This window comes from Zhongshania sp. (genome assembly GCF_047636175.1).
In the GTDB taxonomy this organism is placed as follows: domain Bacteria; phylum Pseudomonadota; class Gammaproteobacteria; order Pseudomonadales; family Spongiibacteraceae; genus Spongiibacter.
Genome location: NZ_JBLIKC010000007.1, coordinates 1 through 168,393, shown reverse-complemented (window position 1 = coordinate 168,393; position 168,393 = coordinate 1). Strand labels below are relative to the sequence as shown.

The window sequence follows — 168,393 nt, the reverse complement described above, 5'->3', positions numbered from 1 at the left end:
AACCGCGACCTTTAAAGACGGCATTGAAAAGATGTCAGATCTCGAAGCCGACATGATCTTGGAGGGCGTGGTTACCAACGTCACCAACTTTGGTGCGTTTGTAGATATTGGCGTACATCAAGACGGCCTGGTGCACATCTCTGCGCTGGCAAATCAATTTGTTAAAGATCCGCACAGCGTTGTTAAAGCCGGCGACATTGTCAAAGTGAAGGTGATGGAGGTGGATGCCCAGCGCAAGCGCATTGCGCTATCTATGCGCCTTGATGACAAAGCCAGCGATCAAGAGGCTAGCAACAACAGTGGTGATCGCCGGGGAAGCCGAAGAGCGCCAGCTGCGCCCAAGCAAGCGCCACCGAAAAAAGACGCCAACTCAACCATGGCAGGCCTGTTTGCTCAAGCTAAGCAAAACAAGAACGGCCGGCTGTAAAATCAAAAAAGGGGCGGTATTACCACCCCTTTTCACTCCATACACCACTCAAGTAGTCACTATTGGGCATCACCAAACCCCTACACTGTTGCTTTGGGGTTGCGGTCACCGCGAGAATTCCTGCGTATTCGCGAGTATTACCGTGAGCACGGACGATTTTGTTTAAGGTGTTTTCTGGATCTATAGGGCATCCAGTGAGAATCTCGAATTTACCCCGTGCAATTGTGACAGCAATGCCCATTACGACGGAAAGTAACCCAAGAAAAGTAATGGAACTTAACGGAATAGATACAAACTCTCCTTTTCTTATTTACGTATAACACTTTGCTAATGGGCAAAATCCTGTTTGCTAAAATTAGCGAGGTACGAGCCGAGCACCCTGTATTTTGTCCTGGCGAGCACTTTTTAGGCTTGCAGAATTCATATACTAAGTTTGATAATAATTAACGCACCATCTTCTTAAAACTTTCTAAAAGAATATACGCCATATTCGAATTTGAAACGTACTTAGGATCATTCTAGGGATGATCTAGATAATCACTCCACCCAGATTTTTCTCTTCGGTAAGCTTTCCAATATCTTTAAAGCCCATTTTCCAATCACTGAAATTTGTAGACTCGATCGGCTGCCTCAGTAAAGTAATTATTCCAGCGTGCCTTAGATCGTCAATTATTTTTAGATGTAAATCATCAACTAGCTAGAAACCACCTTCAATAATTTGCATGGAATTTCCACCTTTAAATAGCAGCAGTCCTGTAATACCTTTCCCTCCAATGGATTCACGACTATATCTTAAGATGTCTTGTAGATATGAATCTTTAAATGATCTAGCTACAGAGCTCACTTATACTACTGTTATACGTTCCATAATTTGGCTTCAGCTAGCGGGGTGCATAACAACTTCATAACTCACCGCTGTGAATTAGCTGTTTTTTACTCCGTAACAAAGCCGACAGTTTACCGAGGCTGGCGTTGATTTGATTGTTATGACCCAATGCTCGATAAAACTCTATTGATGGCTTCGAAGTTTACAATATTTGATTCACGTGTCGGTTTGTTGCCAATTGATACAAGATTAAACCCCAGTTCTGGCATGCTGGCTTATCACAGCTGCCATCGCCCAAATATGTTCATGCCCGGGGTTAACGCGCTGTAGCCTTTGACAGTACAATTTTCACTGTTTCAGTGCTCAAAAATAATCGCTTGATTGTGCTATTGGGTTATGATGCTTTGTAGCCTGCAACATGTGTTCGCACCTTATAGGTTTTACAGTAAACAGTTAAAGCCAACATTGGTTCGATCTACGGGTTGTGTGCGCAACATCGATAGCGCCTCGCGAGCATACTATTAATCGATTCCGACACCGTATTATTCACTGAGAAACTGAGGGAAACAAATGAAGCCATATCAAGCAACTATTCTTAACGCCGCCGTTTTGGTGGTATTCGGCCTTTGGGCATATCTGAATGTGGCCGCAGAGTCACGGTCTATGACGATATTGATACCGGTGTTTTTTGGTGTTGTTCTCGCCTTGTTGGTTCTACCTCTTAAAAAGGAAAATAAGGTTGTTGCTCACGCTGTTGCAGGGGTCACAATTCTGATTTCGATAGCGCTGATCATGCCGCTGATAGGCTCCATCGGCCGCGACGATATGGATGCCGTGTTTCGAGTGGGAGTTATGATGGCCGCCAGTCTGTTCGCCCTAGTTGTGTATATTAAAAGCTTTATTACAGCGCGGCGCGCGCGGCAGAGTGCGACATAGCCAAGTCGCGCCACCGGCCACATTTTTATGCTGGATTGCCACCAAGTAGGACAACGAATCTACACTATCAAAAAAACCTATAGCGCCTTATAACGCCGAGTATAATGGCGCAGAATAGTTGGCTAAAATTGCGAGGAATAAAACGCAGCTAACTATTCTGAGTTCCGCTTTAAATCCTTTTTACGTCTACTTAACGCGAAACCTGATAATTTTTTAGTGATGGTGATTCACAGTCAATTGTTTTTATATAAATATTGCGTTCGGCCCACAATATTTCTAGGTCGTATAAGCAAAATGAATATTTGTTAGGGTCTTCTACCCATTTCCATCCGGTTTTAACTGAGACTGATGTGAATAGTTCATTGTCATTTGCCCACCAAACTAAAACTAGATAGTCGCAACCAACACCATCATGAAAAATGACGAAAGCTGGAGTATTAATCCAATCAATATTACGTGATGCTTTCATTTTTTTAAGTCGAATTAAATATTTAGATTGGTCAACGACGTTATTGCTGGCAGAAATAGTATAAATTTTAATACCTGTTTCATCTAACCAATAAATTTGACCTTCTATATTTCGAGGCTTAAACATAACGATCCTTGTACACATAACGCTTTGCGCAGGGGCGGACTACGTAGTAGTTCGCCCCACACACTAAGCGTGCTTTCTACCGCTTCTTGTTATGTGTGGTTACGAAGCTCATTCTGTTACTTTGATCCCGTTCCAAAATGCCAACATGTTTGCGATTTCCTTTGCCGCTTCCTTTGGCTCCAGATATGACCATGCGCCATTCTGGTTGGAAGAGCCATCTACCTCTATATTGAAATAACTCGCGTCACCCTTCCAGGGACAATGCGTTGTTTTGTTACTTTGCGAATAGAATGCTTTGACTATCGATTCCCTGGGGAAGTAATGATTCGACTCTACGATGATGGTTTCATCGCTTTCGGCTATTACCTGACCATTCCAAATTGCTTTCATAGTTACTCCTGAATTGACACATAACGCCTAAATAACAGGCTAAAAATAGTGGGCTAAAATGGAGCGAAGCGAACAGCCCACTGTTTTTAGTCCTTGTTGATTTTCTTGTTAGGCAGTTTTTCGCACTCTGCCAGTAATTTGTCTGTAAACCCTCTCATAGCGGTAACAAGGTTGAACACATACTCACTGTCGATATTTAAATGTGTGCGGGCATAATATGCTGCCTCTAAATTATCATTACAATCAATTATTTTTAATTGTTTAGCGTGAGCCTTCTTATCGATATGGCCGGCAGCATGAGCAATAACATTACGGATGGCTTGAGCACCCTTAATCTGTTTCCATTTTTTTTCCACTCACGGGAAGAGAAAGCGAACTTAATTTTGATAAGTATTGCTTTGCTCTTTCAATACCTGAACCAGTAAAATCTGTAAAAGAAGCCTTAATATCTAAATCTGCTTCGACACTTCGACATAATTGATTCATAAAATCCTCAAATATCGACACCAACATAATTAAATATGACTTTCGTTGATACTGTGGAAATTCATCATTTAACTTTGAAGCTAAATCATTACGATAATTAAATCTATAAAGTGTTGGTTCGTCATCTTCAAGTATTGAAGATGTATACCGTTCTGATTCTTCAATCCAATTGCGTTCTGACATTTCTATAAATAACTTGTATGAATCAAGTTCAACTGAAAAATATGCTACGACTTGATACGGGACTTGCATGACTCTCCTGAACTGCCTAACAGTTTATGATAACGACTCAGGCCGTGTATCACTTTGGCCCCCTTATCAAGGAACGGGCTTCAGTATTGATTAGAAATTTACGAGAATTCAATGAGATGGCAGCTCCGCTATTAGCGAGCAACGGCCAAACGAAGACTCATTCCCTTTATTTCTGTCAAACATTCCCTTCCCTTGATCATATCGCCTATTTTATAAATTTCAATAAGTGAAGTGCTTCACCAATATGTTAATGGGACGTACTCTCTTGTTCACATGCCTTTGCGACGTGGAAACAGCGACTAACCGCTTATGTGACTTTCCGGCCGTCGAATGGGTAAGCAGCTGGCCAAGTTATGTGTAAAATAATCGCCGGAAATGTAAGCTCATGGCGTATATTAACCATTTTTTTGCCAATATAAGATTCAAATGCTTGGCTAGTTTATGGGTGAACCAATATCGACAGCACGTCTTCTGCGTTCCAGCCACCGCCTAAACTGACGCAACTGTCAGAAAGCCATCTTCCTGACACGCACCAGTCAGCAGCATGGCGGCTACCATAGCGAGTGGCACCGCAGTAGGTTGCTTGCCAACCAAGGCCGCAGCGGCGACAAATACTAGCGCCGAGCCCGCTGCCAGCAATAAGCCCACCAAGGGGAAATAGCGCTGCGCGCAGTTGAACTTATATTCACTAAAATCTGCATCTGTGGAATCCGTTACTCGGGTTAAGAGCCCCACCGCAAGCAAATACGTGCCATTCATACCGTCTTATTTCGACTGATTAATCATAAGATCCTTTCATATCAGAAACTTTAGCCGCGTTTATCGAACCATTGTATGCGAAGGCGTCTAACACTCAGCGGGTGTAAACAATACGATGTTTTTACCGTGTTACCAGAACAGTGCGGCTCTGGTAGACTACATCGTGCTCGCGCTAATGTGATTATTATTACTAATCAGCGCTTTTTACCTCAATAACGTCCATCTACATTAACTATTAAAGGGTTCCATTATGAGTATTCAGACCGGCGACAAAATTCCCGCAGTTACACTCAAGGTTATGGGTGAAAAAGGCCCACAAGACATTAGCAGCGAAGAGATTTTTTCTGGCAAGAAAGTGGTGCTCTTTGCCGTACCTGGCGCTTTCACTCCGGGTTGCACCCTAACTCACCTACCCGGCTATGTGGTTAATGCCGACAAAATGAAAGCTAAAGGTGTGGATACGATTGCCTGCCTTTCCGTCAACGACGCCTTTGTCATGGACGCCTGGGGCAAAAGTCAAAATGCTGACGAATTAATGATGTTGGCCGATGGCAACTGCGAACTGACCGAAGCACTAGGCTTAGTATTAGACGGCTCAGGCTTTGGTCTTGGCAAGCGATCACAGCGCTACGCCATGGTTGTCGACAACGGCACCATCAGCCACCTAGCAGTTGAACCCGCTGGTGCAGTTGATGTTAGCGCGGCAGATAAAATTCTCGCTCTGCTGTGAACCCCAAAGTGCACGCGCCACGCGTGCTCATTTTTGACTCCGGCGTTGGCTCCTTGAGCATCGGCGCCGCGATTCATGAATTTATTCCCCAAGCAAATCTGCTGTACGCCATGGATCACGGCAGATTTCCCTATGGCGAATGGCAGGAAGACGCGCTGGTAACGCATATTGGCCAAACGGTTACCGCCCTGCTGCAAAGGCACCCCGCCGACATTGTTGTGATGGCATGTAACTCTGCCAGCACCGCCGTGCTACCGGCGCTTCGTAGTGTGCTAAATATCCCTGTCGTCGGCGTAGTGCCCGCCATAAAGCCAGCGGCATTACACAGCCGCAGCGGCGTCATTGGCCTACTCGCTACTCCTGGCACTGTCGGTCGCGCCTATACCGCGCAGCTGATAGAAGATTTTGCTTCACAGTGCTGCGTCGTTTCTGTGGGCAGTCGTATTCTGGCACCGGCGATTGAATCGCTATTCTGGAATAACACCGCCATCGACGAAGTTTTATTAGAAATCAAAGCCGCGCTCTACGCACACCCGCGCTCGGCAGAAATGGACACCGTGGTATTAGCCTGCACCCATTTCCCTTTAATACAGAAACCACTGGCCGAGCTGATGCCAGCGATAAGCTGGATAGACTCGGGAGAAGCCATCGCTCGTCGCGTGATGCACATTATCAAAGAGTTTAATTTGCCGCTGAACAGCGACAGTGAAGAAGGCAATCAAGAGGTGCTTATTCTTGGCGAAGCGCGGGCGACGCCAATGTTGAAAGAACGGCTTGAGGCTTCAAGCCTTCGTCTTATCGATTATTAAACTGCTCAACGCTCTCTTCATAGCCACGCACTACCTTGGCAATATTTTCCATGCCCACGTTATAACTATTAATACGACGACGGCGGCGCTCCTCATTATCGCGACCAGTGCCGATGGCCGTTTTATCCATAGTATCTAAGCACTTTATAAACCGCGCACTATTATCGAGATAACGCTCAACTCTGCGCTTACTAAATTCCATTGCCTCACTATCTGCCGTCGCACCATCGGGGAAGTTGAGCGGTGGCAGAGGCAGCACGCAGCTAGCATGAGCGAGTGGCATACACAGGATGAAAACAAGAACACTAGGAAGAACAAAGCGCATGACACTTTCCGGCAGTCTTAAGAATAGCCAAAGTATACAGAAAATCCGGCAAGGCACAGCCTAACCGGATCACAACGCCAAAAAGAACGGAATATAAAGCCTATTGCTGGGGCTTACATGGCCCGCGAATCAAAATTTTCCGCGTAAAATCTGCTATACCATTTGCGGAATTTAGCAATCGGGCCGTCGCCATCGCAAAGAATAGGTAGCGGACGATAGATTTTATGCTCCCAGATTTGCTTATCTTCTGCCAGCTGACCAACAATATTGGCGATAATGGCGGCGTTAACACCGCCTTTCTTCACTTCGCCATTTATCTTAGGTTGGATAAACGCGAATCGCACCTGTACTTTATGCTCATCAATCGGCGTGGTCAGCCCCAGTAAAAACGTGTCGGCAATACCTTCAAACTTGGTATAGCCTTGGCCTGGACCAGCACTACCAGTGCGAATAGAGCCTTTCACTTCGCCGCGAGGGGTAGGCATATTCGCCACCTGCAAGCCGCGCACAAAATAGCCGTCGTAGGTTGTTTCCCATTCGGGGAAAGAAGCCGTGCCGTGCACATATTTAAAATGTGCGGGATCAGCTGCGTTCTCTGCCATCTCTTGGGGATGGGTATGAATAATCCACTCGTAACGATCCTGTGGCGACCAATCGTCACTATTGGCCTCGTCATGACTAATCACTTCCCACAACGGCGCAACACCATCTGGGTGATACCAAGCCCAAATAACCTGATTGGTTTCGCGGATAGGGAAAGTCTTAAGGCATTTTTGACCCACTACTTTTGGCGGCATATTTTTCGCGTAGGGCACTTCAACACATTCACCCTCGGGGCTAAATTTCCAAGAGTGGAAAGGGCAAACAATATTATTACCTTCAATACGGCCGCCACCGGTGCCAGAGCGCTCATGAATACCATGGCCCAAATGCGCGCCCAAGTGGGGGCAATAGGCTTCCATTAATACGGCTTTTCCAGCCTCGGTACGGAACAACACCAGCTCTTGACTAAAATAGTGCACTGCGCGTGATTCGCTGGCCCCTAATTCGTCAGAATAAGACACCGCAAACCAGCCAAAGGGCATTGGCATGGGGTAGCGTTTTATCGTATTGGTCTCGGTAATCATATTCTTATCCTCGGCTGAACTGGCCCGACGCGACAACAGCGCAATCAAGCCTCAGTAGGGTGCTAAGCAAGCGCCACTATCGACGCCCCACAATTGCCTCACACTTTACTCTTCGAAGCCGGAGAGACAATGACAAAATGAGACATGAAGATGGCAAAAAACGCCAATTGCAGCGCAGGGTGAGGTTTTATTATATTGAGCGGCGATCATTGGGATCGTCGCTCAGAAGCGCATTACTTCCAGTTTTTGTAGCGCTCCATTATGACATCGGCGCCCATACGAATCAGCGACTCGTTTGCCGAGCCGGGCTCTATACCGGTGCGCAAAATAGCTTGCTGCACAGCGACTTCCTTAGCGACCTCTTCCATTGTGGGGCCATCAACTTCATCACCCTCGGCGGTTTCGACTTCGCCGGCTGCGGCAGCGCGAATAATGGCTTCGCGCTCAGAGCCCGGCTCGGCACCGCTGCGACGGACCACCTCTTCTACTGCCAAGTCTTCCGCCGCCTGGCGACTACTGATGCGATTACCTTGGGCATCGTAAATACCGTTGTATGGTTGATAGGCCGTTTCCGGTGACTGCCCCATGCTGATACGGATCATGGCCGCTTCAGTCGAGTCTGGTGCCACCCCCGCTTTTTTCACTGCGGCTTCTGCTGCGCGGGCCTTGCCGATCTGTATCGCCGTTACCGGCTGGCCATGGCGGTCATAAATCGCACCAGACTGGGTGGTGGTGTTATTACTTGTCGCAACGTGGCTGGAACTAGCAGGATTAGCCGCATTGTCTGCAGCATATACAGGCAATGCCGCGCAGACTGAAATTAAAGCCACGGTCGTAAAAAACTTCATATATCGCCCTATTTATCATTCAAAATTAATTATCCTGATATTGGCCAGATAGCGCTAATACCCTGAAATACCATAATAAAACACAGCACTGCCAGCATTCAATACATGTGCTAATATCGACACCATGATTAACACTGATGCCCCACTACAAGATCGCTTTGGCCGCGGAGTTGAATACCTTCGCCTATCGGTCACTGATCGCTGCGATTTCCGCTGTGTTTATTGCATGGCAGAAGACATGACTTTTTTGCCACGCAATCAAATTCTTAGTTTGGAACAGTTGTACGACATTGCGAGCAGTTTTGTGCAGCTGGGCGTTAAAAAAATTCGCCTGACCGGTGGCGAGCCCATGGTACGCAATAATGTGATGTCGCTCATCGAGCGCCTGGGGAAAATTGAACAGCTAGAACAACTGCACCTCACTACCAATGGCGCCCAGCTCGATAAATTCGCCGCGCCGCTAAAAGCCGCTGGGCTGACGGGTATGAACATCAGCCTAGACAGCCTGCAGCCCGCTCGCTTTAAAGAATTAACTCGCTTTGGTGACCTAAAGAAAGTATTGACCGGAATTGACGCCGCCCGCGATGCCGGTTTTGACCGCCTAAAATTAAATGCGGTGATTCTCAAAGGACGTAACGACGACGAAATTTTAGATCTTATCGACTTCATTCGCGACAAACACATCGATATTAGCTTTATAGAAGAAATGCCACTGGGCAATATTAGCGAGCACGACCGCGCCCTGAGCTTTATTAGCAGCGAGCAAATTCGCACACAAATAGAAGCGCGCTACGCGCTCACCCCTACCACCGAGAACACCGGTGGGCCGTCGCGATACTATCGTATGACCGACAGCACGTCACGGATCGGCTTTATATCGCCACACAGCAATAACTTCTGCCATTTATGTAACCGTGTGCGGCTAACCGTAGAGGGTCGCCTGTTACTCTGCCTTGGCAATGAACATTCAGTGAGCCTCAAAGAACTTGTCGACAGCTATCCCGGCGATGAGGAAAAATTGCAGCAGGCCATCATCCAAGCAATGGATCTCAAGCCCGAAAGCCACCATTTCTCCTTAGACGACGAGCCCCAAATTGTTCGATTTATGAACACCACAGGCGGCTAACGCAGCACTCTATGGTTTCCAACGATACCAACAGCGATGATCTTATTGAGCTGCTCAGTTTAGAGCCTCACCCTGAAGGTGGCTATTTTTGTAGAACCTTTACCTCCGGCCACTTGAGCGGCGACCGCGCTGCCATGTCGGCTATATATTACCTGCTCACTAAAGCCAGCCCAGTCGGCCATTTACATAGTAACCGCTCAGATATACTCCACTTTTGGCAGCACGGCAGCCCTCTTTACTACACCTTAGTAGCGCCAGACGGCAGTATAGTAAATGTAGTTATGGGGCCAGATGTGACCGCCGGCCAACAGCTGCAAATGCTGGTGCCCGGCGGATACTGGAAAGCATCCGAACTGCGAGACGGTGAGTACGGCCTAATCTCTGAGGCGGTGTGCCCCGGTTTTGATTTTGATGATCACCAATTTGCCAGTGCCCAAGACATACAAAAGAACTACCCACAACATTGGACGGCATTAAGGCCGCTGATTTCTGGCTAACTTATACAATATACCGGAACACCTTATGACAGACGCCCGCAAGGACATAGACCAGCTCATTGCCAAGCTCGCCGAGCAGGGCTATATCGCCAGCTCCGCCATTGCCACCACGCTCTATATTGCGCAGCAGCTGGAACGCCCCATCCTGATTGAAGGGCCGCCGGGTGTAGGTAAAACTGAGCTCGCCAATGCCACCGCTGCCATGCTCGACAAGCCGATGTTTCGCTTGCAGTGCTACGAGGGCTTAGATGAAAGCAAAGCGCTCTACGATTGGAAATACAGCAAGCAACTGCTGTACGTGCAGGTACTGAAAGAACAACTCAACGAGATTCTCGACGGCGCCGATGGTTTATCGAATGCGGTAGAGCGCCTACATAATTTCGATGACATTTTCTATTCTGAGCGGTTTTTAGAACCAAGACCTTTGCTCAAAGCGCTGCAAAGCGACAATGGCGCCGTCTTGCTGATAGACGAAATTGACAAGGCCGACTATGAATTTGAATCACTGCTCTTAGAAATTCTCGCCGACTTTAAAGTCACCCTGCCAGAAATTGGCACCCTAGCAGCCGTTCACAAACCCTTGGTCATTCTAACCAGCAACAACACCCGCGACCTCAGTGACGCGCTTAAACGGCGCTGCCTGCACTTATATATTCCCTTTCCAGAGGCAAAACTGGAAAGCCGGATTGTGCAAAGCAGAGTGCCAGAAGTCCCCGACGAACTGCGACGCCAATTGGTCAACTTTGTACACGACGTCCGCAAACTCGATTTAAAGAAGCAACCCGCCATCAGCGAAACCATAGACTGGGCGCGCAGCTTATTGCTACTGCATTGCGATAGCCTGTCGCGGCAGCTAGTCGATGACACACTTAACGTACTGCTCAAATACGAAGAAGATATCAATATGCTTGAGCCAGAATTACACAGCCTAATTAAACGCGCGAATAGGCACCTGTAAACCCCGTGGACGAAACTCTACTGCAATTTATTCGCCACCTGAGAAATCACGGTTTGGCAATATCTACCGCCGAGACGCTAGACGCAATGCGTGTAGTGGCCACCTTGGGCTACAGCGATCCCACGCTATTACGGGACGGCCTCGCGAGCAGCCTTGCTAAAACGGTGGATGACTACAATAGCTTTGGCGAATGTTTTGAGCGCTTCTTTCAACTTGAAGCGGGTGAAAATGCCCCTGACCTTAACGATCAACAGCGCGCTGAAAATAGCGATACACCTGAGGCGCAGGGCAGCCAAAACGAAGACCAAACAGCGCGTGGCGACAACGGTGCGAGCGAAGGCCAAGGAGGCGAAGATGACGGACAAGGCGCCGGTGATGGCCAGAGCGAAGGTGAGAGTAAGGGCGAAGGTAAGGGCGGGGGCGGAAGCAGCGGCCAGCGCGACAGCACGCTAAAAGATGTTATACGCGCCGCCGCAGAAATAAACCTCGAAAAGATCCAATATCGCACTCAGCGCGGGGTCTACCGGCGCAAGATTTTAACGGCCCTAAATGACGAGCAAACACTAGAGGACATTAAAAAACTTTACGACGCCGGCGACGACGAAAAAGCCCATGTGTTGGAGCAATTGCGCGAAGGCCAAATTGCCGCCGTAAAATACCTTATCGACCGTCAGCTGCTATTAAATAACGATAACGCTAGCAAGCAACTTCGCGACGCCAGCTTGCAAGACACCTCGCTGTCAGCAATGGAGCATTACCACCGCGAGCGCCTGCCGCCCATCATTCGTAAACTGGCTAAAAAACTCGCCTCTCGTCATCGTCAGCGGCACAAGAGTGCTAGGCGCGGCAAACTCGATTTGGGTAAAACCCTGCGCCGGAACATCGCCTATGGCGGCGTTCCCTTCCACCGTTTTTGGAAGACCACCCGCAAAGATAAAAGCGATATTTTTGTACTGTGCGATATCAGTGGTTCTGTCAGCGCGTGGTCGCGGGTACTACTCCTTTTTGTACAGGCCTTGAGCGATGTTCTACCCAATACCCGCAGCTTTGTTTTCTGTGGCCAAAGTATTGAAGTCAGCGACTTGTTTAAGCAATACCCGGTGGACGAAGCCTTGGCCATTATTCACCAGCGGCACGGTCTGGGGGGCAGCGATTACGGCTTGGCGCTAAATAGCTTTTGGACCCAAATAGAAGACAAGCTCAATCGCCGCAGCTGCGTTATCATTCTTGGCGACGGCCGAGGCAACGGCGGAGACACCGGGATCGATGCACTGCGCAGTATTTATCATCGCGCCAGACTGGTCCTTTGGTTTAATCCAGAATCCCATCACAGCTGGAATACCGGTGACTCAGAAATACGTCGCTATCAGAGCGCCAGTCACTTCGTCGCTGAGTGCGGATCACTGCGCAAACTAGAGCGCCTGCTAGACCAATTACTAAGCCTACTGCGCTAATAAACATTAGCACTTCGGTTATCGCAAATGCGGTATCATTATCCAGTAATTCATCATACAAAGACGTCACACAATACTGCTTATTATTGCGGCACGTCATCATCAGCGCGGGCCATCATGAATAGATTCAAACATTTTATTAATCAGTCATTTATCGGTGGTGTATTAGTTATCGCCCCGATCATCATTTTGTTGCTGGGCCTGCGTTGGGCGGTCAATAGTGTGCAGTCCTTGATTGCCCCCATGACCAGCCCCCTAGTCAGGATAAGCGGTGCGCCGCCACTTCTAGTCGACCTAATAGTTATCGCGCTTATTTTCTTTAGCTGCTTTATTGTCGGTACCGTTGTGGCCACTAGCGCTGGGCGCTGGGCGCAAAATTTCGTCGACGCACATTTAGCGCGTTTCGCGCCTGGCTACCGCTTAATTCGCGACATCATTCAACAAATGTTCGGTACCAATAGCAACTCTCCGTTTACCAAAGGTGAGGTCGCTGTGGTGCAACTTTATGGCACCCAAAATCCGGTCCGCGCCACCGCCATAATCACTAGCCGCCATAGCAATGGCTGGTTCACAGTATTTGTGCCCACCGGCCCCAATCCAACGTCTGGATTTGTCTACCATCTGCCACCCGAGTGCGTGGAAACGCGGCCCGATATAAAGCTCGACACAGCGTTTAAATCTATTATTTCCTGTGGTGCAGGTTCTTCTGAACTGGGTCTCATCCGGTCTCAGGAAAACTGATTTCTACCAACGCGACCAGATGTAATAAACAGTGACAGTGACCAAATAATGACTCAGTCGACACTTATTAAGCCGGTGCTAAAAGTCTGCAGCTTAATATTGCTGGTCTTTGGCCTGTTGATGACCGTGCCACTGCTAATGGCAATTATTTACCACACTGGGAACACTGCGGCTTTTAGTAACTCCATCGCTCTCACCGTCGGCCTTGCCGCCGGCGGGTGGCTGTTGTCGCGATCACACCGCATCAATATGCTCAACCCACGGCAGATGTTTTTAATTACTACTAGCTCATGGCTTCTCATTTCATTAACCGGAGCCCTGCCTTTTTTATTGATTCCCGGTTTTTCCAGCATCACCGACGCGGTGTTTGAGTCGGTGTCTGGCCTCACCACAACAGGCTCCACCGTACTCACCGGCCTAGACACCATGCCCCACGATATTTTGGTGTGGCGTTCAATGCTGCAGTGGGTTGGCGGTCTAGGCGTTATCGGCATGGCGGTAGCAATTCTGCCCTTTCTCAAAGTCGGTGGTATGCGTTTATTCCAAACCGAATCCTCTGACTGGTCGGACAAAGCCATACCGCGTTCGCGCACCATGGTTACCATGATTATTTACGTCTATATCATTCTGACCTTTCTCTGCACCCTCGCCTTTATGTTTACCGGTATGGACAGTTTCCATGCGGTTAACCATGCCATGACAACAATCTCCACTGGCGGCTACTCAACCTCAGATAGCTCCTTCGCACAGTTCGCAGACCTCGGCAGCCACTGGGTGGCGATTGCATTCATGATCCTTGGCGCCCTGCCCTTCGCCATCTACGTGCACTTTTTAATGAAGCGCAATTGGCGGGTATTTAACGATCAACAAATTCGCGGTTTTTTACTCACCATTATCATCATCAGCGTCATTATGACATTGTATCTTATGTCGGAGACAGGCCTTGACCTGCTGCACGCCTTTACCTACGCCACGTTTAATTTGGTGTCTGTTATCACCACCACGGGCTTCGCCAGCGGCGACTACTCACAATGGGGAGAACTTGCCGTCGCTGCATTTTTCTTCGCCATGTTCATCGGTGGGTGTTCTGGTTCTACCAGCGGTGGGATCAAGATTTTTCGCTTCCAATTATTATTTATGATGATGCAAGAAAGCATAGTACGCGCCGTTCACCCCCGCGCCATGATCCGGCGCTACTATAACGGCCGTGCAGTAGACGACAGTATCGTTATTTCGGCCGTCACTTTTGTATTCATTATGTTGGTATCCCTAGTCATCATTACCCTGCTTCTCGCCTTTAGTGGCCTCGACCTTGTCACCAGTCTCACCGGCGCCTCCACCGCACTCATGAACGTCGGTCCAGGCCTTGGCAACATCATCGGACCCGCCGGCAACTTTTCGAGCTTGCCAGACAGCAGTAAATGGATTCTCAGTGTCGGAATGTTGTTGGGTAGACTAGAGTTTATGACGATTATTTTAGTGCTAACGCCAACGTACTGGAAAAGCTAACATCGCGGCACAAAACGCCTGTGAGGCTATTCACTTTATATCGACACACTGCTATAAAAATATCACTGAAGCCCCGACCCTAGGAATCTAGACAAACGACTTTAAATTTAAGCTTTTAATAGCCACGGGGGCGGCTGATGGATTCCGGTATCTTACCGGTCTCAAAATAAGTCATTAAATTACGCGCTACAATTTCGGAAGCAGTGCGAGTATTTGTGGGCGCCGATATATGCGGTAATACTGTTATCTTTGGAGAATCCCATAAGGCGCTAGTCATGGGTAGCGGTTCCGTTTCAAAAACATCTAGCACAGCATGGTCTAAATGGGCATTTTCCAAGTGTCGTAATAAAGCGTCTTGATCTATTATTTGGCCACGAGAAAAATTAATAATTGACGCCCCCGTAGGCAAAAGTCTCAGTCTTTTATCATTTAATAAGCCATGGGTTTCGGCCGTTAACGGCAGTAAGCAAATAAGTATGTCAGATTTCGCCAATATGTCAGCAAGCTGGTCCATGCCCGCAAAGCATTTAACGCCCTCCATATTACTTAAGCGTCTACTCCAGCCGCTGACATTAAAACCATTTAGTAATAGCTTTTCTACTGCTGCCCTACCTAGTTGCCCTAAGCCTAGAATACCAATATTACGATCTTTAAGTTCTCGCAAATCGCCTTGCTGCCATATTTTATGTTTCTGCTGAAACAGGTACTTAGGCATATCGCGGTGCAGATAATATGTCCAGGCAAGCACAGCCTCTGCCATTGTCGACGCTAAATTGGGATCAATCATTCTAACAATATCAAAATTTACCTTAGGCAATTCAACAACAAGTCTCTCTACGCCAGCCCATAAACTTTGCACCCACCGCAGCGCCGGAAGCGTTGCCAAGTCCTTTGGGTCTGGATTAGCGACAATGGCTACTTCAATATTCATTCTCTGCTCAGGGCTTATTTCCTCATACGGGATGATCGCCGCATCCACTAGAAGTGGCCGTATCGCAGCCAACCAAGCATCTTGGTCTTTACTCGCCATCTTGCCTATAAATGCGATTTGTCTATTCATAATTTCATGCTGCGCTGATTAAGTAAGATCTTGCTCATATAACTATTATTACTGGCTAAATTAAAAACGTCGAATAGCTTTTATCCGCAGCTAGAATGACATGATCTTCTACACCGCTTTCTCTGTCCTTGTTAATAACTTGGTAGTCTTCAGATCTCATCATCTCTAAAATTTTGCCTTAGACGGATAATGTACTAGAACCAGAAAGTCCCAGCGGCCGTCGCCCAAATCTCCTAAAGCCACACCCTCAACATGGCCCGCCCACAAAGTAACACCGCCAACATTTTTGAGGAGTAGCCTATCCGTCTTACCGTTACGTGAGTAAGCGTCTCAGCCAGAGGCGTTAGCGTCTCTAGCGTTTTTCGAAAGCGAAGTAAAATCACCATAACCACAGCGCTGGTATCTGGCAGCAATTCGCCCAGCAGACAGTTTGTACTAAGATTATTATATAGACGTCGTGATATCTAAGAACTGCATAAAAGTCAGAATGTCAGCGACATAGCGCAGGTCTTGAATCTCCTTATTGTTATGCCACTGTCAGTCCCAATAGATCACCAAGGGGTTTTATATAGTTTGCCATATCGCAAGTAGACCCAGCTTATGGAATGACGCAACGACTAAAAAAATTGCTGAACTCAATAGCCAAAACGCTAGGCTGTTCTGTTTGACCTGATGATGATCGCTCACAAATGGCGCAACTAAACCGCCTAGGCCGCGAATTAAATAGATAGCCGTAATCGCGGATAGAGCCGCTATGGTGAAAGGCATACTTGGCAAAAGACCGGCGCTAAGCAGTGGCAACAGACTTAAGCACTTATATAGGGGTCTGCCCTAGGGATGCCAGCTCAAAACCTGCAAGCAGGGTCATAAGTAGCAAAACCAAAGTACCGAATAAGAAGATCCGCATTCTGGTCGGCACGTAATTCGAGCTGGTGTGTACAAAGGCATGAGCATAGCGACTTAAGGAATATGCCCATGCTAAGACGAGCGCCGCCACACCGACACCACCGCTGACATAGAGCACAATACAGAGTACATAAAACAATATTGGAGTTTCAAATTGGTTGGCAATATTATTGGATACTTGCACAACATCAGCGGGCCAAACTCTATTATCTAAAGCGGCCGCTTTACGATTGACCGTGCCCGCTTTTACCGATTTAGCTTTTCTAACTCCCATCAAAATAAATACCAAAATGGTCAAAACCACTTGAGCCAAAACTGGCCAAAAAATCAGCGTTGAGTTCATTTTCTACTCCTAATTGGCTTGCGCATCGGGCCGCAATGAGCGGCTGATAATAGTTGGCTAAAATAGTAAGACCCCAGCGCCGGCCAACTTTTAGCGTTTCGATTAAAAGACATGATAATCCAACGGGCTTGGCCAGTCTTACATTTTCACAATACCTCGCGTCACATTAATTCCGCCAACAAGACTCGAACCTCCTAATTCCCTGACAAGAGGCCGCAATGTGGTATGGAAACCAAAATTAAGAAATGCTGATTCAACTTACGGTTTCGGCGCAAGGTGTATAATTTTTTTACTCTGTGCGCTGGCGGCAGGTTTGCCAAATTTACGCAGAGCCTTATAGTAGGCGAAAGCGCAGAAATTGAATACGCCATCTTCCTTGCATATATCCTTAAACAATTGCTCTGCGGCTTTTCTTTGACTTCTGGTACTCAGCTCCTCCATTCTCATTAGCTGATAGAGAGCGTCATGCACCAGCGAGGCTCGCATATTTCCCTCGGTATCTTTTATCGGCTCCGACGGTCTGTCTCAGGCATAGCCCTTCTTGACCAACAGAGTCCCACCAGCCTTTAAGGCAATGAAATCAACGTCAATGTCATCTTTTGGGGTAATTAGAATTTCAATTTCATAAGTATCTGCGAGCTAATATTTATAATCACTGCCATACCGAATGAATTCCGTCGTAGCCAAACATAATGCTCCCATAGTTTTTTTATATATCCTTTGTAAATTAGTCCCTTCTCAGCCGCGCCGTCTATTGGCTAATAACTTTAATTTCAATCAATGTCGGTTTGCTAGCCGCTCGCAACAATACCACCATGAGACTAAAGATCTGCATATCGCGCATTATCACTAAGCCTGTGCTGGCACTGGCATAAGTTGTTTTTTAAATAGCGTCAATACCTTTTGAAACGCTTGGTAAGTGGGATGATTTTCATCGTCGACATAGTCGCGAGTTAAAACAGAATGTGCCGCCGCCTTAATACCGTTTGAATTGCCAGGTGAAGAGTCAATACTAATGCCGACAAACTTGTCACCGAGCAACGCTGTTAAATATTTAAAGCGGTCACCAGGCACCATTTTATCGCCGCTAAATCTCAGGCCAATAAGACATATATCGTCGCGCTCCATTCTAGCTTTTATTTTAGGAATATCCTTGGGATTTACATCTATGTCATGGCGAAGCTTTTTAGTGAGCATAAATGGCATGGAGGGCTGCGACAATACCGGAGCAATCACCGATTCATCGGCCATCATCGCCAAGGCAAAACCGCCGCTAAAGCACATCCCTATAGCGCCAACGCCAGGCCCGCCGCAAGCGCGGTGAGCATCGCGGGCCAATGCTCTTAACCAATCGGCAATTGGCGCCTCCTCGCGAAACGCGAAGCGATTAAATTCCTTAGAGACGCAAAGCTTAGACATGGACTTAATAAGATTTGGTGTGGAGTAGCTCATCCCGGGCGTGCCCAGTAGAGAGGGTAAATAAGTTGTGAAGCCTTCCTTATTTAAGCGCTGAGCAAAATCACACACGTCATCATAGATCCCCGGCACTTCATGAATCACGATAATGGCTGGGCCTTTTCCGGATTTATAGACCGGACGAGTCACACCCTTGAATGTGTAGCTGCCGGGTTCAAACTCTGGATAGGCATCGATGACTGGAGCCTGCTGGGTTTTACCCGCCTGCCATTCAGGTGTGGCAACATCGCTATGAGACATTATCTTTCCCTTATATAATGAGCACTCTTTGATTTTCAATACTAGCATTGACGCATGGATTGGGCTGCCAGAGTAAGCCGCCCGTTGGCGGCTTACTCATTCCTAGACTAACCTTGATGAGTTTGAAGCGCACTCGAGGACGTCACCGTATTTTTAATAAAGAAAGGCCATACGGCACCCAAAAAGCGCAAGTCAGAGCTATAAGGAGGCACATATGCTTGCCATTCTCGGCAATGCCAAAGTAAACTGACTGAAATCTTGAATTTACCTATGAATATAATGAAAACAACATTTCATACGTCTCGATTTATTGCCGCCTTCTTAGCTTTGACTTTTTGTGGTGCAGCGTATGGCTTACAGCCCATGAGCGCTGAACACTTGAGTGGTAGTTGTGGAGCATCACTAAATACCGACAGCGGTGTGGCAAATTCTGCCTGCGCGGCGTTTGTAAGAGGGTATGTAGAAGCCAATTCACACGTTCGAATTGGAGAAATGGGTGATCTAAGTTTTTCACAACGCGCCTTGCTCTCCCGCGCTCCTAGCGGTTCGACAAGTATCAATACTTTAAAAACAGTTAAATACGGCCTTTCTGAATCCACGACCATCAGAGAGCTTGCGATACTGGTTGTTGATGAGTCTAGTCCGACTTACACCGGCACCGCAGCATCATTGCTGGAGCAGATATTTAAGGCTCATTACCTCTGCTGATGACCATAATTGGTTTTTGATTTGGAATTAACGAGAGGAAAGTCGACTCGGCTTAAGGATAATTTAATGCGTCATACCATCAGTATTTCTGCGCTTCTATCAGGAATATGGCTCGCGAACTCCGGGCATTATAATTTTCTTATGATCTGCTTTGGCATTGGCTCTGTCGCCTTTGTAGTGTGGATATGTCATCGCATGGACGTGATCGATCACGAATCCCAACCGATTCATCTTACCTTAGCACTACCGAACTATTATGTTTGGCTGGCGTGGAAAATTGTCCTCAGTAATTGGGATGTGATTAAGCGCGTATGGCTCGGCAACGGGTCTATTCAACCTATGGTTAAAACCTTAAATCTTCCTCAGAAGACCGATATGGGCCGGGTTATCTACGCCAACTCCATCAACCTAACGCCCGGTACGGTGTCCTTAGAGGTCAATGAAACCACCATTGTGGTACACGCTTTGGTGCCAGAAAATATCGCAGAATTGGAAGACGGTGAGATGAGTGATCGTGTCAGCAGGTTAGAACAATGATTCTATCTATTACCGCTATTACCTTGCTTATTGTGATGGCCATGGCGATCTTTCGGGCCATCGCCGGCCCCAGTGTGTTTGACCGTGTTCTGGCAGTGAATCTGTTTGGTACCAAGACGGTACTGTTTATTGCGGTACTGGGCTTCTTGTCTGGGCGGCCAGAGTTTTTGGATATTGCGCTGGTCTATGCCCTGATGAACTTTATTAGTGTTATCGCCTTGCTGCGTTACTTTGAGTACACCGACAGATTGCAGCAGCAGGGGGAATCGGAATGACTACGTTTGTCGACGTTTTGAGCGGGCTGATGCTGCTCAGCGGTTGTTTTCTAATTTTTACCGGCGCGCTCGGTGTGCTGCGTTTTCCAGACACACTTAGCCGAATGCACGCTGCCGGTGTATCCGAGACCATGGCGACCGTGCTGATACTAGGCGGCTTAATGCTGCTGGCCGGTTGGAGTTTAGTGCTTCTTAAATTGGTGATGGTATTACTATTCCTTTTATTCACCAGCCCAGCTGCCAGCCATGCTTTGGCCAAGGCAATTTGGACTCGGCAACAACGAGGTGATGGGCAATGAGTGTCTATGATTGGTTTGGGAGGGTGCTGTCATAGAACTCTTACTTGATATTAGCCTACTCAGCATGCTGGTAGTGACGGCGTTGGCAATTGCGTATAGTCGCGATTTAGTCGCGGTTGTGATGTTAACGGGTGTTTACGGATTTTTGTCAGCAAGCTTTTTTGTCTTGATGGACGCGGTAGATGTCGCATTTACCGAAGCGGCCGTCGGTTCTGGTATTTCCCCCCTATTGATGCTGCTAACCCTAGCGCTAGTAGGACGACATGAAGCCTGCGCTAGATCGAGGAGCTTACCGGCGCTGATTCTGGTGGGCATCACTGGCGCCTTGTTAATCTATGGCACGCTGGACCTGCCATCATTTGGCGACGCAAATTCTCCCGCACAGCTGCACGTTGCGTCGCGCTATATTTCCGATTCTGCCGCCGAAATTGGCATTCCCAATGTAGTCACCTCAGTGCTGGCGAGCTATCGCGGCTTTGATACCTTCGGTGAAGTGGTGGTTGTCTTTACTGCGGCTATCGGTGTGATGTCATTACTAAGCACCGGCGCCCTACCCATACTTCCCAAGGCTGAGGGCGCCCACGGCCATAAAGTCCTTAGGATAGTCAGTAAGATTTTGATTCCGCCTATTATGATTTTTGGCCTCTACGTGCAGTTTCACGGTGATTATGGCCCCGGCGGGGGATTTCAGGCTGGCGTTATTTTCGCTGCCGCCATTATTCTTTACACGATGTTCTTCGGTGTGGATTTTGCGCGCCGAGTTGTCGATGTCCCCGCGCTTCGTTTTCTAGCCGCCTTTGGTGCCCTGCTTTACGGCTCGGTTGGCATTTCGTCCATGCTTTTGGGCGGCAACTTTCTGGATTACTCAGTACTGGCCGGCAACCCAATTACCGGACAGCACATTGGCATTATTGTGATTGAGCTGGGTGTGGGTATTACGGTCGCGGCAGTGATGGTGTTGATCTTCTACAGTTTTGTAAGCCAACTCGACAAACAAGGACGTGAAGACGGATGAGTATTATTTTTTCTCATTACAATGACTGGATCGTCGTTGCGCTAATGATGATTGGTTTTTATATCGTTATTGCTCAGGGCAATCTAGTGAAGAAACTGGTTGGTTTGAATATCTTCCAGACCTCGGTATTTATCCTGTATATCAGCGCCGGCAAGGTCACAAGTGGAACCGCGCCAATATTGAATGACTCCGGCAATGTTTACTCCAATCCCCTGCCTCATGTATTAATTCTCACCGCGATCGTGGTTGGCATTGCCACCACGGCGCTGGGCTTGGCGTTGACGATCCGAATCAAAAGAGCTTACGGCAGTATCGAAGAAGCCGACATTCAGAAAAGAGACCTTTCGTGCTAAACCATCTAATTATTCTTCAGGTTATTGTACCGCTGCTTGGCGCGCCCTGCTGCCTTATCGTTGGTCGCAACCGGGCAGCCTGGCTGTTCGCGCTGCTGGTCAGTGCGGTATCGTTCTTAATCGCTTGTCTACTTTTGGCTCAGGTCTATGATGTTGGTAGTCTGACCTACGAGCTGGGTGGCTGGGCTCCGCCCTGGGGCATTGAGTATCGCCTAGATTTACTGAGCGCGTGGTTGCTAGTGATTATTACACTAAGCAGCACAGTCAGTTTATTTGCCGCTCAAACCAGTATCCAAAAAGAAATTGAGCCTGATAAACAGCTATTTTTCTATGTTGCGTGGCTGCTATGTTTGGCTGGTTTACTGGGAATACTGTCAACGGGTGATGCTTTTAACGTCTTTGTGTTTCTTGAGGTTTCGTCTCTCTCCACCTACACCCTGATTGCCTTAGGCAAGCGTCGACAGGCCTTATGGGCTGCTTTCCGTTACCTCATTATGGGCACCATCGGCGCCACCTTTATTCTTATCGGTATCGGCTTCATGTATATGATGACCGGCACCTTGAATATGGCAGATTTAGCACTGCGATTGCCGAAGGTAGAAGACTCCCAAGCTGTCTTTGTTGCCTATACCTTTATTGTGGTGGGTATAGGTCTGAAAATGGCCATGTTCCCCTTGCACTTCTGGCTTCCCAAGGCGTATGCCGAGGCGCCATCTATTGCCACCGCATTTCTTGCCGCCAGCTCAACTAAGGTAGCGGTATATCTGCTGATTCGATTCACCTACACGGTGTTTGATGGTCAGCTAGAAACCGCCGCGCTGCCGCTCACAGACGTTCTTGTTGCCCTGGGTGTGCTGGCAGTATTCAGCGCCTCAACTACCGCCATCTTCCAATTAGATATTAAGAAGGCGATTGCCTATTCGAGTGTGGCGCAAATTGGCTACATGCTCATTGGTATCGGCTTGGGAAGCGTACTGGGTATGCAGGCGACATTACTGCATCTGTTTAATCACGCATTAATGAAGGGCGGTCTATTCCTGTCAATCGCCGCCATCGTGTATCGCCTCGGCAGCAGTCAACTTGACGCCCTCAATGGCTTGGGCAAGCGCATGCCGATCACGTCGCTGAGTTTTACGATCGGCGGCTTGAGCCTAATAGGTGTGCCGCTCACGGTGGGCTTTATCAGCAAGTGGTATCTGGTGAGTGCAGCTATTGAATCTGGTCGCTGGCCGCTAGCCATGCTGATTGTAATGGGCTCGCTGTTAGCACTGGCCTATATCTGGCGCGTTGTCGAAAGGCTGTATTTCAAAGAGTCTGAGGCCGGTGCGCCCACAGGAGAAGCACCGCTAATGATGCTGATTCCGCTGTGGTTGTTGATTTCCGCTAATGTGTATTTTGGTATTGATACCCGACTCCCCATTGAAATTACGGCTGAGGCTGCCCGCAGCCTGCTAGAGGGTGCTCGGTGATGAGTAGCGAATCTATGTTAATAAATTTCGCCATCGCGCTGCCTTTATTGGCAGCATTGCTAATTAGTGTGACCGGACGCTTCCCCAATCTTCGGGAAGCCGTCTCCATCGTTATTGGCTTGGTATTACTGGCGACCAATATTGCAATCTATAAGCAGTGGCAGGGAGACGTAGCCTTACATAGTCACTGGCTAGATATTCTGCCCGGTCTTAGCTTAAGTTTCAGGGTTGAAGCCTTGGGTTTGTTATTCGCCTTGGTGGCTAGCTCACTTTGGCCGGTGACCGTGCTGTATGCCATAGGCTATATGCGCGGACACGATGAGAAGAATCAAACTCGCTTTTACGCCTGTTTTGCCATAGCAATCTCAGCGGTTATGGCGATCGCTTACGCCGACAACCTTTTTGCCCTGTTTGTTTTCTATGAAGTGCTCTCGCTGTGTACCTACCCACTGGTAACTCATGCGGGAACCGAAAAAGCCAAGCAAGGTGGCCGAGTCTACTTGTCGATTCTAATGGGCACGTCCATCGCCTTCTTCTTACCGGCAATGATATTTACCTGGGTTATCAGCGGTACTCTAGAATTTCGTTTAGGCGGCATTCTGCCTGAAGAATTCTCCGGCCCTCTACTCTCGATACTCCTGGCCTTTTTCGTATTCGGTGTGGCGAAAGCAGCCATGATGCCGTTTCACCGCTGGCTTCCAGCGGCGATGGTAGCACCCACTCCGGTTAGCGCGCTCCTACACGCCGTTGCGGTGGTGAAAGCGGGCGTATTTAGCCTGTTAAAGATCCTAGTCTTTGTTATTGGTCTCGATCGCCTACAGGAAATTCCGCTTACTGATTATCTGCTCTACTTGGCTGGCGCAGGGGTGTTGCTGGCATCACTCGTCGCCATGCGCCAAGACAATCTCAAAGCGAGACTGGCCTACTCAACCGTGAGTCAGCTTGGCTATATTAGTATGGGTGCGTTTTTAGCCACCCAGAGCGGCGTGATAGGCAGCGCCACCCATATTGCCATGCACGCGGTGGGAAAAATAACTTTGTTCTTTTGCGCTGGGGCCATTCTTGTTGCCAGCCATAAAAGTGATATCAGTCAAATGCGTGGTTTGGGACGCCAAATGCCCATCACCATGGTGGCTTTCTTTATCGGTGCACTAAGCATTATTGGCTTACCACCCACAGGCGGCACCTGGAGTAAGTGGTTACTACTAAGCGCCACCATGGATGCCGGACAGTGGGCAATGATGGTGATCTTATTAGTCAGCTCACTGCTTAATATTGCCTACTTGCTACCCATTCCAATGCGAGCATTTTTCCCAGGGGAAAAATTCTTAACAGAACAATCCAAATCTGGCACCGCCGCAGTTGCGATAAAGGAAGCGCCTTTACCGGCCTTGCTGGCCATCATAATTACCAGTCTCGCCTGCATAGCATTATTTTTCTGGCCGGACATTCCCTACGAACTGGCGACGGGGATTTTTAATGAGGTGCCCATGCCATGAGTGAATATCAGGATTTCTTCGACAAACCTAAAAATGTGAAACACATCCTCACTGGCCTGTATGTCATTTGTGGTCTGCTGGTGGCGCTGGATCTAGTGGTTCATCGTCATACGGAACACCCCTGGGAGGGGCTTTTTAGTTTTTATCCCCTATACGGTTTTGTGGGATGTGTGGTGTTGGTATTGGTGGCAACACTGATGCGCAAAGTGGTGATGCGTGATGAAAACTATTATCAGCAAGACGAACCAAAGGTAGAGGAGTCCAGCCGTGTTGAGCATTGAACTACCTCCTTTCCTGCTGTTTTACGTGGGCGCCATTCTGGCTGGTCTATGCCAGGGACGAGTGCGCGCGGCGGCCTTACTGGGCACCATTGCCCTTAGCGCCGTAAATTTATGGCAGCTGCCTGAAAATTACACCGTGCTAGCTTCCTTCATGGGCCTGGAGCTAACTCCGGTCAAACTGGATAACCTCAACCTGTTGTTTGGTTATCTCTTCCACATTGCCGCCCTGATTGGGGTTATTTACTCCCTGCATGTGCAAGATCGCGTTCAGCAATCGGCAGCCATGCTTTACGCCGGCAGCGCCCTAGGTGCGGTATTTGCTGGCGACCTGCTGACTCTATTTTTGTTTTGGGAAATGCTCGCTTTAAGCTCGGTGTTCCTAGTATGGGCGCGGGGCACTGACAGAGCCTATAGCGCGGGCATGCGCTATCTGATTCTACAGGTTGTGTCGGGCTTGCTACTGCTAGCCGGGATTATCATTCACTATCAAAATACCGGCAGTCTTGAATTCACTTATATTGGTCTAGAGGGCCTAGCCGCTTGGCTGATATTCATTGCCTTCGGCATCAAGTGTGCATTTCCGGGATTCCATACCTGGCTCACCGACGCCTATCCAGAGGCGACGCCCACAGGCACAGTATTCCTGAGCGCCTTCACCACCAAAGTGGCGATCTATGCCATGGCCCGCGCCTTTCCCGGCACCGAGTTACTGGTGACAATTGGTGCGGTAATGGCCTGCTTCCCGATCTTTTTCGCGGTAATAGAAAACGACCTTCGGCGCGTACTGGCCTACAGTTTAATTAACCAGTTAGGCTTTATGATTATTGGTATCGGCATTGGTACCGAGCTGGCCATTAACGGCGCTGTCGCTCACGCCTTTAACGACGTTATCTTTAAGGGCCTGCTGTTTATGTCTATGGGGGCAGTGCTATACCGAACCGGCCGTATCAATGGCTCGGAGCTTGGAGGACTTTACAAGTCTATGCCGAAAACCGCGATCCTGTGTATTGTCGGTGCGGCATCTATTTCTGCCTTCCCGCTGTTCAGTGGCTTTGTTAGTAAATCGATGATTATGTCGGCAGCCTTGAAAGAGGACTACGACATTATCTGGTTACTGCTGCTGTTTGCCTCAGCGGGTGTGTTCCATCACGCCGGTATCAAAATCCCCTACTTTGCGTTTTTTGCCCACGACTCTGGTATTCGCTGCAAAGAGGCGCCGCGCAATATGTTGCTGGCAATGTCTATTGCGGCAGCCCTGTGTATCGGTATCGGCAGTTTCCCAAATTTGCTCTATCAACACTTACCCTATTCAACCAACTACAGCGCGTATGACCTAACTCATATATTGACGCAAACCCAGTTGTTGTTCTTCTCAGCTTTGGCATTTGTTTGGTTGAATCTAAAAGGAATGTATCCGCCCGAGCTGCCGTCCACCAATCTGGATAGCGATTGGTTTTATCGGCGACCGCTGGCGCGTCTGGTTAAGGGCTCACTATCACTGATGTGGGCTTTAGATCAGCAGGTCCGTGGGCAAGCCATGATAGGTATAAAAGCTTTTGGCAAACGCGTAGCCAGCCTATACCGGCCTAATGAGGGATTACTCGCCAGAGAAATCTCCATTAGCAGTATGGTTGCGTGGATGTGCGGCTTACTGGCAGTGATATTGTTGATGAGTTTCGTTTAATGGCATCTCGCCAAAGCGACAGCGCGTTCCAAGGCAAAGGCGGTACATATCGCTTGGTCTTGTTACGCACAGGCTTGTAAATATAATAGTTAGATAGTTTGAGTCCTTACCTTTATCTGTACTGATTTTTCGACGTGAATAACATCGACGGTAGCATCGTTTATTACTTTGTAAAGATGCTAAGCATGGTGAGTGCATCTTTCTCGACGCAGCTGTGTCAGTCCGTGCATATTGTTAACAAGCTCATCATGCCTATATTTTACTTCGCGACGGCAAAATAATTAGTCGATTTTTATTAAACGATAAATTGCTGTGTTCGCTATAATCTCCCAACTCTAAAAATTACATATAACTGTTTAGTAATTTGGCACTTTCAACGTGGTCTAATTCAACTTTTTTACTCATATCTTCCATCAATATCTTTTCAAGCTTGCCACCAATCAACGGTACCTTAACGTTAATATTCCAGCCCATTAACAAAGCCGAGCCATCACCCTCATCCACCAGCTTCATATCGCAGCTGGCATCGATGGGCAAACCCTTAAACTCAATGTCTAGGCGGCCGGTTTTAATAGACGCATCCCAAGTATCGCGCTGAATAATTGTCATAGTGTCACTAAAGAACTTGCTGGCAAAGCTTGGCACGGGCACGTCGGCGGGCAGACAGCGTTTGATATTGATGGAAAATTTACTTCCTTCAAAAGACTCGTCGAGAAGTACAATATTATGCGCGCCCAGATTTTTATACTTATTCAAAAAGTAATCTTTATCGGTGTACATCGTAATTACCGTATCTGTCGTCGCTGGAAACATTATTTTTATATTTTTTTTCATAATCCAACCTATGCATTAACAAATATATGGCTCGTTTAAATTAAAACTCACCGGCAAAGCGCATTATCAATTCTATGCAAGCCCAAGAGCGGCTTCAAGTTCGGATAATGCTTGTTCGGTAAAATCTAGCAAGCGCTGCATATTCGGTACTGACCGACGGCAGGCGGTATAGCCAAAAGCCAGAGAATCACAATAACTGGTCAAGGTGATATTTAAAGCCTGACCATCAATTGGAATCGAAATCGGATACGTTTCTTCGAGCCTCGCGCCATTAAGATACAGGGGGTTTTTCGAGCCTGGCACATTGGAAATGACCACGTTAAACGCTGGACGAATACGGTCTAGGCCGAGTATTGACGTAAACGCCATTGGACTTAGTCCGGTGGCTGCATAGGCAAGCTGCTCTACCCGGTTCATCTTGGCCATGCGATCCTTGGCCCTCCGCGTCGACGCCGTAACGGCTTGTAAGCGCTCAGCCGGGTCGACGATATGAGTCGCCAGATTAGCCAAAATCACGGAAACCTGATTACCACCTTCCGGACTGTCTGCCGCTCTAACAGATACCGGCACCATGCTAATGAGTGGCGCTTTAGGCAGGGCGTCTTTTGATTCTAGATATGAACGTATGGCGCCTGAACACATCGCTAAAGCCACATCGTTAATGGTACCGCCGGCTGCCTTAGCGACCGCTTTAATACGCGCTAATGGATATGACTGCGCCGCAAAGCGCCGCGAACTGCTGATGTGTACGTTTAGCATGGTAGGCGGTGCTTGGTAGGGCGTCGCGTCAGCCGGCTTGCCGCGGCTCCTGCGCAACAGATCCAATACCCCGCGCACTGCACCGGGGACAATACGAAAATTAGTCCCTATTGCATGTATAAGGCCATTTACCGGACTAACGGAAGGAGCCAAGGCCACCGATCTCTTGCGACGACTAGGTATACGCGCCCAAACTGGTGGCATTGCTCGCTGAGTGGGGTCTTCGCTGAGAGATCGAATCACCTCTAAGGTCGCCGAAACGCCGTCGAATACGGAGTGATGCACTTTTGTATAAATAGCAAAACGGCCGTCCGCCAAGCCTTCGATCACACTCACTTCCCACAAGGGCCGACTGCGGTCAATGAGTCCGCTGTGCAGCCGCGAAACCATTTCAAGTAATTCACGAATTCGGCCGGGCGCCGGCAAGGATAAATGGCGCAGATGATGGTCGATTTCAAAATATTCGTCTTCTCGCCAGAACCATGTGCCTCGAAATACTGGGCGCTGATTATATGGCGCACTCGGCTCCGAATGACGTCGCATATCCTGCACCAAGTCGCGAATAAACGTCTTGGGGGCTCCATCTGGCAGTGCGAATATCTGTAAGCCAGCGATATGCATTGGTTGGCGACGATGCTCAGCCATCAAAAACAAGGCATCCGTTGGAGAGAGGATTTTCATATTGCGAACCTCAAGATAGTAAGTCAGCTCTAACCCAAGCTCACTGACATATACATAAAATTATGGTTTATGATCGAGTACACGGGCATACGCGCTCTTCATCCCATACAGCGTATAAGAAATATTTTCAGCCCGCAACGAAGTACAATAAGATAACAGGCCGACAGTTAAAGTCATCAACGGGCCGCTTTATTAGCGGTTTACTGAATTGGTGTCGCTGTCCGATGTGGGCCAATAGCCATCCCTAATTCTAATAAATTTGTCAGGAGCACCCAATAGTGAAAGCTGCCACCACCATAGGTTTTGGACCTAGAGCAAGGTTGATTATCAAAGACGTCAAAAAGCCCAAGATCGGCGTTAATGATGTGTTGGTTAAAGTGCATGCATCGTCGGTTAATCCCAAAGACTGGAAGCTTAATTACAATATTTCCAGCTTGGTCCCTAAAGTCGGCAGCTTATCTAGTTTCCATATTATTGGTGATGACTTAGCTGGCGTCATCGTTGAGCGGGGCAGTAATGTCAGCAACTTTAAGGTCAGCGACAAAGTATATGGTATGGATATGCGCTTGCGCACAGCAGCTTGCGGTGAATACGCCTGCATTGCCACTAAGCGGATTGCGCTTATGCCCAATAATATATCCTTTAACGAGGCGGCAGCCGTTCCGCTTGCCGCGCTAACAGCTTTGCAGGCTTTTCGTATGGGCAGCGTTAGTGATGGCAGTAAAGTCCTCGTAATCGGCGCGTCAGGGGGCGTCGGCACATTCGCAATACAAATCGCTAAAGCGATGGGGGCCGAGGTGACTGGAGTGTGTAGCGGAAAAAATATCGATCTGGTGACAAGCCTTGGTGCCGATAAGGTCATTGACTATACACAGGGAGACTTTAAATCAGAGGACAATAATTTTGATTTAGTATTCGATGCAACCGCCTACGAAAGCCTGACAACATGCGCATCATTAATGGCAGAAGATGGCCTCTTTGTGTCTACCGCAGGCCACGGAAAAGCGCTTTTTAATGCCTACCGCCCACATTTCTTTATGGGCAATAAATCGGCTAAGCCCGTATGGGTTGAGTCTTATACTAGCGACTTAGAGGTATTGAAAGACTTTATTGAAAGCGGTGCCGTTACCCCGGTCATCGATAGCGTTCATCAAATAGCTAATATTGAAGATGCTTATACTAGAAATAAAACGGGTAGAAGCCGAGGTAAAGTCATCATACAAGTGGTATGAGGGATACATACTTAGCTCGCCGGATATTGAAGGGGCCGCGTTAGCGGCGGCCCATTTTAATCGCACTCTGATTACCCGAAATGGACTTTGAATCAGCGGCTGTAGCGCAACTTCCAGCCCTTATCTGCTCCCCTGCATTACGCCGCTTTCACACAAACATACACCGAGTTAGTCGATTCACCATCTTGAAAAGGATTATAAAAAGACACCACGTGAGAATCGACTTTCTCAAACACGGTTTTCAGCAAATCCTCAAAACGTTGCTCCGGCAGATTTTGCGACCACATCGCAAACACACCCGTAGGCTTAAGTTGTTCTGCCATAAGCGCTAGATTTTCAGTCGTATAAAAACCGGCGTTAGCGGCGTTCAGGAATTCGGTGGGTGAATGGTCGATATCTAATAATATGGCATCAAACTTTTTACCGTTGCTGTCTGGTGCAAAGCCCGTACTCGGGGATGTACCAAGATCGAAAAAACTGCCTAGTACATAGTGATTTCTGCTATCCGCATTAAGTATTTTACCTAGCGGCACCAGCTCATCTTTATGCCAGCCAATGACAGTATCCAAGGCTTCTACCACAAATAAGTCTGCAATTCGCTGGTCTTTTAATGCCGCCACGGCGGTGTAGCCTAAGCCCAAGCCACCGACAACAACAGAGAGTTTGTCACCCTTTACCGCTGCTAAACCAAGGGTGGATAAAGCCTCTTCAGCCTCGACAAACATGCTCGACATTAAATATTCATCGCCCAACTTAACTTCATATATGTCTCTATCACCAAACGCGGGGATGCGTCGTCTGCGCAGAGAGATTTCACCTAAAGCGGACGCTCGGCTATCAATTTCTTCAAATAATGCGGCCATTGTTAAAAGGTCCTAAAGCTTATATGGGTGGTCATCATACTTACTCCGTAGCGGAAAAGCACAAGTCAACGATCAAGTGCTGATTTTAAGTAGCGCAGCAGACAGGGCTTAAAAGTATCACCTTAGCTAAATACTTTAGAGCTGTGCAGATAAATAGTGGGAATGCTTAGACCACGTATTCAGAACTTATTTTGTCGGCGGACAAAAGCCAAGAAAGTCTGGGCTTTCACAGAGATTTTCTTATCCCTGCCATTTCTTACAATGCCCAAATATGTCTGCTCGCTCGCAATCTAGATGGCTGGCAAAGGCACTCAAGGTAACCAGAAGATACAGAGAAAATAACAACTTGAGCATATATACGAGCTACCCGAGTAAGATGTTTAATTTTCTAGCGCGTGAGAATTACACTTTACTGACTAGTCGTGTTTGGCACACTTATAGCAGCTATTTTATCCGCAGAAAAAAGGCAGTCGCAACAAAGTCGTTCGACTAACGTCCTTGAGTTATTATTTGCCCATTTTTTATTAAGATTTTCGTCATCAGCTAGGCGCACTTCTGAAGCATGCGCCAGCTGAGAATATTTTCAATTACGTATTTTTAGCGCGACATTATTAGCTGTGCGGCCCATTGCTACCGGCACTGGCTTGAAGACCGGTGTCGGGAATCCTATCGAGCCCCCAGCTTAATTCAATAAGCGATCTTACATTATGGAAGGATTCCTCAGGCACCTTGTCAGGTTCGCCATAGTCTAGGGTATCGTAGTGAAAAATATATAAGCGCGAGGCAAACTGTTCGAACGGCAATGAGGCCTCACCAAAACGTTCGCCATGATCAGCGGTACTAACAATGACATCGTTACCCCAATTTTGACCGCTGTCGTTATTGGGATTAAAGAAATAAACCCGCATCTCTGAGTTTTGATCTAAAGCCACTCGCATGATGGCGATAGCATGCCATCCGACAAATCGGCCTGCGCTATCGGTAATCGCTATTCCCGCCGGTTGCGGATGAATTAGCGGTTGGTTGCCGTTGTAAAACGGATGGTAATGCGCGTGAAAATTACGAATGAATGCTTCTAGGTCAATCAGTTGGCCGCTGGCCACGTCGACATTAATACAGAAGCCGCGCCCAACCCACCAGCCGTGAAACTCGGGATTAATCCAGCAGTGGGGGTCACCTTCGCGGCCTATACATAAACGGCCCATTTCCAAATAGGTCGCGTCTAAATGCGGAACCAGCAGCATCGATACCGGATCGAGATCAAAGGGCAAAAGCGAAAGAGAAGCGTCAAGACATTGCTTGGACGAAATGGCCTGGCCTTCAAAGTGCATAGTCAAATCATTGTCGCGAGCAATGGCGGTGATCATTTGCAACAAATAAGTAGGGTCACTTGTGGCCCAGATAGAAAGTGCCCGCGCCGATTGGCAAGTGGGGTTATTTCCTTGACCAATCCCCAATGGGGAACCCAACATACATACCACGCCCTCCATAAGACGAGTGCGAGGGGTTGTGGTGGCATCACACATAAACTGTAAACGGCTCTTAGCCCAATCAGTCAGAGTTAAATTAATCTGCCGCCAGAGTGACTGGGCCACGCCCTGTTGATACAAAATACCGCGCTCCAGCAACATCGCAATACCGTAGACGGCTTGGGCGGTGGACGGCGATACACACTCGGTAATCAGGGCCTTGATCAAATCTCCGTAGCAAAGAAGACCGTCGCGACCGGTTCCTGACAGTCCAAGCGCATCAATGAGCAAATTCTCGTAGTCATCTAATATAAAGCGCAGAAAGCTAGCATGGTAAGGCGACACCAAACCGGTGTCATACATTGCCCTAGAAAAGCCCAAGGCTTCGGCCTGCAGGGCCTGGCCGTCCAAGCTTGCTAAGCGCTGCTCGTAATAAGGAATACCAGGATCGCCAGTGCTAGCCTGAGTCGGTCCGTAGAGGCTGCTTACCAGCCTTGCCGCACCAAGGCCACTGGTACCAAAATCCATACCTTCGCTGGTCTGACATATGGCAATTTGGGTGATCATACTCTTCACCGGATTCACTTGAATCGGACGTTGTCGGAGTAAGCGCCAGATTTCCTCTATTAGCTGGTCAATAATATGTTCAAAGCCAATCCGCTGAGCAAGGTGCTGCATAAGCGCTCGGGGTACCATTGCAAGTGAGCCCTGCTTTACCCGTTCGGCCTCTGACCCCGCTGAGAACAGTAAGTCAAGATTCAGTGCAATAGACTGTGTTAAGAAGTGATGAGCCTGCTCAGCAGAAATGGCTGAGTGCTCATATTCCCCAAGCGCGACGGCAAGCAAGCGCAACTCACTTAAGCCCTCGATGGTGACCGTAGCGGCCTCTGCGCTGGCTAAAGAATAAGGGGTTAGCGTTGGCAGCAGCAGCTGGGGCTCAGCCCAGTCGGTGCCCAGGTAAATCCCGGCTTCTTCCAATACCTGAGAGCGACTCTCAAGTGCGGCCGGACCACCATCTTCAAGCATAATAAGCCGCGCGGTATCTAGAACCCGCCCGATTTCTGCATGTTTGGCGATTGCTTCTGCTGCGGCCAATACTCGACTTGCATCATCAAAGTCGCCGAGTAGCTCGACCAACTTTTGGTTTTCTATAGTCATAAATAGCTGATTTCATATAATCGTGACCCCATACTACTACGACTTCACACGTAAAATGCAGCTAGGCTCGTCTTTAAGCCTCTTATACATTTGATTTGGACTGGCAACAACAAAGTGTATAGAACTCTAGGTGCTAAACGGTGGGCGCTTAGTGCCGGCCTACTCCAACGATGCGCTTGCTTGCTAGCACGCTAAGTCTGCGCTCAGCTGTCTCTACTAGAATTTTTATACTCTTTTTAAGCAGTCAATATCGGAGTCGGCGGTATGCGATCCATTTTAGCTTTGAGGATCGAGCCGCTAATACTAATTAAAACTCTGTAGCAATGTACCTAGTTCAGTTTTAGTTTGGGCCTTCTGTCTTATGAGCTTTTTTAGCCAATCTTCAAGCAAGTCCACATTGCGGATATTTTTTCGAAACGCCACATCCGCGATATCGCCGATAATCGGCACGCTTCCCAGCACAAAATCCACGCCGATATTAGCAAACATTTTAAATTTTAATGAGGAGAGCGCAGCAAGCTTATGCGCCTGCCAAACAATACCTAAGCCAAGTATGGCGCTTACTAAATCACCCGCGACCGGCAGCAAACCAAGTAGGGCATCGACACCAAATTTTACTAGAGTAAAAGGAATACTCTAGGCGCCGTCTAATAAAATTGCGAATTGGCGACTGCGTTGTAGTCGCTGTTCTAAGGTAGGATTTATCATTTTTTAGCAATAATATAAACAGCATGAATAATTCTCGGCAAATAACCGCAGAGCGTCAGAATAATATTCAGCCAAAGGTGCCTACCTAAACTCACTTGTAAAAACACCCCAAGTGGCGGCAGTAATATCGCAAAAATAATACGAATGATGTCCACGTTTTTAATCTCTTTTACTATTGAATAGTCTTATACCGCCTGCTTACTGATACATAATAACAGCGCTCAATTTTAAGTCGAGCGCGCTTTAATCAAGCGCCCCGGTTGAAGTGATCGCTGTTGTTCCATATGCTCTAGGCCCCTCACGCATTGCAGCGAGTAAAATCTCAGTGAACATCTCTCCAAATACCCGATATATTCCAACTGCCAGTGAAATGCTGCACTTAGACGAGATTGGTAAAGATCGCTTTCGCGCTCGCCACAACCTCGACAATATGGCCGGCGTAACCTTTGGTGGCCAAGCCCTTGGTCAATCGCTAGCCGCCGCAACTCGCACGGTAAGCAATTGGCAGTGCCACAGCCTAAACGGCTTTTTTATGCGTGGCGGGATGATCGACGACACCATTGATTATGTGGTGGAGCGCCTCAGTGATAGCCGCAACTTTGCGACTCGCCGCGTGACGGCAGAGCAAGGTGGACGGGTGATATTCGAGCTACTGTGCTCTTTCCACGCAGGCGAGCAGGGTCTGAGCCATCAATTTACTGACCTCGGCAATCCGCCCGATCCTGAATCATTACTCAGTCTAGAAATGTTTGCCCAGCAAAATAGTCATCGCCTACCAGAGCAGATCATTGCGGTGCTTTCCAAGCCCTATATTTTTGAGCTGCGGATGCTACATCCTGAACACTATTTTGAAAGTCCCGATACCGCCTTTCGCGATTTTTGGATTCGCACCCCCTCGGCCGCTGAGCTTGGCGATGAACGCGACCACCACTCGCTCCTAGCGCTGATGTCAGACTATTGGCTGCCGGGCACAATAGCCGTGCCACACGGCAGCGAAGCAGGGATAAAATTTCTGGCATCTTTGAATCACTCACTGTGGATACACGCAGCGGTCAAAGTAGATCAGTGGTTGCTATGCCGCACCGAGAGTCACTGGGCAGGGAATGGTCGGGGACTTGTTACTGGCAAGATTTTTTCTCAATCGGGCGAACTAATTGCGTCAGTAGCGCAGGAAGCCGTATTGCGTTAAGACAGGCGGACTCTATAATTCGCTGTAAAAGCAGAGGTGTGCGTCTTAGCTAGGCGCGTACTTTTTCAACTGCGAGCGCAAATGGTTAAAACGATAGCCACCTATTAAAAGCACTGGTAATCCGCCAAATCCCAACACGCATGCAACTGAGGTGTAGGCATGCAGAGATGAGAAAAATTGAAACAGCACCGCTGCACCTGCAAGTAGCGCCAAGCTAGTACGAATATATGCCCCCTATGTATTCTATCGCATAGCTCAAATCTTTATCATCTGGGATGACGAAGTAGGCGCTTATCAGGAGTGCTTGAACGATCTCAATTGGTTTTTCAGTTACTGTTTAGACCTTGTTCTGCGGAAAATTTACTCCCAGCAACAGCAGCCGGTTACTACGAACTACTTTTTAGCACCGTCTTTTCCTGTATCTACGCAGACGGAGATGGGGTCTTCGTTACTATTATTTTTAAAAGAAAAAGAACCATCATTAGACGACGATAAAACTCTATTGCATCGCCAATTTTATTAAAAACTGTTTTAGCACGTATCGTATTAATACCTTCTTACAACCTTAACACCCAAAATATTTTTGATGTCATATATTTAAAAATTAAAAAGAAATGCTGTCGAAAATTAAAAGTGGTGGGAAACGAGGTGTCGAGTTAAACATGGCAGCCATTGCCATCTTTATAATTTTAGGCACGCTCGGCAATGATGACGTACTTGTTAGGAGCGCCAGAAAATCTGTCGCTCCTAATTTTTTATTTACCTATTCCCAGCTTTTCTTCCAAGCCTTCATTGGCCGCAGAAATAATATAGGCCCGCAATATTCTTGACTCACTTTCACTAATTATACCCTTGAATGCGGGCATGCCACGCGACGTTAAACCACCGTCAATCACCACTGCCTTCAACGCCTCATCGCTATGCAATAGCGGCGACCAGCGCAGGTCAGCAATCAAACCGCTAGAAACAACGTGATCACCATGACAAACAACACAGTTGTTATCGTAAAGTTGCTTACCTTCAGCGATCGTCGCCGCGTCGGCAGTGGATGCCGGCGGTGTCGGTTTTGCCATAGTAGAGGCTGCCAAGGCCGGCAACTTGGCGGTGGCGCCTAGCTTAAATACCATTAAACGGCCGACACCGGCATCGCTTCCTGCGGGGAACAGACCGCCATAAACGAGAGTAAAGGTTCCGCCCCAACCTGAGGCCACCGCAAGGTATTGCTCACCATCTAACTGATAGCTAATCGGTGGCGCCACAATCCCGGTCTGGGCAAAGAAGTCCCACAGACGCTCGCCAGTGTCGGCCCGATAGGCAACCAGCTTGGCATCGGCATTACCCTGAAATACCAAGCCGCCTGCGGTCGACAAGACCCCACCATTCCAAGGGCTGCCATGCTCTACCTGCCAGGCCGGACGCTGCTTAACCGGATCCCAGGCCAACAGGCGACCTTTCAGCGCCGCCTTCATGGCTTTAAATTGCGCCATGTCCGTGGGCAGCGAACCCATCGCGCTGTCAGCTCCGGTATTCCAATGACCTTTTTTATAACTAAAGTTTTTATCATCTGAATATATATAGGGGGCTTCGATAGCCGGAATATAAACAAGTCCGGTATCGGGGCTAAACGACATAGGGTGCCAGTTATGACCACCAAACGGCCCCGGCAACTGTAAGTGTGGCGCCCGTCCACCCCAACGTGCCTCAGGTACTTCTACCGGCCGACCAGTTTTCTTATCAATATGCGTTGCCCAGTTAACGGGAACGTAGTTCTCTGCCGACAGAAGTTCACCCGTGGCGCGATCAATCACATAGAAAAAACCATTTTTGGGCGCCTGCATAATAACTTTGCGCGGCTTACCATCAATATCTAGCTCCGCCAGAATCATATGCTGGGTGGCGGTGTAATCCCAAGTTTCTCCCGGGGTTGTTTGGTAATGCCAAACGTACTCGCCGGTGTCCGGCCGCAGCGCGACTATCGACGAGAGATAGAGATTGTCGCCACCACCGGGGCTGCGAATATTTTGATTCCAAGGTGAGCCATTACCAACCCCAACATAGAGTAAATCCAGCTCTGGGTCGTAGGCCATAGAGTCCCATACCGTGCCGCCACCGCCATATTTCCACCACTCACCTTTCCAAGTTTCTGCGGCCTTGGCCATTGCTGGGTTTTCAAAGCCATCGGCAGGATTGCCAGGAACGGTATAAAATCGCCAAACCATGTCGCCATTGTTAACGTCGTAAGCTGACACATAGCCACGGACACCGTATTCCGCGCCGCCGTTACCAATAATGGCCTTGCCATTAACAATCCGCGGCGCACCGGTAATGGTGTACGGCTGACTTTGATCTACGGTGACAACGTCCCATAATTTTTTGCCGGTTTTGGCATCTAATGCGATTAAGCGACCATCAATAGTGCCCGTGATGATTTTGCCGTCGGAATAGGCGACCCCGCGATTCACCGCATCACAGCACAAATCGGCCGCCTTGCTGCGATCAATCTGGGGGTCAAATTGCCAGCGCAGCTCACCCGTTCTCGCGTCTAGCGCAGACACTTTATTCCAGGTAGCAGTCACATAAATGACACCATCAACCACTAGCGGTGTCACCTCAATACCACGACTAACCCCCAAATCAAATGCCCACGCCAAGCCTAATTGCTCAACATTGGCAGGGACAATCTGCTCAAGCGGCGAGAACCGCTGCTCAGCGTCAGTTCCACCGTGCTTACTCCATTCTTGAACGGTCACTGGCTCAACAGCCGACGCCATATCTGCCGGCATAGGCGCTTTACTGCACGCCAATAGAAATAGCGGAGCACAAACCAAACTGACCCACCGCAAGGCGGGGAGACCGATGTTATTCATTATTATCTCCAAATATTAGACAATCACTTAGCTATGGATGAACAATGCCAAGCAAACTCACAGGAGTAAAGTGATTCATAATTCGGCGTGCGTGTTGCCAGTCAGGTTCAGTACGAAGAGAGACAACAAAATTCAGGCAAAAAAAGAGCGCTCATATGAGCGCTCAAAATATACCTTAAGTAGGAGACTTCAACTTATTAGAGGGAGCCTATTGCAAAAAGTTCAGTGGCTGATGTCGCAAACCAATAACTTCCGCTCACTGGCGTGGAAAATTCTGTTAAATGGTCGTGAACACCATCGCTGCTGACGCCAAATATGCTCTGCAAAATATGGTCGAATCGGCGAAGATCGCCGCTAAATGCCAGAAAATACGCGCCATGTTCCAAGACACCACCAAAGGGCACACTACGCCGGTATAATTTTTGGGTAACGCCATTTATTTTTACATCACTGCGGCTAACATGGGAATTGTCCGGCATTGTCTCGTCGTCCAGTTCAATACTGTCGGGCTTGGTACAAAACCAATGACCGCCTCTTGCTCAGACTGATTCAGGGCGCTAAACGACCTTAAATTATGCACCCACTGCTGACTCATCACATAGCTACCACCGGCGCCGGGCTCACCCTCTGGAATTAAGGCGACCGTCTTCTGCCCTCGCCAATTGCCGACAATGGTTTTAAATCGGTGGGGCGGGCCGCCGGTGCAATACTGCGCCAGCAATCTGCACCAAAAATGCCCATACCCGATTTACACCGGCGTCGCTCAAAGCCAATGCCTTCGACACCGCATCGCTTAGCTGTGCCGGGCTAAGGCCGTCAACAAGTTTGTATTCCAGAAAAAATGCGCGCTGCTACCCTCAACAAAGATACAGGCCTGTGGTTCAGGCATGATCGTTCTCCTCAATTCGGGGGATTCTTTTATCAGGACTTAATGAACATGACAATCACGTCACTTTCAACGCTTGTTCACAACCCAGCACGGATTTACACTTAGCGGCCTTTTCAAGCTCCGCTGAGGAAGCCATTTTGGCCACATCGCTAGAACAAAGACTGGCATTTTTTGCAGCAGCGCCACGACAACATCTCTTGCGAGAGATCCAGCGCGGCGTCGAGAAAGAAAGCCTCAGAGCCGACCCCGAGGCAATACTGGCCCAAACCGATCACCCCGCGGCGTTTGGCTCGGCCATGACCCACCCCTCAATCACCACTGATTTCTCAGAAGCCTTACTGGAGTTCATTACCCCGGTCAGCAACTCGATTGACGACACCTTAAATGAGTTAGACGCCATACATCGGTTTGCAGTGAGTGAAATGGGCGATGAGACCATTTGGAATGCGAGCATGCCCTGTCGCTTGGGCAAAAACGACAGCGACATTCCCGTCGCCCGCTTCGGCAGCAGCAATACCGCCACAATGAAAACCCGCTATCGCCTGGGTTTAGGGCATCGCTATGGTCGCAAGATGCAAACCATTGCCGGTATTCACTACAATTTCTCGCTACCAAAATCGGTGTTGGCAGAATTACACGCCGCCGAAAATAGCGATCTGCCACTCAAGACCTACATCACCAATAACTACTTTGGCCTAATTCGTAATTTCCGCCGCTATGCTTGGCTGCTCATCTATTTATTTGGCGCTGCACCGGCAGTATCGCGTTGCTTTTTAAACGGCAAACCACATCAGCTGCAGCCATTGGGCGAGCATACCCTTTACGGCCCGCACGCGACCTCGCTGCGCATGGGCGACTTGGGCTATCAAAGCAGCGCCCAGAAAAATCTCCACATTTGCTACAACCACTTAGATTTCTATGTGGAGACATTAAAAGGTGCCATCACCACTTCGCATAGCGACTACGAGGGTATTGCCAAGGGCGAGCAACTATCATCCGGCCTGCTCCAAATTGAAAACGAATTTTATAGCCCCATTCGCCCTAAGCGTGTCACCGAAAGCGGCGAAATTCCGCTGGGCGCCCTCTGCCGTGGTGGCGTGGAATATATAGAAGTGCGCTGTATTGATGTAAACCCCATGTTGCCGGTGGGTATTAACGCAGAGCAAATCCGCTTTATTGATGCCTTTTTGCTCTACTGTCTTTATCAAGATAGCCCGCCCTGTAATGACGACCACAACGCTGAGATCAGTCGCAATTTATTGACGGTGGTGAACCGCGGTCGTGAACCGGGTCTAGAGCTAGAACAAATCGGCAGTCTAAGGCCGCTGGCAGAATGGGCGGAAGAATTAATAGGCGAGATCGGTCGGGTTGCCGCCCAGCTAGATTCTGCCCACAGCAGCGATGCCTATAGCCAAAGCTGCGAAGCCCAACTCGCCAAGGTTCACGACGTCAGCCTTACCCCGTCGGCACAGATTTTGGCGGCGCTAGAGAAACGCAACGACAGCTACTATCACTACGCCATGGAAGAGTCGCTGCAACACGCCAAGGTATTTCGCGAGCGCGGCCTAAGCGCAGAAGAGAGCGAACGCTTTGCAAGCATGCGCGAAACCTCGATTGCTGCCCAAGCTGAGGTTGAAGCAGAGCAAAGCGAAAGCTTCGACGAATATCTCAGTCGCTTCTACGAGCAGTATCAGAATCTGTGAATTATCTCGCCCACTTTCATTTGGCCCACCAGCTGGCAAGTCGCACTGGCTTAGATCAACAGGGCCTACTGATTGGTGGGCTGCTAGGCGACTTTGTTAAAGGCCCATTGCAGGGCAATTACCCCGCAGCATGGGAAATCGGCATTCGCCTTCACCGCCGCATAGACGCACTCACCGACAGTCATGCACTGGTTAGCAATTGCCTCGCTATATTGCCAACGGACTATCGTCGCTACGGTGGCATTATGTTGGATGTCTGCTTTGATCACTGCCTGAGCCTGCGCTGGAATGAGCTGCATGCAAGTCCGATTAAGAGCTTTACTCAGGATTGCTATCAGCACGTACTCCTGAACAAGGGAGACTACCCGCGCGCAGCCGCAAGGCAAATTCATTTTTTGGCGGAATACGATGTACTCAGTAAAATGGACAGCTGGGATAATATTGAGGCCATGCTGGCGCGCATCGCAAAGCGAATACCTAGAGAAAACCCCTTGAGTTACTGCGGTGCTGAACTCGCGCTTCGCCTACCTTTTATTGAGCAGCAGTTCCTTAGCCTATACCCAGCGCTGCAGGAACAGTTGTTTGAGGAATTTAGCAGCGTATCTACACCCTAAAAATTGATTAAAACTGGCACCAACTGCCACGACCAAGGTCGTACTTGTCAGTATTTACGCAATCCCCTAATGTATGGCGCTTACGGAGAGAGAAAATCCTATGTCACTGACGCCCCGATGGATATACGCTTTTATTGTTGTCTGCTGCAGCGCGCTGCTAGCGTATGCACTTTACACCCAGTTTTTTGACGGTCTACACCCCTGCCCGCTATGTATAACCCAGCGCGCCTTTTTTGTTCTGACCGCCCTCGTCGCCTTAATCGCCTTAATCACTAATCCCCACCAAAACGGCCGCTATGTCAGCACCGGACTAATGCTGGCAACCACCATTGCCGGCGGCTCAGTGGCCTATCGCCAAGTGTGGCTGCAAAGTCTGCCACCAGATCAGGTGCCTGCTTGCGGCCCCAGCCTAGAATATATGTTTAGCAATCTACCCTTTGGTGAAGCCTTTCGCACCCTGATGTTGGGCGATGGTAACTGCGCAGAAATCGTCTGGACACTGTTTGGTTTCAGTATGCCCAACTGGTCGCTATTCGCCTTTATCGGCTTAGGTGCTGCTGCCATCGTCAGCGCACTGCCGATGTTAAAACGCTAATGCTAGCTGGCTTTCTAACTCTGCTTGGCTGCCAACTACTGGGCGAATTTATACAGCGCGCCTTGGACCTGCCCCTGCCCGGTCCTGTTATAGGTATGTTGCTGCTATTTATTGGCCTGTGCATTCACGGCAATGTGCCAAAAGATTTAGAAACTGGCAGTCAGCGCTTAATAGAATTACTGCCTATGCTGCTGATGGCACCGGCCGCTGGGGTGTTTTTTCTGGGGGCGGGCTTTGCCGATCAGTGGCCGGCGTTTATTGCCGCCGTCACCCTTGGCACCGTGAGTACTATCGTGTTTTGCGGCTTATTAATCCGTTTTTTACACAGCCGGAATAAGGCCTCATGAGCGCCATAATTTACGGCCCCCTATTCGCCATCACCCTCACCTTATTGGCTTACCAAGGGGCGATGTTCCTGTACACCAAAAGTGGTCGCGCCGCCGTTTTGCACCCCACCATTAGCGGAGCCACCTTAATTGCGCTGGCATTGGTGCTGATGCAGCAGAATTATCACGCCTATTATAAAGATGTGAATTGGCTGACCTTTTTATTAGGCCCTGCCACCGTCGCCCTCGCTGTACCGCTTTACCGGCAGCTGCATTTACTGCGCAATATGGCCAGCACCTTACTTATTACCGTCGCCACCGGCGCTATTTTCGCGTCAACATCGGCGCTGATCATCGCCTGGTTTTTTGGCGCGAATCGAGACACCCTGTTATCACTCACCACTAAATCGATTACCACGCCCATCGCCATCACCGTGACCGAAGATCTCGGCGGTATAACCACCATTGCCGTGGCATCGGTGATTCTCACGGGCGTGGTGGGCATCACCACCATTACCTGGCTATTTAATAAGTTAGATATTCAAGACGACCGTTTGTGGGGTTTTTGTCTCGGTCTTTCTGCCCATGCCATCGGCACCTCACGGGCCTTTGAACGCAGCCCCGTGGCGGGTGCATTCTCAAGCTTGGCCCTGTGCCTAACCGGCACCTTTACCGCCGTGTTCGTGCCTTTCGCGGCAGGCTGGTTTTTATAAACCAGCCCGTATTAGCTTTGGCGTCAGCGTCTATTCAAGACCACCCATGCACATGTATTTCACAATTTGATATTCATCAATACCGTAATGCGAACCTTCACGACCAAAACCAGATTGTTTTACCCCACCGAAGGGCGCAACTTCATTTGAAATTAATCCGGTGTTAATTCCCACCATGCCGTACTCAAGCGCCTCTGCCACCTTCCACACCCGAGCAATATCGCGGCTGTAAAAGTAACTCGCCAAACCAAACTCAGTATCATTGGCGAGTCGAATAACCTCATCATCACTGTGAAAACGCAGTATCGGCGCAACCGGCCCAAAGGTTTCCTCTTGAACAATAAGCATCTCTTGGCTTACTTCAGTAAGCACGGTTGGCTCAAAAAAACTGCCCCCAAGAGCATGGCGCTTACCGCCACTTAAAATCTTGGCACCCAAACTTAGGGCGTTTTCAATATGCTGCTCAACCTTTAACACCGCACCCTCGTCAATCAACGGCCCCTGCGACACACCCTCGTCAACGCCATTACCTACTTTTAGCGCAGCCACGGCCTTAGCCAGCTTTTCAGTAAAACTGGCATAGACTTTGTCGTGAACATAAAAGCGATTGGTACACACACAAGTCTGCCCGGTATTACGGAATTTAGAGGCCATTGCCCCCTCAACCGCCGCATCTAGGTCAGCATCCTCAAACACAATAAAAGGTGCATTGCCGCCCAGCTCTAAAGACAATTTCTTTAAGGTAGGCGCACACTGCGCCATTAATTTTCGGCCCACTTCAGTAGATCCGGTGAAGGACAACTTGCGCACTTTAGGGCTGGATGTGAATTCCGCACCAATGACCCGCGACTTGCCAGTGAGAACATTAAAAACTCCAGCGGGTATGCCCGCCTCTTCAGCCAAGGCCGCCAATGCCAATGCCGTAAACGGAGTGGAATCAGCGGGCTTAACCAACATCGTACAACCCGCCGCTAAGGCCGGCGCCGCTTTTCTGGTAATCATGGCGGCGGGGAAATTCCAAGGTGTAATGGCGGTACACACACCCACCGGCTCCTTGACCACTATCAGTCGTTTATCACTGGACGGGCTGGGAATAACATCGCCGTAGGTCCGCTTGGCTTCTTCAGAAAACCACTCAATAAAGGACGCCGCGTACTGAACTTCGCCCCGCGCCTCGGCCAGCGGCTTGCCCTGCTCCGCGGTCATAATCTGGGCGATGTCTTCGGCGTTGGCTTGAATCAAATTAAACCACCGCCGTAAATAAGCGCTGCGCTCTTTGGCTGTCAGCTTGCGCCACGAGCCCCAAGCCAATTCGGCAGAGTCAATTGCAGCGCGAGTTTCAAGGTCGCTGAGACGGGGAATTGTGCCCAGCAACTCGCCATTCGCAGGGTTATACACCGAGGTGGTTTCGCCAGAGGCTGCGTTGCGCCACTGGCCATTGATATAGGCTAGCTGGCGAAATAATTCCGGTCTGTTGAGCGTTAACATAATTTGAACCCGAGTAGAAAAAGCTAGTGGCCTAAAACGCGTCATCCCACAATATTAGGGCATGACCTTGAATATAGCGGATGCATGGCTTTCTGGATCTTAGCGATGCAGCGCGAGCCGACAAAATATCAAACTAAATTATTATTTCCAAAACCTAGCTAAAATCACACCTTAGCAAGGCCTAGAGCAACTAATCTTCTATACCGACAATAGCACAGCTAAGGTCTTCTAAAACGGCCAAAATACCTTTGGTATACGGCCCTGCTGAAATAATGACGCCACATCCATTCCCACCGCAACACCGGCGTGAACAAAAAATCCGCCCCATATTGATCTAGAGCGCAGAGCTAAAATCCCCAAAAACAAGCCAAAGGAAATCGCACCAAAAGCCTCTGGCCACAGCTTAGGAAAATGAATCATCAAATACGGCACACACATTATCCACACTGCATTTGCACCCACAGCAGGGCGCAATGCCTGTAAGAAAAAGCCGCGAAAGAAAAACTCCAAACAAATAAACTGCGTTAAATACAGTATCTCCCAGGCAATAAAATCGAACCAGCTGCGTCCAGCCTGTTTATAAAAAGGGTAGTGGGCCAAGAATTCGCGATTAAACGACGCGATCACAATAAATACCAAGATCGGTGACAGCAGCAATGCATAGGCTCGCCAGTGCCGTGAGGTCTCGTTCCAACGCCAGCCGAAATTTACGAGGCGGTCGCGAAATAGGTATTTAATCATCAAGGCGGGAATAAGCACATAACCAACAATATGCCACGACGTCCACCAAGCGTAGGTCGCCAACTCAAGAAAGCCGGTTTGACGGATTTTCAAATACCAATAGTTGGGCGAGTTTTCGGTCGCCTCACTGAAAAGCCGCAACAGGTCTAAAAATACACTGGAATACTTTAGGTAGTGAATGAGCAACAAACATAATGATACGCACGCAAGCACCGCAAACACCCTTCTCAGGGCCTGCGGCCTATTCAATGTATAACTTGGCGCCGACGCATCAATGTCATCTAAAACCTGCAGAATGCGTCGGGGATGCAATGTCTGGGGGAATGTAGCTGGGGCAGCAGGTGTCATTCGTTACTCTAGGTAGATTTGTCTGAACGGTTACTAGAAATTCTATCTGCATTGTATGACAAATAGCGACGCACATTCTGAAGCCGGTTAAGGCCGTGGTGACCCAGCTATTGCTATGATGCTCAAGATATTTCTATGATGCTATAGTTACCGCCGACATTATATAGATAGCTACGAAGGCACCCACACAAGCTATGTTTCATGTTTAAGAAATCTGTATTGCCTCTAAAAAACCTTGTATACAGCACATTGAGCCTCATTCTGTGTCTGTACCTGAGCTGGCATGTCTTATTCAGTGCCGATTTTTTGTATGGTTTTTGGCATGACAATATTGGTATTGCTGAAACCATCGCTGAAACCGGCCCGCAAAACCGCTATCGCAGCGGCTTTGAAAATACTGACCGCGCGCAGCGAATTGCGATATTCCAGCAAATTTGCCAAGCCGTCACCCAGCAGGGCCACGGCTTACAAGACATTTACTATTCGCCTAAAGCCAATGTCAAAATACCGCTGCTACATCATGCCGAGATAGTGCATCTGCAAGACGTATCAAACCTAATCACCCTCACCCAAAAATTAGAGCCCTATATGCTGGCGCTGTGGCTTGGTCTGGTGGCGCTATTCATATTCCGCTCATGGCCGCTGCCCAACTATAAGCAATTACTCGCCGTGAATTCAGTGCTGCTGGTGGGTGTCGCTATCGCCATCATATCAGTGGGATGGGTAGAGGTTTTTTACGCGGCGCACCGCTGGATATTTCCCGATGATCATCAGTGGTTCTTTTTCTATCAAGAATCGCTAATGTCGATGATGATGAAGGCGCCGGATCTATTTTTGTACATTGGAATTAGCATGGGCCTATTGGCCGCTGCTTTTTTTGGGCTGATACATGCTGGCCTACACTTCATCCAAAAGAAGATGGCCGCCACATAAAGACCCAAGCGGCGCAGCGTTGCCTTCAAGAATACCGCTTAAGCTATATTCCGCGATCAGCGAACACCACAGCGTGTCCGAAATTCTACAGTGAATGTCCGCTTCCCACCTATAAATTAGTGGATCTCACTATATGATTACACGCTGTATTTTCCGCGCTCATGACAATAATAGGAACATTTTATGGCTAATTTAGATTTTGGCGACAGCGCAAACTATACCGAGACAAAAATACTGATCGTGGGCACGGGCTTCGCCGGTCTAGGAATGGCTATCCGCTTAAAAGAAATGGGTATCAATGACTTCACCATCATAGAGCGCGCCAAAGATGTCGGCGGCACCTGGCGTGATAATCACTACCCCGGAGCGGCTTGCGATGTGCCATCCCATCTGTATTCCTTTTCCTTTGAACCGAACGCCGAATGGTCACGGGTCTATCCCAGCCAGCCCGAGCTAGAAACCTATTTGCAAAAAGTCACCGACAAATACCAGCTGCGCTCACATATCTGCTTTGATCACACCCTCAGCAAAGCCGCCTATGACGAAAGCAGCGGTCAGTGGTTGGTCAATACCAGCGGTGGCAATTTTAAAGCGCGCTTTGTTATCAGCGGCAACGGCGGTTTGGCTGAGCCAAAGCTCCCAGACATTCCGGGCGTAGAGACCTTTGCCGGTCATCACTTTCACTCGGCAAGCTGGGATCACGACTACCCATTGCCGGGCAAACGGGTCGCGGTTATCGGCACCGGCGCATCAGCTATTCAGTTTGTGCCAGAGATCGCCGGTGTACCTAAGCAACTATCGGTTTTTCAGCGCACACCCAACTGGATAATACCCCGTGGCGACCGACCCTATAGCCGGTTTGAAAAGTGGATTTTTAAGCATATTCCCTTCGTTCAAAAAATCGTTCGCGCCAAGATTTATTGCCAAAACGAAACTCGTGTACTAGGTATGGTGCTTCATCCCGCACTGATGAAATTATTTCGGCGCGCAGCAACAAACCACATGCAGCGTCAGGTAACAGACCCGTTGATGTGGCCAAAACTCACGCCCAGTTTCCCGGTGGGTTGCAAACGTATTCTCATTTCCAATGGCTGGTATCCGGCCCTCCAAAAACCCAATGTAGATCTTGTTACCGAGGGAATAAGGGAAATTCGAGAACACAGCATTGTCACCAACGACGATGTCGAGCGGGAGGTTGACTGTATTATTTTCGGCACCGGCTTTTACGCCACTGACAACCCCATCGCCGGAAAAATTTACGGCCGCAATGGCCGACAATTAGCAGAGGTATGGAAAGACGGCGAGGAGGCCTTTTTAGGTGCTAGCGTTCACGGCTTCCCGAATTTCTTTTTTATTGTTGGCCCCAATGTCACCCTCGGTCACAGCTCCATGGTATATATGATCGAAACCCAAGTGAATGCGATTAGCGGCGTGCTCAAGACCATGGAGGAAAATAGCTCAGCAACTGTCGAAGTGAAACTAGCCGTGCAGCAAGAGTATAATGAAGGCCTGCAAAAACTTTTAGGCGGCTCGATATGGGCGACTGGCTGCGACAGTTGGTATAAGCATCGCACCGGTAAGATAACCCAATTATGGCCCGGCTTTACCTTTACATTCCGGCGCCGGAACCAGGATTTTAAGCTATCAGACTATCATTTTGATTCGCTAACTAATAACAGTTAGGCCAGATTTCATGACAGCAAAATACGATTTCGACGTAATCATTATTGGCTCAGGGTTTGGCGACAGCATCATTATTTCATGGCGCTGCAACATTCTCAGGAGGGCTTTGGTAGTGGCTCGCTAACGACACAAAGTCGCGTAAGTACTCCGTATTGGCATCTGATTGGCGAGCGCCTAAATAGATCTGTTTGGCGATGCCCTCCTCCCCTAGCCGAACAGCAACTAAATTGAGTTTCTCCGCATATTCTGCTACTAACCAGCGCGGCAGCGCGGCGACTCCACGGCCACTGGCCACCATCTGCAGCATAATATCTGTGGTCTCAATGGACTTATGTTTCCTTGGGCTGATACCGGCTGGCGTTAGAAATTGCTTATAAATATCGAGCCTGTCTATTTTAACTGGGTAGGTAATAAGCACTTCGTTTTGCAGATCTGACGGTTTAATGAATCCTGCCTTGGCTAGCGGGTGACTGCGATGCAGGACGAGGACTTGCTCGTAGTCGAATACGGGTTCGAACGCCAGTCCTGTCCTGAATAAGGGATCAGGTGTGACAAGCAAATCGATCTCGTGCCCAAACAGTGCGCCTATGCCGCCAAACTGAAATTTCTGCTTCACATCGACATCGACGTCGGGCCATTTCTCCAAGAAGGGTGAGACTACTTTCAGCAGCCATTGGTAGCAGGGGTGACACTCCATGCCGATTCGTAGTATCCCGCGTTCGCCTTTTGCCATCTGATACAGCCGTTCTTCCGCGTGCTCTAACTGAGGCAGCAAGCGATTGGCCTCGACCAAGAGGAATTCCCCTGCCTGAGTTAAACGTAATTTACGTCCTTCGCGCAGCCATATAGGCGTGCCTATATTTTGCTCTAGCTTGCGTATCGTATGACTTAGCGCCGACTGAGTGAGACATAGTTTTTTTGCCGCGGCAGTTAGCGACCCAAGTGTCTCCGTCTCTTTAATAATGGTTAGGTGGATTCGTTCTAGCATGTGCATCCATGAATTTAAATAATTGATAGGTGAAAACATACCATTATTTTTCATGGACCTGTAGCTCTAAAATCGTCGCACTTTAGTTAGTCGACACAAACAGGTAGCACCATGGCATTAATACACAATCTTGGATTTCCCCGCATTGGGGCAAAACGCGAACTCAAGTTTGCACTCGAGTCTTACTGGCGCGGCCAGAGTGCTCAAGCCGAGCTCATTACGCTGGCAGCCGAGTTAAGGCAACAGCATTGGCAGCATCAAAACTTCTTGGACTTGGTTCCTGTAGGCGATTTCTCGCTATACGATCAGGTACTTGATATGAGTTTTACCTTAGGGAACCTGCCCGAGCGCGTGCAGGGCTTTGCGGGTGATACGCTGGATAATTACTTCCGCCTGGCCAGAGGGCGCTCTGTGGAAGCAACGCAAGAGACAGCTTGTTGCTGCGGAGTCGCTGCTGGCGAGATGACTAAATGGTTCGATACGAACTATCACTATATTGTCCCTGAGTTCAGTGCCAACACAGCATTCGAGCTCGACGCATCAAACCTGCTAAATCAAATACAAGAGGCGAAGACTCAAGGTTTGAACGTAAAGCCTGTCATCATTGGCCCGGTTACTTATCTATGGCTTGGCAAGACTAAGGATGACTCATACAAACTGGCGCTACTTGATCGGCTCTTACCTGCCTACACTCAGTTGCTTACAGCATTAGCCGAGAAGGGCGTCGAATGGGTGCAAGTTGATGAGCCAATATTAGTGACTCAACTGTCTGAGGACTGGCATCAGGCCCTCGAAAAGTCTTATGAGCACTTGAGATCTGCGCCCATTAAAATTCTGCTTGCGAGCTATTTTGGCACCCTGCAAGACAATCTACAGACGCTCTGTTGCCTGCCGGTAGCCGGCGTGCACATTGACGCGGTGAATGCCCAGCATGAAGTGGAGCAAGTAGTAGACTCCCTAGGCAGTGATCAAGTGCTGTCTTTGGGCATTATCAATGGCCGCAATATCTGGAAGACAGACCTTAACGCAACGTTGGATTGGCTTGAGCCCATTGCTAAACAACTTCAAGAGCGGCTATGGCTATCACCATCCTGTTCTCTATTGCATGTGCCGGTAGATCTAAACAGTGAAATGGGTATGGATGGAGAAATTAAAAATTGGTTGGCATTCGCGGTTCAGAAACTCGAGGAGCTGCAAACGCTAAAGTCCGCTATCAACTGCGGTCGCGCGAGTGTGCACGACGCCTTGGAATGCAACCGCGCGGCCCTTGAAAGCCGCAAACAATCCGAACGAGTTCATAAGCCCGAGGTGAAGTTGGCAGAGAAGCGCATCACGGCCCAGCTTGGCAATCGAAAAAGCGCCTATCCACTGCGTGAGTCACTGCAGCGCAGCAAACTGAATTTACCTGCATTTCCCACGACAACTATTGGCTCATTTCCTCAGACCCAAGAGATTAGAACCGCGCGCTTGCAGTTTAAAAACGGCGATATGAACCAAGGGCAGTACACCGCCAGAATGAAGGAAGAAATTTTCCGCAGCGTTCGCGAGCAAGAAGCCCTAGGGCTCGATGTATTCGTGCACGGTGAGGCCGAACGTAATGACATGGTGGAATACTTTGGCGAACAGTTAGAGGGTTATATTTTCAGCAAATTTGGCTGGGTACAATCCTATGGTTCACGCTGTGTGAAGCCACCAATTCTGTTCGGCGATATCAGTCGCCCGAAGGCGATGACTGTGGAGTGGACGCGCTATGCTCAGTCACTGACAGACAAGCCCATGAAGGGAATGCTAACAGGTCCCGTCACAATTCTTAACTGGTCCTTCGTGCGCGACGATCAACCGCGCTCGGTTTCTTGTTATCAATTGGCTTTGGCCATTCGAGAAGAAGTTCTGGATCTTGAAGAATCAGGCGTGTCGATAATTCAGATTGATGAGGCGGCACTGCGCGAAGGTCTGCCGCTGCGCCAATCACAGTGGCAGGAATATTTGAGCTGGGCGATTGACGCGTTTCGCATCAGTGCTAATGGCGTGGCAGATGCTACACAGATTCACACCCATATGTGTTACTCGGAGTTCAATGACATCATAGCGGCCATTGCAGAAATGGATGCGGATGTGATCACCATCGAGACTTCACGCTCAGATATGGAATTACTGGATGTGTTTGACGATTTCAATTACCCCAATCAGATCGGCCCAGGAGTGTACGATATTCATTCGCCGAATATTCCTAGCGTCGCACAGATTGTAGGGTTGATGGAAAAAGCTGCCGAACGAATTCCGATAGAGCGTCTTTGGGTCAATCCAGACTGCGGTCTGAAAACACGTCACTGGGATGAAGTGCTTCCCGCCTTAAAAAATATGGTGGCAGCGGCAAGGACGCTGCGCGCTACGATTAAGTAACATTTATTATATTCCGCAAACATTCAACGTTGGCGGAAAGTTGAAGCAGTAGGACATTGTGCTTAGGTCACTTCTTACGAGCAAGTATTCGTGCTTGCTTTTAGGATGCGGCCTAACTCTTATTCTAAATAGATTTAAACGAACGTCCTGTTTAGCCACAGAGATCCGATTACGGCGATGGATAACCAAATGAGGATAATAATCACTTATCCCAGCGGCCAATAAATTTGTCGCCGACAGCGCGAATAAAATGAACAGTATGGGTGCCAGTATGGTGTCAGAATTATTTTTTAACGTGCCCACCACGGCGCACTGCATGGGTGGCTGCGGTATGGGAGAGTCTACAAATGACGGGGTAATCGACAGCCAGAATCGTTTGTTTGGCTATTAGAATGCCTATGTGTGCGACGGCTCTATGCTCGGCGTAATCTTGGCGTTAATCCCAGCCTGACCATCACCGCCCTAACTGAGCGCGCCATGAGCTTTATCCCACCCAAGGATACGATAGCTAGCGCCTAGTGATATTCTCGAGGTCTAAACCCTGCGGTCCTGCTTGCGTAATACCCCCGGGGTTTGACCACTCATACGTTTAAAGGCTTGTGAGAAGCTTGAGGCGTCTGCATAGCAAAGTCGCTCGGCAATTTGTTCTACGCTAAGCCGGGTTCCGGTCAGCATTTCTTCGGCCAGCGTCATGCGTATCTCATCCACTAGTTGGCGGAAGGAGGTACTCTCGACGGCAAGCTTTCTGCGCAGGGTTCGCGACGTCATACAAAGTGATTCCGCCACTAACTCCATATCCATGCTCATAGGTCGCTGTCGCAATAAGATATCGCGCACCCTTCCTGACACCCCCTGCCTTGCCATGCGCTTGGCAACTAACTCCGAGCATTGCTTATCTAATAAGCTGGCTGTTGCGTTGTTACCAACCACACGGGGCTCATCTAACAAGGTACGGGGAAATATCAATTCATTACGCGGCGCCGAAAAGTCCACGCGGCCATCGAACAAGGCTTCGTAAAGCTCTGCATGTAAAGGCCGGGCATGCTGAAACCGCACCCACTCTGGCCCTAATTTTGGTCCACCGATCTCGCGCATAATAATCATTGCGGCATGAATTTCTCGCTCTATCGAGAACAAGGCAATATCTCCAGGGACATCAGAACTATCAAAAACCAAGCTCGCGTGCTCGTCCTCCTCCTTTACAGTAAAACCCGAAAAGACAAAGGTAAGTTCCTGGTAGTTTTGTGACAACTCCATCGCCTTGCGGGTGGTTGGGCTGCTGGCCAGCGCAAAGCCCCAAATACCATAGGCAGAAAGGTGGTAGCGAGCACCAGCCAATAGACCTAAACCCGCTACGTTCGGCAATTCAGCAAGTAAATTACGGACAACCGCCATTTCACTGCTGGCCTCAACCACCGTTTCTGGGTTATCGATGCTCGCCCGGTCAAGTCCGGTATCGCGGAGTAAAGCCGACAAACTTGCGCCATATTCCAAGCCCAGCGCCACCAAGATTTGGACGCTGGTAACACTTCGGCAAAAATCCCAACTTTTCATTCTTGTCCCCGCTAGTTTGCAGGTGAGTGGCGTCAAAGAAACTGGCGGCTAGCGTACTCGCCCGCCGCCAGCAATATCCGAAATTCAACATACCTTAGCAATTACCCAGTGGCTCGTATAATATTTTTCGCATCCGAACTCCCGCCAACCTGGGCTGAGCAAGTACTTAATAACAAGAAAATCGACCTGGGTATCTCACTGATAAAAAGCCGGCAAGCGAAAGACGCCCAACTTACTTCACAAAAACCTTCAAAATCAACCTAGTGATTTTCTACGTAAACCCGCTAACCAACTTTGATTGATTCCTATTACGAGGTACTACGTGCTGATTAAACTAGCCCAATTCGGCTTGCCGATTTGGTTTATTACCAGCTTTTCTCTGTGGATCTGGCTGCCAACGCCAGTGCTCCTGGCGATCACACCCTATGTTAGCGCGGCCCTATTGGCGGCTATTGGCGGCATACTCGGCCTCGTCCTCTACCAACTCCACAGTGGCAAGCATCATCGCCCCAATAGCTTTTATGGCGTATTAAGCGCGGCGCTACTATCGCCGCCAGTCGCCTTTATCTTCGCCTATAAGCTAGTGGTATTACTCAGCCTATACCCACTTCGCGAACTTGCCGCACTCGCCTGGTTTTTAAGCTCGATGGGAGCCGTACTCACTGTTATCGTCGGGCGATTAATGAGCGACATTGTCTCGGCGCAACCCAACTATATCTATCAAGACCACCTAAACACCCAGTCTAAACCCCGTCAGAATCTTAGCCCGCTGCAAGCGACGCCAAAGTGAGAATATGAGAGTTAAACCCTAGGTCTAAGACCCGGGTGGCTTAGTATCCTGGCAACCGTTACTCGCCGGCCTGATCACCCTACTTGTCGGTAAAACGCCAGATCGGCGCACCCGCCAAGCCCATGATCAAGAGCCCGCGGCCATTTAATTCGTCAATTGTCTTTCTAATATATTGATGTAAGTATATGGTCAATACGAATGAATGTTAGCCAAAAACAAAAAGAATTAGTCTTCATTTTTTGTAGCTTGCCTATGCGACTATCGTTTTTAATTTCTTAATTATATTTAACTTCTGTTTAACCATTCCCTTTTATCAGGGGCCAAAAGCGACGATAAAACCAGATAAAATAAGAATCTATTAATTAGCATTTTTATAGGTTTTTTACTTTTCCAGATTTTTATTTTTATCTCAAAAATAGCAAATATTAAAAGACTGATGACAAAGTGTGTAGTGGCATAGTGAATTTAACTACCTGATTAGAGGTGATATGATCGCCTATATAACGATACAGGAGATCAATGAGCAATCGTACAAGACCGACTTTTAGCCCAGAATTTTGATTGGAAGCAGCCCAGCTGGTTGTTAATCAGCGGCGCTCTATTCGAGATGCTGCAGAAGCGATGGGCGTGGGTAAATCCACCATAGATAAATGAGTTCGTCAGCTTCGAGCCGAGCGCAGCGATATTTCACTGCAAGCCACGCCGATGACGCCTGATCAGCTAAGAATCCGTGAACTTGAGAAACGACTCCGGTGAGTTGAGGAAGAAAAAGAAATTCTAAGAAAGGCAAAGGTGCTCTCTTGATGTCAGACTCCCTGAACAATTCTCGTTAATCGAAAAACTCAATGAGAGCCTCGGTGACATTGATTTGCGATGTGCTTGGGGTTAATCGCAGCAGTTACAAATACTGGGTTAAGCGCCCCAATATTCCGAGCTTAAAGCGAATTAAACTGCCCAGCGAGGTTCGTTCTGCTCATGAGGACAGCAATGGCTCGGCCGGTCCGAGACCGATTGCAACCATCGATACCGACCGAGGTATTCAGTTCAGTCGGTATTGCGCGACGCGATTAATGAAAGAGCTGGAGCTAGTCGGCTGTCAATTACCTAGTCATCGTTACAGAAAGGCTAATCAGGAGCATATTGCCGTACCCAACAAGCTCGATCGAGCGCTTGCAGCTAGTTATCCGAATCAGGTTTGGTGCGGCGAAGTAACGTGTATTTGGTCGGGACGGCGCTGGGCTTATCTGGCTGTGGTGATCGATTTATATGGACGCAAGCCAATAGGCTGGGCGATGTCGTTATCACCCGATAGCGTACTTACCGGCCAGACGTTGAGCATTGCTTATGAAGTAAAAGGAAGACCCAAAGGAGTTATGTTTCACTCGGATCAAGGTGGCCACTATTCCAGCCGGAAATTCCGGCAACATTTGTGGCGCTATTAAATTGGGCAAAGTATGAGTCGTCGGGATGACTGCTGGAATAATGCGCCGTGGAACAACTCTTTAGGAGTTTAAAACCAGAGTGGGTTTCAACATTGGGCTATCGCCATTTAACCGATGACCAGGGATCAATTACGGAATACCTTGTTGGTTATTACGGCCAAGCAAATCCATATCAACATAACCGTGGTTTAAGTCCAAATGCAGCCTAGAAACAGTATTGTATTAGCCACTAAACCGTGGCGAGTTTTGCTTGACCACCAGAAGTTTCTTTTTTTTGAGCTAGCGTCTAATTTATATAACTAGGAGACATTAGAACGCCCACTCGACATCGCAAATTTTATGCTTTGCGAAGTAGAGTCGGGATATCCGTCAATACTCTGGGGCTTGCTCTTCTAACGTTGCTGGCGTCGCAGCTTCAGCAACCAAGAACTTTTGTTCTTTTCTGCGTCATAAAAGACAGCGATAGTAAAGAAAAACATAAGCAACAACCCAATGTGAGCGGCTAAACTTATTCCAAAGTAATAAATACTACCCAGATAAAATGCAAACGCTCCGCTCCACATCATTGACAGTATGATCATAATATACAACCTAGAGGTTGGATCAGGAATGTGCCTTAGAGGGTTTTTGCTGGAGTCAAAAAAATACTTATACGAGTCATACATCCATAGTCCAAAATTTTTCATCACTACCACCATTGCTCTTATTAATTAACGAACTAGTTCTTTGTACGCCCGGCTTTTGTCTTCGGATTTATATGGCGTAGCTTCTGTGTCACTATTTATTGCTGCCACGCCTTAAATGAACCACAGCCAATAGCTTAAAATAACCCTGTAACAAACCAAATAAGCTAAAAAATCGACCTTTATTCAATCAGTTGCCATGCTGAACTGCAGGGATTCTAATCCGAGCTGTCGATCCAGATCTTACACAAGCTGATGCAAGGATAAAAGCTGGGCGGATAAATTGTGAATTATCGTCACCATGACGAGATACCCCTCACCTTCTTATAGACCAAATTTCTCATACTGTCGTCAGATCAATAGGCACCTGCGCCATAAACCAGCTCGTAGCTATGACTGTATATCTCAACAATATTGCCAAATGGGTCTTCCATATAGATCATGCGATAGGGTTTTTCACCTGGGTAGTAGTAGCGAGGTTTTGCCATTCTTTGTTTACCACCCGCGGCCACTATGCGTTCAGCCAGCTCTTCTACGTTTGGGTCCTGCACACAGAAGTGGAATACGCCGGTTTTCCAATACTCAAAGTTATCTTTGGGATTGCTCTGATTTTTGAATTGAAACAACTCGACGCCAATACGGTCGCCCGTGGATAAGTGGGCTATACGAAAGCTACCCCAGCCAGCCCCGAACACATCGCTGCACATTTCACCAATGGCGCTATCGTCCTCTACAATTTCAGTGGGTTTCATAATCAGATACCAACCCATGACTTGGGTATAGAATTCGACGGCTTTTTCCAAGTCGGGTACTGAAATACCAATGTGGGAAAAATTTCTAGGGTATACATTGCTCATTTGCGATCCTCCTCCGTTGACGTTGGATTAGCATACAAAGGCTTATTGATTACGTATAATTATCATTTATCATGTTTAGGATTACATATTGTAATGATAAACGTCATTTGGCTGCGGAGCTTTTGCCAGCTCGTTGAGATCGGGCATTTCACCCGCACCGCAAAACGCCTGCACATGACTCAGTCCGGCGTGAGCCAGCACATCAGTAAACTTGAGGAGCAGCTGGGCTTGGCTTTGCTCGACCGTCAAGGCAGGCAATTCTCACTGACGGATGCAGGTGAGCGTCTCTACGCTGAGGCGCGGGTGATTATTGAATCTTTATCAAATTTAGAGCAGCGCGTCGGTGAAGACCCCGCCTATGAAGGCGAGGTAAGGGTGATGTCTCCAGGGAGCGTGGGCCTTAAGCTTTATGGCCACCTGCTGGACTTACAAGAACGTAGCAAGCTTGTTATTGATTACCGATTTGCGCCAAATGCGGATGTCGAAGACGCCATTGCGAATCGTGATATTGATATTGGCCTAATGACGCAATCCTCAATGCTGGCGGAGCTGGACTGCCAGGCTATTGCCGAAGAAGCTCTGCTGTTGCTTACCCCTGCTACATTTTCTGAGCCAAGCTGGAATGATTTAATTACGCTCGGATTTATAGATCATCCAGACGGCGCCTATCACGCCGCGTCGCTACTCGCCGTCAATTATTCTGAATTTCAGCACAGTAATTTGTTTACTAAAAAAGGCTTCTCAAATCAGATCAGCCTGATTCTCGAGCCCGTCTGTCGAGGCCTGGGATTTACGGTTTTGCCGGCCCATGCGGTAGCGGCCTTTCCAAGACCGGAACTTATTAAAACCCATCGACTTTCCCACCCTGTGAGCGAGACTATTTACCTTGGCGTTCGACGTGACAAACCCATAGCCAAGCGGGTGACCACGGTAATCAATGAAATAAAGAAATGGCTTTAAACTACACTCATTGCATTCGACTTAGTTCAACTGGGGCGCGGTCCGGTGTTACTTGGTGCCGGCCAAGAAAAGCTATCGTTTACGTAGCCAGTTGATGCAGAATCTCTACATATAATCTTTGAGCATAGTTAATAAATATGCTTTCCTATTTTTTCTAAAATAACATTTGTACAAATGCCGGTGGTACTTTGAACTAGAGCAAGCTGCTTTTAAGTTGATGATTGGTAGTCGCCTCCCATAGCTTTTGACGACCTGTATTTTTGTAAATCTACTTTCGCCAAGTCGCGGCTCCAGCAAGAGGCGAAAACCTCCTCATAACGTTCTGATAAAGTATCCCTGCCCTTGCCCGCGACTTATGAGGCAAGGACACATCATAGTGGAATATGTCATGGCCGGAAAAACAAGAATAGCGCGGCTACTTTGGCGCATGCTACTGCTCCTGCTGGTATTCAGCTTCGCGCTGGTGTTGCCATTTCGCTGGATTAATCCGCCCATCAGTATGGTGATGATCGACCGCAGCTGGCAGCAAGATGGCGCTGATTTTAAGATAAAGAAACAGTGGCTTAGCTGGAATGAAATTCCGAGCTATGCTGCATTGGCAGCGGTAGTGTCTGAGGATCAGAATTTTCCTAATCACTATGGTTTTGATATTGAGGCTATTCAAAAGGCTTTTGCCGAACGCGAACGCCGGGGAAGCTTACGCGGCGCCAGTACCATTAGCCAACAAGTTGCTCGCAATATGTATTTGTGGACAGGTCGCAGCTGGCTGCGCAAGGGCTTGGAAGTTTGGTTCACTGCTTTGGTGGAGTTGTGCTGGCCAAAGCAACGAATTTTAGAAGTCTATCTGAATATCGCCGAATGGGGTGACGGCGTATTTGGTTTAGAGGCCGCCAGTCGCTATCACTTTGGCTTTCCCGCCGCGCAGTTATCTCGCTGGCAGTCAGCACTGCTGGCCTCTAGCTTGCCCAACCCTATCAATTACAATCCTGCCTCGCCGGGACCGCATTTGATCAAGCGCGCCAATTGGAACCTGAAGCAGCAGCGTATGTTGGGTGGCCAAGCTTGGTTAGCTGCATTGGAATGACAACCGGCCACCGTGTCAGCTTCCTGCCGGTATCAAATACCCGCTTGGGCAAACACTTCTAAAAAGGTTTCTGGCTCCGGTCTTATGCGATAATTATCGGTGAGGTCGGCAAATATTATCTTGCCGCTAGCATTCGTCATAATGACGGTGAGCAAGACGGTGTCGCTTTCATAACCCAAGAGCTCCAAGCCCGCCGGTAAACCCTTGAGAGCGACGATACCCAAGCGTTTAGCTATGGCAATGTCTTTATCTACTAAGAAAGACATTGGCGCATCAAAGCGCTGTGCAAGCGACGCGGTATGGCTTTGCGGCTGCGGACTGATAAGCATTATTTCCACACCTTTTGCAGCCAGCTCCCGATACTGCCCCGCGATCTCTTTAATTTGAGCCATGCACAGCGGACACCAGTTGCCGCGATAGAAAATCATCAGCATCGGCTTATTAAGTTCTTGGGTTTTAATGGCGCTGCCATCGGCGGCAATAAATTCTAAGGCCGGTAATGTTTGCCCAACGCTGAGTATTTCGTTGCTGCGGTCCCCAAAACTGGAATACCACCATTCATACATGCCGCTTCCTATCACCCCAATGCTTAAAATCCAGACTAGGGGTTCTAGTGCAGGGCTGGGAGATAGCGCAGCCCCAAACAAAGCAAGCACTGTGACCCCAAAAATCACTTTAACGGCCGTTTGGGTGCGGGCCACATTGCCGGTAAAAACCCAGCCAAAAAATACTAGCGGTGTGACCATACTGAGCAATACCCAGTACCAAGTAATACTGCTGGGGTGGTTGTACAATTCCCATCCGCTGCGCACCGCTCCTGCAATAAGTAGGGTCATCCATGCGGATATAAATAGTGACTTTAAACGCTTCATAGCTTGTTCCTGTGTTTAATATTCAGCTGTTGCGTTGGGCGGGCATCAACAAATTAAGTAGCGGAGTAATACTCTGACACAAATGCAATTCTGCTATACCTCCGCGGCTTTGCACACGCAGACCAATCATGCAGGTCATTATCATTTTTCCGGCCTCGTCTGCGCTTATCGTCGTGTTCATTTGCCTCTGCGCCTGGGCGCGCTCGCAGGCCTCGACAAAGGCCCCCTCGACTAGGCTTAGTTTTTCTGACGCGTAATCCCTTAAGCCGGCATCAATAGGCGAAAGTTCATTAACGGTATTAACCAGTAAATAGTCCATTGCCATCTTTTCTTGATTTAGCATAAATAGCGTTATTTCAAATACGTCACGAATGCCTTGCGCCGGATTGCCTCTATTGGCCAAAAGTTCAAACACGATGTCCTAAATATCACCCTGATAGTGATCGATCACTTCTTTAAATAGCTCGGCTTTATCACGCAAGGGTGCCGCAATTTATGTGCATCCCGTCGAGCAACAGCTGCAGCGAGCTTGCGGAAAAACTCTATGGCGGCATTCAGTGCCGGTTTACGGTCAAACTGCAGCGGTCTGGCCATCGTTTACTCCTAATTAGTTCGCTACCGTAGCCGTTTTAGAATGATCGGTTACTCAGTAAAGATCACCCCATGGCCTAAGACACTGCCTTTAGGCATTTGCGGCGCCACGCCATGCAAGCTACCATTAAGATCGAAACCAATAATGACCTAGGACACCCGATGCGCTTTTTGATGCTGCTTGTTGCCATAACAGCCACGATTTCAATAAGCGGCTGTGAATCCACTTATTACAACGCCATGGAGAAAGTGGGCGTGCATAAGCGGGATATATTGGTGGACAGGGTTGGTGAGGCCAAGGGGTCCCAACAAGATGCTCAGAAACAATTTAAGGATGCGCTAAGCGAGTTCCGGTCGGTGGTGAGTTTTGACGGCGGCGATTTAGAGAGTCATTACAATCGATTGAATAGTGAATTTGAAGACAGCGAAGCCGCTGCTAAGGATCTCACTAGCCGTATTGATAAGGTAGAGTCAGTGGCCGAGGCCTTGTTCGATGAGTGGCAAGACGAGCTCAAGCTTTACAGCAATGACCGCCTGCGCAGCGACAGTGCCAATAAGCTGCAAGCCACCAAGCGCCAGTACAGCAGTTTAATTAAGTCTATGCGCCGCGCCGAGAAGAGTATTGACCCGGTATTGAACGCCTTGCGCGATAATGTCTTGTATCTCAAGCATAATCTCAACGCCTCGGCGATTGGCGCACTGAAGGGCGAGTTGGCCGTTATAGACCGCAATGTGCAGCAATTGCTCAGCGCGATGGAGACTGCCATCAATGAATCTGACGCCTTTATTAAGCAGCTGAAATAGCGTCGGGGTTTCAAGTAAAATCCATAGCCAATAAATGCCAGTCACACACTATTGACCGCAGGTCCTTTAAGGCTTAAAAAGGACCCCTTCAATTTGGTGTAAGCAATTATGGCGTGGATATCTTTCGACATCTTTCGCACCTTGGGTTTTAGCGATACCTTGCAGCTAAAGCCCGAACAAATTTTTAATCATAAAGATGATATCAGCCGCGCTGACTGGGTTTTATTTCCGCAGTACTGGCAACTCAACGCCTTAATTTACGGGCTGAAAGCAAAGGTGTTTCCCAGCCAAGCCAGCTACCTATTGGGCCACAATAAAATTGAAATGACCCGCGCCTTTGAAATAGTGGCACCGACCAATATTCCCCACACTGAAATTCGCGCCAACACCCCCAGTAATGCCGACGAGTTATGGGAGCTAATGCTTCACCCCTTTGTTGCCAAACTCCCCAAGGCCACACAGGGCAGCGGTGTGTGGTTAATTCAAACTCGCAGCGATTGGAAAGCCTATTTGCAACGCAGCGATATTTTGTATGTGCAGGAATACCTACCCATTAATCGTGATATCCGCGTTGAGATTATTGGCGACCAAGTTATTTCTGCCTACTGGCGCTTACAATCTGATCAGGGTTTTTATAATAACGTCGCCAAGGGCGGCGTGATTGATCATAGCCCTATACCAGCCCAAGCCATTAATTTAGCACTGCATTTGGCCACCAGCCTGGACATAAATCACGCTGGCTTTGATATTGCCATGGTGGGTGATCATCCCTATGTGTTTGAATTTAATCGCCTGTTCGGCAATCAAGGTCTTGAAGGCGGTGACAAGAAAATTCGTGACGCGATTATTGATTACCTAAATCGCCAACAACAACCAACCCGCCCGAACTTCCCCAAAGCCCCAGTCAACAAAGACAAGCCCCTGCCTAGGGTCGCGTAAGCCGCCGCTCACACAAGTAAAGCACCTTCGCTCTCTACAGGCCGATGCCTAAGGTGTACCATAATGGCCAGATTGATTATTGAGGCCATCACTTTATGCACGCTGCAACGTCCTTTGCTCGCCGCAACTACACCCTATTAATTTTGCTATTCGCCACCTTGCTGCTGTCAGGCTGTGGTATTAACAATATTCCGCGTATGGATGAAGAGGCTAAAGCTGCTTGGGCTCAAGTGGAAAACCAATACCAGCGCCGCGCTGACCTTATCCCCAACTTAGTGGCCACCGTGAAGGGTTTTGCCGCTCAGGAGCAGGAAACCCTGACGGCGGTAATTGAAGCGCGCTCCAAGGCGACGTCAATCCAGATAGATGCCAACACCCTCGACAACCCTGAACAATTAAAGAAATTTGAAGCGGCACAGTCCCAGCTTAGCGGCGCACTCAGCCGTTTGATGGTGGTGTCTGAGCGCTACCCAGACTTAAAGTCCAATCAAAACTTCTTGGCCTTGCAGTCGCAATTGGAGGGCACTGAAAATCGAATCAGCGTAGCTCGCCGTGATTTCATCCTCGCCGTTAGTCGCTATAACACTGAGATTCGTACCTTTCCCGGCAAGATTTGGCACAGCGTAATGTATAGCGACCTGAAACAACGGGAGCCCTTTGCGGCAACCACACCGGATGCTGAACAAGCACCACAGGTTACGTTTTAATGAGATATTTCCTATTACTCTGCAGTCTTATGTTCGGTCTATCAGCTCTTGCCGCCGAACCGGAATTTCCCAAACTTAGCGGCCGAGTGGTGGATAATGCCCAGCTGCTATCTGCCGCGACGACTCAAAATCTCAATAAGCAGCTTGCAGCCCAGGAGCAACGCACCGGCAACCAGCTTGTCGTCGTCACGCTCAACGATCTGCAAGGCTACGATATTGCTGACTTTGGCTTTCAGTTGGGTCGGCATTGGGGTATTGGCCAAAAGGACACCAATAACGGCGCGCTACTGATCATTGCCAAACAAGAACGTAAAATGCGTATTGAAGTTGGCTACGGTTTAGAAGGTAAGCTGACCGACGCCCGCAGCGCGCAAATCATTCAACAAATTCTGACCCCTGCATTTAAAACCGGTGACTTTAATGGCGGCGTTACTCGATCGGTTGAAGCAATGATTTCGGTTATAGACGGCAAGGCAGTGGCCGTAACCAAGAAACAGGGCTCAAGCAAGGAATCTCCACCTGCGCTGGGTTTCCTAATGTTAATCGCCATTATATTTATGATGATGGGTGGCGGCGGCCGTGGTCGCGGCCGAAGCGGCCTACTAGGTGGTTTACTGCTGGGTTCAGCCTTAGGTCGCGGTGGTAGTGGCGGCTTCGGCGGTGGCGGTTTTGGAGGCGGTGGCTTCGGCGGCGGTGGCGGCGGTTTTGGCGGTGGAGGTGCCTCCGGCGGCTGGTAAAGCTTCGCGTCTTCTACTATTTCCTCCCTCCACTATCCAACATACAGAGTGATTTATGGCTTTATTAAACCAACAGGAACAGGCGCAGGTCACGGAGGCCATCGCCAATGTTGAACGTATAACCGACGCTGAGCTAGTGACGGTGCTAGCGCCTCAGGCAGACGATTACACCTACATTCCCTTGCTATGGGCGAGTGTCTTGGCGCTACTACTGCCGGGCGCAGTAAATTACTTTGGCCAATGGGCTGATATCCATCAGCTTATTTTAAGTCAGTGGGGTGGCTTTATTGCGCTGGCGATACTTTTCCGAATACCGCAAATTCAGACCCGGCTGATTCCTCGCGCGGTGCGTCACTGGCGGGCAAGTAATTTGGCAAGACGACAGTTTTTGGAACAAAACCTGCATCACACCAAGGGCGAAACCGGGATGCTAATTTTTGTCTCGGAAGCCGAGCGCTACGTTGAAATTTTGGTTGATCGTGGGATATCGGCTAAAATTCCTGATGTTTTTTGGGAGACCATTGTGAATCGATTTACCGCAAGAGTTGCTAAAAATGAAACCGCACAAGGCTTTATAGAATGTATAGCGTCCTGCGGGGAAGAATTACAGCGGCAAATACCTGCCAGTGGAGAGAAAAATGAGTTGCCGAATCATCTCATTATTTTAGATTAACGCGGCTCGTGCTCTTCTAAACACTCATAGGAACCGGCGGCAAAATCACCGCAGATAAACGGTCTATTTTCATAAATTGTACATAGCATGGTGTCGCGGTCTAGTGCCGCGCACCAGCCATCTTCCAGACGCGCCATCACCCCACCGCCCCACTCGTCACGCTGTATATATTTTTCGGGAACGCCAGTTTCGCTTATCAGCATCACTTCTAAACGACAGCACGACGCGCGACAACGGTCGCAGGTCACGCTGCTGTCTTCAATTATTGTGGCCGCAATCTTCATCTAAGTAACCGTCTATTAGCGCAGATGGCGCTGCGCACGGCCAGCAAAATACCACTGTCAACAAGACCTCGCGCAAAACCATGATAGCCGTGGAACACCCCACCCGTTATCAGGGCGGAGAGTATAGAAGCAAACACAATGTAAATCAGGAAATATCTACTTCCCAAATAATATTACTAGCATGCTAAAGGCAAAGACACATGGACTGTAAATTACAGTAAGCGACCAATATGATCTTGTGTAAATGGCTTAAGTTGATCTATCAAGCCGTCTCTTACCTTATTCACCCAGTCAGGATTAGAGAGCAAGGAACGTCCAATCGCAATTAAGTCGAATTCATGATTGTTCATTTTTTCAAGGAGGTTGTCGATATTGGCAACTTCCGCTCCCTCACCACGAAACGAGGTAAGAAACTCTTGATTCAGGCCAACACTACCAACGCTGATAGTCGGCTTGCCAGTAATCTTTTTGGTCCAGCCCGCTAAGTTCATATCAGAGCCTTCGAACTCAGACTCCCAGAACCGACGCTGGCTGCAGTGAAATATATCGACGCCGGCATCACTTAACGGTTTTAAAAATTCCGCTAGCTCTTCTGGTGTATTGGTTAGGCGCGCGTCGTAATCTTGTTGCTTCCATTGCGACCAACGAAACACGATAGGGAAATCGTCTCCACAGCGCTCGCGTACAGCCTTCACAATCTCGATGGCAAATTGGCTGCGCGCGACTAAGCTGCCGCCGTATCTATCAGTGCGCACATTGGTGTCCGCCCAGAAAAACTGATCTATTAGATAACCGTGAGCGCCGTGAATCTCAACACCATCAAAGCCGATTTTTTTTGCCTCGGAAGCGGCTTCGGCATAGTCGGCGACTAAACCTTCAACTTCTTCAATGCTCAGTGCCTCAAACACTTTCTTATCTTTTGACACTAGGCCAGACGGCGATGCCGACAGCGCCTCAGGAAAGGGGCCTGTACCAGGGCGGCGAACTGCACCCACGTGCCAGATTTGCGGCATGATTTTACCGCCGGCAGAATGCACCGCATCAACCACTTTTTTCCAGCCAGCCAAGGCCTCTTCACCAAAAAACGAAGGATAGCTCGTGTTGTCGGTCGCTGCCGGATGGTTAATAAGCGTGCCTTCGGTAATGATTAAACCAACTCCGCCTTCGGCACGCTTGCGGTAGTATTCAGCAACGTCATCAGTAGGAATACCGTTAGGTGAAAAGCCACGTGTCATTGGGGCCATTACAGTACGGTTAGCAAGCTTAAGTTTGCCTAGTTCGAAGGGCGTGAATAAAGCACTGGTGTTCATGTAACTACCTCAAGAGAAAACTAATAACGCGTTTTTTAATTAGCCCCTCAGTATACTTTTTTCAAAACAGAAGGCAATCAGCTAATATTACGAAATACTTTTGCCGGAATTGCAATAATGAATAAACTTAAAGCGATGTATCACCTTTGCTGTATCGCCGAGAGCGGGAATTTCAGTTCGGCTGCCAAGCTGGCGAACGCGCCGGTGTCAACCGACTCCCGCAGTATTCAAACGCTGGGAGTCCGAGCGCGGTGCCGAGCTATTACAGCCCAGCACTCGCCATTTGGCCCGGACTGAAATTGGCAAGATTTATCTCAATGAATTTAAAGACATACTGGTCGCTATCGATAGAGCCGAGAGTAGAGTAGGGAACTACCAAAATTCGCCATCTGAGGTGCTGCGTATCAGCGCCCTACCGTCCTATGCGGAATTCCGCCCGCTGCCACTCTTGGAAGAGTTTCAATCTCGTTACCCAAAAATAGTGATTGATCTCGAGCTTTCTAATCAAGCCACCGAGCTCCATCGCAATGGCGCCGACGTCGCGATATTACCCGACTATTTCTGCCTGCTGACAAACGTCACTGGTTTAATCTTTTTCGTTTCATAGGTGGTCTTTCTTTACTACTGTTAGTCGTGGCGCTGACGAGCAAGGGTCTGGATAGCGGAATGCCGGTCGTCACGTTGATCAGTGTTGTACTGCTTAGTCTGAGACTTTTGCACAGCGGCTTGCCGCTTAAAAGATATGCCCGCCGCAAAAGTCAGGCGCTTCGGCGTACTCTGAACCCCATCCATCAACCATTCAAGAGACTTTCGAGTTTTATCCGTAGCAACGATTAATCACATCTGAGATGCGAGGCAAGGAACTGCGCTCACTAAACACCCTCGGCTTATCCCCAAGGCAGAAACCCACTATATGCGTCCATTTTAGGGTTTGTGATAACTCGGTTTTTACGACTTATTCGAACCAATAATTCGAATATACCTTATTGTTTTCTGGTTCTAGAATAAGTCTTCAAACTCAAAATATTCTTACGAGGATACAGGAGAGCAAGATGAGAATTAATTTAAAGCTTCGCCATGTCTCTATCAATCAGGGACTGGAAGAGTATGTGCGGCGGCGGATGGATTTCGCTCTGGCGACTAGATACCCACAGACACATCAAATCGATGTCACCCTATCAGATATAAATGGCCCGCGAGGGGGTGAAGACAAACGTTGCCAGGTACGAATCATGATGGCAGGCCAGAGCGACATTGTCATAGATGATGTTCAAGACAATTGGCAAGTAGCTATCGATAAAGCAGCAAGTCGCGCCAACAGAACATTTACACGACGTCTGGCTAAATCACGTAGCAAAAATAATCGGCCCAGCGACCGATCCAATAATTGGCCGGATACATCAATTGAAGCTGAATCCGAAGATTATCTATATGAAGCAGGAGAACACTAATGGACAACAAAATGATTTATGAAGCGGCTAAGGCCGGTAATCCCAGCTCTACGTACGTTCAGACTACAGTGCTTAGAAACACCTATATATTGCTTTCGATGACCCTGTTATTCAGTGGCGCGGTAGCCGGTCTTTCTATGGCATTAAACCTACCACATCCCGGTTTAATTCTGACTCTGGTTGGGTACTTTGGTTTGTTGTACGCAACCTCAAAGTTCCGCAACAGCGGCTTGGGTATTGTCTGTGTATTCGCACTGACCGGCTTTATGGGTTTCACCCTCGGGCCGATGTTAAATGCCTTTATGAGTTTAGTAAACGGTGGTCAGATCATCATGAACGCAATGGGAGCAACCGGGTTTATCTTCCTTGGACTTTCTAGCTACGTTCTAACTACCAAGAAAGACTTCAGCTTTCTGGGCGGCTTTCTGGCTGTTGGAATTCTAGTGGGCTTCCTCGCGGCGATAGGCGCTTATTTCTTTGACTTAGCGGCATTATCTTTAGCGGTCTCAGCAATGTTTGTGCTGCTAATGTCTGGTCTCATTCTGTATGAAACTAGCAATATCATCAACGGCGGTGAAACCAATTACATCATGGCAACGACCACACTTTTCGTCGCGATATTTAATTTATTCACCAGCCTGCTTCACCTTATGGGTTTTATGAACGACGAATAGGGCTAGTTATAGCGAGGTAACAACTATGAATTTACAGACATTACTCAGTCAGTTTATGGGAGCCGGTCAAGAGCAAGAACAGGCCACTCTTGGCCAGGGCGGTCCGCTCGGTCACGCCAAAGGTGGCATCAGTCAGCTCGTCTCCGGTTTACCCGGAGGCCTCGCCGGCGGCGCTGCTGCAGGAGGCTTGGTCGCTCTTTTAGTCGGCAATAAAAAAGCCCGGAAATTTGCCGGCAAGGCCGCAACCGTGGGTGGTGCAGCCTTGCTAGGTGGTGTCGCTTACAGCGCTTTCAAGAACTGGAAGCAATCTTCAAATGAGCAACACAGCGGACCGCAAACACTGGTACCGGTTAGTAAAAGTAGCTTTGAAACTACCGCCACGCTCGATGACAAATTTCAGCTAACCTTAATAAAAGCAATGATAGCGGCGGCTAGGGCGGATTCAGAGATTGATTCGAAGGAACAAGACAAGATTTTTGATGCCGTCGATAAAATCCAGTTGGCACCAGAGATGAAAAACCAAGTATTCGATTTATTACGCAAGCCGCCCAGCATTGAGGAGCTCGTTCGAGAGACAAATACCCTTGAACAAAAAACAGAGGTTTACTTGATTTCTTGCTTCGCCATTGAGGTGGACCAACCAAGTGAACGGGAGTATTTAAATCAACTTGAACAAGCACTGAGACTACCAGCCGGCTTAGCGCAACATCTAGAGCAACAATCAGCTGTAAGTCTAGCCTAGCAGTACTTTCTTCAGCCCGCGCTTAAAGCGCGGATATTGAAACTGCAAAATAAGCAAAATAATACTGATTTAAAGGCCAACTGGATAAGCATAAAATACCAGATATTTTTTAATAATAGTCTGCTCGGGCTATCTACCTATAAATATTTTATTACTTTATTGTTGATCGCTTCCCGCTACTCCACAGTGACTGATTTAGCTAAATTTCTCGGCTGATCAACATCGGTTCCTTTAAGTATAGCAACGTGATACGACAGTAGCTGGAGTGGTACGGTGTATATAATCGGAGCGATAATATCACTGGAGTGCGGCAGTTCGATAATATTCATGCCCTTAGCCGCCTTAAATCCGGCAGCTTTGTCACTGAAGACAAATAGCTGCCCGCCACGCGCCTGCACTTCTTCAATATTTGATTTTAATTTCTCTAATAACAGGTTATTCGGCGCAACCGCAACAACGGGCATATCCGCATCTACCAGCGCTAAAGGGCCATGCTTAAGCTCGCCTGCTGGGTAACTCTCAGCATGAATATATGATATTTCTTTTAGCTTAAGGGCGCCCTCCATCGCAACTGGCCACTGGGCGCCACGGCCGAGAAATAATGCGTGATGTTTATCAGCAAAGGCGTTTGCCATTTCTTTTATATCTAAATTTAATGCCAAGGTTTCAGTCAATAAATCCGGAAGCGAATTTAAGGCGCTAACGATCTCTTCCTCTTGGGTTTCGGTAATATCGTGGTGTCGACCCAGTGCCACGGTTAAAAATAGTAGAGCAACTAACTGTGTGGTAAACGCCTTTGTCGATGCAACACCAATTTCCGGTCCCGCTTCCGTCATTAGATATAAGTCAGACTCTCTTACTAGTGAGCTTTGCGCCACATTACAAACCGCAAGTGATGCAGAATAACCCAGGTTTTTTGCCATTTTTAATGCGGCAAGGGTATCTGCTGTTTCACCAGACTGGGAGATAGTCACAAAGAGAGTATTGTCTTGAACTTTAAATTTCCTATAGCGGAATTCACTGGCAACTTCTACTCGGCAAGGAACACCTGCTAGGCCTTCTATCCAGTATTTTGCTACCATTCCCGCGTGATAGCTTGTGCCGCAGGCCACTATTTGGACAGACGAAATTTTTTCGAGAATCGGCGCAGCACGAGAACCCATTGCCTCAATAAGAATCTTTTTACTACCTAATCTTCCCGCTAAAGAGCGGCGGATTACCGCGGGCTGTTCGTAAATTTCTTTCAACATAAAATGCCGATAATTGCCTTTATCAGCTGAGTCGGCAGCGGTATCTATTTGAGTTATTTCTCGGGAGATCTGCACAAATTCCGAATTATAAATAGTATATTCATCGGGTGTAATTTCTGCGATATCACCTTCTTCCAAATATACAAAACGATCGGTGACTTGCCTTAGGGCCAATTGATCTGATGCGATAAAATTCTCGCCAATACCAATTCCAATTACTAAGGGGCTACCTTTGCGTGCGCACAATATTCTTTCTGGCTCCGCGGTATTAATAAGCGCCAATCCGTAGGCGCCATGTAAATCAACAATTGTTAGTTTAAGTGCGGCCATCAGATTTTGTTGATCTTTGTAATAATGATGGATTAGATGAACGATGGTTTCGGTGTCTGTTTGGGAAATAAACACGTAGCCTAACTTCTCTAAACGAAGGCGCAGGTCTGCGTGATTTTCTATAATACCGTTATGAACAAGGGCAATATCACCAGATAAATGGGGATGCGCATTTATCTCCGAGGGCTGGCCGTGGGTGGCCCACCGCGTATGGGCAATACCGACTCGTCCGTGTAATGGACTAGCCATGAGTTCCTCGGACAGCACTTGAACTTTACCGACCCGTTTGCGATTTTGTATGTCACCTGATGGATCGATAATAGCCATGCCGGCAGAATCGTAGCCACGATATTCTAGGCGGCGCAAACCTTCCAATAATATTCCGGAAACTTCGCGCTGTGCTACTGCACCCACAATGCCACACATAGTTACTATCCTTATAAAATTATGTTGTTACAGATTAATCCTGAGACTTTTTAACAGGACGCTTCCATGACCTAATATTTTTTTGTTTAGCGCGAGCAACGGCTAATTCGCCTTCAGCAATATTTCCGGTGATCGTTGAGCCAGCGCCAACCGTCGCTCCCTTGCCAACTGTTACAGGGGCTACTAGCGCGGTATTTGAGCCAATAAAAACGCTGTCCGCTATTTGAGTTTTAAATTTATTAACGCCATCATAGTTACACGTTATCGTACCAGCGCCAATATTTACATCACGTCCTATTTCGGCGTCGCCGATATAACTTAAATGGCTGACTTTACTATTTATCCCGATATTCGCTTTCTTGGTTTCCACAAAATTACCAATTTTTACGCCTCTGGCTAACACTGTGCCGGGGCGCAAACGAGCAAAGGGGCCAATAGTGCATGACTCCGCCAAGACAGCGCCTTCAATAACCGAATTAGATTTTACTTCGCAATGACGTGATACCTTGGAATTTATAATATGACAATTCGGGCCTATTCTTACGCCGTCGCCTAGGGAGACGTCGCCTTCAAATACGCAATTGACGTCTATATAAACGTCTTCTCCCGTTTGTAAGGTACCCCGAATGTCGATACGTGTAGCGTCAGCAAGTGTTGCGCCACCAGCCATCAGTGCATTAGCTGCTAGCTGTTGATAGAAGCGCTCTAACTGCTGTAATTGGAGTCTATTATTGGCGCCCTGAACTTCCATTGGGTGGCTAGCGTGACAAACAACGATGGGGATATTGTCCGCCACCGCCATGGCGACGATATCCGTTAGATAATATTCACCTTGGGCATTGTTTGATTTAAGTAGTGGCAGCCAACGCTTAAGATTGTGCGCTGATGTTGCCATAATTCCGGTGTTGACTTCGTTTATGGCTAACTGCTGAGCGCTGGCATCTTTCTGTTCAACAATGGCAACAACTTGGTCGTTGGCCTCGCGAATAATGCGCCCGTAACCGCTTGGGTCCGCCAGCTTTACCGTGAGTAGAGATAGAGCATTAGCGGCCTTATAGTCTAATAGAGCGCTTAGGGTTTCTGCCGATATTAATGGTACATCGCCGTAAAGAATAATAACTTGGGCGTCATCTTCGATGGCGGGGAGCGCTTGTGCAACGGCGTGACCGGTGCCTTTTTGTTCTGTCTGTAGCGACCACTTCACTGTGTGGTTGGGAATGCTCTTTTTAACGAGGTCTGCGCCATGGCCAATTACAATATGAGTATTATCAGCGCTGATCTTTGCTGCCACCTCAACCACGTGCATAAGCATACTTCGGCCAGCAATTTCATGCAGTACTTTCGGTAGCTTGGAGCGCATGCGGCTTCCCTGGCCGGCGGCCAGAATCACTACGTCTAATGTCATTATTAAACCCTTAGCGGTGATACGTATTTTAGTAATCGGGACACTGTAACGGGAGATAGTAACGGAAACAAAAAAGGGCGGCCAGAGCCGCCCTTTTCTTAATATGGAAAACCGTATTATTTACTCAGTGACTTACGAATTTGCTGTAAGGTCCGGAGCTGAGCCGATGCCGCTGCCAATTGAGCTGCAGCCCGTGAGTAGTCGATATCCCCACTCTGATCTAACATCGCCTGTTGAGCATGTTTCTGCGCTTCCATTGCTGATGCCTCGTCGAGGTCTCCAGCACGGATAGCAGTATCTGCAAGAATACTCACCACATTGGGCTGTACTTCCAGAAATCCGCCAGAGACGTAGAAAATAATCTCTTCGCCGTTATCTTGAACGATACGTATCGGACCGGGTTCCAAGGATGTTAGCAAGGGCGCGTGACCATAGGTCACACCCAGGTCACCCTGAGTACCGTTGGCAACAATCAGCTTGGCACGACCAGAGAACAACTCTGCTTCTGCACTCACGATGTCACAATGAATAGTCATAGCCATATTTATAGCCTCTTAGGCATAAAGCTCGCTTGCGCGAGCTTACAGTTTAGCCGCTTTCTCGATTGCTTCGTCGATAGTACCAACCATGTAGAAAGCCTGCTCTGGAAGATGATCGTAATCACCGCCGAGAATGCCTTTAAAACCAGCAATAGTATCTTTCAAAGATACATACTTACCTGGGCTGCCGGTGAATATTTCAGCAACATGGAAAGGCTGTGACAAGAAACGCTCAATTTTACGTGCGCGTTCAACTGTCTTTTTATCTTCCTCAGACAGCTCATCCATACCTAGGATGGCGATGATATCTTTCAGCTCTTTATAACGCTGTAATACCATCTGTACACCACGAGCGACTTCATAGTGCTCTACACCAATGATCAGTGGATCCAACTGACGTGAGGTGGAATCCAATGGATCTACTGCAGGGTAAATACCTTTAGACGCGATATCTCGGCTCAGTGTAACGGTTGAATCCAAGTGAGCGAACGTAGTTGCTGGCGCTGGGTCAGTCAAATCATCCGCAGGTACATATACAGCTTGAATCGACGTGATAGAACCGCTTTTGGTTGAGGTGATACGCTCCTGAAGAGCACCCATCTCTGACGCCAGTGTAGGCTGATAACCTACCGCTGATGGCATACGACCTAACAGTGCAGATACTTCTGTACCAGCCAGAGTATAGCGATAGATGTTATCAATAAATAATAGTACGTCACGGCCTTCGTCACGGAATTTTTCCGCCATGGTCAAACCTGTCAGAGCTACTCGTAACCGGTTACCCGGTGGCTCGTTCATCTGACCGTAAACCATTGCTACTTTAGATTTGCTGAATTCTTTAACGTTTACAACGCCAGCTTCCTGCATTTCGTGGTAGAAGTCATTACCTTCACGAGTACGCTCACCAACACCAGCAAATACCGACAAGCCGCTGTGCTCGGTTGCGATGTTGTTAATCAGCTCCATCATGTTTACGGTTTTACCAACACCCGCACCACCGAATAGACCAACTTTACCACCGCGGGCGAAAGGACAAACCAGGTCGATAACCTTAATACCCGTTTCTAGCAGCTCAGAAGACGCAGCTAATTCTTCGTAGGCAGGGGCGTCACGGTGAATTGGCATACGCTCTTTTTCACCAATAGGCCCACACTCATCAATAGGATTACCAAGTACATCCATGATACGGCCGAGGGTTTCAATGCCCACAGGTACCAGGATCTTGTCATTGGTATTGGTAACATCTAGACCACGACGCAATCCTTCAGAAGAACCGAGAGCGATAGTACGAACTACGCCGTCTCCTAATTGCTGCTGCACTTCCAGCGTCAAACCGCTGTCAGTAACCAACAGTGCATCATAAATCTGTGGTACCGCATCGCGTGGAAATTCCACGTCGATAACGGCGCCGATAACTTGTACGATACGTCCGCTACTCATGTCCGGTTCCTCTTCAAAACCTTAAATAATCAAATTCTGTTTCAGTGGTGAAAGCTATTTACGGCTAGACTGCTGCCGCACCACTCACTATTTCTGACAGTTCCTGGGTAATCGCTGCCTGACGCGCCTTGTTGTAAACCAGCTGCAGGCCGTCGATAATATCTCCAGCATTGTCGGTCGCGCCCTTCATTGCGATCATACGTGCAGCCTGTTCACAGGCACCGTTCTCAACCACTGTCTGGTAAACCTGCGATTCGACATAGCGAGTCAACAAGCCGTCCAATAATTCTTCAGGGTTGGGCTCGTAAAGATAATCCCAGTGATGCTTTAGGCTGTCATCTTGCTCTGCTTCCAGAGGCAATAACTGACTTACAAATGGGTTCTGAGTCATGGTATTAACAAACTCATTACCAACCAAATACAGACGGTCAATTTTGCCTTCGCCGTATGCATCAAGCATGATCTTAACGCTACCAATCAAGTCCGCAACACTGGGCGCTTCACCCATGTCTTTTCTCGCTGCTACCACATTACCGCCGTGGCTCTTGAAAAATGCGCCGGCCTTGCTGCCTAATAAGCACAAATCAATTTCTACGTTCTCTTCCGACCAAGCTTGCATAGCTTTTATGGCTTTTTTGAACACATTAGTATTCAAGCCACCACACAGTCCGCGGTCAGTAGAAACTATAATATAGCCGACACGCTTAACTTCCCGTTCAACCATATACTGATGACGGTACTCTGGATTAGCATTGGCGATATGGCCTACCACTGCGCGCATGCGCTGTGAATAGGGTTTACCCAATTCCATACGATCTTGAGCTCTACGCATTTTACTCGCCGCAACCATTTCCATGGCGCTAGTGATCTTTTGCGTGCTCTTGATGCTGGATATTTGGGTGCGTATCTCTTTTGCACCTGCCATGATTCAACAATCCTCAAGCAGAAAAGCTGCGCTTGCGCGCAGCTTAACGTCTTACCAAGTCTGAGTTGACTTGAACTTTTCAACGAGTTCTTTGAACTTGCCTTCCAGTTCCGCGTTCCAGCTACCGCTTTCGTTGATGTCTTTCATAACCGCAGCGTATTCGCTATTGGCGAAAGATAGAATTGCTGATTCAAAGTCTAGAACCTTAGCAACTTCAACGTTTTTCAAGTGGCCTTCGTTAGCGCAGTACAAAGACAGACCCATTTCAGCAATACTGAGGGGGCTATACTGTTTCTGCTTCATCAGCTCGGTAACGCGCTCACCATTTGAAAGCTGAGCTTTAGTCGCTTCATCAAGATCAGAGGCGAACTGCGAAAACGCAGCCAATTCACGGTACTGAGCCAATGCGGTACGAATACCACCAGATAATTTCTTAATAATCTTAGTCTGTGCCGCACCACCAACTCGCGATACTGATACACCCGCGTTCATTGCTGGGCGAATACCGGAGTTAAACATATCGGTTTCGACAAAGATCTGACCGTCGGTAATAGAGATAACGTTAGTCGGTACAAAAGCCGAAACGTCACCTGCTTGGGTCTCAATAATAGGCAGAGCCGTTAGTGATCCCGTTTTACCTTTCACTTCACCGTCGGTGTATTTCTCAACGTAAGCTTCTGAAACGCGGGCTGCGCGCTCTAGTAACCGTGAGTGGAGGTAAAATACATCGCCGGGGTAGGCTTCACGGCCTGGTGGGCGCCGTAACAACAGCGAAATTTGACGATAGGCGAAAGCCTGCTTGGTCAAATCATCATAGATGATGAGTGCATCTTCGCCGCGATCTCGGTAATACTCACCAATAGTACAGCCGGTGAACGGTGCGATAAACTGCATAGACGCTGGGTCAGACGCGGTAGCTGCAACCACAACTGTGTGATCCATAGCGCCGTGCTCTTCTAATTTCCGCACAACTGCAGCTATAGAAGATGCTTTCTGACCAATTGCAACGTACACACATTTAATACCAGAAGATTTCTGGTTAATGATGGCATCGATCGCAATTGCGGTTTTACCGATTTGGCGGTCACCAATGATAAGCTCGCGCTGGCCACGACCAATTGGCACCATCGCGTCAACGGCTTTCAAGCCGATCTGCACAGGCTGGTCTACCGATTTACGCCAAATTACGCCCGGAGCAACTTTTTCAACTGCGTCGGTTATTTTCGCGTTAATAGGACCTTTACCGTCGATAGGGTTACCCAGCGCGTCAACGACGCGACCAAGCAATTCCGGTCCAACGGGTACTTCTAAGATCCGGTTTGTACATTTACAGGTTTGACCTTCGGCTATTCCAAGGTAGTCGCCTAATACAACGGCACCTACAGAGTCGCGCTCAAGGTTAAGGGCCATACCAAAACGGCCACCTTCAAACTCTATCATTTCACCGTACATCACATCGGTTAAACCGTGGATACGTACGATACCGTCTGATACGGATACTACCGTGCCCTCATTCTGGGCCTGAGCAGACACATCTAAATTGTCGATGCGCTGTTTGATAATATCGCTAATCTCGGATGGATTCAGTTGCTGCATGCTCTGTTCCTCAATCCTATTCTCTTTACGCTCAAGAATTTAATGCTTCAGCGAGTTTCGCTAAGCGACCGCGCACCGAGCCATCTATTACCAAATCACCGGCTTTCACAACGACACCGCCCAATAATAAAGGATCGATGGTAGTGTGAACGTTGACTTCGCGTGCCAATTTTTTGCTTAAAACTTCAACAAGACGCTTCTCAGACTCTGAGTCCAGCGCGAACGCTGTAGTCAGTTCCACATCCACTATGCGTTCTTGGATGGACTTTTGCGCTTCAAACAATTCGCTAATAGTAGGAAGTAACTCTAAGCGCTTGTTTTCTGCCAGAATCTTGATGAAATTTTTGCCGCCAGCATTAAATGTATCAGCGCAGACATCGATAAACATCTGAGCTTGCTGTTCGGTTGTCATCGCCGGAGAGCTTAAAAACTTTTTCACTTCCGCATGTTGTGCGACGGCTGCTGCTGTTGCCAGCATGACAGACCATTCGCCTAACGACGATGCCGCTAAAGCGTACTCAAAAGCCGCTTTAGCATAAGGTCTAGCTGTTGTGCTTAATTCCGCCATGATCAACCTCGCTTAAAGGCTTGCGGCCAGCTTATCGACCATGTCTTTGTGGATAGACTCATCGATAGATGCTTCAAGCACTTTTTCAGCGCCAACCAGAGCCAGTTTTGAAACTTGTGAACGCAGCTGTTCTTTCGCGCGATTCACATCTTGTTCAATCTGTGCTTCAGCAGCCGCTTTCAGGCGTTCGCCCTCAGTTCGTGCTACGTCTTTTGCTTCTTCAACAATCTGGCTAGCGCGCTTGTTAGCTGCATCAATAATGCCTGATGCATCTACTTTCGCTTCGCGCAAATGCTTAGTCGCTTTCTCTTGAGCAAGCTCAAGATCACGACCGGCGCGATCTGCAGCGTCCAGACCATCAGCGATTTGCTTTTCACGCTCATCCATCGCCGTGCGAATAGCACCCCATACAAACTTGTAGGAGAACCACACAAAGAACAGAAAGCTGATCGATTGTCCAATCAGTGTGAGATTAATATTCACGCCGATACCTCTGCTGTATGAATTTGCTGTTGGTGTTTATTAGCTACAGGCAATTAAACTGGCAAACCTGGAACAACAACAAACAGAACGTACATTGCAATACCAACGCCAATCATTGGAACTGCATCAAGCAGACCAGCGATAAGGAACATTTTACCTTGCAACATTGGTGCTAATTCTGGCTGACGTGCTGAACCTTCCAGCAACTTACCGCCCAGGATTGCAAAACCAATTGCAGTTCCCAGTGCGCCAAAACCAATCATCAAAGCAACAGCGATCAGTGCTAAACCCATGGTAGTTCTCCTACTTTCAACTTTAAGTTAATAAAAATGTTAATCAGTGAAACTGGTCTTCTTCTTCAATTTGGTGCGCCGTTGCCATATATACAATGGTCAACACCATAAAGACGAAAGCTTGTAGTGTAATAACAAGAATGTGGAATACCGCCCACGCCCACTGCAACACACCAGCGAATATACCAAGTACCAAACCGGCACCAAACATCGTCGCAATCAAGATAAATATCATTTCACCGGCATACATATTGCCGAATAACCGCAAACCCAGAGAGATTGGTTTAGAAATCCAAGATATGGCTTCCAGTGCAAAGTTAATCGGCACTAGTAAAATATTGACGTACCATTTTGGGCTGTGAAACGGGTGCAGTGTTAACTCTTTAACAAAGCCCATAAAGCCTTTTTTGGCAATGGTGAAGTAGACCATCAATCCAAAGACAGTGAAACCCATGCCCAAGGTTACATTTGGATCAGTTGTCGGCACCACTTTAAAGAAGAAGTGCGGGTCACCTGTTACCCAAGCCATAAACATCGGTATCCAATCCACCGGCACCAAATCCATGGCATTCATCAGAATAATCCATATGAAGATGGTTAGTGCCATAGGCGCTATCATGGCATTTTTATGATGGAATCCATCTTTAACAGTCTGATCAATAAACCCAACTATCATTTCTAACAAATTTTGAGCCCCGCGAGGAACACCGCTGTGGGCGCGCTTGGCGATGCGAGCAAAAATTAATAGAAACAAGAAGCCAAGACCAATAGACCACAACATGGAATCGACATGAATAGCCATGAACCCCATATCTGACGCTTCCGCACCACTGTGGGCAATGGTCCATATATCTTGTGATAGCACTTCATGAACGTGACCTTCGTCGTCAAGGCGTTCATAGCCCGCTGGCAATTTGCCATAGGTCAGATTAGTAAGATGATGCTGGATATAACCAACGGTGGATTGCGATTCACCTGCCATGTGTCACTCTCGTAAATGTTAACGCGTTGACCAAAGTTTTAAATTCTGTTGCCCAATAAAGCATAGCGGGCAAGTATTACCGCATTCAGCAGCATAATGCTTAGGTATGTCATGAATAGGACAAATACCTGTAAGGGCTGAACCAGTGCAAACGTGGCAGCAAATAAAGCCAGTGTTAACACAAATTTTCCGGATTCACCTCGGTAAAATGACCGAGCGACTTCCCGAGCAAAAGCAGCACCAGCGTAGCGAAACACTTGGCGCGCGAAATACGCATTCGGCACAACGGAAATCATTCCCCCGATGACTGCGGAATAGGCCGTTACCTTATCCAGAGGAAACAGTATGGCACTGGCTAGTAGCACAAGCGCACATTGAAAACCGTATATTTTCAGTATCGGTGGTTTTAATATTTTACGAGCAGCCCGCGGATTTTCCCGCTCATTTCCTGCTGTCATAATGCCACCGCTGTTGCCAAATATGGCCGATTTTGTGCTCGTGCTTGTTATCCAAAAATCGGGGCAAATTATAGGGGCTATATGGTTAATGTTCAACCAATTTAAGCGCTTATGATATTAATATCATGTATTCACCAAATCTATTTAACCTATAGCAATCAATAATTTAACTGTATCTCGAGATAAGGAATTTCTTAAAAACACTACATCATGGTGAGAATAGTCACCTCGCACACAAAATAAGCTATTTTATATGATTAAGAATGCCATCGAGTTCATCGAGATTACTATATTTGATTGTTAGAGTGCCGCGCCCTTTCGCACTGTGTTGGATTGAGACTGGCGAACCCAAACGTTCAGACAATGTTTCCTGTAATTGTTTTACATCGGGATCAAGGGTGTTCGGCTTTTTCGGTTTATCGCTGATACTCTCTTCCGCTAGCCTTCTCACTAAGGCTTCAGTTTGTCGCACTGACAAGCCTTTGCTAACGACCATGGATGCCGCAGCAGATTGCTGTTCTTGGGCCACACCGAGCAGGGCGCGGGCGTGCCCCATTTCAATATCGCCATTTTCCAATAATTTTTGGACTTCTTCTCGAAGCCCAGTAAGACGCAATAAGTTGGTGATAGTGGTGCGGGATTTACCCACTAATTGAGCTATTTCAGCGTGAGTTAACTCAAATTCTTTTTGCAGACGCACCATGGCTAGTGCTTCTTCCATTGGGTTTAGGTCTTCACGCTGCAAATTTTCAATTAGCGCCATAGCTGCCGCAGCTTCATCTGCAACGTCGCGAATCAATGCCGGGACTGAGTCTAAGCCCGCCAACTGAGATGCGCGCCAGCGACGCTCGCCGGCAATAATTTCATAGCGACCACCCTCAATCGGGCGTACCACGATCGGCTGCATTATGCCCTGTGAGCGGATCGAGTTAGCGAGTTCTTCCAGCGCTTCTGGTTGCATATCGCGGCGCGGTTGATAGCGGCCACGCTGCATAAATTCTATTGGTAAATTACGCAGGGTGCCATCGATGGCTGGCGCTACCGAATCAGGCTGAGCATTATTTGCGCTATCAATTAGAGCAAAATCTACTTCCCGGTTTATCGTTACCGGTGTTGCTGAAGCCCCAAGCAGTGCGTCGAGGCCGCGCCCCAATCCTCTTTTTTTAACCATGAATATGTTCAGCCTGTGTATTGGCGCTAATGTCAGTAGCCGCCGATCGCCGTAATATCTCTCCGGCTAATGCTAAATAGGCCAAAGCGCCCTTAGATTGCTTATCATAAAATAAAATGGGCAGTCCGTGGCTGGGTGCTTCAGCCAGTCTCACGTTTCGCGGTATTACCGTGCTGTAAACCTTATCACCAAAATGGCGGCGTAATTCGTCGGTCACTTGGTTAGTTAAACTATTGCGGCCGTCGTACATTGTCCGCAATATGCCCATAATTTCTAAGGTTGGATTTATTAGCTGCTTGACGCGATTAATAGTATTTATTAAGGCGCTTAAGCCTTCCAGCGCATAATATTCACACTGCATTGGAATAACGACACCGGTTGACGCCGCCAGGGCGTTCACAGTCAGCATGTTCAGTGATGGCGGACAGTCGATCAAAATATAATCATATTGATCAGCAACCACGGCGAGCGCCTCTCGAAGACGAAATTCTCGACCGATTTCATTGATTAACTCTACCTCTGCGGCAGTGAGGTCTTGGTTTGAAGGGAGTATTGAAAAACCGAAGTCTGTAGCCTCTACAATGCACTCTGTGACCGGCTTACTAGCGACCAAGACATCGTAGACAGAATATTCAAGACTACTTTTGTCGATACCACATCCCATTGTGGCATTGCCCTGTGGATCGAGATCAACCAATAAAATACGGCGTTTAGTTGCTGCCAAGGAGGCGGCCAAATTTACGCTAGTCGTCGTTTTACCGACACCACCTTTCTGATTGGTAATTGCGTATACCTTGGCCACGGGGTTTCCTTTAATTTCTACTTTGAAGCCAAAGAATTAGCAACGGCCGAGCACCAACAAATGGCGATCTTCGTCTACATTTGGCACCGACAACGAGTATGAATGCTCGACGATAAAGTGTTTTGGAAGCTGACTCAACTCGGTATCAGGAAAAACTCCCTTCATGGCATATAAGCGGCCACCCGGAGCTAAGTGCTTTTCACAGCCGTTAACCATATCGAGCAAGGAGGCGAATGCTCGTGACAGAACACCATCATAGGGTTCTTCTGGCTGAAAAAGCTCTGCACGCTCAGAGTGAATACTAACATTGAGGAGCTTGAGTTGCTGGCGCGCCTCAATCAAAAACCGGGTTTTTTTGCCATTGCTGTCCAATAGCGAAAATTGTTTATCCGGATATAGAATCGCCAGTGGTATACCCGGTAAACCCGCGCCCGTGCCGACGTCTAAATAACGGTTGCCCTGCAAATAAGGCGCTATGCTTAAACTATCAAGAAGATGCTTGCTGACCATCGCATCTAAATCTCGAATGGCCGTGAGATTATAGGCCTTATTCCATTTCTGCAATAAAATCAGGTAGTTAATCAATAATTCAGACTGTTGATTACTAACAACCAGGCCTAGTTCTGCTATTCCTGTTAGCAGCCTTGTTTTAATTCCTTCCACTCAGGCTGATTTCCTATCTAACAATCCGCGTTTTTTTAAGTAAATCAATAGTAAGGATACTGCCGCCGGGGTAACACCAGCAATTCTAGATGCCTGCGCCAAAGTCATTGGACGGGTGTCACCTAGTTTTTGCTTAACTTCATTCGAGAGCCCTTCGATAACGGCATAATCGAAATCAAGCGGCAATCTGGTATTCTCGTAACGTCGCAAACGCTCTATCTCTTCTTTTTGCCTATCAATATACCCTGCGTATTTAACCCCTATTTCAATCTGCTCTGTTACCTGATCGCAAACGGGGGTTTCGGGGCTTGCCACTAATGCGGCTATATCGGCGTATTTTAATTCAGGCCGCTTTAAGAGGTCTAACAAATTGTATTCATGGCTCAGCGGTTTTTCTATTTTCGCGTCTAGTGCCCCTGCGGCTGCACTGCCCGGCTGCACCCAAAAAGATGCCAAGCGAGAGCGTTCACGCTCAATATTCTCGCGTTTTTCAGAAAATGCTGCCCAGCGGGTATCGTCTACTAGCCCGAGCTCTCGGCCTTTTTCAGTTAAGCGTAAATCAGCGTTGTCCTCGCGTAATAGCAAACGATATTCTGCTCGTGAGGTAAACATGCGATACGGTTCACGAGTACCCATGGTGATTAAATCGTCGACCAGTACCCCAATATAGGCTTCATCTCTGCGAGGACACCAGGCATCGCGTCCCTGAGCGAGTAGTGCCGCATTAGCCCCCGCCAACAAGCCTTGCGCGGCCGCCTCTTCATAACCGGTAGTGCCGTTAATCTGGCCAGCAAAAAATAGACCAGCAACAAATTTAGTTTCTAGTGAGTATTTTAAATCTCGTGGTTCAAAATAATCATATTCAATGGCATAGCCCGCTCGGGTCATATGAGCGTTTTCAAAGCCCTTTATTGATCTAACAAGATTGAGCTGAACATCAAAAGGTAAACTTGTTGATATGCCATTTGGATACAGTTCATGGGTATTTAAGCCTTCTGGCTCTATAAATATCTGATGAGAATTTTTATCGGCGAAACGATGAACCTTATCTTCTATAGACGGGCAATAACGTGGACCAATACCCTCGATAACGCCGGTATACATGGGAGAGCGATCTAAACCACCGCGAATAATAGCGTGGGTTTCCTCGTTGGTATGGGTAATCCAGCAACAAACTTGCTGTGGGTGTTGGCCTTTATTACCTAAATAAGACATTACGGGCCTGGGAGTATCTCCCCATTGTGCTTCTAGGCCGTCAAAATTAACCGTTTTAGCGTCAATTCTAGGTGGTGTACCTGTTTTTAGTCGGTCAACCCGAAACGGCAATTGCCGCAACCTTTGCGCCAAGGCTAGTGATGGTGGGTCTCCGGCTCTGCCACCGCTGTGATTGTCTAAGCCGATATGAATTTTGCCGCCAAGGAAGGTACCCGCGGTTAACACCACAGTTTTACTGTAAAACCGCAAACCTATATTCGTAACGACACCACGAACTTCATCATTCTCAACAATAAGGTCGTCTACAGCCTGCTGGAAAATAGCGAGATTTTCCTGGTTCTCTAGGAGAGTGCGTATAGCTGCCTTGTAAAGCACCCGATCTGCTTGGGCGCGCGTAGCTCTAACAGCTGGCCCTTTGCGAGCATTTAATATTCTAAATTGAATACCACCAAGGTCAGTTGCTTTTGCCATGGCGCCACCTAAAGCATCTATTTCTTTTACTAGATGACTCTTACCAATGCCCCCAATAGCTGGATTACAGGACATTTGCCCCAGAGTTTCAATATTGTGGGTAAGTAATAGCGTGGCACAACCCATGCGTGCAGCGGCAAGCGCAGCCTCCGTACCGGCATGGCCACCGCCGATAACAATAACATCGTAGCTTTGCGGATAATCCACGAAACACCTGAGAATGAGTTTGAATGAAGACGCGAAATTATACGTGGATCTATCAGACCTGCAATGAATTGGTGAATTTTTAATCAAGTATGTTTAATTTTATTGTATATATACATATATAGTCTTTATATCTTAGTTACTTATATTAAATATAGTTATTAAGAAACGGTATTTTGTTGATAACTTAGTTAACTGCATGATTAATATCATTTTATATTAATGATAAGTGGGTCTTTTATCCACATATAAGATGTCAAAATCATGGGTAGGGACGGTGGACGGAATGTGGATAACTTAGCGCTTTTATTCTGCCTGTGGGTAAGGGGCTATATTAAGAGTATTTATCCACAGCCTTAACTAACGTTTAACTACTCTACTTGGCTTAGCCAATAGCTGACTTTTTCCTTTAAAAGACTGAGTGATACAGGCTTTCTTAGAAAGTCATTCATTCCAATAGAGAAGCAGCGCTCTTTGTCTTCTTGGACGTTATTCGCGGTGAGCGCAATAATAGGCAGAGACTTGAAACCTGTTAGTAGACGTATTTGTCTGCTGGCCTCATAGCCGTCCATTACAGGCATCTGTAGGTCCATTAAGACGATATCGATGGGTTGGCGCTGTAATTCGATTAGGCACTCCTTGCCATTGTTTGCGGTGATTGCGGTCATATTCCAATGCTTTACGATGTTCGCTACTAGCATTTGGTTGACGGGGTTGTCTTCGACAATAAGAACACTTTTACCGAGAAGAATATTTTGAGGGGTGACGATAGGGTCTTCAATTCGTTGTGATTCGTACTGACATTTCAAATTGATAGTAAATTGTGTGCCCTCGCCAAGTTTACTATTCATCGTCAAATCTGCATCCATTAGTTCACATAGGCGCTTTACAATAGCGAGACCTAAACCGGAGCCACCGTAGCGCCGTTGATTTGATCCATCGGCTTGTCTGAAACTGTCGAAAATAATAGCTTGATCCGAAGCGGCAATACCGATGCCGGTGTCATTAACACAGAGTGTTAAGCATAAATGCTCTTGGTCACGTTTTTCGCTCGACAAGGTAATGGTGACCTTTCCACGGTGAGTGAATTTAACAGCGTTGGAAGCCAGGTTTAGGATGATTTGACGAACACGTACATCGTCTACGTAAACTTTTACTGATTTTAACTCAGGGGCAATACTGTAATTGAAGTCGATGCCGTTCTTATTGGCTTCATATTCAAGCGGCCTGAGTATTACATCAAACAATGCAGCTGGTGAACAAAGGCGCTTCTCCAGCTTAAGTTCTCCTTTTTCTATTTTGGAAAAATCAAGAATATCATTAACAATATTTAGAAGATGCTCACTTGAATTTATAGCAATGTCGATATAATTACTTTGTTCTGAGTTTACGTCTGTCGTTGATAACAGTTGCAGCATTCCCAGGGCGCCGTTCATTGGTGTCCTTAATTCATGTGTCATTGTTGCTAAAAATAAACTCTTTGCTTTATTAGCTTCATCTGCTTCTTTTTTTGCTGACTGCAGTTCTGCGAAGCGATGTTCGAGCTCTTTTTTCTGCGTATCTAAACTCTTGGCCATTTCATTTATATGATTTTGTAGCTCACCGAGCTCACCTTCACCTTCGACATCAAGACGAATTCCGAGATTTCCCGCCGCTATATTTTTTGTAAATATATTAATTTCAGCCAGCGGTTTTGATAATCGACGGCTTATAACCCAAGCTAGAACAATACAAAAGAAAAAGGACATAGCGGCTATTGAGCTAGATACTATTATGATTCTGCTTTGTAGTTTAGATAACTGTTCTTTAGATTTTTCAAGAGTAACGAGACCTATCTCTCTAATTGATTCTTTATTAATGCTCTCTTCGCCAGTAAAAGAGTCACTGATATTGATGCTACTTTGATATATGGGTACGGTTATTATTTCTACAGATTTGTATTTGGTATTATTGTTTTTTAGGTAGATGGTTTTTTTTGTTAGTGAGTTAACTACAGTTATAGCGATTACATCTTCTGTTAAAGCAGACCTGATAATGTATTTAAGTTCTTTTTCGTTGCCGCTTATAATGGCAAGTTCGCTAGAAGTAGCAATATTTTCTGCTACCTTGGTAGCAATTTCTTTTTGATTCAGAGCAGCATCGTTAAGGCGCGTAACAAGTGAATAAGTAAATAGAGAAAGAAAAACCAATAACGCGGGTGAAACTCCGGCTATAAGTATTTGTCGGAATAGAGTGTTTCTTCCTAATTTAATTAGCATAGTTATTCTAGTCTCCTATTGGGGATTAGAATTCTTAATTCCTCTTCTGTAGGAAGATTAAGGCCAAGAGATTCGGCAACGTTATAGTTTATTTTAACAGTGAAGTTGCTCGGATATTGTGAAGGAGGTAATGTTTTATTTTCTATATACTGATTTACCATTTCTATAATATCTAAGATATATTGATCAGGTGTAGACAATATTGTTCCCAGTGCCCCCGCATTGACAAATCCTTCAGTGGGTCCAATAACCAATGTTTGGTGTCGGTAACTACTAAGTAAAATAGGCCGTATAGTTTCAGAATTATATATATTTTTTTCAGCTGTACTTAGCAGTACATCATTTTTCTGGATGACTTTATTAATTGATCTAATAATATTGATATTATCAATTTTTTTAATATTTATTTTCATCGAAGGGAATGTGTTACTAAGTTCGTCTAATATTTTTTCGTAACTTATATTTTGGTAGGCTATACCAAGCTGTATTGGCTTGCCATTAAAAATAGCTTCTATTAGGGAAACTTGCCTAAATAAAGGTTGGTCTGAAAATAGTGCGGCTGTATGCTCAGGCTCTTTCTTGCGATATGTAAGAGAGTTTACATAAAGCGCGAATTTTGCCTTATAGCTATTATCTGATAATAACGAAAGCAATTTATCGGACACGATGATTAAGATATCACCTTTGGAATCATCTTCGGGCAGGGTATTTATATATGAGTGAACGGTAAAGTATGGATTGTCAGTAATTTTTTTTGATAACACATCTAATGTGTTATTTTTTACAGGCAGTATGAGATCGACGATAATTTTATCATCGCTATAGGCCAAGGTTGATATTAAAACCAACGTTGTTATTACTAGCCCGTAAAGTAGTTTTACCAAGAGGCTAATCCATGACTCGCGTAGATACTAGTACCGAAAATTTATTCCAATAAATTGACGAAGATCTTTTTTGTAGATATTACTACTGAGCAGCTCACTGTCGTCGTCGTGTCTATATTGGCCTGAGTATGATATTTCTATTTCGCTGTCTGAAGAGTTAATAATTTTAGATAATCGTATATCACTGCGAGAATATTTATTCTGAGAAGTACCTATTGATCGCGCATAGTATTGTGCGAATGAGACTTGAATATTGTCGTTCGTGCGATAGCTTATGAGTGCGCTACCCGAATTTTTAGGGGTAAAGCTAGTTTCAGTACTTGGTGTAAATGCCAGACCGCTATTGCTATGTGCCTTACTTTTTATGAAAGCATAACTAATGTGGACTAACCATTTTCTATTTGGTCTATAGTCAATTTCAGTTTCAATGCCTGATTGCATTAAGTTGCCGCCATTAACGGGGTTGAATCTTTCGAGGGCTATTGAATTTGATATTAGCTGATTCAACTTATCATAAAATATTTTTACATCCCATTGAAGATGGTATTTATTGAAATTTCCGTAGTAGCCTATTTCTTTAGATTCAATTTTTTCAGGTTTGACGTTGGGATTACCTTTTGCAGTTAACAGAAGTATACCTTCTGTTTTGCCGTTTGATGCGGGCGTTACATTGCGTGCGGTATATGTCCAGTTTGCGGATGTTTCCAATAAATCCGGGGTTCGTATTGCTTTTGAGTAAATAGCTCTAAAACTACTATTTTTATTTATATGATAGTGGGCGGCAATCCGAGGTGAAAAGTTCTTGCCGACGCTTTGCTCATATTCGTAAGACCCACCGGTATTGACTGTAAATTTATCCGTGATATTTTTTTCAATATTAAAAAATAACTGGTAGTTATTACTTGTGAGTGTCCTGCCATAGTATGTTTCTGACGATACCCGTGATCTTCTTAGGTGGACACCGGTAACTGTTTTTAGGCCGTCGCTCCAAATATAAGTATCTTGAAAATCGATGTCTTGTCTACCGCTGCGTAAATCTTCATTCGCGTCGCCGCGTACAAGTGGTGAGGGGTTATCGTCTAGTCCGATTAAGGAAGGTGGTAATTCGGCACTCCAGCGGCGTATTTGTTTCTGAGCTGAAAAATCATATTGTATGGCTAATTGGTGCACTTCAGAAAGTTCTTTTTCTATGGTAGCTGATAGATAGTAATCGTCGGTTTCTGCATATGGTTGTGTTACGTCTTCGTCTGCAAGGTCGTCTGTGATTTCACCGGACTTATAGCCAACACCTACGCTAATGGCGTAATTGTTAATAAGGGCTTCGTAGCGGGCATTGAAGAGCTGGTTCGATTTACTGTCTAAACGCTCGTTACCGTCTTTGTCTATATCGAAGCCGTCGTCGTGATTACTGGCCACAGTAAATCGGAGCGTGCCATTCAAAAATTCATTTGCGTGGCTTAGTCGGTAGTTTTCGGTACTTTCCGTTCCTCGGAGAACATTGAGTTCATATTCGTTTATATCGCTTGGATGGCGGGTAATAATATTAATGACACCGAGAAAGGCGTTGGCACCGTAACTTGCGCTGGAAGGCCCGCGCACTACTTCGATTCGCTCGATGTCTTGTATAGTGATGGGTATATCGTTCCAGTCAACGGTAGCTAATCCTGACTGATACACAGACCGACCGTCGATGAGGACTTGCATGCGACGAGAATCCCGGTAGTTCGTGCCGTGATAGCTCACTACATAATTCCACCCGTCTCTAGCACCTACAGAGGTTCCAGGTATCAGACGGAAAAGTTCTGGGATATCCCTTAGGCCAGAAGCCGTGATCATAACGCGGTCAATGACGCTCACACTGGCAGGAACTTCGCTGCGGTTCTGTTTAAGCCTAGCGGGGGTGAGTACGACGGGAAGTTCGTCTGGATTCCATAAGCTCGCGTTGACGGGGGGACAAAGCGAGAAGGCAACGGCGCAGAGAGTCAGGCTGCGTGTTAGGGTAAGTCGGTGCATCGGCAATCCTTTGGTACGCTGGAACGACTTTAAGTGTAGTCCTTATTGCGCATTATTCGCTATTGAAGATGTGCATCGTGGGGGCTTTATTTTCCGATGCAGAAACTGGAAAAAATACGTCCGAGAAGATCGTCTGAGCTAAATTCGCCGGTAATCTCAGCAAGAGAATTTTGTGCTAAGCGTAGTTCTTCTGCTAAAAGTTCTCCGGCGTTGTATGTAAGGAGCTGTTGCTCACCGCTTAAAATATGGCTGCGGCCTCGCTCTAAGGCATCTATGTGGCGGCGACGGGCAATAAAGGGGGTGTCACTACCTTCGTAGCCGACGCAAGATTTTAAATGCTCTCTAAGGGTATCGATGCCCTGGTTGTGCTTCGCTGAAAGGTAAATGCGGCTTATTGCATCGTCCTGTAATCGTGCTGTTTGACCCGTTAAATCGCATTTATTGTAGATCAGACTTATTTTCTTTTGTTTAACAAATACATTAAATTCGGGCGGAATAATTGCTTCGTCGCTCTCGATATTTTTGCTGTCGATGACAAGTAGTATACGATCAGCTTTGCTTATTTCTGCCCAGGCGCGTTTTATGCCTTCTAGTTCCACAGGATCTTCGCTATCGCGCAAGCCGGCGGTATCTATGATATGTAATGGCATACCGTCGATTAAAATATTTTCTCTTAGTACATCTCTGGTGGTACCCGCGATATCGGTGACAATGGCAGATTCTCTTCCAGCTAAGGCGTTCAGCAAGCTAGATTTCCCCGCATTGGGCTTTCCTGCGATAACGACTGTCATGCCCTCGCGCAGTATGCTGCCCTGCTTTGCTGAGTTAAAGACGGTTTCGAGGTGGTGCTTAATACTTTGGAGTTCGCTGGCGACCCTACCTTCGCTAATGAAATCGATTTCCTCTTCTGGGAAATCTATTGCGGCTTCGACGTAAATCCTCAGCATGGTAATAGCTTCTACTAGGGAATTTATTTCTTTACTGAATACCCCTTCTAACGAGCGTAAGGCTTGCCTTGCCGCTTGTTCAGACGCGCTGTCAATCAAGTCCGCTATGGCTTCTGCCTGGGCTAGATCTATTTTATTATTTAGAAATGCACGCTCTGAAAATTCTCCCGGCCTTGCCATTCTGGCGCCTTGGTTTATCACGGTGCGCAACAAGCAGTCGAGTATAACTGGGCCACCGTGACCTTGCAGTTCAAGGACATCTTCGCCTGTAAACGAGTGCGGTCCGGGGAAGAATAAAGCGATACCTTGATCTATGGTTGCGGTGCCGCTGGGGGTAGTTTCTAGAAAGTTACCGTAGTGGGCATAGCGGGGAGTTAATTTTTCTAAAGCGAGCATTACGCGGGCAATATCTTGACACTTGGGGCCAGAGATACGGACTATACCAACGCCACCTTTTCCGGGTGGCGTGGCGATAGCGGCAATCGTGTCAGTAGAGTAATCCACTTTGGCTTAGCGGGAGGGCAAGCCGCTTTTTTCAATACGCTTAGTAATAATGTATTGCTGAATGATAGATAAGGTGTTGTTTACGACCCAATACAATACTAAGCCCGCTGGGAAAAACAGGAAGAAAAAAGTAAACACGATTGGCATCCACTGCATTATTTTAGCTTGCATCGGGTCTGGTGGTGCTGGGTTTAGACGCTGCTGTATGAACATGGATAGGCCCATGATTAGTGGCAGCACAAAGTAAGGGTCCATCGCTGACAAATCATGTATCCATAGCATAAACGGTGCGTGACGCAACTCGATGCTTTCCATTAATACCCAGTAAAGAGCGATAAATACCGGCATCTGAACGACCATGGGTAGGCAGCCACCGAGGGGGTTAATTTTCTCTTTCTTATACAGTTCCATCATGGCTTGAGATTGTTTCTGACGATCATCAGTGTAGCGCTCTTTGATTTCAGCTAGTTTGGGCTGAAATTTGCGCATATTTGCCATAGAGGTGAAGGCTTTTTGATTCAACTGGAAAAATGCGGCCTTTACCAGAATAGTCACCGCGATGATTGAGAAACCCCAGTTACCTAGTACGGAATGTATTTTTGTCAGTAACCAAAATAGAGGTTGAGCGATCCACCACAGCCAGCCGTAATCGACGGTGAGTTCTAAGCCCGGTGATATTTCTTGTAGGCTGTACTGATCTTTGGGGCCGGTGTAGAAATCGGCGCTTATTTTACCTTGGCTGCGTGGTTCAATTGTTACGGCCGCGCTGGTAACACGCGCTATGTTCATACCCTGTTTGGTCACAATAGTACTTAGTTCATTTACGCTGTCTACTGGTGGTACCCAAGCGCTGACAAAATAATGCTGTATTATCCCAATCCAGCCGCCATTGACGCTGGCTTTTATAGGTTTGTCTTGCATCTTGCTGAAGGTAGTTTTGTTGTATAAGTCTTCATTGGTAGCATATGCCACACCAATGAAAGGCTTCATGGCAAACATACCGCCCTCATCATTCACGCTTGGATCAACGCTATCGCCGCGTTTTAGTTGGCCAAAAAAGCTTGCTTGGAATGGTGCATCGCTTTGATTGTCGACCAAGTATTCAACGCTAATGAGATATTCGCCGCGGCTTAAGCTAAAGCGTTTGATGATCGTGATGGCGTCGCTGTACTGATAACGTAGATCGACATTTAGGGTGTCAGATCCATCCTGCAGAACATAGTTAGCATTCGGTGCTGCAAACTGCGGCCTACCTTCTGAGGTGTCTGTGGCATTGCTGCCGATTAATCCGCTTTGAGCTATGTAGTTTCGGGTATCATTTTTTTCAAGAATAACAAAGGGATCATCAGATTCTAAACTCATGGTGTAGTCTGGTAGACCTGCGTAAACGATATCGCCGCCATGTAAGTCTATTTTCAAGTCCAATACATCGGTTTCAACAGTGATGTACTTAGTGCTGACACCGGCGTTTGCTTTGATAGTGGTAAACTCATCGCTGCCAATAATAGCGGGCAGATCACCGCTGTCATTACTAGTGGTGGGCGCTGCAGTTGTACTGTTGTTGTTGCTGCTACTAGTGCTAGTAATGACGGGAGTAGCGGGTTCGAATTTTTGCCATTCCACCAATAACATCAGTGATAGTGCAGCGATGGAGGCGATGAGAAGATAGCGCTGAAAATCAATCATTGCTTGAAGGCCTTGAAAGTGTGTTTTCTGTGGAAGGACAATGGCAAGGTGGTACAGGATCGTAACCGCCGTCGCTAAGGGGCTGACATCGGCAAATACGTTTTAGGCTAAGCCAGCTGCCGCGCACAGCACCATGTTGTTGTAGGGCTTCTACAGCGTAGCTTGAGCAACTGGGATAGAAACGGCAATGCGGAGCCATCAGCGGACTGATAAACAGGCGGTAAAAATGAATGCAGGCGATAAGCAAGCGCTGCATATTGACTAGCCCTCTTGCTGACGAAAGCGTTTTTCAGCTCGTTTTTCTAATTGGTACCAGAGCTGATTACAGGTTTCATGAAGCTGCTTGTTATCGATATCGCCCAGACCGCGCCTAGCTAACACAATGACATCAATACCTTTCAGCTTATGTTGATTTAGCCGGAACGTTTCTCTTACAACGCGCTTTACGCGATTGCGTTGAACAGAGAGCTTTACGTTTTTCTTCGCTATTACTAAACCCAGCCGACCACGATCGAGATTATTTTTGCGCGCCAGAAACAGGAGTTCAGCGGTTGAAACTTTCAGGCGTGACTCGTCGAATACCGCTTGGTACTCGCTGGCATTCAACAGGCGTAAACATTTCTCAAATTGAAAATCCACCGTTAAGCCAGCATACCTTATCGCTTAATTGTTATTAAGCAGATAGAACTGTACGACCTTTTGCGCGACGGCGATTAATTAAGGCGCGGCCGTTTTTAGTTGCCATGCGAGCACGGAAACCATGGTTGCGGGCTTTTTTAAGATTACTTGGTTGGAATGTTCTTTTACTCATGATTTCGTCCGTAACATAAATAAGCCAGTAGCTTGGCTACTGGTACTGCCCCAACTTTATTGCAGAGACAGTGAAAAATCGGATCGCGAATTTTAGTGGACATCAGGTCTAATAGCAATGACTTGTAGGCTTTAGTTGCATGTTTTCCTTTATATAGGTGATTCAATCGTAAGTTACAGTTTGCGCACAGCTTACCCACAGGTTTTTATTGTTGTTATCAACATGTGAGTGGTTTGCTGGAACTTTTTGTCAATGCCTGACATCGTGGTTTATCATATTGATAGTAAAGGGATTTTCGTTTTTTTTCAGCTTAGAAATGTTTTTGAATTTTGTGGATAACCGCATTGTTCGCGAGTAGAATAGCGAGCTAATTGGATTTAAAAATCACCTGGCCAATTTCTGTTTTCGGCAGGTGGTTTACGCTCAAATTTATAAAAAAGTGGAGAATTGTGTTGCCGGAAGTTACGTGGCAGAAATGTATTGCGCATTTGCAAGACGAGTTGCCCTCTCAGCAATTTAACACTTGGATCAGGCCACTGCGGGTTGAGCTTGCCGGGGACTTAATACGTTTGATTGCGCCGAATCGGTTTGTGCGTGACTGGGTGGGCGACCGGTTTTATTCACGTATTGTCGAGTTGGTATCGGAACTATCGCCGCCGGGTAAAATAGTACAAGTAGAGCTAGGTATTGCTGATCGCCTAGCGAATGGTCCTAGCGCCGCTGGTAAGGCGGCATCAGCGTCCAACGTGCGCTCTACCCAGCCGGTGTTAGCGTCGCCGTCAAATAATAATGCTTTTGCGCGCCCTCAATCCCGTCAGCCATCGTCTCAATCCTCGTCGGCGGCGTATTCTCCGCAAATTATTACAGGTCAGCGTCAAGTAGAGGTTGAGGGGGGTATACGGCATCAGAGTTCTTTAATGGAGTCGTATACTTTTGATACCTTTGTTGAAGGTAAATCTAATCAATTGGCACGCGCAGCGGCGCGTCAAGTAGCAAGCAATCCCGGGCGTGGCTATAACCCGCTTTTTCTTTATGGGGGCGTGGGGCTTGGCAAAACCCATTTAATGCATGCGGTAGGTAATGCTTTAATGCAGCAAAACCCAAATGCGAAGGTGGTTTATTTACATTCCGAGCGATTTGTTGCTGATATGGTAAAAGCACTTCAGCTAAATGCTATTAACGAATTCAAGCGCTATTATCGTTCTGTTGATGCGCTACTTATCGATGATATTCAATTTTTCTCTGGTAAAGATCGCTCCCAGGAAGAGTTCTTTCATACGTTTAATGCTCTCCTTGAAGGCGGGCAGCAAATGATTTTAACCTGCGATAGGTACCCCAAGGAAATCAAAGGCTTAGAAGAGCGTTTGAAGTCGCGGTTTGGTTGGGGTTTAACGGTTGCGGTAGAGCCGCCGGAATTGGAAACGCGGGTGGCTATTCTGTTAAAGAAGGCTGAGCAAGAAAAAGCTACCCTTCCCTCTGACGCCGCTTTTTTCATTGCGCAGCGTGTGCGGTCGAATGTGCGTGAATTAGAGGGTGTATTAAAGCGAGTAATAGCCAGTTCCCGATTTATGGCCAAGCCCATTGATATTCCGCTGATTAAAGAGTCGCTGAAGGACTTATTGGCACTGCAGGATAAGCAGGTGAGCTTGGATAATATTCAACGCACCGTGGCTGAATATTACAAAATAAAGATCGCCGACCTTATGTCAAAACGTCGTAGTCGGTCGGTGGCGCGTCCGCGTCAAGTTGCGATGGCCTTATCTAAGGAGCTAACCAATCATAGTTTGCCGGAGATCGGTGAAGGTTTTGGAGGTCGGGATCATACGACAGTGCTTCACGGCTGCAGGAAAATAAAAGAATTGCGCGAAAGTGATGGTGATATACGAGAAGATTACCAAAATTTGATCCGACTACTGACAAGCTGATGTTTTAGTTGGGCTTTATATACTAAAGTAGACTTATTAGTATTCCATAACCTTTGAACAGCTACTTAAAAGAACAGGAACCGAACGCATGAAATTTTCGATTTCGCGGGAAGCGTTGATTAAGCCCTTGAACCTTGTGGCGGGTGTAGTTGAGCGCCGACAGACCTTACCGATATTGGCTAATGTGCAGCTCGTACTAAACGGCCAAGAGTTGGCGCTGACCGGCACCGATTTGGAAGTCGAGCTGATTGGTCGAGTTCATCTTGATGATGAGGCTAGTGTGTCTGGTGAGATTACAGTGCCAGCGCGGAAGTTAGTTGATATCTGCAAGGCTCTACCCGATGGTTCTACTATTAGCTTTCAGTTGGATGAGCAAAAGCTAATCCTGAAGTCAGGGCGTAGCCGCTTTCAGCTTTCTACTTTAGCGGCGAATGATTTCCCCAGTGTTGAGCAGTCCAAGGGCGGGCAATCCTTCACTTTAAAACAAGGTGATTTAAAGCGTCTTATTGAACGAACTAGCTTTGCCATGGCGCAGCAAGACGTGCGTTATTACTTGAATGGTATGCTGTTTGAAGTGACTGAGGGCCAATTGCGCGTGGTAGCTACTGATGGCCACCGGTTGGCTATGGCGACCTTCGAAGGTGATATCCAAGTAGATCAGGTGGCGCACGTTATTGTTCCAAGAAAAGGCGTGGTCGAACTCGCCCGCTTATTAATGAACGAAGACCAGGACGCGGAAGTCATTGTTGGTGGCAATCATATACGGGTAGTCACCACTGAGTTTACCTTTACATCTAAGCTCATCGACGGCAAGTTCCCTGATTACGAGCGCGTCTTGCCTCGTAATAGTACTAAGGTGGTTTTGGGCTCAAGAGCTGATCTTAAGCAAGCTTTCGCTCGCACCTCGATTTTGTCGAATGAAAAATATCGCGGAATTCGGATGTTGTTAACCGGCGGTGAGCTTCGTATTGTTGCGAATAACCCTGAACAGGAAGAAGCAGAGGAGACAGTGGCTGTGGAGTATCAAGGAGAGAGCCTTGAGATTGGCTTTAACGTGAGCTATTTACTTGATGTTCTGTCGGCTATTAATGGTGAGTCTGCCAAGTTTTCGCTTTCTGATGCTAACAGTTCGGCTTTAATAGAAGAGGCGGATGGTAGTAATTGCCAGTATGTTGTAATGCCAATGCGTTTGTAATGTTGGTTTTTGTGGGCGCGCTCTATTTTTACGGTATGTTTTTCTGAAATACGAGCGTGTCATTCTCATGTGTTCTCCCCTCCCTCATACCTTGCTTGTTCTTAATCATAAGCTAATGCTGCGCGATAAATGGTGCGTGTTATGCGTTTAGAAAAGCTCAGTATCTTTAATTTCAGGAATTTACAATATGTGGATATGCAGTCGCTGTGCATGTTCAATTTTATTCATGGGATTAACGGCAGTGGTAAGACTAGTATCCTGGAAGCTATTCATACTTTGGCGCTTACTCGCTCGTTCCGTTCTCATAAAATGGAGTCTGTGATTTCATACGGCAAAGATGATTTGACCGTGCGTGGAGAGTTGCGACTTGGTGGCGGCTTGGAGACAGCGGTTATAGGTGTTAGGAGGCCAAGAAAAGGGCCGGTACTGGTAAAGCTGGATGGCGATAAGCTTTCTACAGCTGGGCAGTTGGCGGGTGTATTGCCTGTTCAGGTGATTAATCCAGCCAGCTTTGCTTTGTTGGAGGGTAGTCCTGGAGTAAGGCGGCAATATTTGGATTGGGGGGTGTTCCACGTGAAACATTCTCGGTTTTTCGAGTATTGGCCTCGCTACAGGAAAGCGCTTCAGCAGCGTAATTCCTTGCTTAGACGTGGTAATATAGACCCCGGGCTTATAGCGCCTTGGGATAGAGAGTTGGAGGCTATGGGGGTGCTAATACAGGATTCCCGCAGCTCTCACTTTGAGCTATTGGCTGCAGCGTTCGAGGAGATATATCAGCGTCTGCTCGCTTCTGTTGATGTTGATGTCGGTAACCTGGGCGTACCTTCTTTAAGTATGTCGATGACGTCAGGCTGGAAGGATAGTGAGTACAGTTTTGCCGAAAGTTTAAAACATAATTTAGCGGGTGATTTGCGGGCCGGGTTCACAAGAAACGGCCCTCACCGTGCAGACATAGACTTTCGTGTAGGCAGGCTTGATGCTGGTGATGTTCTCTCCCGGGGTCAGATAAAAACTTTAGTTTGCGCGCTGAAATTGGCGCAGTCGAAAGTACTGATTGATCAAGGTATTCCCACGGTGTTCTTGGTTGATGATTTGGCAGCAGAGTTAGATGAGCGCCGTTGCTGTGCGGTGTTTAAAGAATTGATCGAGTTAGATGTGCAGGTGTTTGCCAGTGCGGTTAGGCGGTCTGACCTCAATGATGATTGGTGTTTGAGTAAACCGTTAAAAAGGTTCCACGTGGAACACGGCGTGGTCTCAGAATGCTAAACGATGTCACTATATAGCTTGCTGGCGTGTTGTGGGTGTATGGCAGTATTTTGCTGCAAAACATAAAATAAGTTAGTTGTCCGTTATTCGGGTACAGAGGTTAGATAGAGATGACAGAAAATAGAGCTTACGATTCCTCTAGCATTAAAGTGCTGAAAGGGCTGGATGCGGTTCGAAAAAGACCAGGAATGTATATTGGGGATACAGACGATGGCTCTGGCCTGCATCATATGGTGTTTGAGGTCGTTGATAACTCTATAGATGAAGCCTTAGCTGGCCATTGCAGCAAGATTAAGGTTGTTATCCATGCTGACGAATCGGTATCTGTGTCGGATGATGGCCGAGGCATCCCAACAGAGATGCATGAAGAAGGTGTAACCGCCGCCGAAGTTATTATGACGGTTCTCCATGCCGGCGGTAAATTTGACGATAATACCTACAAAGTCTCTGGCGGCCTTCACGGTGTGGGTGTTTCTGTTGTAAATGCGCTGTCAGAAGAGTTGCGACTGACGATACGTCGCGGCGGCAATGTTCATGAGCAAATCTATAAGCACGGTGTTCCTCAAGCGCCACTGAAAATAATCGGTGATACTGAGCGCACGGGTACAGAAATACGTTTTAAGCCCTCGCCTCAAACGTTTAATAACATCGAATTTCACTTTGATTACTTGGCTAAACGTATTCGTGAATTAGCATTTTTGAACTCGGGTATTAATATTGAGTTGATTGATGAGCGCGATGGTAAAACAGAGAACTTCTGCTACGAGGGCGGATTGAGCGCTTTTGTTGAGTACTTGAACACCAATAAAACGCCCGTTAATAAGGTCTTTCATTTTACGACCGAGGGTGACGGTGTGGTGGTCGAGGTCGCTTTGCAATGGAATGATGGGTTTCAAGAGAACCTCTATTGCTATACCAATAACATTCCACAGCGAGACGGCGGCACCCATTTAGCGGGATTTCGGGCTGGATTAACACGGAATTTAAATAACTATATTGAGAAAGAAGGCTTGGCGAAAAAAGCCAAAATATCGACAACAGGTGATGATGCTCGTGAAGGTCTTACGGCAGTGGTTTCCGTTAAGGTTCCTGATCCTAAGTTCTCTTCGCAAACCAAAGACAAGTTGGTTTCAAGTGAAGTGAAAACTATTGTTGAGCAGGCAATGACAGCTAAATTTGGTGATTTCCTAATGGAAAGCCCCAATGAGGCGAAGCAAATTGTGCAAAAAATGCTTGATGCAGCGCGCGCCCGCGAAGCGGCTCGCAAAGCGCGGGACATGACACGTCGTAAAGGCGCTCTAGATATTGCTGGTTTGCCCGGTAAACTTGCGGATTGTCAGGAAAAAGATCCCGCTCTTTCCGAAATTTACTTGGTCGAAGGTGATTCGGCAGGTGGCTCTGCAAAGCAAGGTCGTGATCGTCGAACTCAAGCAATTTTACCGTTGAAAGGTAAAATACTTAACGTTGAAAAAGCGCGTTTTGACAAAATGATTTCGTCGGTTGAAGTTGGTACTATCGTAACCGCTCTGGGTTGCGGTATTGGTAAAGACGAGTTCAATGTTGAAAAGTTGCGCTACCATAGCATTATCATAATGACCGATGCGGATGTTGATGGTTCGCATATTCGCACATTGCTACTAACCTTTTTCTTTAGGCAAATGCCTGTGCTTATTGAGAATGGCCATATATTTATTGCCCAGCCTCCGCTCTATAAAATTGGCCGCGGCAAAAGCCATCAGTATTTGAAAGATGAACCGGCGCTAGCGAATTACCTGACCCAATCAGCGCTCGACGGCGCCGGTCTTTATGTAAATCCAGATGCCGCTCCAATTGGTGGCGCTGGCTTAGAAGAGTTAATTATTCAGTATCGCCGTGTTGAGAGTATTATTAATCGCCTTGCTCGTCTTTACCCGGCGGCGGTTTTGCGTGAATTAACCTATATGCCGGTGCTGAGTGCTGATGACTTAGGTGATAAAGCAGTTGTCGCTAAGTGGGCAGAACTGCTCGCTGAAGTAACGATTGAACTTGAGCTTCGCGACGCTCAGCATCGTTATGATGTGAGTATTATTGAAGATCCTGAGCTGCATATATTCTTACCTTCGATCGATATTATTTCCCATGGAGTGAGCGATCACTATCAGTTTGGGCGTGATTTCTTCAGGTCAGCAGACTATCAAGCGATTGTATCTCTAGGGCAAAGCCTACAAGGTTTACTGGAGGATGGTGCGTATATAAAGCGTGGTGAGCGAGTTCAAGAGGTTAGTGACTTCTCTGAGGTTATTACTTGGCTTATGCAGCAGGCGGAGCGCGGTTTTAATGTGCAGCGCTACAAAGGCCTGGGCGAAATGAACCCCGACCAGCTGTGGGAAACTACGATGGATCCCGAAGAGCGTCGGATGTTGAAGGTCACCATTGAAGATGCGGTGGCGGCGGATCAAATATTCACCACGTTAATGGGTGACCACGTTGAGCCGCGCCGAGAGTTTATTGAAACTAATGCTCTTAAGGTTGCCAATTTAGATATTTGATCTGAGCGTCGATGGACATAAAGCTTAAATGGATTTGACCTAATCGACCGTAATAGCCTCCTTACTATAAAGGCTATTACGGTTTAGATAGGATGTTCGATAGTATCGGCGGCTAAAATAATAAGACACTAATAGCTCGGGCTCATGAGCCAATATTAACTCCGACCGCAGAGAGGCGCGGTTAAATTCCTAACAATAAGTTGTGACTACAGGTAGAGCATTTTTATCTGCGGTAAGAGTGTGGTCCAACCCTCAGCCAACAGGCTTTAAATACCTAGATATCGGAAAGCCCACCTATTATTCCTGGCCATTTAACAATCCTTATAGCCATTATTAAATATTACGAGATAATTATTGTGACGCAGGAAGAACATTGATATTTCTTCGGTAACACTTCGGTTCGCTGTCAATTTTTATACTATTTCAATAAGTGAATATATTATTCAGAGTGCTATTCAACGATTGAAGGAAGGATAGAAATTTTATTACGTCCACACACAGCGACGACGTATCAGATTAGCAAATATGGGTGGATTGACACGTGAATAATGGCAGTTCAGCGCCATGGTGTTAGGGTCTTGGCACACTGAACTCTTGCTTCACTGTGCACTCTAGTGACCTTGCAAGTGCCTGCTGAGGTAAGTTGTCTAACCGTGCAGGGAAGTATCAAAGTAGTGGCAAATATCGCGCTGCTACTGGCCCACAGGCTGTACACGGCCGCTGCATTGGTCGACAAAAAAGGCTGAGTTTTGGACGCCCACCTACAATCATTGGTCTGATTGAATTTGGAAGACCCCTATGCGATTCACACAAAAAAGCGGTAAGTTAAATGACAAGTATTCCGGAGGGGAGCTATCTATGCATCTTGTTTTATACGCAGTGGCTATTTAGCTTTGCGTCGCGCATATTCCGTTGCAAGTCCCCATCCTAGTGCCTAACTATTAGCCAGATTATGTGGCCCATGAGAGTGCTGAAGTTGTCGTTATCCTTTCTATTGAATACGACTGCATTGGGCCTCTATCCAATCCTCAACTTCTAGGGTGAGCTCTCGACTTTCTCTCCCGTGAGTATCTATCGGCTCGCCGATAACGAGAATCACGGTACCGGGCAAGATTCGAAACTTCTTCGCCGGCCATAATTTGCCACCATTATGTGCGATGGCCACCACGGGGACATTCGCCTTAATCGCGATATTCGCACCACTGCGAGCGTATTTACCGCGGACGCCGACAGGCGTTCGAGTGCCTTCTGGGAATATCAGTACACTATAATTATTTTCCAGTCTAGATAGCCCTTGTTCCATAGTTTGGCGTATGGCGGCCCTGGGATTACTTCGATCAATACCAATAGCATTCAACATCATCAGTGCCCAACCAAAGAATGGCACTTTAAATAGCTCACGCTTTACTACTGTTGCCACCGGGAATAGGAACCACTGAAGATAAAATGTCTCCCATTGACTTTGGTGTTTTGCCATCGCCACATAGGGTGTGCTTTTTGGCAGTGATCCCCGAATTTCAGTTTTAACACCACAGCAAACACGGAGCCAAAAAATAATAGCGACATTGCCGAGAACAAAATACTTACCCCGGATATGAAATGGCAAAAACGAGGTAAATAGCAGGCCAGTAACACTAATAAAAATCGTAATTAAGGTATAGCCCGTGAAGAAAAGTCCTGAGCGGATTGTTAAAAAGATATTTTTTATAAATGCCATTCAATGATCTCTATTTATTCAGCGGAAAACGTCAGCGCCTACCGCAGATTGTCCGTGAGGTGCATCTTCGACTTAAATACGAACGGCATCTATTTACCTACAACTAGCAAAGAAATGTCGGCGACTTCTAAGAAAAGGCCCTGCAGTTCTTTTAGTAAAGACTGACGATTGCGGCGCAGTGCCTCGTCGTCAACATTAACCATGACATGCTCGAAGAAAGCGTCAACGGCTGGCTGCAATGCCGCCAAAGACTTTAAGCCACCTTCGTAATCAGCGATAGCAAATAAGGGCGTAACAGCCTTTCTTTGCAGAGCAAGTTGGTCTGCGAGCGCGGTTTCTGCAGGCTCTTGCAGCAGTTTGTCATTAACCGTATCTGCTATCTTGTCAGTAATCTTTGCGAGAATATTTGATACCCGTTTGTTAGACGCCGCTAGCGCCGCCGCTTCCGGCAGCTGATTAAAGGCTTGTACCGCTTTGATGCGATTATCAATATCTAGTGGCGCACTAAGCTGCTTGGCATTAACGGATAAGAATACCTCTGTGGAGATGCCTTGATCTTCGTAGCCCGCTCTTAAGCGATCTATAATATAGCTAAGGACGGTTCCCTTGAGCTTGGTGTCGTTGGCGAACTTATTGTGCTTTGCAATCGCTAGGTCCACCAAGGTACTGAGATCTAGTGTTAGTTTCTTCTCGACAATAATCCGCAATACACCAAGAGAGGCACGGCGTAAAGCAAAGGGATCTTTTGACCCTGTGGGTATTTGTCCAATGCCAAAAATACCGGTAATGGTGTCTAAGCGATCCGCTAAAGCAAGGATGATACCGGTGATGCTAGTGGGTAAACTGTCGCCAGCGAAGCGCGGCATATATTGCTCGTTCATGGCGAGCGCGACGTCATCGGCTTCACCATCATTTTTAGCGTAGTAATAGCCCGCAATACCTTGCATGTCATCAAACTCAAGTACCATATCGGTAACGAGGTCACTTTTAGACAGCGCTGCGGCGCGTTCGGCAGTGTCTGGGTTGGCGTCTAATAGCTTGGCGATATCGACACTAAGTTCAGCAACACGACATGTTTTATCATATATGCTGCCCAGCTTGTCTTGGAAAACAATGGCGCGCAACCGCTCCCTGCGATGCTCTAGGCTGGTCTTACAATCGGTTTCAAAGAAGAATGCAGCGTCGCTAAGTCTTGGCCGAATGACACGTTCATTACCAGCTATCACTTTTTGCGGGTCAAGGCTTTCAATATTAGAAACCGTAATAAAAAATGGCATAAGATTGCCATTAGAATTCACCACGTGAAAGTATTTCTGATGTTCCTTCATTGAAGAAATCAATGCTTCAGCCGGAACCTTTAAAAAGCGCTCCTCAAAGCTACCGGCAAGAGCGACCGGCCATTCGACCAGAGAGCTAACTTCATCTAATAAGTCATCGCCAATAACTGTTTGGCCACCTAGGGTTTCGCCAAGGGCTGTAATTTGTGCGCGAATACTGTCTTTACGCAATTGATAATCGGCAACCACTTTCCCCTGTTCTTTGAGAACAGATTCGTACTGATCTGGGGCTGTTATAGTTAATTCTTGATTGCAATGAGAGCGGTGGCCGCGAGTAATATTCGACGAAGTTATTTCAAAAATATTTTTTTGTATTGTTTCATCCCCAAACACAATCGCGATCCATTGTACGGGCCGAACGAACTCAGTACGGGATGAACCCCAACGCATTCTCTTTGCGATAGGCAGTGAAATTAATGCAGTATTAATAATATCGGCTATAAGATCCTTGGTCGCAGCGCCTTTGGCAATATGCCGATAGCATAGTTTATCTTGCTTGCCGTCATTGGCAATATATTGGTCTAAGCTATCAACACTGAGCTGGTTCTTTCTCGCGAACGCTAAGGCGGCGTTGCTTGCATTGCCTGCGTCATCAAAGGCCACCTTAACCGGTGGTCCCCAAATTTCGAGCTCTTTATCTGGTGAAGTTTCTGCAAGGTTAGATAGCAGCACCGCGAGACGCCGCGGTGTAGCAAAACTTTTTACAGCTGAGAAGTCTAAAGACTTAGCAGTAAGCTGCGATGTAATGCTTTTGGTAAATGCCGAAGATAAAGTTTTTAGGGCTTTGGGCGGCAACTCTTCTGTGCCTATTTCTATCAGTAAATCACGATTCGCAGTCATTATTTACTCTCCTTGGCGGCGGCAAACTCAGCGCGTAAATTTTCTGGTGCCAGTGGAAAACCCAAGGCTTCGCGAGCATCGAAATAGGCTTGGGCAACGGCGCGGGATAAACTTCTAACGCGTAAAATAAAGCGCTGCCTTTCGGTAACAGAAATTGCGTGGCGGGCGTCTAGTAAATTAAAGGCATGAGAGGCCTTCATTACCATTTCGTAGGCCGGCAGTGGTAGGCCCTTCTCCACTAGTCGCTTGCTTTCTTTTTCGTAGTGATCGAATTGGGAAAACAACTGGTCTACGTCAGCCTCCTCAAAATTGAAGTGCGACATTTCAACTTCATTTTGATGGAATACGTCACCGTAAGTGACATTGCCGGCGGGACCTTTCGTCCAGATCAAATCGTAAATACTGTCAACGCCTTGCAGATACATGGCGATGCGTTCTAAGCCATAGGTGATTTCGCCACTGACCGGGAAGCACTCTAGACCGCCGACTTGTTGGAAGTAAGTGAACTGAGTGACTTCCATACCGTTTAACCATACTTCCCAACCTAGGCCCCAGGCGCCTAATGTTGGGGATTCCCAGTTATCTTCAACGAAGCGGATGTCGTGTACCTCGGGGTCAATACCGAGCATTTTCAGTGAATCTAAATATAGATCCTGAATATTGCTGGGAGAGGGCTTCATGATGACCTGAAACTGATAGTAGTGCTGCAGACGATTTGGGTTGGTGCCATAGCGGCCATCGGTGGGTCTGCGACACGGTTGCACGTAAGCCGCATTCCAAGTCTCGGGACCGATAGCGCGTAAGAATGTGGCAGGATGGAAGGTGCCTGCACCAACCTCCATATCCAGCGGCTGCAATAGCACGCAGCCTTGCTCGGCCCAGTATTGTTGCAATGCCAAGATCAGCCCCTGAAAGGTGCTCACGTCTGCCTTACTCACGGCGTTCCCCACTAAATAAACAAAGAGGTGAATTATACAGATATGACAGCGAGTGCGGTAAGACTAAGCTTGTTTCTGGTCGTAGTAGTGGTGGACTTGTTACTATCTACGTCCAGATATTAAGGAGACAGAACAGAATGGCAAAATTTATTGGTGCGATATTGGGATTCTTAGTGGGTGGGCCACTATTAGCACTGCTTGGCTTTGCTGTAGGTACTTTCTTTGATCGTGGCCTTGGTCAGGCGATGCGCTTTAATTACGGCGCCGGACGCGAGCGTATTCAAGGCGTATTTTTTGATACCGTATTTCGTGTCATGGGGCATATTGCCAAGGCCGACGGGCGTGTCTGTGAGTCTGAGGTTGCGCAAACTGAGGCCATTATCAGCCAGCTGGGCTTGACTGGTTCACGCCGCCAAGATGCCATCGATCGATTTAAAGAAGGCAGCGAAAACAGTTTTGAGTTAGAGCCACAAATGGCTGATTTTATGGAAGTGGCGAAGAGCCAGCCTCTGCTTCGCCAAATGCTCCTCCAGGCGCTGCTAACGATGGCGCTCGCAGATGGTGAGATGGCGGCAGCGGAACGCGATATTGTCACGCGAGTAGCGGGCTATTTGGGAGTGTCTGCAAAGGACTTTCAGCGTTTACTAGACATGGTCATGGCTCAGCGTGGGTTTAACAGTAGCGGAGCCTATGGACAGGATGTTAGCGGTTCAGAGCTAAAGAGAGCCTACCAAGCAATAGGTGTTGAAGAGTCGGCTTCGGATGCAGAGTTAAAGAGAGCCTACCGTAAGCTGATGAGCCAGCATCATCCCGATAAGCTGATTGCCAAAGGAGTGCCAGAAGATATGATGAAAATAGCGACTGAGAAAGCACAAGAAATTCAAGCGGCCTACGATTTACTTAAGAAAAATCGCGCCGCCTGATCAATAATAATTTAGCACGATCTCAAACTAGAACTAGGTGGCTTGGGCCGATAAAGGGCGAACATTGTCCGCTGGCTGCGAGTCAATTTCGTCTAATGCCTCTACCCTGCCCTTGCAGGCCTGCATAACAGCATCTTTATTTTTGGCTAGGAAAATCCCGAATTCCTCGGCCTTGGATTCGTCGACATTGGGAATATGTTGTTGAAGCAAAGCACTAAAACCTTCCGCTAGCTCCAACATCTTGTCGTAGGCATCAGCGTCTTTTTTGTTATCGAACATACTATTGTCCCTGTCACACATCCACTTGGCTACTACCGCCATGTTTCACCTCGTCTGATTATTGAACGATCTTTAATTACGATTTAACTGTATATAAATACAGTTATTGATGCAAGCTCTTAATCTCTATATGTGTCGCCACCGTATCTGATAATATTTTTGTCATGTTCTTCCGATATCCTTAGCCCAAATATTTTAGGGGTTCAGCTGGCCATGTATAAGTCTTGCGTTCATTTAGTTTGGATATTTTTGTTAAGCACGCTGCTAAGTGCCTGTGGCGGCAGCAGCGTATCCATTACTAAATCCAGCAACGATAATTCGGCTGTCGTCTTTTATATCATAGGAGACACTGAGGTCGCCTCAAACACCATCAATACGCTGCGTGTAGTTCCTAGTATTAATGGTGACACGGGGCGCTGGGATTGGCAGTTTGATAATACCCAGCTCGATGAAGACGCGGTGTTAATAGGCCGAGATAGTATTAGTTACACTGCGCCTACCGTTAGCCAGGCAACAATACTGTCCTTTCGGGCAGAACGCAGTTTGCCGGGACAAGAGCTTCAAACGATTAATAAGTCGATAGGAGTTTATCCTGCCGACGACCAGAGCAGGCGTCCGCTTGTTAATGCCGGTAGTGATCTAAGTGCAGAAGAAGCCGCGACTATTGCTTTGCGAGTGATCACATCCGCTCAGGGTGGACGAAGCATTCGAGCTATTGAATGGCAGCAGCAGTCTGGCCCGACAGCAGAGATTGTTGGTGCTGCAGACCAAGATATTTTGACTATAAAGCTCCCTCAGGTTGATTCTTCTGTGCCACTCGTTTTCAGAGTTTTTGCGTACGATAGCGGTGGTTTTACCGGTTTCGACGATATCGAGGTGAGCGTGCTCGATACCTTTGTTAATGCTTTGCCGCTCGTTGATGCCGGTTTAGACAGAGAGGCGTATGCGAATACTGAAATCGAGTTCAATGGCAGCGCGAGTGATAGCGACGGCGAGCTTGTAAGTCTTTTGTGGGAGGCATTAGCACCTGACCAAGCGCTTAATATAAGAAATTCCGATACGCTGAAGCCGTCACTAATCACTCCAAACGTAAGCGTAGATAGAGTGATGGAAATTCGTCTTACAGCCACTGACGACAAAGGCGGTAGCACTAGCGATACAGTTTCTGTTCTTATTCTCGCGGCAGTGAATCAGCCGCCAGAGATACGGGATGCGTATATCGATCCCGGCGTTGCATACAGCGGCGAGACTGTTGCGCTGCTAGCTGAGGCTCAAGATGCAGATGGCAATATCTTATATTATAAATGGCGTCAGCTGGTTGAGGAGAACCAAGCAATTTTAACGATGACCGACGATGACAGAGCCACGGCTACCGCTACCCTACCGACCCTGACAAGCAACTATATTTTTAAATTAAAACTCGAGGTAAGTGATGGTCGTGATACCGTGACTCGTGATGTCAGCTTTCAGGGTATAGCAAATGTAGAGCCGCAGCCGAATTTGTTCAATTGCTTGTCCCAGCCCCTGCAACAAGGTTGTCCCCTTTGGCCTTTAGCGCCAGTTCTAAATCCAGATGATTTTACTGCTTGCGCTACTGACCCCGGTAGCAGTGAGTGTATCTTTACTAAGATTGCAGGCCCTGCAGTCTTGGCATGTTTGGATGCTCCGGGGCCACAAACCTGTGGAGTCGCTTTGGCTAATGTCGCTGACCCAAGTTATGTCTTAGAGCAGCTCGGCGAAGAGGATTCTGCTGGCAGGTGCAATCCCGCCTTTGATGAACGGAGTTTTGAACATTATATTGGCGCGCTTCATGAGCACACGGCGTATTCCGACGGCACCTATTTAAGTCGCCCCGCTGACGTTTTTGACAGTGTTAAGGCCGCCGGTTTGGATTTTGCGGGGAGCTCTGATCACTCTGATAATATGGCAATTCCGCTATCAGCAGGTCGAGGCGATTGCGCGCTCGAACAGACTTTAGATTGCTTAATCTTCGTTGATGAGAATAATCGCAGCGATGCATTCCGTGAATGGTTGGCGACACAAGAGCAAGCACTAGCCGCAAGTGATGAGGATTTTACAGCGTTCCGTGGGTTTGAGTGGACCTCCGACCGTTTTGGTCATGCCAATGTGTTTTTTTCAAGAAATATAATAAATGCCAAAACGGGGCCCGGTTACGCACTGACGATGGCAAGATTCTGGCAGTGGTTTAGCTATCCTGCAGAGTTTGGTGGTGGCTCAGACGGATTGCTTAGTTTTAATCATCCAGGGCGAGAAGATGCCATAGAAAGTGTTGCAGAAAACTTGGGTGGAGATCCTGGGTTTACCTTCAATGATTTCCGCTATGTTAAAGCAGCAGACTACCGCACGGTGGGTATTGAGGTATTTGGCAAAGGCAGTGAATATGATAGTGGTGGGCCCTTGGGTAGCTGGTTAAGTTATGCTTTGGACAAAGGTTGGTACTTAGGCCCGGTGGGCTCAGAGGATCATCATGATACACGCTGGGGTGATGCAGACCTGCCAAAAACTGTACTTGTCGCGCGGTCACGCAGTCGAGATGATTTGCGTGAGGCTATGCTGGCCCGTCGTTTTTATGCGGTGGCTCAAAATTATAATGATATTCGCATAGATTTCCGCATAGATGGGCAGGCGATGGGGTCTCGTCTGCGGCACGTTACGGGCAGTGACTTAAACCTTAAGCTCCGCTTGGAAAGCAATGCTGCCACCGTGAGTGCGCCGCGTTTCGAATTAGTTGGGCCGGGTAATTCTGTGATAGCAAAAAGTAGCGGCAGTTTTTGGGAAACTACTTTGGTGTCGAGCCCAGCGTTAAAGTATGTCTTTGTTCGGGTGTTTGATGGTGACCGTCCTATCGCGTTTTCAGCTCCGATCTGGCTGCAAGAAGGAGATCAGCCGCTAGCTAACTGTGCGGTTCCTCAAGTGTGGAAGGATGAGCCAGCACTGCTGCCGTCGATTTAATTATTAAACGTGTTGGCTAATTTGCATTTCCGCATAGCGTTTGGCCCACGCAATAAACTGATCTGCCGGTAAGGGCGGGGAGTAGAGGAAGCCCTGCACCATATCGCAGTGTCGCTCGCGTAAAATACGGCGCTGCTTTAGATTTTCTACGCCTTCTGCAATAACTGTCATATTGAAGCTGTGACCCATGGCGATAATCGCATTGGTGAGGGTTACGCTTTCTTCGCAACTATCAATATCGTGCACAAAACTGCGATCAATCTTTAAGGTATCGAAGGGGTAGCGTTTTAGATAACTGAGCGAAGCATAGCCAGTACCAAAGTCATCTAAGGATAAATTAACGCCTAGCTTCTTGAGCTGACTAAAGGTGTCCGGGATTTCCGGGGTATCGTTGATGAGCAAGCTCTCAGTAATTTCCAGCTCTAATTGTGAGGCAGCGAGTCCACTTTGTGATAAGGCGTAGCTGACGTTTTCAAGCAGGTCGCCACTAATGAATTGCTTGGCCGAAATATTGACCGCAAGGCTTAAAGGTTTTAAACCAGCCTTAGACCATGCCACTACTTGCTTGCATGCTTGCTCAAGCACCCATTTACCGATATCGACGATTAAACCACTGTTCTCGGCAACAGCGATAAACTGATCCGGGGCTGGATTATTTAGTTCTGCATTCTCCCAGCGAAGCAACACTTCCACGCCACGTAAGGTATTGCTTTCCAGGTGGATCACCGGTTGATAATGAAGCTTAAACTCATCGCGGGCAATCGCATGTCGCAGCTGGTTCTCCATCTCTAGGCGAAGTTCAGTTTTACTGCTCATGCCCTCTTCGTAAAAACTGAATCTATCGCCACCCTTTTCCTTGGCATTGAACATTGCCGCTTCTGCTCGTCGCATAAGTAGGGTGCTATCACCGCCGTCAGCAGGAAATCGACATAGGCCGACGCTGGCCGAAATAATTACTTCGTGATGACTGATATAGAACGCTTGGCGGCATCGATCGAGAATGGTTTCCGCAAGGATCTCCCCTTCGTCTATACAGTTTTCAGTGTCCAGAATAATAAGAAATTCGTCTGCGCCTAAGTGAGCAAGTACCTGATCGTCGCGTACGCTGCGCTGCAAGCGTTCTGCGGTCTCTATAAAAATACTGTCTACAACCTGATGACCTAGAGAGTCGTTTATATATCTAATTTTATCTAAATCAATATGCAGCAAAATAAAGCCATGCTTAGCATTCTCGATGTCATTAATGGCCGACTGCAGTGACCTAAGAGCAAACTGACGATTGGGTAAACCGGTAAGGATATTGTAGTGTTCGCGTATAAATAGCCGATTGGCGGTGGCTCGGTGTTCAGTAATATCGTCTGCACTAATGGCCACTCGAGATAAATCACCGCGCTCATTAAGTATTGGAGTGATAGTGGTAGCCAGGTATTCATTCTTCGTCGAACCCCTAAAGCATAATTCACCACGCCACTCCCGTTTTTCAGCAATCGCTTGGCGGACGTGTTGGCGGGTTTCTTCAGAGATATGATCCTGCCATATATCGATTAGTGAGTGATCGTCGGAATAGTCTGCTTTGATATTTCGCAGAGATGTGTGGTGGGTATTGAGAAACTCTACATTGAGTTGATCGTCTAACAATAGCAAAGCAGAAGAGCTATGTTCTAAGAGGAGGCGCTGCTGTTCATTGTTTAGCTGGAGATTACGCTTGAGTTGGCGTTCGCGCTCTAATACCCCACTAAAGCCAAGTGCGGTAAGACTGATGCAACCTGCTAACGTTGCCAACATTATTAGCGCGGGATCGTAAGGTGTCATCAATACGAAGTAGGCTACTGCGGACAGTGCAGTTGATACGATAAATGCTATGGCGAGAACGAGGTATGCCATGGAAAGCTCTTTTCAATTTTACAGCGTGGTAGAAACACAATTGTCTGTACATTCATGAGATCTGCTTCGTATTGTCGCCAGTAGGCATACTGGCGACTAACATTGCAATCGATGCGGTATTCGTATTTCTATCTAAAATTGTCTCGTGATAATAGCGTATTTCTAGTTGCTTAAGCTGTGAGCAAAGTTCATTTTTCTCTAGGTAAAAACTCGCTTTTGCCAGACTCGCGCGCGGCACACTATTCTCGGATGTTACAGACCTTACAAAGGTTTGATAAAAAAGTAGGCCACCGGGTTTTAGCGCTCGGATAATTGCAGGTAACAGTGGTCGGTATAGAAAGTAACTGACCACGATAACGTCGTATTTTTTGTTGCCAATTCCGTCACGCTCGATGTCTGCGCGCTCGGCGTTTATGTTTAAATTGTTTTCTTTGGCATATTTCTGTAAGCGGTCGATGGCGACGTCTGAGATGTCTACAGCATCACACTGTAAACCATGCTGGGCAAGCTCTATTGCATTTCTGCCCAAACCACAGGCCAGATCCAGAGCCGTTCCATGCTTTGCTAATAAATGAATATGCTTCTGCAGCACCTCACAGGCAGCTAAGCCGAGTTCTTGACTGCTGTGACGGTTGTTCCACTTGTCGCGACTGTCACTGCGTGGCGGCATAGCTTAGCGCCGCCAAAAAGAGGGCATTAGCAATACCAGTAAGGTGAAAATTTCCAGCCTGCCTAATAGCATCGCGTAACACAGTATCCATTTTCCCGGATCGCTCACGCTGCGATAACTTGCCGCTACTTCGCCTAGCCCTGGGCCCATATTATTGATGGCGCCGGCGGTTGCTGAAAATGCGCTGAGTGCGTCTAGGCCGCATGCCATCATTGCCAGGGTGATGACGATAAAAGAAATCATGTAAACGCCTACAAAGCTCCACACGGCACTGACGACCTTGGCTTCTACACGGTGGCTGCCAATTTTTAATGGGATAACGGCATTGGGGTGAATAAGTTGCTTCATCTCTCGAATACCTTGCTTTGCGACTAGCATCACTCGGACCGCTTTCATACCGCCGCCGGTTGATCCCGCACAGCCACCTATAAAAGAAAGCATAATCACCGCGACGGGTAAAAAGCTTGGCCAAATAGAAAAGTCTTCGGCCCCAAAGCCAGAGGTCGTGGCAATAGAAATGGTGTGGAAAATACCGTGAATGAAGCTGTCCTGGAGCTCGTAGGTGCCGCTTAAATAGAGGTACACCGAGGTAGAGAGGGTGGCAACTCCAATGACGCTCAAAAAGAAGCGGGTCTCTGCATCATTTAAATAGTTGCGTATAGAGCGAGATCGCCAAGCGTGAAAGTGGATTGTAAAACTGAGCGCCGCAAATAGCATAAACCCGCTACAAATCATTAATATCAATGGGCTTTCAAAGTAGCCCATGCTGGCGTCGTGAGTCGAAAATCCACCAATTGCCACGGTGGAGAATGAGTGGGTAATGGCATCAAAAAAGCTCATGCCAGCCAGCCAATACGCCAATGTGCACACCACGGTCAGCGCCACATACATGAGGAAGAGTATTTTAGCGGTGCCGGTAATACGCGGTGTGAGTTTATTATCTTTTACTGGTCCAGGCGTCTCAGCGCGGTAAAGCTGCATGCCACCAATCCCTAGAATGGGGAGAATGGCCACTGCGATAACGATAATCCCGATACCACCCAACCACTGCAGAAATTGGCGGTAAAACAATATAGAAATGGGTAATTCGTCCAGCCCGATGATCACCGTAGCCCCGGTGGTAGTAAGGCCAGATATAGATTCAAAAACAGCGTTACTAATCGATAAACCGGGGTCGTCAGCAAGATAAAATGGTAGTGCTCCGAATAGGCCCAGCACCGTCCAGAATAACGACACCACAAGAAAGCCGTCACGAATACTGAGCTCCCCCCGCAGCCTCAAATTACTTAACCAGAGCGCTAGACCACTGCCAAAGGTTAGGGCAAACGCGGTGACAAAGGCTTGTAGCGCGCCGTCATTCAGCCAAGTCGAGATAACGGCGGGAACCGCCATCGTCAGGCTAAAGATCATCAGTAACAGGCCGATGATTCGGGCGATTATTCTCAGGTGCATAAAAGAACGCCCCAATCAGCGGGGAAGTTATTGGTCATTAGAAAAATGTGAACCCTACTTGGAATAGTTTCTCGACCATTTTGATTTTGCTTTTATCCACCAGGAATAAAATTAAATGGTCTTCAGATTCAATTAATAAATGGCTGTGCGCTATCATCACTTCCTCGCCCCGCACCAGAGCACCAATGCTGACCCCCTCGGGCAACACAATTTCATCTAATCTGCGGCCCACCACTTTAGATGAGCGATTATCGCCGTGGGCAATAATTTCTAAGGCTTCGGCTGCGCCGCGGCGAAGAGAGTGCACGTTATATATATCGCCGCGGCGAACGTGGGTGAGCAAGCTACCGATGGTGATTTGCTGGGGCGAGATGGCGATGTCGATGTCACCACCCTGCACCAAATCTACGTAAGCAGGATTAGTGATGAGTGTAATGACCTTCTTGGCGCCCATTCGTTTGGCGAGTAAAGACGACATTATATTTGCTTCGTCATCATTGGTGAGTGCGAGGAAAACATCGGTTTCTTCAATATTTTCCTGTGCCAATAAATCGTGGTCAGAGGCGCTGCCATGCAAGACGATAGCCTTTGATAACTGCTCAGATAGAGCTCGGCATCGCTCGTAGCGGCGCTCAATAATCTTAACGTGATAACGATTTTCAACTGAGCGTGCAAGACGTTCGCCAATATTTCCACCGCCAGCAATCACTAGGCGCTTATAAGGTGTATCCAGCCGTCGCAATTCGCTCATTACCGGCATAATATTCTTTTTTGCGGCGATGAAAAAAACTTCATCGCCGGCTTCAACTACCGTGTCGCCACTGGGTAGAATGGCGTTTCCGCGGCGGAAAATAGCGGCAACACGGGTGTCTACGGTCGGCATATGGTCGCGGATAGCAGATAACTCATTGCCCACTAATGGACCGCCGTAATAAGCCTTCACCCCGACTAGCTGTACTTTACCGTCGGCAAAGTCTAAGACTTGCAGCGATCCTGGGTATTGCAATAAACGCTTAATATAACGGGTGACTAGCTCCTCTGGGCTGATAAAGACATCAATAGGTATGCCTTCATTGCCAAAAAGATTTTTTACAGTGGTATACGCGTTGGACCGTATCCGCGAAATCTTGGTGGGGGTGCGGAATAAGGTGTAGGCCACCTGACAGGCGATCATATTAACTTCGTCGCTATTGGTGACCGCAACCAGCAAGTCTGCATCGGCCGCGCCTGCGCGGCCAAGTACGTCGGGGTGTGAGGCATGGCCGGTCACGGTCCCAATGTCGAGACGATCTTGAAGCTCCCGCAGGCGGTCGGAGTCTGTATCAACAACGGTAATGTCATTGTGTTCACTGGCGAGATTTGCCGCCAGTGTGCCACCTACTTGCCCTGCGCCGAGGATAATGATTTTCATTGTTCGAAGTCGCCTGCGCTGCCTGTTATTGGTTGGTGCCTGATAGTATTACCCGCTGCCTGTTACCGAAACAAAATGCTGAGCACTGCGGAAAAGGTGAAATTGTGTCCACGGTCTTCATTGTGCGGCGCAGGAGTGCCGCACTCAATAGCAGGGATCAGAGTTTTTTACGAATTTTCGCGTAAAAGAAGCCATCGTGACTATTAATGTGTGGAAACAACTGTCGGCAACCACTGCGGTCGATTCCCCAATCGGCTGTAATGGGGACTAATTCGGCGTCTTCATGCTTGGCGACAAATGCGGTTATTTGCTGTTCATTTTCCGCTGGTAGTAAGGAGCAGCTCGCGTAAATAAAAATGCCGTCGGGTTTCAAGCACTGCCAAAGTGCGTCAAGCAAGGTCGCCTGCAGTTGTACCAGCGGTTTTATATCCGATGCGCGGCGATTGAGCTTGATATCGGGATTGCGTCTAATTACGGCGGTGGCTGAACACGGCGCGTCGAGCAGAATGCGGTCAAAAGGTATGCCGTCCCACCACGCACTGGTATCTGCTGCATCGGCGCTGAGGAGCGTCGCACTGAGTTGCAGGCGATCCAAATTGTCTTGAATGCGGCTGAGTCGCTGCTCGTCGATATCCAAGGCGATTAGTTCGCCTAGTTGCGGCTCGCACTCGAGAATGGCGCCGGTCTTGCCGCCGGGGGCAGCGCAGGCATCGAGCACTCGTAAACCCGGTCTCAGTTCCAGCAGACTAGTACAGAGCTGGGCGGCTTCATCTTGCACGCTGGCGTGGCCGTCATGAAAGCCTGGCAATTTATCAACACTGCAGGCTTGTTCTAGTCGTATGCCATTACTGGCAAATTCACAGGCGGTTGCGGCAATATCGATGTTTGCGAGGGCGTCTAAATAGTGTTCGCGACTTTGGTGAAGAGCGTTAACCCGCAGACAAAAAGGCGGGTGGGCGTTACTGGCGTCGACAATATCTTGAAGTTGGTCTGGCCAAGCGCTTTGCAGGGCGTCGAAGAGCCACGTCGGAAAAGCTGCCGCTGCGGCTGGATCAAGCGAGTTAAATAAGCTGTCTTGCTCACGCTGGCAGCGTCGTAAAATAGCATTCGTCATACCTGCTGCCCACTTTTTACCTAGGCTGCGAGAACCATCAACACTGCTGTTGATGGCCGCATGGGGGGGGATACGGGTATAGAAGAGCTGGTAGGCGCCCACGTAAATTAGCATTTTTACGTCACTGTCTTTCGCTTTGAGTGGCTTGCTAAAAAAGGGCCTTAGGGCGGCGTCTAATTTCCAGTAAAAACGCAAGGTGCCGTAGCAAAGCTCTCGATAAAGTGAGCGTTGCGAGGGATCTACATCTTGCTCAACTCGCGGCAAAATACGCGATAGCGAACTACCGTCTTGTTCGATATTTGCCAGACAGCGTGCTGCGGCAACTCGGGGACATATCATAGGGTGCCTGATGGCGAACTCATTATCGTACCGGGGCTAAATTGTGCAGAGCGGGCGTTGAGAATATCGCAAGCGGATAGCACTTTACCTCCGGGCATTTGTAAATCGAGAATGCGCAAAGCACCGTCACCACAGGCAATGGTAATGCCGGATTTGTCGGCACTGATAATTTCGCCGGCGGTGGTACCAGCGGCGACTGCGGGCAAGGGTTGGGCGCGCCAAATCTTTATGCGCTCGTCTTTTTGATTGGCGGCAAAGCGCGTGTAACAAACGGGGAATGGATTAAAGGCACGAATTTTACGATCTAGGGTGATGGCACTTAGCCGCCAGTCGATTTCTGCCTCGGACTTGCCAATTTTAGCGGCGTAGTTACTTAAGCTATCGTCTTGAATTTCAAATATTGCGCTACCTTGCGACAAGGCGGCAATACTATCGAGTAAGGCTGGGCCCCCTATATCAGCCAGACGCTGGAACAGGTCTGCGGCCGAGTCGGTGTCTTTAATATCGCAGCTCACTTTGCTTAGCATGGCACCGGTATCTAGGCCGACATCCATTTGCATAATAGTGACACCGGTGTTTTGGTCGCCGGCTTCTATGGCGCGCTGGATTGGCGCTGCACCGCGCCAGCGGGGCAATAGTGAACCATGCACATTTACGCAGGCCAGGTGTGGAATATCTAGTACACTTTTTGGCAGCAAGAGACCGTAGGCGACGACTATCATCAAATCTGCGTCATGGCTGGCTAATTGTTCACGATCACTGGCGTCTTTGAAGTTAGCCGGTTGATAAACCGGTATACCCGCCGCTGCAGCGCACTGCTTGACGGCGCTGGGCAGGATTTTTTTACCACGGCCAGCGGGGCGATCTGGCTGGCTGTAGACGGCGACAATCTGGTGAGTACCGTCGTCTATAAGCGCTTGCAGATGCTGAGCTGCGAAGTCAGGCGTACCGGCAAATACGAGTCGCAGTGGATTAGCGCTCATGGCGACGTCTGCTTGTGCAGCTTTTCCATTTTGCCGCGAATACGATTGCGCTTTAGCGGAGAAATATAATCTACAAAGAGCTTGCCTAAGAGGTGGTCATTTTCATGTTGGATGCACACCGCTAGGAGGCCCTGTGGGGTCATCTCAAAGGCTTCCCCATTGCGGTCTAGGGCTTTAACGTGAATATGCTGCGGACGTACAACGGTTTCATAGAAACCAGGCACCGATAGGCAGCCCTCGTCGTATTCGAAGGTTTCTCCATCAAGTACGTTGATTTCCGGATTGATAAAAACTAAGGGCTCGCTAGCGTCTTCGCTCACATCAATAACGATAATTTGTTCGTGAACATTGATTTGACTTGCAGCTAAACCAATTCCGGGCGCATCGTACATGGTTTCGAACATGTCATCGATTAAATTGCGGACGCGCTCATCGACAGTCTCTACCGGTTTTGCCACTGTTCGCAGTCTTGAATCGGGAAACTCAAGGATTTCTAGTACAGCCATAAGAGTTCTTGACCATTTATCGTGTAAGTTGTGTAAGTATTGCTAAGATAATGATTGAGTAGATATTTTGATCTACAAATATTCGCCTGTTGCAACGTATCCTCTATAATTATACAGAGAGCGAATAAGAAATGCCTGATTCTTGCCATTTGCTGGCGGTCAGTTTAAAGAATAATAGGATGTAATCATGAAGAACACGGTTTTGGGACTTTGCCTAGGATTGATAATGGCTTTCGCTCAAGCGGGTGATGTGCTCTCTTTGAAGGCCGGTCATCCGCAAACCTATGTGGTTAAAAAGGGCGACACCTTGTGGACTATTTCAGGTATGTTCCTCAATGATCCGTGGTTTTGGCCGGAACTCTGGTATTACAACCCGCAGGTAGAAAATCCGCATTTAATCTACTCTGGAGACGTACTGAAGTTGACGTGGGTGGACGGCAAGCCCGTGCTGGTGAGAAATGGGGCTGACAATAGCGTCGTAAAACTCACGCCGCAGATGCGAATATCTGATATCAATGATGCCATTCCAACAATACCTCTGGATGTGATTGCGCCATTTTTAACTCGCGGTCGTGTCGTCAGCGATGCCGAGCTGGAGCAAGCACCTTATGTACTTGCCGGTAAGCGCGGCAATATTGTTGCCGGCGCCGGAGATCAGGTGCTAGGCCGTGGCGACTTTAGTGGTAATGAGACCTACGGTGTTTATCGCCGTGGCCAAGTCTATAAGGACCCTATCAGCGGCGAAGTGCTCGGTGTTGAAGCAACGGATATAGGCACCGCCAATCTTCTCGCCACTGAGAAAGACGTTGCCACGCTGACCTTGAATCGCAGCACCCAAGAGATCCGTCGTGCCGACAGGTTTCTGCCTATGGAGCTGCGACATCTTCATGCTAGCTTTGAACCTAAGGCGCCCGTAGAGAGCAGTAATGGCTTTATTATTGCGGTAGAGGGTGGCTTGACCCAGATAGGGAGCTTGGATGTGGTTACCTTAAATTTGGGTGACCGCGACAAACTGGAAGCTGGTAATGTACTGGCCATTTACTCGAGAGGTGAAGTGGTGACCGATCCCATCACTAACGAGCGGATAAAAGCGCCAGATGTACGATCCGGTGTGTTGATGGTTTTTCGCAGCTTTGAGCGCGTTAGTTACGCCCTGGTGTTAAAGGCTGAGCAACCATTAAAAGTTGGTGATTTAGTTAAAAACCCCTAATGAAATTTAACGGCCGCTAAAAGCGGCCAGACCACTATACGCAAGGACGCGAATGTGGAAATAATTGCTCGTCGCTGGCTTCAGGTTCAGCAGATTTTAAGCCTCACACCGGCAACTTTTCGTCGCTTACTCGCCCTCTGTGATACGCCCGAATCACTGCTCCATATGTCATCGGACTTGCAGTTTAGGTTCGGCATCAGCGCGGCGAATAGGCAGCAATTAGAAAAGCAGTTGGCCATGCCCCATCATGGTGGTGTTGATGACGAGCTTAGCCGCGCAAACGCGGAGGTCATGTGTTTACATGATGACGATTACCCCGCTCTTCTGAAAGAAATCCACGACCCTCCGCCAATACTATATTTTCGCGGCCGTCGAGAGCTGCTGAGCCGGCTAAGCTTTGCAGTGGTGGGGAGTCGCCGCCCTAGTCGCATGGGGCGCAGTGACGCGCAGGCCTTCGCCTCTGCTTTGGGTCAAGCTGGGTTCACCACCGTGAGTGGAATGGCTCTTGGGGTTGATGCCGGAGCGCATATTGGCGCTTTAGCAACGCCCTCTTCCACCATTGCGGTGTTGGGCACCGGAGTCGATCAGTGCTATCCGCGCAGCAATGCCGCGCTCTACCAGCAAATAGGGTTAGAGGGTTTGCTGTTAAGTGAGTTTCCGTTGGGTAGCCCGCCACTGCGCCATCAATTTCCACGCCGCAACCGCATCATCAGTGGCCTTAGTTTAGGCGTGCTAGTAGTAGAGGCGGCAATTCATAGTGGATCACTAATTACCGCTAGGCAGGCATTGGAGCAAAACCGAGAGGTGTTCGCTATTCCTGGATCGATTCATAATCCGGCAAGTCGCGGCTGTAATGCGCTCATCAAACAAGGTGCAAAGCTGGTTGAAACCTTGGCCGATATTGTTGAGGAGTTCTCCGAATGGGCGGGCCGCGATGTGATCGAACCGCCTGTGGGCCAAGCCGTTGAACCGGCCGTGGTATCTCAGGTATATGATGCGCTGGGCTACGAGCCGCAATCTGTCGATGAGCTGCTTAAGCATTGCGGCCAGAGTGTCGATGTTGTTCTTGCGGAGCTTAGCCAACTAGAAGTGGAGGGCTGGGTGGAGCAGCAGCGAGGCGGCTGGCAGCGGAGTCGCTAGCTTGCACCAAATTAACTAATAACTGCTTGGTGAGTGCTAGCTCCCCAAATTGATCATCATATTTACAACGTAGTGTCCCTAGATCTGGCGTTCATTCTGCAATTTAGACCTCATCGTGATGTAAAAACGGGTATACTTTGGCCGCATTTTATCGCTTTCGCTAACCATTATGCGGATCTATTTTTATGGCCTTGCCAGATTCTTATCGTCTGCGCCGCGCGGCAGCATTGCTGCGGGCGGGCGCTGTTGTGAGTCACCCCACCGAAGCTGTGTGGGGTTTGGCATGCGTGCCGTGGGATCGTGCTGCAGTGGGGCACATTCTAAAAATGAAAAATCGCGACCCATCGAAAGGCTTAGTGTTAGTGGCCGATTGTGTGGCGCGCTTTGATGCGATATTGCCGAATTTACCTGAGGCCATTCGCGAAGCGCTAGCAGTAAGCTGGCCTGGGCCACATACATGGGTGGTGCCAGATGCTGGATGGGCCCCGTCGTGGATTCGCGGAAGCCACCATAGCGTGGCTATTAGGGTTAGTGACCACCCACTTACCTCCGCCCTTTGCCGTGCAGCGAACACCTGCTTAGTGTCAACATCGGCAAATCCGGCTGGTCGCGAACCGGCCAGAAATCAGTGTGAAGTGCAGCATTATTTTCGCTCACAAGTTGATTATTATTTGCCGGGTATTACTGGTGATCTTGCACAACCGACGGATATTCGCGATGCGCTGAGCGGCGAGTATTTGCGTGGCGCATAAGTTAGTCATGGCGCAAGTTTTGCTGCCGTGAAGGTGGAGACCGTATGAAAAATATTGATATTGCCGCAGTAAAGGGGTTTTTACTTGCTCTGCAAGACCGGATTTGCGACCAGCTGTCCGCTGTTGATGGTACGGCTGAGTTTGTAGAAGACGATTGGGGCCGGGGGCGGAGTCGAGTGATCACCGACGGCGCCGTTTTTGAAAAAGGCGGAGTTAATTTCTCTCATGTGCAGGGCGACGCCATGCCTGGTAGCGCTAGCGCGCATCGACCAGAGCTTGCAGGTCGAAGCTATCAGGCTATGGGCGTATCGCTAGTAATGCACCCGCAAAATCCGTATGTTCCCACCAGCCATGCTAATGTGAGGTTTTTTGTCGCCGAAAAACCCGGTGAAGAACCTGTTTGGTGGTTTGGTGGTGGCTACGACCTCACGCCCTACTACGGTTTTGAAGAGGATTGTCGGCATTGGCATCAAATTGCGAAAGATGCCTGTGAACCCTTTGGGCCTGATATCTATCCCAAGTATAAAAAATGGTGCGATGACTATTTCTATATGGGTCATCGCAACGAGGCGAGAGGAGTTGGAGGCCTATTTTTCGACGACCTGAATGAGGGTGGCTTCGAGTCTTGTTTTGAATTTATGCAGGCCGTGGGAAATTCTTATACCGAGGCTTATATACCGATAGTTGAACGCCGCAAGACGATGGTTTGGGACGATCGCCAGCGCCAGTTTCAGCTTTATCGTCGTGGCCGCTACGTCGAGTTTAATTTAGTACATGATCGCGGCACTTTATTTGGCTTGCAAAGTGGCGGCCGCACCGAATCAATTCTTATGTCACTGCCGCCCTTAGTTAGGTGGGAGTATAATTGGCAGCCCGCAGTGGGTAGTCCAGAAGCCGCGTTAACCGAGGACTTTTTGCCGGTTAGAGATTGGCTTTCGATGGAATAACAGAGGCAGCATTTTTTGCTTATGGAAACTAAAGATCAGTATGCCGTATATGGGAATCCGGTTAAGCACAGCAAATCGCCGCAGATTCATGCGGCGTTTGCTGAGCAAACCGGTCAGCAACTGCATTATCGAGCGCGCAAGATTGAGTTGGAGCACTTTGCTGAGGCCGCGACTAAGTTTTTCAACCATGGCGGTAAGGGTCTAAATATTACCGTACCTTTTAAGCTCGATGCCTTTGAATTCGCAGATCAACTTAGTGGGCGAGCACGCCGCGCGGGTGCAGTAAATACTCTTGCACTGCAGGAAGATGGCGGGGTATACGGCGATAACACCGACGGGATTGGTCTGGTTCGAGATATTCATAGCAATCTTGGTTGGGAGTTAAGTGGTCGGCGAATTTTAGTCTTGGGTGCGGGTGGTGCAGTGCGCGGTATTCTTGGGCCTTTGCTAAAACAGGGGCCGGCGCATGTCTTGGTGGCAAATCGTACCGTCTCCAAAGCGCAAAGCTTGGCTAAGAACTTTGAGTCTTTGGGTCATGTTGCCGGTTGCAGTTACGAAGGACTAACCAGTGGTCAGTTTGACCTAATTATTAATGGCACCAGCGCGAGTATGCGCGGCGATTTACCGCCGCTTCCACATCACATACTAAGTAATGATGGTTGTGCCTACGATATGATGTATGGCGCAGAACCGACCCCCTTTATGCGTTGGGCTGCAGGCGAAACAGCTTGGGCGGTATCTGACGGTTTGGGAATGTTAGTAGAGCAGGCCGCGGAATCATTTTGTATTTGGCGCGGCGTGAGGCCAGACACCAAACCTGTTATGGATCTCGTTCGTCAATCTTTGTCGACATAACAGCAATGTCGGCGGTTTTTTTGGAATTTTTTATATGTTGTTAACGGTCGCGGCCCTCATTGTGGGCCTAGTTTTACTGGTTTGGAGTGCGGATCGCTTCGTCATTGGAGCGTCTGCTACAGCGTCAATACTGGGTGTTTCTCCCTTGGTTATTGGTATTTTGGTGGTTGGCATCGGTACGTCTGCACCAGAAATGCTGGTGTCTGCGATCGCGGCTGTCGATGGTCAGCCAGGTTTGGCGGTGGGTAATGCGCTGGGCTCGAATATCACCAATATCGCTTTGATTTTGGGCTTAACCGCCCTGCTGATCCCCCTCAAGGTTCAGTCTAAGCTCGTTACCCGCGAAATCCCTCTGCTTATTCTAGTTATGCTGGTTGGCTATTATCTCTTGTCCGACGGTGACTTAGGCGTAATGGACGGCAGTATCTTACTGCTCGGGTTTTTACTCGTCGTGCTGAGACAAATCTGGGAGGCTAAACATAGCAAGGGCGACAGTATAGAGGCCGAGTTTGAAGCCGAAATTCCCCGCGGCATGCCTTTGTCGGTTGCCTTGGGCTGGCTGCTATTTGGTTTTGTGTTATTGCTCGCTTCGGCGCGGGTTCTAGTGTGGTCGGCTGTCGAAATTGCGCAGTTCTTTGGACTTAGTGATTTGGTCATTGGGTTGACGGTTGTCGCGGTGGGTACCAGCTTGCCAGAGTTAGCGGCCTCGATTGCCGCCGCTCGCAAGAACGAACACGATATTGCGATTGGCAACGTGGTCGGCTCCAATCTATTTAACCTCTTGGGCGTCATGGCCTTGCCCGGTGTTATTGCGCCTGGTCCGATTGATCCACAGGTGCTGACTAGAGACTATCCGGTAATGCTGTTATTGACCGGTTTGTTCTTTTTAGCGGCGTGGGGGCCACGCCGAGCGCGGCGTATCTCAAGAGTTGAAGGCGGTGGATTATTACTGCTCTACTTCGCCTATTTAGCCTACCTATTACACGACGCCGGGGTTTACTAAACCCGGCTGCAATGGGGATCTACGACTAGCCATCTAGTGCAGCGATATGCCGATCTTTCAGCTTGGCGTAATTGCTGGCGCTATAACTGAAATAACTGAGATCCCCTTCGCTCAATTCGCGTATAGCTTTGGCTGGGCTGCCAACATATAACCAGCCACTAGCCAGATGTTTACCTGGGGTCACTAATGAATTGGCACCCACTACCACATCGTCCGCGATTACGGCGCCGTCCATCACAATCGTTCCCATGCCTATGAGCACCCGGTTGCCAATCGTGCAGCCGTGTAAGGTGACGCTATGGGCTACCGTGACCTCATCGCCAATAGTGAGCGGATAACCGTCGGGGTTATAGGGGCCGGCGTGGGTAATATGCAAAACACTATTATCTTGAATGCTACTGCGGGCGCCTATTTTAATGCGATGCATGTCGCCGCGTACCGTGGTGTTGGGCCAAATTGAGCTGTCATCGCCAATACTCACGTCACCGATGACTACCGCGCTGGGGTCGATAAAAACTCTTTTACCTAGATTCGGTTTATGGCCCTCGAATGTCCTGACATAGTGTTGTGGCTGGTAACTCATGGCCTATCTCCGGTGCGGGTATTAGTGCTTTTATACCGTCTAGCCTGAACTGGACGGGGTGATATCTAAAAGCATATTAACAGGCTTCGGCGGGCCTGTAGATTTGATACACTGGGGGCATTGGTGTTTTCCAGATCATAGGGGTTTTTGTAACATGATGGCTAATAGTTTACCGATATTTTCGACACTCGATCCGCTGGCAATGCCTAAAGAATGCGAGACCTTGTTAGCGCAAGCTAGACAAAAGGTGGCGGCATTAGTTGCCGACGAGCACCGCCCGAGTTGGTCCAATTTAATGGCGCCACTTGAAGAAATAGATGACAGCATTGGGCGGTTTTGGGCGCCAATGAGTCATGTGCACAGTGTGCTTAGCGGCGATGCATGGCGAAACGCTTATAGTCTCTGCCTGCCTATGCTAACGGCCTATAATAGCGAGATGGGGCAAAATCGGCCGCTGTTTGAGCGGGTCACAATGTTTGCTGCAAGTGATGAGTATAAAAGTTTAACTGGCCCTCGCCAAAGAGCGATCAGCAATATGCTCCGTGATTTTACGCTTTCAGGGGTTGCTTTAGAGGGCGACAAGGCGAGCCGTTTTGCGGCTATTCAGCAGCGACGTAGCGTATTGTCTACTGAGTTTTCAAATCAGGTATTAGATGCCACCGATGGCTGGGAAAAAATAATTGAAAGTGCCGATGGCTTGGCCGGCATACCCGCAACAGTGCTTGATAATTTGCGTGAATCGGCTAGGGCCAAAGACTTAGATGGTTACCGTTTGAGCTTGGACATTCCCACCTATTTACCGATCATGCAGTACGCTGAAAACCGAGAATTGCGCGAAGAAATGTATACGGCCTACGCTACGCGGGCATCGTCACAGGGGCCGCAAGCAGGTCAGTGGGATAACGGCCCGCTGATGGTCGAAATTTTGCAGCTTCGTCAAGAGATGTCAGAGCTGTTGGGCTTTAAGCATTACTCTGATTATTCTCTCGCCAGTAAAATGGCCGAGTCGAGTACACAGGTTATCGATTTCCTTGAAGAGTTAGCTCGGGCTAGTAAGCCGGTAGCGACTCGTGAGTTTGCAGAGTTAAGTACTTTTGCCGCTCAGCACGGCGTTGCTGAATTAAAAGCATGGGATGTGCCCTACTTTAGTGAAAAATTAAAAGAGGCCTCATTTACGCTTTCTCAAGAAGAGTTGCGCCCCTACTTCCCCGCTGAAAAGGTAATAAGTGGTTTATTCAAAATCACTGGGCAGTTGTTTGATATTGAGATAAGCGCACTTGATGATGTCGATTTTTGGCATAAAGATGCGCATTGCTATCGCATATCCCGCCATGGGGAGGTACTCGCCCATTTCTATTTAGATTTATACGCTAGAAGTAATAAACGCGGCGGTGCATGGATGGCCAATGCCCGTGGCCGTCGTATATTGGATGACGAAGGGGTGCAGCAACCGGTGGCTTTTTTGGTGTGTAATTTTTCACCGCCAACCAGCGAGCGTCCTTCGCTGTTAACGCATAATGAGGTGACTACTTTATTCCATGAGTTTGGCCACGGCTTACATCATATGCTGACTAAAATAGACTGCCTAAGCGTGGCGGGAATTAGCGGTGTTGCCTGGGACGCAGTTGAGTTACCCAGCCAGTTTCTAGAAAATTGGTGTTGGGAAAAGTCGGTCATTCCGGATATATCGGCACATTATCAAACCGGAGAGCCATTGCCCCTAGCGTTGCTTGATAAGTTATTAGCCGCAAAGAATTTCCAGTCGGGCATGCAAATGCTCAGACAAATAGAATTTTCCCTGTTTGATTTTAAATTACATATGCAATCCGGAATCAGTGACGAGGCTGATATTGATGCAGTGATTAATGACGTGCGCCATCAAGTATCGGTTTTTCAGCCGCCCGCATTTAATCGTTTTCAAAATAGTTTTTCGCATATTTTTGCTGGCGGTTACGCGGCGGGATACTATAGTTATAAGTGGGCCGAGGTTTTATCGGCAGATGCATTTTCGCTATTTGAAGAACAGGGCGTTATGAATGTTGAGGTAGGCAAAAAATTTCGGACAGAGATTCTTGAGCGCGGTGGTTCAGAAGACGCGGATGTGTTGTTTAGGAATTTTCGTGGCCGCGCGCCAGCGAATGACGCCTTGCTGCGACACGCCGGTATCGCTGTAGCAAAGGGAGTATAGTTATGGCTACTGTATTCAACCAACGTCGTTTTATCGCGGGTGCGGTTTGTCCAAAATGCGCCGAGATGGACAAAACTGTGATGTATCGGGTGTCTGATTTAGAGCAAATTCGTGAGTGCGTCCGCTGTGGCTTTAAAGAATCTATACGCGATGACACGGGTAAAATTGAAGAGCCACCAACACGAGTTAACCAGCCGCGGCCTGGCGAAGAGGTGCTTGCTCATGAGGATGAAGTTCGGATTGTAACTTTAATTGATCCCCGAGACGGCAGAAATCGAAGCGACCATTGAAAAAAAACAGGTATTTCGCGTTTGCAGGGAACGCAAATGCGATGAACTTGCCTATACTTTTGATAAAACATTTGCGGAGGAAATTCCATGTTGGAGTTATTAACCCTTCCTTTCCCCCACGTTGTAGGTGTTAGGGTTTCTGGCAAGATTAACCATACCGATATAGAAATTATTTTGACGGAGCTTGAGCGCAAGTTGATTGACGAAGATAATTTAAATATTTTTATCGAACTTGATCATTTTGACGGTTTTACGATGCGAGCTTGGCTCAAAGAAATGCAGTTTTTAGCTAAATATATAAATCGTTTTACACGTACAGCCATTCTTGGTGAGGCGCGCTGGTTTACGCGAGGATCGAGGCTCATTAAACGCATCTTTCCTAATATTGAAGTTGAGCACTTTATTCCTTTGCAAAAAGATGAAGCCTTAATCTGGGTGAGCGAGCGTGATGTCGCGACGTTCGGATAGCAGCCTTATTGTTGACGAGTCCATTTTAGATGTGGCTAATCTGCATAGTGGTTGTTGTTAGTTTCCTTGTTGTTTTGAAAAGATGACTGCCAGTAGCGACGGTGATTACTGGCAGTCTTTAAAACACCTATTCAATAATGCTAAAGGTGAGGCCTGAATAGGATTTTAAACGTTCGATCAAGGCGTTTCCAAAGCAACTCGCGGGTGTGAGCAAACCGCCGCCAACTTGGGTTTTATCAATGTCGCGGGCGAGACAAATGCTGGCTTGGCCAAGCATTTTTGCGGTTGAGCCGTAACCCGGATCTTTATCTCCAGTTACGCGGCATTGCAGCTTTTTACCCGATGCGGTTTTGCCATAAAAGATTAAATCGTAAAAACCATTTTCCTGGTCTGTTGGGCTTGGACCTTCACCAGGTGAAGGCAATACCTTAGAAAGAAACCACCGTCCAGGCTTAAGCGTAGCAGTCACCACAAATCCGGCCAGTCCCCCGCCCATAGCGCCCGCCCGCAGCCGCCCGCCAAAACCTTTGCCGACCATCATTGCCTCGTCGTATAAAAAGGGCTTCGCATAAGCTTCTTTTAGCAAAGCATTAGTGCGATGCACGACCCGAGTATTGATGGCTGCCATGATGAAAGGAATTGTCCAGCTGTCAGAGAGCTTATCGAACTGAGCTAGTCCGGTATTAATTTGACGTGCTTTGGTGGTTTCGGTTTCGTGGACGCACAGCGAATACGGGTCGCTCAGTTCCTTGCGCAGTGCAGGGTTGTTCGATGCTTCTTTCATGACATTTATCAGGCTGGCAAAGGTGCCACCAGAAAATCCCCCTTTGGCCGCTTTGACGCGCATGCTGACGTCGTTACAATTTTCACCAAAGAGATCTTGGCTTTGTTGCTGGGTGTAATACACGCCTAAATCAGAGGGAATAGAATCAAAACCACAGCAATTTACAATACGTGCGCCAGAGGCCTTCGCCGTTGCGTCGTAGCGTTCTATCATTTGGCGTATCCACGGCGCTTCACCGGTTAGATCGCAGTAATCGGTGCCTGTTTCTGCGCAGACTTTCACTAAGGGCTCGCCGTAAAGTGCGTAGGGGCCGACGGTGGTGGTGACAACGCTAGTTTGGGCGCACAGTGCCCGCAATGATTCCTCATCAGCCGCATCGGCGATTATAATATCTAAATCTGCTTTATTTAGTTTGGCTTTCACCGCCTCAAGTTTGGCGGCGGAGCGACCGGCAATAGCCCAGCGCAAAGCGGGTTCTTCTCGATTTTTGCTCAAGTACTGGCACAGGATCTCGCCGACAAAGCTGCTGGCGCCGAAAATAACGATGTCATATTTGTGTTGTGTCATAGGTTTCCCCCTATTTAGCCGAAATTGTGACGTGGGCAGACATACAATTTTAAGCAATGATTATTTAATATCGCGGAAGCTTAACACTATTTGTTCACTGTAAACATTGATTCTGAGAATGCCACGGACCCCCTCACAACGACACTTAGGCGGTTTTGGTTTGGAGGGGTTTTGAGCTAGCTGTAGGCCGCAGCCATTGCTTATAAAGTGGTATTTGTGGGCGTTAATAAATGGACGAAAGTACCTCTTTATTTATAGTCCGGGGTATTGGTTTTACAGTTGGCGCGGTCAGTGTTGTCTAATACTTTCTCGCACTCTTGCAGGCGCCATTCTCGAGATTGATCATAGGATGAAAGCCCACATGCGCAGAGTAAGACTGAGATGGTGACCATGAGCAGAAGTCGCATAAAAACCCTTTGAATAAACGGCGGTAGGTAAAGTATCACTGAGCGTATACCGCCGTGGCATGTAAATAAACCCCGCTCTAATATTGGTTAAGAACTACACCTAGCATGGCAATGCTAAACCCTATAACAGCGCCGAGCGGCGGGCCTCGGTGTTTACGGATTGGTATTTGCGGTGCAATGTCTTGGAATATGAGATAGAGAATGCCACCGCTGGCGACCAGCATAATACTACCAAGAATTTCGTGTTGATCGCCAAGGGCGGCATAGCCGGCTAAGCCCACGATCGGACCGAGCGGCACCAATGCCAGCATTAATAGTAAAACTTTATTCGATGATCGACCGGTGTCAGTGAGCTCTTTATAGGCGTTGAAGCCCTCTGGTAAATTCTGCAGGCCGATGAGTACCGCAAGTAGCATGGTGGTGTCTGCACCACTGGCCGCGATACCACCAAGAGCCAGTGACTCGGGGACGTAATCTAATAACATGCCGGTAAATTGTGGCGCTGAGCGGCGGTGAATATCCAGATACTTTTCCAGCCAATAGAATATCAAGCCGCCACTTAGCATCAATGCTATCGCCCAGGGAGAATGATTTAGGTGTTCTAAAGCGTCGGGCACCAAGACGATTGCAACGGCGCCAAGTAAAATTCCTGCGCCTAGGGCGATGACCGAGTGGCGAAATTCTTCATCCAACCACTGCTGTTGAATCCGTGTCTGACGGGCTATCAGGGCGCCAATAGGAATGCAGGCACCGGCGGCGGCGGTAAGTAGAATAATATTGAGCGTTCCTTGCATAAATTGTCTCGGTCACCTAGCGTGCGGTTGTAGATAGGCATTGAAGTATGGATCTAAAGTGCGAATAAAGTCTTCAATTTGATTAGTGTAGAGGTTGTTATCACCGACTGTGGTATTGATTTTACTATGGGCCAAATCGATGCGTAATTGCTGTGCTTTCGCGCCCAGCTTCAGTGCTTTGTTGACGAAATAATTAGCTTGTTCACAGCTGTCTTCGCGCTGTGTTGAGCAGACTAATAACACAGATTTCACTTTGTTATGGAGATGCTCTACTGCGGAGACTTTGCGCCAACAAATGGGATTGTCGCCAAAAGCTCGATCATAAAGGCGAGCATGTTTTTGAGTCATGAGGCGGCTGACATCTAAGGCTGCGGTGTCTAATAAAGGAGCGCCTGCGGAGTGTCCCATGACTATTAGTTTAGAGCTGTCTGCGCCCTATTCCGCGCTGTGCGTCTGCACATAAGCTAAGGTTCTTGCCACACCAGTCGTCTGTTGGTCTGGGGGAGTATTTGGCAGAATGCGATAATTAATAGGAACGAAGGCTCGTCCCATGCTAACCCAGCGCGCTACCTTAGATTTTACCAAGCCTCAAATTTGTTTGTCGCCGCAGCACCATGCGCTGTCGTGAACCATAAATATAGTGGGGTTATTTGCGGGCTTGTCTGGGAGGTAAATATCGAGTTTTTGTTCCTTGGCGGTGCCAGAAGGAATGTCAGTCAGTGTGTTTGCAAATGATGTCGTCGCGAGAACTGTGCAAAAGAATAATAGGCCGAAAATCAAAGCGCGTCGAGGTAGACTTTTCCACACCGCTATGATGTTAAAGCGTCGTTTCGTGGATCTCGCTGCAGCGTTGTCGCGGGCAGCGATTTGCGGTCAAGTGACGAATTAAAGTTTGCTGTTGGGTAAATCACAGCTGGTGCGGTTATGCCAAAGTGATTCCAGGATAGCGCTGCGGGTGACAAGACCGATTAGTTTGCCGTCTTCGGTTACAGGGTAGGACTTAGGCTTATTTTTGCCCATTTTCTGGGCAAGGTCGATAATGGAGGAGTTCGCTTCCACTGCCAATACTTCGCGACTCATTACGTCGTCGACGCTGGGTGAGCCCTCGCAGTGGTAGCTACTGACTAACACTGAGTGGATGCAATCTTGTTCTGAAACAAAGCCGACGAGTTCATGGAGGTCATTGACGACGGGAAGGCCAAAAACGCCGTGCTTAAGCAAAGTCTTTACGACTTCACCCAAGTCGCTGCCTTGTTTTACCATTGGCGACGGTGAGGTCATTACGTCGCGTACCAACATTGATGTCGTCATAAAATACACTCCTTCAGAGCCAAGTACCTACTATATCGTGCTTGAATCAAAAGCGTAAATACAATGTTGTTGATTGTGGTAAAAGGTTTCAGTTGGCAAAAATCGATCTCCTTGAATTTTACCTATTTAGTGGTTTTCGATAATGATAATAATTGGCATATTCCGGTCTGGATTTGCTTGGTCATGCGCAGAGTATCCGCGCTGATGACGGATTGACTACCTAGCGTTAGGTAATGGCAAGAATCTCGTCACGGTAATCTTGAAGAGCTTGCTCAATTTCTTCACTGGAGCTCATTACAAACGGCCCGTATTGCAGTACGGCTTCGCCAAGTGCTCCGGGATTAATGTCTTACGTTGCTCGATGGACCCATTAAATTATTGGTAATAACGATCAGAAAAATTGATGCATATTGGTCTCTAGAACGAATCTTGAGCAGTGGCACTGTTTTCTGGCGGTGGTGGACAAGGGTAGTTATGCTTTCGCTGCGGAGGTTTTACACAAAAGTCAGTCCGCAGTGACCTATACCATTCAGAAAATGGAAGAGCAGCTAGGTGTTAAGGTTTTTAAAATTTGTGGCCGGAAGTCTGAGCTGACGGAATTGAATCAAGTGCTCTACTTTCGTGGGCGGGGCTTAATTGATGAAGCTCTGCAACTAGAGCAGTCCACCAAATCGGTCGCGGCTGGCTGGGAGCCTCAGCTCAGAATTGTGTGTGATGCACTTTTTCCCAGTCACGCAATGCTAGATTGTTTTCATGAGCTGAGCGAAAGCTGTCCCAATACTCGTATTGAATGTGTTGAAACGGTGTTGAGTGGTGCTGAAGAGGCTTTGCTTGAGCGGCGCCGCGATGTTGCGATTACCGGTATTGTGCCACCAGGATTTCTTGGCGGTCAATTGCTGAGAGTGAAGTTTATTGCAGTGGCGCACCGCCACCATGCCTTACACACGCTGGGGCGCAGCCTAGACTATCGGGATTTGCGGCCATTTCGACAAGTGGTGGTAATGGATCCTGGGGTTCGCAAAAAGCGAGATTCGGGCTGGCTGGACGTCGCTCAGCGTCTAACGGTAAGTCGTATGGAAATATCGATAAGAGCGGTGGCACGTGGCCTGGGCTTTGCTTGGCTGCCTGAAATAGCGATGTGTGCGGAATTAGAGAGTGGAGAAATTCTGTCATTGCCACTAATTGGACGTGGGGAGCGCTATGTCGACTTGGTCTTAATTATACCTAATCGGGATATTGCGGGCGCGGCTGTGCCGCGAGCAGTTATTAAAGACGGCAACTCAAAATTTGGTGTGTTAAAGAGGCGGCTATTGCTATTGGCTGGTTGCGACACAGGCCTTGTAAGTACTTTTAAAGCACAAAAAAACCTGATCGTACAGCCTGCATATTAGCTGGACTGTGGATATAAGCACTGCCGTCTAATACTTCTACAGTGTGCAAGAAGCTTAGTTGACTGCAACGTCCATTTTTTTGAAACCTCTCACCCGGTTATAAAATTGGGCCAACTCATTGTAGCCGTCGGCGACTCGTTCTAGGCGATTGATGGCAAGGTTATAGCTACGTGGTGATACTCTATTGCCGCACAACTGCAGCCTTTTCTCAGCGTCAGCGATATAGCTTCTTACCGATTCTTCAAGTTGAGCTACCTGTTCAAAGTTGGTATCGCGTAATTCAGGAATAGCGGGTGCACGGAACACGGCGTGTGCAGCGCACTGAGCGAATACGCTGGTACTTATTAGGCTTAACAATATACCTATGAGCAAATATGTGGATTTTTTCATTGGTCATACCTCGTCTAAAAAATGACGTAAAGATTAGGTGTAGGAATTATGTGGTCAGTGTTGATACCGATATACACAAACATGGATATTTGGCTTTGCGTATTAACTAGCGCCCATTATCACAACAATAAGATAAAGCGGCGTTTCGGTGCCAGTAAAGACGGATTCTTGGCGTTTCAACTTCGTTACGTATGGTAGCGGCGGTCGGATTACCGAGGTGGTAGATTTTTTAGAATACTATAGCGAAACAACAGGGCTAAGCTTAGGCCGCGAGCTAAATTAAATGCGCTAAAGGCAAACCAGAGCCCTTGATTGCCCCAGTTCTGGGTGACAGCCCAAAGCGGCAGGTACACAGCGCTGACGCAAAACAACATGCACCATTGCATGGTCTGGGTTTTTAGCGAGCCGATATAGATGCCGTCTAGCAGGTAGCTGGGTGCGCAAAGTAATGGCAGCCAGATTATCCAGTAATAATACTGGCGCACCAGTTGGCCGACGGCAGGCAAATCTGTCATGACGCCGATAATGGAAGACTTGAATATGAATAGCGCAGCGCTCGCCATGACCGCGGTTATTGCGCAGTATTTGGCGCAGGCCAGGCAGGTGGTGATTAGTAGTGCCCTATCACGTCGTTTATAGGCCTCCCCTATCAAGGCTTCTGCGGCGTGGGCAAAGCCATCCAAGCCGTAGGCGCTAATCATCATTAATTGGATCAGTATCGCGTTGGCGGCGAGTTGATTCTGGCCTAGTGTTGCACTTTGGGCCGTGAAAAAAGCAAAGCTAAATAATAGTGCTGCGGTGCGAATAAAAAGCTGAAAATTGCTACTAAGTAGCTGTTTAAGCTTCGGGCCTTGTGCCCATGCATGGCTAATACCGAGTTTGCTGATGTGTTTCAGTGGCGAGCGCACCGACCAAAGCGCCAAGCCAAAACCACAATATTCGCTGATGGCGCTGGCGACCGCCGCGCCATCGCTGTAGTGATTGAGTTTGATGACAAAGACATAGTCTAGGGCGATATTGATGATGTTGCTGGTGAGTGCAATCGCCAGCGGCCAGCGAGTTTGCTGTTGGCCGATTTGCCAGCCAACCACCACATAGGTTCCCAAAACGGCGGGCGCACTGTATAGACGGATGTGCAGATAGCTTTGAGCTAGGGGCATTAAGGAGTCGTTGGCGTTCATTAGCGACAGGCCGATATGGCTTAGCGAGTGACCCGTAAATAATATAAATATCGCGATGATCCCGCTTAACGTCAGCGCCTTTATTAGCAGGCCAGCGCTCTCGGTGTGGTTATGTGCTTGCGCGCTGGCACCCGTGGTGCCCATTCGTAAAAATCCAAAGCCCCAGTATAAAAAGGCAAGCAAACTGCTGCTGATGGCGACCGCGCTTAAATAGCGGCTATCATCTAGATGAGCAAGAATAGCTGTATCTACAATACCCAGTAGTGGCACAGACAGATTCGCAAGGATCATTGGCCCGGAAAGTGCGCGGATACGTCGGCTGGCATGTTGCATAGGGGTCATTGCGCAAATATATCGCGTGAATAGCTAAGTGCGTAGCGTGCTTGCACAGAATTAGAGCGGATTTAAACCGATCTGGATATCAGAAAAAAAATAGATTTTACCCTATATCTTGTGGTTTTTGATTTAGATCAACACTTTAATTAGTGTGGGCGGCGGGGAAGAGCTGAATTTATTGTATAAGTTACTGCTTATTCCACCGCAGCAGAGTAGCGCTGGCGCATTCAACGGGTTTATAATTGCGGCGTTTTGTCGCACCCAAAGCAGCGTCTATGGGTTTGTGATGTGCAAATTACGAATAAATCTCAATGCGAATTTAAAATAAATTCGCACCGGGGTTTGTTTGCATCTGTCTGAGAGTCCAATTTAACGATTGTGTTCCCCAAATAGATTGAAAACTTGTACATGGCAGTCTTTGTGTGGTGTTGGGGCTTTATTAACGTAAATGGAGACACGGGAGATGTATTTAAAAGCGAAACGGCTGCTTAAGCTGGCGCTTAGTCCTGTGCTAATGCTGCTAAGTCTGTTTAGTGCCGGCGCATGGGCCGAGCAGGTTGAGCGTTGGCAAACCAATATGACCCCCGGTATTACCGAGATTGGTCATCAAATTTACGATCTGCATATGTGGGTTTTCTACATTTGCGTCGTAACAGGCATAGTGGTTTTTGGCGTGATGTTTTATTCGGTATTTGCATACCGTAAAGAGCGTCATCAGGAACCGGCAACTTTTCATGAAAATACCCGCGTGGAAATTGCTTGGACCATAGTGCCATTTTTGATCCTGATGTTTATGGCTGTTCCAGCTACAAAAACTTTGATCGAAATCTACGACACCGATGACGCTGATCTCGACATTCTGATCACCGGCTACCGGTGGAAGTGGAAATACGAATACATCAATCCCGATGGCGACAATATAAGTTTCTTTTCGAATTTGGCGACTGACGGCGCGGAAATTGCGAATACTGAAGCCAAAGGCTCTAACTACTTGTTAGAGGTTGATGAGCCTGTCGTTATTCCTGTGAATAAGAAAGTACGTTTTCTTGTTACTGCCAATGACGTGTTGCACGCGTGGTGGGTGCCGGCACTGGCTGTGAAGCGCGACGCGATTCCTGGTTTCATCAACGAATCGTGGACTAAAGCGACTGAAACCGGTGTTTTCCGCGGTCAGTGCGCTGAGCTTTGCGGTCGCAATCATGGCTTTATGCCCATTGTGGTTAACGTTGTTGAAGAGTCTGAATACCAAGCGTGGTTAGCCGATAAGAAAGCGGCCTCAGCTGAGGTTAAAGCATTGATGTCGAAAGACTTCTCGCTGGAAGAGCTGGTTGAACGCGGCAAACCGATTTACGTTAGCTCTTGTTCTGCTTGTCACGGCGCTAATGGTGAGGGTGGCATAGGTAATGCCATTGCTGGCAGTGCTATTGCGACTGGGCCGATTAAAGCTCATATCGATCGTCTCGTAAACGGTGTGGCTGGCACATCGATGCCGGCATTTGGTAGCCAGTTTAGTGAAGTGGATATAGCTGCGGTTATAACCTACCAGCGCAACGCGTTCGGCAACAACATGGGTGACATGTTGCAGCCGGTTGATATTTATAATTACAAAAAAGGTCAGTAGGGGGATTACACCATGGGTGCTCATCACGGACCTGCTAAAGGTTTAACTAGGTGGTTATTTACCACCAACCATAAAGATATCGGCACAATGTATCTATGGTTCAGTTTTGCGATGTTTTTGCTTGGCGGCTCGTTCGCCATGATCATTCGCGCTGAATTATTTCAACCAGGCTTGCAAATAGTGCAGCCTGAGTTCTTTAATCAAATGACGACCATGCATGGTTTAGTCATGGTGTTCGGTGCCATTATGCCGGCCTTTGTTGGCTTGGCTAACTGGATGATCCCATTGATGATCGGCGCGCCTGATATGGCGTTGCCACGCATGAATAACTGGTCGTTCTGGATTCTGCCGCCAACGTTTCTGTTATTGGCATCTACCCTCTTTATGGAAGGTGGTGGTCCAAACTTTGGTTGGACGTTCTACGCACCGCTGTCTACAACATACGCACCGCCAAGCGTGACTTTCTTTATATTCGCGGTTCACGCCATGGGTATATCGTCGATCATGGGTTCGATTAACATCATTGCTACTGTAGTAAACATGCGCGCGCCAGGCATGACTTACATGAAAATGCCGATGTTTGTATGGACTTGGTTGATCACTGCGTTCTTGTTAGTGGCTGTAATGCCAGTACTGGCGGGTGCAGTAACCATGATGTTGATGGATATTCACTTCGGTACCAGCTTTTTTAGCGCGGCCGGTGGTGGTGACCCAGTATTGTTCCAGCACGTGTTCTGGTTCTTTGGTCACCCAGAGGTGTATATCATCATTCTGCCAGCATTTGGGGTCGTGTCAGAGGTTATTCCAACCTTCTCTCGCAAACCTTTGTTTGGTTACGACTCAATGGTTTACGCAACATCATCAATCGCTTTCTTGTCGTTTATCGTATGGGCTCACCATATGTACACGGTAGGCATGCCGATTGCTGGCGAACTGTTCTTTATGTACGCAACCATGTTGATTGCAGTGCCAACAGCGGCCAAGGTGTTCAACTGGATCACCACCATGTTTAAGGGTTCCATTACCCTTGAAACGCCAATGTTATTTGCGATTGCTAAGGTGTTCCTGTTCACCATAGGTGGGTTCTCTGGCTTGATGCTTGCTATTGCGCCTGCGGATTTTCAATACCACGATAGCTACTTTGTGGTCGCCCATTTCCACTACACCATGGTTGCTGGTGCGATTTTTGCGCTGTCTGCTGCTGTGTATTACTGGATCCCGAAGTGGACTGGCAAAATGTACAACGAGACCATGGGTAAAGCCCACTTCTGGATCTCGTTCGTTGGTTTCAACCTGACTTTCTTCCCTCAGCACTTTGTGGGTCTGGCAGGTATGCCGCGCCGTATTCCTGATTACAATCTGATGTTTGCTGACTTCAATATGATGTCATCCATCGGTGCGTTTATTTACGGTGGTAGCCAGTTGTTGTTCTTGTTCAATATCGTTAGAACAATTACTCACGGCAAACCTATCAGCGATCCGAAAGTCTGGGAAGGTGGTACAACCTTGGAGTGGACAGTACCAACGCCTGCGCCATATCATACCTTTACAACGCCCCCAGAATTGAAGTAAGGAGCTAGGTAATTATGGCGAACCAAGCAGATAAAAAGACCACGATACTCAGCATTAAGTTGCTGGGTTTGGCTGTTATTATGTTTGTGTTCGCTATGTGGGTAATGCCCCCACTTTACGATGCTTTGTGTGAGGTGTTGGGCATTAACGGTAGGACCACCGGTGATCAGTACACCGTTATAGATAGTCAGATTGATACAAGCCGAATTGTGAAAGTGCAATTTGTCGCGCAAAACAATGAAAAGATGCCTTGGGAGTTTTCACCCAATACCAGTCAGGTTGAAGTTCACCCTGGAGCGTCTAGCCTCGTCACCTTCTTTGCAAAGAATACGCAAGACAGGTATATGGTGTCGCAGGCTATCCCCAGTATTGTTCCTTCTCGCGCGGCCCAGTATTTTCACAAAACGGAATGTTTTTGTTTTAACCAGCAGCCTTTGGCTGCGGGCACAGACGCCGATCTGCCGCTACAATTTATAATAGATCGTGACTTACCCAAAGATATCCACGTAATTACTTTATCGTACACAATTTTTGACGTAACCGAGATGGCGGCAAAACAGAATTCTGTGGCGTCGTCATCGAAATAGAAAATAGATTTTTCTCTCCCGAGAAAATGGAGATTTAATAATGGCGGGTCAAAGCAATACAGAGCACGAAACCTACTACGTGCCCGACAGTAGTAAGCTTGCTATCAGTGCGTCGATAGGCATGACAACTATCGTTTATGGTGCCGCAAGTGTTATTAACGATAGCACTTATCGTGCAGGCGAAGAGACTAACTCCAGTTTTATCTTATTTGCTGGTTTGGCTTGGCTTGCAGTTACTCTGTGGGTTTGGTTTAGTACGGCGATTCGTGAAAATCGCGCAGGCATGAACAGTGCGCAGCTTAAGCAATCCTATGTGATTGGTATGCAGTGGTTTATTTTCTCAGAAGTGATGTTTTTTGCCGTCTTCTTTGGGGCCCTGTTCTATATCCGTAATTTGTCTGCACCGTGGTTGGCGGGTGAAGGTGATGGCGCTATGAATGCGCTATTGTGGCCTGGTTTTGAATACGCGTGGCCTCTTTTAGAGACGCCACAAGACGCGATTGGTGGTGTTAAGGCACAGGCCGTAGCGGGCCATTTAGCAAATAACGGTGAGTTTGCTGGTGCTGAAAATGGTCTGTCTTTCCCTGGTTTTGCGAATATTTTCCACTGGTTGCCTTTGTACAATACCCTCATTCTGTTGACGTCTAGCTTTACTTGTCACATTGCCCACATGGGTATTAAGCAGAATGACCGCAAGAAATTCAACTTGTGGTTGTTTGTGACTGTAGCCTTAGGTTGTATCTTTTTGTATGTGCAGTACCTGGAATACCACGAGGCGCTTTTTGAATATGGTATTCGCCTTAACAGCGGTGTTTACGGTACCACTTTCTTCATGTTGACCGGTTTCCACGGCTTTCACGTGGCAATGGGTACCTTCATGTTATTGGTGCAGTGGTTGCGTTCAAAAACCAAGGGCCACTTCTCTGCTGAAGATCAGTTCGGTTTTGAAGCATCATCTTGGTACTGGCACTTTGTCGACGTGGTATGGGTGTTCTTGTTCTTGTTCGTTTATATTATTTAAACGTACACAGCTACTAGCTCACTAAATTTGGCCGGTACATCTGCTTACTTTGTAAGTCGATGTACCGGCCAAGTTTTTTATTGAAAGGCTATGGTGTTTGCTGGCTAGTTTCCCCTGAGTCTAGATGACGTTGATCCCAAGGCGCCTTAGATCCGAGTTTTCCAGTAAACACACCGTAAAACAGAAAACTCATCAACAGTGCTGCGATAATCAAGCGAACCTTTAGTGATTGCCACGTTCGCATGGTAGTACCACGATCTTGTATTAAGAAGAACAGCCCGCTAAACAGGCTGATGATGAGTGCGATAAACAGCACGACTATGACAATCTTTAACCACATATCGGTGAGCCTTTAAAGTGTTTGCCGAATTATACACAATAGGATTTCATAAATGGTGGCGCAGCGGACTAGATTTCAATGGCAGCTAGATTGGAAGTCGGCCCTCGCTATTATCTTGATACTACCGGTGTTAGTGAGTCTTGGTTTCTGGCAGTTGCAGCGCGCAGATCAGAAAGAAGCCCTGCTCGCCGATTTTGAAGAACGTCGGCTTCTACCTCCAGTAAGTATTACAACGCTAGATAGTTATCCAAATTACCGCCCTGTATCTGCAAGCGGTGAATTTGATGCCACACGATATTGGCTGTTAGATAATCGGATTTTTCGCGGTCGATTCGGTTATGAGATAATGGCTGTCTTTAATCTCAGTGATGGTGGCGCTTTGCTGGTTAATCGGGGATGGATTGCGGGCGATGCCTCTCGTCGGACCTTGCCGGAGGTGTCGATTCCCGAGGGTGTGGTGACGATTACGGGTGAGTTGTATCGCAGCGATGAGAAAAACTTCAGTTTGGGGACCGAGCTTCATACCACTTGGCCACGTCGTCAACAGTGGTTAGATATTGATGCCGAGAGGAGAGAATTCCCCGATGTGCTGCCGGTTAGTCTGCGGCTTGACGATAGCAGTGTGGGGGCATTGCAGACCGAGCGCTTGGTAGTTAATGTGTTGCCTGCAAAGCACACAGGTTACGCTGTGCAGTGGTTTGCCATGGCGCTGGCTTTGGCCATTATTTTCATTTTTCGTAATACAAATCTATTGGAGCTGCGTAAGCTTCGTAAGAATGAAGAGAACAAAGACCTATGACAACATCTATTGATCCTAAGCGCGGTAAGCGCCTTCTTAGTTTGATTTTGGGTATTCCAATCGCGGTGATCTTATTGTCCAGCGCTGTTTTCTATTTGGCGAAGGAAGATATTATTAATTTTAGAACGGTAAATCGCGGCACATTGATAAGTCCACCAATGCAGCTTGGTGATCTACACCCCCAGCGGATAGATGGCGGTGAATTTTTGTTCGATCGCGCTGAGTCGCGATGGGTGTTTATGGTTGTCGGTGGCCGAGACTGCATTGATGCCTGTGAGCGTATGCTGTATCTGACGCGGCAGACGCAAACCGCGCTTGGGAAAAAAATGGACCGCGTTGAGCGCGTTTATCTCGCCGTCGATGGACCCCTGTCTGCAAATTTGCGTGACTTTATAGACGCTGAGCACAGTGATCTCTCGATACTGTATGCCGATGGCTCGGCCTTTTTAAGCAATTTAAAGACCTTAGAGATTGACCCTTTCGACCCCCACGCATTTTATGTGGCGGATCCTATGGGTTGGGTGATGATGTATTACCGCTCAGGTGATACCGAGCAGCATACCTTGACAAGTTTAGGCAAGGACGTCCTCAAAGATATGGGGCGCCTGATTAAGTAATCGGCGCAGTAAATATAGCAAACACGGTAATAAACAATGGCTTTATTTAACACGCCAGAAAAGCGTAAAGCAGGTTTTCGTCTCACTTTAACTGCATGTTTAGTTGCGGTGATCGTTTTGGGGATGGGTGTTTTTACCCGTCTGGCGGATGCTGGTCTAGGTTGCCCTGATTGGCCGATGTGTTACGGACACGTACTGTGGCCCAGCGCCGACCAAGACGTTCAGCGCGCTAATGAGGCGTACCCAGATATGCAGGTTGAGCACGACAAAACCTGGCCTGAAATGATCCACCGTCATTTAGCAGCGAGCTTGGGTCTCTTTACCATCGCTATATTGGCATTTTCACTGCGTAGCCGAGAGCCAGACCAAGCTGTTAAGCTGCCGGCGTTTATCCTTGCATTCATTATTCTGCAGGGCATGTTTGGTATGTGGACGGTGACCCTCAAGTTGTGGCCTCAAGTGGTGACAGCACATCTTCTTGGGGGCTTCACTACGATCAGCTTACTATGGCTTCTCACTTTGCGACTCAATAATATGCGTTGGCAAATTCCCGCTATTGATGAAGTTAAGTTAAAATCGATTCGGCCACTGGCCGTTATTGGCCTGTTGGTTGTGCTTATGCAGATTGCCTTGGGCGGTTGGACCACGTCGAATTACGCAGATATAGCCTGTCCAGACTTTCCGACATGCCAAGGCGAATGGCTACCCCCTATGAATTTTGGGGAAGGCTTCAATATTACTCAGCATATTGGACCTAATTATTTGGGCGGGACGATGGATAATGCCGCACGCGTTGCTATCCACTTTAGCCACCGTCTTGGCGCTATTGTTACCGTGGCTTATTTAGCATTTCTATGTTTAAAGTTGTACCGCCTTAAACTGCCTGCCGCTAAGACCCTAGCCCATGTGATTCTGACTGTACTTGCCGTGCAGGTGACCTTGGGTATCAGCAATATCGTGTTCCAGTTTCCTATCAATGTGGCGGTAGCGCACAATTTAGTTGGGGCCTTGTTGTTACTAACGCAGATCACTACCATTTATCTGATATTTACGGCGGCGGTAAACCGCGGGGGAATTCGAGTATGACGCAGCCACGGGGCGAGTCAGCGAGCTGGCGAGACTATTACGAACTGTGTAAGCCCAATGTGGTACTGCTGATGTTGTTGACTTCGGTTATAGGCATGTTTATGTCGGTGCCGGGCATGGTGCCATGGGAGGCGCTAGTTTTTGGCAATATTGGTATTGGTTTATGTGCGGGTGCGGCCGCGGCCGTCAATCACTTGGTGGACAGTCGCATAGATTTGGTGATGGCGCGTACGCATAATCGCCCGATTGCTCAGGGTAGAGTGAAGACCCGTGATGCAGCGATATTTGCGGCTGTGATCGGTAGTGTAGGCATGGCGGTGTTGCTGATTAAAGTAAATGCCTTAACTGCATGGTTAACGTTTGCTTCGCTGCTCGGTTACGCGGTGGTTTATACCCTATTCTTAAAGCGCGCAACGCCACAGAATATCGTTATTGGTGGAATTGCGGGTGCTGCCCCGCCCTTATTGGGTTGGACGGCGGTTACTAATCAGGTAGACGGTCATGCGCTTTTACTGGTGCTGATAATCTTTATTTGGACGCCACCCCATTTTTGGGCTCTGGCTATTCACCGTCGAGATGACTACGCCAAAGTAGGCATTCCAATGTTGCCTGTGACCCACGGCATTGGTTACACCAAATTGCATACCCTGCTTTACACGATATTGTTATTTGTTGTTACCCTGCTGCCGTTTGCAACCGGTATGAGTGGATTTTTGTATTTGCTCGGCGCAGTGTGTCTCGGTTCGGGCTTTCTGTACTGGGCGATTGTGTTAATGCGTGGCAATAATCCAGACGCACCGATGGCAACATTTAAATACTCCATTATCTACTTAATGGCATTGTTTATGATCATGTTGCTTGATCACTATTTACTGCCGGCAACGACTATTTTTGAGGTTAGTTACTGATGACAGAAGAGCTCCAGCAAAGCACAACGGCAGGGCGTAATCGCGGTATACGCTTAACCGTACTGGCTATTATATCTGTTGGAATTATCTTGGTGAGTGGATTTTTTTACTCTTTCACGCGGGCCAGAGTCATGACCGCTGAAGAGTTAAAATCTCAGGGGGCCTATCTTTACGAGAATCCGCGCACCCTCCCTAATTTCACTTTGCAAGATGATCGGAGTGAGCGCGTTACGCCCTCAACTTTTCAGGGCCAGTGGAATCTAGTGTTTTTTGGCTTCACCTATTGCCCAGACATCTGCCCGACAACCCTTGCGCAACTAAAAGCGTTCTATCAGGAGTTGGATCCTGAGGTGCAGGCGGATACTCAGGTTTGGCTGGCGAGCGTTGACCCGGCCCGCGATACACCAGAGCAATTACATAGTTATTTGGATTTTTTTCACCCGGCATTTCGTGGCATTACTGGTGACTTTTTAGAAATTCATCGCTTTGCGACGTCGCTAAATATTCCGTTTACCAAGGTCCCCGGTGGAGGCAGTAATTATTTGGTTGAGCACAGCGCCAATGTGGCCTTGGTGAATCCGAAAGGTCATTCGGTTGGGTTTTTGAAAGCGCCCTTAGAGCTTAGTAAAATGAAGCGCGCCTACTTGTCCATTCGGGAATATTATTAACCGCCGCTGATTCATTGCTGCGCTCAGAATGTTGAGCGTCGGCGGTGTCCTGAATACCTAAGGCGACGGCTATACAGTGCTTTGTTTTAAACAGCCGCCCTCACCGCGCTGATTCCTTTGATCTGCTGTTTCACCATCCTTAATCGCGTCGATAACTCGGTGCCAGCTGCCCTAATATAAACAAAATCCCTGCTCCCAAGACAATGCTTGGCCCCGCGGGCGTGTCCCAATACCACGCCCCCGCCAAGCCACAAATGACTGCAATGGCGCCGCATATTATGGCCAGAATGGCGGCCTGCTCTGGGCTGCGGGCAAAGCGCGCCGCGGCAGAAGCGGGAATAATCAGCATTGCGGTAATTAGTAATACCCCCACTATTTTCATGGCAACCGCCACAGTTGCCGCCACCATGAGCATCATCAACAATCGCAGTCGTTTTATTGGCAAACCTTCAATTTCCGCCAGCTCGGCGTGTGCGGTGATGGCTACTAGCGCCGGCCAATATCGCAGCAACAGCGCTAGGATTAGGCCGCAGATTACCGTGAGACTGATTAAGTCTTCGCGCATAATGGCAAGCAAATCGCCGAACAAAAAGGCGTTTAAATCCAACTGTTGATTGTCTAAAAAAGACAGGCAGACCAAGCCTAGAGCCAAACTGCTGTGAGATAAGATGCCGAGGAGGCTATCCAGTGCAATGTTTCGCCACCACTGCAGAGCAAACAGAATGGTGGCGATTAGCAGGCAGATGAAGAGCACACTGTATTGTAAATTGACTTGTAGCGCCAAGCCTAGGGCGAGGCCAAGCAGTGCTGAATGAGCGAGTGTGTCGCCGTAATACGCCATACGCTGCCAAGTCACCAGCGCCCCAAGTGGGCCACACAATGCAGCTACTAATAGGCCGGCGATTAATGCATTGAGTAATATGTCAGTCATGATCATGGTGCCCCTCCACAACATTGCCATGGATGTCGTGTTGATGGTCGTGATCGTGCTGATAAAGGGCGATCGCTTCGGCGTGGCGGCGGCCGAATAATGATAAATACGCCGGGTCATTGCTGACATGTTCCGGGTGACCATGACAGCAAATATGCTGATTAAGGCATATTACGGTATCGGTTTGGGCCATAACCCAATGTAAGTCATGGGACACCATTAGCACGGCGCAGCCGAGCGTATCGCGCAGGTCATTAATGAGTTCATAGAGCTCGGTTTGGCCGCTAATATCAACGCCTTGCGCTGGCTCGTCGAGCACCAGTAAGTCGGGGTTGCACAGCAGCGCTCGACTAAGCAGTACTCGCTGAGTTTCGCCGCCGGAAATGTCATGCAGTGGTCGCTGCCCTAGGTGGCTAATGCCGGTGCGGGCTAGGGCGTCGGGGATATTTTGCTGACGGGTGCGACTCATCGCTAAAAAGCGTTCTACGCTCATTGGCATTAGGGGGTTGATTGATAGGCGCTGTGGCATATAACCAATGCGAAGATTTGCCCGTCTAAAGACGCTCCCGCTATCGGGTTTAATTAAGCCCAGTGCGATCTTAATTAAAGTGCTCTTGCCAGCGCCATTCGGCCCGATAATGGTCATTATTTGGCGCGGCGCGAGACTAATGCTGATATCGCTAAGTAAGTTATGCTGTTGGTGCTTCAGTGAAACCTGGTCGAGTTTTAGTAGCGGGGAATCAGACATTGTCGCCGTCCTCCTGGCAATGCGCGCAGCAGCCGACCACTTCGACGCAGGGAGTCTCAACGGCAAAGCCATGTTGCTTAGCGGCAGTGCTAATGGCGGTATTGATAATGTCGGTATCCAGTTCCATCGCATTGCGGCACAGCCGACATATCAAAAAGTGGCCCTGATGCTTGTGGTGCGGGTCTTTGCAGCCCACAAAGGCATTCAGTGATGCAATGCGGTGAACCAGGCCGTTGTCGACTAGGAAGTCCAGTGCGCGGTACACCGTGGGTGGGGCTGGGCGGCGGTCGGTATCTGTCGCCAGTTTGTCTAGGATAGTATAAGCGCCCACCGGTTGGTGGTTCGCCCACACACAAGCTAAAACCTGTTCGCGTATAGGGGTAAATTTTATTTGCCGGCGCTGGCATAATTCTCTTGCGCGAGACATGGCATCATCAATGCAGCGCTGATGATTGTGTTGCTCAACTATATTGTGCATTGAGTTCCAATTTGCGGGAAAATAAAATGTTATAATATTGCATTAAGGCGGTATTAGACAATGGGGAAGATGAATTGAAATTAGTGGTGTGGATGGTATTAACGGCTTGGATGCTCAGTAATGTCGCCTGGGCGGACAGTAATAAGCCGCTGGTATTGTCGAGTATTATGCCATTGCAATTGATTGTTCAAAAAGTCGGCGGCGATGCAGTCACCGCCGAATTGCTGGCGCCGGCAACGGTCTCACCGCATGATTTTCAGTTGCGGCCCTCAGACGTTCAGCGCGTGCGCTCCGCAGACCTTGTGTTTTGGGTTGGGCCTATGCTGGAAACCTATTTGCAAAAGCTGTTGCGTAAACAAGATAATGCTACCGCCTTCTACCCAGATTTAAAAATTAACGAAGATCCTCATGTGTGGATGGATGCCGATGAAGTGCAAAGTATAGGGCGGCGTGTAGCGCGATTACTTTCCGATCGCATACCGTCGCGGGGCGCCTATTTTCATGCCAATGCCGCACGTTTTAGCTCCGAGTTTAGGCAGTATGACAAGGAGCTTCGGGCCGACATAGATCGCAGTGAGCGTCGGCCCTACCTACTTCTACATGATGGTTTTAGTCGCTTTGAGCGGCACTACGGTTTACCCGCCGGTGAAATGGTGATGTCGAGGTCTGATCGGTTACCGGGAGCGAGACATATCGTTGAGTTGCGCGCTCGTCTGCAGGCTGGTGAATTTTCCTGCGTGTTTCGCGAGCCACAGTATGCGCCTGCGATGCTAAATGCATTGGTTGCAGGTCTGGATATTCCGGTGATTGAAATCGATCCTTTGGGCGCAAATATAAGCCCTAATATGAGTTCGGGTATGGGCTTAGCTAAAGATGGCGCGGGGAAAAAAGAAGGTGCTGACGGGTTTTTGGGATTATACCGTCAGCTCGGGCAGGCATTTCTGGCCTGTTTTGATCGTTAGTGGCCAGTAGTGTCATAAGCTATCTGGGCTTATTGGTCGAAGCGTGGTGTCATGGCGCTACTAATCTTATCGTCCAGTTCTAGATTTAAGCTTGCCGCAACAACATCCAGATTTTTCTCAAGAAAGCGCGCTGCTAAGTGCTTGCTAGTCAGTTTAGCAGTCGGTTCCTGAAGTTTGCTATCTTCAATCTGGTTGTACGCTATTACCATGGGTTCAGTGGCTGCAGTATTGGGTTCTGCGGCGGTCGCCATGGCGCTGGCAAGTAGGATAAGGATCGCACTAATAGTTTTGTTCATTTTAGTTACTCCTAGCAATATGGGCTGGTTTGGCCCAACACAAGATAACGGTTACCTTGTGTTACGTAAGGTAACATAAGCAATTTTGATGTCTGCTTAATTTTTGTTAATTTACTGTTAATGTTGTGTGTCATTTATGTTTCACATTGTGGCGCTTGTGAAAATTAGTAACACTCTGGCTAGCTGATGATTGGCTAATGAAGAGTGTCTAGCTCGTGGTACACTGCCGTTTCTCAATAATAGACGTGCAAACTCGCTCCCATGACAGCCATAAAGCCCCTTGTTTTAGTTGACGGTTCTTCCTACCTCTACCGTGCTTTTCACGCTCTGCCGCCGCTTAACACCTCGGCAGGTCAGCCTACTGGCGCTATAAAAGGCGTTATTAATATGTTGCGGCGCTTGCAAAAGGATTACCCCGGCAGTCCTATCGCGGTGGTATTTGATGCCAAGGGTAAAACCTTCCGCGACGATATGTATTCGCAGTACAAAGCGCAGCGCCCTCCCATGCCTGATGATTTGCGGAGTCAGGTTGAGCCGATAAATGCCATTGTCGATGCTATGGGCCTACCGCGCCTGGTGATAGAAGGTGTCGAGGCCGATGACGTGATTGGCACCTTGGCCGCTCAGGCTGGCAAGGAGCGGCCTGTCTTAGTGTCGACCGGTGATAAAGACATGGCGCAGTTGGTTAATGAGCACGTCACCTTGGTCAATACCATGACGGATACCGTGATGGATATTGCGGGGGTGAATGAAAAGTTTGGAATTCCGCCGGAGCTGATTATCGATTTTTTGGCGCTGATGGGCGACAAAGTCGACAATATTCCCGGTGTTGCCGGCGTTGGTGAGAAAACCGCATTGGCGCTAATACTGGCGTTGGGCGGTCTGCATAAAATTTACGAAAATCTAGACAAAGTTCCGGATTTAGCGATACGCGGCGCTAAGGGCGTTGCCAAGAAGCTCGCAGATAGCCGCGAACAGGCATTCCTCTCCTATACGCTGGCGACGATTAAATGCGATGTGCCATTAGATGTCACGGTGCCAGATTTATTGCCGTCTGCCCCGGATAATGAGCGTTTACTAAGTTTGTTTACCGAATTTGAATTTAAAACCTGGGTGCAGGAGTTAAGTCGCAGCGCGCGTGCTGAGTCTATAGTGCAGCCGGATCTGCTTGGCGGTGATGTGGGCGGCGACGCTGCCAGTGACGCGCCTGAGCTAGCTTTTTCCGGTGAGCCAGATTACCAGCTAATACTTACCCAGCCGCACTTTGATGAGTGGCTGCAAAAGCTTAACGCTGCCACGCTGTTTGCCTTTGATACTGAAACTACCAGCCTAAACTATATGCAAGCGCGGGTAGTGGGCGTGTCTTTTGCTGTGCAAGCGGGTCAGGCCGCCTATCTACCGTTTGCTCATGATTACTTGGATGCTCCCGATCAGCTTGATGAAGCCGCTGTATTGGCAGCCTTAAAGCCTCTTCTAGAAGACGCCAGTAAGCGCAAGCTGGGCCAAAACTTAAAATACGATGCCAACGTCCTTCTCAATCACGGGATTACCCTGCGCGGCATTGCCGAAGACACCATGCTTGAGTCGTATGTCTTAGATTCTGTCGGCAGTCGCCACGACATGGATACCTTGGCCACCAAGCACCTTGGTCTCAGCACTATTCGTTTTGAAGACATTGCCGGTAAGGGGGCTAAACAGCTCACTTTTAATCAGGTTGCATTGGCGCAGGCTGGACCCTATGCGGCTGAAGATGCGGATATTACTTTGCGACTGCATTACGTCCTTTCTGCCCAACTTACCGCCAGTTCTGCGCTGATGGCGGTATATCGCGACATTGAGTTGCCATTGGTGCCGGTATTGTCGCGTATTGAGCGCAACGGTGCGTTCGTGAGTCGTGAGCTGTTGGGTAAGCAAAGCCATGAACTCGGTTTAAAGATGCAGGCTTTGGAGAAAGAGGCTTATGACTTGGCGGGTGGCGAATTTAATCTCGCCTCGCCAAAGCAACTGGGCGAAATTTTGTTTGAGCGTTTGAGCATTCCAGTAATCAAAAAGACCCCTAAGGGCGCGCCATCCACCGCCGAAGAGGTCTTGGCGGAGTTGGCCCATGACTACCCCCTGCCCAAGGTGATCCAAGAGCACCGGGGCATGGCAAAGCTTAAGTCGACGTATACCGACAAGCTACCCTTACTTATTCATCCGGTGACAGGTCGTATTCATACTTCCTATCATCAGGCCGTAACTGCGACTGGCCGGCTGTCGTCATCCGATCCGAATCTGCAAAATATTCCTATTCGCAGCGCTGAGGGGCGGCGTATCCGCCAGGCTTTTGTCGCGCCACCGGGCTATGTCATTTTGGCGGCGGATTACTCGCAGATAGAGCTGCGAATAATGGCCCATTTGTCTGGTGATCGTGGACTGATTGACGCTTTTAGTCGCCGTGAAGATATTCACAAGGCGACCGCAGCAGAGGTGTTTGGGGTTGAGCTAGAAAATGTCAGCGATGAGCAGCGCCGCAATGCCAAGGCCATCAATTTCGGGTTGATATATGGTATGTCGGCATTTGGTTTGGCTCGCCAGCTGCATATTGGCCGCAAAGAGGCGCAGGCATATATCGATTTATACTTTGAACGCTACCCCGGTGTACTAAGGTATATGGACGAAACTCGGGTGTTGGCCTCAGAGAGAGGCTATGTCGAAACCCTGTTTGGCAGGCGTTTGTACCTGCCGGAAATTAATGCCAGTAATGGTATGCGTCGGCAGGCTGCCGAGCGCACTGCGATCAACGCGCCGATGCAGGGCACGGCCGCGGATATTATCAAGCGCGCGATGATTTCTGTGGATCGCTACCTGAGTGACAGTGAGGTCGATGCCCGAATGATTATGCAGGTTCACGATGAGTTGGTCTTAGAAGTAGCGCCGGCAGCACTGGATGCAGTGCGCAAAGAGGTTGTTGCGCGAATGATGGGCGCGGCTGCGCTATCGGTGCCGTTGGAGGTCGGAGTTGGCACCGGTGACAATTGGGATGAGGCCCACTAAGTTGCATAAACGTTAATTTGCGTCTATTTTTAGAAAGCTGTTGCTCTTAAAGCATTTAGGAACAGCCCTGCGTTAGGAGACTTGTCTCCCCCTGTCTCCTTTAAGAGTAGGATTGCCCGGCTAGTTCAGCGCGCCGGGCTTTTTTGCATCTTCAAGCTACTCAAATATTACTATCAGGCTGAGATTCAGTGATTTCAGGGCTGTCGATGATTTCTATTGCGGGGATATCCAGCCACTTATCTAGCTGACTGCGAAGCGCCTGCAGGCCGTCGCCGTTGTGGGCAGAAAATAATTGCACGCTGATTAGGTCGCCGTATTCAGCGAGATCTTTGCGAACCGCCAACAAGGTCGCCGACGCTGGGCCGCGCTTAAGCTTGTCCGCTTTGGTCAGTAAAATATGCATGGGCATGGCGCTTTTGGTCGCCCAGCTGACCATTTGCTTATCGAAATCAGTGAGGGGGTGGCGAATATCCATCATTAGAACCATGCCGCTTAATGACTCGCGCTTTTGCAGATAGGCCTCAAGATTTCGCTGCCACTCGTTTTTTACTGCCAAAGGGACTTTGGCAAAGCCGTAACCGGGCAGATCGACAAGTCGTTGGCGGCCGCTATCATCCAAGATGAAAAAATTAAGCAGCTGCGTTCTACCGGGCGTTTTACTGGTTTTGGCGAGCTTTTTATTCTCAGTCAAGCGGTTGATTGCGCTAGATTTTCCCGCATTGGAGCGGCCGGCAAAGGCAACCTCCGCGCCAGAGTCGTCGGGACAGCGCATAAGGTCGGGTGAGCTTTTCAAATAGCTGGCGCGGCGGTAATTTAATGCTGGGGAGGAATCCATAATTTATCCGAGAAAAAGTGCTAAAGCAGTAGCATAATGGGGTAATAACTGGCCCCCTACGCCAAGTAGTTGTGTATAATGCCGGTGTTTTTGTGCGGGCCACTTTAGACGTTTACCAAGGCCCTAGCTTCCTGATTAATCATATTCTATAGCTGAAACTCGGAGGCTTAGATAATGCATAAAGGGTTTTTGGTTTAATTTTTTCTAGTCTCTGGTGTGTCAGCCGGCGCTGCTGAGCAGGCAATTGTAGATCGTTACAAGCCATCCTGCTATGCCTGCCACGGTTTTGGTGCGAATGGCGCGCCAAAAACAGGCGACGAAGTGGCTTGGGCGCCGCGTCTAGAAAAAGGCATGGATACCCTGCTGAAGCATACTATGGAAGGTTTTAATGCAATGCCAGCGAAGGGCCTGTGTTTCAACTGCAGTGCTGACGAGTTTCAAGCATTGATTGAGTATATGGCGACGCCTAAATCTTAGCAGTGCGACAAAATTATATTGATTAAAGAGTACGTTACAATGAATAAAACACTACTAGTGATGATTGCCGGATTAATGTTCACAGGTTCTGCTGTGGCATTGGAAGGCAACGCCAGTGCGGGCAAAGCCAAAACAGCTTCTTGCGCTGCTTGCCACGGTGCAGATGGCAATAGTGCTACGCCGATGTTTCCAAAAATGGCAGGCCAAGGCGAGCGTTACTTGATTAAACAGATTAATGATATCAAGTCTGGCGCCCGTCCCGTGGCGATGATGGCCGGTCAAGTCGACAATCTTTCTGATCAGGATATTGCAGACATCGCGGCTTATTACGCCAGCAAAACCAGTAGCACGGGTCAGGCCAACCCAGCTTTGGTAGAAAAAGGTGCTGCGATTTATCGTGGTGGTATCGCTGACCGCAGCGTACCGGCTTGCTTAGGATGTCATTCTCCTACCGGTCAGGGTATGGCTGCAGCGGGTTTCCCTGCTCTGGCTGGCCAGCATGCGGCATATATTGTTGCCCAATTGACGGCATTTCGTGCAGCAGCAGATGGTCGTGAAGGCCGTTCCAATGATGGCGATACTAAAATTATGCGTTCGGTGGCTTTCAAAATGAGCGATTCAGAAATTGAAGCGGTAGCTAGCTTCATTCAAGGCGTGCACAACTGATTGCCAGTAGATTAAAAAAGCGGCTTAGGCCGCTTTTTTTATAGCTGTTGATTATAGGCCGCATAAAAATCCGCCGGTAAATAGGGTAAGTAGATGCCAGCAAACCGGAATCATTATGGTTTAATGGGGTCACAAGCAGCTTATAACAATTTATTTATATCGGTCTGTCTTTTGCAGTTTTTGGGTGATTGGCACTATGTTTTCAATAAGGGGGCTTCATGATTAAGAAAATGTTCTCGCTGGTTAGTATGTTCAGCTTTCTATTATTAATGTCGGCGTGTAGCGATGGGTCTGAGCCCGTGTCCGCGAAAGTCGCACCGCCGGCTGCCAGTGCTGCGCAGTCTCAGCAGACTAATAGCGCCAGCAGTGGCGAGCGTTTCATTCGTATCGCGCAGCCGGTGAGAACCGCCAACCCAGATAAAATCGAAATTGTTGAAGTGTTTTGGTACGGCTGTAGTCACTGCTTCGATTTTGAGCCGATGCTAGAAGTATGGAAGAAACAGCTGCCGGCTGACGTCGATTTTAAACGCTCTCCAGCAATGTGGAACGATCTTATGGTCGTGCACGCCAAAGCCTACTACACCGCCGAGGCGCTGGGCGTACTTGATAAAGTACACGAGCCAACTTTTAATGCCATTAATGTTGATCGCAATATGTTGCGTGATGCCGATGCCTTGGCGATCTTGTTCACCACTCACTCCGATGTTAGCGAGGAAAAATTTCGTAAAACATTCGACTCTTTTGGGGTAAATAGTCAGGTGAAGCAGGCTGATGCCCGTGCGAGGTCTTACGGTATTGCCGGCACACCAGAATTGATCGTTAATGGTAAGTACCGTGTGACGGGTCGTTCTGCCGGCGGTCGTTCGGAAATGCTGAAGGTAGCTGAAGACTTGATTGCTCAGGAACGCGCTGCAAAATAAGGGGTTGTTGGACGTTTCAAATCTAGCAACCGTCTACCCGAAGCCTGCCATCAATAGCCCCTCGCGGTGTTCATAATATGAGCGCCGCCATTTAGCCTATCGCCTTATTTCCCGATTCATCACTTGCCGCTGCCACTACTAGCGGCTGGGCAAACGCTCGTTGGCAAAACGCCTGTCTTTTAGCCGGTAAGGGTTTTTTAATTCCTTTGGCTGCTAGGCGATCAATTTCATTTTCTACGCTGCGGCAGCGGGCGGCCAATCCGGCGTCATTTGCGATTTGGATATTCAACCCCGGCCTAGCGTTCAGCTCCAGCATTAAGGGCCCGCGATCCTTGTCTAGCACCATATCTACGCCTAAGTAACCCAGGCCGGTGAGTTCATAGCATTGAGTAGCCAGGGACATAAAGTTATCCCAGAACGGCAATTGCACCCCGCGCACGGGGTTGGTTGTGTCTGGGTGACTGTTGATAAATTTATTTAACCAAGTTCCGTCTAAAGTAATACCGGTGGCTAAGTCGACACCAACCCCGATGGCGCCCTGATGGAGATTAGCCTTACCGCCAGACTGGCGCGTAGGCAGTCGCAGCATGGCGAGCAGGGGGTATCCCTTCAATACAATGATTCGTATGTCTGGCACCCCTTCATAGCTGATGGCGCTGAAGATAGGGTCGGGGGTAACCCGATACTCTATAAGTGCACGGTCGCGGTGACCGCCTAGCGAGTAAATGCCGGATAAAATACCTGATAAGTGAAATTCAATATCTTCATCGCTTAGCAAGCGACCCGAGGTTGTGCGGTAATAGCCTTCAAAGCGGTCGGCGATAACGAGAATACCGTCGCCACCAGCGCCCTGCGCGGGCTTAATGACAAAGTCGCGATGGCCTTTGATGATGTCGGTGAGGCTACTGATTTGTCTGTCAGAGTCGATCACGCCATACATTGGGGGAACATGAATGCCAGCGAGTAGGGCGCGTTCTTTAGTTTTAATTTTGTCGTCAACCAGCGGATACAGATGCCGCTGGTTATAGCGCAAGACATAGTCAGCATTGCGTTGGTTGATACCCATGACGCCTTTTTTGCGCAGCTCTTTCCAAGTGCTGAATAAGGACATGTTATTTGCCTTTAATCATGGCGTTAAAACGAAATAGTTCAGTTAAGCGATAGCCTCGGTAGTGGCCTAACGCCAGCATAAGTGACATAAACACTAGCAACATGCCGGGGAAGGTAAAGACAAAATAGGCCCACGGTTCATAGGTCATCATTAGATGTGACAGGGTGGCTGCGATCAGTGTGCCGATGCCTACTTTTCCCGCATGTAAGCCGCCGCGTTCCTCCCAGACTATCGACATGCGTTCTATCGACATGGTCAAAATAACCATTGGAAATAGCGCAATGGACAAGCCTCGGTCTAACCCTAGCCGATGTCCGAGCACACTGATGAGGGCCATAATAATAACCACAAAGGTCAGCACCACCGATAGCCTCGACAGTAACTGCAAATGTAGATGCTCAAGATAGGATCGCAGCGATAGGCCGAGTGCGGTGATAACGGTGAATAAAATAATACCCCAGAAAACCTCGGTCTCTCTAAAGGCGAGACCGATTAGTACTGGGGTAAATGTACCTAGCGTCTCGAGCCCAACAACGTTTCGCAGCAGTAAAATCAGCATAACGCCAATGGGAATCATCAGAATGATTTCAAATGTCTGCTGCGACTGCAGGGGCAGGTCGTATAGCGACAGAGCCCAAAACTTGTTCTCTTTGCGCTCGGCTATAGATTGCGCCAGCATGATTGAATTCATGGTTTTTTGGTTGGCAGTTACTTCAATCTTTAGATTGCGACCGCCTTCAACCGTAGCCATGGGCTCATCACCCGTCCACCATACCAGGCGGTCACTGGGTAGTCCCTGGGTGCCGGTTTCTGGATTGAAGTAGAGCCAGCGTTTACCGTTGTAGCTGCGCATCCACAATTCGGAAGATTGCGCGACGCTACTGACTAGCCGCAGAGTGTGAACACGTTCAACTGGGATGTGGGCAGAGGACAGCAACAGCTCCAGTACTCTGGATTTATTGTCTTGGGTGTAGACATTGCCCAATAACAAGCGCGCATTGTCGTTACTGGGTTCGTTGATAAGTTTGATTGCTTCGCGAATAAAGGTTTCGATATCGGCGGAGTGCTCGCGAATGGGTTTTAGAAGGGCATCTACCGCCACTTTTTCAACTCCGATGAGTTCGGGGCTTTCGCTGAACTGTGGGCCGGGCTCAGATTCAGAGAAGCGAGAATTACTGCGCTGGGTAAGCATCAAGCGGTAGAAGAGTTGCTGGTTGCCTTCGGCACGGCGCGCTGACCACACTGCTTGGCGATTATCACCGACAATATCGGTATTCACGCCGTAACTTTTAGAAATAAAGCTTTCGTTCAGCGTAATAAACTTGCTCCACGCCGGCGGCACATACATCTGTACTTTTACCGGGCCATTGTCGCGGGCGTTAAAGCTAAGCTTGGTATCAATTACCCACACCGGTTCGGTGGTATCTGAAGAGATAGGAATATTAAGCACAAAGATCTGCCATGCGGTGCTGCCGGCGCCAATGAGGAGTAGTGCCAGTGCTAAGACCCTGACATGCAGTTTAACGCCCTTCATTCTTTTTGCCTCTTGGACTTATCTTGTTTGGCGCAGAGTGTTTTGTCCTGCAGGTATTTCTTACTAGGATCGACTAGCGCCTTAAATGCGGTAAGTGGCTCTGAGCCGACCAGCATAGGTTTAGAAAACTGTCGGCGGTCAGCTAAGTTAACTTCAACCTTGTGCGAGTCGCCGCCAATGCACAGTGTCAACTCTAATACCGGCCGGCGAGTATAATCCTTTTCGTCTTCGTCGTAGTCAGACGCGCGGCGTTTAATGCGGATATGTTTGCTGAGCGGTAGGCTCACGGATCGAAGCGTTTCATCAGGCAACACCAAATCAAAATGAACGATGTCGTCGCCGTCCCCTTTCACCTTTTCTACTTGGGCATTAATCGCATTGATTGAGGCGCTTTCTGCGCCAGTATCGATTTTAGCCTTGTAGCCCACCCCCAACTCTTCGATATATACGAATTCGCTCAAGCCGAATATCTGGTGAGCAGATTCTCCCGCTTGGGTTGTTGCGGTGAATAAAATGGCACTAGTCAGTAGTAGCGTAAACAAGGCTAATCGCACGGTCTCTCCTTTTGATTTTATTGTGCTCCCACGCGTACATAGAATAGATTAGCTCAAGTGCTGTTAGCCAGCGCAGGTCTCTCCGCGGAGCAATTAAAATTGCCTTAGTGTGCTTAGTCCCGTATTGCTTTAAAAAGTGCGAGGGTAATATTTCGCCTTTCTTTGTGATCGACAATGGGGGCTGGATAACTCAGAGAGGCTGGTGGTTCGTGTATGTGCTTTCCCTGCAGGCCAGCTAGCTCTGGAACGTAGTGCCGAATAAAGTGACCGTCGGCATCAAATCGCTGGCCTTGGGTGGTCGGGTTAAAAATACGAAAGTAGGGCGCGGCGTCGGTACCGGTAGAGGCCGCCCACTGCCAGCCGCCGTTGTTTGATGCAAAATCTGCATCGATGAGATTTTCTAAAAAGTGGTGCTCTCCCCAGCGCCAATCTATTTGCAGATCCTTGCAAAGAAAGGATGCGGTAATCATTCTGAGTCGGTTGTGCATCCACCCAGTTTGGGCGAGTTGGCGCATTGCCGCATCCACGATGGGGTAGCCGGTGCGCCCTTCGCGCCAAGCGTCGTAGAGCGCTTGGTCGTTTGGCCAAGGTATCGCCTCTGTCGCAGATTGAAAGGCACGCCCTTTTACCACTCGCGGAAAATGGTAGGCAACATGGCGATAGAATTCCCTCCAGAGCAGCTCATTTAACCAAGTGCCGGCATCACTTTTAGAATCCCAGATATCTTCGCCGCATTCCTGCTGGAGGCGAGCCAGGCATTGCCGCGGGCTTATTAAGCCCAGCGCTAAAGCCGCGGAAAGGCGAGAGGTGCCTTCGATTTCAGGAAAATCTCGATGTTTTTTATAGTCGCCGGCCCGTTCAGCGCAAAATTCACGTAGTTGTCGTAACACTGCCTCTTCGCTCGCCGGCCAGGCCGACGAATCTTTTTCTTCGCCGAAAACGGGGCAAGACGTTGCGATGGCGCCTTCGGACAAAGTCTTAGCGGACGGGCGGCGCTGCACCCGAGGAAAATGAGTGGCTAGGGCTTCACGACAACGTCTTGAGAAGGGTGTAAAGACCTTATAAGGCAGGCCATCCGCTTTGCCGATGCTAAGCGGGCTGAGGAAGCTGTCATCAATCAAATGCAGTGGTAATTCAAGTTGTACAGCGCAGTCTTTATCCCGCTGTATTTCATCGACCAGCCATTCCTTGTGGGCGTAAATTGCACTGATGTCATGCTGTCGACAATAGTTGCTTAAACACTCGGGGGCGTCTTTGAAGTGTTCGGCATTGATGATGTCTAGCGGTATGCCAATAGCGGCAAGCTGCTGTCCTAGCTCATCTAGCGCTCTGCGTAAAAAATGACGCCGAATCGGCGCTGTCACGTGCTCGTCTAATTGTTGCGGGCAAAGCAGGTAAACCGCGCGAACGTTCTGCTGATCGTTGCAGGCAGTAGTGAGTGCGGGGTGATCTAAACTGCGTAAGTCGTTTCGAAACCAAACAAGTGCGGTCATAGTGATAGCCCAATACGCAGCTTTAAGTCATATGGATAAGGCATAAAATAATATTGATCCAATAAATATTCGACTTGGTATTTTTTTAAAAACATACCCAGTATTTCCAGAAGTGCTAATAAAGACAGCAGGCCAACAGAGTAATTGCTAATAATACTGCTCAGTTGTGCCTTGTCTCCGGCATCAAGATAGTCCTTAAAGAAGCCCTTGATATGCATCAAGGCATTAGTGTGATTTTTTACGCTAGCGGGATGCCGTATGGCCGCCATAAACTTTTTGATATAGCGATCTGCATGGTCATTAAGGTCAGTTGCTTCCGCTACAATTGGCCCGAGTTCACGGCAGATTGGCTGATTGTGAGCCAGGAGTAGAAACTTGTGTCGTCGGTGAAAATCTTGCAGTCGTTTTGCCGAGAGCTCTTCGGCCATCATAGCTTGCCAGCGCAAGTAAGCGACAACCCGCAAGACGAAATTTTCTCTCAGATGAACATCGATAAGGCGGCTATTTTCCTCTACGGGCAGTAAAGGCTGCGCGGCCATCAGCTGCTTGGCGAAAAGCCCGACACCAATTTTACCTAGGCTGATACCACTTTCGGAGTAAACCGGAACTCTTGCCATGCCACAGGTTGGTGATTTCGCGCACAGAATATGACCGCTGATATAATCGAGTTTGGTCGCAGTATCACGTGCAAAAGTGGTCATTTTATCGGTGACTTCAAGATTGCTATCGGTGCTGCCGACCAGACGCGGATTTTCAGGGTCGCCCGCAAGTTGGATTGTAGGTCGTGGTACGCCCATACCGATCGCTTTTTCGGGACAGATTTTAACAAATTCAAAGTGCCGCGATAGTTCATCAGAGGCAAACGGTAGTCGTTTGTGGCCGCCATCGTAATGCACGTGATCACCTAGCAGGCAGGGGCTAATGCCAACGCGGACAGCAGGAGTCTCATTCATGACGTTGATATATCCTTGGTCAGTGCTATTAGCTTAAATGCTACGCATTGAGCTTAGTTGCAGATCAGGAACACTGCGATAAGCACCTTGTCACCGTTAATGATGCTTTTGACTAATCACTTTGCCCAGCGAGGAATAAAATAAGCTTGGTGAAATCTTCTTCGCTGCAGTCCATACACATCCCATTAGCGGGCATACTGCCGATACCGTTGATGGTATTGTAAAGTAAGACGTTTATGCCTTTTTGCACGCGTGGCGCCCACTCAGCAATATTGCCGGTGCGAGGAGCCATACCTGCACCAGAGCTGTGGCAGCCATAGCAACTCTGTATATATACGGTTTTAATTGCCGGATCGGCGGGCATTAGGCTCCGGCTAGATTGGACCGGGCTGCTGGCTGCGGCATTGGGATCGGGAGTGCAGGCGGCGAGGCTGGTCAGCAGGGTGCAAGCGAATATCATGTTGAGATAGTTACTAGGTTTAAAACGCATAAGAAAGACGCCTGTCGTGATTTTTATGACGACGATAGTTTAACCGTGAATATGACGTCTTGTCTTTATCATCCCCGGCAATCAGAAGTTAAGGACCGGATTTGCACAAGATAACTGGCTATTGGTGTTTTTGACGATCAGCTATTGATAGATTCCTGCCCTCATCAGTTCCGCTACTGACGGCATAGGTCGTTACTATAAGGGCAATAATTTGAGCCGCTTAAGTAACCCTAGCTTTCGTCGTCATCAAAATCGAAGCCACGGCCTTCATCGCCGCTTTGTCGATCAATTGCGCCCACGTCCAGCAACGGCGCGGCATCAATATGCTGAGCGTCCATCATGTGAGCAACGCGCTGCAGTGCGCTAATGATTTGAGTTTGCTCCCAATCCTGAAGATCACTGAACTGGCGAATAAAATAATCTTGGAGGGGCATGGGTGCATTTCGTATTAAGTCGTTACCCGCCTCGGTTAGGCAGGCAAAAACCTTGCGTTTATCTTGCCGAGAACGCTCCCGCATTACTAGGCCCCGCTTCTCTAAGCGGTCGAGAATACTGGTGACGGTGGCTTGGCTGAGGCTAATTTGGTTAGCGACGTCGCTAATAATGGCATCGCCTTGATCCCTCAGGGTTTGCAGAATAAGCATCTGTGGTGCGGTAAGGCCTGCGGTTTTCATGAGGTGCTTGGAGTGCAGATCAATGGCCCGGGTTACTCGTCGGAGCGAGATCAATACTTCGTCGATTCTGTTCATTTCAATCTTCTTGGATTTCTTTAGCACCCCAATGGCAGTGACTTGGGACCGAATTTACACCTGACATGCTACGCCATTGTCAATGCCTTGGCTTGGACTTATGTGCCCAAATCGTCTATAATGCTTCGTGTACTAAGCAATTAATCAGGAGGTTGGGTTCACAATTTAGTGATTAAATAAGATATAAAGCGATAAAAACACTGCTTTTTATACTATTTGCTTATTAAATTAAGTTGAACACTAATAAACTTTGTTGAAATCAAATAGCGCGATGCATGCCGACGCTACCCCGCTTCATTTCCGCCAGCCAACGGCGGAAGACGGCTTTGCCCTAAATCAGTTAGTGGCGGCCAGTCCCCCACTTGATACTAATTCTGTCTACTGCAATTTGCTGCAATGCACGCATTTCGCAGCAACATCGGTCGCAGTTGAAAATGGTGGTCGTTTGGTGGGTTTTATATCAGCCCACTACCTGCCAGAAAAAAGCGATACGGTATTTGTTTGGCAGGTTGTGGTCGATAAGTCTCAGCGCGGCCGTGGTCTGGCAAAAAAAATGTTGATGGAAATTATAAAGCGCTCGGCCTGTGAGGGAGTGAGTTTTTTGGAAACCACTATCACGCCTGACAACGAGGCGTCGTGGGCGCTGTTCCGCAGCTTTGCCCGCGACTTGCAAACAGAATTGAATCACAGCATCTGGTTTGAAAAAGATGCACATTTTGGGGGCCAGCACGATAGCGAAGCGCTGCTGCGCATAGGACCATTTTCTGCACCGGCATAAGCTTAGGCTTGCGCGTGCGATAACAAATTTAACTTAGTAAATGATGCTAGGAGTGAATATGAATATCTTTGACAGGCTTGAATCAGAAGTACAATCATACGCCCGATCTTTTCCGGTGACCTTCGACAAGGCCCAAGGTGAGCATTTATACGACACCGACGGTAAAAAATATATCGACTTTCTCGCCGGTGCCGGCACGCTTAACTATGGCCATAACAACCCAGTATTAAAGCAAGCACTTGTCGATTACATCATGCGCGACGGTATTACTCACGGCCTAGACATGCACACCTCAGCTAAAGCTGACTTCTTGCAAGTGTTCAACGAGCATGTCTTGGCACCACGTGATATGGAGTATACCTTTCAATTTACCGGGCCTACCGGCACTAACGCAGTAGAGGCGGCGTTAAAACTGGCGCGTAAAGTGACGGGCCGTACTTCTGTTGTCTCTTTTACCAATGGTTTTCACGGCGTGACTCTTGGCGCAGTTGCCGCGACAGGTAATAGTCATCATCGCGGCGGCGCAGGTGTTGCGCTCGGTGATATAAGCCGTATGCCATATTGTGGCTACTATGGTCGTGATGCTGATAGTCTCAAGATGATGGATAAACTGCTATCGGATCCGTCGTCAGGTGTTGATCTTCCTGCGGCAATGATTGTTGAGCCAGTGCAGGGCGAGGGTGGCTTAAATGTTGCTAACAACGATTGGTTGCGTGGTTTGGAAAAACTATGCCGCAAGCACGAGATATTATTGATTGTTGATGATATTCAGTCGGGCTGTGGTCGCACTGGCACCTTCTTTAGTTTTGAGGGCAGCGGCATCAAGCCAGATATTATTACTATGTCTAAATCACTAAGTGGCTACGGTCTGCCGTTTGCGATTGTACTGCTCCGTCCTGACATAGATGTATGGGAGCCAGGCGAACATAACGGTACTTTCCGTGGTAACAACCATGCATTCGTTACCGCTTCGGCAGCGATTCGACACTACTGGACGGATGACAAGTTTGCAGCTGAGATTGTTGAGAAGTCAGCTATTGTTAGTCATTGCTTTAAGAAAATTTCTGATCGCTATGGTGTTACTCAGCTGCAGCCTAAAGGCCGCGGTATGATGCAGGGCCTGGCGTGTCGCGATGGCGCAACCGCTGATGAAATTGGCCATGCCTGCTTTGAACGTGGTTTAGTTATTGAGACTTGCGGTAATCATGGACATGTCGTCAAAGTGTTCTGTCCGCTGACTATTGAAAAGAGTGAATTGATGCGTGGCCTAGATATTCTCACCGAAGCTATTGCCGAAGTGTTGGGCAAAGTGGTCATTAAAAAAGCATCTTAAACAATTGAAATTGGGGAATTCTTCTGCGGGTTTAAGCTGTGAAGAAGCGCTCATTAACGGTCGATTTATACCGCCTGTGGGCGGTATAGTATTCAGGAAGGAAGTCGAATGATTGTTAGAACCTTGGAAGAATGCAAAAACTCAGAACGCTGTGTGACTACTGATACGTGGCAGAGTGTGCGAATGATTTTGAAAAATGACAGCATGGGTTTCTCCTTTAATATCACCACTATTTTTGCCAATACTGAAACGCCTATTCACTACCAAAATCATCTAGAATCGGTTTACTGCATGGCTGGTAATGGTGAGATTGAAACTGTAAACGACGGCAAAATTTATAAACTAGAAGCGGGCACGGTTTACCTTCTAGATAAGCACGACAAACATTTATTACGCGGTGGAAGTGAAGATATGCAAATGGCCTGTGTGTTCAATCCACCACTTAGCGGTAAGGAAGTGCACGACGAAAACGGCGTGTATCCTGTCGATTAATCTGCTGAAAGCCGGAAGTTAATTTCAGTTATTCAACGGAGACAAAAATGACACATACAGTAGAGAAAATTGGCGGTACCTCGATGACTAATTACGAGGCGGTCAGAGATAATATCATTCTCGAGGGTGGTGAAAATGGCCAGATTTATGGGCGCATATTTATTGTATCTGCCTACGGTGGAGTAACAGATTTATTGCTGGAAAATAAGCGTAATAGTCACCCCGGTGTCTACGCGTTGTTTGCCGACGATAATGTGGAAACACTTTGGCGAGGCGCCTTGAGCATGGTGGGTGAGACGCTTAAGGAGATCAATGCGGGCTTATTTCCTGATGTGGAGCAACTTGAAGAGGCGAATAAATATATCGAAAGTCGCCTGTTCGAAGCAGAGCGCTGCATGGATAATCTACACCGTCTTTGTCAGCACGGTCACTTTGGCCTTGACGATCACCTTTTGACAGTGCGGGAAATGCTAGCCAGTATTGGCGAAGCTCACAGTGCCTGGAATACCGCGAGGCTGCTAAAGCGCGACGGTATTAATGCTCGTTATGTTGATCTCTCTGGTTGGCGCGCGGATGAAGCCTTGCCGCTAGATGACCATATTCGGGAAGCGCTTGCCGGTATAGATTTAACAACGACGCTGCCTATTGTTACCGGTTACGCACATTGTAAAGAGGGCCTTATGGCCAGCTTCGATCGCGGCTATAGTGAAATGACCTTTAGTCGCATGGCGGTGATTACTGGCGCACGTGAGGCGGTAATTCATAAAGAGTATCATCTTAGCAGTGCCGATCCGCGCTTGGTGGGTGCCGATAAAGTAGTACCGATAGGGCGTACAAATTATGACGTGGCTGATCAACTGGCCAACTTAGGTATGGAGGCTATTCACCCTCGGGCAGCAAAGGGCTTACGTCAGCAGAATATCGCCTTGAGAGTGAAAAATACGTTTGACCCTAATCATTCTGGTACTTTAATCGACTGTGATTATCGCAGCGAAAAGCCCTGTGTTGAAATTATTGCCGGTCGTAAGCAGGTTTATGCCTTAGAGGTATTTGATCAAGACATGGTGGGTTCACTGTGGCAATACGAGCAGAAGATACTTGCGGCTATCGAGCGCTTTAAAGGTGTTGTTATCACCAAAGATATTAACGCCAATACTATCACTAACTACCTTGGTGTTAATTTAAAAACGGTTAAACGCATTGTCAGCGCAGTAAAAGAGCTATTTCCTAGTGCCGAAGTTAGCACTCGTAAAGTCGCTATAATTTCTGCTATCGGCAGTGATATGCAGGTACCTGGTATGTTGGCTAAAACGGTATCGGCATTGGCGTCTGCAAATATTAGTGTACTGGCAATGCATCAGTCGATGCGTCAAGTCGATATGCAGTTTGTTGTTAACGAAGATGATTATGAAATAGGTGTAGCCAGTTTGCACCGCTGTCTCGTTGAAGTACATGATCATGGCGAGGCGATATGCGCGGCTTAGTAAAAAGTATTCTGGTTTTGGTTTTTTTTTCTAATTCGCTGATGCTCTCAGCGGAAACCGCCCTTAGCGCTAACGACGGCGATGTGGACGCAGGGATTGATAATCTGAGCGAGCAGTTATACACCCCTTTTATTGAGCGCTATATGCTCGATGAAATCCGTAGCTTGCGTATTGATCTGGAGCGTTCGCATCGTGAACTATCTGCCGAGGTAGTTGACCGCGAATTGATGGCCGCGGACAAAGCTATTTCCTACTCGGCTAATACCGTCACCTATTTTTTCTACCTTATTGCTGCAGTGAGTTCTGCACTGGTTGTTATCGGCTGGAACTCGGTTCGCGATATTAAAGAGAAGGTCCACAAAGTTGCCAGTGACCAGGTTGGTGATCTTGTTAGTGAATATGAAAAACGTTTGCGGACGATAGAGAAACAATTAAAGCAAGAAACGGCTCATATCGAATCGAATCGCGAAGAAATTAACCTCACCCAAGAAATCCACTCCCTGTGGTTGCGAGCCAGTCAGGAAGCAAGCCCGGTAGGTAAGATCGTTATTTACGATCAAATTCTCGCCTTGCGAAAAGACGATATAGAAGCGATTACCTATAAAGCTGACGCGGCACTTGACCAGAACGAACCACAGTGGGCAATCAGTTTATGTCATCAAGCGCTGGCTTTAGATGAAACTAATGCACACGCTTTTTATCAGCTAGCTTGCGCGCATACTTGTCAGGGTAATTTAGATGAGGCCGCGCGTTATTTTGCATACGCGGTAGTACAGTCTGAGTCTTATCGCGACGAATTGCATCGTGACCCCGCGTTGTCGGAGCTGCGAGAGCACCCCCTACTTATTGAGTTACTCGCGCCTACAACAGTAGCCGCTTGAGCGATTACTGACACCTAAAGATCGCAAACATCACGGAATTAATTATGATAACAGCCTGGAGTTTTGCCGCCTTTCTCAGTATTTTCGTGCTTATTGGCCTGTCATCGGTGTATTTCAATACCCATAGTAGTAAAGACTACTATCTTGCCAGCAATACAGTTAAGCCTTGGTTGGTGGGCTTATCTGCGGTGGCGACCAATAACAGCGGATATATGTTTATTGGCGTGATTGGCTATACCTATACGGTAGGCCTGTCGGCGTTTTGGGTGATGGCCGGGTGGATTTTGGGTGACTATATTGCCTCACACTTCGTACACCGCAAATTACGCGGTATGACCGAAAAAACCGGTGAGGTTAGTTATCTGGGCGTACTAGCAAACTGGAACGGCGCTATATTGCCGGGTTACCAGCGCCTTGCTGCGCTGATTTGTCTACTACTACTCACCGCCTACGCTGCCGCACAGCTACTTGCCGGCAGCAAAGCACTACATGTCCTGTTTGACTGGCCGATGTGGGCTGGTGCCGCATGTGGTGCGGTATTAGTTGCCGCTTATTGCCTAGCGGGTGGTATTCGGGCATCAATTTGGACGGACGCGGCACAATCTTTTGTGATGATTTCTGCGATGGCCGTTCTTATGTGGGTGGCGATTGCTAACTTGGGCGGTGTTAGTTCTACTATTAACGCACTGCAAGATGTACCAAATTACATGGATTGGTTTCCTGAGGATCTCGCTTTTCCGGGCGCCTTCGGCGCTGCGTTATTTGCGCTAGGGTGGTTATTTGCCGGTCTTTCGGTGGTTGGCCAGCCCCACGTCATGGTGCGTTTTATGGCGCTTAGTAATAACGATGACATGAGCCGTGCAAGGATGTGGTACTACTTGTGGTTTGTGGCATTTTATTTAATGGCGACGACAGTGGGTCTATTGTCGCGTTTGTATTTACCGGAGGTCGGTAGTTTTGATGCTGAGTTGGCTCTGCCAACGATGGCGCAGACGCTGCTGCCACCGGTTCTAGTTGGCTTAATTCTCGCCGGTATTTTCGCAGCGACCCTGTCAACCGCAGACTCCTTAATTTTAAGCGCGTCGGCCTCGTTTACCCACGATTTAATGCCCAAAAATATTGAGCGGCCTTTTTTGATTAAAGCCGCTACGCTGGGAGTGTGTATCTTAGCCTTGGCTTGGGCGCTACTCAGTGCACAAAGTGTCTTTGCGATGGTGGTCATGGCGTGGTCGGGCTTGGCCAGTGCCTTTGTTCCCATGTTGGCGGTGCTAATCTTTGGTGGTCGTCCCGGTCAGGGCACCGCTATTGTGATGAGCTGTGTAGGTATATCAACGGCCCTGATCTGGCGCTTCCTAGATTTACATAATATGGTTTACGAAGGTTTGCCGGGTATTGCTGCGGGTGTACTGGTTTATTGGCTGGCGAAGCTATTTACTAAAAAGACTACGCTCGCGCCAGCACTTAATAAATAAAAGCAATGAAGGGCTGGTCGCTGCGGTATAAACTCGATGTGAAATATCGCATCGAGTGCTAATGCTATGAAGAAATGGATTTTTACCGCGCTGTTAGTGGCGGGTTTGTACACCGCTTATCAGCAAAATCCGTATTCCCTTGATAAGCTAAATCCGGCCTTGCCGGCTGAGTTAGCGCTTGATAATAATGGAGCTACTACAGATAGTAGCCGAATAGCAGCCGCTTATTCACATCAGCTCAGTGATATTCAAGTTGGCGGTAGCGGTCGTGTCATTAAAATACTTGCCGACGATACTAAAGGCAGTCGCCATCAAAAATTTATTCTTAAACTCGCCTCAGGCCAAACGCTATTGGTCGCACACAATATTGATTTAGCCCCTCGCCTGGCAGATTTACAGATGGGCGAGAACGTTGCATTTTATGGCGAGTATGACTGGAATAAACTGGGCGGGGTCTTGCATTGGACCCACCATGATCCGGCCGGTCGGCATATCGGTGGCTGGTTGGAATATCGCGGCCGACGTTATCAGTAGAGTCAATAAGACATTAATGGTGTTTTCGAAACCATCGAGAGAGTAGATTATGACCTGTTAGCCTTTAAGCGCTTGCCATAATCCCAGTGCACTAATAATCAGCAGGGTCACTCCCAAAACCCTAAAAAATACGGGTGTTTCAGCGTCAAGCATTCGCTGATGAAAGCGCAGGCCAATAAAGTGGCCGATGGCAGCACATGGCAGTAGCCACAAATGGTGAATTAGCTGCAAGCTCACCCCTGCGTATATAAACGCAGCAAGCTTGATACTGACCAAAATAAACCATAGCGCGAATAAGGTGTCACGCAGATGTTCACGTGCGACGTGTTGGGCGGCCACAGCAATAATTAACGGTGCACCAATCAGGGACGTACCGCTGATATAGCCGCCGGCCATCAAAAAGATCGCATCGACAGATTTATTATTACTTTTGAATGGTTTGTTTACGATGTAGGTCACAGCGTAGACCGACACTACCACAAAAATAATGATACTTAGTATATTGGCAGGCATGGTGATTAAGCCGAAGACCCCAAGTAACTTAGGCACGATCATGATTGCTAGTATATATCTGAGATACACCCAGTCGACGGTGCTTCTATGATTGCGATTTGCCGCCGTTGATTTACGATTATTCAACACTAGGGTGATGGCCGAGAAGAATAATAGTTGCACCGAAATTAATGGCAGAAACACTAGGGGCTGCTTGTATACTAATAGTAGGAAAGGCAGCGACAATACGGCTCCGCCAAAGCCAAGTCCAGAGCGGACAAACCCGCTCCAGATGAAAATTAAGCCAATGAGCAGGTATTGATAGAAGTGTAGATCTGACATGGACACCCGCTGGTGGTTAGTAAGCTATATGGTGGTGTTCGCGAAGTTTATAGCTCGCAGCAATGTGTAACGATGGTGCTCGCCGAGCACTTCTCAATATTTATTTTCGCATTCCTGCCGTCGCCTATAGCTAATAAAGATAAACGGCGTAATCTGACAAGCAGCACTAGCGCTGCGGTAGTATGTCCAAAGATCTATTCGCTATATCGGCAGATAATGTCAAAATGAAGCTATCGCCTCAATGAATGGAGTTCGTCTAATGAGTAAAGAAAAAAAGAGTAATAAAGAACCGAAGAAGAAGCCGTTGCTGACGCAAAAGGAGAAAAAACTGGCTAAGAAGTCGAAAGGGGATACAACTAAAAGCTCGCCTTTTTCTTGATAAATAGTTAAAAACCTATACCCCGGTGCGTTGCAGCCTATGCTCCGCACCCAAAATGCTTACTTGCTAGGTTTGTGAAGCTCTTCCAATAGATGATTTTTGTGCTCCCACAGCTCAGATACCCACTGCTGAAATTCCGTCCTAAATTGCTGATCGCTCAAATAGTCGCGGCTTAAAAACTGCGATGGAATAGTTTGTCGTTCAATACGAATAACCACCTTGTTTATTCGGCCAGATAGAAAGTGCCAAATACTGCGATCGTCGCTGGGGTAGTG

The 168,393-nt window shown here is 48.1% G+C and carries 170 protein-coding genes and 2 pseudogenes; 81 read left to right on the top strand and 91 right to left on the bottom strand.

The window, feature by feature from the left end:
- Positions 1–427 (top strand): S1 RNA-binding domain-containing protein (locus tag ACI955_RS06125; RefSeq protein ID WP_415242846.1); only part of this gene is annotated, 427 nt, incomplete at its 5' end.
- A gap of 697 nt (positions 428–1,124) precedes the next feature.
- Here ACI955_RS06125 and ACI955_RS06120 read toward each other — a convergent pair.
- On the bottom strand, positions 1,125–1,271 hold the full coding sequence (locus tag ACI955_RS06120; protein ID WP_415242845.1) for a BLUF domain-containing protein: 147 nt from the start codon (positions 1,269–1,271) through the stop codon (positions 1,125–1,127).
- Positions 1,272–1,823: 552 nt separating this feature from the next.
- On the opposite strand from ACI955_RS06120, the gene ACI955_RS06115 reads away from it, so the two are divergent.
- Complete coding sequence (locus tag ACI955_RS06115; RefSeq protein ID WP_415242844.1) at positions 1,824–2,189, top strand: hypothetical protein; 366 nt, start codon at positions 1,824–1,826, stop codon at positions 2,187–2,189.
- A 190-nt stretch (positions 2,190–2,379) separates the two neighbouring features.
- On the opposite strand, the gene ACI955_RS06110 is transcribed toward ACI955_RS06115, so the two are convergent.
- From ACI955_RS06110 to ACI955_RS06090, 5 genes are all read right to left on the bottom strand, one after another.
- Positions 2,380–2,784, bottom strand: coding sequence for a hypothetical protein (locus tag ACI955_RS06110; RefSeq protein ID WP_415242843.1), 405 nt, complete (start codon positions 2,782–2,784; stop codon positions 2,380–2,382).
- Between the two features lie 108 nt (positions 2,785–2,892).
- Entirely contained in the window at positions 2,893–3,174 is a 282-nt protein-coding gene (locus tag ACI955_RS06105; RefSeq protein WP_415242842.1) for a DUF427 domain-containing protein, read from the bottom strand.
- A gap of 86 nt (positions 3,175–3,260) precedes the next feature.
- Positions 3,261–3,530 (bottom strand): hypothetical protein, encoded by a 270-nt coding sequence (locus tag ACI955_RS06100; RefSeq protein WP_415242841.1) that lies wholly within the window; start codon positions 3,528–3,530, stop codon positions 3,261–3,263.
- Complete coding sequence (locus ACI955_RS06095) at positions 3,505–3,912, bottom strand: hypothetical protein (protein ID WP_415242840.1); 408 nt, start codon at positions 3,910–3,912, stop codon at positions 3,505–3,507. The genes ACI955_RS06100 and ACI955_RS06095 overlap by 26 nt, the downstream gene beginning before the upstream one ends.
- A 489-nt stretch (positions 3,913–4,401) precedes the next feature.
- A complete protein-coding gene (locus tag ACI955_RS06090; RefSeq protein WP_415242839.1) occupies positions 4,402–4,671 on the bottom strand; it encodes an adenosylcobinamide-GDP ribazoletransferase in 270 nt (89 codons plus the stop codon).
- A gap of 250 nt (positions 4,672–4,921) precedes the next feature.
- On the opposite strand from ACI955_RS06090, the gene ACI955_RS06085 reads away from it, so the two are divergent.
- Together ACI955_RS06085 and murI are read left to right on the top strand one after the other, a co-directional pair.
- Entirely contained in the window at positions 4,922–5,401 is a 480-nt protein-coding gene (locus ACI955_RS06085; RefSeq protein WP_415242838.1) for a peroxiredoxin, read from the top strand.
- Positions 5,402–5,409: 8 nt separating this feature from the next.
- Positions 5,410–6,210 (top strand): glutamate racemase, encoded by an 801-nt coding sequence (gene murI, locus ACI955_RS06080; RefSeq protein WP_415242837.1) that lies wholly within the window; start codon positions 5,410–5,412, stop codon positions 6,208–6,210.
- On the opposite strand, the gene ACI955_RS06075 is transcribed toward murI, so the two are convergent.
- From ACI955_RS06075 to ACI955_RS06065, 3 genes are all read right to left on the bottom strand, one after another.
- Positions 6,197–6,535 (bottom strand): hypothetical protein, encoded by a 339-nt coding sequence (locus tag ACI955_RS06075; RefSeq protein ID WP_415242836.1) that lies wholly within the window; start codon positions 6,533–6,535, stop codon positions 6,197–6,199. The two genes, murI and ACI955_RS06075, sit on opposite strands and share 14 nt — an antisense overlap.
- A gap of 113 nt (positions 6,536–6,648) precedes the next feature.
- A complete protein-coding gene (locus ACI955_RS06070; protein ID WP_415242835.1) occupies positions 6,649–7,662 on the bottom strand; it encodes an aromatic ring-hydroxylating oxygenase subunit alpha in 1,014 nt (337 codons plus the stop codon).
- A gap of 233 nt (positions 7,663–7,895) precedes the next feature.
- Positions 7,896–8,510 carry a hypothetical protein gene (locus tag ACI955_RS06065; RefSeq protein ID WP_415242834.1) on the bottom strand — a complete coding sequence of 205 codons (615 nt, stop codon included), beginning with the start codon at positions 8,508–8,510 and terminating at the stop codon, positions 7,896–7,898.
- A 124-nt stretch (positions 8,511–8,634) separates the two neighbouring features.
- Between ACI955_RS06065 and moaA the strand changes: the two genes are divergently transcribed.
- The 6 genes from moaA to ACI955_RS06035 all read left to right on the top strand — a co-directional run bounded on the left by moaA (position 8,635) and on the right by ACI955_RS06035 (position 14,795).
- Positions 8,635–9,636, top strand: coding sequence for a GTP 3',8-cyclase MoaA (gene moaA, locus ACI955_RS06060; RefSeq protein WP_415242833.1), 1,002 nt, complete (start codon positions 8,635–8,637; stop codon positions 9,634–9,636).
- Between the two features lie 11 nt (positions 9,637–9,647).
- Positions 9,648–10,133 (top strand): cupin domain-containing protein, encoded by a 486-nt coding sequence (locus ACI955_RS06055; RefSeq protein WP_415242832.1) that lies wholly within the window; start codon positions 9,648–9,650, stop codon positions 10,131–10,133.
- 25 nt (positions 10,134–10,158) lie between these two features.
- A complete protein-coding gene (locus ACI955_RS06050) occupies positions 10,159–11,091 on the top strand; it encodes an AAA family ATPase (RefSeq protein ID WP_415242831.1) in 933 nt (310 codons plus the stop codon).
- 5 nt (positions 11,092–11,096) lie between these two features.
- Positions 11,097–12,545 carry a VWA domain-containing protein gene (locus ACI955_RS06045; protein ID WP_415242830.1) on the top strand — a complete coding sequence of 483 codons (1,449 nt, stop codon included), beginning with the start codon at positions 11,097–11,099 and terminating at the stop codon, positions 12,543–12,545.
- Between the two features lie 117 nt (positions 12,546–12,662).
- Complete coding sequence (locus tag ACI955_RS06040) at positions 12,663–13,286, top strand: DUF502 domain-containing protein (protein ID WP_415242829.1); 624 nt, start codon at positions 12,663–12,665, stop codon at positions 13,284–13,286.
- Between the two features lie 48 nt (positions 13,287–13,334).
- On the top strand, positions 13,335–14,795 hold the full coding sequence (locus ACI955_RS06035) for a TrkH family potassium uptake protein (RefSeq protein WP_415242828.1): 1,461 nt from the start codon (positions 13,335–13,337) through the stop codon (positions 14,793–14,795).
- Between the two features lie 115 nt (positions 14,796–14,910).
- Here ACI955_RS06035 and ACI955_RS06030 read toward each other — a convergent pair whose 3' ends face one another.
- The 4 genes from ACI955_RS06030 to ACI955_RS06015 form a co-directional block, all read right to left on the bottom strand.
- Positions 14,911–15,855 carry a 2-hydroxyacid dehydrogenase gene (locus tag ACI955_RS06030; RefSeq protein WP_415242827.1) on the bottom strand — a complete coding sequence of 315 codons (945 nt, stop codon included), beginning with the start codon at positions 15,853–15,855 and terminating at the stop codon, positions 14,911–14,913.
- Positions 15,856–16,669: 814 nt separating this feature from the next.
- Complete coding sequence (locus ACI955_RS06025) at positions 16,670–17,104, bottom strand: MAPEG family protein (RefSeq protein WP_415242826.1); 435 nt, start codon at positions 17,102–17,104, stop codon at positions 16,670–16,672.
- A gap of 258 nt (positions 17,105–17,362) precedes the next feature.
- Entirely contained in the window at positions 17,363–17,590 is a 228-nt protein-coding gene (locus ACI955_RS06020; RefSeq protein WP_415242825.1) for a hypothetical protein, read from the bottom strand.
- 363 nt (positions 17,591–17,953) lie between these two features.
- A complete protein-coding gene (locus ACI955_RS06015) occupies positions 17,954–18,820 on the bottom strand; it encodes a dienelactone hydrolase family protein (RefSeq protein ID WP_415242824.1) in 867 nt (288 codons plus the stop codon).
- A 270-nt stretch (positions 18,821–19,090) separates the two neighbouring features.
- Here ACI955_RS06015 and ACI955_RS06010 point away from each other — a divergent pair, with 270 nt between their 5' ends.
- The 10 genes from ACI955_RS06010 (at position 19,091) to ACI955_RS05965 (ending at position 26,940) form a co-directional block, all read left to right on the top strand.
- On the top strand, positions 19,091–19,528 hold the full coding sequence (locus ACI955_RS06010) for a hypothetical protein (RefSeq protein WP_415242823.1): 438 nt from the start codon (positions 19,091–19,093) through the stop codon (positions 19,526–19,528).
- Positions 19,529–19,594: 66 nt separating this feature from the next.
- On the top strand, positions 19,595–20,065 hold the full coding sequence (locus tag ACI955_RS06005) for a Na+/H+ antiporter subunit E (RefSeq protein WP_415242822.1): 471 nt from the start codon (positions 19,595–19,597) through the stop codon (positions 20,063–20,065).
- Complete coding sequence (locus tag ACI955_RS06000) at positions 20,062–20,340, top strand: monovalent cation/H+ antiporter complex subunit F (RefSeq protein ID WP_368374399.1); 279 nt, start codon at positions 20,062–20,064, stop codon at positions 20,338–20,340. The genes ACI955_RS06005 and ACI955_RS06000 overlap by 4 nt, the downstream gene beginning before the upstream one ends.
- Positions 20,337–20,639: a monovalent cation/H(+) antiporter subunit G gene (mnhG, locus tag ACI955_RS05995; RefSeq protein ID WP_368374398.1), complete on the top strand. Its 303-nt coding sequence runs from the start codon at positions 20,337–20,339 to the stop codon at positions 20,637–20,639. Before ACI955_RS06000 ends, mnhG begins: the two co-directional genes overlap by 4 nt.
- A 10-nt stretch (positions 20,640–20,649) precedes the next feature.
- The gene (locus tag ACI955_RS05990) at positions 20,650–21,654 is read left to right on the top strand and encodes a DUF4040 domain-containing protein (protein ID WP_415242821.1); all 1,005 of its coding nucleotides are present in this window, start codon (positions 20,650–20,652) and stop codon (positions 21,652–21,654) included.
- Positions 21,651–22,007 carry a cation:proton antiporter subunit C gene (locus tag ACI955_RS05985; RefSeq protein WP_368374396.1) on the top strand — a complete coding sequence of 119 codons (357 nt, stop codon included), beginning with the start codon at positions 21,651–21,653 and terminating at the stop codon, positions 22,005–22,007. Before ACI955_RS05990 ends, ACI955_RS05985 begins: the two co-directional genes overlap by 4 nt.
- Complete coding sequence (locus tag ACI955_RS05980; protein ID WP_415242820.1) at positions 22,001–23,476, top strand: monovalent cation/H+ antiporter subunit D family protein; 1,476 nt, start codon at positions 22,001–22,003, stop codon at positions 23,474–23,476. Before ACI955_RS05985 ends, ACI955_RS05980 begins: the two co-directional genes overlap by 7 nt.
- Positions 23,476–24,975, top strand: a complete 1,500-nt coding sequence (locus ACI955_RS05975; RefSeq protein WP_415242819.1) for a proton-conducting transporter membrane subunit — start codon at positions 23,476–23,478, stop codon at positions 24,973–24,975. The genes ACI955_RS05980 and ACI955_RS05975 overlap by 1 nt, the downstream gene beginning before the upstream one ends.
- Positions 24,972–25,256 (top strand): hypothetical protein, encoded by a 285-nt coding sequence (locus tag ACI955_RS05970; RefSeq protein ID WP_415242818.1) that lies wholly within the window; start codon positions 24,972–24,974, stop codon positions 25,254–25,256. Before ACI955_RS05975 ends, ACI955_RS05970 begins: the two co-directional genes overlap by 4 nt.
- On the top strand, positions 25,243–26,940 hold the full coding sequence (locus tag ACI955_RS05965; RefSeq protein ID WP_415242817.1) for a Na(+)/H(+) antiporter subunit D: 1,698 nt from the start codon (positions 25,243–25,245) through the stop codon (positions 26,938–26,940). The genes ACI955_RS05970 and ACI955_RS05965 overlap by 14 nt, the downstream gene beginning before the upstream one ends.
- A gap of 342 nt (positions 26,941–27,282) precedes the next feature.
- Here the strand turns inward: ACI955_RS05965 and ACI955_RS05960 are convergent, their stop codons facing one another.
- A complete protein-coding gene (locus ACI955_RS05960) occupies positions 27,283–27,774 on the bottom strand; it encodes a DUF2505 domain-containing protein (RefSeq protein WP_415242816.1) in 492 nt (163 codons plus the stop codon).
- A 72-nt stretch (positions 27,775–27,846) separates the two neighbouring features.
- Complete coding sequence (locus tag ACI955_RS05955) at positions 27,847–29,214, bottom strand: WS/DGAT/MGAT family O-acyltransferase (protein ID WP_415242815.1); 1,368 nt, start codon at positions 29,212–29,214, stop codon at positions 27,847–27,849.
- Between the two features lie 278 nt (positions 29,215–29,492).
- Here ACI955_RS05955 and ACI955_RS05950 point away from each other — a divergent pair, with 278 nt between their 5' ends.
- Positions 29,493–30,446: an NAD(P)-dependent alcohol dehydrogenase gene (locus ACI955_RS05950; protein WP_415242814.1), complete on the top strand. Its 954-nt coding sequence runs from the start codon at positions 29,493–29,495 to the stop codon at positions 30,444–30,446.
- A gap of 137 nt (positions 30,447–30,583) precedes the next feature.
- Here the strand turns inward: ACI955_RS05950 and ACI955_RS05945 are convergent, their stop codons facing one another.
- The 4 genes from ACI955_RS05945 to ACI955_RS05930 all read right to left on the bottom strand — a co-directional run bounded on the left by ACI955_RS05945 (position 30,584) and on the right by ACI955_RS05930 (position 34,799).
- A complete protein-coding gene (locus ACI955_RS05945) occupies positions 30,584–31,309 on the bottom strand; it encodes a spermidine synthase (protein ID WP_415242813.1) in 726 nt (241 codons plus the stop codon).
- A gap of 611 nt (positions 31,310–31,920) precedes the next feature.
- Complete coding sequence (locus ACI955_RS05940) at positions 31,921–33,936, bottom strand: hypothetical protein (RefSeq protein ID WP_415242812.1); 2,016 nt, start codon at positions 33,934–33,936, stop codon at positions 31,921–31,923.
- A 303-nt stretch (positions 33,937–34,239) separates the two neighbouring features.
- Positions 34,240–34,569 (bottom strand): DUF4112 domain-containing protein, encoded by a 330-nt coding sequence (locus ACI955_RS05935; protein WP_415242850.1) that lies wholly within the window; start codon positions 34,567–34,569, stop codon positions 34,240–34,242.
- A 71-nt stretch (positions 34,570–34,640) separates the two neighbouring features.
- Entirely contained in the window at positions 34,641–34,799 is a 159-nt protein-coding gene (locus tag ACI955_RS05930) for a YqaE/Pmp3 family membrane protein (RefSeq protein WP_415242811.1), read from the bottom strand.
- A 170-nt stretch (positions 34,800–34,969) separates the two neighbouring features.
- Here ACI955_RS05930 and ACI955_RS05925 point away from each other — a divergent pair, with 170 nt between their 5' ends.
- Positions 34,970–35,833, top strand: a complete 864-nt coding sequence (locus ACI955_RS05925; protein WP_415242810.1) for an acyl-CoA thioesterase — start codon at positions 34,970–34,972, stop codon at positions 35,831–35,833.
- Between the two features lie 45 nt (positions 35,834–35,878).
- On the opposite strand, the gene ACI955_RS05920 is transcribed toward ACI955_RS05925, so the two are convergent.
- The 4 genes from ACI955_RS05920 to ACI955_RS05905 all read right to left on the bottom strand — a co-directional run bounded on the left by ACI955_RS05920 (position 35,879) and on the right by ACI955_RS05905 (position 39,421).
- Entirely contained in the window at positions 35,879–36,058 is a 180-nt protein-coding gene (locus tag ACI955_RS05920) for a hypothetical protein (RefSeq protein WP_415242849.1), read from the bottom strand.
- A gap of 530 nt (positions 36,059–36,588) precedes the next feature.
- Positions 36,589–38,700 (bottom strand): PQQ-dependent dehydrogenase, methanol/ethanol family, encoded by a 2,112-nt coding sequence (locus tag ACI955_RS05915; RefSeq protein WP_415242809.1) that lies wholly within the window; start codon positions 38,698–38,700, stop codon positions 36,589–36,591.
- A gap of 197 nt (positions 38,701–38,897) precedes the next feature.
- Positions 38,898–39,179, bottom strand: a complete 282-nt coding sequence (locus ACI955_RS05910; RefSeq protein WP_415242808.1) for a Dyp-type peroxidase — start codon at positions 39,177–39,179, stop codon at positions 38,898–38,900.
- Positions 39,143–39,421, bottom strand: coding sequence for a hypothetical protein (locus ACI955_RS05905; RefSeq protein WP_415242807.1), 279 nt, complete (start codon positions 39,419–39,421; stop codon positions 39,143–39,145). Before ACI955_RS05905 ends, ACI955_RS05910 begins: the two co-directional genes overlap by 37 nt.
- Positions 39,422–39,726: 305 nt before the next feature.
- Between ACI955_RS05905 and gshA the strand changes: the two genes are divergently transcribed.
- From gshA to ACI955_RS05880, 5 genes are all read left to right on the top strand, one after another.
- A complete protein-coding gene (gene gshA / locus ACI955_RS05900; RefSeq protein WP_415242806.1) occupies positions 39,727–41,292 on the top strand; it encodes a glutamate--cysteine ligase in 1,566 nt (521 codons plus the stop codon).
- The gene (locus tag ACI955_RS05895; RefSeq protein ID WP_415242805.1) at positions 41,289–41,906 is read left to right on the top strand and encodes an ACP phosphodiesterase; all 618 of its coding nucleotides are present in this window, start codon (positions 41,289–41,291) and stop codon (positions 41,904–41,906) included. The genes gshA and ACI955_RS05895 overlap by 4 nt, the downstream gene beginning before the upstream one ends.
- Positions 41,907–42,006: 100 nt before the next feature.
- On the top strand, positions 42,007–42,501 hold the full coding sequence (locus ACI955_RS05890) for a disulfide bond formation protein B (protein ID WP_415242804.1): 495 nt from the start codon (positions 42,007–42,009) through the stop codon (positions 42,499–42,501).
- On the top strand, positions 42,501–42,848 hold the full coding sequence (locus ACI955_RS05885) for a CidA/LrgA family protein (protein ID WP_415242803.1): 348 nt from the start codon (positions 42,501–42,503) through the stop codon (positions 42,846–42,848). The genes ACI955_RS05890 and ACI955_RS05885 overlap by 1 nt, the downstream gene beginning before the upstream one ends.
- Entirely contained in the window at positions 42,845–43,540 is a 696-nt protein-coding gene (locus ACI955_RS05880) for an LrgB family protein (RefSeq protein ID WP_415242802.1), read from the top strand. Before ACI955_RS05885 ends, ACI955_RS05880 begins: the two co-directional genes overlap by 4 nt.
- A 30-nt stretch (positions 43,541–43,570) precedes the next feature.
- Here the strand turns inward: ACI955_RS05880 and ACI955_RS05875 are convergent, their stop codons facing one another.
- Together ACI955_RS05875 and ACI955_RS05870 are read right to left on the bottom strand one after the other, a co-directional pair.
- Positions 43,571–45,028 carry an NAD-dependent succinate-semialdehyde dehydrogenase gene (locus ACI955_RS05875; RefSeq protein ID WP_415242801.1) on the bottom strand — a complete coding sequence of 486 codons (1,458 nt, stop codon included), beginning with the start codon at positions 45,026–45,028 and terminating at the stop codon, positions 43,571–43,573.
- Positions 45,029–45,256: 228 nt separating this feature from the next.
- Complete coding sequence (locus tag ACI955_RS05870) at positions 45,257–46,117, bottom strand: CPBP family intramembrane glutamic endopeptidase (protein ID WP_415242800.1); 861 nt, start codon at positions 46,115–46,117, stop codon at positions 45,257–45,259.
- Positions 46,118–46,318: 201 nt separating this feature from the next.
- Here ACI955_RS05870 and ACI955_RS05865 point away from each other — a divergent pair, with 201 nt between their 5' ends.
- Both ACI955_RS05865 and ACI955_RS05860 read left to right on the top strand, forming a co-directional pair.
- On the top strand, positions 46,319–47,050 hold the full coding sequence (locus ACI955_RS05865; RefSeq protein ID WP_415242799.1) for a DUF1461 domain-containing protein: 732 nt from the start codon (positions 46,319–46,321) through the stop codon (positions 47,048–47,050).
- 183 nt (positions 47,051–47,233) lie between these two features.
- Positions 47,234–48,733 carry a flavin-containing monooxygenase gene (locus ACI955_RS05860; protein WP_415242798.1) on the top strand — a complete coding sequence of 500 codons (1,500 nt, stop codon included), beginning with the start codon at positions 47,234–47,236 and terminating at the stop codon, positions 48,731–48,733.
- A 76-nt stretch (positions 48,734–48,809) separates the two neighbouring features.
- On the opposite strand, the gene ACI955_RS05855 is transcribed toward ACI955_RS05860, so the two are convergent.
- Positions 48,810–49,775 (bottom strand): LysR substrate-binding domain-containing protein, encoded by a 966-nt coding sequence (locus ACI955_RS05855; RefSeq protein WP_415242797.1) that lies wholly within the window; start codon positions 49,773–49,775, stop codon positions 48,810–48,812.
- A 57-nt stretch (positions 49,776–49,832) separates the two neighbouring features.
- Here ACI955_RS05855 and metE point away from each other — a divergent pair, with 57 nt between their 5' ends.
- Together metE and ACI955_RS05845 are read left to right on the top strand one after the other, a co-directional pair.
- Positions 49,833–52,124 (top strand): 5-methyltetrahydropteroyltriglutamate--homocysteine S-methyltransferase, encoded by a 2,292-nt coding sequence (gene metE, locus ACI955_RS05850; RefSeq protein ID WP_415242796.1) that lies wholly within the window; start codon positions 49,833–49,835, stop codon positions 52,122–52,124.
- A 250-nt stretch (positions 52,125–52,374) separates the two neighbouring features.
- Entirely contained in the window at positions 52,375–52,515 is a 141-nt protein-coding gene (locus tag ACI955_RS05845) for a GMC oxidoreductase (protein ID WP_415242795.1), read from the top strand.
- Positions 52,516–52,658: 143 nt separating this feature from the next.
- Here the strand turns inward: ACI955_RS05845 and ACI955_RS05840 are convergent, their stop codons facing one another.
- Positions 52,659–53,678: an AraC family transcriptional regulator gene (locus ACI955_RS05840; protein WP_415242794.1), complete on the bottom strand. Its 1,020-nt coding sequence runs from the start codon at positions 53,676–53,678 to the stop codon at positions 52,659–52,661.
- Positions 53,679–54,000: 322 nt separating this feature from the next.
- Between ACI955_RS05840 and ACI955_RS05835 the strand changes: the two genes are divergently transcribed.
- Together ACI955_RS05835 and ACI955_RS05830 are read left to right on the top strand one after the other, a co-directional pair.
- Entirely contained in the window at positions 54,001–54,468 is a 468-nt protein-coding gene (locus tag ACI955_RS05835) for a hypothetical protein (protein ID WP_415242793.1), read from the top strand.
- Between the two features lie 561 nt (positions 54,469–55,029).
- Positions 55,030–56,119 (top strand): annotated as a pseudogene (locus tag ACI955_RS05830) (IS3 family transposase).
- Positions 56,120–56,949: 830 nt separating this feature from the next.
- Here the strand turns inward: ACI955_RS05830 and ACI955_RS05825 are convergent.
- A complete protein-coding gene (locus ACI955_RS05825) occupies positions 56,950–57,450 on the bottom strand; it encodes a lactoylglutathione lyase family protein (protein ID WP_415242792.1) in 501 nt (166 codons plus the stop codon).
- Positions 57,451–57,543: 93 nt separating this feature from the next.
- Between ACI955_RS05825 and ACI955_RS05820 the strand changes: the two genes are divergently transcribed.
- Both ACI955_RS05820 and mtgA read left to right on the top strand, forming a co-directional pair.
- Positions 57,544–58,410: a LysR family transcriptional regulator gene (locus ACI955_RS05820; RefSeq protein WP_415242791.1), complete on the top strand. Its 867-nt coding sequence runs from the start codon at positions 57,544–57,546 to the stop codon at positions 58,408–58,410.
- Between the two features lie 388 nt (positions 58,411–58,798).
- Positions 58,799–59,494, top strand: coding sequence for a monofunctional biosynthetic peptidoglycan transglycosylase (mtgA, locus tag ACI955_RS05815; RefSeq protein WP_415242790.1), 696 nt, complete (start codon positions 58,799–58,801; stop codon positions 59,492–59,494).
- Between the two features lie 32 nt (positions 59,495–59,526).
- Here mtgA and ACI955_RS05810 read toward each other — a convergent pair whose 3' ends face one another.
- From ACI955_RS05810 to ACI955_RS05800, 3 genes are read right to left on the bottom strand one after another with little or no spacing between them, the layout of a single operon-like run.
- Positions 59,527–60,366, bottom strand: a complete 840-nt coding sequence (locus tag ACI955_RS05810; RefSeq protein ID WP_415242789.1) for a peroxiredoxin family protein — start codon at positions 60,364–60,366, stop codon at positions 59,527–59,529.
- A gap of 22 nt (positions 60,367–60,388) precedes the next feature.
- Positions 60,389–60,781, bottom strand: coding sequence for a hypothetical protein (locus ACI955_RS05805; RefSeq protein WP_415242788.1), 393 nt, complete (start codon positions 60,779–60,781; stop codon positions 60,389–60,391).
- Between the two features lie 32 nt (positions 60,782–60,813).
- A complete protein-coding gene (locus tag ACI955_RS05800; protein WP_415242787.1) occupies positions 60,814–60,960 on the bottom strand; it encodes a hypothetical protein in 147 nt (48 codons plus the stop codon).
- Positions 60,961–61,071: 111 nt separating this feature from the next.
- Between ACI955_RS05800 and ACI955_RS05795 the strand changes: the two genes are divergently transcribed.
- From ACI955_RS05795 to ACI955_RS05775, 5 genes are all read left to right on the top strand, one after another.
- Entirely contained in the window at positions 61,072–61,761 is a 690-nt protein-coding gene (locus tag ACI955_RS05795; RefSeq protein ID WP_415242786.1) for a DUF2959 domain-containing protein, read from the top strand.
- A gap of 108 nt (positions 61,762–61,869) precedes the next feature.
- Positions 61,870–62,700 carry an ATP-grasp domain-containing protein gene (locus ACI955_RS05790; protein WP_415242785.1) on the top strand — a complete coding sequence of 277 codons (831 nt, stop codon included), beginning with the start codon at positions 61,870–61,872 and terminating at the stop codon, positions 62,698–62,700.
- Between the two features lie 95 nt (positions 62,701–62,795).
- Complete coding sequence (locus ACI955_RS05785) at positions 62,796–63,407, top strand: LemA family protein (RefSeq protein ID WP_415242784.1); 612 nt, start codon at positions 62,796–62,798, stop codon at positions 63,405–63,407.
- On the top strand, positions 63,407–64,144 hold the full coding sequence (locus tag ACI955_RS05780; protein WP_415242783.1) for a TPM domain-containing protein: 738 nt from the start codon (positions 63,407–63,409) through the stop codon (positions 64,142–64,144). Before ACI955_RS05785 ends, ACI955_RS05780 begins: the two co-directional genes overlap by 1 nt.
- A gap of 55 nt (positions 64,145–64,199) precedes the next feature.
- Entirely contained in the window at positions 64,200–64,817 is a 618-nt protein-coding gene (locus ACI955_RS05775; protein ID WP_415242782.1) for a TPM domain-containing protein, read from the top strand.
- On the opposite strand, the gene ACI955_RS05770 is transcribed toward ACI955_RS05775, so the two are convergent.
- Both ACI955_RS05770 and ACI955_RS05765 read right to left on the bottom strand, forming a co-directional pair.
- Complete coding sequence (locus ACI955_RS05770; RefSeq protein WP_368374343.1) at positions 64,814–65,101, bottom strand: YkgJ family cysteine cluster protein; 288 nt, start codon at positions 65,099–65,101, stop codon at positions 64,814–64,816. The genes ACI955_RS05775 and ACI955_RS05770 overlap by 4 nt on opposite strands.
- Before the next feature lie 212 nt (positions 65,102–65,313).
- Positions 65,314–66,411, bottom strand: a complete 1,098-nt coding sequence (locus ACI955_RS05765) for an NADH:flavin oxidoreductase (protein ID WP_415242781.1) — start codon at positions 66,409–66,411, stop codon at positions 65,314–65,316.
- A 283-nt stretch (positions 66,412–66,694) separates the two neighbouring features.
- On the opposite strand from ACI955_RS05765, the gene ACI955_RS05760 reads away from it, so the two are divergent.
- From ACI955_RS05760 to ACI955_RS05745, 4 genes are all read left to right on the top strand, one after another.
- Complete coding sequence (locus ACI955_RS05760; RefSeq protein WP_415242780.1) at positions 66,695–67,018, top strand: LysR substrate-binding domain-containing protein; 324 nt, start codon at positions 66,695–66,697, stop codon at positions 67,016–67,018.
- A gap of 445 nt (positions 67,019–67,463) precedes the next feature.
- A complete protein-coding gene (locus ACI955_RS05755; RefSeq protein ID WP_415242779.1) occupies positions 67,464–67,862 on the top strand; it encodes an HPF/RaiA family ribosome-associated protein in 399 nt (132 codons plus the stop codon).
- On the top strand, positions 67,862–68,536 hold the full coding sequence (locus ACI955_RS05750; RefSeq protein ID WP_415242778.1) for a Bax inhibitor-1/YccA family protein: 675 nt from the start codon (positions 67,862–67,864) through the stop codon (positions 68,534–68,536). The genes ACI955_RS05755 and ACI955_RS05750 overlap by 1 nt, the downstream gene beginning before the upstream one ends.
- A gap of 25 nt (positions 68,537–68,561) precedes the next feature.
- Positions 68,562–69,278, top strand: a complete 717-nt coding sequence (locus ACI955_RS05745; RefSeq protein ID WP_415242777.1) for a tellurite resistance TerB family protein — start codon at positions 68,562–68,564, stop codon at positions 69,276–69,278.
- A gap of 176 nt (positions 69,279–69,454) precedes the next feature.
- Here ACI955_RS05745 and glmS read toward each other — a convergent pair whose 3' ends face one another.
- From glmS to rpmH, 23 genes are all read right to left on the bottom strand, one after another.
- On the bottom strand, positions 69,455–71,284 hold the full coding sequence (glmS, locus tag ACI955_RS05740; RefSeq protein ID WP_415242776.1) for a glutamine--fructose-6-phosphate transaminase (isomerizing): 1,830 nt from the start codon (positions 71,282–71,284) through the stop codon (positions 69,455–69,457).
- Between the two features lie 34 nt (positions 71,285–71,318).
- On the bottom strand, positions 71,319–72,689 hold the full coding sequence (glmU, locus tag ACI955_RS05735; protein ID WP_415242775.1) for a bifunctional UDP-N-acetylglucosamine diphosphorylase/glucosamine-1-phosphate N-acetyltransferase GlmU: 1,371 nt from the start codon (positions 72,687–72,689) through the stop codon (positions 71,319–71,321).
- A gap of 116 nt (positions 72,690–72,805) precedes the next feature.
- The gene (locus tag ACI955_RS05730) at positions 72,806–73,231 is read right to left on the bottom strand and encodes a F0F1 ATP synthase subunit epsilon (protein WP_415242774.1); all 426 of its coding nucleotides are present in this window, start codon (positions 73,229–73,231) and stop codon (positions 72,806–72,808) included.
- Positions 73,232–73,270: 39 nt separating this feature from the next.
- A complete protein-coding gene (atpD, locus tag ACI955_RS05725; RefSeq protein ID WP_415242773.1) occupies positions 73,271–74,668 on the bottom strand; it encodes a F0F1 ATP synthase subunit beta in 1,398 nt (465 codons plus the stop codon).
- 64 nt (positions 74,669–74,732) lie between these two features.
- Entirely contained in the window at positions 74,733–75,593 is an 861-nt protein-coding gene (gene atpG, locus ACI955_RS05720; protein WP_415242772.1) for a F0F1 ATP synthase subunit gamma, read from the bottom strand.
- A gap of 51 nt (positions 75,594–75,644) precedes the next feature.
- Positions 75,645–77,189, bottom strand: a complete 1,545-nt coding sequence (atpA, locus tag ACI955_RS05715) for a F0F1 ATP synthase subunit alpha (protein ID WP_415242771.1) — start codon at positions 77,187–77,189, stop codon at positions 75,645–75,647.
- 31 nt (positions 77,190–77,220) lie between these two features.
- The gene (locus tag ACI955_RS05710) at positions 77,221–77,757 is read right to left on the bottom strand and encodes a F0F1 ATP synthase subunit delta (protein ID WP_415242770.1); all 537 of its coding nucleotides are present in this window, start codon (positions 77,755–77,757) and stop codon (positions 77,221–77,223) included.
- Positions 77,758–77,769: 12 nt separating this feature from the next.
- Positions 77,770–78,240 carry a F0F1 ATP synthase subunit B gene (locus tag ACI955_RS05705; RefSeq protein ID WP_415242769.1) on the bottom strand — a complete coding sequence of 157 codons (471 nt, stop codon included), beginning with the start codon at positions 78,238–78,240 and terminating at the stop codon, positions 77,770–77,772.
- Positions 78,241–78,293: 53 nt separating this feature from the next.
- Positions 78,294–78,533 (bottom strand): F0F1 ATP synthase subunit C, encoded by a 240-nt coding sequence (gene atpE / locus ACI955_RS05700; protein WP_368374323.1) that lies wholly within the window; start codon positions 78,531–78,533, stop codon positions 78,294–78,296.
- A gap of 43 nt (positions 78,534–78,576) precedes the next feature.
- Positions 78,577–79,515, bottom strand: a complete 939-nt coding sequence (gene atpB, locus ACI955_RS05695; protein WP_415242768.1) for a F0F1 ATP synthase subunit A — start codon at positions 79,513–79,515, stop codon at positions 78,577–78,579.
- A gap of 38 nt (positions 79,516–79,553) precedes the next feature.
- Positions 79,554–79,973, bottom strand: a complete 420-nt coding sequence (locus tag ACI955_RS05690) for an ATP synthase subunit I (protein WP_415242767.1) — start codon at positions 79,971–79,973, stop codon at positions 79,554–79,556.
- A 244-nt stretch (positions 79,974–80,217) separates the two neighbouring features.
- Complete coding sequence (locus ACI955_RS05685) at positions 80,218–81,144, bottom strand: ParB/RepB/Spo0J family partition protein (RefSeq protein ID WP_415242766.1); 927 nt, start codon at positions 81,142–81,144, stop codon at positions 80,218–80,220.
- Positions 81,137–81,946 carry a ParA family protein gene (locus tag ACI955_RS05680; protein ID WP_415242765.1) on the bottom strand — a complete coding sequence of 270 codons (810 nt, stop codon included), beginning with the start codon at positions 81,944–81,946 and terminating at the stop codon, positions 81,137–81,139. The genes ACI955_RS05685 and ACI955_RS05680 overlap by 8 nt, the downstream gene beginning before the upstream one ends.
- Positions 81,947–81,982: 36 nt before the next feature.
- A complete protein-coding gene (gene rsmG / locus ACI955_RS05675) occupies positions 81,983–82,609 on the bottom strand; it encodes a 16S rRNA (guanine(527)-N(7))-methyltransferase RsmG (RefSeq protein WP_415242764.1) in 627 nt (208 codons plus the stop codon).
- Entirely contained in the window at positions 82,610–84,502 is a 1,893-nt protein-coding gene (gene mnmG, locus ACI955_RS05670) for a tRNA uridine-5-carboxymethylaminomethyl(34) synthesis enzyme MnmG (protein WP_415242763.1), read from the bottom strand.
- 368 nt (positions 84,503–84,870) lie between these two features.
- Positions 84,871–86,757, bottom strand: coding sequence for a response regulator (locus tag ACI955_RS05665; protein ID WP_415242762.1), 1,887 nt, complete (start codon positions 86,755–86,757; stop codon positions 84,871–84,873).
- Positions 86,758–86,759: 2 nt separating this feature from the next.
- Positions 86,760–87,641, bottom strand: coding sequence for a hypothetical protein (locus ACI955_RS05660; RefSeq protein WP_415242761.1), 882 nt, complete (start codon positions 87,639–87,641; stop codon positions 86,760–86,762).
- A gap of 27 nt (positions 87,642–87,668) precedes the next feature.
- Positions 87,669–89,654, bottom strand: coding sequence for a TonB-dependent receptor plug domain-containing protein (locus ACI955_RS05655; protein ID WP_415242760.1), 1,986 nt, complete (start codon positions 89,652–89,654; stop codon positions 87,669–87,671).
- Between the two features lie 86 nt (positions 89,655–89,740).
- Positions 89,741–91,105 carry a tRNA uridine-5-carboxymethylaminomethyl(34) synthesis GTPase MnmE gene (gene mnmE, locus ACI955_RS05650; protein ID WP_415242759.1) on the bottom strand — a complete coding sequence of 455 codons (1,365 nt, stop codon included), beginning with the start codon at positions 91,103–91,105 and terminating at the stop codon, positions 89,741–89,743.
- 6 nt (positions 91,106–91,111) lie between these two features.
- Positions 91,112–92,791, bottom strand: coding sequence for a membrane protein insertase YidC (gene yidC / locus ACI955_RS05645; RefSeq protein ID WP_415242758.1), 1,680 nt, complete (start codon positions 92,789–92,791; stop codon positions 91,112–91,114).
- The gene (gene yidD / locus ACI955_RS05640; RefSeq protein WP_415242757.1) at positions 92,784–93,047 is read right to left on the bottom strand and encodes a membrane protein insertion efficiency factor YidD; all 264 of its coding nucleotides are present in this window, start codon (positions 93,045–93,047) and stop codon (positions 92,784–92,786) included. The genes yidC and yidD overlap by 8 nt, the downstream gene beginning before the upstream one ends.
- 5 nt (positions 93,048–93,052) lie before the next feature.
- A complete protein-coding gene (rnpA, locus tag ACI955_RS05635) occupies positions 93,053–93,430 on the bottom strand; it encodes a ribonuclease P protein component (RefSeq protein WP_415242756.1) in 378 nt (125 codons plus the stop codon).
- A 34-nt stretch (positions 93,431–93,464) separates the two neighbouring features.
- On the bottom strand, positions 93,465–93,602 hold the full coding sequence (gene rpmH, locus ACI955_RS05630; protein ID WP_368374309.1) for a 50S ribosomal protein L34: 138 nt from the start codon (positions 93,600–93,602) through the stop codon (positions 93,465–93,467).
- A 452-nt stretch (positions 93,603–94,054) separates the two neighbouring features.
- On the opposite strand from rpmH, the gene dnaA reads away from it, so the two are divergent.
- The 4 genes from dnaA to gyrB all read left to right on the top strand — a co-directional run bounded on the left by dnaA (position 94,055) and on the right by gyrB (position 100,516).
- Positions 94,055–95,527 carry a chromosomal replication initiator protein DnaA gene (gene dnaA / locus ACI955_RS05625; RefSeq protein ID WP_415242755.1) on the top strand — a complete coding sequence of 491 codons (1,473 nt, stop codon included), beginning with the start codon at positions 94,055–94,057 and terminating at the stop codon, positions 95,525–95,527.
- 88 nt (positions 95,528–95,615) lie between these two features.
- Positions 95,616–96,722 carry a DNA polymerase III subunit beta gene (gene dnaN, locus ACI955_RS05620; RefSeq protein WP_415242754.1) on the top strand — a complete coding sequence of 369 codons (1,107 nt, stop codon included), beginning with the start codon at positions 95,616–95,618 and terminating at the stop codon, positions 96,720–96,722.
- Positions 96,723–96,863: 141 nt separating this feature from the next.
- Positions 96,864–97,988 (top strand): DNA replication/repair protein RecF, encoded by a 1,125-nt coding sequence (gene recF, locus ACI955_RS05615; RefSeq protein WP_415242753.1) that lies wholly within the window; start codon positions 96,864–96,866, stop codon positions 97,986–97,988.
- A 110-nt stretch (positions 97,989–98,098) separates the two neighbouring features.
- Positions 98,099–100,516 (top strand): DNA topoisomerase (ATP-hydrolyzing) subunit B, encoded by a 2,418-nt coding sequence (gene gyrB / locus ACI955_RS05610; protein ID WP_415242752.1) that lies wholly within the window; start codon positions 98,099–98,101, stop codon positions 100,514–100,516.
- 991 nt (positions 100,517–101,507) lie between these two features.
- Here the strand turns inward: gyrB and ACI955_RS05605 are convergent.
- From ACI955_RS05605 to glyQ, 3 genes are all read right to left on the bottom strand, one after another.
- On the bottom strand, positions 101,508–102,233 hold the full coding sequence (locus tag ACI955_RS05605) for a lysophospholipid acyltransferase family protein (RefSeq protein ID WP_415242751.1): 726 nt from the start codon (positions 102,231–102,233) through the stop codon (positions 101,508–101,510).
- Positions 102,234–102,322: 89 nt separating this feature from the next.
- Positions 102,323–104,410 (bottom strand): glycine--tRNA ligase subunit beta, encoded by a 2,088-nt coding sequence (glyS, locus tag ACI955_RS05600; RefSeq protein WP_415242750.1) that lies wholly within the window; start codon positions 104,408–104,410, stop codon positions 102,323–102,325.
- The gene (glyQ, locus tag ACI955_RS05595; RefSeq protein ID WP_415242749.1) at positions 104,410–105,348 is read right to left on the bottom strand and encodes a glycine--tRNA ligase subunit alpha; all 939 of its coding nucleotides are present in this window, start codon (positions 105,346–105,348) and stop codon (positions 104,410–104,412) included. The genes glyS and glyQ overlap by 1 nt, the downstream gene beginning before the upstream one ends.
- Before the next feature lie 137 nt (positions 105,349–105,485).
- Between glyQ and djlA the strand changes: the two genes are divergently transcribed.
- Positions 105,486–106,271 (top strand): co-chaperone DjlA, encoded by a 786-nt coding sequence (djlA, locus tag ACI955_RS05590; protein ID WP_415242748.1) that lies wholly within the window; start codon positions 105,486–105,488, stop codon positions 106,269–106,271.
- A gap of 33 nt (positions 106,272–106,304) precedes the next feature.
- Here djlA and ACI955_RS05585 read toward each other — a convergent pair whose 3' ends face one another.
- Entirely contained in the window at positions 106,305–106,592 is a 288-nt protein-coding gene (locus tag ACI955_RS05585) for a YebG family protein (protein ID WP_415242747.1), read from the bottom strand.
- 171 nt (positions 106,593–106,763) lie between these two features.
- Between ACI955_RS05585 and ACI955_RS05580 the strand changes: the two genes are divergently transcribed.
- Positions 106,764–109,523, top strand: coding sequence for a PKD domain-containing protein (locus ACI955_RS05580; RefSeq protein WP_415242746.1), 2,760 nt, complete (start codon positions 106,764–106,766; stop codon positions 109,521–109,523).
- 3 nt (positions 109,524–109,526) lie between these two features.
- Here the strand turns inward: ACI955_RS05580 and ACI955_RS05575 are convergent, their stop codons facing one another.
- The 7 genes from ACI955_RS05575 to def form a co-directional block, all read right to left on the bottom strand.
- Positions 109,527–111,407, bottom strand: a complete 1,881-nt coding sequence (locus tag ACI955_RS05575) for a putative bifunctional diguanylate cyclase/phosphodiesterase (RefSeq protein WP_415242745.1) — start codon at positions 111,405–111,407, stop codon at positions 109,527–109,529.
- A gap of 52 nt (positions 111,408–111,459) precedes the next feature.
- Positions 111,460–112,077 carry a class I SAM-dependent methyltransferase gene (locus ACI955_RS05570; RefSeq protein ID WP_415242744.1) on the bottom strand — a complete coding sequence of 206 codons (618 nt, stop codon included), beginning with the start codon at positions 112,075–112,077 and terminating at the stop codon, positions 111,460–111,462.
- A 3-nt stretch (positions 112,078–112,080) separates the two neighbouring features.
- Positions 112,081–113,529, bottom strand: a complete 1,449-nt coding sequence (locus tag ACI955_RS05565) for a TrkH family potassium uptake protein (protein WP_415242743.1) — start codon at positions 113,527–113,529, stop codon at positions 112,081–112,083.
- A 37-nt stretch (positions 113,530–113,566) separates the two neighbouring features.
- On the bottom strand, positions 113,567–114,940 hold the full coding sequence (gene trkA, locus ACI955_RS05560) for a Trk system potassium transporter TrkA (protein ID WP_415242742.1): 1,374 nt from the start codon (positions 114,938–114,940) through the stop codon (positions 113,567–113,569).
- A 157-nt stretch (positions 114,941–115,097) separates the two neighbouring features.
- Positions 115,098–116,393: a 16S rRNA (cytosine(967)-C(5))-methyltransferase RsmB gene (rsmB, locus tag ACI955_RS05555; protein WP_415242741.1), complete on the bottom strand. Its 1,296-nt coding sequence runs from the start codon at positions 116,391–116,393 to the stop codon at positions 115,098–115,100.
- Complete coding sequence (fmt, locus tag ACI955_RS05550) at positions 116,390–117,376, bottom strand: methionyl-tRNA formyltransferase (protein WP_415242740.1); 987 nt, start codon at positions 117,374–117,376, stop codon at positions 116,390–116,392. Before fmt ends, rsmB begins: the two co-directional genes overlap by 4 nt.
- Positions 117,373–117,882 (bottom strand): peptide deformylase, encoded by a 510-nt coding sequence (gene def, locus ACI955_RS05545; protein ID WP_415242739.1) that lies wholly within the window; start codon positions 117,880–117,882, stop codon positions 117,373–117,375. The genes fmt and def overlap by 4 nt, the downstream gene beginning before the upstream one ends.
- A gap of 187 nt (positions 117,883–118,069) precedes the next feature.
- On the opposite strand from def, the gene ACI955_RS05540 reads away from it, so the two are divergent.
- The 6 genes from ACI955_RS05540 to ACI955_RS05515 all read left to right on the top strand — a co-directional run bounded on the left by ACI955_RS05540 (position 118,070) and on the right by ACI955_RS05515 (position 123,789).
- Positions 118,070–119,092 (top strand): LysM peptidoglycan-binding domain-containing protein, encoded by a 1,023-nt coding sequence (locus tag ACI955_RS05540; RefSeq protein ID WP_415242738.1) that lies wholly within the window; start codon positions 118,070–118,072, stop codon positions 119,090–119,092.
- A 54-nt stretch (positions 119,093–119,146) separates the two neighbouring features.
- Positions 119,147–120,232 carry a DNA-processing protein DprA gene (gene dprA / locus ACI955_RS05535; RefSeq protein WP_415242737.1) on the top strand — a complete coding sequence of 362 codons (1,086 nt, stop codon included), beginning with the start codon at positions 119,147–119,149 and terminating at the stop codon, positions 120,230–120,232.
- Between the two features lie 185 nt (positions 120,233–120,417).
- Positions 120,418–120,984 carry an L-threonylcarbamoyladenylate synthase gene (locus tag ACI955_RS05530; protein WP_415242736.1) on the top strand — a complete coding sequence of 189 codons (567 nt, stop codon included), beginning with the start codon at positions 120,418–120,420 and terminating at the stop codon, positions 120,982–120,984.
- 44 nt (positions 120,985–121,028) lie between these two features.
- Positions 121,029–121,931, top strand: a complete 903-nt coding sequence (gene hemF / locus ACI955_RS05525) for an oxygen-dependent coproporphyrinogen oxidase (protein ID WP_415242735.1) — start codon at positions 121,029–121,031, stop codon at positions 121,929–121,931.
- Positions 121,932–121,952: 21 nt separating this feature from the next.
- On the top strand, positions 121,953–122,786 hold the full coding sequence (aroE, locus tag ACI955_RS05520) for a shikimate dehydrogenase (protein ID WP_415242734.1): 834 nt from the start codon (positions 121,953–121,955) through the stop codon (positions 122,784–122,786).
- Positions 122,787–122,820: 34 nt separating this feature from the next.
- A complete protein-coding gene (locus ACI955_RS05515) occupies positions 122,821–123,789 on the top strand; it encodes a calcium/sodium antiporter (RefSeq protein ID WP_415242733.1) in 969 nt (322 codons plus the stop codon).
- A 25-nt stretch (positions 123,790–123,814) separates the two neighbouring features.
- Here ACI955_RS05515 and ACI955_RS05510 read toward each other — a convergent pair whose 3' ends face one another.
- Positions 123,815–124,372 carry a gamma carbonic anhydrase family protein gene (locus ACI955_RS05510; protein ID WP_415242732.1) on the bottom strand — a complete coding sequence of 186 codons (558 nt, stop codon included), beginning with the start codon at positions 124,370–124,372 and terminating at the stop codon, positions 123,815–123,817.
- A 154-nt stretch (positions 124,373–124,526) separates the two neighbouring features.
- Here ACI955_RS05510 and ACI955_RS05505 point away from each other — a divergent pair, with 154 nt between their 5' ends.
- The 3 genes from ACI955_RS05505 to ACI955_RS05495 all read left to right on the top strand — a co-directional run bounded on the left by ACI955_RS05505 (position 124,527) and on the right by ACI955_RS05495 (position 127,318).
- Positions 124,527–126,560 (top strand): M3 family metallopeptidase, encoded by a 2,034-nt coding sequence (locus ACI955_RS05505; protein ID WP_415242731.1) that lies wholly within the window; start codon positions 124,527–124,529, stop codon positions 126,558–126,560.
- A 2-nt stretch (positions 126,561–126,562) separates the two neighbouring features.
- Positions 126,563–126,850 (top strand): YheV family putative zinc ribbon protein, encoded by a 288-nt coding sequence (locus ACI955_RS05500; RefSeq protein WP_368374282.1) that lies wholly within the window; start codon positions 126,563–126,565, stop codon positions 126,848–126,850.
- Positions 126,851–126,937: 87 nt separating this feature from the next.
- Positions 126,938–127,318 carry an STAS/SEC14 domain-containing protein gene (locus ACI955_RS05495; RefSeq protein ID WP_415242730.1) on the top strand — a complete coding sequence of 127 codons (381 nt, stop codon included), beginning with the start codon at positions 126,938–126,940 and terminating at the stop codon, positions 127,316–127,318.
- A gap of 127 nt (positions 127,319–127,445) precedes the next feature.
- Here the strand turns inward: ACI955_RS05495 and ACI955_RS05490 are convergent, their stop codons facing one another.
- The 6 genes from ACI955_RS05490 to ACI955_RS05465 all read right to left on the bottom strand — a co-directional run bounded on the left by ACI955_RS05490 (position 127,446) and on the right by ACI955_RS05465 (position 131,527).
- Positions 127,446–128,669: a saccharopine dehydrogenase family protein gene (locus ACI955_RS05490; protein WP_415242729.1), complete on the bottom strand. Its 1,224-nt coding sequence runs from the start codon at positions 128,667–128,669 to the stop codon at positions 127,446–127,448.
- Between the two features lie 248 nt (positions 128,670–128,917).
- Positions 128,918–129,076, bottom strand: a complete 159-nt coding sequence (locus ACI955_RS05485) for a hypothetical protein (RefSeq protein ID WP_415242728.1) — start codon at positions 129,074–129,076, stop codon at positions 128,918–128,920.
- Positions 129,077–129,153: 77 nt separating this feature from the next.
- Positions 129,154–129,870, bottom strand: a complete 717-nt coding sequence (locus ACI955_RS05480) for a ZIP family metal transporter (protein ID WP_415242727.1) — start codon at positions 129,868–129,870, stop codon at positions 129,154–129,156.
- A gap of 12 nt (positions 129,871–129,882) precedes the next feature.
- Positions 129,883–130,278, bottom strand: a complete 396-nt coding sequence (locus ACI955_RS05475; RefSeq protein ID WP_415242726.1) for a hypothetical protein — start codon at positions 130,276–130,278, stop codon at positions 129,883–129,885.
- Between the two features lie 477 nt (positions 130,279–130,755).
- Positions 130,756–131,181, bottom strand: coding sequence for a CBS domain-containing protein (locus ACI955_RS05470; protein WP_415242725.1), 426 nt, complete (start codon positions 131,179–131,181; stop codon positions 130,756–130,758).
- 226 nt (positions 131,182–131,407) lie between these two features.
- Positions 131,408–131,527, bottom strand: a complete 120-nt coding sequence (locus ACI955_RS05465) for a pirin-like C-terminal cupin domain-containing protein (RefSeq protein ID WP_415242848.1) — start codon at positions 131,525–131,527, stop codon at positions 131,408–131,410.
- Between the two features lie 64 nt (positions 131,528–131,591).
- Here ACI955_RS05465 and ACI955_RS05460 point away from each other — a divergent pair, with 64 nt between their 5' ends.
- Complete coding sequence (locus ACI955_RS05460) at positions 131,592–132,572, top strand: LysR family transcriptional regulator (protein ID WP_415242724.1); 981 nt, start codon at positions 131,592–131,594, stop codon at positions 132,570–132,572.
- Between the two features lie 54 nt (positions 132,573–132,626).
- On the opposite strand, the gene ACI955_RS05455 is transcribed toward ACI955_RS05460, so the two are convergent.
- Entirely contained in the window at positions 132,627–132,962 is a 336-nt protein-coding gene (locus ACI955_RS05455; protein WP_415242723.1) for a hypothetical protein, read from the bottom strand.
- Positions 132,963–133,171: 209 nt separating this feature from the next.
- The gene (locus tag ACI955_RS05450) at positions 133,172–134,476 is read right to left on the bottom strand and encodes an MATE family efflux transporter (protein ID WP_415242722.1); all 1,305 of its coding nucleotides are present in this window, start codon (positions 134,474–134,476) and stop codon (positions 133,172–133,174) included.
- 466 nt (positions 134,477–134,942) lie between these two features.
- On the opposite strand from ACI955_RS05450, the gene coxB reads away from it, so the two are divergent.
- Genes coxB through ACI955_RS05430 form a run of 4 tightly spaced genes read left to right on the top strand, consistent with a single transcriptional unit; the run spans position 134,943 to position 139,280 of the window.
- Positions 134,943–136,100 carry a cytochrome c oxidase subunit II gene (coxB, locus tag ACI955_RS05445; RefSeq protein ID WP_415242721.1) on the top strand — a complete coding sequence of 386 codons (1,158 nt, stop codon included), beginning with the start codon at positions 134,943–134,945 and terminating at the stop codon, positions 136,098–136,100.
- A gap of 12 nt (positions 136,101–136,112) precedes the next feature.
- A complete protein-coding gene (ctaD, locus tag ACI955_RS05440) occupies positions 136,113–137,672 on the top strand; it encodes a cytochrome c oxidase subunit I (RefSeq protein ID WP_415242720.1) in 1,560 nt (519 codons plus the stop codon).
- A 14-nt stretch (positions 137,673–137,686) separates the two neighbouring features.
- Complete coding sequence (locus ACI955_RS05435) at positions 137,687–138,259, top strand: cytochrome c oxidase assembly protein (protein WP_415242719.1); 573 nt, start codon at positions 137,687–137,689, stop codon at positions 138,257–138,259.
- Positions 138,260–138,299: 40 nt separating this feature from the next.
- Positions 138,300–139,280 (top strand): cytochrome c oxidase subunit 3, encoded by a 981-nt coding sequence (locus ACI955_RS05430; RefSeq protein ID WP_415242718.1) that lies wholly within the window; start codon positions 138,300–138,302, stop codon positions 139,278–139,280.
- A gap of 88 nt (positions 139,281–139,368) precedes the next feature.
- Here the strand turns inward: ACI955_RS05430 and ACI955_RS05425 are convergent, their stop codons facing one another.
- Complete coding sequence (locus tag ACI955_RS05425) at positions 139,369–139,620, bottom strand: DUF2909 domain-containing protein (protein ID WP_415242717.1); 252 nt, start codon at positions 139,618–139,620, stop codon at positions 139,369–139,371.
- 52 nt (positions 139,621–139,672) lie between these two features.
- Between ACI955_RS05425 and ACI955_RS05420 the strand changes: the two genes are divergently transcribed.
- From ACI955_RS05420 to ACI955_RS05400, 5 genes are read left to right on the top strand one after another with little or no spacing between them, the layout of a single operon-like run.
- Positions 139,673–140,419 carry an SURF1 family protein gene (locus tag ACI955_RS05420; RefSeq protein WP_415242716.1) on the top strand — a complete coding sequence of 249 codons (747 nt, stop codon included), beginning with the start codon at positions 139,673–139,675 and terminating at the stop codon, positions 140,417–140,419.
- Positions 140,416–141,036 (top strand): hypothetical protein, encoded by a 621-nt coding sequence (locus tag ACI955_RS05415; protein ID WP_415242715.1) that lies wholly within the window; start codon positions 140,416–140,418, stop codon positions 141,034–141,036. The genes ACI955_RS05420 and ACI955_RS05415 overlap by 4 nt, the downstream gene beginning before the upstream one ends.
- Before the next feature lie 36 nt (positions 141,037–141,072).
- A complete protein-coding gene (locus ACI955_RS05410) occupies positions 141,073–142,122 on the top strand; it encodes a COX15/CtaA family protein (protein ID WP_415242714.1) in 1,050 nt (349 codons plus the stop codon).
- Positions 142,119–143,030, top strand: a complete 912-nt coding sequence (gene cyoE / locus ACI955_RS05405) for a heme o synthase (protein WP_415242713.1) — start codon at positions 142,119–142,121, stop codon at positions 143,028–143,030. Before ACI955_RS05410 ends, cyoE begins: the two co-directional genes overlap by 4 nt.
- The gene (locus ACI955_RS05400; protein WP_415242712.1) at positions 143,030–143,698 is read left to right on the top strand and encodes an SCO family protein; all 669 of its coding nucleotides are present in this window, start codon (positions 143,030–143,032) and stop codon (positions 143,696–143,698) included. The genes cyoE and ACI955_RS05400 overlap by 1 nt, the downstream gene beginning before the upstream one ends.
- A 139-nt stretch (positions 143,699–143,837) precedes the next feature.
- Here ACI955_RS05400 and ACI955_RS05395 read toward each other — a convergent pair whose 3' ends face one another.
- Genes ACI955_RS05395 through ACI955_RS05385 form a run of 3 tightly spaced genes read right to left on the bottom strand, consistent with a single transcriptional unit; the run spans position 143,838 to position 145,855 of the window.
- Positions 143,838–144,629 carry a metal ABC transporter permease gene (locus ACI955_RS05395; protein WP_415242711.1) on the bottom strand — a complete coding sequence of 264 codons (792 nt, stop codon included), beginning with the start codon at positions 144,627–144,629 and terminating at the stop codon, positions 143,838–143,840.
- A complete protein-coding gene (gene znuC / locus ACI955_RS05390; RefSeq protein WP_415242710.1) occupies positions 144,622–145,377 on the bottom strand; it encodes a zinc ABC transporter ATP-binding protein ZnuC in 756 nt (251 codons plus the stop codon). The genes ACI955_RS05395 and znuC overlap by 8 nt, the downstream gene beginning before the upstream one ends.
- Positions 145,370–145,855: a Fur family transcriptional regulator gene (locus ACI955_RS05385; RefSeq protein WP_415242709.1), complete on the bottom strand. Its 486-nt coding sequence runs from the start codon at positions 145,853–145,855 to the stop codon at positions 145,370–145,372. The genes znuC and ACI955_RS05385 overlap by 8 nt, the downstream gene beginning before the upstream one ends.
- 83 nt (positions 145,856–145,938) lie before the next feature.
- Between ACI955_RS05385 and ACI955_RS05380 the strand changes: the two genes are divergently transcribed.
- Positions 145,939–146,817, top strand: coding sequence for a metal ABC transporter solute-binding protein, Zn/Mn family (locus ACI955_RS05380; protein WP_415242847.1), 879 nt, complete (start codon positions 145,939–145,941; stop codon positions 146,815–146,817).
- 29 nt (positions 146,818–146,846) lie between these two features.
- Here ACI955_RS05380 and ACI955_RS05375 read toward each other — a convergent pair whose 3' ends face one another.
- Positions 146,847–147,113, bottom strand: coding sequence for a hypothetical protein (locus ACI955_RS05375; protein ID WP_415242708.1), 267 nt, complete (start codon positions 147,111–147,113; stop codon positions 146,847–146,849).
- Between the two features lie 261 nt (positions 147,114–147,374).
- Here ACI955_RS05375 and polA point away from each other — a divergent pair, with 261 nt between their 5' ends.
- On the top strand, positions 147,375–150,149 hold the full coding sequence (polA, locus tag ACI955_RS05370; protein ID WP_415242707.1) for a DNA polymerase I: 2,775 nt from the start codon (positions 147,375–147,377) through the stop codon (positions 150,147–150,149).
- Positions 150,150–150,309: 160 nt separating this feature from the next.
- On the opposite strand, the gene yihA is transcribed toward polA, so the two are convergent.
- On the bottom strand, positions 150,310–150,984 hold the full coding sequence (gene yihA, locus ACI955_RS05365; protein WP_415242706.1) for a ribosome biogenesis GTP-binding protein YihA/YsxC: 675 nt from the start codon (positions 150,982–150,984) through the stop codon (positions 150,310–150,312).
- Positions 150,985–151,200: 216 nt separating this feature from the next.
- Between yihA and ACI955_RS05360 the strand changes: the two genes are divergently transcribed.
- The 3 genes from ACI955_RS05360 to ACI955_RS05350 all read left to right on the top strand — a co-directional run bounded on the left by ACI955_RS05360 (position 151,201) and on the right by ACI955_RS05350 (position 153,047).
- The gene (locus ACI955_RS05360; protein ID WP_415242705.1) at positions 151,201–151,461 is read left to right on the top strand and encodes a c-type cytochrome; all 261 of its coding nucleotides are present in this window, start codon (positions 151,201–151,203) and stop codon (positions 151,459–151,461) included.
- A gap of 39 nt (positions 151,462–151,500) precedes the next feature.
- Complete coding sequence (locus tag ACI955_RS05355) at positions 151,501–152,127, top strand: c-type cytochrome (protein ID WP_415242704.1); 627 nt, start codon at positions 151,501–151,503, stop codon at positions 152,125–152,127.
- Positions 152,128–152,345: 218 nt separating this feature from the next.
- Complete coding sequence (locus ACI955_RS05350) at positions 152,346–153,047, top strand: thiol:disulfide interchange protein DsbA/DsbL (protein WP_415242703.1); 702 nt, start codon at positions 152,346–152,348, stop codon at positions 153,045–153,047.
- A 91-nt stretch (positions 153,048–153,138) separates the two neighbouring features.
- On the opposite strand, the gene ACI955_RS05345 is transcribed toward ACI955_RS05350, so the two are convergent.
- The 7 genes from ACI955_RS05345 to ACI955_RS05315 all read right to left on the bottom strand — a co-directional run bounded on the left by ACI955_RS05345 (position 153,139) and on the right by ACI955_RS05315 (position 159,931).
- Positions 153,139–154,158 (bottom strand): alpha-L-glutamate ligase-like protein, encoded by a 1,020-nt coding sequence (locus ACI955_RS05345; RefSeq protein WP_415242702.1) that lies wholly within the window; start codon positions 154,156–154,158, stop codon positions 153,139–153,141.
- A gap of 1 nt (position 154,159) precedes the next feature.
- A complete protein-coding gene (locus tag ACI955_RS05340; protein ID WP_415242701.1) occupies positions 154,160–155,692 on the bottom strand; it encodes an inactive transglutaminase family protein in 1,533 nt (510 codons plus the stop codon).
- Positions 155,689–156,246, bottom strand: a complete 558-nt coding sequence (locus tag ACI955_RS05335) for an ATP-dependent zinc protease (RefSeq protein ID WP_415242700.1) — start codon at positions 156,244–156,246, stop codon at positions 155,689–155,691. The genes ACI955_RS05340 and ACI955_RS05335 overlap by 4 nt, the downstream gene beginning before the upstream one ends.
- A 113-nt stretch (positions 156,247–156,359) precedes the next feature.
- Positions 156,360–157,739: a deoxyribodipyrimidine photo-lyase gene (gene phrB / locus ACI955_RS05330; protein WP_415242699.1), complete on the bottom strand. Its 1,380-nt coding sequence runs from the start codon at positions 157,737–157,739 to the stop codon at positions 156,360–156,362.
- The gene (locus tag ACI955_RS05325) at positions 157,736–158,692 is read right to left on the bottom strand and encodes a YbgA family protein (RefSeq protein WP_415242698.1); all 957 of its coding nucleotides are present in this window, start codon (positions 158,690–158,692) and stop codon (positions 157,736–157,738) included. Before ACI955_RS05325 ends, phrB begins: the two co-directional genes overlap by 4 nt.
- A gap of 112 nt (positions 158,693–158,804) precedes the next feature.
- Positions 158,805–159,182, bottom strand: a complete 378-nt coding sequence (locus ACI955_RS05320) for a c-type cytochrome (protein WP_415242697.1) — start codon at positions 159,180–159,182, stop codon at positions 158,805–158,807.
- Positions 159,183–159,412: 230 nt separating this feature from the next.
- Positions 159,413–159,931 (bottom strand): MarR family winged helix-turn-helix transcriptional regulator, encoded by a 519-nt coding sequence (locus ACI955_RS05315; RefSeq protein WP_415242696.1) that lies wholly within the window; start codon positions 159,929–159,931, stop codon positions 159,413–159,415.
- A 253-nt stretch (positions 159,932–160,184) separates the two neighbouring features.
- On the opposite strand from ACI955_RS05315, the gene ectA reads away from it, so the two are divergent.
- The 7 genes from ectA to ACI955_RS05280 all read left to right on the top strand — a co-directional run bounded on the left by ectA (position 160,185) and on the right by ACI955_RS05280 (position 166,905).
- The gene (gene ectA / locus ACI955_RS05310) at positions 160,185–160,709 is read left to right on the top strand and encodes a diaminobutyrate acetyltransferase (protein WP_415242695.1); all 525 of its coding nucleotides are present in this window, start codon (positions 160,185–160,187) and stop codon (positions 160,707–160,709) included.
- Between the two features lie 58 nt (positions 160,710–160,767).
- On the top strand, positions 160,768–162,042 hold the full coding sequence (gene ectB, locus ACI955_RS05305; protein ID WP_415242694.1) for a diaminobutyrate--2-oxoglutarate transaminase: 1,275 nt from the start codon (positions 160,768–160,770) through the stop codon (positions 162,040–162,042).
- A gap of 108 nt (positions 162,043–162,150) precedes the next feature.
- Positions 162,151–162,534: an ectoine synthase gene (locus ACI955_RS05300; RefSeq protein ID WP_415242693.1), complete on the top strand. Its 384-nt coding sequence runs from the start codon at positions 162,151–162,153 to the stop codon at positions 162,532–162,534.
- 47 nt (positions 162,535–162,581) lie between these two features.
- On the top strand, positions 162,582–164,018 hold the full coding sequence (locus ACI955_RS05295) for an aspartate kinase (RefSeq protein ID WP_415242692.1): 1,437 nt from the start codon (positions 162,582–162,584) through the stop codon (positions 164,016–164,018).
- Positions 164,006–164,899, top strand: a complete 894-nt coding sequence (locus ACI955_RS05290) for a TPR end-of-group domain-containing protein (RefSeq protein ID WP_415242691.1) — start codon at positions 164,006–164,008, stop codon at positions 164,897–164,899. The genes ACI955_RS05295 and ACI955_RS05290 overlap by 13 nt, the downstream gene beginning before the upstream one ends.
- 44 nt (positions 164,900–164,943) lie before the next feature.
- Entirely contained in the window at positions 164,944–166,371 is a 1,428-nt protein-coding gene (locus ACI955_RS05285) for a sodium/proline symporter (protein ID WP_415242690.1), read from the top strand.
- 66 nt (positions 166,372–166,437) lie between these two features.
- On the top strand, positions 166,438–166,905 hold the full coding sequence (locus tag ACI955_RS05280; protein ID WP_415242689.1) for a DUF3465 domain-containing protein: 468 nt from the start codon (positions 166,438–166,440) through the stop codon (positions 166,903–166,905).
- Between the two features lie 57 nt (positions 166,906–166,962).
- On the opposite strand, the gene ACI955_RS05275 is transcribed toward ACI955_RS05280, so the two are convergent.
- Positions 166,963–167,739: a TSUP family transporter gene (locus tag ACI955_RS05275; RefSeq protein WP_415242688.1), complete on the bottom strand. Its 777-nt coding sequence runs from the start codon at positions 167,737–167,739 to the stop codon at positions 166,963–166,965.
- A gap of 438 nt (positions 167,740–168,177) precedes the next feature.
- Positions 168,178–168,393: pseudogene (locus tag ACI955_RS05270) on the bottom strand (acyltransferase); the annotation flags it as partial.

Excerpts from the sequence above, each read along its gene's own strand:
- ACI955_RS06115 (WP_415242844.1), top strand. The coding sequence starts at position 1,824 with ATGAAGCCATATCAAGCAACTATTCTTAACGCCGCCGTTTTGGTGGTA.
- ACI955_RS06110 (WP_415242843.1), bottom strand. The coding sequence starts at position 2,784 with ATGTTTAAGCCTCGAAATATAGAAGGTCAAATTTATTGGTTAGATGAA.
- ACI955_RS06105 (WP_415242842.1), bottom strand. The coding sequence starts at position 3,174 with ATGAAAGCAATTTGGAATGGTCAGGTAATAGCCGAAAGCGATGAAACC.
- ACI955_RS06095 (WP_415242840.1), bottom strand. The coding sequence starts at position 3,912 with ATGCAAGTCCCGTATCAAGTCGTAGCATATTTTTCAGTTGAACTTGAT.
- ACI955_RS06090 (WP_415242839.1), bottom strand. The coding sequence starts at position 4,671 with ATGAATGGCACGTATTTGCTTGCGGTGGGGCTCTTAACCCGAGTAACG.
- ACI955_RS06085 (WP_415242838.1), top strand. The coding sequence starts at position 4,922 with ATGAGTATTCAGACCGGCGACAAAATTCCCGCAGTTACACTCAAGGTT.
- ACI955_RS06075 (WP_415242836.1), bottom strand. The coding sequence starts at position 6,535 with ATGCGCTTTGTTCTTCCTAGTGTTCTTGTTTTCATCCTGTGTATGCCA.
- ACI955_RS06070 (WP_415242835.1), bottom strand. The coding sequence starts at position 7,662 with ATGATTACCGAGACCAATACGATAAAACGCTACCCCATGCCAATGCCC.
- ACI955_RS06065 (WP_415242834.1), bottom strand. The coding sequence starts at position 8,510 with ATGAAGTTTTTTACGACCGTGGCTTTAATTTCAGTCTGCGCGGCATTG.
- moaA (WP_415242833.1), top strand. The coding sequence starts at position 8,635 with ATGATTAACACTGATGCCCCACTACAAGATCGCTTTGGCCGCGGAGTT.
- ACI955_RS06055 (WP_415242832.1), top strand. The coding sequence starts at position 9,648 with ATGGTTTCCAACGATACCAACAGCGATGATCTTATTGAGCTGCTCAGT.
- ACI955_RS06050 (WP_415242831.1), top strand. The coding sequence starts at position 10,159 with ATGACAGACGCCCGCAAGGACATAGACCAGCTCATTGCCAAGCTCGCC.
- ACI955_RS06040 (WP_415242829.1), top strand. The coding sequence starts at position 12,663 with ATGAATAGATTCAAACATTTTATTAATCAGTCATTTATCGGTGGTGTA.
- ACI955_RS06035 (WP_415242828.1), top strand. The coding sequence starts at position 13,335 with ATGACTCAGTCGACACTTATTAAGCCGGTGCTAAAAGTCTGCAGCTTA.
- ACI955_RS06030 (WP_415242827.1), bottom strand. The coding sequence starts at position 15,855 with ATGAATAGACAAATCGCATTTATAGGCAAGATGGCGAGTAAAGACCAA.
- ACI955_RS06025 (WP_415242826.1), bottom strand. The coding sequence starts at position 17,104 with ATGAACTCAACGCTGATTTTTTGGCCAGTTTTGGCTCAAGTGGTTTTG.
- ACI955_RS06020 (WP_415242825.1), bottom strand. The coding sequence starts at position 17,590 with ATGCGAGCCTCGCTGGTGCATGACGCTCTCTATCAGCTAATGAGAATG.
- ACI955_RS06015 (WP_415242824.1), bottom strand. The coding sequence starts at position 18,820 with ATGTCTCATAGCGATGTTGCCACACCTGAATGGCAGGCGGGTAAAACC.
- ACI955_RS06010 (WP_415242823.1), top strand. The coding sequence starts at position 19,091 with ATGAATATAATGAAAACAACATTTCATACGTCTCGATTTATTGCCGCC.
- ACI955_RS06005 (WP_415242822.1), top strand. The coding sequence starts at position 19,595 with ATGCGTCATACCATCAGTATTTCTGCGCTTCTATCAGGAATATGGCTC.
- ACI955_RS06000 (WP_368374399.1), top strand. The coding sequence starts at position 20,062 with ATGATTCTATCTATTACCGCTATTACCTTGCTTATTGTGATGGCCATG.
- mnhG (WP_368374398.1), top strand. The coding sequence starts at position 20,337 with ATGACTACGTTTGTCGACGTTTTGAGCGGGCTGATGCTGCTCAGCGGT.
- ACI955_RS05985 (WP_368374396.1), top strand. The coding sequence starts at position 21,651 with ATGAGTATTATTTTTTCTCATTACAATGACTGGATCGTCGTTGCGCTA.
- ACI955_RS05975 (WP_415242819.1), top strand. The coding sequence starts at position 23,476 with ATGAGTAGCGAATCTATGTTAATAAATTTCGCCATCGCGCTGCCTTTA.
- ACI955_RS05970 (WP_415242818.1), top strand. The coding sequence starts at position 24,972 with ATGAGTGAATATCAGGATTTCTTCGACAAACCTAAAAATGTGAAACAC.
- ACI955_RS05960 (WP_415242816.1), bottom strand. The coding sequence starts at position 27,774 with ATGAAAAAAAATATAAAAATAATGTTTCCAGCGACGACAGATACGGTA.
- ACI955_RS05955 (WP_415242815.1), bottom strand. The coding sequence starts at position 29,214 with ATGAAAATCCTCTCTCCAACGGATGCCTTGTTTTTGATGGCTGAGCAT.
- ACI955_RS05945 (WP_415242813.1), bottom strand. The coding sequence starts at position 31,309 with ATGGCCGCATTATTTGAAGAAATTGATAGCCGAGCGTCCGCTTTAGGT.
- ACI955_RS05940 (WP_415242812.1), bottom strand. The coding sequence starts at position 33,936 with ATGACTATAGAAAACCAAAAGTTGGTCGAGCTACTCGGCGACTTTGAT.
- ACI955_RS05915 (WP_415242809.1), bottom strand. The coding sequence starts at position 38,700 with ATGAATAACATCGGTCTCCCCGCCTTGCGGTGGGTCAGTTTGGTTTGT.
- ACI955_RS05910 (WP_415242808.1), bottom strand. The coding sequence starts at position 39,179 with ATGCCGGACAATTCCCATGTTAGCCGCAGTGATGTAAAAATAAATGGC.
- ACI955_RS05890 (WP_415242804.1), top strand. The coding sequence starts at position 42,007 with ATGTCACTGACGCCCCGATGGATATACGCTTTTATTGTTGTCTGCTGC.
- ACI955_RS05885 (WP_415242803.1), top strand. The coding sequence starts at position 42,501 with ATGCTAGCTGGCTTTCTAACTCTGCTTGGCTGCCAACTACTGGGCGAA.
- ACI955_RS05880 (WP_415242802.1), top strand. The coding sequence starts at position 42,845 with ATGAGCGCCATAATTTACGGCCCCCTATTCGCCATCACCCTCACCTTA.
- ACI955_RS05875 (WP_415242801.1), bottom strand. The coding sequence starts at position 45,028 with ATGTTAACGCTCAACAGACCGGAATTATTTCGCCAGCTAGCCTATATC.
- ACI955_RS05870 (WP_415242800.1), bottom strand. The coding sequence starts at position 46,117 with ATGACACCTGCTGCCCCAGCTACATTCCCCCAGACATTGCATCCCCGA.
- ACI955_RS05865 (WP_415242799.1), top strand. The coding sequence starts at position 46,319 with ATGTTTAAGAAATCTGTATTGCCTCTAAAAAACCTTGTATACAGCACA.
- ACI955_RS05860 (WP_415242798.1), top strand. The coding sequence starts at position 47,234 with ATGGCTAATTTAGATTTTGGCGACAGCGCAAACTATACCGAGACAAAA.
- ACI955_RS05855 (WP_415242797.1), bottom strand. The coding sequence starts at position 49,775 with ATGAAAAATAATGGTATGTTTTCACCTATCAATTATTTAAATTCATGG.
- metE (WP_415242796.1), top strand. The coding sequence starts at position 49,833 with ATGGCATTAATACACAATCTTGGATTTCCCCGCATTGGGGCAAAACGC.
- ACI955_RS05845 (WP_415242795.1), top strand. The coding sequence starts at position 52,375 with ATGAACAGTATGGGTGCCAGTATGGTGTCAGAATTATTTTTTAACGTG.
- ACI955_RS05840 (WP_415242794.1), bottom strand. The coding sequence starts at position 53,678 with ATGAAAAGTTGGGATTTTTGCCGAAGTGTTACCAGCGTCCAAATCTTG.
- ACI955_RS05825 (WP_415242792.1), bottom strand. The coding sequence starts at position 57,450 with ATGAGCAATGTATACCCTAGAAATTTTTCCCACATTGGTATTTCAGTA.
- ACI955_RS05820 (WP_415242791.1), top strand. The coding sequence starts at position 57,544 with ATGATAAACGTCATTTGGCTGCGGAGCTTTTGCCAGCTCGTTGAGATC.
- mtgA (WP_415242790.1), top strand. The coding sequence starts at position 58,799 with ATGGCCGGAAAAACAAGAATAGCGCGGCTACTTTGGCGCATGCTACTG.
- ACI955_RS05810 (WP_415242789.1), bottom strand. The coding sequence starts at position 60,366 with ATGAAGCGTTTAAAGTCACTATTTATATCCGCATGGATGACCCTACTT.
- ACI955_RS05800 (WP_415242787.1), bottom strand. The coding sequence starts at position 60,960 with ATGGCCAGACCGCTGCAGTTTGACCGTAAACCGGCACTGAATGCCGCC.
- ACI955_RS05795 (WP_415242786.1), top strand. The coding sequence starts at position 61,072 with ATGCAAGCTACCATTAAGATCGAAACCAATAATGACCTAGGACACCCG.
- ACI955_RS05790 (WP_415242785.1), top strand. The coding sequence starts at position 61,870 with ATGGCGTGGATATCTTTCGACATCTTTCGCACCTTGGGTTTTAGCGAT.
- ACI955_RS05785 (WP_415242784.1), top strand. The coding sequence starts at position 62,796 with ATGCACGCTGCAACGTCCTTTGCTCGCCGCAACTACACCCTATTAATT.
- ACI955_RS05780 (WP_415242783.1), top strand. The coding sequence starts at position 63,407 with ATGAGATATTTCCTATTACTCTGCAGTCTTATGTTCGGTCTATCAGCT.
- ACI955_RS05775 (WP_415242782.1), top strand. The coding sequence starts at position 64,200 with ATGGCTTTATTAAACCAACAGGAACAGGCGCAGGTCACGGAGGCCATC.
- ACI955_RS05770 (WP_368374343.1), bottom strand. The coding sequence starts at position 65,101 with ATGAAGATTGCGGCCACAATAATTGAAGACAGCAGCGTGACCTGCGAC.
- ACI955_RS05765 (WP_415242781.1), bottom strand. The coding sequence starts at position 66,411 with ATGAACACCAGTGCTTTATTCACGCCCTTCGAACTAGGCAAACTTAAG.
- ACI955_RS05755 (WP_415242779.1), top strand. The coding sequence starts at position 67,464 with ATGAGAATTAATTTAAAGCTTCGCCATGTCTCTATCAATCAGGGACTG.
- ACI955_RS05750 (WP_415242778.1), top strand. The coding sequence starts at position 67,862 with ATGGACAACAAAATGATTTATGAAGCGGCTAAGGCCGGTAATCCCAGC.
- ACI955_RS05745 (WP_415242777.1), top strand. The coding sequence starts at position 68,562 with ATGAATTTACAGACATTACTCAGTCAGTTTATGGGAGCCGGTCAAGAG.
- glmS (WP_415242776.1), bottom strand. The coding sequence starts at position 71,284 with ATGTGTGGCATTGTGGGTGCAGTAGCACAGCGCGAAGTTTCCGGAATA.
- glmU (WP_415242775.1), bottom strand. The coding sequence starts at position 72,689 with ATGACATTAGACGTAGTGATTCTGGCCGCCGGCCAGGGAAGCCGCATG.
- ACI955_RS05730 (WP_415242774.1), bottom strand. The coding sequence starts at position 73,231 with ATGGCTATGACTATTCATTGTGACATCGTGAGTGCAGAAGCAGAGTTG.
- atpD (WP_415242773.1), bottom strand. The coding sequence starts at position 74,668 with ATGAGTAGCGGACGTATCGTACAAGTTATCGGCGCCGTTATCGACGTG.
- atpG (WP_415242772.1), bottom strand. The coding sequence starts at position 75,593 with ATGGCAGGTGCAAAAGAGATACGCACCCAAATATCCAGCATCAAGAGC.
- atpA (WP_415242771.1), bottom strand. The coding sequence starts at position 77,189 with ATGCAGCAACTGAATCCATCCGAGATTAGCGATATTATCAAACAGCGC.
- ACI955_RS05710 (WP_415242770.1), bottom strand. The coding sequence starts at position 77,757 with ATGGCGGAATTAAGCACAACAGCTAGACCTTATGCTAAAGCGGCTTTT.
- atpE (WP_368374323.1), bottom strand. The coding sequence starts at position 78,533 with ATGGGTTTAGCACTGATCGCTGTTGCTTTGATGATTGGTTTTGGCGCA.
- atpB (WP_415242768.1), bottom strand. The coding sequence starts at position 79,515 with ATGGCAGGTGAATCGCAATCCACCGTTGGTTATATCCAGCATCATCTT.
- ACI955_RS05690 (WP_415242767.1), bottom strand. The coding sequence starts at position 79,973 with ATGACAGCAGGAAATGAGCGGGAAAATCCGCGGGCTGCTCGTAAAATA.
- ACI955_RS05685 (WP_415242766.1), bottom strand. The coding sequence starts at position 81,144 with ATGGTTAAAAAAAGAGGATTGGGGCGCGGCCTCGACGCACTGCTTGGG.
- ACI955_RS05665 (WP_415242762.1), bottom strand. The coding sequence starts at position 86,757 with ATGCTAATTAAATTAGGAAGAAACACTCTATTCCGACAAATACTTATA.
- ACI955_RS05655 (WP_415242760.1), bottom strand. The coding sequence starts at position 89,654 with ATGCACCGACTTACCCTAACACGCAGCCTGACTCTCTGCGCCGTTGCC.
- yidC (WP_415242758.1), bottom strand. The coding sequence starts at position 92,791 with ATGATTGATTTTCAGCGCTATCTTCTCATCGCCTCCATCGCTGCACTA.
- yidD (WP_415242757.1), bottom strand. The coding sequence starts at position 93,047 with ATGCAGCGCTTGCTTATCGCCTGCATTCATTTTTACCGCCTGTTTATC.
- rpmH (WP_368374309.1), bottom strand. The coding sequence starts at position 93,602 with ATGAGTAAAAGAACATTCCAACCAAGTAATCTTAAAAAAGCCCGCAAC.
- dnaN (WP_415242754.1), top strand. The coding sequence starts at position 95,616 with ATGAAATTTTCGATTTCGCGGGAAGCGTTGATTAAGCCCTTGAACCTT.
- recF (WP_415242753.1), top strand. The coding sequence starts at position 96,864 with ATGCGTTTAGAAAAGCTCAGTATCTTTAATTTCAGGAATTTACAATAT.
- gyrB (WP_415242752.1), top strand. The coding sequence starts at position 98,099 with ATGACAGAAAATAGAGCTTACGATTCCTCTAGCATTAAAGTGCTGAAA.
- ACI955_RS05605 (WP_415242751.1), bottom strand. The coding sequence starts at position 102,233 with ATGGCATTTATAAAAAATATCTTTTTAACAATCCGCTCAGGACTTTTC.
- glyS (WP_415242750.1), bottom strand. The coding sequence starts at position 104,410 with ATGACTGCGAATCGTGATTTACTGATAGAAATAGGCACAGAAGAGTTG.
- djlA (WP_415242748.1), top strand. The coding sequence starts at position 105,486 with ATGGCAAAATTTATTGGTGCGATATTGGGATTCTTAGTGGGTGGGCCA.
- ACI955_RS05585 (WP_415242747.1), bottom strand. The coding sequence starts at position 106,592 with ATGGCGGTAGTAGCCAAGTGGATGTGTGACAGGGACAATAGTATGTTC.
- ACI955_RS05580 (WP_415242746.1), top strand. The coding sequence starts at position 106,764 with ATGTATAAGTCTTGCGTTCATTTAGTTTGGATATTTTTGTTAAGCACG.
- ACI955_RS05575 (WP_415242745.1), bottom strand. The coding sequence starts at position 111,407 with ATGGCATACCTCGTTCTCGCCATAGCATTTATCGTATCAACTGCACTG.
- ACI955_RS05570 (WP_415242744.1), bottom strand. The coding sequence starts at position 112,077 with ATGCCGCCACGCAGTGACAGTCGCGACAAGTGGAACAACCGTCACAGC.
- ACI955_RS05565 (WP_415242743.1), bottom strand. The coding sequence starts at position 113,529 with ATGCACCTGAGAATAATCGCCCGAATCATCGGCCTGTTACTGATGATC.
- trkA (WP_415242742.1), bottom strand. The coding sequence starts at position 114,940 with ATGAAAATCATTATCCTCGGCGCAGGGCAAGTAGGTGGCACACTGGCG.
- rsmB (WP_415242741.1), bottom strand. The coding sequence starts at position 116,393 with ATGATATGTCCCCGAGTTGCCGCAGCACGCTGTCTGGCAAATATCGAA.
- fmt (WP_415242740.1), bottom strand. The coding sequence starts at position 117,376 with ATGAGCGCTAATCCACTGCGACTCGTATTTGCCGGTACGCCTGACTTC.
- def (WP_415242739.1), bottom strand. The coding sequence starts at position 117,882 with ATGGCTGTACTAGAAATCCTTGAGTTTCCCGATTCAAGACTGCGAACA.
- ACI955_RS05540 (WP_415242738.1), top strand. The coding sequence starts at position 118,070 with ATGAAGAACACGGTTTTGGGACTTTGCCTAGGATTGATAATGGCTTTC.
- ACI955_RS05530 (WP_415242736.1), top strand. The coding sequence starts at position 120,418 with ATGGCCTTGCCAGATTCTTATCGTCTGCGCCGCGCGGCAGCATTGCTG.
- hemF (WP_415242735.1), top strand. The coding sequence starts at position 121,029 with ATGAAAAATATTGATATTGCCGCAGTAAAGGGGTTTTTACTTGCTCTG.
- aroE (WP_415242734.1), top strand. The coding sequence starts at position 121,953 with ATGGAAACTAAAGATCAGTATGCCGTATATGGGAATCCGGTTAAGCAC.
- ACI955_RS05515 (WP_415242733.1), top strand. The coding sequence starts at position 122,821 with ATGTTGTTAACGGTCGCGGCCCTCATTGTGGGCCTAGTTTTACTGGTT.
- ACI955_RS05510 (WP_415242732.1), bottom strand. The coding sequence starts at position 124,372 with ATGAGTTACCAGCCACAACACTATGTCAGGACATTCGAGGGCCATAAA.
- ACI955_RS05505 (WP_415242731.1), top strand. The coding sequence starts at position 124,527 with ATGATGGCTAATAGTTTACCGATATTTTCGACACTCGATCCGCTGGCA.
- ACI955_RS05500 (WP_368374282.1), top strand. The coding sequence starts at position 126,563 with ATGGCTACTGTATTCAACCAACGTCGTTTTATCGCGGGTGCGGTTTGT.
- ACI955_RS05495 (WP_415242730.1), top strand. The coding sequence starts at position 126,938 with ATGTTGGAGTTATTAACCCTTCCTTTCCCCCACGTTGTAGGTGTTAGG.
- ACI955_RS05490 (WP_415242729.1), bottom strand. The coding sequence starts at position 128,669 with ATGACACAACACAAATATGACATCGTTATTTTCGGCGCCAGCAGCTTT.
- ACI955_RS05485 (WP_415242728.1), bottom strand. The coding sequence starts at position 129,076 with ATGCGACTTCTGCTCATGGTCACCATCTCAGTCTTACTCTGCGCATGT.
- ACI955_RS05480 (WP_415242727.1), bottom strand. The coding sequence starts at position 129,870 with ATGCAAGGAACGCTCAATATTATTCTACTTACCGCCGCCGCCGGTGCC.
- ACI955_RS05475 (WP_415242726.1), bottom strand. The coding sequence starts at position 130,278 with ATGGGACACTCCGCAGGCGCTCCTTTATTAGACACCGCAGCCTTAGAT.
- ACI955_RS05470 (WP_415242725.1), bottom strand. The coding sequence starts at position 131,181 with ATGACGACATCAATGTTGGTACGCGACGTAATGACCTCACCGTCGCCA.
- ACI955_RS05455 (WP_415242723.1), bottom strand. The coding sequence starts at position 132,962 with ATGAAAAAATCCACATATTTGCTCATAGGTATATTGTTAAGCCTAATA.
- ACI955_RS05450 (WP_415242722.1), bottom strand. The coding sequence starts at position 134,476 with ATGCAACATGCCAGCCGACGTATCCGCGCACTTTCCGGGCCAATGATC.
- coxB (WP_415242721.1), top strand. The coding sequence starts at position 134,943 with ATGTATTTAAAAGCGAAACGGCTGCTTAAGCTGGCGCTTAGTCCTGTG.
- ctaD (WP_415242720.1), top strand. The coding sequence starts at position 136,113 with ATGGGTGCTCATCACGGACCTGCTAAAGGTTTAACTAGGTGGTTATTT.
- ACI955_RS05435 (WP_415242719.1), top strand. The coding sequence starts at position 137,687 with ATGGCGAACCAAGCAGATAAAAAGACCACGATACTCAGCATTAAGTTG.
- ACI955_RS05430 (WP_415242718.1), top strand. The coding sequence starts at position 138,300 with ATGGCGGGTCAAAGCAATACAGAGCACGAAACCTACTACGTGCCCGAC.
- ACI955_RS05425 (WP_415242717.1), bottom strand. The coding sequence starts at position 139,620 with ATGTGGTTAAAGATTGTCATAGTCGTGCTGTTTATCGCACTCATCATC.
- ACI955_RS05420 (WP_415242716.1), top strand. The coding sequence starts at position 139,673 with ATGGTGGCGCAGCGGACTAGATTTCAATGGCAGCTAGATTGGAAGTCG.
- ACI955_RS05415 (WP_415242715.1), top strand. The coding sequence starts at position 140,416 with ATGACAACATCTATTGATCCTAAGCGCGGTAAGCGCCTTCTTAGTTTG.
- ACI955_RS05410 (WP_415242714.1), top strand. The coding sequence starts at position 141,073 with ATGGCTTTATTTAACACGCCAGAAAAGCGTAAAGCAGGTTTTCGTCTC.
- cyoE (WP_415242713.1), top strand. The coding sequence starts at position 142,119 with ATGACGCAGCCACGGGGCGAGTCAGCGAGCTGGCGAGACTATTACGAA.
- ACI955_RS05400 (WP_415242712.1), top strand. The coding sequence starts at position 143,030 with ATGACAGAAGAGCTCCAGCAAAGCACAACGGCAGGGCGTAATCGCGGT.
- ACI955_RS05395 (WP_415242711.1), bottom strand. The coding sequence starts at position 144,629 with ATGACTGACATATTACTCAATGCATTAATCGCCGGCCTATTAGTAGCT.
- znuC (WP_415242710.1), bottom strand. The coding sequence starts at position 145,377 with ATGTCTGATTCCCCGCTACTAAAACTCGACCAGGTTTCACTGAAGCAC.
- ACI955_RS05385 (WP_415242709.1), bottom strand. The coding sequence starts at position 145,855 with ATGCACAATATAGTTGAGCAACACAATCATCAGCGCTGCATTGATGAT.
- ACI955_RS05375 (WP_415242708.1), bottom strand. The coding sequence starts at position 147,113 with ATGAACAAAACTATTAGTGCGATCCTTATCCTACTTGCCAGCGCCATG.
- polA (WP_415242707.1), top strand. The coding sequence starts at position 147,375 with ATGACAGCCATAAAGCCCCTTGTTTTAGTTGACGGTTCTTCCTACCTC.
- yihA (WP_415242706.1), bottom strand. The coding sequence starts at position 150,984 with ATGGATTCCTCCCCAGCATTAAATTACCGCCGCGCCAGCTATTTGAAA.
- ACI955_RS05355 (WP_415242704.1), top strand. The coding sequence starts at position 151,501 with ATGAATAAAACACTACTAGTGATGATTGCCGGATTAATGTTCACAGGT.
- ACI955_RS05350 (WP_415242703.1), top strand. The coding sequence starts at position 152,346 with ATGATTAAGAAAATGTTCTCGCTGGTTAGTATGTTCAGCTTTCTATTA.
- ACI955_RS05345 (WP_415242702.1), bottom strand. The coding sequence starts at position 154,158 with ATGTCCTTATTCAGCACTTGGAAAGAGCTGCGCAAAAAAGGCGTCATG.
- ACI955_RS05340 (WP_415242701.1), bottom strand. The coding sequence starts at position 155,692 with ATGAAGGGCGTTAAACTGCATGTCAGGGTCTTAGCACTGGCACTACTC.
- phrB (WP_415242699.1), bottom strand. The coding sequence starts at position 157,739 with ATGACCGCACTTGTTTGGTTTCGAAACGACTTACGCAGTTTAGATCAC.
- ACI955_RS05325 (WP_415242698.1), bottom strand. The coding sequence starts at position 158,692 with ATGAATGAGACTCCTGCTGTCCGCGTTGGCATTAGCCCCTGCCTGCTA.
- ACI955_RS05320 (WP_415242697.1), bottom strand. The coding sequence starts at position 159,182 with ATGCGTTTTAAACCTAGTAACTATCTCAACATGATATTCGCTTGCACC.
- ACI955_RS05315 (WP_415242696.1), bottom strand. The coding sequence starts at position 159,931 with ATGAACAGAATCGACGAAGTATTGATCTCGCTCCGACGAGTAACCCGG.
- ectB (WP_415242694.1), top strand. The coding sequence starts at position 160,768 with ATGAATATCTTTGACAGGCTTGAATCAGAAGTACAATCATACGCCCGA.
- ACI955_RS05300 (WP_415242693.1), top strand. The coding sequence starts at position 162,151 with ATGATTGTTAGAACCTTGGAAGAATGCAAAAACTCAGAACGCTGTGTG.
- ACI955_RS05295 (WP_415242692.1), top strand. The coding sequence starts at position 162,582 with ATGACACATACAGTAGAGAAAATTGGCGGTACCTCGATGACTAATTAC.
- ACI955_RS05290 (WP_415242691.1), top strand. The coding sequence starts at position 164,006 with ATGCGCGGCTTAGTAAAAAGTATTCTGGTTTTGGTTTTTTTTTCTAAT.
- ACI955_RS05285 (WP_415242690.1), top strand. The coding sequence starts at position 164,944 with ATGATAACAGCCTGGAGTTTTGCCGCCTTTCTCAGTATTTTCGTGCTT.
- ACI955_RS05280 (WP_415242689.1), top strand. The coding sequence starts at position 166,438 with ATGAAGAAATGGATTTTTACCGCGCTGTTAGTGGCGGGTTTGTACACC.
- ACI955_RS05275 (WP_415242688.1), bottom strand. The coding sequence starts at position 167,739 with ATGTCAGATCTACACTTCTATCAATACCTGCTCATTGGCTTAATTTTC.